Annotated in this window: 199 protein-coding genes, 3 pseudogenes and 1 riboswitch (2 of these 203 only partly in view); of the genes and pseudogenes, 122 read left to right on the forward strand and 80 right to left on the reverse strand. The window is 73.3% G+C overall.

From position 1 onward, the window contains the following. A protein-coding gene (locus tag GA0070608_RS22740) for an ABC transporter ATP-binding protein (RefSeq protein ID WP_091630536.1) crosses the window boundary here: on the forward strand, positions 1-825 show its 3' portion. The gene continues 135 nt to the left of window position 1, outside the view; the window shows 825 of its 960 coding nt (coding positions 136-960); the start codon falls outside the window, past its left edge; its stop codon occupies positions 823-825. Beyond that, the gene (locus GA0070608_RS22745) at positions 822-2,453 is read left to right on the forward strand and encodes an ABC transporter permease (protein WP_091630537.1); all 1,632 of its coding nucleotides are present in this window, start codon (positions 822-824) and stop codon (positions 2,451-2,453) included. The genes GA0070608_RS22740 and GA0070608_RS22745 overlap by 4 nt, the downstream gene beginning before the upstream one ends. A 103-nt stretch (positions 2,454-2,556) precedes the next feature. Here GA0070608_RS22745 and GA0070608_RS22750 read toward each other — a convergent pair whose 3' ends face one another. Continuing rightward, the gene (locus GA0070608_RS22750) at positions 2,557-3,018 is read right to left on the reverse strand and encodes a hypothetical protein (protein ID WP_091635864.1); all 462 of its coding nucleotides are present in this window, start codon (positions 3,016-3,018) and stop codon (positions 2,557-2,559) included. Positions 3,019-3,527: 509 nt separating this feature from the next. On the opposite strand from GA0070608_RS22750, the gene GA0070608_RS22755 reads away from it, so the two are divergent. The 5 genes from GA0070608_RS22755 (at position 3,528) to GA0070608_RS22775 (ending at position 5,785) form a co-directional block, all read left to right on the forward strand. Next, complete coding sequence (locus GA0070608_RS22755) at positions 3,528-4,085, forward strand: restriction endonuclease (protein WP_218107565.1); 558 nt, start codon at positions 3,528-3,530, stop codon at positions 4,083-4,085. Positions 4,086-4,129: 44 nt separating this feature from the next. Next, positions 4,130-4,714, forward strand: coding sequence for a hypothetical protein (locus GA0070608_RS22760; RefSeq protein WP_091635867.1), 585 nt, complete (start codon positions 4,130-4,132; stop codon positions 4,712-4,714). A 241-nt stretch (positions 4,715-4,955) separates the two neighbouring features. Next, the gene (locus GA0070608_RS22765) at positions 4,956-5,207 is read left to right on the forward strand and encodes a hypothetical protein (protein ID WP_091630539.1); all 252 of its coding nucleotides are present in this window, start codon (positions 4,956-4,958) and stop codon (positions 5,205-5,207) included. A 3-nt stretch (positions 5,208-5,210) separates the two neighbouring features. Beyond that, a complete protein-coding gene (locus GA0070608_RS22770) occupies positions 5,211-5,408 on the forward strand; it encodes a hypothetical protein (RefSeq protein WP_091630540.1) in 198 nt (65 codons plus the stop codon). A gap of 188 nt (positions 5,409-5,596) precedes the next feature. Next, entirely contained in the window at positions 5,597-5,785 is a 189-nt protein-coding gene (locus tag GA0070608_RS22775; RefSeq protein ID WP_091630541.1) for a hypothetical protein, read from the forward strand. A 109-nt stretch (positions 5,786-5,894) separates the two neighbouring features. Here the strand turns inward: GA0070608_RS22775 and GA0070608_RS33595 are convergent, their stop codons facing one another. Beyond that, entirely contained in the window at positions 5,895-6,236 is a 342-nt protein-coding gene (locus GA0070608_RS33595) for a hypothetical protein (protein ID WP_245715892.1), read from the reverse strand. Continuing rightward, positions 6,233-6,526 (reverse strand): DivIVA domain-containing protein, encoded by a 294-nt coding sequence (locus GA0070608_RS33600; RefSeq protein WP_245715893.1) that lies wholly within the window; start codon positions 6,524-6,526, stop codon positions 6,233-6,235. Before GA0070608_RS33600 ends, GA0070608_RS33595 begins: the two co-directional genes overlap by 4 nt. Positions 6,527-6,839: 313 nt before the next feature. On the opposite strand from GA0070608_RS33600, the gene GA0070608_RS22790 reads away from it, so the two are divergent. The 3 genes from GA0070608_RS22790 to GA0070608_RS22800 all read left to right on the forward strand — a co-directional run bounded on the left by GA0070608_RS22790 (position 6,840) and on the right by GA0070608_RS22800 (position 9,480). After that, positions 6,840-7,079 (forward strand): winged helix-turn-helix domain-containing protein, encoded by a 240-nt coding sequence (locus tag GA0070608_RS22790; protein ID WP_091630542.1) that lies wholly within the window; start codon positions 6,840-6,842, stop codon positions 7,077-7,079. A gap of 328 nt (positions 7,080-7,407) precedes the next feature. After that, entirely contained in the window at positions 7,408-8,397 is a 990-nt protein-coding gene (locus GA0070608_RS22795; protein ID WP_091635875.1) for a DUF559 domain-containing protein, read from the forward strand. A gap of 150 nt (positions 8,398-8,547) precedes the next feature. Continuing rightward, entirely contained in the window at positions 8,548-9,480 is a 933-nt protein-coding gene (locus GA0070608_RS22800) for an HNH endonuclease (RefSeq protein ID WP_091630543.1), read from the forward strand. Between the two features lie 45 nt (positions 9,481-9,525). Here GA0070608_RS22800 and GA0070608_RS22805 read toward each other — a convergent pair whose 3' ends face one another. Continuing rightward, a complete protein-coding gene (locus GA0070608_RS22805) occupies positions 9,526-10,278 on the reverse strand; it encodes an HD domain-containing protein (RefSeq protein WP_091630544.1) in 753 nt (250 codons plus the stop codon). Between the two features lie 127 nt (positions 10,279-10,405). Further along, positions 10,406-14,626, reverse strand: coding sequence for a SpoIIE family protein phosphatase (locus GA0070608_RS22810; protein ID WP_176733806.1), 4,221 nt, complete (start codon positions 14,624-14,626; stop codon positions 10,406-10,408). A 271-nt stretch (positions 14,627-14,897) separates the two neighbouring features. Here GA0070608_RS22810 and GA0070608_RS22815 point away from each other — a divergent pair, with 271 nt between their 5' ends. Together GA0070608_RS22815 and GA0070608_RS22820 are read left to right on the forward strand one after the other, a co-directional pair. Beyond that, the gene (locus GA0070608_RS22815; protein WP_091630546.1) at positions 14,898-15,377 is read left to right on the forward strand and encodes an RrF2 family transcriptional regulator; all 480 of its coding nucleotides are present in this window, start codon (positions 14,898-14,900) and stop codon (positions 15,375-15,377) included. Between the two features lie 31 nt (positions 15,378-15,408). After that, complete coding sequence (locus GA0070608_RS22820) at positions 15,409-15,885, forward strand: cupin domain-containing protein (RefSeq protein WP_091630547.1); 477 nt, start codon at positions 15,409-15,411, stop codon at positions 15,883-15,885. 61 nt (positions 15,886-15,946) lie between these two features. Here the strand turns inward: GA0070608_RS22820 and GA0070608_RS22825 are convergent, their stop codons facing one another. Then, complete coding sequence (locus tag GA0070608_RS22825) at positions 15,947-16,876, reverse strand: AraC family transcriptional regulator (protein WP_091635878.1); 930 nt, start codon at positions 16,874-16,876, stop codon at positions 15,947-15,949. Between the two features lie 171 nt (positions 16,877-17,047). After that, positions 17,048-17,746 (reverse strand): alpha/beta hydrolase, encoded by a 699-nt coding sequence (locus GA0070608_RS22830; RefSeq protein WP_091630548.1) that lies wholly within the window; start codon positions 17,744-17,746, stop codon positions 17,048-17,050. A 250-nt stretch (positions 17,747-17,996) separates the two neighbouring features. Here GA0070608_RS22830 and GA0070608_RS22835 point away from each other — a divergent pair, with 250 nt between their 5' ends. The 3 genes from GA0070608_RS22835 (at position 17,997) to GA0070608_RS22845 (ending at position 20,515) form a co-directional block, all read left to right on the forward strand. Next, positions 17,997-19,217 (forward strand): MFS transporter, encoded by a 1,221-nt coding sequence (locus tag GA0070608_RS22835; protein ID WP_091635883.1) that lies wholly within the window; start codon positions 17,997-17,999, stop codon positions 19,215-19,217. 253 nt (positions 19,218-19,470) lie between these two features. Further along, positions 19,471-20,010: a hypothetical protein gene (locus tag GA0070608_RS22840; RefSeq protein WP_091630549.1), complete on the forward strand. Its 540-nt coding sequence runs from the start codon at positions 19,471-19,473 to the stop codon at positions 20,008-20,010. A gap of 169 nt (positions 20,011-20,179) precedes the next feature. Continuing rightward, positions 20,180-20,515, forward strand: a complete 336-nt coding sequence (locus GA0070608_RS22845) for a hypothetical protein (protein WP_091630550.1) — start codon at positions 20,180-20,182, stop codon at positions 20,513-20,515. A gap of 49 nt (positions 20,516-20,564) precedes the next feature. On the opposite strand, the gene GA0070608_RS22850 is transcribed toward GA0070608_RS22845, so the two are convergent. Both GA0070608_RS22850 and GA0070608_RS22855 read right to left on the reverse strand, forming a co-directional pair. Further along, positions 20,565-21,275: an MBL fold metallo-hydrolase gene (locus GA0070608_RS22850; RefSeq protein WP_091630551.1), complete on the reverse strand. Its 711-nt coding sequence runs from the start codon at positions 21,273-21,275 to the stop codon at positions 20,565-20,567. A 74-nt stretch (positions 21,276-21,349) separates the two neighbouring features. Next, positions 21,350-22,789 (reverse strand): serine hydrolase domain-containing protein, encoded by a 1,440-nt coding sequence (locus tag GA0070608_RS22855; RefSeq protein WP_091630552.1) that lies wholly within the window; start codon positions 22,787-22,789, stop codon positions 21,350-21,352. Between the two features lie 109 nt (positions 22,790-22,898). Between GA0070608_RS22855 and GA0070608_RS22860 the strand changes: the two genes are divergently transcribed. Together GA0070608_RS22860 and GA0070608_RS22865 are read left to right on the forward strand one after the other, a co-directional pair. Next, positions 22,899-24,044, forward strand: coding sequence for a sensor histidine kinase (locus tag GA0070608_RS22860; protein WP_091630553.1), 1,146 nt, complete (start codon positions 22,899-22,901; stop codon positions 24,042-24,044). Continuing rightward, complete coding sequence (locus tag GA0070608_RS22865; RefSeq protein ID WP_091630554.1) at positions 24,037-24,690, forward strand: response regulator; 654 nt, start codon at positions 24,037-24,039, stop codon at positions 24,688-24,690. The genes GA0070608_RS22860 and GA0070608_RS22865 overlap by 8 nt, the downstream gene beginning before the upstream one ends. A gap of 46 nt (positions 24,691-24,736) precedes the next feature. Here GA0070608_RS22865 and crcB read toward each other — a convergent pair whose 3' ends face one another. From crcB to GA0070608_RS22880, 3 genes are read right to left on the reverse strand one after another with little or no spacing between them, the layout of a single operon-like run. Next, entirely contained in the window at positions 24,737-25,099 is a 363-nt protein-coding gene (gene crcB, locus GA0070608_RS22870) for a fluoride efflux transporter CrcB (protein ID WP_091630555.1), read from the reverse strand. Beyond that, complete coding sequence (locus GA0070608_RS22875; protein WP_091630556.1) at positions 25,096-25,596, reverse strand: fluoride efflux transporter FluC; 501 nt, start codon at positions 25,594-25,596, stop codon at positions 25,096-25,098. The genes crcB and GA0070608_RS22875 overlap by 4 nt, the downstream gene beginning before the upstream one ends. A 4-nt stretch (positions 25,597-25,600) precedes the next feature. Further along, positions 25,601-26,359, reverse strand: coding sequence for a class I SAM-dependent methyltransferase (locus GA0070608_RS22880; protein WP_091630557.1), 759 nt, complete (start codon positions 26,357-26,359; stop codon positions 25,601-25,603). A gap of 88 nt (positions 26,360-26,447) precedes the next feature. Here GA0070608_RS22880 and GA0070608_RS32765 point away from each other — a divergent pair, with 88 nt between their 5' ends. From GA0070608_RS32765 to GA0070608_RS22890, 3 genes are all read left to right on the forward strand, one after another. Continuing rightward, positions 26,448-26,603: a hypothetical protein gene (locus GA0070608_RS32765; RefSeq protein ID WP_176733807.1), complete on the forward strand. Its 156-nt coding sequence runs from the start codon at positions 26,448-26,450 to the stop codon at positions 26,601-26,603. Positions 26,604-26,631: 28 nt separating this feature from the next. After that, a complete protein-coding gene (paaI, locus tag GA0070608_RS22885) occupies positions 26,632-27,012 on the forward strand; it encodes a hydroxyphenylacetyl-CoA thioesterase PaaI (protein WP_091635890.1) in 381 nt (126 codons plus the stop codon). A gap of 94 nt (positions 27,013-27,106) precedes the next feature. After that, the gene (locus tag GA0070608_RS22890) at positions 27,107-27,673 is read left to right on the forward strand and encodes a dienelactone hydrolase family protein (RefSeq protein ID WP_091630558.1); all 567 of its coding nucleotides are present in this window, start codon (positions 27,107-27,109) and stop codon (positions 27,671-27,673) included. Between the two features lie 23 nt (positions 27,674-27,696). On the opposite strand, the gene GA0070608_RS22895 is transcribed toward GA0070608_RS22890, so the two are convergent. Together GA0070608_RS22895 and GA0070608_RS22900 are read right to left on the reverse strand one after the other, a co-directional pair. Beyond that, on the reverse strand, positions 27,697-28,590 hold the full coding sequence (locus tag GA0070608_RS22895; RefSeq protein ID WP_091630559.1) for an aldo/keto reductase: 894 nt from the start codon (positions 28,588-28,590) through the stop codon (positions 27,697-27,699). Positions 28,591-28,716: 126 nt separating this feature from the next. Continuing rightward, a complete protein-coding gene (locus GA0070608_RS22900) occupies positions 28,717-31,161 on the reverse strand; it encodes an adenylate/guanylate cyclase domain-containing protein (protein ID WP_091630560.1) in 2,445 nt (814 codons plus the stop codon). A 186-nt stretch (positions 31,162-31,347) separates the two neighbouring features. On the opposite strand from GA0070608_RS22900, the gene GA0070608_RS22905 reads away from it, so the two are divergent. The 5 genes from GA0070608_RS22905 to GA0070608_RS22925 all read left to right on the forward strand — a co-directional run bounded on the left by GA0070608_RS22905 (position 31,348) and on the right by GA0070608_RS22925 (position 39,893). After that, the gene (locus tag GA0070608_RS22905; RefSeq protein ID WP_091630561.1) at positions 31,348-34,242 is read left to right on the forward strand and encodes a helix-turn-helix transcriptional regulator; all 2,895 of its coding nucleotides are present in this window, start codon (positions 31,348-31,350) and stop codon (positions 34,240-34,242) included. 112 nt (positions 34,243-34,354) lie between these two features. Beyond that, positions 34,355-35,125, forward strand: coding sequence for a DUF5995 family protein (locus tag GA0070608_RS22910; protein ID WP_091630562.1), 771 nt, complete (start codon positions 34,355-34,357; stop codon positions 35,123-35,125). A 342-nt stretch (positions 35,126-35,467) separates the two neighbouring features. Then, the gene (locus GA0070608_RS22915) at positions 35,468-35,869 is read left to right on the forward strand and encodes a hypothetical protein (protein ID WP_091630563.1); all 402 of its coding nucleotides are present in this window, start codon (positions 35,468-35,470) and stop codon (positions 35,867-35,869) included. Between the two features lie 119 nt (positions 35,870-35,988). Next, positions 35,989-38,082, forward strand: coding sequence for an amino acid transporter (locus tag GA0070608_RS22920; RefSeq protein WP_218107566.1), 2,094 nt, complete (start codon positions 35,989-35,991; stop codon positions 38,080-38,082). A 206-nt stretch (positions 38,083-38,288) separates the two neighbouring features. Continuing rightward, on the forward strand, positions 38,289-39,893 hold the full coding sequence (locus tag GA0070608_RS22925; protein WP_091630564.1) for a right-handed parallel beta-helix repeat-containing protein: 1,605 nt from the start codon (positions 38,289-38,291) through the stop codon (positions 39,891-39,893). A gap of 380 nt (positions 39,894-40,273) precedes the next feature. Here GA0070608_RS22925 and GA0070608_RS22930 read toward each other — a convergent pair whose 3' ends face one another. Then, a complete protein-coding gene (locus tag GA0070608_RS22930; RefSeq protein WP_091630565.1) occupies positions 40,274-40,480 on the reverse strand; it encodes a hypothetical protein in 207 nt (68 codons plus the stop codon). Positions 40,481-40,787: 307 nt separating this feature from the next. Here GA0070608_RS22930 and GA0070608_RS22935 point away from each other — a divergent pair, with 307 nt between their 5' ends. After that, positions 40,788-41,615, forward strand: coding sequence for a hypothetical protein (locus GA0070608_RS22935; protein WP_141719533.1), 828 nt, complete (start codon positions 40,788-40,790; stop codon positions 41,613-41,615). A 142-nt stretch (positions 41,616-41,757) separates the two neighbouring features. Here the strand turns inward: GA0070608_RS22935 and GA0070608_RS34365 are convergent, their stop codons facing one another. The 4 genes from GA0070608_RS34365 to GA0070608_RS22955 form a co-directional block, all read right to left on the reverse strand. Beyond that, the gene (locus GA0070608_RS34365) at positions 41,758-42,894 is read right to left on the reverse strand and encodes a helix-hairpin-helix domain-containing protein (protein ID WP_091630567.1); all 1,137 of its coding nucleotides are present in this window, start codon (positions 42,892-42,894) and stop codon (positions 41,758-41,760) included. Between the two features lie 232 nt (positions 42,895-43,126). Continuing rightward, complete coding sequence (locus GA0070608_RS22945; RefSeq protein ID WP_091635898.1) at positions 43,127-44,476, reverse strand: FAD-dependent oxidoreductase; 1,350 nt, start codon at positions 44,474-44,476, stop codon at positions 43,127-43,129. A 14-nt stretch (positions 44,477-44,490) separates the two neighbouring features. Next, complete coding sequence (locus GA0070608_RS22950; protein WP_091630568.1) at positions 44,491-44,838, reverse strand: TcmI family type II polyketide cyclase; 348 nt, start codon at positions 44,836-44,838, stop codon at positions 44,491-44,493. 81 nt (positions 44,839-44,919) lie between these two features. Then, the gene (locus GA0070608_RS22955; RefSeq protein ID WP_091630569.1) at positions 44,920-45,771 is read right to left on the reverse strand and encodes an AfsR/SARP family transcriptional regulator; all 852 of its coding nucleotides are present in this window, start codon (positions 45,769-45,771) and stop codon (positions 44,920-44,922) included. A gap of 418 nt (positions 45,772-46,189) precedes the next feature. Between GA0070608_RS22955 and GA0070608_RS22960 the strand changes: the two genes are divergently transcribed. From GA0070608_RS22960 to GA0070608_RS23005, 10 genes are all read left to right on the forward strand, one after another. Next, positions 46,190-46,528, forward strand: a complete 339-nt coding sequence (locus GA0070608_RS22960) for a TcmI family type II polyketide cyclase (RefSeq protein ID WP_091630570.1) — start codon at positions 46,190-46,192, stop codon at positions 46,526-46,528. Beyond that, positions 46,525-48,240, forward strand: a complete 1,716-nt coding sequence (locus tag GA0070608_RS22965) for an acetyl-CoA carboxylase carboxyltransferase subunit alpha (protein ID WP_091630571.1) — start codon at positions 46,525-46,527, stop codon at positions 48,238-48,240. The genes GA0070608_RS22960 and GA0070608_RS22965 overlap by 4 nt, the downstream gene beginning before the upstream one ends. An 86-nt stretch (positions 48,241-48,326) precedes the next feature. Next, positions 48,327-48,860: an acetyl-CoA carboxylase biotin carboxyl carrier protein gene (locus GA0070608_RS22970; RefSeq protein ID WP_091635902.1), complete on the forward strand. Its 534-nt coding sequence runs from the start codon at positions 48,327-48,329 to the stop codon at positions 48,858-48,860. 13 nt (positions 48,861-48,873) lie between these two features. Beyond that, positions 48,874-50,253, forward strand: coding sequence for an acetyl-CoA carboxylase biotin carboxylase subunit (locus GA0070608_RS22975; protein WP_091630572.1), 1,380 nt, complete (start codon positions 48,874-48,876; stop codon positions 50,251-50,253). Further along, positions 50,250-51,002, forward strand: coding sequence for an SRPBCC family protein (locus GA0070608_RS22980; RefSeq protein WP_091630573.1), 753 nt, complete (start codon positions 50,250-50,252; stop codon positions 51,000-51,002). The genes GA0070608_RS22975 and GA0070608_RS22980 overlap by 4 nt, the downstream gene beginning before the upstream one ends. Beyond that, positions 50,995-51,399 carry a cupin domain-containing protein gene (locus GA0070608_RS22985; RefSeq protein WP_091630574.1) on the forward strand — a complete coding sequence of 135 codons (405 nt, stop codon included), beginning with the start codon at positions 50,995-50,997 and terminating at the stop codon, positions 51,397-51,399. Before GA0070608_RS22980 ends, GA0070608_RS22985 begins: the two co-directional genes overlap by 8 nt. Next, a complete protein-coding gene (locus GA0070608_RS22990; protein ID WP_091630575.1) occupies positions 51,396-52,670 on the forward strand; it encodes a beta-ketoacyl-[acyl-carrier-protein] synthase family protein in 1,275 nt (424 codons plus the stop codon). The genes GA0070608_RS22985 and GA0070608_RS22990 overlap by 4 nt, the downstream gene beginning before the upstream one ends. Next, a complete protein-coding gene (locus GA0070608_RS22995) occupies positions 52,667-53,914 on the forward strand; it encodes a beta-ketoacyl synthase N-terminal-like domain-containing protein (protein WP_091630576.1) in 1,248 nt (415 codons plus the stop codon). Before GA0070608_RS22990 ends, GA0070608_RS22995 begins: the two co-directional genes overlap by 4 nt. A gap of 76 nt (positions 53,915-53,990) precedes the next feature. After that, positions 53,991-54,350, forward strand: a complete 360-nt coding sequence (locus tag GA0070608_RS23000) for an antibiotic biosynthesis monooxygenase family protein (RefSeq protein ID WP_091630577.1) — start codon at positions 53,991-53,993, stop codon at positions 54,348-54,350. An 833-nt stretch (positions 54,351-55,183) separates the two neighbouring features. Next, positions 55,184-56,530: a class I adenylate-forming enzyme family protein gene (locus GA0070608_RS23005; RefSeq protein WP_091630578.1), complete on the forward strand. Its 1,347-nt coding sequence runs from the start codon at positions 55,184-55,186 to the stop codon at positions 56,528-56,530. On the opposite strand, the gene GA0070608_RS23010 is transcribed toward GA0070608_RS23005, so the two are convergent. Beyond that, positions 56,461-57,228: a 4'-phosphopantetheinyl transferase family protein gene (locus tag GA0070608_RS23010; RefSeq protein ID WP_091630579.1), complete on the reverse strand. Its 768-nt coding sequence runs from the start codon at positions 57,226-57,228 to the stop codon at positions 56,461-56,463. The two genes, GA0070608_RS23005 and GA0070608_RS23010, sit on opposite strands and share 70 nt — an antisense overlap. Positions 57,229-57,243: 15 nt before the next feature. On the opposite strand from GA0070608_RS23010, the gene GA0070608_RS23015 reads away from it, so the two are divergent. The 14 genes from GA0070608_RS23015 to GA0070608_RS23080 all read left to right on the forward strand — a co-directional run bounded on the left by GA0070608_RS23015 (position 57,244) and on the right by GA0070608_RS23080 (position 70,465). Further along, entirely contained in the window at positions 57,244-57,510 is a 267-nt protein-coding gene (locus GA0070608_RS23015) for an acyl carrier protein (protein ID WP_091630580.1), read from the forward strand. Continuing rightward, positions 57,510-57,755, forward strand: a complete 246-nt coding sequence (locus tag GA0070608_RS23020; RefSeq protein ID WP_091630581.1) for a hypothetical protein — start codon at positions 57,510-57,512, stop codon at positions 57,753-57,755. Before GA0070608_RS23015 ends, GA0070608_RS23020 begins: the two co-directional genes overlap by 1 nt. Further along, on the forward strand, positions 57,748-58,830 hold the full coding sequence (locus tag GA0070608_RS23025) for a beta-ketoacyl-[acyl-carrier-protein] synthase family protein (protein ID WP_091630582.1): 1,083 nt from the start codon (positions 57,748-57,750) through the stop codon (positions 58,828-58,830). Before GA0070608_RS23020 ends, GA0070608_RS23025 begins: the two co-directional genes overlap by 8 nt. Continuing rightward, positions 58,827-59,408, forward strand: a complete 582-nt coding sequence (locus GA0070608_RS23030) for a beta-ketoacyl synthase chain length factor (RefSeq protein WP_245715894.1) — start codon at positions 58,827-58,829, stop codon at positions 59,406-59,408. Before GA0070608_RS23025 ends, GA0070608_RS23030 begins: the two co-directional genes overlap by 4 nt. Continuing rightward, a complete protein-coding gene (locus GA0070608_RS23035; RefSeq protein WP_091630583.1) occupies positions 59,405-61,021 on the forward strand; it encodes a class I adenylate-forming enzyme family protein in 1,617 nt (538 codons plus the stop codon). The genes GA0070608_RS23030 and GA0070608_RS23035 overlap by 4 nt, the downstream gene beginning before the upstream one ends. Next, entirely contained in the window at positions 61,018-62,256 is a 1,239-nt protein-coding gene (locus GA0070608_RS23040) for a beta-ketoacyl-[acyl-carrier-protein] synthase family protein (RefSeq protein ID WP_091630584.1), read from the forward strand. Before GA0070608_RS23035 ends, GA0070608_RS23040 begins: the two co-directional genes overlap by 4 nt. Positions 62,257-62,325: 69 nt before the next feature. Continuing rightward, positions 62,326-63,432 carry a 4-hydroxyphenylpyruvate dioxygenase gene (gene hppD / locus GA0070608_RS23045; protein WP_091630585.1) on the forward strand — a complete coding sequence of 369 codons (1,107 nt, stop codon included), beginning with the start codon at positions 62,326-62,328 and terminating at the stop codon, positions 63,430-63,432. Beyond that, on the forward strand, positions 63,429-64,358 hold the full coding sequence (locus tag GA0070608_RS23050; RefSeq protein ID WP_091630586.1) for a phytanoyl-CoA dioxygenase family protein: 930 nt from the start codon (positions 63,429-63,431) through the stop codon (positions 64,356-64,358). The genes hppD and GA0070608_RS23050 overlap by 4 nt, the downstream gene beginning before the upstream one ends. Before the next feature lies 1 nt (position 64,359). Next, on the forward strand, positions 64,360-65,157 hold the full coding sequence (locus GA0070608_RS23055) for a DUF3050 domain-containing protein (RefSeq protein ID WP_091630587.1): 798 nt from the start codon (positions 64,360-64,362) through the stop codon (positions 65,155-65,157). After that, positions 65,154-66,125 carry a thiamine pyrophosphate-dependent dehydrogenase E1 component subunit alpha gene (locus GA0070608_RS23060; RefSeq protein WP_091630588.1) on the forward strand — a complete coding sequence of 324 codons (972 nt, stop codon included), beginning with the start codon at positions 65,154-65,156 and terminating at the stop codon, positions 66,123-66,125. Before GA0070608_RS23055 ends, GA0070608_RS23060 begins: the two co-directional genes overlap by 4 nt. Then, entirely contained in the window at positions 66,126-67,097 is a 972-nt protein-coding gene (locus GA0070608_RS23065) for an alpha-ketoacid dehydrogenase subunit beta (RefSeq protein WP_091630589.1), read from the forward strand. Next, the gene (locus tag GA0070608_RS23070; RefSeq protein ID WP_091630590.1) at positions 67,097-68,455 is read left to right on the forward strand and encodes a hypothetical protein; all 1,359 of its coding nucleotides are present in this window, start codon (positions 67,097-67,099) and stop codon (positions 68,453-68,455) included. The genes GA0070608_RS23065 and GA0070608_RS23070 overlap by 1 nt, the downstream gene beginning before the upstream one ends. Before the next feature lie 133 nt (positions 68,456-68,588). Beyond that, positions 68,589-69,656: a phosphotransferase gene (locus tag GA0070608_RS23075; protein ID WP_091630591.1), complete on the forward strand. Its 1,068-nt coding sequence runs from the start codon at positions 68,589-68,591 to the stop codon at positions 69,654-69,656. A 398-nt stretch (positions 69,657-70,054) separates the two neighbouring features. Beyond that, positions 70,055-70,465 (forward strand): hypothetical protein, encoded by a 411-nt coding sequence (locus GA0070608_RS23080; protein WP_091630592.1) that lies wholly within the window; start codon positions 70,055-70,057, stop codon positions 70,463-70,465. 852 nt (positions 70,466-71,317) lie between these two features. Here the strand turns inward: GA0070608_RS23080 and GA0070608_RS23085 are convergent. From GA0070608_RS23085 to GA0070608_RS23095, 3 genes are all read right to left on the reverse strand, one after another. Next, positions 71,318-73,942 (reverse strand): ATP-binding protein, encoded by a 2,625-nt coding sequence (locus GA0070608_RS23085; protein WP_218107567.1) that lies wholly within the window; start codon positions 73,940-73,942, stop codon positions 71,318-71,320. A 169-nt stretch (positions 73,943-74,111) separates the two neighbouring features. After that, positions 74,112-74,759, reverse strand: a complete 648-nt coding sequence (locus GA0070608_RS23090) for a response regulator transcription factor (protein ID WP_091630594.1) — start codon at positions 74,757-74,759, stop codon at positions 74,112-74,114. Next, the gene (locus tag GA0070608_RS23095; RefSeq protein ID WP_141719534.1) at positions 74,723-76,648 is read right to left on the reverse strand and encodes a sensor histidine kinase; all 1,926 of its coding nucleotides are present in this window, start codon (positions 76,646-76,648) and stop codon (positions 74,723-74,725) included. Before GA0070608_RS23095 ends, GA0070608_RS23090 begins: the two co-directional genes overlap by 37 nt. A 131-nt stretch (positions 76,649-76,779) precedes the next feature. On the opposite strand from GA0070608_RS23095, the pseudogene GA0070608_RS23100 reads away from it, so the two are divergent. From GA0070608_RS23100 to GA0070608_RS23110, 3 genes and pseudogenes are all read left to right on the forward strand, one after another. Then, a pseudogene (locus GA0070608_RS23100) lies at positions 76,780-77,439 on the forward strand (ABC transporter ATP-binding protein); the annotation flags it as partial. A gap of 71 nt (positions 77,440-77,510) precedes the next feature. Continuing rightward, positions 77,511-78,254: an ABC transporter permease gene (locus tag GA0070608_RS23105; protein WP_091630597.1), complete on the forward strand. Its 744-nt coding sequence runs from the start codon at positions 77,511-77,513 to the stop codon at positions 78,252-78,254. 858 nt (positions 78,255-79,112) lie between these two features. Beyond that, positions 79,113-79,412 (forward strand): hypothetical protein, encoded by a 300-nt coding sequence (locus GA0070608_RS23110; protein ID WP_091630598.1) that lies wholly within the window; start codon positions 79,113-79,115, stop codon positions 79,410-79,412. Between the two features lie 39 nt (positions 79,413-79,451). Here the strand turns inward: GA0070608_RS23110 and GA0070608_RS23115 are convergent, their stop codons facing one another. The 3 genes from GA0070608_RS23115 to GA0070608_RS23125 all read right to left on the reverse strand — a co-directional run bounded on the left by GA0070608_RS23115 (position 79,452) and on the right by GA0070608_RS23125 (position 81,678). Further along, positions 79,452-80,135: an SGNH/GDSL hydrolase family protein gene (locus tag GA0070608_RS23115; protein WP_091630599.1), complete on the reverse strand. Its 684-nt coding sequence runs from the start codon at positions 80,133-80,135 to the stop codon at positions 79,452-79,454. Between the two features lie 108 nt (positions 80,136-80,243). Next, the gene (locus GA0070608_RS23120; protein WP_091630600.1) at positions 80,244-80,849 is read right to left on the reverse strand and encodes a YdeI/OmpD-associated family protein; all 606 of its coding nucleotides are present in this window, start codon (positions 80,847-80,849) and stop codon (positions 80,244-80,246) included. Positions 80,850-80,952: 103 nt separating this feature from the next. Next, positions 80,953-81,678, reverse strand: coding sequence for a TetR/AcrR family transcriptional regulator (locus GA0070608_RS23125; RefSeq protein WP_091630601.1), 726 nt, complete (start codon positions 81,676-81,678; stop codon positions 80,953-80,955). 23 nt (positions 81,679-81,701) lie between these two features. On the opposite strand from GA0070608_RS23125, the gene GA0070608_RS23130 reads away from it, so the two are divergent. Beyond that, complete coding sequence (locus GA0070608_RS23130) at positions 81,702-82,832, forward strand: FAD-dependent oxidoreductase (protein ID WP_245715895.1); 1,131 nt, start codon at positions 81,702-81,704, stop codon at positions 82,830-82,832. 343 nt (positions 82,833-83,175) lie between these two features. Then, positions 83,176-84,162 carry a serine hydrolase domain-containing protein gene (locus tag GA0070608_RS23135; RefSeq protein WP_091635911.1) on the forward strand — a complete coding sequence of 329 codons (987 nt, stop codon included), beginning with the start codon at positions 83,176-83,178 and terminating at the stop codon, positions 84,160-84,162. A 127-nt stretch (positions 84,163-84,289) separates the two neighbouring features. On the opposite strand, the gene GA0070608_RS23140 is transcribed toward GA0070608_RS23135, so the two are convergent. Then, on the reverse strand, positions 84,290-85,264 hold the full coding sequence (locus tag GA0070608_RS23140) for a helix-turn-helix transcriptional regulator (RefSeq protein WP_091630602.1): 975 nt from the start codon (positions 85,262-85,264) through the stop codon (positions 84,290-84,292). Positions 85,265-85,325: 61 nt separating this feature from the next. On the opposite strand from GA0070608_RS23140, the gene GA0070608_RS23145 reads away from it, so the two are divergent. Beyond that, positions 85,326-87,560, forward strand: a complete 2,235-nt coding sequence (locus tag GA0070608_RS23145; RefSeq protein WP_091630603.1) for an ATP-binding cassette domain-containing protein — start codon at positions 85,326-85,328, stop codon at positions 87,558-87,560. A 154-nt stretch (positions 87,561-87,714) separates the two neighbouring features. Beyond that, positions 87,715-88,893 (forward strand): MFS transporter, encoded by a 1,179-nt coding sequence (locus GA0070608_RS23150; protein WP_218107568.1) that lies wholly within the window; start codon positions 87,715-87,717, stop codon positions 88,891-88,893. A 43-nt stretch (positions 88,894-88,936) separates the two neighbouring features. Here GA0070608_RS23150 and GA0070608_RS23155 read toward each other — a convergent pair whose 3' ends face one another. From GA0070608_RS23155 to GA0070608_RS23165, 3 genes are read right to left on the reverse strand one after another with little or no spacing between them, the layout of a single operon-like run. After that, positions 88,937-89,332, reverse strand: a complete 396-nt coding sequence (locus tag GA0070608_RS23155) for an MmcQ/YjbR family DNA-binding protein (protein ID WP_091630605.1) — start codon at positions 89,330-89,332, stop codon at positions 88,937-88,939. Positions 89,333-89,342: 10 nt separating this feature from the next. Continuing rightward, complete coding sequence (locus tag GA0070608_RS23160; RefSeq protein WP_091630606.1) at positions 89,343-90,578, reverse strand: MFS transporter; 1,236 nt, start codon at positions 90,576-90,578, stop codon at positions 89,343-89,345. Next, complete coding sequence (locus tag GA0070608_RS23165) at positions 90,575-92,188, reverse strand: class I adenylate-forming enzyme family protein (protein WP_091630607.1); 1,614 nt, start codon at positions 92,186-92,188, stop codon at positions 90,575-90,577. Before GA0070608_RS23165 ends, GA0070608_RS23160 begins: the two co-directional genes overlap by 4 nt. Positions 92,189-92,496: 308 nt before the next feature. Here GA0070608_RS23165 and GA0070608_RS23170 point away from each other — a divergent pair, with 308 nt between their 5' ends. The 5 genes and pseudogenes from GA0070608_RS23170 (at position 92,497) to GA0070608_RS23190 (ending at position 97,697) form a co-directional block, all read left to right on the forward strand. Then, positions 92,497-93,771, forward strand: a complete 1,275-nt coding sequence (locus tag GA0070608_RS23170; protein WP_176733995.1) for an SGNH/GDSL hydrolase family protein — start codon at positions 92,497-92,499, stop codon at positions 93,769-93,771. Positions 93,772-93,859: 88 nt separating this feature from the next. After that, positions 93,860-94,792, forward strand: a pseudogene (locus tag GA0070608_RS23175) (alpha/beta hydrolase); the annotation flags it as partial. Between the two features lie 79 nt (positions 94,793-94,871). Then, the gene (locus tag GA0070608_RS23180) at positions 94,872-95,996 is read left to right on the forward strand and encodes an alpha-hydroxy acid oxidase (protein WP_091630610.1); all 1,125 of its coding nucleotides are present in this window, start codon (positions 94,872-94,874) and stop codon (positions 95,994-95,996) included. 3 nt (positions 95,997-95,999) lie between these two features. Beyond that, positions 96,000-97,370, forward strand: a complete 1,371-nt coding sequence (locus GA0070608_RS23185; RefSeq protein ID WP_091630611.1) for an aminotransferase-like domain-containing protein — start codon at positions 96,000-96,002, stop codon at positions 97,368-97,370. A 66-nt stretch (positions 97,371-97,436) separates the two neighbouring features. Beyond that, positions 97,437-97,697: a hypothetical protein gene (locus tag GA0070608_RS23190; RefSeq protein ID WP_091630612.1), complete on the forward strand. Its 261-nt coding sequence runs from the start codon at positions 97,437-97,439 to the stop codon at positions 97,695-97,697. A gap of 120 nt (positions 97,698-97,817) precedes the next feature. Here GA0070608_RS23190 and GA0070608_RS23195 read toward each other — a convergent pair whose 3' ends face one another. Beyond that, positions 97,818-99,257 carry a glycine hydroxymethyltransferase gene (locus tag GA0070608_RS23195; protein WP_091630613.1) on the reverse strand — a complete coding sequence of 480 codons (1,440 nt, stop codon included), beginning with the start codon at positions 99,255-99,257 and terminating at the stop codon, positions 97,818-97,820. A gap of 17 nt (positions 99,258-99,274) precedes the next feature. Further along, positions 99,275-99,364: riboswitch (ZMP/ZTP riboswitch) on the reverse strand. A gap of 100 nt (positions 99,365-99,464) precedes the next feature. Here GA0070608_RS23195 and GA0070608_RS23200 point away from each other — a divergent pair. Beyond that, complete coding sequence (locus GA0070608_RS23200) at positions 99,465-100,316, forward strand: metallophosphoesterase family protein (protein WP_091630614.1); 852 nt, start codon at positions 99,465-99,467, stop codon at positions 100,314-100,316. A gap of 42 nt (positions 100,317-100,358) precedes the next feature. Here the strand turns inward: GA0070608_RS23200 and GA0070608_RS23205 are convergent, their stop codons facing one another. From GA0070608_RS23205 to GA0070608_RS23225, 5 genes are all read right to left on the reverse strand, one after another. Continuing rightward, on the reverse strand, positions 100,359-100,859 hold the full coding sequence (locus GA0070608_RS23205; protein ID WP_091630615.1) for a hemerythrin domain-containing protein: 501 nt from the start codon (positions 100,857-100,859) through the stop codon (positions 100,359-100,361). A gap of 116 nt (positions 100,860-100,975) precedes the next feature. Then, positions 100,976-102,463, reverse strand: coding sequence for a S8 family peptidase (locus GA0070608_RS23210; RefSeq protein WP_091630616.1), 1,488 nt, complete (start codon positions 102,461-102,463; stop codon positions 100,976-100,978). A 148-nt stretch (positions 102,464-102,611) separates the two neighbouring features. Continuing rightward, the gene (locus tag GA0070608_RS23215; protein WP_091630617.1) at positions 102,612-103,481 is read right to left on the reverse strand and encodes an NAD(P)H-hydrate dehydratase; all 870 of its coding nucleotides are present in this window, start codon (positions 103,479-103,481) and stop codon (positions 102,612-102,614) included. Next, positions 103,465-104,196: a histidine phosphatase family protein gene (locus GA0070608_RS23220; protein ID WP_091630618.1), complete on the reverse strand. Its 732-nt coding sequence runs from the start codon at positions 104,194-104,196 to the stop codon at positions 103,465-103,467. Before GA0070608_RS23220 ends, GA0070608_RS23215 begins: the two co-directional genes overlap by 17 nt. Positions 104,197-104,291: 95 nt before the next feature. Further along, positions 104,292-105,008: an alpha/beta hydrolase gene (locus GA0070608_RS23225; RefSeq protein ID WP_091630619.1), complete on the reverse strand. Its 717-nt coding sequence runs from the start codon at positions 105,006-105,008 to the stop codon at positions 104,292-104,294. Between the two features lie 579 nt (positions 105,009-105,587). On the opposite strand from GA0070608_RS23225, the gene GA0070608_RS23230 reads away from it, so the two are divergent. Beyond that, on the forward strand, positions 105,588-106,559 hold the full coding sequence (locus GA0070608_RS23230) for a DNA polymerase domain-containing protein (RefSeq protein WP_091635914.1): 972 nt from the start codon (positions 105,588-105,590) through the stop codon (positions 106,557-106,559). A gap of 39 nt (positions 106,560-106,598) precedes the next feature. Here GA0070608_RS23230 and GA0070608_RS23235 read toward each other — a convergent pair whose 3' ends face one another. Beyond that, on the reverse strand, positions 106,599-107,105 hold the full coding sequence (locus tag GA0070608_RS23235; RefSeq protein ID WP_091630620.1) for an Lrp/AsnC family transcriptional regulator: 507 nt from the start codon (positions 107,103-107,105) through the stop codon (positions 106,599-106,601). A 104-nt stretch (positions 107,106-107,209) separates the two neighbouring features. Between GA0070608_RS23235 and pdhA the strand changes: the two genes are divergently transcribed. The 5 genes from pdhA to GA0070608_RS23260 all read left to right on the forward strand — a co-directional run bounded on the left by pdhA (position 107,210) and on the right by GA0070608_RS23260 (position 114,266). Continuing rightward, the gene (gene pdhA, locus GA0070608_RS23240) at positions 107,210-108,373 is read left to right on the forward strand and encodes a pyruvate dehydrogenase (acetyl-transferring) E1 component subunit alpha (RefSeq protein ID WP_091630621.1); all 1,164 of its coding nucleotides are present in this window, start codon (positions 107,210-107,212) and stop codon (positions 108,371-108,373) included. Further along, on the forward strand, positions 108,373-109,389 hold the full coding sequence (locus GA0070608_RS23245) for an alpha-ketoacid dehydrogenase subunit beta (RefSeq protein WP_091630622.1): 1,017 nt from the start codon (positions 108,373-108,375) through the stop codon (positions 109,387-109,389). The genes pdhA and GA0070608_RS23245 overlap by 1 nt, the downstream gene beginning before the upstream one ends. Further along, the gene (locus tag GA0070608_RS23250; RefSeq protein WP_091630623.1) at positions 109,386-110,801 is read left to right on the forward strand and encodes a dihydrolipoamide acetyltransferase family protein; all 1,416 of its coding nucleotides are present in this window, start codon (positions 109,386-109,388) and stop codon (positions 110,799-110,801) included. Before GA0070608_RS23245 ends, GA0070608_RS23250 begins: the two co-directional genes overlap by 4 nt. Positions 110,802-110,968: 167 nt before the next feature. Next, entirely contained in the window at positions 110,969-112,648 is a 1,680-nt protein-coding gene (locus tag GA0070608_RS23255; RefSeq protein ID WP_245715896.1) for a right-handed parallel beta-helix repeat-containing protein, read from the forward strand. A gap of 352 nt (positions 112,649-113,000) precedes the next feature. Next, a complete protein-coding gene (locus tag GA0070608_RS23260) occupies positions 113,001-114,266 on the forward strand; it encodes a L,D-transpeptidase (protein WP_091630625.1) in 1,266 nt (421 codons plus the stop codon). Between the two features lie 119 nt (positions 114,267-114,385). Here GA0070608_RS23260 and GA0070608_RS23265 read toward each other — a convergent pair whose 3' ends face one another. Beyond that, entirely contained in the window at positions 114,386-115,405 is a 1,020-nt protein-coding gene (locus tag GA0070608_RS23265; RefSeq protein ID WP_091630626.1) for an SMP-30/gluconolactonase/LRE family protein, read from the reverse strand. Positions 115,406-115,557: 152 nt separating this feature from the next. Here GA0070608_RS23265 and GA0070608_RS23270 point away from each other — a divergent pair, with 152 nt between their 5' ends. After that, positions 115,558-115,908, forward strand: coding sequence for an STAS domain-containing protein (locus GA0070608_RS23270; protein ID WP_091630627.1), 351 nt, complete (start codon positions 115,558-115,560; stop codon positions 115,906-115,908). Between the two features lie 121 nt (positions 115,909-116,029). On the opposite strand, the gene GA0070608_RS23275 is transcribed toward GA0070608_RS23270, so the two are convergent. Then, positions 116,030-116,422: an FKBP-type peptidyl-prolyl cis-trans isomerase gene (locus GA0070608_RS23275; RefSeq protein ID WP_091630628.1), complete on the reverse strand. Its 393-nt coding sequence runs from the start codon at positions 116,420-116,422 to the stop codon at positions 116,030-116,032. A gap of 204 nt (positions 116,423-116,626) precedes the next feature. Then, positions 116,627-117,202: a DoxX family membrane protein gene (locus GA0070608_RS23280; RefSeq protein ID WP_176733808.1), complete on the reverse strand. Its 576-nt coding sequence runs from the start codon at positions 117,200-117,202 to the stop codon at positions 116,627-116,629. A gap of 214 nt (positions 117,203-117,416) precedes the next feature. Between GA0070608_RS23280 and GA0070608_RS23285 the strand changes: the two genes are divergently transcribed. Beyond that, a complete protein-coding gene (locus GA0070608_RS23285; protein ID WP_091630630.1) occupies positions 117,417-118,115 on the forward strand; it encodes a CBS domain-containing protein in 699 nt (232 codons plus the stop codon). A gap of 126 nt (positions 118,116-118,241) precedes the next feature. After that, entirely contained in the window at positions 118,242-119,195 is a 954-nt protein-coding gene (locus tag GA0070608_RS23290) for a TerC family protein (protein WP_091630631.1), read from the forward strand. A 46-nt stretch (positions 119,196-119,241) separates the two neighbouring features. On the opposite strand, the gene GA0070608_RS23295 is transcribed toward GA0070608_RS23290, so the two are convergent. Together GA0070608_RS23295 and GA0070608_RS23300 are read right to left on the reverse strand one after the other, a co-directional pair. After that, a complete protein-coding gene (locus GA0070608_RS23295) occupies positions 119,242-119,970 on the reverse strand; it encodes a helical backbone metal receptor (protein WP_091635919.1) in 729 nt (242 codons plus the stop codon). Positions 119,971-120,102: 132 nt separating this feature from the next. After that, positions 120,103-120,669 (reverse strand): GNAT family N-acetyltransferase, encoded by a 567-nt coding sequence (locus tag GA0070608_RS23300; RefSeq protein ID WP_091630632.1) that lies wholly within the window; start codon positions 120,667-120,669, stop codon positions 120,103-120,105. 157 nt (positions 120,670-120,826) lie between these two features. Here GA0070608_RS23300 and GA0070608_RS23305 point away from each other — a divergent pair, with 157 nt between their 5' ends. Continuing rightward, a complete protein-coding gene (locus GA0070608_RS23305) occupies positions 120,827-121,711 on the forward strand; it encodes a PDDEXK family nuclease (protein ID WP_091630633.1) in 885 nt (294 codons plus the stop codon). Positions 121,712-122,416: 705 nt separating this feature from the next. Here the strand turns inward: GA0070608_RS23305 and GA0070608_RS23310 are convergent. After that, positions 122,417-122,764, reverse strand: coding sequence for a histone-like nucleoid-structuring protein Lsr2 (locus tag GA0070608_RS23310; RefSeq protein WP_091630634.1), 348 nt, complete (start codon positions 122,762-122,764; stop codon positions 122,417-122,419). Positions 122,765-122,846: 82 nt separating this feature from the next. Then, entirely contained in the window at positions 122,847-122,993 is a 147-nt protein-coding gene (locus GA0070608_RS32770) for a hypothetical protein (RefSeq protein ID WP_176733809.1), read from the reverse strand. 274 nt (positions 122,994-123,267) lie between these two features. On the opposite strand from GA0070608_RS32770, the gene lon reads away from it, so the two are divergent. Further along, positions 123,268-125,598, forward strand: coding sequence for an endopeptidase La (gene lon, locus GA0070608_RS23315; RefSeq protein WP_091630635.1), 2,331 nt, complete (start codon positions 123,268-123,270; stop codon positions 125,596-125,598). A 123-nt stretch (positions 125,599-125,721) separates the two neighbouring features. Here the strand turns inward: lon and GA0070608_RS23320 are convergent, their stop codons facing one another. Both GA0070608_RS23320 and GA0070608_RS23325 read right to left on the reverse strand, forming a co-directional pair. Next, positions 125,722-126,390, reverse strand: coding sequence for a hypothetical protein (locus GA0070608_RS23320; protein WP_091630636.1), 669 nt, complete (start codon positions 126,388-126,390; stop codon positions 125,722-125,724). Positions 126,391-126,626: 236 nt separating this feature from the next. Next, a complete protein-coding gene (locus tag GA0070608_RS23325; RefSeq protein ID WP_091630637.1) occupies positions 126,627-128,393 on the reverse strand; it encodes a DEAD/DEAH box helicase in 1,767 nt (588 codons plus the stop codon). A 270-nt stretch (positions 128,394-128,663) separates the two neighbouring features. Here GA0070608_RS23325 and GA0070608_RS23330 point away from each other — a divergent pair, with 270 nt between their 5' ends. The 5 genes from GA0070608_RS23330 to GA0070608_RS23350 all read left to right on the forward strand — a co-directional run bounded on the left by GA0070608_RS23330 (position 128,664) and on the right by GA0070608_RS23350 (position 133,885). Next, entirely contained in the window at positions 128,664-129,407 is a 744-nt protein-coding gene (locus tag GA0070608_RS23330; RefSeq protein ID WP_091630638.1) for an ArsR/SmtB family transcription factor, read from the forward strand. A gap of 123 nt (positions 129,408-129,530) precedes the next feature. Beyond that, positions 129,531-130,322, forward strand: coding sequence for a cytochrome P450 family protein (locus tag GA0070608_RS23335; RefSeq protein ID WP_245715897.1), 792 nt, complete (start codon positions 129,531-129,533; stop codon positions 130,320-130,322). A 48-nt stretch (positions 130,323-130,370) separates the two neighbouring features. Further along, entirely contained in the window at positions 130,371-131,165 is a 795-nt protein-coding gene (locus tag GA0070608_RS23340) for an isocitrate lyase/PEP mutase family protein (RefSeq protein WP_091630639.1), read from the forward strand. A 141-nt stretch (positions 131,166-131,306) separates the two neighbouring features. Next, positions 131,307-132,269, forward strand: coding sequence for a DUF5715 family protein (locus tag GA0070608_RS23345; protein ID WP_091630640.1), 963 nt, complete (start codon positions 131,307-131,309; stop codon positions 132,267-132,269). Between the two features lie 5 nt (positions 132,270-132,274). Continuing rightward, on the forward strand, positions 132,275-133,885 hold the full coding sequence (locus GA0070608_RS23350; protein ID WP_091630641.1) for an asparagine synthetase B family protein: 1,611 nt from the start codon (positions 132,275-132,277) through the stop codon (positions 133,883-133,885). Between the two features lie 80 nt (positions 133,886-133,965). Here GA0070608_RS23350 and GA0070608_RS23355 read toward each other — a convergent pair whose 3' ends face one another. After that, positions 133,966-134,964, reverse strand: coding sequence for a carcinine hydrolase/isopenicillin-N N-acyltransferase family protein (locus tag GA0070608_RS23355; protein ID WP_091635925.1), 999 nt, complete (start codon positions 134,962-134,964; stop codon positions 133,966-133,968). Positions 134,965-135,070: 106 nt separating this feature from the next. On the opposite strand from GA0070608_RS23355, the gene GA0070608_RS23360 reads away from it, so the two are divergent. Next, a complete protein-coding gene (locus tag GA0070608_RS23360) occupies positions 135,071-135,292 on the forward strand; it encodes a DUF2188 domain-containing protein (protein ID WP_091630642.1) in 222 nt (73 codons plus the stop codon). 74 nt (positions 135,293-135,366) lie between these two features. Here the strand turns inward: GA0070608_RS23360 and GA0070608_RS23365 are convergent, their stop codons facing one another. Then, positions 135,367-136,818, reverse strand: a complete 1,452-nt coding sequence (locus GA0070608_RS23365; protein WP_091630643.1) for an LVIVD repeat-containing protein — start codon at positions 136,816-136,818, stop codon at positions 135,367-135,369. Positions 136,819-136,958: 140 nt separating this feature from the next. Between GA0070608_RS23365 and GA0070608_RS23370 the strand changes: the two genes are divergently transcribed. The 5 genes from GA0070608_RS23370 (at position 136,959) to GA0070608_RS23390 (ending at position 143,048) form a co-directional block, all read left to right on the forward strand. After that, a complete protein-coding gene (locus tag GA0070608_RS23370) occupies positions 136,959-137,651 on the forward strand; it encodes a DUF305 domain-containing protein (RefSeq protein ID WP_091630644.1) in 693 nt (230 codons plus the stop codon). A gap of 66 nt (positions 137,652-137,717) precedes the next feature. Then, on the forward strand, positions 137,718-138,962 hold the full coding sequence (locus GA0070608_RS23375) for a sensor histidine kinase (protein WP_091630645.1): 1,245 nt from the start codon (positions 137,718-137,720) through the stop codon (positions 138,960-138,962). Next, on the forward strand, positions 138,959-139,624 hold the full coding sequence (locus GA0070608_RS23380) for a response regulator (protein ID WP_091630646.1): 666 nt from the start codon (positions 138,959-138,961) through the stop codon (positions 139,622-139,624). The genes GA0070608_RS23375 and GA0070608_RS23380 overlap by 4 nt, the downstream gene beginning before the upstream one ends. 149 nt (positions 139,625-139,773) lie before the next feature. After that, positions 139,774-140,568 carry an ABC transporter ATP-binding protein gene (locus GA0070608_RS23385; RefSeq protein WP_091630647.1) on the forward strand — a complete coding sequence of 265 codons (795 nt, stop codon included), beginning with the start codon at positions 139,774-139,776 and terminating at the stop codon, positions 140,566-140,568. Continuing rightward, positions 140,565-143,048, forward strand: a complete 2,484-nt coding sequence (locus GA0070608_RS23390) for an ABC transporter permease (RefSeq protein WP_091630648.1) — start codon at positions 140,565-140,567, stop codon at positions 143,046-143,048. Before GA0070608_RS23385 ends, GA0070608_RS23390 begins: the two co-directional genes overlap by 4 nt. A gap of 59 nt (positions 143,049-143,107) precedes the next feature. Here GA0070608_RS23390 and GA0070608_RS23395 read toward each other — a convergent pair whose 3' ends face one another. After that, positions 143,108-144,370: a nucleotide sugar dehydrogenase gene (locus GA0070608_RS23395; protein WP_091630649.1), complete on the reverse strand. Its 1,263-nt coding sequence runs from the start codon at positions 144,368-144,370 to the stop codon at positions 143,108-143,110. A 175-nt stretch (positions 144,371-144,545) separates the two neighbouring features. After that, positions 144,546-145,904 carry a serine/threonine-protein kinase gene (locus GA0070608_RS23400; protein WP_091630650.1) on the reverse strand — a complete coding sequence of 453 codons (1,359 nt, stop codon included), beginning with the start codon at positions 145,902-145,904 and terminating at the stop codon, positions 144,546-144,548. Positions 145,905-146,451: 547 nt separating this feature from the next. Here GA0070608_RS23400 and GA0070608_RS23405 point away from each other — a divergent pair. The 9 genes from GA0070608_RS23405 to GA0070608_RS23445 all read left to right on the forward strand — a co-directional run bounded on the left by GA0070608_RS23405 (position 146,452) and on the right by GA0070608_RS23445 (position 154,086). Next, positions 146,452-147,081 carry an RNA polymerase sigma factor gene (locus tag GA0070608_RS23405; protein WP_091630651.1) on the forward strand — a complete coding sequence of 210 codons (630 nt, stop codon included), beginning with the start codon at positions 146,452-146,454 and terminating at the stop codon, positions 147,079-147,081. Between the two features lie 16 nt (positions 147,082-147,097). After that, complete coding sequence (locus GA0070608_RS23410; protein ID WP_091630652.1) at positions 147,098-147,841, forward strand: hypothetical protein; 744 nt, start codon at positions 147,098-147,100, stop codon at positions 147,839-147,841. Between the two features lie 323 nt (positions 147,842-148,164). Beyond that, complete coding sequence (gene egtA, locus GA0070608_RS23415; protein WP_091630653.1) at positions 148,165-149,397, forward strand: ergothioneine biosynthesis glutamate--cysteine ligase EgtA; 1,233 nt, start codon at positions 148,165-148,167, stop codon at positions 149,395-149,397. Beyond that, positions 149,394-150,731: an ergothioneine biosynthesis protein EgtB gene (gene egtB / locus GA0070608_RS23420; protein ID WP_176733810.1), complete on the forward strand. Its 1,338-nt coding sequence runs from the start codon at positions 149,394-149,396 to the stop codon at positions 150,729-150,731. The genes egtA and egtB overlap by 4 nt, the downstream gene beginning before the upstream one ends. A 79-nt stretch (positions 150,732-150,810) precedes the next feature. Then, positions 150,811-151,557 (forward strand): ergothioneine biosynthesis protein EgtC, encoded by a 747-nt coding sequence (egtC, locus tag GA0070608_RS23425; protein WP_091630654.1) that lies wholly within the window; start codon positions 150,811-150,813, stop codon positions 151,555-151,557. Between the two features lie 49 nt (positions 151,558-151,606). After that, complete coding sequence (egtD, locus tag GA0070608_RS23430) at positions 151,607-152,572, forward strand: L-histidine N(alpha)-methyltransferase (protein ID WP_091630655.1); 966 nt, start codon at positions 151,607-151,609, stop codon at positions 152,570-152,572. 238 nt (positions 152,573-152,810) lie between these two features. After that, complete coding sequence (locus tag GA0070608_RS23435) at positions 152,811-153,398, forward strand: TMEM165/GDT1 family protein (protein ID WP_091630656.1); 588 nt, start codon at positions 152,811-152,813, stop codon at positions 153,396-153,398. A 38-nt stretch (positions 153,399-153,436) separates the two neighbouring features. Then, entirely contained in the window at positions 153,437-153,799 is a 363-nt protein-coding gene (locus GA0070608_RS23440; RefSeq protein WP_091630657.1) for a DUF1622 domain-containing protein, read from the forward strand. After that, positions 153,796-154,086 (forward strand): hypothetical protein, encoded by a 291-nt coding sequence (locus tag GA0070608_RS23445; RefSeq protein ID WP_176733811.1) that lies wholly within the window; start codon positions 153,796-153,798, stop codon positions 154,084-154,086. The genes GA0070608_RS23440 and GA0070608_RS23445 overlap by 4 nt, the downstream gene beginning before the upstream one ends. Before the next feature lie 101 nt (positions 154,087-154,187). Here GA0070608_RS23445 and nhaA read toward each other — a convergent pair whose 3' ends face one another. Then, the gene (gene nhaA / locus GA0070608_RS23450; protein ID WP_091630658.1) at positions 154,188-155,510 is read right to left on the reverse strand and encodes a Na+/H+ antiporter NhaA; all 1,323 of its coding nucleotides are present in this window, start codon (positions 155,508-155,510) and stop codon (positions 154,188-154,190) included. 333 nt (positions 155,511-155,843) lie between these two features. Between nhaA and GA0070608_RS23455 the strand changes: the two genes are divergently transcribed. After that, complete coding sequence (locus GA0070608_RS23455) at positions 155,844-157,304, forward strand: tyrosine-protein kinase domain-containing protein (protein WP_091630659.1); 1,461 nt, start codon at positions 155,844-155,846, stop codon at positions 157,302-157,304. Positions 157,305-157,532: 228 nt separating this feature from the next. Here GA0070608_RS23455 and GA0070608_RS33615 read toward each other — a convergent pair. Beyond that, positions 157,533-157,913, reverse strand: a pseudogene (locus GA0070608_RS33615) (arsenate reductase/protein-tyrosine-phosphatase family protein); the annotation flags it as partial. Between the two features lie 87 nt (positions 157,914-158,000). Here GA0070608_RS33615 and GA0070608_RS23465 point away from each other — a divergent pair. The 6 genes from GA0070608_RS23465 to GA0070608_RS23490 all read left to right on the forward strand — a co-directional run bounded on the left by GA0070608_RS23465 (position 158,001) and on the right by GA0070608_RS23490 (position 165,236). Then, the gene (locus tag GA0070608_RS23465) at positions 158,001-159,212 is read left to right on the forward strand and encodes a glycosyltransferase family 4 protein (protein ID WP_091630660.1); all 1,212 of its coding nucleotides are present in this window, start codon (positions 158,001-158,003) and stop codon (positions 159,210-159,212) included. A gap of 119 nt (positions 159,213-159,331) precedes the next feature. Beyond that, a complete protein-coding gene (locus GA0070608_RS23470) occupies positions 159,332-161,110 on the forward strand; it encodes a DUF4012 domain-containing protein (RefSeq protein ID WP_091630661.1) in 1,779 nt (592 codons plus the stop codon). A gap of 13 nt (positions 161,111-161,123) precedes the next feature. After that, positions 161,124-161,762 carry a hypothetical protein gene (locus GA0070608_RS23475; RefSeq protein ID WP_091630662.1) on the forward strand — a complete coding sequence of 213 codons (639 nt, stop codon included), beginning with the start codon at positions 161,124-161,126 and terminating at the stop codon, positions 161,760-161,762. Between the two features lie 256 nt (positions 161,763-162,018). After that, on the forward strand, positions 162,019-163,176 hold the full coding sequence (locus GA0070608_RS23480) for a serine/threonine-protein kinase (RefSeq protein ID WP_176733812.1): 1,158 nt from the start codon (positions 162,019-162,021) through the stop codon (positions 163,174-163,176). Continuing rightward, a complete protein-coding gene (locus GA0070608_RS23485; RefSeq protein ID WP_091630664.1) occupies positions 163,127-163,360 on the forward strand; it encodes a hypothetical protein in 234 nt (77 codons plus the stop codon). Before GA0070608_RS23480 ends, GA0070608_RS23485 begins: the two co-directional genes overlap by 50 nt. An 85-nt stretch (positions 163,361-163,445) precedes the next feature. Next, positions 163,446-165,236 carry a vWA domain-containing protein gene (locus GA0070608_RS23490; protein ID WP_091635933.1) on the forward strand — a complete coding sequence of 597 codons (1,791 nt, stop codon included), beginning with the start codon at positions 163,446-163,448 and terminating at the stop codon, positions 165,234-165,236. A gap of 73 nt (positions 165,237-165,309) precedes the next feature. On the opposite strand, the gene gdhA is transcribed toward GA0070608_RS23490, so the two are convergent. Both gdhA and GA0070608_RS23500 read right to left on the reverse strand, forming a co-directional pair. Next, positions 165,310-166,647, reverse strand: coding sequence for an NADP-specific glutamate dehydrogenase (gene gdhA / locus GA0070608_RS23495; protein WP_091630665.1), 1,338 nt, complete (start codon positions 166,645-166,647; stop codon positions 165,310-165,312). A 135-nt stretch (positions 166,648-166,782) separates the two neighbouring features. Next, entirely contained in the window at positions 166,783-167,802 is a 1,020-nt protein-coding gene (locus tag GA0070608_RS23500; protein WP_218107569.1) for an NAD(P)/FAD-dependent oxidoreductase, read from the reverse strand. Positions 167,803-167,882: 80 nt separating this feature from the next. Between GA0070608_RS23500 and GA0070608_RS23505 the strand changes: the two genes are divergently transcribed. Together GA0070608_RS23505 and GA0070608_RS23510 are read left to right on the forward strand one after the other, a co-directional pair. Beyond that, a complete protein-coding gene (locus GA0070608_RS23505; protein ID WP_091630666.1) occupies positions 167,883-168,518 on the forward strand; it encodes a helix-turn-helix domain-containing protein in 636 nt (211 codons plus the stop codon). 58 nt (positions 168,519-168,576) lie between these two features. Beyond that, entirely contained in the window at positions 168,577-168,981 is a 405-nt protein-coding gene (locus GA0070608_RS23510; RefSeq protein WP_091630667.1) for a protein-tyrosine phosphatase family protein, read from the forward strand. Positions 168,982-169,182: 201 nt separating this feature from the next. On the opposite strand, the gene GA0070608_RS23515 is transcribed toward GA0070608_RS23510, so the two are convergent. After that, on the reverse strand, positions 169,183-171,456 hold the full coding sequence (locus GA0070608_RS23515; protein ID WP_091630668.1) for an ATP-binding cassette domain-containing protein: 2,274 nt from the start codon (positions 171,454-171,456) through the stop codon (positions 169,183-169,185). 176 nt (positions 171,457-171,632) lie between these two features. On the opposite strand from GA0070608_RS23515, the gene GA0070608_RS23520 reads away from it, so the two are divergent. Beyond that, on the forward strand, positions 171,633-172,361 hold the full coding sequence (locus GA0070608_RS23520; protein WP_091630669.1) for a MerR family transcriptional regulator: 729 nt from the start codon (positions 171,633-171,635) through the stop codon (positions 172,359-172,361). Position 172,362: 1 nt separating this feature from the next. On the opposite strand, the gene GA0070608_RS23525 is transcribed toward GA0070608_RS23520, so the two are convergent. The 4 genes from GA0070608_RS23525 to GA0070608_RS23540 form a co-directional block, all read right to left on the reverse strand. Further along, entirely contained in the window at positions 172,363-173,091 is a 729-nt protein-coding gene (locus GA0070608_RS23525) for a class I SAM-dependent methyltransferase (RefSeq protein WP_091635939.1), read from the reverse strand. A 123-nt stretch (positions 173,092-173,214) separates the two neighbouring features. Continuing rightward, positions 173,215-173,811 carry a flavodoxin family protein gene (locus GA0070608_RS23530; RefSeq protein WP_091630670.1) on the reverse strand — a complete coding sequence of 199 codons (597 nt, stop codon included), beginning with the start codon at positions 173,809-173,811 and terminating at the stop codon, positions 173,215-173,217. 124 nt (positions 173,812-173,935) lie between these two features. Then, complete coding sequence (locus GA0070608_RS23535; RefSeq protein ID WP_245715898.1) at positions 173,936-174,736, reverse strand: YwiC-like family protein; 801 nt, start codon at positions 174,734-174,736, stop codon at positions 173,936-173,938. Next, on the reverse strand, positions 174,733-175,065 hold the full coding sequence (locus GA0070608_RS23540) for a cupin domain-containing protein (protein WP_091630671.1): 333 nt from the start codon (positions 175,063-175,065) through the stop codon (positions 174,733-174,735). The genes GA0070608_RS23535 and GA0070608_RS23540 overlap by 4 nt, the downstream gene beginning before the upstream one ends. Positions 175,066-175,356: 291 nt before the next feature. On the opposite strand from GA0070608_RS23540, the gene GA0070608_RS23545 reads away from it, so the two are divergent. Both GA0070608_RS23545 and GA0070608_RS23550 read left to right on the forward strand, forming a co-directional pair. After that, positions 175,357-176,733, forward strand: a complete 1,377-nt coding sequence (locus tag GA0070608_RS23545; RefSeq protein ID WP_326563893.1) for a D-alanyl-D-alanine carboxypeptidase family protein — start codon at positions 175,357-175,359, stop codon at positions 176,731-176,733. Between the two features lie 167 nt (positions 176,734-176,900). Next, on the forward strand, positions 176,901-177,722 hold the full coding sequence (locus GA0070608_RS23550) for a peptidylprolyl isomerase (protein WP_411970730.1): 822 nt from the start codon (positions 176,901-176,903) through the stop codon (positions 177,720-177,722). Between the two features lie 290 nt (positions 177,723-178,012). Here the strand turns inward: GA0070608_RS23550 and GA0070608_RS23555 are convergent, their stop codons facing one another. Then, on the reverse strand, positions 178,013-179,035 hold the full coding sequence (locus tag GA0070608_RS23555; protein WP_091635958.1) for a LacI family DNA-binding transcriptional regulator: 1,023 nt from the start codon (positions 179,033-179,035) through the stop codon (positions 178,013-178,015). Positions 179,036-179,275: 240 nt separating this feature from the next. Here GA0070608_RS23555 and GA0070608_RS23560 point away from each other — a divergent pair, with 240 nt between their 5' ends. The 6 genes from GA0070608_RS23560 (at position 179,276) to GA0070608_RS23585 (ending at position 186,372) form a co-directional block, all read left to right on the forward strand. Further along, positions 179,276-180,574: an ABC transporter substrate-binding protein gene (locus GA0070608_RS23560; RefSeq protein ID WP_091630672.1), complete on the forward strand. Its 1,299-nt coding sequence runs from the start codon at positions 179,276-179,278 to the stop codon at positions 180,572-180,574. A gap of 7 nt (positions 180,575-180,581) precedes the next feature. Beyond that, positions 180,582-181,520 (forward strand): carbohydrate ABC transporter permease, encoded by a 939-nt coding sequence (locus GA0070608_RS23565; protein WP_091630673.1) that lies wholly within the window; start codon positions 180,582-180,584, stop codon positions 181,518-181,520. Further along, positions 181,517-182,338, forward strand: a complete 822-nt coding sequence (locus tag GA0070608_RS23570; RefSeq protein ID WP_245715899.1) for a carbohydrate ABC transporter permease — start codon at positions 181,517-181,519, stop codon at positions 182,336-182,338. The genes GA0070608_RS23565 and GA0070608_RS23570 overlap by 4 nt, the downstream gene beginning before the upstream one ends. After that, positions 182,335-184,713 (forward strand): beta-xylosidase/alpha-l-arabinosidase, encoded by a 2,379-nt coding sequence (locus GA0070608_RS23575; protein WP_245715900.1) that lies wholly within the window; start codon positions 182,335-182,337, stop codon positions 184,711-184,713. Before GA0070608_RS23570 ends, GA0070608_RS23575 begins: the two co-directional genes overlap by 4 nt. 159 nt (positions 184,714-184,872) lie before the next feature. Then, a complete protein-coding gene (locus tag GA0070608_RS23580; protein ID WP_245716139.1) occupies positions 184,873-185,739 on the forward strand; it encodes a M15 family metallopeptidase in 867 nt (288 codons plus the stop codon). A 126-nt stretch (positions 185,740-185,865) separates the two neighbouring features. Then, positions 185,866-186,372 (forward strand): DinB family protein, encoded by a 507-nt coding sequence (locus GA0070608_RS23585; RefSeq protein ID WP_245715901.1) that lies wholly within the window; start codon positions 185,866-185,868, stop codon positions 186,370-186,372. A gap of 49 nt (positions 186,373-186,421) precedes the next feature. Here the strand turns inward: GA0070608_RS23585 and GA0070608_RS23590 are convergent, their stop codons facing one another. From GA0070608_RS23590 to GA0070608_RS23600, 3 genes are read right to left on the reverse strand one after another with little or no spacing between them, the layout of a single operon-like run. Continuing rightward, entirely contained in the window at positions 186,422-187,204 is a 783-nt protein-coding gene (locus GA0070608_RS23590) for an alpha/beta hydrolase (protein ID WP_091630674.1), read from the reverse strand. A gap of 22 nt (positions 187,205-187,226) precedes the next feature. Then, positions 187,227-187,598: a DUF4180 domain-containing protein gene (locus tag GA0070608_RS23595; protein ID WP_091630675.1), complete on the reverse strand. Its 372-nt coding sequence runs from the start codon at positions 187,596-187,598 to the stop codon at positions 187,227-187,229. After that, complete coding sequence (locus GA0070608_RS23600) at positions 187,591-188,046, reverse strand: helix-turn-helix domain-containing protein (RefSeq protein WP_245715902.1); 456 nt, start codon at positions 188,044-188,046, stop codon at positions 187,591-187,593. The genes GA0070608_RS23595 and GA0070608_RS23600 overlap by 8 nt, the downstream gene beginning before the upstream one ends. Before the next feature lie 443 nt (positions 188,047-188,489). Between GA0070608_RS23600 and GA0070608_RS23605 the strand changes: the two genes are divergently transcribed. The 3 genes from GA0070608_RS23605 to abc-f all read left to right on the forward strand — a co-directional run bounded on the left by GA0070608_RS23605 (position 188,490) and on the right by abc-f (position 192,728). After that, a complete protein-coding gene (locus GA0070608_RS23605) occupies positions 188,490-189,689 on the forward strand; it encodes an RtcB family protein (RefSeq protein ID WP_091630677.1) in 1,200 nt (399 codons plus the stop codon). A gap of 70 nt (positions 189,690-189,759) precedes the next feature. Then, positions 189,760-190,842, forward strand: coding sequence for an SRPBCC family protein (locus GA0070608_RS23610; protein ID WP_091630678.1), 1,083 nt, complete (start codon positions 189,760-189,762; stop codon positions 190,840-190,842). A gap of 236 nt (positions 190,843-191,078) precedes the next feature. Beyond that, positions 191,079-192,728 (forward strand): ribosomal protection-like ABC-F family protein, encoded by a 1,650-nt coding sequence (gene abc-f / locus GA0070608_RS23615; RefSeq protein ID WP_091630679.1) that lies wholly within the window; start codon positions 191,079-191,081, stop codon positions 192,726-192,728. 9 nt (positions 192,729-192,737) lie between these two features. On the opposite strand, the gene GA0070608_RS23620 is transcribed toward abc-f, so the two are convergent. From GA0070608_RS23620 to GA0070608_RS23635, 4 genes are all read right to left on the reverse strand, one after another. Next, positions 192,738-193,637, reverse strand: a complete 900-nt coding sequence (locus GA0070608_RS23620) for a Gmad2 immunoglobulin-like domain-containing protein (RefSeq protein ID WP_091630680.1) — start codon at positions 193,635-193,637, stop codon at positions 192,738-192,740. Continuing rightward, positions 193,634-195,037, reverse strand: a complete 1,404-nt coding sequence (locus GA0070608_RS23625) for a sensor histidine kinase (RefSeq protein ID WP_091630681.1) — start codon at positions 195,035-195,037, stop codon at positions 193,634-193,636. The genes GA0070608_RS23620 and GA0070608_RS23625 overlap by 4 nt, the downstream gene beginning before the upstream one ends. 13 nt (positions 195,038-195,050) lie before the next feature. Continuing rightward, a complete protein-coding gene (locus tag GA0070608_RS23630) occupies positions 195,051-195,731 on the reverse strand; it encodes a response regulator transcription factor (protein ID WP_091635977.1) in 681 nt (226 codons plus the stop codon). Positions 195,732-195,825: 94 nt separating this feature from the next. Continuing rightward, positions 195,826-196,404 (reverse strand): AMIN-like domain-containing (lipo)protein, encoded by a 579-nt coding sequence (locus GA0070608_RS23635; protein ID WP_176733813.1) that lies wholly within the window; start codon positions 196,402-196,404, stop codon positions 195,826-195,828. A gap of 372 nt (positions 196,405-196,776) precedes the next feature. On the opposite strand from GA0070608_RS23635, the gene GA0070608_RS23640 reads away from it, so the two are divergent. Continuing rightward, positions 196,777-197,901 carry a snapalysin family zinc-dependent metalloprotease gene (locus tag GA0070608_RS23640; protein WP_411970846.1) on the forward strand — a complete coding sequence of 375 codons (1,125 nt, stop codon included), beginning with the start codon at positions 196,777-196,779 and terminating at the stop codon, positions 197,899-197,901. A gap of 80 nt (positions 197,902-197,981) precedes the next feature. On the opposite strand, the gene GA0070608_RS23645 is transcribed toward GA0070608_RS23640, so the two are convergent. Next, positions 197,982-198,632 (reverse strand): C39 family peptidase, encoded by a 651-nt coding sequence (locus GA0070608_RS23645; RefSeq protein WP_091630683.1) that lies wholly within the window; start codon positions 198,630-198,632, stop codon positions 197,982-197,984. A 391-nt stretch (positions 198,633-199,023) separates the two neighbouring features. Further along, positions 199,024-201,888, reverse strand: coding sequence for an ATP-binding protein (locus tag GA0070608_RS23650; protein ID WP_091630684.1), 2,865 nt, complete (start codon positions 201,886-201,888; stop codon positions 199,024-199,026). 237 nt (positions 201,889-202,125) lie between these two features. On the opposite strand from GA0070608_RS23650, the gene htpG reads away from it, so the two are divergent. The 3 genes from htpG (at position 202,126) to GA0070608_RS23665 (ending at position 206,063) form a co-directional block, all read left to right on the forward strand. After that, positions 202,126-204,069: a molecular chaperone HtpG gene (gene htpG / locus GA0070608_RS23655; RefSeq protein ID WP_091630685.1), complete on the forward strand. Its 1,944-nt coding sequence runs from the start codon at positions 202,126-202,128 to the stop codon at positions 204,067-204,069. A 107-nt stretch (positions 204,070-204,176) separates the two neighbouring features. Further along, a complete protein-coding gene (locus GA0070608_RS23660) occupies positions 204,177-205,106 on the forward strand; it encodes a diacylglycerol/lipid kinase family protein (protein ID WP_091630686.1) in 930 nt (309 codons plus the stop codon). 129 nt (positions 205,107-205,235) lie between these two features. Then, on the forward strand, positions 205,236-206,063 hold the full coding sequence (locus tag GA0070608_RS23665; RefSeq protein ID WP_218107671.1) for a DUF72 domain-containing protein: 828 nt from the start codon (positions 205,236-205,238) through the stop codon (positions 206,061-206,063). Between the two features lie 45 nt (positions 206,064-206,108). Here the strand turns inward: GA0070608_RS23665 and GA0070608_RS23670 are convergent, their stop codons facing one another. The 8 genes from GA0070608_RS23670 to GA0070608_RS23705 all read right to left on the reverse strand — a co-directional run bounded on the left by GA0070608_RS23670 (position 206,109) and on the right by GA0070608_RS23705 (position 222,181). Then, positions 206,109-206,606 (reverse strand): hypothetical protein, encoded by a 498-nt coding sequence (locus GA0070608_RS23670; protein ID WP_141719537.1) that lies wholly within the window; start codon positions 206,604-206,606, stop codon positions 206,109-206,111. Between the two features lie 66 nt (positions 206,607-206,672). Further along, complete coding sequence (locus tag GA0070608_RS23675; protein WP_091630689.1) at positions 206,673-208,805, reverse strand: non-ribosomal peptide synthetase; 2,133 nt, start codon at positions 208,803-208,805, stop codon at positions 206,673-206,675. After that, the gene (locus GA0070608_RS23680) at positions 208,802-211,678 is read right to left on the reverse strand and encodes a type I polyketide synthase (RefSeq protein ID WP_091630690.1); all 2,877 of its coding nucleotides are present in this window, start codon (positions 211,676-211,678) and stop codon (positions 208,802-208,804) included. Before GA0070608_RS23680 ends, GA0070608_RS23675 begins: the two co-directional genes overlap by 4 nt. Beyond that, positions 211,675-215,178 carry a non-ribosomal peptide synthetase gene (locus GA0070608_RS23685; RefSeq protein ID WP_091630691.1) on the reverse strand — a complete coding sequence of 1,168 codons (3,504 nt, stop codon included), beginning with the start codon at positions 215,176-215,178 and terminating at the stop codon, positions 211,675-211,677. The genes GA0070608_RS23680 and GA0070608_RS23685 overlap by 4 nt, the downstream gene beginning before the upstream one ends. Beyond that, positions 215,178-215,474 (reverse strand): phosphopantetheine-binding protein, encoded by a 297-nt coding sequence (locus tag GA0070608_RS23690; protein WP_091630692.1) that lies wholly within the window; start codon positions 215,472-215,474, stop codon positions 215,178-215,180. Before GA0070608_RS23690 ends, GA0070608_RS23685 begins: the two co-directional genes overlap by 1 nt. Further along, positions 215,474-217,741: a beta-ketoacyl synthase N-terminal-like domain-containing protein gene (locus GA0070608_RS23695; RefSeq protein WP_091630693.1), complete on the reverse strand. Its 2,268-nt coding sequence runs from the start codon at positions 217,739-217,741 to the stop codon at positions 215,474-215,476. The genes GA0070608_RS23690 and GA0070608_RS23695 overlap by 1 nt, the downstream gene beginning before the upstream one ends. After that, positions 217,734-220,958 (reverse strand): non-ribosomal peptide synthetase, encoded by a 3,225-nt coding sequence (locus tag GA0070608_RS23700; RefSeq protein WP_091630694.1) that lies wholly within the window; start codon positions 220,956-220,958, stop codon positions 217,734-217,736. The genes GA0070608_RS23695 and GA0070608_RS23700 overlap by 8 nt, the downstream gene beginning before the upstream one ends. A gap of 266 nt (positions 220,959-221,224) precedes the next feature. After that, positions 221,225-222,181: an alpha/beta hydrolase family protein gene (locus GA0070608_RS23705; RefSeq protein ID WP_091630695.1), complete on the reverse strand. Its 957-nt coding sequence runs from the start codon at positions 222,179-222,181 to the stop codon at positions 221,225-221,227. 150 nt (positions 222,182-222,331) lie between these two features. On the opposite strand from GA0070608_RS23705, the gene GA0070608_RS23710 reads away from it, so the two are divergent. Then, positions 222,332-222,919, forward strand: coding sequence for a TetR/AcrR family transcriptional regulator (locus GA0070608_RS23710; RefSeq protein WP_091630696.1), 588 nt, complete (start codon positions 222,332-222,334; stop codon positions 222,917-222,919). A 95-nt stretch (positions 222,920-223,014) separates the two neighbouring features. Here the strand turns inward: GA0070608_RS23710 and GA0070608_RS23715 are convergent, their stop codons facing one another. From GA0070608_RS23715 to GA0070608_RS23720, 3 genes are read right to left on the reverse strand one after another with little or no spacing between them, the layout of a single operon-like run. Next, the gene (locus tag GA0070608_RS23715; RefSeq protein WP_176733815.1) at positions 223,015-223,686 is read right to left on the reverse strand and encodes an aminoglycoside phosphotransferase family protein; all 672 of its coding nucleotides are present in this window, start codon (positions 223,684-223,686) and stop codon (positions 223,015-223,017) included. Further along, positions 223,656-223,853 (reverse strand): hypothetical protein, encoded by a 198-nt coding sequence (locus tag GA0070608_RS32775; RefSeq protein WP_176733816.1) that lies wholly within the window; start codon positions 223,851-223,853, stop codon positions 223,656-223,658. Before GA0070608_RS32775 ends, GA0070608_RS23715 begins: the two co-directional genes overlap by 31 nt. A 5-nt stretch (positions 223,854-223,858) precedes the next feature. Then, positions 223,859-224,623, reverse strand: coding sequence for a LuxR C-terminal-related transcriptional regulator (locus tag GA0070608_RS23720; protein ID WP_218107570.1), 765 nt, complete (start codon positions 224,621-224,623; stop codon positions 223,859-223,861). Between the two features lie 569 nt (positions 224,624-225,192). Here GA0070608_RS23720 and GA0070608_RS23725 point away from each other — a divergent pair. Together GA0070608_RS23725 and GA0070608_RS23730 are read left to right on the forward strand one after the other, a co-directional pair. Then, complete coding sequence (locus GA0070608_RS23725; RefSeq protein WP_176733817.1) at positions 225,193-226,401, forward strand: MFS transporter; 1,209 nt, start codon at positions 225,193-225,195, stop codon at positions 226,399-226,401. Positions 226,402-226,579: 178 nt separating this feature from the next. After that, on the forward strand, positions 226,580-227,290 hold the 5' portion of the coding sequence (locus GA0070608_RS23730) for a M23 family metallopeptidase (protein WP_091630699.1). 465 nt of this gene lie beyond the right edge of the window; 711 of the gene's 1,176 nt are visible here — the first part of the coding sequence; its start codon is at positions 226,580-226,582; its stop codon lies beyond the right edge, outside the window.

The raw sequence follows: 227,290 nt of genomic DNA on the forward strand, positions 1-227,290 counted from the left end.
ATCCGCGTCCTGCTCGGCCTGCTGCGCCGCGACGCGGGCGACGTGCGGGTGTTCGACGCCGACCCCTGGCGGGACGCGGTGGCGCTGCACCGCCGCCTGGCGTACGTGCCCGGCGACGTGAACCTGTGGCCCAACCTCTCCGGCGGCGAGGCCATCGACCTGTTCGGCCAGCTGCGCGGCGGCCTCGACCGGCGCCGCCGCGACGAGCTGCTGGAACGCTTCGACCTCGACCCGACGCGCAAGTGCCGCACCTACTCCAAGGGCAACCGGCAGAAGGTCGCCATCGTCGCCGCCTTCGCCTCGGCCGTCGAGCTCTACGTGCTCGACGAGCCGACCTCCGGGCTCGATCCGCTGATGGAGGCCGTGTTCCAGGACGAGGTCCGCCAACTCAAGCGCGACGGCGCCACCGTGCTGCTCTCCAGCCACGTGCTGGCCGAGGTCGAGGCGCTCTGCGACCGGGTCAGCATCATCCGCGAGGGCCGCACCGTCGAGTCCGGCACCCTCGCCGAGCTGCGCCACCTCACGCGTACGGCCGTGACGGTCGAGACCGCGCGGCCGGCGACGGGCCTGGCGGAGCTGCCCGGCGTCCACGAGGTACGCGAGGTCGACGGACGCATCCACCTGGAGGTGGAGCCCGCCCACCTCGACGAGTTGCTCGGGCACCTCGTCGGATTCGGCGTCCGCGCGCTGACCAGTGCCCCACCCACCCTGGAGGAACTCTTCCTGCGCCACTACGGCGACGAGCGCGCCGCCGTCACGCCTCCGGTGGCGGACCCGGCCGACGACCACCGTCCGGGCGCCGACCGGCCGGCGGGTGCCCGATGAGCGCGTTCACCGGCACCGGGCTGCTCGCCCGGCTCGTGCTGCGCCGCGACCGGATCCGGCTGGCGATCTGGGTGCTCGGCACCCCGCTGCTCGGCTACGCCCTCGCCGGCAGCGTCAAGGAGTTCTACCCCGACGAGGCGTCCCGGGTCGGGTACGCCAGCACGTCGGCGTCCAGCCTGGTCGCCCGCGCGTTCAACGGGCCGATAGCCGGCACCGACCTCGGCGCCGTGGTGGTCGCCGAGACGTACGTGACGCTGGCCCTGCTCGCCGCGCTGCTGAGCACCTTCGCGGTGGTCCGGCACACCCGGCAGAACGAGGAGACCGGCCGCGCGGAACTGCTCGGCGCCTCCGTCGTCGGCCGGTACGCGCTGCTCACCGCCGCCCTGCTGGTGGTCGTCGGCGCGAACGTGGCGGCCACCGCCCTGCTCGCCGCCGCCTTCGCCGGGGCCGGCCTGCCACTCGCCGGGTCCGTCGCGGCGGCCGCCGCCGTCGGCGGCGTCGGGGTGGCGTTCACCGGCATCGCCGCCGTCACCGCCCAACTGTCGGTCACCTCCCGGGGCGCCAACGCGCTCGCCGCCGCCGCCGTCGGGATCGCCTTCCTGCTCCGCGCGGCGGGCGACGTGCTGGGCGAGCAGACCGGCGGCGGGCTTGGGCTGCGCGTGGTCAGCGCCTGGCCGTCCTGGCTCTCCCCGCTCGGCTGGGGCAACCAGGTCCGCGCCTTCGGCGGCGAACGCTGGTGGGTGCTGGCGCTGCCCGCCGCACTGCTGGTCGCCGGGGTGGCCTCGGCCTACGCCCTCGCCGAGCGGCGCGACATCGGCGCCGGAATGGTCGCACCCCGACGTGGGCCGGCCACGGCTGCACCCGGGCTGCTCAGTCCCGCCGGACTGGCCTGGCGGTTGCAGCGCGGTGCGTTGCTCGGCTGGGCGGTCGGGGTGGCGGTGCTCGGGTTCTCGATGGGCATCGCCGGTGACGAGTTCAACGCCATGATCGAGGAGAACCCGGCCGCCGCCGAGGCGATCAGCGCGATGGGCGGCGGCGCGAAACTCATCGACGCGTACCTGGCGAGCATGCTGGCGCTGTTCGCGCTGACCATCGGGGCGTACGTCGTGCAGGCGCTGCTGCGCACGCGCAACGACGAGGCCGACGGGCTGCTGGAGGCGGTCCTGTCCACGGCGGTCAGCCGCACCCGGTGGCTGGCCACCCAGGTGCTCGCCGCGACACTCGGCGCGCTCGCCCTGGTGCTGCTGGGCGGGCTCACCACCGGCCTCGGCTACGGCCTGGTCGCCGGCGATCCCCTCGGGAAGGCCGTCGAGCTGGGCGGGGCGGCGCTGGTGCGGCTGCCGGCCCTGCTCGTGGTGGCCGGGGTGGTGACGGCGCTGTTCGGGCTGCTGCCGCGCTGGTCGGTGGCGCTGTCGTGGGCGGCGCTGATCGTGTTCCTGCTGCTCGGGCAGCTCGGCGCGGTGCTCGACCTGCCGCAGGCGGCGCTGAACCTGTCGCCGTACACGCACGTGCCGTCGGTGCCGGCGGTCGACCCGTCGGTGCTGCCGCTGCTCGTACTGACCGCGGTGGCGGCGGCGCTGCTCGCGGCCGGCCTGGCCGCCTTCCGCCGCCGCGACGTCCCGTGCTGAGTTGTCAGGAAGGGCACCTTGTACACGCATTCTGTAGTACAAGGTGCCCTTCCTGACATATGAGGAGCGCGCGATGAGCTGGTGCGGCTGCGATGGCGCACCCTCACGGTGCGGCGAGGGGCTCTCGCGATCCGGTGTCGAGGAGCCCGGTCACCCGTGAGATCGCGTCGCGGATCATCGCGCCGTACCCGTCATCCGGCAACTCGGCGACGAGGGGCGCCGCGACCGTCACGTGATGCCGGGCGCGCTCGACGTCGCCGGCACGGCGGTACCCGTCGGCGAGGTTGAGGTGCAGCGACGGCAGGAAGGCACGCACCCGCAACGAGACGTCGTGCCGCTGGACGCGTTGGTCGTCGAGGTCGGCGACGGCGGCCAGCGCCCGGCGATCCCACATCAACTCGTCCGCGACCGATTCCTGCAGGTCGGCCAGGTGGTGCGCGACGGTGCAGCGGTGCACGGCGTCCCCGGCGTAGCCGATCCGGCCCCAGAGTTCGGTGAGGGCGTCGCGGGCGTTGGCCCGGTCGCCGGCCTGGCCCAACTCCAAAGCACGGCCGATGTTCGCCATGACCTCGTCGGCGTCGTTCGTGTCCACGGTGTTCCTCACAGTCGTGGCCGGGTGGCCGGCCGTCGGGTCTTCGTGGCACATGCTGGCGACTCGACCAACTTGAGGGTCAAGCCCTGCACGTCGAGAGGCGACCCGACAGGGTGCGGTGGGATGGACGCGCTGTGGCGGACGAGATGCTGTGCAGAGCGGACGTGCGCGAAGGCGGTGCCGACACGCCGGATCCCTTGCGGAGGCGGGCCTGCTGGAACGGCAGCATCTCCAGAAGTGACGGGTAGCTGACAGTATCGGCATCCGTGCGCCGTGTGTGTCGCACCGGGGCGGGAAGCTGGGGACCCGACCTCCGGAGGTGCCCCATGCCGTACGTGAAGTCCCACGTCCGCCGCAACGGAGCCCGGGTCCGGGGGCACTACCGCAGGCGGCGGCGTGCCGGCAGTGGAAGACCCGCGCGGCGTGGCCGTTCCGGGGCCGGCTCGGGGAACAGTTGGGGGCTCGTCCTCGGGGGACTGGCCGTGGTCGTCGTGGTAGTCCTGATCGTCGACTTCGTGCAGCGGCACCCGTACTGGTCGGCCACTCTGGTCCTCGTCGCCGTCGCGAGTGCCGTCGCCCTGTTGTCGGCCAGGGCGAAGCGGCGGGCGCGCCAGCGGACCGAGCAGGCCGAGCGCGACCGGGCCGTCGCGGTGACCGACGCGATGACCGGGGCCGAGTTCGAGCAGTGGTTCGCCAGGCTGCTGGAGGCGTCAGAATTCCGGCACGTTCATGTCAGAGGGGGTTCCGGGGACCGGGGGGCGGACGTCACGGCGATCGCTCCGGACGGCCGGCGCGTCGTCGTACAGTGCAAGCGGCAGAGCTTGACGAACCGGGTCGGCAGCGCCGCCATCCAGCGTTTCGCCGGCACCTGCCGGGAGGTGCACGGGGGTGAGCTGTGCATGATCGTCACGAACGGCTTCTTCACCGCCGGCGACGGCGTACGTCTCGCCCAACAGCTCGGCATCGTCCTGGTCGACCGGGGGCTGCTGGAGACGTGGGCCTGGACGGGGACGCCACCGTCGAGCCTGCTCGGCAGGTGACCCGGTGGGCGCTCCGGTTGCCGCCGGCTGGCAGGCTCGCAGCCATGGAAAGTGTCGTCGCGCAGTTGCCCGCGCTCATCGGTGTGTTGATCGGCGCCATCGGCACGATCGTCGCCACCTCGGTCGCCGATCGCACTCGCTGGAAGCGGAACCAGTCCGTTCGCTGGGACGACCGGCGGCTCGACGCGTACGTCGAGTTCGGGCGGGTGGTGAAGGAAATCCACGCCATCGCTGTACGGATGCTCGCCAGTGAGCGGCCCCAGTCGCGTGGACACCGCATGGACCGGGAGGAAGGGCTCGCCCGGTTGGCCGAGGCGGACGTCCGGCGCACCCTGGCCTGGGAGAGCGTCCTGCTGCTCGGGGACGCCTCGACGGTGTCGGCGGCGCGTGACTGGCGGGACGCCGTGTGGGGGATCGAGCGGGTCGCTCGGGGGCTCACCCAGGCAGACGACCACGCCGACCTGCTGCACCGGGCCAACGAGGCGCGAGACCTCTTCTACCGTGCGGCCCGTGGTGGCCTCGGTGTTCGTGGCGGTTCGGTCGCCCAGGCCACGATGCTCGAAGCCCGGCGGGATGAGATCCGGGCTGACAGAGCGCCACGGCAGACAGCGGAGCCGTCGGCGCTGTAGGTCTTGACGTTCACGGTTCGACCGGCGAGCGGGTCGAACCGGAAGGCGTCGTCGTAGCCGCCCTGGGGCGCCGTGCCGACCTGGACGTGTGGCTGGCCGGCAGAGCCGACACGGAAACGATGATCTGGGCCGTCCGGGCGGCCTTCTCGCACGACTGCCAGGAAGCGGAGTCGCCAACCTGACAGACCCGTCCTCGCGCAGCCACGATGATCAACCGGCCACCGAAACGAGAGGACCTCTGATGCCCGCCAGCATTGACCGGATCCGCAAACACATGAAGGTGCAGCCCACAAAGCGAGACAAGGGGTTGACGCTTACCGTAACGGTCACCGCCTACGACAACGGCATGGTCGAGGTCGACGGGGTACCTATCAACGCCGCACCCGACTACGACCAAGGGCACGGATGGCTGGTTGCCGCGGAGACGGTGACGGCGACGATGGTCGAGTTCCGGAAGGACACAGTGAAGCGGCAGAAGCAGAAGGGCGCCTGACTGATGCCCACCCCGAAGCTTCCCGCCGACGTCCTTGCCCAGTTGCGGCAACTACACGCCGACTACGAGAGTGAATTCGCCGACGGCGGATACACCGACAGGGTGCAGAAAGCACGCAGCGACCACGCCATCGACTTCATCCTGTTCCTCGAAGGCCGGTTCTCCCCGGCCACCGAGAAGGGCAAACAGCGTCGCAGTTGACTGCCAGCCCAGCTACGCGATGCCGACCGGCTCGCCGTGCGCCTGAACCACCGAACACGGTCACGGCTGACCAGGGCACGCCTGGCACATCCACTCCTCAGGAACCTGCCGCCACGTCGGACGGTGAAACGCTGGCGGCAGCGCACGACGCGAAGGTCACCGAAGCGGAATACCGGAGAGTTCGGGAGGTGTTTGCGGACTCCCGGCAGGCTGACATTCGAACGCACGGCACCGCGCTCGTAGATCTCGCCTGGAAGGTCAGCCAGATGTCCATAGAGGAAGAGTTTTCTGCTGCCGAAGACTACTCGGCGATGTTGGATGCGCACTCGTCGAGGTTGAAGGCGGCCTGCGCCGACCAGGGTGTGATGGTCAACTGAGCAAGGACCGGTCCAGGCAGCACGAAGAGCCGGCCACCCGCGAGCTCGTGGGCGGCCGGCCGGCAGGGTTCCGTCCGCCGGCACCTTGCCGCCCGTCGCGCCGATCGCGTCACCGAGCATCAGCCCGAGCACGCAGCCCAGGGCGGTTGCGAGCTGCTCGGCCGTCACCTTGGTCACCCTGGGAAGCACAGGAACGGGTGGCAGGCAGGCGTTGCGGGGTCGGCGGGCTGGCGACGGGACGGAGGCCGGCAAGCTGGACGTAGATCTCGCGCTTGGCGGTCGCGTTGCCGCGACGGTCGAGGACGTAGCCGGTCAACCACACCCAGCCGGCGTACGTCGGTTGGTCGCAGACCGAGACGACGCAGAAGGTCAGGGCGCGATCCCCGGCGAACTGCGCCGAGGCCTGGCCGTCCACGACGAGCAGGTCGCCGGGGGAGGGGTGTGCGGTCACCAGTGACCGGAGTTGCGGTCGTACTCCTGTGGCGGCCGGCACTCCCGCGCGTGCATGGTCTGCCAGTCGCGCAGCGCCCGCTTGATCCGGTCGTTCTCCTGGCTGAGCTGCCGTACCGTCTCGTTGAGCATGGCCAGCTCGTCGGCCACCCGGGCCTGGAACTCGCGTACCTCCACGAGGTCGACGCCGCGCCGGCGCGCGGCGAACTCGCGGGTCCGCACCTCGTGCGGCGTCAACCGGCCCGGGTGACCGGCCGGGTAGGGCTGGCCACCCCGATACACCTGAGCCACGATGATCCTCTCTGCGGGCAGGCGGGAGCGCGCAGGCTCCTCGCGGTGGGTCTGGAAGGGCGGGTCGTCCGCGTGGGGGCCGCGGACGACCCGCCCGCTCCACCGCCGCAGCCCCAATCGGCGGTACGACAGCAGAGCAGCCCGGTGGGTCGGGACGGGCACGGACACCCGCCCCGACCAGGGGGATGAGCCGAACTCGTTGCCACGCGAGGACCGGCTCTGAATCAACATAGCTAGACATGTCAGATGAGTCAACGCTGCTTGTTAGGCGCGTCGCGGTGTGATCGAATCGGATTGCCACGCGAGGAGTGCCATGCGAGAAGTGCCGGACTACTGGCGCATCGCCGACGATGTGATCGCCGACGTCAGGTCCAAGAAGTCGAAGCCGGGGGACAAGCTGCCCTCGATCGCCGAGATGCGCGAGAGCTACGGCGTCAGTCACGGGACCGTGCAGATGGCCTATGCCCGGCTGGAGGCATTGCGCGTCATCCGTCGCCACCAGGGCAAGGGCGTCTTCGTCAACGATCCCAAGCTCTGGATGCGGGAGCCCTGATCGAGGCACCGCTGTTTCGCCGTTCGTCATGCTGCGGACTGGGGACTGGGGACTGGGGACTGGGGACTGCGGTGGCGGGCGGCGGACTGGGGACTGGGGACTGCGATGGCGGGCGGCGGACTATGGATTGCGGGTTGTGGGTGGCGCCATGATCGTGTGACGGGAAGCCGGTTAAAGTGGTGGGCGCCTTCCGGGTTGTCGACAAACGATCATCGGCGCTTTAGCACAAGGTCGGACTCGTGTGGGGGTTGTCCACAGCAGGGACGCTGTCCACAGCGCTCGCGGGGGCGCATGGCGGGCGGTGGCCGTGTCCGGCACGGTCGGCGGCGTGAACTCTGTGCTGCGGGGCCTGGTCGACCGTAACGGCGGGCTCGTCACCCGACAGGCAGCCTCGCAGGTACTCCCGCGCTGGGTGCTGGAGGATGCGTCGCGCTCCGGGCGCCTGCTCCGGCTGCTGCCCAGGGTCTACGTGGACGCCGCCCTGGTCGACGGCGTGGAGGGCGCGCCACCGCTGGCCCGGGTCGCCCCGATCCTGGCCCGCCGGGCGGCCGTGGCCTACACAGGCGGGCGTGGCGCGTTGAGCCATCTCACCGCCCTGGACGTGTGGAAGCTGCGCCGCCAACTGCCCGGCGAACCGGTACACCTGAACGTGCCGATCGGTGCGGGGCTGCGTAGTGGGCCGCACCTGGTCGTACACCATCGTCGGTCCTTCGCCCCGGAGCCACCTTGCGCGCTGGTACGCGACGGCGAGCCGGTCACCCGGTTGGACCGGACGCTCGTCGACGCCTGGCCGCTGCTGCCTCCGGTGGACCGGCCGGCGACCCTCATCAGAGCGGTCAACGACCGCCTGACCACCCCACAGCGGATCGTCGCCGCGTTGGCGACCGCGCCGAAGTTGGCGGATCGTGCCGCACTACGTGGGCTGCTGGACCGGCTCGCCGTGGGCTGCCGAAGTCCGTTGGAGATCTGGGGGCACGACCACGTCTTCGTCGGGTCAGGAATGCCGGCGTTCCAACGGCAGGTGCGGGTGCGGCTGGGCGGACGGGTCGTCTACCTCGACCTGTTCGCCGAGGCCGAGCTCGTCGACATCGAGCTGGACGGCGCGGCGACCCACACCGACCCGCGGGAACACGAGATCGACCTGCGCCGCGACGCGCTGCTGGCGGCCCGGGACGTTCTCGTCGTCCGCTTCACCCACCGCCGGCTTCTCCACGAACCCGACGAGGTACGTCGCGAGACGCTCGCCATCCTCGCGACCCGCCGCAGACAGAACTTCGTCTCCGACCTCGGAACGGCTCTGTTGACCACGATCGTTTGATGGGAAGCCGGGGAAATTCATCCCCACGCTCCGGTTGGCCATCAACTGATCATGATAATGAGGTGGCAGGATCCATGATCGTGTCACTTGTGGAGGCGTCGGCCGTTCGGCGGGTGGCGCGGAGATCAACGTGAAGGCAGGCTTGTCGGCGTGAAGGCCTTCGTGGGGGTCACGGATGAGAAGTGGTATCGCTTTCTGGCAGCCCGTCCCGAGTTGAACGAGGTCAACTTCTGGCGGCCCTCGGGCGGCGGGTTTCGAGCGCTCACGGCCGGCGAACCCTTCTTCTTCAAAGCGCACCATCCTCTCAACCGCGTCATCGGTGGCGGCTTTTTCAGCGGCTTCACCCAGCTGCGAATCTCCGAGGCGTGGGAGTTGTTCGCGGCGGCCAACGGCGCGGCGAGCATCGACGAGATGCGCCGCAGCGTCGGTCGTTACCGCAGGCAGCCGATCGCGCCCGACGAGGATCCCGTAATCGGCTGCATCTTCGTGCGCGACGTCATCTTCTTCCCCGACGAGTCCACTGTCGGTCCACCGCCGGAGTTCAAGTCGAACGTGGTGCAGGGCAAGACGTACGACCTTGCGGACGCGGCCTGGGGCGACTACTTCCAACTTCTGATCCACCGCTTGATCGGCACGACGGTCGAGCTGGACCTGAGCGGGCCCTGGCATCGTCCCGGCCCGGTGTACGGAGATCCACGCCTGGTGCCTCAGCGACTGGGCCAGCAGTCGTTCAAGGCCATGGTGCTCGGGTCGTACGCCCGGCGCTGTGCCATCACCGGAAGCCGGGTTCAGCCGGTGTTGCAGGCCGCACACATCCGACCACTGCCCAAGGGCGGCGAGCATCGGTTGGACAACGGGCTGCTCCTGAAGTCGGATGTGCACATCCTCTTCGACAAGGGCTACCTGGGCGTGGATCCCAAGTATCGACTCGTGGTCAGCCCTCGGCTTCGCAGCGAGTTCGGCAACGGCGACCAGTTCTATGCCAAGGCGGGTGAGCAGATAGCTGTTCCGGATCGTCGGGCCGACCGACCGAACGCGGAATTCCTCGAATGGCACCTCGACACCGTCTACAAGGCGGCCTGACTCCACAACCGAGGTTGAGCGTCAACCGATCGCGGGGAGACGCGGTCAGTTCGGGTGGGGTGGTTCGTCGAGGATGGCGCTGAAGCGTTCCTCGGCCAGGTCGAGCTGCCCGAGGATGTGCTCCTTGACCGGCGCCGACAGTGGAGTGTCCGGCCGGGTGACGAGGTCCCGGTAGACCGGCACGAGCGGCCGGTACTTGCGGGCGGACGAGGTCACCTTCGGCCCGACGGTGTGGATGACGCCCACCCCGTTGTCCGTGAAGTCGGAGATCTTGATGACCCGTGCCCACGGCTCCCGGTCCAGGCTGGCCGCCACGTGCTCCCGGTACTGGACGTGCTTGTCCCGCCCCGGGTCGTACGCCGGATTGGTGACCGCGCCGACCAGGCGCGCGACCCGCGGGCCGAAGCGTTCCGTGAGCACCGCCAGGGCGGCGGCCGTGGCGTCCTCGCCGGTGTGCGCCCCGGCCAACTCGCCGACACGCGAGGCGGCCAGCTCGTCGGGGTGGTCCTCGACCGCGTCGTGCAGCAGCCCGGCGACGATCACGTCGACGTCGCGGACCTGGTAGTGGTGCATCATCCGGATCGCCACCCGCAGCAGGTGGTTCAGGTAGGGCTCGCGTACCCGCCGGTCGTCGCGGTGCAGCTCGGCGGCCAGGTCGAGGGCCTCGATGAGCCGCTCCCGGGCGGCCTCGTCGAACGCGCGCAGCTCCAACCGGAACCGGGCCAACAGGCCGGGCTCGCCGTGGATCTCGGTGATCGCGTGCATCGGCATGGTGGCCAGGTAGGCGGGAAACTCCATCCGCCACTTATAGCCGATCTTCGCCGTGCCCGGGGCCCCTGCCGTCGGTCACCCGACGCCGGGAATGGCCGCCCGCTCAGCCCACCCGACGCCGCAGGGCCGCCCCGATCGACGGCGCGGCCTCGCCTCAGGCGCCGGAGACGCGCTTGGCCAGGCGTACGGTGGTGCCGTCGGCGTTGCCGTCGACGGTGGCCTCGTCCATCAACCGGGCCATGATCAGCCGGCCTCGGCCGCGTTCGCTGTCGTCCGGGGTCGCCTCCCGCCAGCCGCCGGTGTCGCTCACCACGACCTCCAGCCGGTCGGCGCGCAACCGTCCCCGGACGGTGACCGAGGCGTCCGGGGCCAACCGGTAGCCGTGCTCGATCGCGTTGGCACACGCCTCGCCGGTTGCGATCAGCACCGCGTCGACGTCGGCCTCGCCGATGCCGAGGCCGGCCAGCCACTGCCGCAGGGCCTCCCGGGTCGGCGCGAGCTGCCCCGGGTCGGCGGTCAGCGCCGCCGCGAAGACAGCCGGCTCGCGGTGCCGGTAGACCAGCACCGCCACGTCGTCGTTGCGGGTGTCGGGCAGCAGGTCCCGGACCACCCGGTCGGCCAGCGCGCCCTCGGGCAGCTCGCGGCCCTGGGTGAGCGCGGCGACCGCCCGGGAGATGCCGGCGTCGATGAGTTCCCGACGCCGCTCGATCAGCCCGTCGGTGTAGAGCAGCAGCGTCGAACCGGGCCGCAGTCGGGCCCCGGCCTCCGGCCGCCCGGGCACCGCGACGCTGGCCAGCGGCACCGAGCCGGCCCGGGTCAGCAGATCGGCGGAGCCGTCCGGGTGCACCAGGATGCCTGGCGGGTGGCCCGCCGACGAGTAGCGCAGCATGCCCAGTGAACGGTCGATGATCGCGCAGAAGACGGTGGTGCAGGCGCCGCCGGGCACCATGCGGGCGAAGTCGTCCAGTGCGGAGAGCACCTCGGCGGGACTCTTGGCCTGGAGGAGCAGGGCGCGGGAGGCGCTGCGCAGCTGGCCCATCACGGTGGCGGCGGGCAGGCCGCGCCCCACCACGTCGCCCACCACCACGCCGACCAGGTCGCCGGGAAGCTGGACCACGTCGTACCAGTCGCCGCCCACCTCCAACGGTGCCACCGCCGGCTGGTAGCGGGTCGCGAACCCGGCCGGCAGGTCGACCGGGCCGAGCATCGCCCGCTGCATGGCCAGGGCCACCGTCCGCTGGGTCTCGAAGGCCCGTGCGCGGACCAGCGCCTGGGCCAGCGCGACGCAGAGCTGCCGCACCAGCGGCTGGTCCACCGTCGGCACCGACCGGGGCGGATCCAGCTCCAGCCACACCCCGCCCGGCGGCCCGCCCGGCTCGATGCGCGCCCCGACCGCGGTCACCCGGCCCGCGTCGTCGAGGACCAGCCGGGGCTCGCCCTCCGCAGCCAGCCCGTCGAGCGCCCGCTGCACCCGCCCCGTCAGCGTCAGGCCCTGGGTCACCACCAGCGGTGTGCCGGCGGCGTCGGCGCAGACCGCCAGGCCGCGGGTGCCGTCCAGCAGGGTGCACAGCTCGGACAAGCCGGCGTCGAGCACCTCGGCCACGTCGCTGGCGCGGCCCAGCCGACCGGAGAGTGCCGCCAGGGCGGACTGCCGGGCGGAGGCCCGGACCTCGTCGGTCACGTCGCGCAGCGTCGCAACGTAGAGGCGGCGGCCGGTACGCGGCTCCCGCAGCGAGTTGTAGACCGCCTCGGCCCAGACCCGGTGCCCGTCGGCGTGCCGCAGCGGCAGGGTGACCCGACCCCGGTCGGAGTTCCGCGCGGCGCGCAGCACGTCGATCAGCAGGCGCCGGTCGGCCGGCGCCGCGTCGGCCTCCGGCCACCACGGGTGCGGTGGCGCGACGGGCGCCGCCAGCCGGGCGGTGCCGACCAGCCGGCAGAACGCCTCGTTCGCCTCGACCAGCGCGCCGTCGGCGTCGACCACGGCGAACGCGTCCTGCAACGACTCGACCAGTGCCGCCCGCCAGGTCGCCTCCTCGTTGCGCAACCGGGCCAGCTCCAGGTGCGCGCCCACCCGGGCCAGCAGCTCCTCGGAGGAGAACGGCTTGGCCAGGTAGTCGTCGGCCCCGGTCCGCAGCCCCTCCACCGCCGCCTCCTCGCCGGCACGGGCGGAGAGCACGATGATCGGCAGTCCGGCCGTACGCCGGTCGGCGCGCAGTGCCCGGACCAGCCCGAAGCCGTCGAGGCGGGGCATCATCACGTCGGTCAGCACCAGATCCGGCACCCGCTCGGCGATCCGGTCGAGCGCCTCCCGGCCGTCGACCGCGGTGACCACCCGGTGGTGGGGGGCGAGCAGGCTCGCCAGGAACCCGCGCAGGTCGGCGTTGTCGTCCACCACCAGCACCGTCGCGGCGTCCCGGGGTTCGTCGTCGGTCCGGTCCGGGTGGGCGGGCACGGCCCCGGGGAGCCAGCGCAGGGCCTCGGCGACGTACGCCTCGTGGACCGGCTCGTGGGTCCGCTCCCGGGGCGCCGTGGCTCCGGTGGCGGCCCGGCCGTACGGCAGCCGGACGGTGAACGTCGACCCCTCGCCCTCGACCGAGCGCATCCCGACCGAGCCGCCGTGCAGCCGGACCATCTCCTGCACCAGTGCCAGGCCGATGCCGGTGCCCTCGTGTGACCGGCCGCCGGCGCCGCGTACCCGGTGGAAGCGGCGGAACATCAGCGGCTGCTGGTCGGCGGGAATGCCGACGCCGGTGTCGTCGACGCTCAGCGTGACGTGCTCGCCGTCGCCGCGCAGCCGCAGGCGTACCGTGCCGGTCAGGGTGTACTTCAGCGCGTTGGAGAGCAGGTTGACCACGACCTTCTCCCACATGTCGCGGTCCACGTACGCGGTGTGCGGCAGCGCCCGCACGTCCACCTGGTAGGTCAGCCCGGCCTGGCGCATGGCGTACGCGAACGACTCGGCGACCCCGGCGGTGAGCGCCGGGAGGTCGGTCTCCACCCGTTCCGGGTCCAGCCGGCCGCCCTCGATGCGGGCGAAGTCGAGCATGTCGTTGACCAGCTTGCGTAGCCGGCCCGTGTTGCGGTGCACCAGCTCCAGGCGTTCGCGCTGGCCGGGCGGCAGCGGCTCGCGCCGGTCGGCGAGGCTTTCCCGCACCGGCCCGGCGATCAGCGTCAGCGGGGTGCGCAGCTCGTGGCTGACGTCGGTGAAGAACTCCGTCTTCGCCGCGTCCAACTCGGCCAGCGCCGCGGCCCGCCGCCGCTGTGCCTCGTACGCCAGCACGTCGCCCAGCGCCGTCGAGACCCGGCTGGCCACCAGGTCGAGGAAGCCGTGGTACGCCTCGTCCAGTTTCCGGAAGGGACTGATGCCGGCGACCAGCACGCCGACCGGGCGGTCCTGCCCGGTGGCCAGCAGGGGCAGCACCAGCACCTCGTCCACCGGCGCCCCGACGACCGCCCCCGCCTCGGCGCGGGGGTCGCCGGGCACGGCCACGTCCCGGACCCGCGCGGGCTGGCCGGTGCGCGCGACCTCGCCGATCCGCGCCAGCCATCCGGAGCCCACGGCGGCGGGATCGTCGGCCACGCCGACCGAGGCGGCCAGGATCAGGGCGTCCGCGTCGGGCGGCGACGGGTTGCCGCCCGGCAGGGGCTCAGTCGGGCCGTCGCCGTCGTCCTGCACGAGCTCGGTCGGGCGGCCGTCGCCTCCCGGCATTGACTCCCCGGGACGTAGGTAGATCATCGCGGCGGGCAGGTCGGCCGGGCTGCCGTTGAGTACCTGGGCCGCCGCCCGGACGGCGTCGCGGGTGGTGTCCGCCGCCGCGATGGAGACCGAGCCCAGCTCGCGCAGCGTCTCCAGCCGCCGGTCACCCAGCACCCGGGCGGTGACGTCGGTGGTGGCCACGAAGATGCCGGGGATTCGCCCATGTCCGGCGAGCACCGGGCTGTAGGAGAAGGTCCAGTAGGTCTCCTCCAGGTAGCCGTGCCGATCGAGCAGGAGCAGTTGGTTCTCCGCGTAGGTGGCGCCGTGTCCGGCGAGCACCTGGTCGGTGAGCGGGCCCAGTTCGGCCCAGACCTCCGCCCAGCACCGCGCGCCCGGCTGGCCGATCGCGGCCGGGTACTTGTCGCCGAGCACCGGGGTGTACGCGTGGTTGAAGATCTGCACCAGTTCCGTGCCCCACCACAGCAGCATCGGGATCCTCGACGGAAGCACGGTGCGCACCGCCGCGCACAGCTCCGGCGGCCAGGTCTGCACCGGGCCGAGCGCAGTGGCCGCCCAGTCGGTGGCCCGGTGTGCGGCACTGGTCGGGTCGTCGCCGGCGAAGAGGTCGTCGACGGTCGCCCGGTCGCCCGGCGGCCCGACACGCTGCTCCGATTCCATTTCCCGGCCCCCTGTCCCCGCGCTGATCCCCGGGTCGAAAGCAGCCGCGCCGTGCCCCCTCACCGTCCCGCCGGGATCTTTTTCCCAACCACGCATGGCTTGAACCGTCCATCGACGTGACCCGACCCGCAGGCCCGGACGGCGTTCGTGTCCGGGTGTCCCGCCGTGCCGGACCGGTCGACGCTCCCCGCGCCCATGGCGGCGGGTCGTTGGGTGGCGGGGCTGCGCTTGCCGAAACCTATCCTGGATAGATAATATCCAGGATATGCGGATGACCGAGGGCGTCGAGTGGGCCCTGCACAGTTGCCTCAACCTGACCTGGTCGGAGCCGGGTCAGGCGGTGTCGGCAGCCCGCCTGGCCGCCTTCTACCAGTTGCCCACGGCGTACCTGAACAAGCAGTTGCAGGCGTTGGTGCGGGCCGGGATCCTGTCGTCCACCTCCGGCCCGCGTGGCGGGTTCCGGCTGGCACGCGCCGCTGAGGCGATCACCGTGCTCGACGTGGTCGTCGCGATCGAGGGCCCAGAGGAGGCGTTCCGCTGCGAGCAGATCCTCCGCCAGGGACCCGGCGGCCGCGGCGACGTCGACTACCGGCAGGTCTGCCTCGTCTCGCAGACGATGCGCCGGGCCGACCTGGCCTGGCGGCGCGAGTTGGCCGGGCAGACGCTGGCCGACCTGCGCGCCACCGTGCAACAGCGCTACCCGGACACGCCCGGCAACACCCGCGACCGTTTCACCGCACCGCTCACCTGAGCGCACACCCCGTCCTGAGAGGAACAGTCCCATGACCACCGCACCCCTGCACGTCCGCGCCGCCGACGCCACCGTGCTCGCCGACGGACCGACCAGCCTGATCACCCTGCTGGCCGACGCCGACGCCACCGGCGACGCGCTCACCGCCAACCGGGCCACGCTGCACCGAGGCTCCCCCGGCGCGCCACCGCACCTGCACACCCGCGCGTCCGAGTCGTTCTTCGTGCTCGATGGCGTCCTGGACGTGCTGGTCGGCGACGAGATCCGCACCCTGCGCCAGGGCGACTTCCTGGTCGTGCCGGCGCACACCCCGCACGCGTTCGCGCCGGCCCGCGACGAGGCCGCCGACGTGCTGGTGGTGTTCACCCCGGGCATCGACCGGTTCGACTACTACCGACTGCTGGAGCGGGTCCACCTGGGCGAGGCGGATCCGGCCGAGATCGCCGCGAGCGGCGAGCGGTTCGACAACCACTACGTCGACAGCCCGCTCTGGCGCGCCCGGCCCTGACGCCGGCAGCCCGGGAACGGGCCGGCCGCGGGCGTGGTGTTGCGCCTCACGCCCGCAGCCGTCACCGGGCCAGGCGATGCTCGCGGGGGCTGACGCCGTGGACCCGGCGGAAGGCGCTGCTCAGCGCGAACGGGCTGCCGTAGCCGACCTTGCGGGCGACCGCGCCGAGCGTGGCGTCGGGCTCGCGGAGCAGGTCGGCGGCGAGCGCCAGCCGCCACCCGGTGAGGAACGTCATCGGCGGCTCGCCGACCAGTTCGGTGAAGCGGCGGGCCAGAGCCGCCCGGGAGACGCCGACCTCGGCGGCGAGGGCGGCGACCGTCCAGGGCCGGGCCGGCTCGTTCTGGAGCAGCCGCAGCGCCGGGCCGACCACCGGGTCGGCGGCGGCGACGTACCAGGCGGGCGCGGCGCCGGGGCGGGCGAAGAACGTCCGCAGCGCGGCGATCAGCACCAGGTCGAGCAGCCGGTCGAGGACGGCCTCCTGGCCGGGCTCGTCCCGGGTGACCTCGTCGGCGAGCAGCGGCACCAGCGGGCTGCGCCACTCCTCGCCGTCGACCACCAGCAGCGGCGGCAGGGCGGTGAGCAGCCGCCGGCTCAGCTCGCCGGGCAACTGGTAGGTGCCGGTCAGCAGCACCGTCGTGGCGCCCGCGCCCGTGCCCCAGGTGCGTACGCCCAGTGCCATCGTCTCGGCCAGGGGCTCGCCCCACAGCGTCGTGCACCGCTGCCCGGGATGGATGACCACCTGCGGCGGAGTGACCGGGTCATCGGCCACGAGGTAGCCGTCCGGCCCGCGCAGCACCGCCACGTCGCCGGGCCCGAGCCGCACCTGAGTGCCGTCGTCGGGTGCCACCCAGGCCGTCCCGCGTACCAGGGCCACCACGGTCAGCGGGGCGCGGTCCTCGATGCGCAGCGCGAACGGCGGGTCCAGCATCGACCGGAGCAGGAAGGCCCCCCGCGCTCGCGCCCCATCCAACAACCCGACCAACGGATCCACGCCCGGATCGTAGCCACCCGCCACCGTCGATCATGCAGTCGTGGTGGCTGACGAAGTTGCGAACGACCCACACCAGACACCACGAACTGCATGATCGACCCAGCCTGGGGTGGGGTCACTGTCAGCGGGTGAGGCAGACCGGCCGGGTGACCCGCTGCCACCTCGTCACTGTCAGGCGGTCAGCCAGGTGGCGGCGTTGGTGCGGATGTCCGGAGGAAGCTCGTGGGGGCCCTGGAACTCGTCGTAGGTGACGTCGTAGCCCAGCGAGCGCAGCCGGGGGACCAGGCGGCGGCTGCACACGTCGACCGGCAGGACCGGGTCGTCGGCGCCGTGCGAGACGTAGACCCGGGGCCGGCCGTGGGTGACCAGCGGCGCGGCGAAGCCGGGGGAGAAGGCCACCACCGCGTCGACCAGGTCGCCGTTGGTCAGGCCCAGGGAGAGGGCGTACGAGGCGCCGTCGGAGAACCCGCCGAACGCCACCTCCGCCACGGGGTAGCCGGCGAAGGTCGTGGCCAGCAGAGCGTCGATGCGGCGGACGTCCACCCCGAAGCCCTCGACGATCAGGTCCCAACTGCTCGACGCCGCCTGCGGGGCGACCAGCAGCAGCCGGTGCGTGTCGGCGACCGGCAGCAGCAGGTCCAGCCCCTGCCGGGCCGAGCCGCCGGCCCCGTGCAGGAGCAGCACCAGCCGGTACGGCGGACCGTCGACGGGCGCCGGGGCGTACACCATCGCCAGCGGTGCGCCCTGCGGGTCGGTCAGCGACGCCCGGCCGGCGGCGGCCAGGGCGGTCGGCGGCGTCGGGCGCGCCGTGAGCCGGCCGTGCCGGGGGTTCTCCTGCGGCTGCCGGTGCGGCGGCGCGGGTTCGGCCACGGGATCACCGCTCCTCGTCCTCGGTGGGCGTGCGCCGGCGGTTACCCGCCCGCCCGGCGGTCAATCCCACCGGCACGGCCCCCACCGGCACGGCCCTCACCTACGCGGTTCCTGCCCGAGGCCGGCTCACCCGGCGGACCAACTGGGACGGGAACATCGTCACCGAGGGTAAGGGGCCGGGCCGGGTTGTGCTGAAAGCGCTCTCAGGTGTGCGATCGTGCGGCAGACCCTGGCCGAGAGGACCGCCACCGTGAGCCGCACCGTCGCCCCGCCCGCCGCGTCGACCCCGGCCGTACCCCGGGCGGTGCTGGCCGCCCGCAACGGCGTGGCCGTGGTGTTCGCGCTCAACGGCCTGGCCGTGGCCACCTGGTTCGCCCGGGTGCCGGCCGTCCGCGAGGAACTCGGGCTCAGCCCGGGCCGGCTCGGGCTGCTCCTGCTCGCCATGTCCGTCGGCGCGCTGCTCGCGATGCCCACCGCCGGACTGGTGGCCCAGCGGTTCGGTTCGGCCCGCACGGTCGCTCTCTCCACCCTGTTCGTCGCGATCGGGCTGGCCGTCGCCGGGACCGCCACCATCGCCGGTTCCACCGTCGGGGTCGTGGTGGGCCTGTGCGCCCTCGGCTACGGCTCCGGCACCTGCGACGTCGCGATGAACGTCGAGGGTGCGGCGGTCGAGCGGCGGCTGGGGCGTACCGTCATGCCCCGCTTCCACGCCGCGTGGAGCCTCGGTTCCGTGGCTGGCGCCGGGCTCGGTGCCGGGGCCGCCCGCCTCGGCGTGCCGATCGCCGCGCACCTCGCCGCGCTGGCGGCGGTGGTGCTGCTCGGCACGCTGCTGGCCGTCCGGTCGTTCCTGTCGGCTGCCGAGAGCGGTGCCGCCTCCGCGTCGGCCGCCCCGGCCGAGCGCCGGCGCGACCTGCTCGCCGCCTGGCGGGAACCGCGCACTCTGCTCATCGGGCTGCTGGTGCTGGTGTCGGCGTTCGCCGAGGGCAGCGCCAACGACTGGTTGGCCGTCGCCTTCATCGACGGCCACGACCTCAGCGAGGCGGCCGGGGCGGGCGTCTTCGGGCTCTTCGTCGTCGGTATGACCCTCGGCCGGACCGTGGGCACCGTCGCGTTGGACCGGTGGGGCCGGGTGCCTGTCCTGTCCGGTGCGATCCTGCTCGCCACGGCTGGCGCGGGCGTGGCGGTGCTCGCCGGGCCCGGGCCGGTGGCGATCGCCGGCGTCGCGCTCTGGGGGATCGGTGCGTCGCTCGGCTTTCCGGTCGGGATGAGCGCGGCGGCCGACGACGAGCAGCGGGCGCCGGCCCGGGTCAGCGTGGTCGCCGTGATCGGGTACACGGCGTTTCTCGCCGGCCCGCCGCTGCTCGGCCTGCTCGGCGACCGGGTCGGCACCCTTCAGGCCCTGCTCGTCGTGCCGGTGCTGCTGCTGCCCACCCTCGCGTTGGTGCCGGCCACCCGCGCGCCGGCCCGCTGACGCCACCCGGTCGCAGGGGCACTCACCTCCGGCCCGCTGTCGCCGCCTGGTAATCGCGCCGAACCCCGCGCCGAACCCCGCCGTGATCTGGCAGTCGCATCGGCCCGGAACCTTTCGTGGTTCTGGGCTGATCTGCGTGTCTGCCGGGGCCGGGCTGTTCGCTCGCCGCGTGCTGGCATCGGCGACGAGCTGCGCGCCGCGGGCCGCCGCCCAGGACGGTGATGGTAGCTTCGCGCGGCGAAGGGGAGGGCTGGTGGACATTCTTTACGAGGCACGGCGGCGCTCACTTGCCGGGTTCCTTGAGGTTTACGACGCTGCCCAGGTGAAAGCCGAGGGGAAGGCCGGCCGGATTCTGCTGGAGGCGATTGCCAATCTGGATCCAGCAGCCCGTGTGGGCATCGCGACGGTGCTTCTCGACGATGGCGCCCATGCTCGGGAGGTTTTCTCCGACGGGGCGAACCCGTTGCACGTGATGTTCGGCCAAGTCAGGCTCGCACCGGAGATAGAGGCCCCGTTGCTTCGGAGGCTGATCGACGCGGGGGCTGACGTCAACGCGGTCGCGAAGAAGTTCGGCACGCCGCTGGACCTGCTGATCGGCCGGTTCCAGTACGACGACGATTTGCTGGCGCCGTACTACGACGTCCTGTTCTCCTACGACGACCTCGACCTGCTGAAGCTCGGCGCGTTCAAGAAGTCCGCGTACGACCTGGTGGTTAGCCACCAGCGGCGACCGATGCTCCAGGCGCGCATGGAGCAGCACCTGCGAAACCACTCTTCTCGGGGACAGGGTTAGCGTCCCTGGCGGCCCACCTCGGAATCGCTACACAACGACACGGCTGGATATCACACGGCACCGACAACATCCCGCGCTGGCGCACGCAGGGCACTCACACCCGGCTCGCAGCCGCATCCCAGGAAACGGTGCTGCACTGGGAGGACGCCGAGGGAGAGGAGAGCGAGGGATGGGCTGGTTCAGTCGACGGTCGCGCGGCACCGACGCGGCACCCACGAAGCTCGACCGCGAGGCGACCCGGGAGGACCTGGCCGCGCTGGAGGCGTTCGTCACCAGCCGCCAGGGTGTGGAGTTCTACCTGGAGCCGGAGACCACGGCGACCGACACGACGGTGGTCGCGATCGCCCACGACGGCGAGTGGATCCGCCGCCGTACCGGCTCGCCGCGCGCCGCCGGGTCGATCGCCCGCAAGCATGCGGTGCCGCTGTACGAGGCCGCCCGCACCGGCTACCCCGAGCGGATGCGGGTCTGGAACCGGGCCCACCCGGAGCGCCACGCCCGCTGACCCGGCTCGCCAACGAGCCGCCCCGCGCCCGGTCACGCCCCGCGCCCGGTCACGCCTCGGCGGCCACCGCGGCGCGGGCCTCGGCCAGGGCCAGGGGCGGACCGTGGCTGGCGACGTACCAGTGGATGTCGTCGGTCAGCAGGCGGCGCACCAGGTCCAGGTCAGGCCCGTCCTCCGGCGTGCGCAGGTGCGCCGGCGGTGGGTAGTAGCAGTCGCCGAGCAGCAGCACGCCCGAGTCCGGCACCGCCACCACCGTCGAGTCCGGCGCGTGGGCGCCGCCGACGTGCGTCGCGGTCACGCCCACCGGCAGTTCCAGCCCGTCGGTGAACGTCCGGGTCGGCGGCAGCACCGCGAAGCCGTCCCACGAGTCGACCGCCAACGCCCGGGCCCGGAAGCTCGGGCCGAGCCGCGGATCGGCCCGGACCTGCTCGCGCAGGTACCGGTGGCTCCACGGCCGGGCGGCCTCCTCGCGCAGCAGCCGCTCGCCGGCGACGTGGCCGACGATCTCCACGTCGGGCCAGGCGCAGGCGCCCCAGACGTGGTCCCAGTGGTGGTGCGTGTAGACCAGCCACCGCGGCGGTGGCAGGCCGGCGGCGCGCAGGGCAGCCTGGATCTCCCGGGCGTGTGCGGGGCTCTGCCCGGCGTCGACCAGCACGCTGCCCCGCTCGTCGGCGACCAGCGCGACGCCGGCCTGCACGCTGGCCGGATCCGGGTCGCCGGGGCAGACCCAGACTCGCCCGGCGAGGTGTTGGAACGCCATGTCGATGATGACGCACTCCTATCCGTCGACGGTGGACGTCCGCTCGCCGCCGATCGTAGACCGGGGCGCCGCCGTCAGCCGCGCCCGAGCCGGACGAGCCGCGCCACCAGCACGGTGGCACATCCCAGCGTCGCGGTGACGAGCAGCACCATGAACGTCGGATAGATATACGCCACCTGGATCCAGGCGACGTCGCGACCCCGGTAGAGCCAACCGACCACCCGGTGGATCGAGGTGAGCAGCAGCGGCGGCGCGAGCAGCGGTAGCAGCCGCAGCAGCGTCCAGGCGCGTACCGCCCGGCCGGCCGCCCAGTGCCGCGACCGGAGCACGCCCCGGCCGGCGAGTCCGGCGGTGGCGACGGCGAGCAGCAGCAGCACGGCGTCGACGACCACGAGCGACATGCCCGCCGGGGGCGGCGGTGTTCCCTCGATCAGCGCGACGAGCCGCTCGGCGAGGGCCGAGGCGTGGCCGTGGGACAGGCCGGTGTTCGCCATGACCGCGACACCGTAGCCGGACGCGGGCAGCATCGCCTGGTACGCCGTCGAGGTGAACAGGTCACCGCTGTGCGTGATCATCGGCGCCCCCGACGCGGTCTTCTCGACGAACCAGCCGAGGGCGTACGAGCCGGAGACCGCTGACGGGCGGTGCAGCATGGCGAGGCCCGCGGGGGAGACGACCGCCGTGCCGTCCGGGCCGCGACCCTGGTTGCCCTGCGCGATCAGCCACGCCGCCATGTCGTGCGCGGAGCTGAGCACCCCGCCCGAGCCGTTGCCGAAGGCCGGCGGTTCGGGCAGCGCGACGGCCAGGCCGAGGATCATCAGGTGGCCGCGTGCGCTCGGTGGCATCTCCGCGGCCACGTTGAGGGTGTGACTGTCCGTCATGCCGAGCGGGGCGAAGACCCGCGTCCGCAGATACTCGTCGAACGGCAGTCCGCTGACCACCTCGACGAGTCGCGCGGCCACCTGGAAGTTCGGGTTGTGGTACTCCCACCGAGTGCCGGGGCTGGCGGCGAGCCGCGCCGTACGCATCCCCGCCACGGCCTCCCGCAGCGAACTCGGCTGCCGCCTGCTGAACGAGGGAAACGTCGTGTCGGACATCCCGGAGGTCTGGTCCAGCAACTGCCGTACGGTGATCGCCGTCGCCCGGGGATCGGCCATCGTGAACTCGGGCAGGTGCCGGTGGACCGGGCCGTCGAGCTGCACCCGGCCGGCCTCCACCAGCTGCATCACGGCGAGGGCGGTGAACGACTTGCTCACCGACGCCACGGCCATCGGGGTGTGCGCGGTGACCGGATCGCCGGCCGGGACGTGGCCGTACCCGGCGGCGTGCCGTACCTCCGTCCCCCGGGTGATCGCCACTGCGACGCCGGGCAGGCCGGTGGCCTCGCGGTACTCCCGGACGACGGCGTCGACGGCGGTGGCGTCGATCCCGGCCGGAGGGTCGGCCGACGGCGCCGGGGTCGGCCCGGCGGCCAGCGCCACCGCACCGGCCAGGACGAGAAGTCGCGTGATCATGACCGCAGTCTCGGCCGGTCGGCCATCCCGGCACATCGGACCGTGGTCCGGAGCCGGGATCGGACCGTGGTCCGACGCCGGCCGTCGCCGGAGTGGATACGGTGTCGCCATGCTCACCTGGGGACGGCTCGGGCCGCGGCGGCTGGCGGGCGTCGACGCGCTGGTGGGAGTCGCCCTCGTGCTTCTCACGACGGTCCGGACGCCCGCGGTGCTCGCCGCCGGCCTGGCCGTGCTGTTCGGGCTCCCGCTCGCCGTCCGGCGGCGCTGGCCGGCGCCGGTGCTCGCCGTGGTGCTGCTGGTCGGGTCCGTGTCGGTCGCCCTCGGCGTCGCCGGTGACGCCGTGCTGTTCGCGATCGCGTACGCGCTCTATCCGGTCGCCCTGTCCACTCCCACCCGGCGGGCCGTGCCGGCGCTCGCCGGGGCCCTCGCGGCCGTCGCGGCGGGGGCGGTGGCCGGCGCGACGGTTCCCGGGCTGCCGGTCATCCCCACCCCGGCGGGGCAGGAGTCGTTCACCGCCACCCCCGTGCCGGTCCTGCTCTACACCGCGACCGTCCTCGCCGCCTCGTGGACGCTGGCCCGCGCGGTACGCGCCCGGCGACGGCACGCCGCCCAGGTCGCCGAGCTGCGCGCCGGCCGCGCGGTGGCCGAGGAGCGGCTGCGCATCGCCCGGGACATCCACGACGTGGTGGGGCACAGCCTCAGCCTGATCGCGTTGAAGGCGGCGGTCGCCAACCACCTCGCGGAGAGCCATCCCGAACAGGGCGCTGCCGCGCTGGTGGCGATCGAGCGGGTCAGCCGCACGGCCCTCGACGACGTCCGGGTGGTGCTCGGCGCTCTGCGCGATCCGGCCGACACCGCGCCGAGCTTCGCCGAGCTCGACCGGCTGGTCGAGGACGTCCGGGCCGCCGGGGTCACCGTGGACGTCGACCGGGCGGCCGACCTGTCGCGGGTGCCGGCGGCCGTACAGGCCTCGGCGTACCGCATCGCGCAGGAGGCGCTCACCAACGTGCTGCGCCACGCCGGCCCGGCCCGCTGCCGGCTCACCGTCGCGACCGGGCCCGGGGTGCTGGCGGTCGCCGTCGTCGACGACGCACGGGCGCGACGTGCGGTGGGGCCGGCGGGCCACGGCCTGCGGGGGATGCGGGAACGGGCGGCGATGCACGGCGGCACCCTGGAGGCCGGCTTCGAGCCGGGCGGCGGCTTCGCCGTCCGCGCCCGGCTGCCGTTCACCCCGGCGGTGCCGGGCGATGGGTGAGCCGGTACGCGTCCTGCTGGCCGACGACGAGGCGCTGCTGCGCGGCACGCTCCGTCTGCTGGTCGACGCCACCCCAGGCATGACCGTGGTGGCCGAGGCGGGCACCGGTCGTGAGGCCGTCGCGCTCGCGCGGACGCACTCGCCCGACGTGGTCCTGATGGACATCCGGATGCCCGGAACGGACGGCATCACCGCCACCGGTGAGGTCACCGCGCTGCCCGACGCGCCCCGGGTGCTGGTGCTCACCACGTTCGACCTCGACGATCACGTGTACCGGGCGTTGCGCGCCGGGGCGAGTGGCTTTCTGCTCAAGGACACCCCGCCGGTACGGCTGCTCGACGCGATCAGGGTGGTCGCCGCGGGCGAGGCGCTGCTGGCGCCGAGCGTCACCCGCCGCCTCATCGCCGAGTTCGCCCGCATGCCGGCGGCGCGGCGGGTGTCGGGCCGGCTCGACGGGGTGACCCCGAGGGAGCGGGACGTGTTGACGTTGATCACCCGTGGGTTCTCCAACGCCGAGATCGAGCAGCACCTGCACCTCAGCCGGGGCACCGTCAAGACGCACATCGGCCGGTTGATGACGAAGCTGGCCGCCCGGGACCGGGCGCAACTGGTGATCGCGGGCTACGAATCGGGGCTCGCCGAGTGACCCCGGGGCGAACGTGAGGAGGACCGACGACGCCCTCGGCGGGCGGTCAGCCGGTCAGCGCCCGGGCCAGGGCGAGGCCGACGCCGGCGGCGGCGAGGCCGGCGGCCACGCTGGCCAGCACGTTGGCCAGGGCGAGGAACCGCCGGCCCCGCCGGGCCAGCCGCAGCGTCTCGTAGCCGAAGGTCGAGTACGTCGTCAGCGCTCCGCAGAGGCCGGTGCCGAGCAGCGCGCCGGCGGCCGGACCGACCGGGAGCCCGACCAGGAGGCCGAGCAGTAGCGACCCGACCACGTTGACCGTCAACGTGCCCCACGGGAAGGCCGACCCGAGCCGCGCCTGCACCGCCCGGTCGGTGAGATAGCGCAGCGGCGCGCCGACGGCCGCGCCGACCGCGATCAGCAGCACGGTCACGGCTCGCCCCCGCCCGCGCTGTCCGCCGGGCCGGCCGTCCGGTCGAGCAGCCGGCCGGCGAGCGCGTCGCCGAGCCAGACCGCAGCCAGCGCACCCAGCAGGGTCGCGGCCAGGTAGCCCATAGCCACGGCCGGAGCGCCGGCGGCGAGCGCCCGGTGGACGTCCACCGCGTACGTCGAGAAGGTGGTGTAGCCGCCGAGCACTCCCGCCCCGAGGAACGGGCGCAGCAGGGGAGGGTGGCCACCGGCCCGGTCGAGCGCCGCCATCAGGACGCCGATCAGGAGGCATCCCGTCAGGTTGACGCCGAAGGTGGCCCAGGGAAAGCCGGTGGGGCCGTGCGGGAGGGCGTGTTGAAGGCCGGCGCGGACCAGGGCGCCGAGCGCGCCGCCGGCGGCGACGGCGCCGAGCACCGCCCCGGGGCGGGCGGCCAGCTCGCCCCGGTCGGCGGGGACGCGCAGGTCGACGTCGGGGTCGACGCGTGGGTCCGGTCCGGGCATCGGGTCAGCGCAGGCCGGCGACGGCGGCGTCGGTGCCGCCCCGCCACACCGTGCCCACCTCGGCGAAGCCGGCGGCGTCCAGCGCGGAGAGGTGCCAGGACACCGGCGGGTTCCACTCCGGGCTGTGCCCGGTCGGATAGATGGCGTGCCGCTGCGCGACGAGCGGTCGCAGCGCCGGGTCGGCCTCCGCCTGCTGCCACCACTGCGTCCAGGACAGCGCGGCGCCGGCGGCATACCGGGCTGCCCGCCGGTCTCGGGCCCGGTCGAGCAGGCGCTTGGTGAGTTGCGGCAGCGCGTCGTCGGGCATGTGGTCAGCGTTGACCAGGATCCCGCCCGGCCGCAGCAGATCGCGCAGCTCGGCGTAGAGCCGTTCGAGCCGCTCCGCCGGCAGCCAGTGCAGGGCGGTGGCGGTGAGGACGGCGTCGTAGTCGCGGTGGGGGAGCGCGGCGTGCCAGTCGGGCCGGCCCAGGTCGGCGGTGACGATGGTGACCCGCTCGCCGAGCGAGGCGCGGGCGAGGGCGAGCAGCGCCGGGTCGAGGTCCACGAGGGTCACCTCGGCATGCGGGAAGCGGCGCAGCGTCCGCTCGGAGATGGTGCCGGTGCCGCCGGCCAGGTCGAGCAGCCGCAGCCGGTCGCCGTCGCGTACCGCGTCGACCGCGTCGAGCATCGCGGTGAACCGGTGCTCCCGGTCCGGCAGGTATGCCTCCTGTTGACGGTCCCAGCTCTCCTGCCAGGCCGCGACATCCGTGATGTAAGGACTCATGCGAAGCAGGCTAGTTACGGAAGTGTGGTGCGTCCAGGCCTTGTTGCCATGAATTTGCAACAGCATCCAAGCGGCAGGAGACGTCGGCGTGGCGGGTCCGCCGGCCGGCACGGCCGCCGCTGGTGCCGTCTCCGCAGGCCGGCGTACGGTACCAAGATCGGCGGTCGAGGGGACCGCCCCGGACAGCGTGGAGCGGTCGATGGGCAGGACGCGGCGGATCGTCGACCAGCGGCGGGGCGGCTGAGGTGGCCGGGCGGAATGCCGCGTACGACATGTTCGCCGCCGACGTCGCCTCCCGAGGGCTCGGCATCGAGCTGGTGGACGCCGCCGACGGCGCGGCGGTGGCCCGGCTGCGGATCACCGACACGATGGTCAACGGCCATGCCATCGCCCACGGCGGGTTCGTGTTCCTGCTCGCCGACACCGCCTTCGCGCTGGCCTGCAACAGCCACGGCCCGGCCACCGTCGCCGCCGGTGGCGAGATCACCTTCGTCCGTCCCGCCCGCGAGGGCGACCTGCTGACGGCGCACGCCACCGAGCGCACCCGGTACGGCCGCAGCGGCATCTACGACGTCACCGTCACCCGGGACGGCGGCGAGGTGGTCGCCGAGTTCCGGGGCCGCAGCCGCACCCTGCCCCCGGCCGCCGGCTGAGCCCGCGCGGGCCGGCCCGGCGGCGTCCCCACGGCAGACACCGCCGCCGGCTCCCCGGCCCGGTCGTGTCGCACCCGTCGGACAGTATGTCCCGATGGGACACGTCGTGCTGTTTCATTCCGCCTACGGGCTGCGGCCCGCCGTGGTGACGGCCGCCGACCGACTGCGCGCCGCCGGCCACCACGTCGTCACCCCCGACCTCTACGGCGCGCCGGCCGTCGACACGATCGAGGCCGCCTTCGCCCTGCTCGACCAGGTCGGCGAGGTGGCCGTGCTGGGCCGGGCCCGGGCGGCGTTGCGTGAGACGCCGCCCGACGTGGTGCTGGCCGGGTTCTCCATGGGTGCCGGGGTGGCCGGCGCGTTGTTGGCCGAGCGACCCGACGCCGCCGCGCTGCTGCTGTTGCACGGTGCCGGCGGCGCGCCGGAGGCGGTCCGTCCGGGCCTGCCGGTGCAGCTGCACATGGCCGACCCGGACGAATACCCCCCGGAGCCCGAGCTCGGCCGGTGGCGGCGGGCGATGACCGGGGCGGGCGCGGAGCTGAGCGTGCACCGCTACCCCGGGGTCGGTCACCTCTACACCGATCCGGACCTGCCCGACCACGACCCGGCGGCGACCAGACAGACGTGGGACCGGGCGATCGCCTTCCTCGACGGCCGCTGACGCGACACCGGGTCACGGGCCTTTCAGCCCAGCCGGGCCAGGTCCTCTGGGGTGAGTCGGATCGCCCCGGCCGCCACGTTCTGCGCGAGGTGCTCCGGGTTGCCGGTGCCGGGGATGGCCAGCACGTGCGGCCCCTGGTGCAGCGTCCAGGCCAGCCGGATCTGATGCGCGGTCGCGCCGTGCGCGTGCGCCACCGCCCGTACGGCGTCGTCGTGTTCGCCGCCCGCGCCCGACTCCCGGCCGGGGCCCGCGATCGCGAAGAACGGCACGAAGGCGATCCCGCGCTCGCCGCAGACCCGCAGCAGTTCGTCGGCCCACCGGTTCACGTCGAGGGCGTACGCGTTCTGCACGCACACCACCGGCGCGATGTCCCGCGCCTCGTCCAGGTGGTCCACCCGCACGTTGGACAGGCCGAGATGCCGGATCAGCCCGGCGTCGCGCAGCTCGGCCAGGGCGGCGAACCGCTCCGCCACCGAGTCCTTCCCGGGCCGCCGGACGATCCGCAGGTTAACCACGTCCAGGTGGTCCCGGCCCAGCCGGCGCAGGTTCTCCTCCACCTCCCGGCGCAGTTCCGCCTGGGTCAGTTCCCGGTGCTGGGTCGCCTCGTCGAAGGACGGTCCGACCTTGGTGGTGATGACCAGGTCGTCCGGGTACGGCGCGAGGGCCTCGCGGATCAGTTCGGTGGCGTACCGGGGCGAGCCGGTGCCGACGCCGAGTGGTCCGCCCGGCGAGACGTAGAAGGCGGCGGTGTCGATGTGGTTGACGCCGAGGTCGACGGCCCGGCGCAGGACGCGAATGGCGCGCGCCCGGTCCGGGTCGGCGGTGAGCCGCATGGAGCCGAACCCCATCCGGTGCACGGTGCGGTCGCCGAGAAGCCAGTTGCCGGCGGCGGAGGCGGTGATCTCTTCGACAGGCATCGGGCGAACCTAGCCAGTGGCGCCGACCCGCGCACTCGGCCTGCCGCCCGATACCGCGCGGGCCCGGTGACCGCTAGTTTGGATCGTGGGGGACATCCGGCGGCACGCCCCACGTCTCCCGCCCGCTCACGCCGCGGCCGGCACGCCGCGCGGCAGGTCCCACCTCGGTCTTCGCCCGCGCCTCTCCCGCCTCGCCGACCCGCCCCGCCCGACGGTGGACAGGACGGCGCCGTGATCGGCGGCCCTCGCCGGGCCGGCCGTTCGCCCGGGACCGGTGGCGCGCTGGGAACCGGCCGGCGGGACGCGGTCGCGGACCGCCGCCCAGTCGCGCAACTCCACCACCCGGCCGGCCCCGACGCGTTCCGTGGGGGCGGCCGGCGGCCCGGATCCCGCCGAGTCAGCCGGAGCCGACCGGGCGACACCGAACGTGTCGGGGGCACGGAGGACGGACAGCAGACTGTCCGGCCGGGCGACACCGACCGCCCCGAACGTGTCGGGGGCGCGGAGGACGGACATCGGACCGTCCGGGCGGGCGGCGACCACCGGACCGGACACGGCACGCGCCGCCGGGACAGGCGCGAGGCGGGGCGTGGTGGCGAGCCGCCGGAGCGGTGCCGGGTACGTCCCGAGGGTGCCTCGGGCCGCCCGGCGGTCGGCGGCGGCGCGCACCGGCGTGGGCGGCAGGACCACCGTCCGGACCTGCGGCGGAGTGGCGGCGGGCAGCGGCCGGGGGTGCGGGGCAGGGCTGACCACGGGGGCCGGCGGCAGGTCCGCCTCCGTCGGCAGCCCGGCCCGGCGGGCGAATGCGGCCCGCGCCGCCCTCGGCAGCCGGGCGTACGCGACCTCGCGGACCACCGAGTCGGCGACGCCGTACCGGCCGTCGGCGCGGAGGACCAGAAAGCCCGCCGCGGCCAGGGCACGCAGCACCGGGGCGGCCCGCCCGGACGCCCAGTCGAGCAGGCGTTCCACCGTCGCGGCACTGACCCCGGCGTCGATCGTCGCGGCCACCATCAGCACGGCCCGCCGCGCCCCGTCGAGCCGGTCCAGCCGGGCGTCGACCTCGCGGCGCACCTCCTCCGGCACCGACTGCGCCGCATCGGGCGACGCCGCGACGGACTGCGCCGCACCGGGCGACGCCGCGACGGACTGGGACACCCCGAGCGACGCCACGTAGGCGACCGCCCGCCCGGGGTTGCCGCCGACCAGCGGCAGCAGCCGGGCGACCGCCGCGACCGCCGCGGCCGGCCGGTCGGCCAGGCCGAGCAGGTGGCGCAGCAGCCGGCCGGTCTCCACCGGGCGCAGCGGCGGCACCGTCAACCGGTGCCACCGACCCCGTGGGCCGGGCAGCACGTCCGCCCACTCGGGACGGTGCACCGCCACCACCACCAGCGGCAGCGACCGCGCGGTGGCCGCCGCGAAGAGCCGGTGCAGGAAGCGGTGCAGCGCCGCCGTGGCCCGGTCGAGGTCGTCCACCGCCACCATCACCGGCTGCCGGGCGGCGAGCCCCAGAAGCGCCTGCCGTGCCACCTCGGCGCCCCGCGCCGCGTCGGCGGAACCGTCGGGGGTGGCCAGCAGCGCCTCCAGCGCGTACACCGCCTCGGTCAGGGCGGTGGGCGGCACCAGGTCCGTGAGGGCGGCGGTGAGTCGTCGCCGTACCGTCGCGGGCGGCTCACCGGCGCGCAGGCCGGCGAGCCCGCGCACCAGGTCCGCGACGGGGGCCAGGGGCTGCGGGTACGGCGGGCAGTGCGCGACGCACCAGCGCACCGGCGTCCCGTCCACGGTCCGCACCACCCGGGTCAGCTCGTGCAGCAGCCGGCTGCGTCCGCTGCCGGCGGGACCGACCAGCGACAGCCAGCGTGGGCTGCGGTCCCGGGCGGCCCGGACGACCAGGTCCCGGGCGGTGGCCAGTTCCCGTCGCCGCCCGACCAGCGGCCCCTCATGTCGGGTCGGGGCCGGTCGGGTGGTGCCGGTGGCGTGCCACACGTCGACCGGCAGCGTCTTGCCGGCCAGGGCCACCGGCGGCACGTGGCGCTGGTCGACCAACCCCGTCGTGGCGCGGTGGGTGGCCGCGCAGAGCGCCACCCCGCCCGGTGGGGCGTACTCCTGCAAACGCGCGGCGGTGGTGATCACCGCGCCGCTGGCCACGCCGTGCCCGCCGTCGCGCGCGGCGGCGAGGTCCACCAGCGCCTCGCCGGTGGCGACCCCGACCCGGACCCGCAGGCGTGGCGCCCCGGGCAGCGGTCGTCGGTCGAGGGCCCCCTGGATCTCCAGCGCCGCCCGCACCGCCCGGTACGCGTCGAACCCGTCGGACCGGCGTGCCCCGAACAGCGCCATCACCGCGTCGCCGACGTACTTCTCGACCACCCCGTGCCATCGGCTCAGCACCCCGGCGACGGTGCCGAAGTACGCCCGTTGCAGGGCCCGCACGTCCTCGGGGTCGAGCCGGTCGACGAGCGCGGTCGACCCGACGATGTCGACGAACAGCACGGTGACCAGGCGTCTCTCCTCCGGCACCGGCCAGCCTGCCGACGTGAACCGTTGCGGACCAGCGACGATGGTGGGCATGGGCATCGCACCCGCCTTTCCCCGCAGTGGCTGACGACGCCTCGGACACTGTCACCGATGAGCCGACGGGGGATCTGCCGAACGACGTATGTCGGCCGCCCGCAACCTTCGGTCGTAATGTCGACGCGATGAGTACCGCAGGCGCGAAAGACCCGTAGAACAGTGCGGGGACCTGTGACTAGGCTGCGTGCCATGGCCCGCGAAGTGGACACCGCACCACTCGTCGGCCGGGCTGACCTGGTGGCGACGGTACGATCCGTACTCCTCGACGACGTCACGCAGGGGCAGACCGCCGCCGTCTTCCTCACCGGTGAGAGCGGTGTCGGCAAGACCCGGCTGCTGCGCGAGGTGGGTGTCCGGCTGCGCGACGGCGGAGCCCTGGTGCTCACCGGCTCCTGTCTGGACATCGGCGACGCGTCGCCGCTGCACCCGCTGCTCCAGGCGTTGCGCCGCCTCGACGCCGAGCTGACCGGTGCCCACGACCGGACCTCCTCGGCGGTCCGTGGCCTGCTGCGGATGTTCGCCGAGGAGACCGCCGGCCCGGACCGCGCCGGGGCACTGCTGGAACGGGTCTCCCGTGGGCTGCACCTGATCGCCGAGGGACGGCCGCTGGTCCTCGTCCTGGACGACCTCCAGTGGGTCGACCGCAGCACCCGGCAACTGCTGCTCTACCTGCTGGCCGGGCTGGGCGACCTCCAGCTGTCCGTGCTCGCGGCGGTGCGGGCCGAGTCGTTGCAGGGCGCGCACCCGTTGCGCCGGGTGCTCACCGAGCTGCGCCGGCTGCGTACGGTGCGGGTGCTCGACCTGGCCCCGCTGGACCGGGCCGGCACCGATCAGCTCGCCGCCGCCGTGGTCGGCGCGCCGGTGGCCCCGGAGGCCGCGGAGCTGGTGTGGCAGCGCAGCGGCGGCAACCCGTTCGTGGTGGAGGAGTTGGCCCGCGACCTGCGCGACGGCCGGGACGGGCTCTCCGACACGCTGCGTGAGATCTTCCTGGACCGGGTGGACGCGCTGCCCCGGCACGCGCACGACGTGGTGCACGCGGTGGCGGCCGGCGTCGAACCGGTGGAGCACTGGTTGCTGGCCCGGGTGGTGCGGCTGCCCGAGGAGGAGCTGATCGAGGCGGTCCGGGCGGCCGTCGCCCACCGGCTGCTGGTGAGCGCGGACGACGGCTACCGGCTGCGGCACCGGCTGGTCGCCGAGGTGCTGGGGCACGAGTTGCTGCCGGCCGAGCGTGCCGCCCTGCACCGCCGCTACGCCGAAGCGCTCACCGAGGCCCTGGCGGAGCTGCACCAGGCGCGTCTGGCGCACCATTGGCGGCTGGCCGGCGAGCCGGCGCTGGCCCTGCCGGCGACGATGGCCGCGGCTCGGGAGGCCGAGCGGCTGCACGGCTACGCCGAGGCGCACCGGCACTGGTCGGTCGCGCTGCAACTGGCCGCCTCGCCGGGCGTCGCACCGCCGGACGTGGACCGGGTCACCCTGCTGGGGCACGCCGCCGAGGCGGCCCACCACTGCGGCGAGCACGCCCGGGCGCTGGCGCTGCTGGAGGAGTTGGCCGCCGCCGACGCGGACCCGTCGGCCTGCGCGCTGCACATCCGCCGGGCCCGCTACCTGGCCGCTGCCGGCCGGTCGGCACCGGCGGAGGCGGAGTACCAGCTGGCCTTGCAGGCCGCCGACTGCACTGCCCGCGAGCGGGCCACCGCCGCCGCGCACCTGGCCGAACTGCTGCTGCACCTCGGCCGGTACGCCGACGCCGGCCAGCGGGCCCGGGAGGCGTTGGAGCTCTCCGCCGAGGTGGCGGGCTCCACGTCGGAGGTCGTGCTGGCCAGTGCCGCGCTCGGTTTCTCCGAGGCGTACCTGGAGGATCCGGACACCGGGCTGGCGGTGATGCGGCGTGCGCTGGAGACCGCCGAGCGCTCCGGTCGCCCGGAGGACGTGGCCTGCGCGTACCTGCACCTGGCGGAGCTGCTGACCGGCCCGCTGAACGTCCTGGAGGAGGGTGTCGTCGTGGCCCGCCGGGGGGCCGAGCGGGTGGCCGAGCTGGGCCTGGGGCGCACCTACGAGACCCGGCTGCTGGCCATCGCCACCAACGGGCTGTTCCGGGTCGGCCAGTGGGCCGAGGCCGAGAAGGTCGTCGCGGCGGCGCTACGGCACCGCCCCTCCGGCGCGGACGCGGTGGAGCTGCTGCTGGCCCGCTGCCGGCTGTCGGTGGGCTACGGCGACATCGAGGCCGCCGACCGCGACCTGGACGCGGTGGCCACCGTGCTCGCCGGTGGCGGGGCACGGCACGTGATCCCGCTGCTCACCCTGCGGGCGGGACTGGCCATGTGGCAGGGCCGGCACGACCTGGCCCGGCAGGCGGTGCAGCGCGGCCTGACCGAGAGCCGCTCCGACGACGTGGGCATCCTCGCCGCGCTGGTGTGGCACGGCCTGCGGGCCGAGGCCGAGGCACACGCCGGCCGTGCCGTGCCCGTCGACCCGACGGCGGTGCGGCGGCTGCGGGAGGTGGCCGACCGGGTCGCCCGCAAGAGCGAGCACGCCGCCCGTCCGGTACGCGACGTGGTGGACGGCTTCCTGGCGCTGTGCGCCGCCGAGGTGAGCCGCCTCGAGAGCAGCGATCCGGAGCTGTGGGCCCGCTCGGTGGTGCAGTGGGACCGCCGTCACCACCCCTACCCGGCAGCGTACTCCCGGCTGCGCCAGGCGGAGGCGCTGCTGGCCCGGCGCAGCCGCAGCGCCACGGCGGCCAAGCTGCTGCGGCAGGCGTACGAGGTGGCGCAGGCTCTCGGCGCGGTGCCGCTGACCTCGGAGATCCGTACCCTCGCCGGTCGGGCGCGGGTGTCGCTGGAGGATCGCCCGGCCACCGGTGGTCCGGTCGCCGGGGCGGACGGCGACGACCTGGCGGCGCTGACGGCCCGGGAGCGGGAGGTGCTCGCCGCGGTCGCCGAGGGGCTGACCAACCGGGAGATCGGCCAGCGGCTGTTCATCAGCGAACGCACCATCGGCGTGCACGTTTCGCACATCTTCGACAAGCTCCAGGTCCGTACCCGGGTGCAGGCCAGCGCGATCCTCCTACGCAACCGGCCCAACTGACCGTACGGCAGGGATACGTCGTTCTACTGATCCGGCCGGCCGCCGCCGGCTGGAATTGTGTGCTGCGTCGCCGACGGCACGGGGGGTGCCGAGGGAACACTGTGGAGGAGAGATGACGGAACCGGTGTGGGGACCCGTGCATCGGGACATCGTCGACCTGCTCGCCGACCATCCCGCCGACGTGCCGGCGGTGGTCGACCACCTCACGAAGCTCCAGGACCTGCTGGTCCGGCTGCCTCCGCTGGAGGCGAGCTGCCCGCTGGCCGACTTCAACAGGCTGTACCTGACGATCACCGAGAGCGTGCTGAACGGCCTCTACGACGACCGGTTCAACGATCCGGTGTTCCTGTCCCGGCTGGACGTGGAGTTCGCCGCCCGCTACTTCGACGCGATGCGGCTGTGGACCGACTCCAGCCCGGGCATGCCGAAGGCGTGGGCCTGCCTCTTCGAGCGGATGCGTGGCCCGGACGCCCGTCCGCTGCCGTCGGCGGCGGCCGGAGTGAACGCGCACATCAACTTCGACCTGCCGTTCGCGCTGGTGACCACGTTCGACAGCCTGGAGTCGGAGCCGGTGGACGGCACCGACCAGCACCGCGACTACCTGGAGATCAACAACATCTTCGCGGACAAGATCCCCGGCCTGCGGCGCGGCTACCTGGAGCGGTGGCAGCTGCTCATCGACATGGTCAACGGCGACATCGACGACTGGTACCAGGGGGAGCTGGTCGAGTACACCCGCGACGTCGCCTGGCGTAACGCGCAGAAGATCTGGCGGTGCCGGCACGACCCGGCCGCCCACGAGTGCGAGCGCGCGCGGCTGGACGACACCGCCGCGGCGCTCGGCCGGTTGCTGCTCTCGCCCCTCGGGGCGTTCCTGCAGTAGCCGGGACGGGGGGTCCCCGCGCTCCGCCCGAACCGGCACGAGGCGGAGCGCGGGGACACGTCCCCCGTCGGACCAGGGTTCGTCCGCCGGGGGGCGTCGGGCCCGTGGTGGGGGGCGTTCCGGCCGGCCGGGGGTACGCCGGGTCGGGGCGCAGGGTTCGCGGGTCGGCCGGCCCGGGGGGTGTCGGCCGGCCCGCACGGGGTACGCCCGCGCCATGAGTCACCCGGCCCGTCGGCCCGCCGCCCGTCCCCGTTCCCGTTCCCGTTCCCGTTCCCGGCCCGTCGCACCACCCCGTCCCGCCCGACCGGGCGACGTCCGTCGCGTCGGCCGGGGCGGCGCGGGATGACCGGAGAGGTTCGCCGGTTCGCGTTCCGCTTCGACCCGGCCTTCCGGCCGGCGCTCGCGCTGCTCGGCGTCCGGCCGGCAACCGCCTGGGTCGACGTCGCCCCGGACGAACTGGTGGTCCGGTTCGGCCCGTGGCGGCTGCGCACCGCCCGGCGCAACATCGTCGGCGTCGCGCCTACCGGGCCGTACCGCTGGTGGCGGGGGATCGGCACGCGCCTCTCGCTCGCCGACGCCGGCGTCACCTTCGCCAGCAGCACCGTCGCCGGGCTCTGCCTGCGCTTCGCCCAGCCGGTGCCCGCCCTGCTGCCCGGCGGGTTGCTCCGGCACCCCGGCGTGACGGTCACCGTGGCCGACCCCGACGCCCTGGCCAGGGTGCTTGCCGCGTCCGAGGGCGACTGAGCCGTCCCGGCTTCACCGTTCCGGCGGGTGGCCGGCCGGCGACCGCCTACGGTCGGGTCAGGACCGCCGAGCGTAGCTTGGCGACCGCCGTGGCGGCCTGCACCAGGTGGGGACGGGACATGCGTGACGAGCACGGGCCGAGGTCGCGGCGCACGCGTGGTCGCCGGCCGTCGCCCGCCGGCCCGCCACCGGACCTGCGCGCCGCCCGGGACCCGACCCGTTCCGGCGACAGCGCCGGCCACCCGGTCGTCATACCGGAGGCGCAGGCCAGCCCTACCCGGCCCGCCGCGCCGCTGAGCCCGCTGCGCCGGTGGTTGTTCGCGCACCGGGTGCAGCCGGTCGGCCCCGAGGCGGCGGAGGGACAGGCCCGCTCGCACCCGTGGTGGCAGGTCATGTGCCTGACCGGGGTGGACTACTTCTCCACCCTGTCGTACCTGCCCGGCATCGCGGCGGTGGCCGCCGGGGCGCTCTCCCCGCTGGCCACGCTGCTCATCGTCGCGCTGACGCTGTTCGGCATGCTGCCCATGTACCGCAGGGTGGCCCGGGAGAGCCCGCACGGGCAGGGCTCGGTGGCGATGCTGGAACGGCTGCTGCCGTTCTGGCGCGGCAAGGTATTCGTGCTGGTGCTGCTCGGTTTCGTGGCCACCTCCTGGATCATCACGATCACTCTCTCCTCGGCCGACGCCACCGTGCACCTGCTGGAGAACCCGTACGTGCCCGAGCACCTCGGCGGCACGGGCGTCGCCGTCGGGGTCACCGTCGTGCTGCTGCTCGTCCTCGGCGGGGTCTTCCTGCTCGGCTTCCGGGAAGCGGTAGCGGTGGCCGTCCCGCTGGTCGCGGTCTTCCTGGCCCTGAACACGGTGATCGTGGTGGACGGGCTGGCCGGGATCGCGACGGACCCGGGGACGCTGGCGGACTGGACTGCCGCGCTGACCGCCGGTGGCGGCCCTGGCGAGGTGGCGGTGACCGCCGTGCTGGCGTTCCCGCTGCTGGTGCTGGGGCTTTCCGGCTTCGAGACCGGGGTGAGCATGATGCCGCTGGTGGCCGGCGCCGGGGCGGACCGGGCGGCGCGGCTGGCGGCGCGGATCCGCAACACCCGCCGACTGCTCACCACCGCCGCGCTGGTCATGTCGGTGTACCTGATCTCGACCACCCTGGTCACCACGGTGCTCGTTCCCGCCCGGGAGTTCGAGCCGGGCGGGGCCGCGAACGGCCGGGCCCTGGCGTACCTCGCCCACCAGCGGCTCGGCGAGGCATTCGGCACCGTCTACGACGTCAGCAGCGCGCTGATCCTCTGGTTCGCCGGCGCCTCGGCGATGGCCGGCCTGATCAACATCGTGCCCCGCTACCTGCCCACCTACGGGATGGCGCCGGAGTGGGCCCGGGCCGTGCGGCCGGTCGTGATCGTCTACACCGTGGTCAGCGTCGCGATCACCCTGGTGTTCCGGGCCGACGTCAACGACCAGGCCGGGGCGTACGCCACCGGCATCCTCGCCATGATGGTCTCCGCCGCCGTGGCGGTCACCATCGCCGCGGCCCGCCGCCGGGAGCGCGTCGCGGCCGGCGGCTTCGCCGTGCTCACCCTGGTCCTGCTGTACGCCCTCGCCGAGAACGTCGTCGCGAAGCCGGACGGCATCGCCATCTCCGTGCTGTTCATCCTCGGCATCGTCGTCGTCTCGCTGGTCTCGCGGGTGACCCGGACCACCGAGCTGCGTACGGAGCGGATCGAGTTCGACGACCGGGCCCGGCGGTTCATCGGCGACTCGCTGGCGCACGACGGGCGGCTGCACCTCATCGCCCACAAGCGGGCCGGCGGCGCGGTCAAGGAGTACACCCTCAAGGAACGGGCGCAGCGGAGCATGAACCCCGTGCCGGGCGAGGGCGACATCCTCTTCCTGGAGATCGACGTGGTCGATCCGTCCGAGTTCAGCCAGGTGCTGCGGGTGCACGGCGTCCAGGTGGGCGGCTTCCGGGTGCTGCGGGCCAGCAGCCCGGCGGTCCCCAACGCCATCGCGGCGATCCTGCTGGCGCTGCGTGACGCCACCGGCGTGCGCCCGCACGCGCACTTCGAGTGGTCGGAGGGTAATCCGCTCGCGCACCTGCTGCGCTATCTCATCCTCGGCCGTGGCGACACCCCGCCCGTCGTACGGGAGATCATCCGCAAGTCCGAGCCGGACCCCGCCCGCCGGCCCGGCATCCACGTCGGCGGCTGACCCGGCATCAGTTGTAGGGAAGGGTCCCTTCCTTGCACCGCTGCGCTGGTTGGTGCCTGCCGAGGTGAACAGTACGCTTATTCATGTTCGCCGGACTTGCCCGTTTATCGCCCGTATCGTGAGCCTCCGGTGGCTGTCGCGACGTCAGCCGCCCCGCGTCCGGTTCGACCCGGACGTGCCACGCACGCGAGAGGCAGGGAAGCCTGATGACGACGTATCAAGGGGGCCGGCGGGCAGCACCACCCAGGCGGCGGTCCCGGTGGTTCTTAGCCGGCGGCCTCGTGGCCGGCAGCCTGGTGGCGGGAGTGGCCGGGGTGACCGGTGCCGCAGCCGCGGCGGGTGACCGGGACCGACCTGCCGCCTCGGAACTGCCGTCGGTGGTGCTGCGCGGCGACGACTCCGGTGAGTGGGACCGCGACGACCGTCGCGAGCTGAATCGCGGTGACCTCGGCGCGCAGGGCTGGCAGGAGCCGGGCGAGGGGCGCCGCGACGGACCGGCCGGGGAACGCCCCGGCGGGCGGGATGAGCAGGAGCGCTCCGGGCCGGCGGAGCAGGGGTCCCGGATCGGGCACCGCCCGGAGGTGGCGGTGCCGTGCGACTCCGCGAAGCTGATCTCGGCGCTGGTCCGGGCCAACGCCGAGGGCGGCGCCGACCTGAGGCTGGCGTCGAGGTGCACGTACGAGCTCACCCACGCCTTCCAGCAGCCCGACGACTACGACGGCGGGATCCGTGACGCCCGGGAAACCGCCGACAGCGCGGAGAACCCCGGCGATGCCGAGGCGCCACCGCGCAACCCGCAGCACGACCGGGCGGGGCTACCCGTCATCTACCACCCGATCACCATCCGGGGCGAGGGGGCCACCATCGTCCGGGACACGCACGCCGAGGCGTTCCGGTTCTTCACCGTGCGCGACGGCGGGGAACTGACGCTGTCCGACGTCGTGCTCCGCAACGGTCTGTCCGCCGCCGAGGGCGGCAGCATCCACGTAGTGCACGGCGCGTCCGCCGTGGTCGAGCGCACCACCGTCATCGGCAGCACCTCCCTCTCCGCGGAGGGGGGCGGCGGAGGGATCTTCAACGACGGCCACCTGGTGGTCACCGGGAGCACGTTCGTCGACAACCACGCCGCCGGCACCGCGGGCAAGGGCGGGGGCCTGCTCAACGGTGGCGTGCTGAGCCTGCGTACCTCGGAGTTCCGGGGCAACAGCGCCGTCGCGTACGGCGGCGGCTTCGGCAACTACCGGGGTGCGGCCGAGGTGCACTCGAGCACCTTCGCGCGCAACAACGCGACCCAGGGCGGCGGTATCGCCAGCTTCTCGGCCCGTACCCGGGTCGCCGACTCGAAGGTGGTGGACAACACCGCCCAGACCGGCGGCGGCATCGCCAACTCGGACGCGCTGATCTTCCTGCGCGGCCTGGAGGTGCGCGACAACACCGCCACGGGCAACGGCGGCGGCATCTCCACCGTCCAGGGGCTGGTCCCGGTCGACGACAGCGTCGTGGCTGGCAACACGGCCCGGGGCTCCGGCGGCGGGATCTTCGCCGAGAAGTCGAACCTGCTGGTGCGCTGGAGCGAGGTCGACCGCAACCACGCCGTCGGCGCGAAGTCCAAGGGCGGCGGTGTCTTCGCGAAGCTGGGCCAGGTCTCCCTCTTCTCCAGCCGGGTGACCGGCAACGGCGCCACGGTGAAGCCCGGTGGCCTGTTCGCGGACAAGGCCCGGGTCAAGGTCGACGACGAGACCGACACCATCGAGAACGAGCCCACCAACTGCGAGGGCGCCACGGCGCCGGTTCCGAACTGCTTCCGCTGACCCTCGGTGGGCCGTTCCGGACGGCACGGCCCACCGCGGCAGCCGGCCCCGCCAGCCGATCACCGTGATCGTGCCGGCGGGGCCGGCTGCGCACTGCCGCGTCGAGACCGAGAGCCCCAGCCTCCTAGGATGCCGTAAGCGGTGTGCGGCCCACCACGAGAGACCAGGCCTTGCCGGTGGGCCCGACCAGGGGTCGACGAAGGAAGAGCGCCGCCCGACCAAGGGCCCGCGCGAACAGGGCGGCCCGACCGGGGCGCCGAGGGAACAGGGCGCGACCGTCGGTCATGGCAGACCCGGACGGGTCGGGTGGAGGAGACGGCACAGCGGTGCCGGACATGGTCCGGCCCGCGCCCAGGGGCGCGGGCCGGACGGGGCTGGTCCTACTTGGAGGGCTGGGGCAGCTCGCAGTCGACCTTCGGGTTGGCCCCGATGTAGTTCAGCGGCCCGGCCACGATGGTCACCAGGATCGTGCCGGCCTCGGCACAGTTCGTGTCGTCGCCGCTGTAGTAGCCGCGCTGCCCGGCGGCGACCGCGCCGATGATCAGCCAGATGACGACCAGGACTCCGAATATCGACGTGCCGCGCATCGCTGCCTCCGCAAGGGTGTGGTGTATTGAGGTGCTGGGCGTTGTACCCACTCGCGGCGAACGGCTAACGGCGCCGCCGATCGACGCCCGCCGCCCGGCACGCCCGGCGCACCCCGCCCCGGCCGCCCGGAGCACCCCCGCCCTGGCCACCCGGCACGCCGTGCCCGTCTCGGCCGCCGGGACGGCCGAGCACGGGACCCGTCCGGACCGGTGCGGGCGCGTCCGGCTATCGGATCGGCGACCGACCGCGGCGCGCGGCGGCCGGATGGGCGTAGAACTGCGTCACGACACGGCGCAGGAGGACACGATGGACGCCCGGACACGACACCTGTACGTCGACCGTCCCGACGACGTCGCCACCGCCGCCCGCGCGCTGGCCGGCGGTGCGGTCGTAGCGGTGGCCTTCGGGAACTTCTACGCCCTCGTGACCCGCCCGGAGACCGCCGCCGTACGTCGGCTCAACCTGGCCAAGGGGCGGCCCGCCGACCAGATCGGCAGCATCACCGCGGCCCCCGGACGGATCCCGGCTATGTTCGACTGGTCGCGGGTGCCGTCACGGCTGCCCGGGAGGCGGGTACGGCAGCTCATGGACGCGCTCCACGGCGCCGGCCCGTTCGGCTTTCGCGGCCCCGCCGCCGCCCGGCTGCCCGCCCACCTAACCCAACACGACCGGGGCGTACGCACCACGCAGGTGATCGCGCCGGGGCTGGCCTGCCCGTCGAACGCGTTCCTCACCCGGGCGGCCGCCGAGGCCGGGGTGGACCACCTCCACATCACCTCGGCGAACCGCTCCCGGCACCTGACAGGCGCCGAGGAGGAACCGGCGCACTGGACGGCCGAGGGCATCGCCGCGGATTTCGCCCACCTCGACGAGCTGGTGGTGCTCGCCCACCGGGACGAGGCGGCGGCGCGGGCCGCGTACCCCGGGCACCTGCCGACCTCGGTGACGCTGTTGTCATTCCACGCCCCGGGTGGCGAGCTGGAAGAGCCGCCGGTGCTGACTGTGGACCGGCACGGCTCGCTGCACCTCGACGAGGTGCGTCGGGCCGCCGCGCCGCTCGGGCTCCAGGTGCGGCTCGGCCCTGCCGCCGGGCGGCGTCTACAGCCCCGGACGTATGCGGCAGCGCTGGTCTGACGCGGCCCTGAAAGCCGACATCGCGGCGCCCGTGGGTGGGGCACCGCGATGTCGACGTTCGGTGGGTCGGCCGGGTGGGGGCACCGGAACCGGTGCCCCCACCCGACGCGAACCAGGGGTACGGCAGTCGGGGCGACGCCGCTCAGGCGTCCGTGCGGCCCACCGGGGTGGGCAGGGCAACGGATGCCTCCTGCGGAGCTCCGGCGAGCACCTTCGCCTGCTGCGGCCAGGTCGTCAGGCTCGGCGCGGCCCGCAGCCCGGCCGCCCGGATCGTCTCCCGCAGGGCGGCCTCGTCCAGCTCCGCCAGCTGCCGGTACGTCCGGATGCCGGCCGCCTGCAGCGCCGCGGCCATCTTCGGGCCCACGCCCTGGATCCGGCGGAAGTCGTCGTCGGCGGCTTCGGATCCGGTCGTGGCCGGGGCCACCTCGCCGCGCGGCACCGGCACGACCACCGGCTCGACCGGCGTGTTGGCCGGCGTCGGCTCCGGTTCGACGGGTGCGTCGGCGGCCGTGACCGGCTCGGCCGGGGTGGCGGCCGTGGCTGGGGTGGCGGGAACCGGCTCCGGCTCGACCGGAGCGTCGGCCGGCTCAGGGTCGACGGAGGAGGCGGCCACGGGAACGGGCGCGACCTCCGGCTCGGCCGGGGTGGCGGAAACGGGCTCGGTTTCCGGTTCGGTCAGGGTCTCGCTCGCGGGCGTCGTCGAGGCGAGGACCGCCGGCACGGGCTCGGCCACGGCGGTGGGAACGGGCTCCGGCTCGGTGGCCGGGGTGGGATCCTGCGCCGGTCGACGGTCGACAGGGCCGGTCACCTCGGCCGCCGCCGGCAGCACGACCTCGTGGTCCGGCCGGGCGTCAGTGGCGGTGGCGAGCGGTGCGGGCTCGGTGTCGGGCGCCGGCACCGGGTCACCGGTCAGCGCCATGTCCGCCGGGTCGACGTCGGTGCGGGACGCGTCGGCCGTGACGACCGTGGCCGGGGCAGCGCCGAGGGGCGCCGGGTCGGCGTCGGTCGAGGCGTCTGCTCCGGGAGCGTCGGGGGCACGGTCGGTGACCGCGTCCGGCGTCGGATCCACGGTCACCTCGGGCCGCGGCTTGTCCAGGGTCGCGGCGGAAGGCGGGTCGACCACCACGGCGGTCATGCCGGCGACCGGATCACCGTCCACGGTGGGCGATGCCTGCGCGGCGGTCGCCGCGTCCTGCCGGCCGCGCCAGAACCAGCCGCCCGCCAGACCCACCACCAGGGTCACGATCAGTATCAGCCAGTGCCCGAAAGACCACGCCACGGCAAACCTCCCTATCGTTCATGTCCGGAAACCCGCGAGAAAAACTCGCCGCAGCTTCGCACACGTCGGGTGAGGCTGACCGGCAGGACCGGGTGCGAGCAGTGCCGGCGGGACGGGGTTGCACCGGCGGTGTCCGGCGGGCGACGGAGGGTCGCCGTCCGCAGGCCCGCGCGGCGGGTCGGGCACGCGAAACCCCGGCGCCGCCGGGGGCGCCGGGGTCCCGGTCGGACGGTCAGTCCTCCTCGCCCCGGTAGCTGTAGAAGTCGTCGACGAACCGGCGCGCGAGCCTGGGTACCCGGCTGGTGACGCCGAAGTAGCCGCGCGCGCCGAGCAGCGCGAGCCGGCCGACGACCGGCTTGTACATCCGGTCGTCCCCGTTGGTGCCGCTGCGGTTGAGCGAGTCGGCGACCCGGGCGAACCCGTACGGCACCATCGCGGCCTCGTAGTCGGCGACCGCCTGGAGCAGCGTCTTGTCGCCGGTCGCGGCCAGCCGGAGTTGCCGGGAGAGCAGCGCGGCGTCGCGCAGGGCGGTGTTGGCGCCCACTCCGCGTCCCGGCGTCATCGTGTGGATGGCGTCGCCGAGCAGGGTGACGGTGCTGCTCTTCCACGGCGGCACCGGCTCGCTGGTGGTCACCCTGATCGGCAGGGCGCTGCCCGGGTCGCTGCGGGCGAGCAGTTCACGCAGGTTCGGGTGCCAGTTGCGGGTGAGCTGTAGGGCGAGCAGGACGAGATCCTCGCCGCGCCGCTGCATGACGTCGGCGGGGAAACGGCGGGCGGTGCTCCAGACGACCAGGTTGATGTTGTCGCGGGTGTTGTCGTGGCGCAGCCCGGGCCAGCCGCGCAGCAGTTCGGCGTCGGGGGGGTCGACGCCGGGTTTGAGCACGCCGTCGCGGTCCCACTTGAACTCCATGACGTGCAGCACGCCCATCATCCCGCCGGTGCCGAAGATCAGCGAGATGCCCTGCTCGATCCGTTCCGGCAGGAGTCCCCGGGTATGCGGGGTCAGGGGGATCCGGGTGGCGATGTTGATGGTGCCGGCGTCGCGGGTGACGGCGTGTGGCAGGTACTGGCGGCGTACCGCCGATCCGGTGCCGTCCGCGGCGACGAGCAGGTCGCCGGTGGCGGTGCTGCCGTCGGCGAAGTGCGCGGTCACGGTGCCGTCGTCGCGTTGGTCGTACCGGGTGAAGGTCTTGTCGAAGTGGACCACGTCCTCCATGCCGGTGAGCAGGACCTGGCGCAGGGTCATCCGGGCCACCGACCGTTCGGTGTTCACCGGGTCGGTGTCCGGCCGGAGCGTGAACGACGCCGTGCGGCGCATCCCCTGCGTGATGACGTTGAAGTAGCGGGGGGAGCGGGCGCAGCTGGCGAGGTAGACGTCGAACAGGGCGGGCGGCAGGCACTCGCGCAGCGCGCGGCTTCCGGTCGGCCCGATGCCGACCCGGTAGCCGAGCAGTCCCTCGCCGCGGGTGCGGTACCGCTCGTAGACGGCGACGCTGATTCCGGCCCGGCGCAGGCCGTGTGCCAGGCACAGCCCGCCGGTGCCGGCGCCGATGATCAGGACGTGGGGTGCTCTGGGCGACATGCCGGCCGTCCCGCTCAGCCGGCCGCGTGCGAGGACGCCGCGTCGGCGGCGTCCCACCGGTAGAAGCAGCCCGCGATCGCGTCGCGCGGCGATCGCCAGGTCGGCAGGTACGGCGTGGTGTGCGCGGAGAGCCGTTCGTTGACCTGGCGGTAGAGCGGGTGGTTGCGGGCGTCGGCCAGCGCGCCCGGATCCACGTCGGCGGTCTCCATCAGGTGTACGCACAGGTCGTGCAGGCAGTACAGGGACCGGTGCCGGACCCCGGTGAGGGCGGGTAGTTCGGTCGCGTCGGACTCGGCGAAGATCTGCGCCACCCGACCCTCCGCGCCCGGGATGATTCTGCTGACGATCAGTAGACGGCTCATGGGACCCCTCTCGCCGGTGGCGCTCCGCGACCATGTCGGAGACCGCAGACTGTTGTGCGGCCCACGGTGCCCGGGCGGGTGTCACCTGTCCGTCACACGCGCAGCCGCGCCGGTGACGCCGTCGCGGCGGGCGCGGGGGGCGACCTGGTTGGACGGAGCCCGGCGCGGCCCTGCCGGGGCGTCGCGGGTGGCTTCCCGGATCGGCGCGAGGGTGTCGTCGAGCAGCGCGGTCATCGCCGCCGAGGGTTCCAGCCGCAGTTCCCGCAACAGCAGGTCGCGGTAGACGTAGAAGGCGTGCACGGCCTCGAAGGCGTTGCCCTCGGCGAGGTGGATGCGGACCACCAGCCGGTGTGGCGTCTCACGCAGCGGCTCGGCGGCCATCGCTTCCAGGGCGGCTTCCAGGGCGGCGCCGTGGCGGCCCGCCGACAGGTACTGGCCGGCCAGTTCCTCCAGCATGTGCAGGCGCAGTTGGCGTAGCCGTTCCCGGTCGGCCAGCACCCAGTCGTCGTACCAGCCGGGGAGCAGGTCGTGCCGGCCGGCGGCGAGCACCGCGGCGGCGCACGGGTCCTCGCCGTCGCGCACCCTCGCCGCCGTGCCGACGAGCGCGTCGACGTCGACCCGGACGACCGGGCCGAGGGAGACCGTGTCGCCGGAGGTGGTGATCGGGCAGCACGGGTCCTGGCGCAGCCGCCACAGCGCGGTCCGCAGGGACGACAGCGCGCGGTCCTCCGACGTGTCCGGCCAGAGCAGGCCGGCCAGATGGCTGCGGGTGGCGCCGGGACGCAGCCCGATCAGCGCGATGACCCGTTGCAGGCCGCGCGGCACCACGACCGGCACGTCGCCGTGCAGCAGCCGGAACCCGCCGAGCAGGTGCAGCGAGATCTCGGCGCCGGGACGACGTCCGGTGGTCGGCGTCGACGGATCAGCGGCCACGGCGGCACCCCCTGCGGAACGCTCGTCCCGACTCGTCTGCTGTCCCCGGCGCGGCTGCCCATGACCCCACTGTCGGATCGCTCCGCCGCGGCACGGCGTCGCACACGCCGCGGCCGCCGGGCTGACCGTCACGAAGGTTATCAATCGCGGTCACTCTCGGTCAATATTCTGGGCAGGATCGCGCTTGCCTGTCAGCATCCACGAAAACCGTTCCGAACTGCGGTTAGTCCACTCCGGTTGATCGGTGTCGTACAGCGGATGCACAGCCTGCGTCAACCCAGCGTCACGAGCTGGGGTCGCCGCTCGGCGGTCGCCGGTGACGCCCCCGTGACGCCCGTGGCCGCATCGTGTCGCCAGTCGTCCGGCTCGGGCGGCGCCGTCGTCACCGACGCCGGATGCCGTGGGGGGAGGCCCATCCATGGACCGTTCACTGATCGTCGCGAAGGTGGTGCCGAGCGCCGAGGCGCGCGTCGCCGAGATCTTCGCCGAGTCCGACGCGACCGAACTGCCGCGCCTGGTCGGGGTGCGGCACCGGTCGCTCTACCGGTTGGGTGATCTATACGTGCACCTGCTGGAGACGGAGGCGCCGGGCGGGGGAGCGGTCGAGGCGGCCCGGGGGCACCCCGAGTTCGCCCGGGTCAGTGCCCGGCTGCGGCCGTACGTGTCGCCGTACCTGCCGACGTGGCGGGAGCCGCGCGACGCGATGGCCCAGTGCTTCTACCGCTTCGACGCCACGCCCGCCGGGAGGCCGTCGTGACCGCCACCGCACCCCGCGAGGGGCAGCTCTGGTCCCGGTGCGGCGGCTGCGCCACCCTGCTGTACCGCAAGCGGCTGCGGCGCAACCTCGACGTCTGCCCCGAGTGCGGCGCACATGCCCGGGTCGCCGCGCCCGAGCGGCTGCTCCAGCTCGTCGACCCGGGGTCGTTCACCGCGCTGCCGGACCGGCCGGCCGAGGTCGACCCGATCGGCTTCGTCGACCTGCTGCCGTACCCGCACCGGCTCACCGCGGCGCGGGCCGGCACCGGGCTGGCCGAGGCGGTCGTCTGCGGCACCGCGACCGTCGGTCGGCATCCGTGCGTGCTCGCCGTGATGGACTTCCGGTTCCTCGGCGGCAGCCTGGGCTGCGTGGTCGGGGAGCTGATCACCCGGGCTGCCGAGCGGGCCCTGACCGACGGGGTCCCGCTGGTCCTGGTCACCGCCTCCGGCGGGGCGCGGATGCAGGAGGGCGCCCTGTCGCTGATGCAGATGGCCACGGTCAGCCAGGCGATCGCCGCGCTGCGGGAGGACGGCCTGCTCACCGTCAGCGTGCTCACCGACCCGACGTACGGGGGCGTGGCCGCCTCGTTCGCCACCAACACAGACGTGGTGCTCGCCGAGAACGGCGCGCGGATGGGCTTCGCCGGTCCCCGGGTGATCCGGCAGGTCACCGGCCGGGACCTGCCCGAGGGCTTCCAGACCGCCGACTTCCTGCTCCGGCACGGCCAGGTCGACATGGTGGTGCCCCGGCACGCACTGCGGGGCCGGCTGGTGGCGCTGCTCGCCGCCGCTCGGGCCGTTCGGCGGTCCGCGTCCCGTCCCGCCGTACCTCGGCAGGAGCCGTCGCCGCTGGTGGCGCGGCCGGCCGGCGGCGCCATCGCCGAGACGGCGCCGGGCGGCGACGCCTGGGAGACGGTCCGGCTGGCTCGGCACCCCGGACGCCCGACCACGCTGGACTACCTGGAGACGGCGTTCGACGGCTTCGTCGAGCTGCACGGCGACCGGCTCGGCGCGGACTGCCCGGCCGTGGTGGGCGGGCTGGCCCGCCTCGACGGCCGGCCCGTCATGGTGATCGGGCACCAGAAGGGACACACCACCGCCGAGCTGGTCGGGCGCAACTTCGGGATGGCGAGCCCGGCCGGGCACCGCAAGGCGCTGCGGTTGATGCGCCTCGCCGCCCGACTCGGCCTGCCGGTGGTCACCCTGGTCGACACCCCCGGGGCGGACCCCGGCGTGAGCGCAGAGGAGCAGGGCCAGGCGGCGGCCATCGCGGAGAACATCCTCGCCCTGACCGTGCTGCCCACCCCCGTCGTCGCCGTGATCACCGGCGAGGGCGGCAGCGGCGGCGCGCTGGCCCTCGCGGTGGCCGACCGGGTGCTCATGCTCCAGCACGCCGTCTACTCGGTGATCAGCCCGGAGGGCTGCGCCGCCATTCTCTGGCCGGACCGGGGGGCCGCCCCGCAGGCGGCCCGCGCGTTGCGACTGACGGCCCCCGACCTGTGCCGGCTCGGGATCGTCGACGACGTCGTGCCCGAGCCTGCACCGGCCGCACACCACGATCCAGGGGCTGCGGCGCAGGCGCTGCGCGAGGCGGTGCTGGCGCACCTGCTGCCGCTGCTCGACGTGCCGCCCGCCACGCTGGTCCGCCGCCGGCGGCAACGTTTCCGGCGCTTCGGCGCCGCCCGCTTCGGCGCCCGGGCGGGGGCCCGGTGAGCGCCGGCGGTATCCCGGTCGACGCCCCGCCGTCGGCGACCGACCCGGAGGCGACAACCGCTCGGTCGGTGCCCGGCACGCGGCCGATGCCGCCCGCGCGCCCGACGCCCGACTCGTACCCGACCCTCGACGTGAAGCCGGGGCACGGCGTTGAGCCGGCGACCGGCCCGGAGCCGGGCCGCGATGCGGACACCGTGCTGGCCGGGCTGCGGCGGCACGCCCGGCACCTGGTCGCCGAGCTCGCCGGCCCGCTGCGGCGGGTGCGGCTGCGCAGCGGCGACACGGTGCTGGAGGTGGAGTGGCACGGTGCCGCCCCCGCCGAGGTCGAACCTGTCGCGGCACGCCCCGCGCGCCCGCCGGCCGTCGCGGAGCCGCCCGGCCGGTACGCCGTGCGCTCGCCCATCGTCGGCACGTTCTACCGGGCGCCGGAGCCGGGCGCCGCGCCCTTCGTGGCCGTCGGTGAGCTGGTCCGGCCCGGGCAGGTCATCGGCATCGTCGAGGCGATGAAGCTGATGAACGAGGTGACCGCCGATCGGGGCGGCCGGGTCGCCGAAGTCCTCGCCGCCGACGGCCAGCCGGTCGAGTACGACCAGCCGCTGGTCGCGCTGGACATGGCGTGAGGGGCGGGCCGCGATGTTCGAGAAGGTACTGATCGCCAACCGGGGGGAGATCGCCCTGCGGGTGCTGCGCGCCTGCCGCGAGCTGGGGGTGCGTACGGCGGTGGTCTACTCCACCGCGGACGCCGGCTCCGCCGCTGTGCGCCTCGCCGACCAGGCCGTGCGGATCGGACCGCCGGCCAGCCGGCGCAGCTACCTCAACGCCGCCGCGATCGTGGAGGCCGCCCGGCAGGTGGGCGCGCAGGCGGTGCACCCCGGCTACGGGTTCCTCTCCGAGGACGCCGACTTCGCCGAGATCTGCGCCGACAACGGCCTGACCTTCATCGGCCCGCCGCCGGAGGTGATGTCCGTGCTGGCCGACAAGTCCTCCGCGCGGGCGCTGATGCGCCGGGCCGGGCTGCCGCTGCCGCCGGGCAGCGTAGCGCCGGTGCCCACCGCCGCCGCCGCGGCGGAGGTGGCCGCCGAGGTGGGCTACCCGGTGATCGTCAAGGCCGCGGCCGGCGGCGGGGGCCGGGGCATGACGGTGGTCGCCACCCCGGCCGAGCTGCCCCGGGCGTACGCGCGGACCCGGGCCGCCGCCCAGGCCGCCTTCGGCGACGACCGGGTGTACGTGGAGCGTTTCCTCACCGGTGCCCGGCACGTCGAGGTGCAACTGCTGTGCGACGGCCACGGCAACGGCGTGCACCTGGGCACCCGGGACTGCTCGGTGCAGCGTCGGCACCAGAAGCTCGTCGAGGAGGCGCCGGCCCCGGCCCTGTCGGCGGCGACCCTGGAGGCCATCGCGGAGTGCGCGCTGCGCGGCGCCCTGCATGCCGGCTTCACCGGTGCCGGCACCGTGGAGTTCCTCGTCGACCCCGACGAGCGGTTCCACTTCCTGGAGATCAACTGCCGGATCCAGGTCGAGCATCCCGTCACCGAGATGATCACCGGGATCGACCTGGTGCACGAGCAGTTGCACATCGCCGCCGGAGTGCCGCTGCGCTGGCGGCAGGAGGACATCCGGCCGCACGGAGTCGCCATCGAGTGCCGGGTCAACGTGGAGGACCCGGACCGCGGCTTCGCGCCGACACCCGGCCGGCTGGACCGCTTCGTCCCGCCCGGCGGCCCGTTCACCCGGGTCGACACGCACGGCCACGCCGGCTACCTGTTCGGCCCGCACTACGACTCCCTGCTGGCCAAGGTGGCGGTCTGGGCGCCGGACCGGGAGCTCGCGCTCAACCGGCTGGAACGCGCCCTCGACGAGTTCGACATCGCCGGCCCCGGGGTCCGCACCACCATCCCGTTCGTCCGGCGGGTGCTCGACGACGCCGGGTTCCGCAAGGGCCGCTACTCCACCGGCCTGGTCGACCAGTTGCTCGCCGGCCCGCCCGAGCACACCACTAGGAGACTCCGATGACCGTCACCCATGGCCGTCCGCCAACCGCCGAGATCACCGACATCCTGGTAACCAACTGCGGGCTGGACGCCGACGCGGCCGCCCGCGCCCCGGCCGCCTCCCTGGAGGAGCTCGGCATGGACTCGCTGGCGCTGCTCGAACTCTCCGCCGTGGTCGCCGACCGGTGGCAGGTGCAGATCCCCGAGCAGGCCGGGCAGCTCAGCATCGCGGGCGTGGCCGAGCTGGTCGCCCGCCGCGCCGAGACGCCCGGGCACACCGAGAACAGCGTCCTCATCACCGCGCCTCTGCCGCTGGTCTGGGACGTCACCAACGACGTCGCCAACTGGCCGGAGCTGTTCACCGAGTACGCCCGCGCGGAGATCCTGCACCGCGACGGCGACACGGTACGGTTCCGGCTCACCATGCACCCCGACGAGAACGGGGTGGCGTGGAGCTGGGTCAGCGAACGCACCGCCGACCCGGGCACCCGGCAGGTCCGCGCCCAGCGGGTGGAGACCGGGCCGTTCGAGTACATGCGCATCCACTGGCGCTACACACAGGAGCCCGGCGGCACCCGGATGACCTGGGTGCAGGACTTCGCCATGAAACCGACCGCCCTGGTGGACAACGCCGGCATGACCGACCGGATCAACGCCAACAGCGCGGTGCAGCTCGCCGTGATCAAGGAGAAGATCGAGCGGCTGGCCGGTGCCGACGGTGGCCGGATCCCGGCCGGCACCGACGGGTCGACGGGGGCCGGCGATGAGTGAGGGCAGCCTGCGGCTGGTCGCGGCCGTCGACGTCGCGCCGGACGGTCGTCGCGGCGGGGAACTGCGGGTGCTGCTCGGCCCGAAGACCGTCGGCAGCACGTCGGGCTTCATGGGAGTGGCGACGCTGCGCCCGGGGGAGCGGATCGCCGAGCACTACCACCCGTACAGCGAGGAGTTTCTCTACCTGGCCCGGGGCACGATCACCGTGGACCTGGACGACGAGCCGGTGCCGCTGGAAACCGGACAGGCGCTGTTCGTACCGCGCAACGTGCGGCACCGGCTGCGCAACACCGGCGACGAGCCGGCTGAGGTGGTCTTCCACCTGGGGCCGCTGGCACCCCGGCCCGAACTCGGCCACGTCGACACCGAACTGGTCGAACAGCGGGGCGGAGCATGACCGGGCGCCGCACGGTGGTGACCGGCGTCGGGGTGGTCGCACCCGGCGGCGCCAGCCGGGACCGGTTCTGGAAGACCATCACCGAGGGGCGGACGGCGACGCGGCGGATCACCTTCTTCGACCCGGCGCCGTTCCGGTCCCAGATCGCCGCCGAGTGCGACTTCGACCCGGTCGCCGCCGGCCTGACCGGGGCCGAGCTGCGGCGCGCCGACCGGTACGTGCAGTTCGCCCTCGCCTGCGCCGCCGAGGCGGTCGCCGACGCCGGCCTGGAGCTCACCGACGCCGAGCGGGACCGCACCGGGGTGGTGCTAGGCACCGCCGTCGGCGGCACCACGGCCCTGGAACAGGAGTACGTCACCGTCAGCGACACCGGCCGCCGCTGGCTGGTCGACGCCGGGCGCGGCGGCCCGTACCTCTACCAGGCGCTCGTGCCAAGCAGCCTCGCCGCCGACGTGGCGTGCCGGCACGGGCTGCACGGCCCCGCGCAGGTGGTCTCCACCGGCTGCACCTCCGGCATCGACGCGATCGGGTACGCCCACCATCTCATCGCCGACGGCGAGGCCGACATCGTGCTGGCCGGGGCGGCCGACTCGCCGATCTCCCCGGTCACTGTCGCCTCCTTCGACGCGATCAAGGCGACCAGCCCGGACAACGACGACCCGGCGCACGCCTCCCGCCCGTTCGACAACGACCGGCACGGCTTCGTCCTCGCCGAGGGGGCGGCGGTGCTGGTGCTGGAGGAGGCCGATCATGCCCGGCGTCGTGGCGCCCACGTCTACTGCGAGGTGGCCGGCTATGCCAGCCGCAGCAACGGCTACCACATGACCGGGTTGCGGCCCGACGGGCTGGAGATGGGGCTGGCCATCTCGGCCGCGCTGAAACAGGGCCGGATCGCCCCAGCGCAGGTCTCCTACATCAGTGCCCACGGCTCCGGCACCCGGCAGAACGACCGGCACGAGACCGCCGCGTTCAAGCGGGCGCTCGGCCAGGCCGCGTACGGGGTGCCGATCAGCTCGATCAAGTCGATGGTCGGGCACTCGCTCGGCGCGATCGGCTCGATCGAGATGGCCGCCTGCGCGCTGGCGGTGGAGTTCGGCGTGGTGCCGCCGACGGCCAACTGGTCCACCCGGGACCCGGAGTGCGACCTGGACTACGTTCCGAACGAGGCGCGTGAGCTGCCCGTCGACGTGGCGCTCTCGGTGGGCAGCGGGTTCGGCGGTTTCCAGTCGGCCATGGTGTTCCGCCGGCTGGCCGGGCGGGTGCGGGCGTGACCGCGCGGGCCGTGGTGACCGGCATCGGTGTCGTGGCGCCCAGCGGGATCGGCGTGGACGCGCACTGGCGTACTGTGCTCGCCGGCACCCGCCGCACCGGGCCGATCACCCTCTTCGACCCCGCCGGCTATCCCACCCGGTACGGCGGGGAGGTGCCCGACTTCGACGCCACCGCGTACGCCGACAACCGGCGGCTGGTGCAGACCGACCGGTGGACGCACCTCGGCTTCGCCGCCACCCGGTTGGCGCTGGCCGATGCCGGCCTGCCCGAACGGGCCCCCGACCCGTACGGCTACGCGGTGGCCCTGGCCAGTTCCTCCGGCGGGAACCTGTTCGGGCAGCGGGAGTTGCAACGGCTCTGGGGCGGGCCGTCCCGTACCGTCGGGGCGTACCAGTCGATCGCCTGGTTCTATGCGGCCAGCGTCGGCCAGCTCTCCATCCACCACCAGTTCAAGGGACCGTGTGGGGTGCTGGTCGCCGAGACCGCCGGCGGGCTGGACAGCCTGGCACACGCCGCGCGGGCGGTGCGCCGGGGCACGCCGGTGGTGATCGCCGGGGCGACCGAGTGCCCGCTGAGCCCGTACGCCCTGGCCTGCCAGCTCCGTTCCGGCCTGCTCAGCGATGTGGCCGACCCGGAGCGGGCCTACCGGCCGTTCGACGCCGCCGCCAGCGGCTACCTTCCCGCCGAGGGTGGCGCGGTGTTCGTGGTGGAGGAGTTGGGCCACGCGCTGTCGCGGGGCGCCCGCGTGTACGGCGAGGTGACCGGTTGGGGCGCCACCCACGACGCCGTCCACACCGGACCCGACACCGCCGGCGACCCCGTCCAGTACGCCCGCGCGATGCGGCTGGCCCTGGACCGGGCTGGCGTCGGGCCGGAGACGGTCGACGTGGTGCTGCCCGACGCGCTCGGCGTGCCCCGGTACGACCGCAGCGAGGCCACCGCGCTGCGCGCCGTCTTCGGCGACCGGCCGCCCCCGGTGAGCACTCAGAAGCCGCTGACCGGACGCGCGTACCAGGGCGGATCGGCGCTGGACGTTGCCACCGCACTGCTCGCCTTCGGGCATGACACGCTGCCCGCCTCCGCCGGGCCGGACGAGGTGGCCGAGGGATGCGAGTTGGACTTCCTGCGGGAGCACCGGCGACCGCGCAGCCGGCTGGCGCTGGTCTGCGCCCGCGGCTTCGACGGATTCAACAGCGCGCTGGTCCTACGTGGGGCCGCGCCGCCGAGGGGAGTGGCGTCATGAGCGAGTGCAGCGAGCGAATCGTCGGTGCAGTGTGTGTGGAGGCTGGTGGCGGGTCGGAGCGTAGCGAGGAGCCGTCATGAGCGAGCGGCGGGCCCGGGTGGTGTTCCTGGTGCGGGTGCCGGACGAGCGCACGGAGGCGTTTCTGGCCGCGTACGAGGCGGTCCGGCACCTGGTGGCCGGGGGCGTCCCGGGGCACCTCGTCGACCAGGTCTGCCGTTCGTCGGCCGACCCGGAACAGTGGCTGATCACCAGTGAGTGGGCGAGCCTGGCCGACTTCGAGGCGTGGGAACGCAGCCCGGAGCACCGGGACCTGGTGCGGCCGATGCGGGAGTGCTTCACCGACGCCCGGTCGCTGCGCTTCCTCATCCACGCGCAGACCTCCGCCGCGGCCCGGCCTGACCCCCGCGCCGAATCACCCCGGCTGTCCCGCTCGTAGCTAATCCCACCGCCCGCCTGCCCCGGCCACCATCGAAGGGCCGGCGCCGGAATGGGCTGTTCGCCAGCCGCAGCAGGGCACGAGTGGAACACCATGGGTGTCACCGTCCGCCGTTGACAACCATGGTGTTCCACTCGTCCCCGCGCGCGCCGTAGTGCGGGGTGTGCCGCCCCGGCACGCGCTGGTTCTGATACGGTCCGCCGCTGGGTGCCGCCTGGTGCCGCCTGGTGGGATTTTCCGGCGGGGAGTTCGACCCGTAGCGGGAGGCGGGCGCGGGCGCGCAGGCGCGGTCGACCGGCGGACGCGAGATTCGTGGACCCGCCCGGGTAGCTACACCGTTCCGACCCTGCCCGCGCGGCCTAACCGTCCGACCCTGTCCGCGTGGCCTTACCGTTCGGACGGTTAGCCCGCGCGGCCTAACCGTCCGACCCCGCCCGCGCGGCCTAACCGTCCGACCCCGCCCGCGCGGCCTACCGTCCGACCCCGCCCGCGCGGCCTACCGTCCGACCCTGCCCGCGCGGCCATAGCGTCCCGACTCGAACGCGCCATCGGCCGTCCGGCGGACGTCTCGCGCCGTACGCACGATGGGTCATCCGGCGGTTACCCTCAGCCGACGTACGTGCCTGATCCTGCCCGCCGAACCGGCTGTAGGCAATCCGGCCGGCCGCCCTTTCTGATCTAGCCATTCGCATCTAGCTATGGATCCGAACGGCGTCGTAAGGTTCCCCGCAGCACCCCGACAGGCACACCTTATGGGCGTTTACGCCCTTTATGAGGCTGGGCGGTGAACGGTAGTGACGACGGGAAATCCTGCGGCAAGAGACCCGGCCTGGGTGGACGAAATTCTGCTCTCCGGCCGTTCGACCGATATTTGTTTCCGACTTCCCGAACCGGTCGACCGGGGCACCCTGCGCCGGCTGGTGGTCGACGCGCAGGCCCGCCTCGGCGCCGCCGGACTGCGCCCCGAGGGCGCCGCCGCACTGCGGATGCCGCCCTCGCTGGCGTATGTGGTGAACCTGCTGGCCACCTGGCGCACCGGGGCGCAGGCGATCCTGCTCGACCACCGGCTCACCGACCACGAGGTCGACCGGGCGCTCGCGCGGCTCACTCCGCAGGTTGTCGTGGCCCCGGTCCGTAGCGGTGGCGGCGGCCTGCGGATCTTCGTCGACGTCACCGAGGGCGTCACCGGGTACGCGGACCGCCCGGCGGTCAGCGGGCACGCGGTGATCCAACTCAGCTCCGGCTCCACCGGACCGTCCAAGGTGATCGGACGCACCGCCGACGACCTGGTCGCCGAGGTACACCGTTACACCCACCTCGACGGGGTGGCGCTGCCCGGCGAACGGATCATCCTGTTGCCCTCGACGGTGCACGTGCTCGGCCTGGTCGGCGGCCTGCTCCACGGCCTGCACACCGGGGTCGAGCTGGTGCCGCCGGAGCGGCTGGCCGGCGACGCCGTGCTGGCCGCCATCGCCGCCGGCGACTCACCGGCCACCGTGCTCGGCGTGCCGTTCCACATCGGACTGCTCGCCTCCACCCGCCCGACCGGGCCGCTGCCGCAGTTCAAGCGGATGACCACCGGCGGCGAGCTGGTGCCGGCCGCCGTCGCCCGGGCCTTCACCGACCGGTACGGCGTGCCGTTGGGCAACATGTACGGGATGACCGAGGTCGGCGTCATCGGCACCGACCTGCACGGCCGCCACCGCCCGTCGATCGCCCCGGCGCCCGGCATCGGCGTCCGCGAGGTCGACGGCGAGTTGTGGGTGAGCTGCCCCGCGTCGCCGTACGTCGGGCTGAGCGACCCCGGCCGCTGGGCCGACGGCTGGCTGCACACCCGCGACGCCGGCACCGTCGAGCCGGACACCGGCCTGGTCACCGTACGCGGGCGGCTCGACTCGCAGGTCTCCGTCGGTGGCCTGAAGGTCGACCTGACCGAGGTGGAGTCGACCGTGGCCGAGCTGCCCGGCGTCGCCGCCGCCGTGGTCGTGTTCGACGGCGGCATCACCGCCTACGTGCAGCCGGCCGGGCCGCTGTCGGAGGAAATGCTGGACAAGTTGCTCGCCGAGCGGCTGGCCGGCTACAAGCGTCCCCGCACCCTGCACCTGGTGAATCAGTTGCCCCGCACCACCACCGGCAAGCTGGTCCGCTCGGTCGACGCGTTGCGGACGGCGGCGACGTGACCGCTGCGCCGCGCCGCCCCGTCCACGTTCCCGGCAACGTCCACCTGGACCGTGACGACCTCGACCGTGGGCCCGTCGGCGGCGACCACCGCGACGGCCAGGACGAGACCCCCGCCCACCGGCGGATGCCCGACGCACAGGTTCGCGACGCCGGGCACCGGTCGCAGCCACCCGCCGCCGTCGGCGAACCCCGGCCGCCGGAGCGCACCGGGCCCGTCGGGCACGGGCATCCGTCGGCGCAGACCACCATCGCGCAATCCCACTCCGAGCGCCTTGCCCACGGCCTCCTTCGCCGTCCACAACCGCAGGAAGTCCGCCGCCTGCCCGTCGGCGGGGCGCCCGGCCAACCAGGCCGCCTCGGTCGGCGCGTACCACCGGCGGGCCAGCTCCCGCGCGGGCAGCGGGCGGCACCGCTCCACGTCGACCCCGACCGGCCCACCCGGACGGGCGGCGACCACCACCACCGGGCCGGACCGGCTGACGCTGACCGGAAGCTCCACCCGAGCGCCCGCGCCACACACCGCGACCAGCGGACGCCCGTCGCGGCCGTGCCGCACCACGATTTCGTCCTCCGCGCGACCGAGCAGCGTGGCACCCGCCCGCCGCAGTAGCAGCCCGGCCGGGGCCGGCCGACCGCCGACGCCCCGCCCGATCCACACGTACGCGGTGTCCCGACCGGGCACCGGTGACTGGCTCACGGAAAGAGGTTAACCATGCGACCCGAGATCCGCGCCTTCGTCGTCGAGCAGCTCGACGACATGAACTACGACGTCGAGGGCATCGACGAGGACACCACGCTCGGCCCGTCCGGGGTGGACCTGGAGTCGTTGGCCCTGGCCGACCTCGCCGTACGGGTGGAGGACCGCTACGGCGTGAAGTTCGCCGACGACGAGTCCGAGAAGCTGGCCCTGATGACGGTCGGCGAGTTCACCACGATGGTCGCCGACCGGGTCGCCGGGGCGACGAGCGACAACTCCTGATGGCCGGTCAGCCCGACCTCGAACGGGCCGACCTGGTGAGCATGCTCGCCGAACTCGCCGGGAAGCCGGCCGCCGAGGTCGGCGACCGGATCGGCTCCATGGAACTGGCCTGGCTGGTGCACCTCGTCGAGCAGCGCCACGACCGGCGGCTCGACCTCACCGACGACCAGCTCGCCGGCATCCGTACCGTCGACGACGCCCTGGCGGTCTTCCGGACCGCGCTGACCGCTGCCTCCGATGGCTGAGCGACCCGCCGTCCAGCTCACCGGCTTCCACGCGACCAGCGCACTCGGCCGAGGCGCCGACGCCCAGCTCGCCGGTGTGCTCGCCGGTGCCCCGGCGTTCCGGCCGGTGGACCGCTTCGACACGACGCCCCGCCGGGTCGACGCCGCCGCCACCCTGCCCGACGCCGGCGACCTGGCCGACGAACTGGCCGAGGCGGTCGACGCGGCGTGCCGGGACGCCGGGCTCGACGCCGGCCGCCGGGCGGGCACCGCCCTGCTGCTGGCGGTGCACGGCGGTGCGGGCGTGCCGGCGCTCACCACCGGGCTGGCCGCCCGGACGGGGCTCACCGGCCCGGCCCGGGCGTACACCACCGCCTGCGTCTCGGCGAGCAGCGCGGTCGCCGACGCGGCGGCCCTGATCCGTCGCGGCGACGTCACACGCGTGGTGGTGGCAGCCGGATACCTGGTCGAGCCGGACCAGTACGCGCTCTTCGACGCCGGTCGCGCCCTCGCCACCGACGGCGCGGTGCGCCCCTTCAGCGCCGGCCGCACCGGGCTGCTGCTCGGCGACGGCATCGCCGCGGTGGTGCTGGAGTCGCCGGCCGCCGCCCGGGGGGCGGTCGCCGACCTGCTCGGTTGGGGCCGGGCCGGGGACGCGTTCCACCCCTGCCAACCCGAGCCGGGCGGGCGCGGCCTGGCCCGCGCGGTCACCGCCGCGCTGCGCCGGGCCGGGCTCACGGCAGAGGCGATCGGGTACGTCAACGCCAACGCCACCGGCACCGGCCACAGCGACGCCGCCGAGGCGGCGGCGCTGCGCACCGCGCTCGGCGCGGCGACGGCCCGGATCCCGGTCAGCTCCACCAAGGCGCTGCACGGGCACGCCCTGGAAGCCTCCGGCCTGCTGGAGCTGGTGGTGACCGTGCTCGCCCTGCGGCACGGGAAACTGCCCGTCAACGCCGGCTGGCTCGGCCCCGACCCGGCCTGCCCGCTGGACGTCGTCCGCGACGCGCCCCGGCCCGCCGCCACCGGGTACGCGCTGAGCCTCAACGCCGCCTTCGGCGGCGCCAACACCGCGCTGCTGGTCGGTGCGGCATGAGCGCGGGCGGCGGACCCACCGACACACGCCCCGAGGGCTCGGCGACGCACGGCCGCCTCACCGTGCTGGCCGAGGCGGCCTGGCCCGAGCCGGGCGACGGCGCGCCGCCGCGGGTGCCCGGGTACCTGCACTCCAGCTTCCCGCCCCTGGTCGCGGCGGTCGCCGAGCGATGCCTGACCCGGGCGTACGGCCGGCGGCCGGCCCCCTACGGCGAACGGATCGCGGTCGTGCTGGTCAGCGCGGCCGGGGACCGGGCCAGCGCGGCGCACGTGCGCGCCACGGTTGCCGGCGGCGGCCGGCCCGGGCCGCTGTTCTTCTTCCAGTCGGTGCCCAACAGCGTGGCCGGGCACGTGGCCGCCCGCTGGGGGCTGGGCGGGCCGGTGCTCTGCCTGGCGCCGACCGGCGACCCGCGCGCCGAGGGGACCGCCGAGGCCGAGCTGCTGCTGCACGACGGCGACGCCGACCGCGCGTTGCTGGTCCTGATCGAACAGGCACCCGACGACGGCGGTGCGCGGGGCCCGGGCGGCGTGCCTGGCACCCGGGCCGTCGCGGTGCTGCTGGGAGGAGACGCACCATGAGGAACAGGAGACTGCGCGGGGTGCTGGCCGCTGACAAACGGATCGGCGCCGGCAACGTGCTCGCCCGGGTGCTGGCCCACGGCGTCGACCCGGACGGGCCGGGCCTCACCTTCGACACCGCCGTGGACGGCCACCCGGCCGAGCGTCCGCTGACCCTGGCCCGGCTCGACGAGCGGGTGGCCGCCCGCGTCGCCTGGCTGCACGAGCGGGGGATCAAGCCCCGTGACCCGGTCGCCGTCTGGGCCACCGCCGCCGCCGACATGGTGCTCAGCTTCCTCGCGCTGACCCGGCTCGGCGCGATCCCGGCGCTGATGAACGGCAGGCTGCGTCCCGAGATCGCCGCCGAGTACGTCCGCCGGCTACGCGGCGTCGGGGTGCTCGCCGACGACGCGCACGCCGCCCTGCTGGCCGGGCACGACCTCGGCGTGCCGGTGCTCGGCACGCCCGCCGAGGCCGGCACCGGCGACCCGGCCGCCGCGCCGGAGCACTACCGGCACCACGCCGACGACCCGGTCGTCATCACCCACACCTCCGGCACCACCGGGGTGCCCAAGGCGGTACTGCACTCGCACGCGAGCCTGTTCGCCGCCACCCGGCACCTGCTCACCATGCCGCAGGCGCAGGGCACCCGCCGGATCCTCAACGCGCTGCCCGCCCCGCACACCGCCACCGTGCTCATGGTCAACCAGGCCCTCGGCAACCGGGCCGAGATGTTGCTGCTGTCCGACCAGGGTGGGGAGCGGGTGCTGGAGGCGATCCAGCGCTGGCGCCCCGACGGGGTGTTCGGGTTCTCGGTGACCTGGGCGGAGCTGGCCCGTTTCGACCTGGCCGCGTACGACCTGGACTCGGTGTCGCTGTGGTTCAACACCGGCGACTGCTCGCACGAGCCGCACGTCCGCCGGCTGGTCGCGGTCGGCTCCCGCGACGTGGTGACCCGCGAGGGGGTCACCCGGGTGCCCGGTTCCGTCTTCATCGACGGGCTCGGCTCCAGCGAGATGGGGCACTCGATGTTCCACATCACCCACCGCGTCGACACCGACCGGTACGGCCGCTGCGTCGGCCGGCCCTACCAGTTCGCGAAGGTCGCCGTCCTCGACGCCGGGGGCGACCCGGTGCCGACCGGCCAGGTGGGCTGGCTCGGCATCGACTCGCCGTCGCTGTTCCGCGGCTACTGGAACGACTCGGTCACCACGTACCGGTCCCGCCAGCGTGGCTGGTACCTCACCGGCGACCTGGTGTACGCCGACGAGGAGGGCCGCTACCACCATCTGGACCGGGCCGTCGACGCGGTCGACGCGGGCGACGGGCGGTGGTTCTACACCGCGCTGTCCGAGGAGCGGGTCCTCGCCGCCTGCCCGGACGTCACCGACTGCACCGTGGTGATCACCTCCGGGGCCGACCGGGTGGTCACCGACGTGCTGCTGGAACTCGCCGCCGGCGCCGATCCCGCCGAGGACCGCACCGATCAGGTCCGGGCCGCGCTCGGTCCGGACGTCGGCGCGACCCTGCGCCGGGTCGTGCCGGTCCGCCCCGCCGACCTCCCGGTCACCGTCACCGGCAAGGTGCGCAAGGTGGTGCTGCGGGAGCGGTACCTCACCGAGTCGCCGTCATGACCGCCGTCATCACCGGGATGGGCCTGTTCACCCCCGTCGGGCGGGGCGTCGACGCCACCTTCGACGCGCTCTGCTCCGGCCGGTCCGGGCTGACCCGGCCGCCGGCCGGGCACCCCGCCGCCGAATCGCTGGAGGTTGCCGGCCTGCTCCCGGAGATCGATCCGCGTACCGTCGCCTCGGGGCCGGAGACCCGGGTGCTGGACCGGATCGTGGTGCTCGCCCTGCTCGCCGCCGCCGACGCGCTCGCCGACGCCGGCATCGAGGTCGGCCGGGACGTGGACCCGGGGCGCGTCGGGGTGATCGTCGGCGGGGTCGGCGGGATGTCCACCCTGGAGTCGCAGGTGCTGGCCCGCGCCGAGCGCGGCCGGGCGGCGGTCAGCCCGTACCTGCTCACCGGCATCCTGCCGAACATGCCGTCGGCCCGGATCGCCATCCGGTACGGCATCCGCGGCTACACCTCGTCGGTCGGCACCGCCTGCGCCTCCGGCGCCCAGTCGGTCGCCGACGCGGTCCGGCTGATCCGCGCCGGGGAAGCCGACGTGGTGCTCTGCGGGGCCAGCGAGGCGCCGCTGTTCCCCACCTTCGCCGATACTTTCGGCAACGCCCGGGCGCTGGCCCGGGGCTGGGCTGATCCGACGGCGGCGAGCCGGCCGTTCGATGCCCGCCGCAACGGGTTCGTCCTCGCCGAGGGCGCGGCCCTGCTGGTGCTGGAACGCGCCGAACACGCCGCCGCCCGGGGCGCCACCGGCTACGCCGAGGTCGCCGGGTACGGGGCGACCACCGACGCGTACCACCCGACCGCCCCGCGCCCCGACGGTGCCGGCGCGGCGGAGTGCATGCGGCGGGCGCTGGCCAGCGGCGGCGTTCCCGCCGCGCGGATCGGCTACGTCAACGCGCACGGCACCGGCACGAAACTCGGCGACATCGCCGAGACCACCGCGTTGGTCGAGGTGTTCGGTGACGGCGGCGTGCCGGTCAGTTCCACCAAGGCGCTCACCGGCCATCTGCTCGGCGCGTCCGGGGCGCTGGAGGCGGCGGCCACCGCGCTGGCGCTCGGCCGGGGCCTGCTGCCACCGACGCACAACCTCGACGACCCGGACCCGGCCTGCCCGGCGGACCACATCCGCTGCGAGCCGCGCAGGACGGACACCGGATACGCGCTGACCAACTCCTTCGGCTTCGGCGGCCAGAACGTGAGCCTGCTGCTCGCGCGGGCCGCCCGGCCGAGGGGCTGACGACGTTCCACCCCGGGCGGACCGCGCCCGGACGGCAACCACGGGGGAACCGTGGAAAGGGCTGAGGACATGGACATCCGTGGGATCGACCACATCGAACTCTTCGTCGGGGACGCCCGGCAGGCGGCCTTCTACTTCGACCGGGCGGTCGGCTTCCAGCTGCGCGGCCAGGGCGGCCCCGAGACCGGGCTGGCCGACCAGCGGTCGCTGCTGCTGTGCCAGGCGGACATCCGGATGCTGCTCACCACCGGGCTCACCGCCGAACACCCGGCGTCGCGGTACGTGCGGCGGCACGGCGACGGCGTCGCCGTGGTCGCGCTGGAGGTCGACGACGCCGCCGGCGCGTACGCCGAGCTGGTGCGCCGGGGGGCGGCGGGGGTGACACCGCCGACCACCTTCACCGGCGCGGACGCCGAGGTGGTGACCGCCGAGGTGGGTGGCTTCGGCGACGTGCTGCACCGCCTGGTGTCCCGGCGTGGCGACCCGGGCGAGTTCCTGCCCGGGGCGGTCGAGATGACGCCCCCGGACGGCGGCGGCGGCAAGCTGCTCGCCGAGATCGACCACCTGGCGGTCTGCGTGCCACCCGGGCAGCTCGACGAGACCGTCGGGCGCTACCGGGACGTGTTCGGGTTCGCGGAGATCTTCGCCGAACACGTCGAGGTCGCCGGGCAGGCGATGAAGTCCACGGTGGTGCAGAGCCCCTCGGGGCGGGTCACCCTGGTGCTGCTGGAGCCGGACCGCTCCCGCCGGGCGGGGCAGCTCGACGCGTTCCTGGACCAGCATGTCGGTGCCGGGGTGCAACACCTGGGGCTGCGCACCGACGACATCGTCACCGCCGTCGCCGCCCTCGCCGACCGGGGGGTGCGCTTCGCCGGCACCCCCGGCAGCTACTACGACGCCCTGGAGGCGCGGGTCGGCCCGGTGGACGCGTCGCTGGAGCGGCTGCGTGACCTCGGCGTGCTCGTCGACCGCGACCACGGCGGTCAGCTGTTGCAGATCTTCACCGAATCCATGCACGTGCGCCGCACGCTCTTCCTGGAGCTGATCGAGCGGCGTGGGGCGCGGACCTTCGGCAGCGGCAACATCAGGGCGCTCTACGAGGCCAAGGAACGGGAACTGGCCGCGGCTGGGGCGAACCCCGTCGTGGCCGCGACACCGCAGGAGGTGCGGGCGTGACCGCGACCGAGTTCGAGCTGACACTGACCGTCGAGGAGGAGGCGCTGCTCCCCTCCGAGCAGGACGTGGCGTTCTACGCCGCGCACGGCTGGTACCTGTCGAAGAAGCTGCTCACCGACGACGAGGTGGACGCCCTCACGGCGGCCGCCGACCGCTACTACGACGGCGAGCGGGACCGCCGGCTGCCGGTACGCCCGCCGAGGCTCGCCTACTGGGACCCGTCGAAGGGCCCGGTGCAGCGGCACAACGACTACGTCCACCACGAGCACGACGGGCTCGGGGCGATCCTGCGCAAGCCGCTGATCGGCGCGGTCGCCGCCCGCCTCGCCCGGGCCACCGAGATCCGGATCTTCCAGTCCACGCTGATCTACAAGCCGCCGGTCTCCGGCGAGCCGTCGAACATCGTGCCCTGGCACTTCGACAAGCACTACTGGGCGTCCTCGTCGTCGGAGAACATGCTCACCGCGTTCATCCCGATGCACGACTGCGGCGAGGAGATGGGCACCATCACGATGGTCGACGGCTCACACCGCTGGACGGAGGTCGGCGCCGACGACACCGTGGTGCGCCACTTCGCCGAGCGCGACCGCGACCAGTTGGAGGAGATGCTCGCCGAGAACGCGGCCCACAACGGCGTGCGAATCCGCAAGGTGCCGATGGTGATCCCCAAGGGACACCTGAGCTTCCACCACTGCCGCACCTACCACGGCAGTGGCGCCAACGTCAGCGGTCGCCCGCGCCGGGCGATCTCGCTGCACCTGCAGGACGGCGACAACGCCTGGCGGGAGCATCCGCTCTCCGACGGCACCCTTGCCGCGTACAACCACGACGTGCTGGTCCGCCGCACCCACGACGGGCGGCCGGACTACGCGGATCCCGAGTACTGCCCGGTCATCTGGCGCCACCGCGCCGCACAGGGAGGCTGACATGTCACGGTACGACTGGGGGAAGACCCACCCGGGGATCGAACGGCTGGAGAAGGCGGTGAGCGAACGCCGCGACGCGGTGGTCCGGCACCCGCTCTACGCCGCGCTCGACACCCACGAGGCGCTGGTCACCTTCATGGAGCACCACGTCTTCGCCGTCTGGGACTTCATGTCCCTGCTGACGTCGTTGCAGCGGCAGCTCACCTGCGTCACCGTGCCGTGGATCCCGACCGGGCCCACCGGCAGCCGCCGCCTGATCAACGACATCGTGATGGTGGAGGAGAGCGACGAGTTGGGCGACGGCTACATCAGCCACTTCGAGCTGTACGTGCGGGGCATGCGGGAGGCCGGCGCCGACACCACGGCCGTGGACAAGCTGGTCGATCTGCTGCGGGCCGGCCGGCCGGTGGCCGAGTCGCTGGTCGCCGCCGGTGTGCCGGGGCCGTCCGCGGCGTTCGCCGGCACCACCTGGCGGATCATCGAGACCACCCCGGTGCACTGCCAGGCCGCCGCCTTCGCCTTCGGCCGGGAAGACCTGATCCCCGACATGTTCACCCAGGTCGTCGCCGTCAACGAGCGCAGCCGGCGGCTGGACACGTTCGTCGACTACCTGGAGCGGCACATCGAGGTCGACGGCGAGCAGCACACCCCGATGGCGATGCAGATGCTCGCCGACCTGTGCGGCGACGACGACGCCAGGTGGCAGGAGTGCGCGGACACCGTCAACACCGCGCTCGCCGCCCGCGCCCGGCTGTGGGACGACATCCTCGCCGCGATCAAGGAGGGGCACGACCGGTGACCGACGCCGACCCGGTCCGGCTCTACCGGACGGTACGGCTGATCCGCCGCTTCGAGGAGCGGGCGATCGAGCTGGTCCGCTCCGGGCACATCGTCGGCGGCATCCACCCGTACCTCGGACAGGAGGGGATCGCCGCCGGGGTATGTGCCGCCCTGCGCGCCGCCGACGTGATCGCCGGCACCCACCGGGGGCACGGGCACGTGCTCGCCAAGGGCGCCGACCCGGCCCGGATGCTCGCCGAGCTGTGCGGCCGGGTCACCGGCCTCAACGCCGGCCGGGGCGGCTCGATGCACGCCGCCGACTTCGGCGTCGGCGTGCTCGGCGCCAACGCCATCGTCGGCGCGTCCGGGGCGATCGTCACCGGCGCGGTGTGGGCACGCCGCCGCCGGGGCGAGGACACCGTCGGGGTGAGCTTCTTCGGCGACGGCGCGGTCAACGAGGGGATGCTGCTGGAGGCGTTCAACCTGGCCGCGCTGTGGCGGGTGCCGGTGCTGTTCGTCTGTGAGAACAACGGCTACGCCACCACCATGCCCGTCGCGGGCGCGGTCGCCGGCAGCATCCCCGGCCGGGCCGCCGCCTTCGGCATCCCGGCCGCCGTCTTGGACGGCCAGGACCCCGAGGCGGTACGCGACGCCACGGTGGCCGCCGTCGACCGGATGCGCGCCGGCGGTGGCCCCGAGCTGATCGAGGCCCGGACCTACCGGTTCGACGCCCACCACACCTTCGAACACGCGGTACGTCTCGACTACCGCCCGCCCGACGAGGTGGCCCGGGGCCGATCCCGCGACCCGGTGGACATCCAGGGCGGCCGGCTCTCCGCCGCCGTTCGGACCGAGGTGGACGCCGAGGTGGAGTCCACGCTGGCGGCGGCCGTCGAGTTCGCGCTCGCCGGCGCAGAACCGGACCCGGCCGACGCCCTGGCCCATTTGTACGCCAGTGGGCTGACCGCCCGTACCGGAGGTGGCTGAATGCCCAGGCTGTCCTACCGCAGGGCGCTCACCCGGGCGCTCGCCGACGAGTTGGCCCGCGACGAGTCGGTGTTCCTGCTCGGCGAGGACATCCGGGTGGCCGCCTCGAACGTCACCGCCGGGCTGTTCAGGCGGTTCGGCCCGGAACGGGTGCTCGACACCCCGCTGTCGGAGCAGGCGTTCACCAGCTTCGCCACCGGCGCGGCCCTGGCCGGGATGCGGCCGGTGGTCGAGTTCCAGATCCCGTCGCTGCTGTTCCTGGTCTTCGAGCAGATCGTCAACCACGCGCACAAGTTCCCGCTGATGACCGGCGGGCAGTGTTCGGCACCCGTCACGTACCTGGTGCCGGGCTCCGGTTCCCGGACGGGCTGGGCGGGGCAGCACTCCGACCACCCGTACAGCCTCTTCGCCCACGTCGGGGTGACCACGGTCGTGCCGGCCACCCCGGCCGACGCGTACGGGCTGCTGGTGTCGGCGGTGCGGTGCGACGACCCGGTGGTGGTCTTCGCCCCGGCCGGGGCGCTGGACGTCCGCGACGACGTGGACCTCGCCGTGCTGGCCCCGGTGCCGCTCGGCCGGGGCCGGGTGCACCGCTTCGGCGACGACGTGACCGTGGTCGCGGTCGGGCACCTGGTGCACGACGCCCTCGCGGTCGCCGAGGAGTTGGCCGACCAGGTGTCGGTGGAGGTGTTCGACCCGCGCACGCTCTACCCGTTCGACTGGGACGGCCTTGCCGAGTCGGTGGCGCGCACCGGGCGGCTGGTGGTGGTGGACGACTCCAACCGCTCCTGCGGCATCGCCGGGGAGATCATCGCGACCATGGTCGAGCGGGTGCGGCTGGTCGCGCCGCCCCGCCGGGTCACCCGCCCCGACGGCGCGGTGCTGCCGTTCGCCCCGGCGCTGGACCGGGCCGTGCAGCCGAGCCGCGATCAACTCCTGGCCGCCATCGGACACGTGATGAAGGACGGATGATGAACGACGCCGACTACCGCTGGCCCTCCGCCGCCAAGGCGTGGCTGGACCTGCCCGCGCCGATCCGCGCCGAGATGGTTGCCGCCGGGGCCGAGTCCTGGCGGGAGGTGTTCGACGGCCGGGCCACGTACAACAAGCAGTGGCGGCTGGCCCGGCCGCCGGTGATGGACGAGACCTCGCTCGGCGTGCTCAACGCCGTCTCCGACCGCCTCGCCCAGCTCATCTTCGAGGCGTGCCGGCGGCGGGCCGGCACGGCGGGGGAGCTGCGCCGGCTGCTGAACGTGCCCGACGGCGAGACCCGGCTGCTCGACGACGACGAGCCGCTGACCGAGGCGCTGCTGGACGCGTTCCGGCCGGACGTGCTGCTCTCCGACGGGGTGCCCCGCTTCGTGGAATACAACATCGACAGCAGCCTCGGCGGCGCGTTCGACGCGGACACCACCGTGCGCCGCTTCGTCGACGTCTACCGGCGGCGCGGCCTCACCGACCGGGCCCGGCTGGCGGCGGCCCCCTCGGCGGTGGACCGGCGGTTCGCCGCGATCCGCGCCGGCCTCGGCCTGCCCGACGGTGCCCGGGTCGCCATGCTGATCGACTTCGACGCCGAGTACCCGGGACTCGACGACCCACAGCGGTTCATCCGGCTGCTGTCGCCGGTGGTCGAGCGGGCCGCTGTGAGCGGCATGGATCTGGTCATCGCGCCCGTCTCCCAGGTCACCCTCGACGACCGCAGCCGGCTGGTCGCCGACGGTGCCCCGGTCGACGGGGTGTTCCGGCTCTTCGTGCCCAACCGGGTCACCCCGAGCGCCGGGGTGGACGCCCTGGCGGCGGGGCTGGCGGCAGGCACGGTGCCGATGTGGGTGTCGGTGGCGGCCTGGCTGGTCGCCAACAAGCGCGCCTTCGCCTGGCTGTGGGAGGACGCCGAGACGCTGCCGGCCGAGGACCGGGACCTGGTGCACCGGTACGTGCCGCGTACCTGGTCGCTGACGGCGGGACTGCTCGACCGGGCGGTACGCGACCGGGCCGCCCTGGTGGCGAAGCCGGCCGACGGTTCCGCCGGGGTGGACGTGCTGATCGGCCGGGAGACCGACGCCGACGCGTGGCGCGACGGGCTGACCCGCGCCGTCGGGCGGGGCGGCTTCATCCTCCAGGAGTACGTGAAGGCCGACGACGTCCCGCTGGACTTCGTGCATATCGAGACCGGTGAGACGGTGAGCGCCGAGGTCCCGTACAGCATCGCCCCGTACCTGTTCGGCCGCCGGCCGGCGGGCGCCTGCATCCGCACCGGCTTCCCCGGCTGCGACGCAGTCCTCAACCTGGCCCGCGGCGTCCTCCTCTCCGGCCTCCTGGTGACCGACTGACCACCCCGCCCCGCTCACTCGCCGCCCCACTCACCCCTCCGCACTCTCTCCGCCCGCCCCCTCTTCGCGTCGATCATGCACTTGTGGCCTCACTAAAGCGGTCGTAAGTGGACAAAATGTGGGCAGGAAGTGCATGATCGACGCCGGTCAGGCCGGTCAGGCCGGTCACGTCGGCGGTGCGGGCCACGCCGAGGACGGGCGTGGCGGGGTGGTCGGGCAGGATCGGCGGGTGGACGGGGCGCGGGTGGGGTTGGCGGTCGACGGGTTGCGGTCGGTGGCGTGGGCGGCGTTCGGGCGGGGGCTGCTCTCGGTCGAGCGGCTGACCGGCGGCACGAAGAAGGGTGTCTACCGGTTGACCCTGGACGACGGGTCCAGCGGCATCGCCTACGTGTGGCATCCGGCGGAGGACTACTGGCCGGCGGGGGCGGCACCGGAACCCGACGACCCGTTCGGGCATGCCACCGGGGCAGGGCTGTTCGTGGCGGCGCACCGGGAGTTCACCGCCGCCGGGGTGCGGGTGCCCCGGCTGTTGCTACACCCCACCGCGACCCTGCTGCCGGGCGAGGTGGCGGTGGTGGAGGACGTCCGGGGCGGCACCCTGCAAGATCTGCGCTCGCGCGACCCGCGACGGGCCGAAGCGGTGCTGGCCCGGCTCGGCGACGCTGTCCGGAGCATGCACGTCCGGCGTCGAGACGGGTCCGGCCGCCCGGGGCTCGACGGCCCGAAGGTGGGCCGATCGGTGCAGCGGATCATCTTCGACCGGGCGCTGCGGGACCTGGCCGAGGCCGCCACCCGGGTCGAGCGGATCGCCGCCGCGCGGGACCGTCTCGCCGCCGCCCTGGCCGAGCGGTACGCCGCCGTGGCGCCCCGTTCCCGCTACGGCCTGATCCACGGTGAACTCGGCCCGGATCACGTGCTCGTCGACGAGCGCGAACACCCGGTACTCGTGGACATCGAGGGCGCCATGTTTCTCGACGTCGAGTGGGAGCACGCGTTCCTCGAGTTGCGCTTCGGCGACGCCTACCCTGCGCTGGCCGTGGCCGATCTTGACGAGGCCCGGCTGCGCCTCTACCGGCTGGCGCTGCACCTGTCGCTGGTGGCGGGCCCGCTACGCCTGCTCGACGGCAACTTCCCCGACCGGGCCTTCATGCTCGGCATCGTCGAGCACAACACCACCCGTGCATTGGACCAGCTCGTCTGAGCCGTCCCGGCCGAGCCGACCGTGAGGCTCGTTCGAATGAGGAGAACCGACAACCTGTTCGAACCTGTCCGACATCGACTTTCGCACGAACTCGTACAGGCATATGCCGGGCGCTGCCTCTGTCGGCGTTAGTCGTGGTTTTCAGCCCGAAACCAACGGCAACGCTGGTCAACCGGTCGCGGCACGAGCGACACCGCCGCCCTGCGGTACGGCTCTGACCAGCGCTGCCGTTGATCTTTCGCTGGAAACTACGGCGAGGTCCGGTAGCCGTCAAGGCGGGCGTGTGCGGAACTGTTCCGCCCAGCTCAGACCCTTCCCTGCATCACCAGTTGCCAGTCAGGCTTGCCGCAGATCGATGTAAGAACCCTCTCAATCCGTCTCGTCCCAAGGAGGAGCACGTGCAGAAACTGAAGCGGAGGGCGCTCGCAGTGGGCGCTGCCATCGCGTTCGGCGTCGCATCGGGTGCGGCACCGGCCAGCGCCTCAACGAACCAGGCACCGAACTTCACACCGTCGAACGCCCCCATCGGCGCCCTGGCTGTCTGCGGTTGGACCCCTACGAGCAACGGCCTCGGGGGCGCCACCGTGACGAAGTCCATCCCCCTCAGGAACGGTCCGGGCCAAACCTGCGGCACCAGGGGCGACTACCTCAATGTGGGCCAGCGACTTGGCGGCTGGTGCCGGTTCCAGAATTCGGCGAACAACTGGTGGTACTACGTCAGCACCGGAGGCGCGGCGCCGTACGGCTGGATTTACGGGGCGAACATCGAGGAGGAGGAGACGATCAAAACGCCCTGCACCGGCGGCTGACGTGGGTCGGTGCTCCGGCTGACGTGAGTCGAACGATTCGATGAGTTAGCGCGGATCCGTTGGGGTCTGCCCAGTTCTACCGGGCAGACCCCAACCGGGCGCCCTGAACACGTGCAGAAACTTTGAACACGCTTGGCGGCCTATCTCACCGCCCAGTCGACCGGCACGCCGCATCCGGGGGGTGAGCGGTCTCGGGCCATGCGCCTCGGCAATCGCCGCCAAGAACCTTAACTTGGAGGAGACAACAAAGTGATTAAGAAAGCCGCATCGGGCATCGTCGCTATGGCGGCCACAGCCGCCGTGGTCAGTACACCTGGCATCGCCCAAGCACAAGCCATGGGCCAGGCAGCCGCAGCAACCTCTTGCTATGCAGTCGCGGACGAACCTTGGTACAGGAGCCCGAGTGTCTACGCAACCGGCCACATCTACTGCAGCCCGTGGGCCGATGCCGAGATCAAAGTGACGATCACCGCAAACGGCGCCTCCAAGGGTTCGACTTCGACCGCCTACGCGGCCCCACACATCAGTGACACCGCAGTTGCCCAGAATTGGAGCGGCAACCAAGAGTGGTGCACCGTGGTGTCCGGCACCTATTACTCCGGGGGAACTCCTACCCCGTCTACGACAGGGCGTGCGAGTCCGCTGGCTTCTAGTACCACGCCGTTCAGTTAGGCGTGGGCGAGGCTGGTCAAGGGATGTGTTGATCAGGAAGTGAGAAGCGGAGTTCCGGTATCAAGGTTTGTCACTCCAGGACAACCCCAACCAGGAACTCCGCTTGGCTTATCAGATTGCCATGACCCGTACGGTCACGGTAGCCGCAGGGCGAACGGTCCATCCGTACCACGCGTGCCTTCACATTCCAGCGGCCCGGACGGCCGACGCCTCGGCGCGGATCCGGGACGAGGCGACCGGGTCACCCGCCAGGCGGTGCGCCTCGGCAAGGGTGTCGAGGCCGACGGCCAGCCAACTCCTCGCACCCACCCGCCGCCACAGGTCCACGGCGGCCTCCGCTCGTCGGCGGGCCTGTACCGGGCGGCCGGCGGCAAGCTGCGCCTCTGCCAGCGCGTACACCGTCGCCGCCTCACCCCACAGGTTGCCGAACTCGCGGTAGGTCCACAGACTCCTGGCCAGCAGCCGACGTCCCTCGGCGTGCTCGCCCTGGCGGACCAGGACGTCGCCCAGCCAGCAGTTGGCGTGGGTCGCGGAGAGCCGGTCGCCGAGGTCCTCGCTGATCGAGGCGGCCTGTCGGAAACAATCGGCGGCGATCGGGTAGGTGCCGAGGGCGCGGTGGCTCTGCCCCAGGCACCGCAACGCTTGGGCCTCACCGGGCCGGTAGCCAGCGGCCCGGCTCATTCCCAGACATTCCTCGAACCGTTGCCGGGCGGCGGCGACCCGCCCTTGTTCCAGGTCGATGACCCCGATGCCGTTGGTGGCGTAGACGAGGCAGTTGACATTGCCGACGGACCGAGCCAGATCGACGGCCTCTTCGAAGTGACGCACCGCCGGGTCGTACTGACCGAGCAGCCGGTGCACATACGCCAGGCCGGCGGTGGCGCTGGCCTGAAAGGCGAGATCCTGACCGTGGGCGAGCAGGAGGGCCTGTTCGAAGTGTTCCAGCGCCTCCGGGTACCGGTCCAGGATGGTGGTGAGCTCGCCGAGGCAGCGGTGGAGCTTGGCGGCGCTACGAAGGTCTGCTGCGTGCAGCGCGGCCTTGAGCGCCTGACCCTGGAGCCGTTCCCACTCGTCGAAGTGGCTGCGGACCTGGAAGAACGTGGTCAGCCCGGCAGCCAGCCCAGTGGCTGGCCCGGCGGCTGGCCCCGTTCCGGCGTCGTCGAGTGCCTGGTCGACCAGGGCGATGAGGAAGCGGCGCTCGTCGTCGAACCAGGCCACCGGATCGGCGACAAACTGGTCGGTGTCTGTCGCCGGGAGCCGCCAGGACACCATCTGGGCCTGTGGGCCGCCCTGGAAGTCTGCCCCCAGGGCATCTGCGGTCAGGTCGGTCAGGTGCAGGCTCGCGCCGAGCAGTCGGGTGAGCGCCTCCGTCCGGCTCCGCCGTGGCACCTCCCGCTCCAGCAGTTCCCGGCCGAGCAGTCGCACGAGGTCGTGCAGGCGGTAGCGGAATCCACTGGCACCGACCGCTCCGATTTCGACAAGGTGCACCTCCACCAGGTCGTCGAGGATGGCTTCCGCGTCGGAGAGGGTGGTGTCGAGCAGCGCGGCCAGCGTCCACGCGGCGAAGTCCGGCCCGGGCGACAGGCTGAGCATCAGCAGGGCCTGCTGCGCTGTCGGGGTCATTCCCCGGTAGGTGAGTTCGAGGCTGGCCCGTACGGCGACGTCACCGACGGCCAGTTCGTCGAGCCTGCGCTGCTCGTCGGCGAGCGCCTGGGCGACCTTGGTCAGCGGCCAGTGCGGTCGGGCGGCCAGCCGTGCCCCGGCCACCCACACCGCGAGGGGCAGACCGCTGCAGGTCTCCACGATGGACCGGGCCGCGGCGGGCTCCGCGGCGGCCCGCTCGCGACCCAACATCTCACCAAGCAGCGCAAGCCCTGCGGCCTGGTCGAGGGTGCCCAGGGACAGGCGGCGGCTGCCCAGGTCCGCCAGTGTGGTGCGGCTGGTGACGATGGCGGCGCACCGCCCGCCGTTCGGTAGCAGGTCGGTGACCTGCCGGGTGGTCGCCGCGTTGTCCAGGACTATGAGCATCTGCCGCTGCGCCAGGAGGGTGCGGTAGAGGTGGATCCGGCTCATCAGCTCCGAGGGCACCGTGCCCCCGCGTACGCCGAGTGCGCGCAGAAAGGCACCGAGGACCGTGATCGGCTCCAGCGGCTCGTCACCGAACCCTCCCAGGTCGATGTAGAGCTGACCGTCCGGGAACTGCGCGGCGAGAAGGTGCCCGAGGCGTACCGCGAAGGCGGTCTTGCCAACGCCGGCCGGCCCGCTGATCAGCATTGTCACCGGCCCGGACGAGGTCAGGTCCAGCAGCCGAAGCGTCTCGGACAGCTCGCCGTCCCGACCGACGAACAGCGGCAGGTCCGGTGGTAGTAGACAGGGGGCCACCTGCCGCGCGGCCGGCCCGTCCGGACGGGGGCCGGCGTGCGTGCCCGGCTCGGGCCCGGCGGGTGCCGCCGGGGACGCGGTCCCCGGCTCGGCGGACGGGCCGGGAGCCTGTTCCGGCATGCCCACAGCTGACACGAAGTGGTCGGACAGGGTCAACGCGCGGCGGGCTTCCACCCACTCCCGTACGGCCGCCGGATCGCCGCCGCAGGCCCGTACCAGGGCTGCGACCACCTCCTCCGACGGCAGCGAGACCCGATTGAGCGAGGTCGCGACGGTGCTCGCCGGCAACTGGTCCCCGACCCTCCGCGCCCGCCGCTCAAGCGCCCGGTACGAGAGTCGGGACCAGGCCTTCACGCCGCGCAGCCGAGCGACGAACTCAGCTGCTGTCCTTGCCGCGCCGGGTCGGGGTAGTGGCGTCGTCACGGAACGCATTCTATCGACGCCTATCATGCAGGGCTATCCGCATGGTTGGGCCAGCTCGCCTGAGCCGTGCCGTCAGTGTTGGTGGTGGCGGGGCGTGCGGTGGCGAGGGCCGCGCCGGCGTCGGTAGCGCGTGGTGACGACTCCACGTCGCAGGGAAGAGAGCAGGAAGTCAGGCGTTGTTGAGGTATGCGAGGACGGCGAGGACGCGGCGGTTGTCGTCGGAGGACGGGGGGAGACGCAGCTTGTCGAAGATGCTCGCGGTGTGTTTGCCCACGGCACTCTCGCTGAGGAACAGCCGCTGCGAGATGGCGGCGTTGGAACGCCCCTGAGCCATGAGTTCGAGGACGTCCCGCTCGCGCGGCGTGAGGCGGGCCAGGGGAGAGGCGGTGCCGCCGGCCGTCAGCAGCTTGGCGATCACCTCGGGGTCCATCGCGGTGCCGCCCGACGCGACCCGGCGCACGGCGTCGATGAACTGGTCGGCGTTCAGGACACGGTCCTTGAGCAGGTAGCCGATCGCGCCGGCCCCGTCGGCCAGCAACTCCCGGGCGTAGAGCTGCTCGACGTGCTGGGACAGCACCAGCACCGGCAGGCCGGGGATGTCACGCCGGGCGGCCAGCGCCGCCTGGAGGCCCTCGTCGGTGAAGGTCGGTGGTAGCCGCACGTCGACGATGGCCACGTCGGGCCGGTGCCGGGCCAGGGCGGCACGCAGTGCCGGCCCGTCGCCGACGGCCTCGGCGAGGGTGAAGCCGTGGCTTTCGAGGAGCAGGACCAGTCCATCCCTCAGGATGTGGAGGTCCTCGGCAAGGACGACGCGCACGGGATCTCCATGGTGACGACGGTGGGTCCGCCGGGCGGACTGTGCAGGGTCAGGGTCCCGTCGAATGTAGCGAGCCGCCGTTGGATGCCGCGCAGCCCGGTCCCCTTGGCCGGGTCGGCCCCGCCGGGACCGTCGTCGCTGACGACCATCCGGAGCACCCCGTCGCGGTACGACAGCGAGACCGAGATGTGAGCCGCGCAGCGGGCCGCGTTGGTGAGGGCCTCGCAGGTGACGAAGTAGGCGGCCGACTCGACCGGCGCGCCGAGCCGGCCGGGCAGGTCGACGTCCACGTCCACCGGCAGCGGTGTGTCGAGCGCGATCGCCCGGATCGCGTCGCCGAGTCCACGCTCGGCCAGCACCGGCGGATGGATGCCGCGTACCAGGTCGCGCAGCTCGGCCAGCGCGGCGGAAGACGTCTCCTGCGCCTGCTCCAGCACCCGCCGCGCCCGCACCGGGTCGGTCTCCATGAGCCGTGCGACGGCGGCCAGGCCGAGCCCGACGGCGACGAGCCGGGCCTGGGCGCCGTCGTGCAGGTCGCGCTCGATGCGGCGCAGTTCGGCCGCCTGCACGTCGACGGCGTCGGCCCGGGTGGTGGCGAGGTGCGCGACCCGCGAGGCGAGCACGGTGGCCGCCGTAGGGGCGAGCAGGAGCCGGTCCCACGCCAGCCGCAGCCGCATCAACGGGCCGGCCAGGCCCAGACCGAGCAGCGCCATGACCAGCCCGACGGGCATGCTCGCCCAGTCCGGAAACCACGGCGCGACGAGGCCGACGTGCTCGATGCCGAACCATAAATAGAACGGGGTGGCCCAGTAACCGGTGAACAGGCCGATCGGCACCGCCCAGCCCGCCCACGTCAGGGGCTGGCAGAACAGGCCGTAGAACCCGAAGCCGACCAGGACCGCCGGGGCTAACGATAGCGGGGCCAGGACGACCGAGCCCAGTGACCACAGCTGGTCCCGCCAGGTGGCCGGGTCGCCGAACAGCCACCCAGGCCGCTGCGCTTGGACAGCCGCCGGGAGGTCGGTGTACAGGACCCGCCCGATTCGGTAGTTGCCGTCCTCGCCGGGGCTGGGCGACGGCGGGTATGGCCGGTACGGTCCGGGAAGGTCGCGGCCTGTCCACCGGCCGACTTGGCGCCGGTAGAGCTCCACCAGTGACCGCGTGACCGGCAGGGTGTACGGCAGCAGCCCGCCCCACGACAGGGCTGCGGTGAGCAGGTTGAGTAGCAGGCCGCCGAAGGCGGCGAGCGACAGCCCGGCCAGGCCGGCCCCCCGCCAGGTCGCGGCCGACGTCCAGGTGACCCATCGGCTGACCGCCGTCTGCGGCGGCTTCCCGGTCCCCAGCAGCACGCCGGCCCACAGCCCGTACGCCCGTAGCGCCCACGGCGCGAGCAGGAACGCGGCCACGACCGCCCCGACGCCCGCCGGCACCGACCAAGCGAAAGCCCAGGGGGGCGAGGCGAGCAGCAGCACACCGGCGGCGATCAGTGCGGGGGGCACCAGGATCGGGACCGCGCCGGTGACCGGGGTGAGGATCAGCCACAGCCATTCCCGGGCGAGCGTCGGGTCTTTCGAGTGGTGCTCCAGCTTGAGCAGGAACGCCGGCACTCGGGGCGACTTGTACAACGTGCCGTCGTGGGCGTACCAGCCGTCCTCGCGCCGGTGCGGTGTGGGTGGCGGCGACCGGACGGGGGCGGGGAGGTCGGCCCCAGCCCAGGCGCGGGCGAGCCGGCGAGCCAACGCGGTCAGCCGGAACTGGCCGGCGGTGGCGAGCGGATAGGCGATCACCATGGTGGCGCCGAGGACGAGGAAGTGCCCGTAGGCGAACCCGGCCACGCTCAGCACGACCAGGGCGACGCAGCGTGGTACGGCGAGTGCGAAGCGGGTCACGGGCCGAGTCTTCGCTTCACCGACCGCCGCCGCACTGGGGCAGGCTACCGACCAGGGGTGGGGCTGGGTACACCCCCACCGGGCGGCTGGATCCATTCTCCGCGCCCGGTGAGATTCCTAGCGTTGTCGGCATGTCAGTCATCGAGGTGCGGAACCTCCGCAAACAGTACGGCGACCAGGTGGCCGTCGCCGATGTGTCGTTGAGCGTGGACGAGGGCGAGATCTTCGGGCTTGTCGGCCCGAACGGCGCCGGCAAGACCACCACCGTGGAGTGTGTCGAGGGGCTTCGGACCCCGGACTCGGGGACGGTGCGGGTGCTGGGGTTGGACCCGCGCCGGGACCGCGCGGCGGTGCGGCAGAAGCTGGGTATCCAACTCCAGGAGAGCCAGCTGCCGGACCAGATCAAGGTGTGGGAGGCCCTCGACCTGTACAGCTCGTTCTATCCGCACCCGGCCGACTGGCGGGAGCTGATGGACGAGCTGGGCCTGACCCCCAAGCGCAAATCGGTCTTCGCGAAGCTCTCCGGCGGCCAGAAGCAGCGGCTGTCGATCGCGCTCGCACTGGTCGGCAACCCGAAGGTGGCGATCCTGGACGAGCTGACCACGGGGCTGGACCCGCAGGCGCGGCGCGACACCTGGGAACTGGTCCGCCACGTCCGGGACCGTGGCGTCACGGTCGTGCTGGTGACCCACTTCATGGACGAGGCGGAGCGCCTCTGTGACCGGTTGGCGGTCGTCGCGGCCGGCCGGGTGGTCGCCGTCGACACTCCTCGCAACCTGATCGCCGGTGCCCGGGTGCCCGGCGTCGAACGGCCCACCCTCGAGGACGCGATCCTCTCCCTCACCTCTGCCAGGAGCAACCGATGACCGCCCTTTCCAAGATCATCCGTGTCGAGGCGAAGTTGTTTCTCCGGGATCCGGTCGGCACGTTCTTCGCCATCGCGTTCCCGGCCCTGCTGATCCTGGTGCTCGGCCTGGCCATGCCGGGGGTCCGGGACCCGTCGGACGATCTGGACGGCCGACGTCCCTTGGAGGTCTACCTGCCGATCACCATGACGCTGGCCATCGCGACGGTGACGATGGTGACGCTGGTGGGCGTGCTGGCCAGCTACCGCGAGCGGGGCGTCCTGCGCCGGCTGTCGACCACCCCGGTCTCGCCGACGGCGTTGCTCGTCGCGCAGGTGGCCGTGAACGTCGCCGCACTGCTGGTCGCGTGCGGCCTGGCCTGGCTGGTGGCGGCGACCGTCTTCGCCGTCCCGCCGCCCGGCAACGCGGTCGGTTTCGTGCTGGCGTTCACGCTCGGGTCGAGCACGATGTGTGCTCTCGCACTGCTCGTGGCGGCGGTAACGGCGAGCGCCCGGGCCTCGTCGGGGATCGGCATGCTGATCTACTTCCCGATGATGTTCTTCGCCGGGGTGTGGACGCCGGGGCCGCAGATGCCTGATGTGGTGCGGAAGATCGCCGACTTCACCCCGTTGGGGGCCGCGTCCCAGGCCGTGCAGGACGCCTGGGTGGGGTCGTGGCCCACGCTGATGCACCTGGCCGTGATGGTGGCGTTCACCGTGGTGCTGGGCGGGGCCGCGGCCCGCTACTTCCGCTGGGAGTGATCCGCGGTCGGGTGCCGTGACGGGGGACGGGCCCGGTCGGTGCGGTCGGCGGGTCAGGCCGACCAGGCTGGCCAGGTGCGCCACGTCGGCCGGTGCGGGGCCGCCGCGCGTCAATTCGGCGATCACCGTACGACCGACGGGTCGGCACCGGACCTCAGCCGGCGCGGTCCGGTCCGCGTCGACCAGCGCGCGGCCTGCCCGCAGCAGGTCACCGACCTGGAGGTGCGCCCGCGCGGCGTTTCTCGAGCCGATGCCGAGGAGCGGGCGTGTTGCGGCCCCGACCCGCTCCGCACTTCGGACGCTACACCCGTACCCGGCTCGCAGTCGGTAGCGCGACGTGGAGAACCGGTAGTGCCGTCCGGGGTGCAGGTCGTCAGCCATGATGGACCTCTGACTTGATCTTACCGAGCATCCTTCTTGATTGTTGCCAATCAATGCGCTTGCCAGCGAGAACACGTCACCTACCTCGCTGAAGGCGGCGGCAAACTGGGAAGGCGCGGACCGTCCCCGGATCGGCTCTACCGCTACATTGGAGGCATCAGCAGTCAACGACCAGGGCGCAGCCCGTCCGGAAGTAGCTCCGCGTTGCGCAAACCGGACTGGGCCGCGGTGGGCGCGATCGCCGGTGTGGCGGCCACTGTTCTCACTCTGCTCGCGTACGTGCTGCCACGGGAGCCCTCCGTGCCGCCGCCGGCCCCGGGAGCCGGATCGGGACCATCGGCGGGGCGTAACTCGTCCAGGCCAGACCAGAGCACGCCAGACCAGAGCACAACGGGCCCGACGACCGCGCCGGACGCGACGACACCCCGCCCCACCGCGAGGACGCCGAGGACGCCCGCCCCGGGTCGGCTGCCGTCGATGGCGCCGCTGCTGCCAGCCGGCTGCGAGGAAGCGCTCGCGGTCGTCGACCGGTTCTACCGGACCTCGGGTTCGACCAGGCAGAGCCGGCTGGCCGCCGCCACGACGGCGTACCAGGGCATGATGGGCGCGAGTCTGAACGCCGACGGCGGCGTCTACCAGGCCACGGTGGCACTGTCGCAGGACTTCTCGGAGCTGCGCTTCATCCTGTCGGGCATGGTCTCGGGCGACCACGACGCGGTGCAGGCCAGAACGGACCGTGACGCCCAGACCCTCCGGGACGTCTGTGACGCCGGCTGACTGCGGGTGGATCCTCCGCCGGCCATTGCACGATCACCTTCAAAGATGAGGCACCAGGTGGGTGCCGAGGCGGCGGACGGTCTCGGCTGCGGCGATGGCGTCGCTGCGGGCGCTGCCGTGCCGGCCGTCGCTGCTGTACATCGACGGATCGGCGGTGAGCGGGTGGTCGGTGAGCCGTACGTGCAGGGTGCCGAGCCGCTCCGCGAGGGCCCCGGTGTGCGCGGAGAGCCGTCGCATCCGCTCGCCCAGGCCGGCGCGGTGCCGCTCCGGCACGGCGGGGCTGAGCGACACGTCGAACATGCCGACGGTGATCACGTCCGCCCCGGCGGCCTGGAGCGCCTCGATCATGGCGGTCAGTTCGGCGTCGACCGCGTCCGCGTCGTACCCCCGTGCGAAGGCGTCGTTGCCGCCGCAGACCACCAGCGCCAGGTCGGGGCGGAACGCCAGGGCCGGGGCGAGCTGGGCGGCGCGCACCTCGTGCGCCCGCAGCCCCCGCAGGCCCAGATTGAGGTACGCCAGATCCGGCCGGACGGCGCGGAGTTCGGCGGCGATCCGGTCGGCCCACTGTACGTCGGGATAGCCGTCGGCGGGCTCGCATAGCCCTTCCGCCACGCTGTCGCCCAACACCGCGAACCGTCGCCACGGGTGCTCGCGCAGCAGCCCCGCGCTCTCCCCGTCGCGCAGGCACCACGGATCCACTGCTTCGCTCAACGTCGATGCCATCCTGGCAGGCTAGCCGACGCCCCGGGACCGGACTGAGAATGCTGCCCCGCTCTGACCACCGCATGCGCTCCGCAGCCAGATGAGTACACATGATCATGAAGATGCCGATCACGGCGAGTGCGGAGGCTCGGCCTTCTGCGGGTAGATCGTCTCGTGGCGGGCCAGCATGGCAACGAACTCGCCGATCTTCCGCTCGCGGGTCTGCGCCCGTTTGACGGCATTGACGCGGTGGATGAGAGCGAACCGGTTGGTTTTGGTGAGTACGTCGAACATTGCCTGGGCGGCGGGGTCGGCAGCGATAGCGGCGAGGAGGTCGGCCGGCACCTCGGCTTCCGACGGCGGGGCGTAGGCGGCCGCCCACCGCCCGTCCGCCTTCGCGGCTTCCACCGCGACGCGGCCTGGGGCCAGCATTCGCCCCTGCACCTCCAGTCGGGCCACGTGGGCGACGTTGCGTTGTGACCAGGAACTGCGGGGCCTGCGAGGGGTGAACCGGATCCAGGAGGTTTCGTGATCCCGTTTACGGGCCTGCCCGTCGATCCAGCCGAAACACAGGGCCTCGTCAACCGCCTGCTGCCAGGTCAGCGTCGTGACTGTGCCGCCCTTCCTGGTCAGGGCGAGCCAGACGCCGGGCGACGTGGCGTGGTTGGCCGACAACCACGCGCGCAGCGCGTCGGCGTCCGCGACGATCAACTCATTCAGTTCAGCGCTCGCCATGACCGCAGGCTATCGCTGTGCCGTGGCCGCCGCCTCTGCCTGTGGGACGGTCCGGCTCGTCGGGCTGTCGGTGTTCAGCGGGTACTGGCCTGCGAGTAGTAGGTCACGTGTGGGGATGGCTGGTGATGCCGTCCAGGATGGTGATCAGGTTGTGGTGGAAGGTCTCCTCGGCGTTGAGGTGGGCGCCGTCGATGACGAGCCGGGCGACGGTGGGGTAGCGGCCTGTTTCGAGCATGCGTGTCAGGTAGGGTCCGAGGGCGGCCTGCCAGGCGGACACGTCGGTGCCGGTGGAACGGGCGGTGCGTCGCTCGGTGATCTCCCTGCGGAGTGCTCCGACGACGAACGCGTTGAGGGCGCCCACCGCCCGCTGGAGATCGTCGATGCCGCGCAGGCCAGGGGCCTGGCTGAGCGCCGCCGCGGTCGATTCGCCCACGGCGAGCGCGTGAGGTCCTATGTGTGGCCTTGCGCCGAGCAGGTCGGCGAACCACTCATGATCAAGAGCGGCATCGCGGGTCCGCTGAACGATGGCCAGTACCGTGGCGCGCCACTCGGAGTGCTGGCCGGCCTCCGCGATCTGGGCGTACACGGCGTCGACCATCAGATCGAGCAGTTCGGATCTGTTGGTCACGTAGTCATAGAGCCGCATCGGGCCGACGCCGAGCTCTTTGGCGATCTTGCGTACCGATAGCCCGTCGAGTCCGTGTGCGTCGGCGAGCCGGATCGCCGTGTCGGCGATCTTCGCGCGGTTCAGCGGCACCGGCGCCGCCCGCGGCTGGGGCTCGGGCCGTTCCCAGACGGGCAGCGGTGCGCTACCGTACGGCGTATCCATAAGTACAGCGTACGGTAAGGGAGATGACGATGCGAATCGCGATCGCCGGCGGTGGCCTCGGCGGCCTGACGCTGGCCCGAATCCTGCACCGGCACGGCATCGGCGCGGTGGTGTACGAACGCGAGGCAAGCCGATCCGCGCGATCACAGGGCGGATCGCTCGACCTGCACCCGGAGTCCGGGCAACAGGCCCTGGCCGATGCGGGCCTCATCGGCCGGTTCCGGTCCGAGGCGCGGCCGGAGGGCGAGGAACATCGCATTCTCGACCCGGCCGGGCGTACCCTCGTACACCACAAGCCGCAACCCGGCTCATTCTCCGGACGCCCCGAGATCGACCGCAGCGCACTGCGTGATCTTCTGCTCGATTCGCTCCCCGGCGACGCGGTGGCCTGGCAGCACCGGCTCGTCGCGGCGATGCCACGACCCGACGGAGGCTTCGGGCTGACGTTCGATGGCGGCCACAGCGCCGACTGTGACGTCCTCATCGGTGCGGACGGCGGACGCTCGGTCGTCCGGTCGCTGCTGACCGACGCGACACTCTCCTCCGTGGCCACCTTGGTAGAGCTGAGCATCAGCGACGCCGACCGGCGCCACCCGGATCTCGCCGAACTGGTCGGCCCCGGAAACCTCTGGTGCATTGGCGTGAACCAGATCCTGGCAGCACAACGCCTCGGTGACGGCGGCATCCGAGTCGGGATCTCCCTACGCGCGGACGATCGCCACATGGACACCTACCGCAGCAAGCGCGCTCTGCTGGACATGTTCGATGGCTGGAACCCCAGGCTCACCGCACTCATCGAAGCCGGCGACAGCCTGCCGACCCCACGCAGGATCGAGGCGATGCCCACCGGTACACGATGGGCCCACCAGCCGGGCATCACCCTCATCGGTGACGCCGCGCACCTCATGCCGCCGGTCGGCGAGGGCGCCAACCAGGCCATGCTCGACGCCGCCGAACTCGCCGCCGAACTCGCCACCAACCCCGCCGACCCCGACTCGGCGATCCAGGCGTACGAGGAGGCGATGTTCACCAGGACCCACCCGATCGCTGAAATGTCCGCACGAGTCCAAGCAATGATGCTGTCCCCCACGGCAGCCGACGACATCATCCGCTTCTTCACGCCACAGCCCACCGAGCCGGCACCCACAGCCTGACAACACGCGACGCAGCCGGCCTCGCCCTGGTAGGCGCTCCTGCCCTGGAAGATCGGATGTCCGCTCATCGGCACGAGCGGTCACCTGACGGTGTCGGTCTCGCAGGTGCGGCCCCCTGTCGCCCGCGCGGCGGCAGATGCGGACGCGCGGCGGCATCTCGCGCTGTACGTGGCGGGTTGTGCTGCTCGTGCTCGGCACCACCCCGCGCACCGTCGACCTGGCTGCGGCGGACATCTGCGGCGGGCCGGGCTTGGCCCTCCCAACCGGGTCGCTTGAGAAGCGGAAACTCCGGTATAACGAGCATGCTGTTCCGCTGGCCGGCATCGCCCCCCTCGGAGTGCCCATGACGACGCAGTTGCGTGACCGTCTCGACGAAATACTTCGAGCTGGCCAGGTCGGCGGTCTGCACACCGTCGCGGCGGTTCGCGGTGGTCACACCGTGCTGGAGTACTACGGGGCCGGTGAGGACTTCGCCTGGGGCGACTCGCTGGGCGTCGTCGAGTTCGGGCCCGGGGTCCTACACGACATCCGGTCCGCCACCAAGAGCGTGACCGTCCTGTTGTACGGCATCGCGCTCGGCGAAGGGCTGGTCCCGCCGCCGGCGGAGCCGCTCCTGCGGCGGTTCCCGCAGTACCCCGACCTGGCGGCCGATCCCTGGCGTGCCCGGCTCACCGTCGAGCACGCACTGACAATGTCGTTGGGCGTGGAATGGTGCGAAGATCTCCCGTACAACAGCCCGGCCAACGCCGAGATCGCGATGGAGTTGGCGCCGGACCGGTACCGGTACATCCTGGAGCGGCCGATCCTCGAGCCGCCCGGCACCCGATGGACCTACTGCGGCGGTGCCACGGCTCTGCTCGGCCGACTGATCGCCGACGGCACCGGGCAGTCGCTGCCGCAGTACGCGCAGGCCGTGCTGTTCGCGCCGCTGGGCATCGGCAGCTTCGAGTGGATGACCGGCGCGGACGCAGTGGCCTCCGCCGCGTCCGGGCTGCGACTCGCGCCCCGCGACCTGGCCCGGCTCGGCGAACTGGTGCTGGCCGAGGGAACCTTGGACGGTCAGCGGATCGTCCCCGCCGACTGGATACACACGATGCTCCAGCCACGCCTGCAGACCAACTGGGGCGCGCAGTACGGCTACCAGTGGTACATCGAATCCATCGACGGCCATCGGCTGGTGGCCGGCATGGGCAACGGCGGCCAACGCCTGTTCGTCCTGCCCGACCTGGACCTCACCGTGGCCATCACCGCCGGCAACTACGACGACCCCGACCAGTGGCGGACCCCGCTCACGGTGCTGGAACGGGTCATCCTTCCCGCGATGGCTTGACGGCACCGCGCCCGCCGGTCAGCCCATCGGCAGGGCACACACCTGGAGGTGCCTCCGCCACCTGCACGACGCTGTGCAAGTTCAGCTGTACCCGGCTGTGACGTTGACCCGTACGCCGACAGCGCCGCTACCGAGGATGGGCGGGGTCTGCGGTGGCGGCGAGCAGGCGGCTGGCGAAGGTGTGACACGCCTGCGTGAACTCGGGTGGCGCGTTGATCCTGAAGTCCGCGTCCAGGAAGGCGAGGTTGAGCATCAACCACTGCCAGGAGTCGAGCGCGAGGGTGACCCGGGTCCGCTGGTCGCCGAGGGCGTCGATCTCGGCGTCGTGGTACCTGAGGGCGTCGAGCACGCGCGGTGCCGGCGCGTCGACCACGAGGGTGACCCACTGCCTGGTCCTGTGGAGACCGCGACGCAGATACTCCAGCGCCGACTCGGCCGGCAGCGGGCGTGGCGCGTAGTGGACGCCGGTGCGCAGTGGGTCGGCGAGGCGGTCGAGGCGGAACACCCGCCAGTCCGCCCGATCGGTGTCCCACGCCAGGAGGTACCACCGCAGCAGGTGGTGGATCTGCCGGTAGGGCTCGACCCGCCGCCGAGTCCGCTCGCCGTGGGCGTCGGTGTAGGTGAACGTCACGACCTCGTGCCGGGCGACGGCGTCGGCGATGAGGCTGAGTTGTCCGGCGGTCACGGGCGGGGCTTCGTGCGGGCTCGTCTCGAGGCTGGCCCGGATGGCCGCGACCCGGGGCCGCAGCCTGGCGGGGAGGAACTGGTCCAGCTTGCCGTAGGTGCGGGTGGCTGCCTCGTCGATCCCCCCGGACGTAGCGGGTCCGGTGGCGGCGAGGGAGGCCAGCCCGAGCAGGGTGGCGACCGCTTCGTCGTCGTCGAGCACGAGCGGGGGCATGGTCCGACCGGCGGCGAGCCGGTAGTAGCCGCCCGGTCCCGGCTGGGTGTCGACCGGGTATCCGTAGCCGCGGAGCCGATCGACGTCCCGGCGCAGCGTTCGCGGGCTGATCCCGAGCCGCCGGGCCAGTTCGTCGCCGCTGAAGGACCGGCCGGTCTGCAGCGTCGACAGCAGGGAGAGCATCCGTTCGGTCACGTCCGCCATGCGATCATTCTGCCGCGAGATGCGGTCATGATCTGACCGCATCTGGCCATAGCGTCGGGGCATGGAACACCGCAGCATCACCATTCGGGGCGCCCGCACCAACAACCTGGCCGGGCTGGACGTGGACGTCCCGCGCAACCGGCTGGTCGTCTTCGTCGGCGTGTCCGGGTCGGGCAAGTCGTCGCTGGTGTTCGACACGATCGCCGCCGAGGCGGGTCATCAGCTCAACGAGACCTTTCCGCCCTTCGCCCGTAACCGGCTGCCGAAGTGGACCCGCCCCGAGGTCGAGCACATCGGCGGCCTGTCGCCGGTGATCGTGATCGACCAGCGCCGGATCGGCGGCAACGCCCGCTCGACGGTCGGCACCGTCACCGACGCCTGGACCTACCTGCGGCTGCTGTTCTCCCGCCTGAGCACACCGCACGTGGGCGAGTCGAACCGCTTCTCCTTCAACGATCCGGCCGGCATGTGCCCGACCTGCTCCGGGCTCGGTGAGGTGGTGGTCAGCGCGGTCGACCGCTTCCTCGACCTGGACCGGTCCCTGGAGCAGGGGGCGATCCGGCTTCCGGGATTCGGCGACGGCGGCTACTGGTACTCCCAGTACGCCGACATCGGCACCTTCGACCGCGACACCCCGCTGCGGGACTGGAGCCGGCAGGAACGCGAGGCGCTGCTCCATGGCGGCGCGGCGGCGGCGACGCTGGGACACAAACCCCCGAAGGCGTACGAGGGGGTCGTCGAGCGGTTCGAGCGGATCTACCTGCACACCTCCGACAACCTGTCGGAGCGCAAGCAGGAGACCATCCGCCAGTTCACCCGCTCGAACGTCTGCCCCGAGTGCCACGGTGACCGGCTCAACGAGGCCTCGCGGTCGGCCACCGTGCGGGGCCGCACGATCGGCGAGATGTCCCGGATGGAGGTCACCGAGCTGGCCGACCTCGTCGATACCATCACCGCCGCCCACGTCGCGCCCGTCGTCGCGGCGCTGACTGCCCGCCTGGCGGCGATGACCACGATCGGACTTGGCTACCTCGCCCTGTCCCGGGCGACCACCACCCTGTCCGGCGGGGAGTCGCAGCGGATCAAGATGGTCAAGCATCTCGGTTCCAGCCTGATCGAGATGACCTACATCGTCGACGAGCCCACCGTCGGGCTGCACCCGAGCGACGTCGAGTCCGTGACCCGGTTGCTGGAGCAGCTACGCGACCGGGGGAGCAGCATCCTCGTCGTCGAGCACGATCCCGCCGTCATGGCGCACGCCGACCAGATCGTCGAGGTCGGCCCCGGTGCCGGCGCCGACGGGGGCCGACTCGTGTTCCAGGGCACGTTCGCCGAGCTCCGACACGCCGACACTCCCACCGGCCGGGCCCTCTCCCGGTATCGCCCGGTGAAGCGGGATCCGCGCCGGGGGACCGGAAGCCTCACCGTCGCCGACGCCACCCGCAACAATTTGCGGCACGTGTCCGTGGATGTGCCCACCGGGGTGCTGACCGTCCTCACCGGGGTCGCCGGCTCCGGCAAGTCGAGTCTCGCCGCCGAGCTGGTGGCCCGGCACACCGCGAACGTCATCGACCAGAGCCCGGTCAGCACCAACCGGCGCTCCACCCCGATCACGTACACCGGCATCGCGCCCGCGATCCGCAAGCTGTTCGCGACGCGCCACCAGGTGCCGGCCGGCCTGTTCAGCGCCAACTCCGCGGGCGCCTGCCCCGACTGCAACGGGCTCGGTGTCATCTACACCGACCTGGCCTTCATGGATGGGCACGAGGTCGTCTGCGAGACGTGTCAGGGCCGACGCTTCACTCCGGACGTCCTCAGGTACACGGTCAACGGACTGTCGATCGCCGACGTCGACGGCCTCACCGTGGACCAGGCCGTCGACCAGCTGCCTGACCGGCAGATCAACCGTGCGATCGGACACCTTGCCGACGTCGGTCTCGGCTATCTCCGGCTGGGCCAGTCCCTGAGCACGCTCTCCGGCGGGGAGTGCCAGCGGGTCAAGATCGCGAAGGAGCTCCGCGAGACGGACCGGCCCACCACCTACCTGCTCGACGAGCCCACCACCGGCCTGCACCTGAGCGACGTCGACACACTGCTGCGCGTCCTCGACAACCTCGTCGACCGGGGCCACACGGTCGTCGTCATCGAGCACAACCTGGACGTCGTCCGCCGGGCCGACTGGCTCATCGACCTCGGCCCCGGACCCGGTCGGCACGGCGGGACCGTCCTCTACGAAGGGCACGTCGCCGACTACGCAGACCAGGCCACCCCCACGTGCCAGGCGCTCGTGCGGTAGGGAACCACCGGTCAAAGGGGTGACGGCAGGGACCCCCTCGCCCCTGGCGATCCGCCTCGGAAGCGCCGGCGGTTGCGGCCGAATACCGCCAGCAATCGCCCGTCGATCACTGTTGGCTCGACGCATGCCGACTCCGACTCCATCTTCGACCACCATGCCGCATGATGCCCTCAGCAGGTCACCGCTCCTCGGCTGGCTGGCTGTGGTCTCGGTGGCGATGGGCATCTTCGCCATCGTCACCGCCGAGATCCTGCCGATCGGCCTGTTGACCTCGATCGGGTCCACGTTTGGCATCTCCGACGGCACGGCCGGTCTCACGATGACCATGCCGGGTGTGCTGGCGGCCGTGTCGGCACCGGTGGTCACCGTCGCCGTCGGCCGGCTCGACCGGCGGATGCTGCTGTGTGGTCTGATGCTGCTGCTGGCCGTGGCGAACGTGCTCGCCGCCACCGCGACGTCCTACCCCGTCGTGGTGACGTCCCGAGCACTTGTCGGCGTCGTGATCGGTGGCTTCTGGTCGATCGGCGCGGGCCTTGCGGCACGGCTGGTGCGGCCCGAGCGGGTCGGTGTGGCAACCGCGGTGATCTTTTCGGCCGTACCGCTGGGATCGGTCTTCGGTGTTCCGGCCGGGACCTTCATCGCCCAGTTCGGTGGCTGGCGTACCGCATTCGTCATGCTCGGCGCACTCACCGTGATCGTGCTGGTGGCGTTGGTCGCGGTACTGCCGCCGCTGCCCGCTGCCCAACCGGTCCGGCTCGCGGCGTTGGTGGATCTGGTGCGTGGTCGCACCGGCCGCACCGCACTGGTTCTGACGGTGCTCGTCGTGACCGCGCACTTCGGCACCTACACCTACGTGACCCCGTTCCTGCAGCAGGTCACCGGCGTTGGTTCGGTCACCCCGTTCCTGCTGGTCTTCGGCATCGCCGGCGTCGTGGGCAACTTCGTCGCCGGCACGACCGTGCGGCACCGGTTGCGGGTCACCCTGATCGCCAGCGCCGCCGCGCTCGCCTCCGCCACCGTGCTGCTTCTCGTGTTCGGCACGGAACCGAGCGGGGCGACAATGCTGCTCGTCCTGTGGGGCCTGGCCTACGGGGCCGTGCCCGTCTGCTCGCAGTCCTGGTTCACGGCCGCCGCCGCGGGCGTGACGGAGGCCGCGTCCGTGCTGTTCACCTCGTCGTTCCAGGCCACCATCGCGCTCGGCGCGGTGCTCGGCGGCGTCGTGGTCGACGCGTCGTCGCCGTCGATGCTCATGGTCCTCGGCTCGGGCGTCGCTCTGCTCGCCGTGCTCGGCGCGACGAGGTCGATGAGCCCGCAGGAGAGCGTCTCACCGTGAGCGGTTGAGGACGCGCCGCCGCGCGCCCGCCGGCACGCCCCGCCTATGGTCGCCGCTGCGCCCGGTAGGCCGCCGCGAGCAGCTTCGGCGCCCGGTCCAGCCACGCCTCGACGAGCAGCTCGGCCAACTCGTCGGGGTCGATCCGGTCCAGCCGGACCAGGACCATCGGGTAGCCGTCGAAGTGCGGGGTGGTGAAGTAGACGGCGGGGGCGTCGGCCAACAGCGCCTCCTTCGCGCCCAGGTCCGGCACCCGCACGCCGAGGACCGGGCCGTCCGGCGCGGCGTCGCCGAGAGCGTCCAGGTCGGCGCGACGCAGCGGTCGCTCCCAGACGAACGCCCGGTTGCGGACCTTCCACGACGGTGCTCCCTGGTAGGACGGGTGTTCGCCCGTCTCCGGCAGACCCAGCGCGATCCGGCGTACGTCCTCCCAGGTGGCCATGCCCCGGACCCTACGCCCGACCTACGACACGCGGTTTCCGCTCGGCCGGCGCCGGGGCGGGCCGGGGGCGCAGGGCGGGCAGCAACGGCAGCAGGGTGACGACGAGGCAGAATGCCGTCATGGCCAGCAGGGCGGTGCCGAGGCCGAGCGCCGTCACCGACCAGCCGCCCAGCAGCGCGCCCAGCGGCAGGCCCGCGAACGCCAGCGACCCGGCCAGCCCGATCACCCGGGTCTGCAGTTCGGCCGGCACCCGCTCGTAGATCGCGACCCCCAGCAGCGGGTTCACCGCAGCGATGCCGATGCCGGACGCGAACGTCACCGCCAGCACCACCGCCAGTTCCTCGCTCAGCGCCAGGACCAACAGCCGCGGGGCGCCACCGACCGCCGCGCCGACCACGAAGGTGAGGTACCGGGGCAGCCGGGGGCCGAAGGCAGTGAACAGCAGATTGCCCAGCAGCGCGCCGGCCGAGAACGCCCCGAGCAGCAGGCCCAGCCCGGCGGGGCTGCGCAGCACGTCGGCCACCCAGAGCGGGATGTAGACCGCGACGCTCGCGTTGACCGCCATGTTCAGCGCCGAGATCACCAGCAGCATGGTCAGCAGCATCCGGTCGCGGCCCAGGTGACGGAACCCGCCCGCGAGCGCCCGCAGGTATCCCTCCGGCTGTGCCGGCGTGGCCGGGGGTGCCGGCGGGCGGACCAGCAGCCCGACCAGCAGGGCGCAGACGGCGAAGCTGGCGGCGTCGATGAGGAGTGCCTGCGTCACCCCGAACCACCAGATGAGCAGCCCGCCCAGCCCCGCGCCGAGCAGGGTGACCAGTCGGCCCAGCCCGTCGTACACGGAGGTGAGCCGGATCAGCCGCACCCCGGCGGCCTCGGCGGCCGGGCGGAACATCACGTTCTTGACCCGGTCGCCGACGCCCCGCAGCGCGCCGACCACGGCGACCAGGGCGACCAGCGCCGGAAAGCCGAGCCACGGGGTGAGGGCCACCGCCACCATCAGAGCGGCGCTGCCGGCGTCGGCCAGGATCGAGGTGCGGCGCAGCCCGATCCGGTCCGCCCAGGGCGTGCCCAGGGCGCTGGAGAGCAGGTAGGGCAGCGTCTCGGCGGCGGCCACCACGCCCATCTTCGCCGGGCTGCCGGTGGTCTCCAGCACCAGCCAGGGGATGGCCACCACCGAGATCCGGCTGCCCAGGTTGGAGATCAGGTCGGCGGCGACCAGGACGGTCAGTTCCCGCCGGGGAGTCACGCCAGGCTGCCGATCGACGCCTCCGGGTGCTCGACCGCGCTCGGATGGTCCGCGGCATACCGGGCCCGCAGCGCGCGTTTGTCCACCTTGGCGGAGCGGTTGAGCGGCAGCCGGTCGACGAACTCCACCCCGCCCGGCGCCCAGGTGTCGCTCAGCTCGGCGGTCACCAGGTCGATCAGCTCTCCGGCGGTCACCGTCGCGCCGGGCACCGGCACCACGAAGGCGTACGGCAGTTCGCCGGCCGCCTCGTCCGGCACGCCGATCACCGCTGCCGCCCGGACCTGCGGGTGCCCGGCCAGGACGTCCTCGATCGGGCGGGAGTGGATCGGCCAGCTGCGCCGCCGGGTGAGGATCCGGTCCTGCAACCGGTCGACGAGGTAGAGGTAGCCGTCGGCGTCGAGGTGCCCGACGTCGCGGGTCCGGACCCAGCCGTCGACCAGCGTCTCGGCGGTCAGTTCGGGCTGGCCGTGGTAGCCGGCGAAGCGCAGGTCGGTGTGCACCCACACCTCGCCGTTCTCGCCGGGCGGCAGCACCGTGCCGTCCTCGGCGCGGATCTCGATGCGCACGTCGCCGTAGGGTCGGCCGCAGGAGCGTAGCCGCTGCGGGTGCTCCGGGTCGTCGGTCAGCCCCGGCAGGGCGGTGACCACGACCGCCTCGCTGAGGCCGTACACGAGGCGCAGCACCGGGCCGAAGCGGGTGATCGCCTGGCGCAGCCGGGCGGGCGCGACGGGCCCGGCGCCCACGTTGAACATGAACATGGTGGAGAAGTCCGCGCCGTCCAGGGCAGGGTGGTCGAGCAGTTCGTAGAGCATCGGCGGGGTGACGAACGTCGAGTTGATCCGCTCCCGCCCGACGGTGTCGATGAACCGCGCCGGGTCCCAGCCGTCGTGCGGGAACAGCACCCCGCCGGTGAAGAGGTTGAACAGCGTGGTGATCTGACCGCTGGCCAGCCACATCGGCGAGTGCGACAGGTGCCGCAGCGGCGGATGCCCGGCGGCCCGGAAGCCGGCGGCCAGGGCGAGGATCTGCGCGTAGAAGCTCTCCCGGTGGTGCACCAGCTTCGGCGTGCCGGTGGTGCCGCTGGTCTGTAGGAATGACTCCGGCACCGGCACCTCGGCCGGCGGCTCGAACCCGTCGGCGCGGCCGTCCGCCGTGGCACGCTTTGTCTCGGCGACGAGGTCCGCTCCCACACCGCCCGGGCCGAGGCAGAACACGGGCACGCCGGGCAGCCCGGCGGCCAGCTCCGGGCCCAGGCTGGCCGGGTCCCGTGCGTCGTAGACGAACGCGTCGGGGCGGGCCAGCCGGACGAACTCGTCCACCTCCCGGCGCGAGGTGACCGGGGCGATCCACATCGTCCGGCAGCCCAGCAGGTGCAGGGCGAGCTGCACCAGCGGCCCCTCCACCGGGTTGCCGAGCGCGAGCAGCACCGCGTGCCCCGGCCGTACGCCGTGCCCGGACAGGACCGCGGCGAGCCCGCGCACCCGCGCGGCGACGTCGGTGTAGCTGAGCCGGCATCCGCCTTCGACCAGCGCCTCCCGGTCGCCGAAGCCGGCGAACAGCTCCAGCGCGCGGTGCACGTAGCCGGACCGTGGCTCCGGTCGGTCGGTCATCCGACAGCCCTCCATCGGCGCAGAAGTGGCCGTCCGCAGGCAGCCCGGGGGACGGCTCGGCGGGCGGACACCCCGACGACCGCACCGCCGCCGTCTGTGAGCGTAGGCACCACCGACTGTCACCGGACAGAGCCTGAACGGCGCTCGGGCCGGACCGGAGGACATTTGATCACGTCGATCAGGTTGATTGACGGTCGCGAAACGGGACGGCTAGGTTTCTGGACCATCGTCCAGGCGCTGCCGTCAGCGGACGGCCCTGGGCTGCCAACGATGGAGGTTCAATGTCGACCCCGAAGAGATGGCATGTCATCGCATCCGCAGCCACCCTGCTCATCGCCGGCACCCCGGCGATGGTGGCCAGCGCCGGCCCGTCGGACGCCGAGTCGGCCCGCCAGCGCGCGGTCTGGGCGGGCAGTTGGGCCGCCGCGGTCACCAGGGGCAACGCGACCGGCCTGACCAACAACGGCCTCAACAACCAGAGCGTACGGATGGTCGTGCACACCACCGTGGGCGGACCGCAGTTCCGGGTACGCCTGAGCAACTCCTACGGCGAGCAGGCCGTCCGGGTCGGCCGCGCCACCGTCGCGAAGCCGAACACCGCGACCCCCGCCGACCTGTCCGACATCGACGTCTCGACCCTGCGGGAGCTGACCTTCGGCGGCGCCACGTCGGCCACCATGAACCGGGGCGCCGAACTGGTCAGCGACCCCGTCGCGCTGCCCGTCGGCGACCAGCAGGACCTGGTGCTGACGGTGCACTTCCCGACCCCCACCGGGCCGGTGACCTTCCACGGCCAGTCCCGGCAGACCAACTTCATCGGCGCCACCGACCTGACCTCCGCCGCCGGCGGCGCCGGGTTCACGATCCGGCCGGACTGCTGCTGGTTCTTCCTGTCCGGCATCGACGTGCAGCGCCGGCACAGCCCAGGCTCGGTGGTGGTCTTCGGTGACTCCATCGCCGACGGCAACGGCAGCACCGTCAACACCAACCGGCGCTGGCCCGACCTGCTCGCCGACCGGCTCATCGACGCCCGCCCGGACGTACGCACCCCGGGCGTGCTCAACCTCAGTCTCGCCGGCAACCGGCTCAACCACGAGGGCACCGAGCCCGGCGCGGGCGGCTTCCCCGGCTACCACGAGCTGGGCCCCAACGCCCTGGCCCGGCTCGACGAGGACGTCTTCGCGCAGACCGACGCCCGGACCGTGATCACCCACCTCGGCATCAACGACATCTGGATGTCGGGCGACTCCGCCGAGCAGATCATCGCCTCGCTGCGGCAGGTCAACCAGCAGGTGAAGGCGCGCGGGCTGCGCAGCCTGGTGTCGACGCTCGCCCCGTACGAGGGGCACGGCAACCCGGGCGTGTGGACGCCCGAGAAGGAGGCCACCCGCCAGGCGGTGAACGCGTGGCTACGTGGCAGCGACGAGTTCGACGGGCTGCTCGACTTCGACCGGGTGCTGCGCGATCCGGCGCGGCCGAGTCGGCTGCTGCCCGCGTACGACTCGGGGGACCACATCCACCCGAACGACGCGGGTAACCAGGCGCTGGCGAACGCCGTACCGTTGCGACTGCTCGGCCTGTGACACCGGTGCGGGCGGCGGGCGATCCCCGCCGCCCGCGCCTCCTGCGTGGCGTCGACAAGCTGGAGGTCCACACCCGAGGAGGGTCCGCGTGAGCGTTCATCCCCAGGTGGCGGCGTACCGGGCCGCCCGTGAGGCGGCCGGCACCCCGCCGCTGTACACCCAGACCCTGGCCGAGGCCCGCGCCGCCGACCTCGCCGCGATCCGCGCCGGCGGCGGCGCGGTCGAGCCGGTGCACGAGGTACGCGACACGCGCGTGCCCGGCCCGGCGGGCGACCTGCCGGTGCGGATCCACCGGCCGGCGGGGCAGGGACCGCTGCCCACCCTGGTCTACTTCTTCGGCGGTGGCTGGACGCTGGGCAGCATCGACACCGCCGACGGCATCTGCCGGCGGCTGGCCAACGCGGTGCCCTGCCAGGTGGTCACCGTCGGCTACCGGCTGGCCCCGGAGCACCCCTTCCCGGCGGCCGTGCACGACTGCCACGCGGCCACCCGGTGGATCGTCGACAACCCGGAGGAGTTCGGCGTCGACCCGGAGCGGGTGGCTGTCGGCGGGGACAGCGCAGGCGGCAACCTCGCCGCCGCCGTCACCCTGCTGGCCCGGGAGCGCGGCGGGCCCCGGCTCGCCGCCCAACTGCTGGTGTACCCGAACACCGACCAGAGCGCCGAACCCGACGGCGACGGTGCGGACCCGCTGCTGTTCAACCGCCGCTCGGTCGCCTGGTACCGGGGCCACTACCTCGCCGGCCCCGCCGACGCGTGGCACCCGCTGGCGTCGCCGCTGCGCGCCGAGGACCTGACCGGCCTGCCCCCGGCGCTGGTGATCACCGCCGAGCACGACCCGCTGTGCGCCGAGGGGGAGCGGTACGCGCGGCGGCTGCGCGACGCCGGGGTGCCCACCACCCGCACCCGGTACGCCGGCATGATCCACGGCTTCTTCGCCATGCCCGGCGCGTTCGATGACGGCCGCCGTGCCCAGGACCAGGCCGCCGCGTTCCTGCGCGAGCGGTTCGGGGCGACGGCGACCGGAGCTACGGCCACCGGGGCTACTGGCAGCGAGGCGACCGCCACCGGGGCGGCGTCGGTGGGAAGGGAGACTGGTGATGGTTGAGGGCGTGCTGCCGACGTCGGAGCTGCCGGTGGCACAGCCGTCGCCGGCCAGCCTGGCCGACTTCGCCGAGCCGGCCCGGGCGGTACTCCCACCCGACGTGTGGGACTACATCGACGGTGGCAGCGGTGCCGAGACGACGCTCGCCGCCAACCGCCGCGCGCTGGACCGGGTGGCCGTGCTGCCCCGGGTGCTGCGCGGCGTGCCCACCCCCCGCACCGAGGCGCGGCTGCTCGGCACGTCGTACGCCATGCCGGTGGCCGTGGCGCCGATGGCGTACCAGCGGCTGGTGCACCCCGACGGGGAGTTGGCGCTGGCCGCCGCCGCGGGCGCGGCCGGCGTGCCGTACCTGGCCAGCACCCTGAGCAGCGTGCCGATCGAGCAGATCGCCGAGACGGGCGCGACGGTCTGGTTCCAGCTCTACTGGCTGCGCGACCGGGGCCTGGTCGCCGACCTGCTGGACCGGGCGCACGCGGCGGGCTGCACGGCGCTGACGGTCACCGTGGACGTGCCGATCCTCGGCCCCCGGCTGCGCGACGTGCGCAACGCGTTCGCCATCCCGCCGCACGTGGTGGCGGCCAACCTGCCGGCCGGTCGGGACGACCTCGCGCACACCGCCACCCCGGGCGTGTCCGCCATCGCCGCGCACACCGGCGAGGTCTTCGCGCCCGCGCTGACCTGGGCCGACCTGGAGTGGCTGCGTGGCCGTACCGCCCTGCCGCTGGTGGTGAAGGGCGTTCTCGACCCGCGTGACGCGGAGTTGGCGGTGGCCGCCGGCGCGGACGCCGTGGTGGTCTCCAACCACGGTGGCCGGCAACTCGACGGCGCACCGGCCACCGCCACCATGTTGCCGGAGGTGGTGACGGCGGTGGCCGACCGGTGCGAGGTGCTGCTGGACAGCGGCGTGCGCGACGGCGTCGACGTGCTGCGCGCGCTCGCCCTCGGCGCGCGGGGGGTGCTGGTCGGCCGGCCCATGCTGTGGGCGCTCGCCGCCGGCGGCCGGGCCGGCGCGCAGGCGGCGCTGGCGCTGCTGGCCGGCGAGTTCCGCGACGCCCTGGCGCTGGCCGGCTGCGCCGACCCGGAGGCCGCCCGGGAGTTGCGCGTGCTGACGGAGGGCTGAGCGGTGTCCGACCCGGACCCGCGCGTGCTGACGGAGGGCTTTGCGGTGGCCGACCCGGTGGACCTGCGCGTCGCCGACCTGCACCCGGCGGTCGACGACCCGGCGCTGAACTCGATGAACTTCCTCAACGAGGTGGCCCAGCACTACCCCGACGCGGTGTCGCTGGCGGCCGGCCGGCCGTACGAGGAGTTCTTCGACGTCGCGGCGCTGCCCCGGCACCTGGAGACGTTCCGCCGGCACCTGGCCGACGACCTCGGCCAGAGCCCCGCGCAGGTGCACCGGACCCTGTTCCAGTACGGCCGCACCAAGGGCATCGTGCATCATCTCGTCGCCCGCAACCTTGCCGTCGACGAGGGCATCACGGTCGACCCGGAGGCGATCGTGGTGACGGTCGGCTGCCAGGAGGCGATGTTCCTGGTGCTGCGGGCGCTGCGGGCCGACCCGCGCGACCTGTTGCTCGCCGTGGCCCCGACGTACGTCGGGCTGACCGGCGCCGCCCGGCTGCTGGACCTGCCGGTGCGGCCGGTGGCGGGTGGCCCGACCGGGATCGACCTGGCCGACCTGCGCGAGCAGGTGCGTCGGGCCCGGGCGGCAGGGCTGCGTCCACGTGCCTGCTACGTGATGCCGGACTTCGCGAACCCGTCCGGGACCAGCATCGGCCTGGCCGACCGGCAGCGGCTGCTCGACCTGGCCGTTGAGGAGGACCTGCTGCTGCTGGAGGACAACCCGTACGGCCTCTTTCCCGCCGGAGACGCCGGCCGGCCGCCCACGCTCAAGGCGCTGGACACCGCGCGGCGGGTGGTCTACCTGGGCTCGTTCGCCAAGACGGTGCTGCCCGGTGCCCGCGTGGGCTACCTGGTCGCCGACCAGCGGGTCGCCTTGGCGGAAGGTACGGTGGGCCTGCTCGCCGACCAGCTTGCCAAGATCAAGAGCATGGTCACGGTGAACACCTCGGCGATCGCCCAGGCCGTGGTCGGCGGCGCGCTGCTGGAGCACGGGTGCAGCCTCGTGGCGGCCACCGTCCGGGAGCGGGCCGCGTACGGCCGCAACCTGCGCCACCTGGTCGACGGCCTGGCCCGGCGGTTCCCGGCGGACACCTCGCCGGTGCGGTGGAACGTCCCGGCCGGCGGGTTCTTCGTCGTGGTCACCGTGCCGTTCGCCGTCGACGACGCGCTGCTGCACCGCTCCGCCCGCGAGTACGGCCTGCTCTGGACGCCGATGGCGCACTTCTACGACGACGGCGCCCCGGTCGACGCGCTGCGGCTGTCGGTCAGTGCCGTCACCCCGGAACAGATCGACCTCGGGCTGGACCGGCTGGCCGCCCTGGTCGCCGACGAGACGGCCCGACGGGCGGCGACCGCCGACGTGGGATGACACACCGCGTTCACCACACGGCAATGCGCGACTGCCGTGTTCCATCGTCCTCCGTGGACACTCATAATGGACGCCATGGTCGCCTGGGAATACGCGTTGCTGGTCCGCCGCTATCAGGGGCAGGGTCGCAACTTCCATGTCAGCTTCACCTGGTACGGCCCGGACGGGTCGCGCCGGGACATCACCGCGTACGGCGACACGGCGATCGCGCACCTCAACCGGGCCGGCCGGGAGGGCTGGGAACTGGTCTCCGCCGCCGAGGACGTGAACAACGTCCAGGGCAGCACCGAGGTGCACCGCTACCACCTGAAGCGGCCCGTCGCCTGAGACCCCGGCCGGGACGACCCCGCCGGGCGTGACGCCGACGCCCCCGCTCCGGCGGGCGGGGCGGGGGCGTCGGCGGCCGGGGCGGGTCCAGCCCGGCCGGGGGCTTCACGGTGCGTGGGCTCAGCCCAGGTCGATGCCCGGGTAGAGCGGGAAGCCGGTCAGCAGGTCGCTGGCCTGCTTGCCGACCCGGTCCGCGACAGCCGGATCGAGGACGTACTTTGCCTTGGACGGCGTGCCGTCCGGGTTCGCGCCCGGCCTGGTCTGGCTGAGCACGGTGTGGATCAGCTCGGCCGTCTCGTCCATCTGCGCGACGCCCAGCCCCCGGCTGGTCAGCGCCGGGGTGCCGACCCGGATGCCGGAGGTGTACCAGGCGCCGTTCGGGTCCTGCGGAACCGAGTTGCGGTTGGTGACGATGCCCGAGTCGAGCAGTGCCTGCTCGGCCTGCCGGCCGGTCAGCCCGTAGCCGGAGACGTCGATCAGCACCAGGTGGTTGTCGGTGCCGCCGGTGACCAGCTTGCCGCCCCGGCGCAGCAGCCCCTCGGCGAGGGCCTGCGCGTTGTCGACGATCCGCTGGGCGTAGTCGGCGAAGTCGGGGCGCCGGGCCTCGGCGAGGGCGACGGCCTTCGCCGCCATCACGTGCGGCAGCGGGCCGCCGAGCACCATCGGGCAGCCCCGGTCGACCTGGTCGGCCAGCTCGGGCTGGCAGAGCACCATGCCGCCGCGCGGGCCGCGCAGCGACTTGTGCGTGGTGGTGGTGACGATGTGCGCGTGCGGCACCGGGTCGAAGTCGCCGGTGAAGACCCGGCCGGCGACCAGGCCGGCGAAGTGCGCCATGTCGACCATGAAGGTGGCGCCGACGGAGTCGGCGATCTCCCGCATGATCCGGAAGTTGACCTTCCGCGGGTACGCCGAGTAGCCGGCGACCAGGATCAGCGGCTTGAACTCGCGGGCCGCCTCGGCGACCCGGTCGTAGTCGACGAGGCCGGTGACCGGGTCGGTGCCGTAGCTGCGCTGGTCGAACATCTTGCCGGAGATGTTCGGCCGGAACCCGTGGGTGAGGTGGCCGCCCGCGTCCAGCGACATGCCGAGCATCCGCTGGTTGCCCAGCTCCCGCCGCAGGGCGAACCAGTCCGCCTCGGTGAGGTCGTTGACCTGGCGCACCTGGGCCTTCTTCAGCGCGGGCGACTCCACCCGGTCGGCCAGGATCGCCCAGAACGCGACCAGGTTGGCGTCGATGCCGGAGTGCGGCTGCACGTACGCGTGAGCGGCGCCGAACAGCTCCCGGGCGTGCTCTGCGGCGAGCGCCTCGACGGTGTCGACGTTCTGGCAGCCCGCGTAGAAGCGCCGGCCGACGGTGCCCTCGGCGTACTTGTCGCTGAACCAGTTGCCCATGGTGAGCAGGGTGGCGGGGGAGGCGTAGTTCTCGCTGGCGATGAGCTTGAGCGACTCGCGCTGGTCGGCGAGCTCGGCGCCGATGGCGTCGGCCACCCGCGGCTCGACGGCGCGGATCACCTCGAGGGCGCTGCGGAATGCGGTGGATTCGGCGTTCAGCGACGACATGCGACCTCCAGTGACGTGCGGAAGGCCCAGGCGCTCGGCATGCGTCCTCATGACGGGACCGCTTCCCGATGGTTCTCCATCCCTACGCGCCAGTCACGGCCCGTGCCGATCCTACCGGGTCGCCCCCGGCGGTCCCCGGCCACCTCGCCGGGCGGCGGGACCGGTGCGGCCTCGCGGGCCGGCACGCCACTGCCTAGGATCAGCGGCATGGCGGGGGAGCACGGCGAGGGCGGCAGCCTGCTCGCCATCAGTGACCTGCACGTCGGTCACCGCGACAACCGGGAGGTGGTGCAGGGGCTGCGCCCCGGGTCGCCGCAGGACTGGCTGCTGGTCGCCGGGGACGTGGGCGACACCGTGGCCGACGTCGAGTGGACCCTCGGTCTGCTCAGCCGCCGTTTCGCGCGGGTGATCTGGGCGCCGGGCAACCACGAGTTGTGGACCCCGCCGGCAGACCCGGTGAAGCTGCGCGGGGCCGCGCGCTACGCGTATCTGGTCGACGCCTGCCGGCGGCTGGGCGTGCTGACCCCGGAGGACCCGTACCCGGTGTGGCGGGGGGCGGGTGGCCCGGTGCTGGTGGCGCCGCTGTTCCTGCTCTACGACTACAGCTGGCGCCCGGACGGGTTCGACACCCCCGAGGCGGCGCTGGCCGAGGCGTACCGGGTGGGGGTCGTGTGCACCGACGAGTTCCTGCTGCACCCCGACCCGTACCCGAGCCGGTCGGCGTGGTCCGCCGCCCGGGTCGCCGAGACCGCGCGGCGGCTCGCCGAGCGGGAACCGGGAATGCCGACGGTGCTGGTCAACCACTGGCCGCTGCTGCGCGAGCCGACCCGGGTGCTGCACTACCCGATCTTCGCCCAGTGGTGCGGCACCGAGTCCACCGCCGACTGGCACCTGCGCTTCGACGCCGCCGCGGTGGTCTACGGCCACCTGCACATCCCCCGCACCACCTGGCACGACGGGGTGCGGTTCGAGGAGGTCTCGGTGGGCTACCCCCGGGAGTGGCAGCCCCGGGCCAAGCCCCCGGCGCTGCGGCGGATCCTGCCCGCGCCCCGGGCATGACGACGGGCCCCGGCGCACCGGGACCCGTACGTCGCCGTCCGCTCAGGCCGTCACGGCGTCCAGCGACTTCTTGATCGCCTTCGGGTCGGTCGGCTTGCGCGGCGCGTCCGCGCGCAGCGCGATCATCCGCTCGCCGATCTCCTGGAGCTGCTTACGGCCGAGTGCCTCGCGCACCTTGGGAAACCACTCCTGCTCCTCCTCCTCGACGTGGTGCAGGACGTTCTCGATCAGCACCGTGGTCTTGGCGTTGAAGCGCTCGTCGGCAGCCTTCATGGCGAACAGTTCGGCGCAGAGCACGTCGGCGACGTGATGCTCCTCGTACGACTCGAGGATGTCGTCCTCGAGGTCGGGCAGGAGCTTGCGGACCTCGGGGTACATCACCTCGTTCTCCAGGTAGGTGTGCACCGTGAGGGCTTCCAGGATCTCGTCCACCAGCTTCTGCCGGCGGGCCGCCGGACCCTCCTCGGCATCCTGGAACGCCTTGAACAGGCGGCGCATCTCCTTGTGGTCCTCTTTCAACAGGACGATGGCATCGGTGGACACCGTTGACCTCCTCGGCTCGTCTGACGCCTCCTCCCGTACCCCCGGTGTGAGCAGCGAAAACGGGTGGGGCCCGGCGGATCACCGCCGGGCCCCACCACGGGTCGTGCCGTTTGCTGTTACCGCACCACGTTGTACGCGTTGACCATGCCGGCGCCGTAGAAGCCGTTGCGCTTGCCGCCGGAGCAGGTCGCGTCGTATGCGTTCGGGCCGGCCGCGATCAGCGGCACCGGGTTGTAGACGCCGCCGGGGCAGGGAAGCGCCTCGGCGGTGTTGCCCAGGAAGGCCGACAGCTGACCGGACGTCATGCCCGGGTGCGCCGAGACGGCCAGGGCGGCCACGCCGGCGACGTGCGGCGAGGACATCGAGGTGCCCTGCTTGTAGCCCCAGCCGTTGGTCTTCGTGGTGGTGTTGTAGGTGGTGGACAGGATGCCGTCGGTGAGGGTCGAGCTGACACCCCGGGTACGGAAGCGGGTGTCGCCACCCGGCGCCGTAACGTCGACCACGCCCTGGCCGTACGAGGAGTAGTAGCTCTTCTCCCCGGTCGGGCCGACCGCCGACACCGTCACCACGCCCGGCGCCTCGCCAGGCAGGACGAGGCACGAGTTGGTGAGGTTCTCGCGCTCCTCGGGCGTCCCGTTGTTGGGGCTGCCCGTGTCGGTGTTCTTGTGGGCGAGGTCCCAGTTCGAGTTACCCGCGGACGCCACCTGCAGCACGCCCTTGCTCTGCGAGTAACGCAGCGCCCGCTGGATCGCCTTCCACACCGGACGCTGACGTGCGTCGTTGCGGCAGTTGAGCTCCCACGGGTCGATGTAGTAGCTGTTGTTGGTCACCCGCATGCCCTGCTCGGCGGCCCACATGAACCCGCAGACCGCGGCCTCCGGGAAGATGTAGCCGTCGTCGTTGACCACCTTCACGGCGGCCACCTTGACGCCCGGAGCGACACCGGTCACCCCGACGCCGTTGACGGCGGCGGCGATGGTGCCGGCCACGTGGGTGCCGTGGTCGGAGGTGGTCGGGTTCCACGCGGACTCGGTGGTGTCGGAGACCCCGCCGATGCAGGACGTGCTCTTGTTCTTGGCGATCTGGCTGGCCAGATCGGGGTGGCTGGAGGAGATGCCGCTGTCCAGCACGCCCACCACCACGTCGGCACGGCCGGCGTTGACGGCGTGGGCCTGCGGGACGTCGATCATCGGCATGTCCCACTGCTGACTGAAGAGGGGCTCCTTGGTCGGGTCGGCGGTCGTGTTGGCCGCCTCGGCCGCGGAGACCTCCAGGGTCTCGCCCTCGTCGAGGGCGGTGCCCAGGCCGGCGGTGGACGCCACCGAGTCGACTCCCGCGCCCGCCACGTCCGTGACGAAGTCGGGGTTGGTCGACCGGACGACGAGCACGCCGATCTGGTGGTAGCTGGCCACCACGGTGCCCTGGGCGGCGGCCACGCGGGCAGCCGCCTTGTCGGTCTTGCCGCCCTGCGGGGCGAGCACCAGGAACGTGGTGTCCGGGCCGGCGGCCGACGCCGCCGGGGCCACCCCGCCGGCGACGGCGAGGCCGACGCCGAGCGTCACGGCGGACGCGGCAGCCAGTGTCTTGCGACGGAGGTTCTTCACACAGACTCCCAGGGGCTGTTTCCAGCCGGGGTACGCCCCCTGGCAGGGAGCGACCGGCGGGAGGCGCGCGGGATGCACGCCTCCGCAGGCACCAGCGTCGCCGAGGCGCGTCGCGTTACACGCGTCTCGCGGGCCGGACCGGGAGGCGTCAGACGGTCGCCAGCGTGTGGGGGATCTCGTCGAGCAGCTCCCGGGCGAGGAACCCGATCCGACCGAACCGGGGGACCAGCCGCTGACCGCTCACCGCGTGGGCGAACGCCGCCCAACACGCGGCCTGCGCCGGCTCCGCACCCCGCGACAGCAGCCCGGCCAGCAGCCCGGCGCGCACGTCCCCGCTGCCGGAGGTGCCCAGGCCCGCGTCGCCGCTCTCCTCCCGCCAGCTTTGGCCGTCGGGGGTGGCGATGTGGCCGTAGAGCGAGACCACCGCGTCGTACCGGCCGGCCAGCTCGACCGCCTCGGCGTCCAGGTCGTCGCCCGGGTCCCGGCCGAGCAGGTGCCGGGCCTCGGTGAGGTTGGGAGTGAGCACCACCGGCCGCCCGGACCCGACCAGCAGGTCCGGGGCGTGGCTGAGGGCCCCCAGGGCGTACGCGTCCAGCACCAGCGCCGTCTCCGGGCCGGCCGCGTCGAGCACCAGGCGCAGCAGGCGGCCGGTCTCGTCGATGTCCTTCAGACCGGGGCCCACGGCCACCACGTCCGCCTCCGCCACCAGGTCACCCAGCAGCTCGCCGGGCTGCCCGGCGATCGCGCCGTCGGCGGTCTCGGGCAGCCCCACCACCAGCGCCTCGGGCACCTGGATGCTCAACGCGGCGGCGGTGGACTCGGCGGCGGCGAGCTGGAGCACGCCGGCCCCGGCCCGCAGCGCGGCAACGCCGGCGAGCAGCACCGCGCCGGGGGTGAACCGCGAGCCGCCGACCACCAGGACCGTGCCCCGGGCCTCCTTGCCGCCGGTCGGCACGGGCAGCGCCCAGTCCCGCAGCAGCCCGGGGGTGATCACCCGGGTGTCAGACCGGTTCGGCATGGACCTCGTCCTCCCTGGTCGGTCGGGCGCCCTGCTCCCGCAGGTGACCGATGTCGTTGAACACGTCCGGAGTCAGCCGGCCGGCGGTACCGGCGGACCAGCCGGTGATCGAGCAGTTGGCGATGACGTGCTCGCGGGTCAGCGCCATCAGCTCTGCCTCGGCGAGCCCCTCCACCAGGTAGCGGGTCAGGAAGACCAGGGCGTCGTGGCCGAACAGCAGCACGCGCCGGCCCTCGTGGTCGCGGCGCAGGTCGCCGAGAAGGGCACGCAGTCGCAGCGCCACGTCGGTCCAGGACTCCCCGCCCGGCGGCCGGTAGTAGAACTTGCCGAGCCGGTCCCGGCGGGCCGCCTCCTGCGGATGCCGGCGGCGCACCCCCTGCCCAGTCATTCCGTCCAGGATGCCCAGCTCCCGGTCGCGCAGCCGCTCGTCGCGGGTCAACGGGATCCCGGTGCCGGCGAGGGCCAGCTCGGCGGTCCGCACCGCCCGCAGGTACGGCGACACCACCGCCACGTCCGGCCGGCGGGCCTCCGGCAGCCCGGCCAGCCACCGCCCGGTGGCCCTGGCCTGCTCCTCCCCGGTCGGGCTCAACGGCACGTCGGCGTCCCGCAGGGGCAGGTCGATCAGCTCGACGCCGGACGCCTCGGCCGCCGTGGCCGCCACGTTCGCCGTGCTCTCGCCGTGCCGGACGATCCAGAGCGTCGCCAGTTCCGCCATGCGGCAATCCCTACCCGCAAGCCCGCCCCGGGTAACCGCGCGCCCCCGCCGCCGGGGGTCGCTCAGCCCTTCGCTGCGGGGGCCGGGTGGCCCGCTCAGCCCCGCTGCGCGGGCCGGGTGACCTCGCAGACCTCCCGCCGGATCTCCTCCAGCCGGTCGGCCAGCTCGCGCGGCCGGCTCAGGGCCACCGGGTGTCCGCCGTCCATCTCGTCCGCCGTGAGGCCCAACCGGTCGGACACCAGCTTCCGCAGGAAGTCGATCGGGAAGAAGCGGTCACCCCGGCAGAGCAGCGCCCGGGTCGGTACGTCCGGCCAGGCGGCGAGCGGCCACGGCTTCTCGAACGGCGTCCCCGACTGGTCCCGGGCGTTCGCCGTGGCCTCCTCGATCAACTGCGCCGGCAGCTCGTGGAAGAAGACGACGTTCGGGTCCCCGTCCTGCTCCGGCGTCCAGCCCTCGCGTTCCGCCTGGATCTGCCTGGCCGCTGCGTAGCCGGTGCCGCCCCACCACTCGCCCGGCGACTCACCGGGGGAGGGCACCATCGGGGTCAGCAACACGAGCAGATCCGCATGGACCCGGTCACACACCAGCGGGCCGGTGAACGCGCCGAACGACTGGGCCACCACGACCAGGTCGGTGCGGCCCTCGATGGCGCGGACGGCGGCGTCGGTGTATTCCGCCAGCCCCGCCGAGCCGTCGTCGCACGGCAGGTCGACCGCCACCACGTCGTGCCCCCGGTCGCGTAGCTGCTCCGTCAGCAGGTGCCAGTACCAGGGCCCGCTGCCCGCGGGGGGAATCAACACGTACGTCGCCATCGCTGGTGATCCTCCAGGTCGCTCTGAGTGGCCGATGGCCGGACGGTCGGTCGCGGCACCCAGGTGGGGTGGCGTCGACGGTCGCGGCGCCCAGGTGGGGTGGCGTCGACGGTCGTGCCGGTCGTGGTGCGGGTGCTCCCGCCGGCGTCCACGACCGCCTCTCCGCCCTGGTCACCTGATAGCCACGCACGGTAGCCCACAGGTGTGACGACCGGTGGCGTCGTCACCCCCGCGCGTCCGCCGCACGTCAGCTCGCCCATCGCCCGCGCGGCCCCCACCCGACGCCCCACCCCACGCCCCACCCCACCCTCACCCTCACCCCACCCGAGCCACTCCACGCGATCTTGCACTTTGTGCCCGGTCAAAGCCGGCATTTCGCTCGAACGAGGGGCCGAAAGTGCAAGATCGCGGCCTGGGGGGAGAGGCCGCGGCCTGGGGCGGGGTCGTGGCCCGGGGGCAAGATCGTGGCTTGGGGGAGGGTGGGGCTGGAGTGCGGTTGGTCCGGGGTGGTTGGTCAGGGCCGGCGTGCCGGGGCGGGACGGGGCGTGTGGCGGGGGCGGGCGGGGTTACGGTGTGGGCGTGGCGACGCCGGCCGAGGAGATCCAGGTGGGGGAGCGGCTGGTGCGCGTCTCCAGCCCCGACAAGCCGTACTTCCCGGAGCTCGGGCTGACCAAGCTGGACGTGGTGCGCTACTTCCTCGCCGTCGGCGACGGCGTCCTGCGCGCCCTACGGGACCGGCCGACCATGCTGGAACGGTGGCCGCGTGGCGTCTTCGACGGCGCGAAGATCGGCACCCGGCAGGACAACCGGGGCGACGCCTTCTACCAGAAGCGGCTGCCGGCGGGGGCGCCCGAGTGGGTACGCACCGCCCACATCACCTTCCCGAGCGGGCGTACGGCCGACGAGGTCGCGCCGAGCGAGCTGGCGGTGGTGATCTGGGCGGCCAACCTGGGCACCCTGCGGTTCCACCCGTGGCCGGTCTCCGCTGCCGACGTCGAGCGGCCCGACCAGTTGCGCATCGACCTGGACCCGATGCCCGGGGTGGGCTTCGACCAGGTGGTGCCGGTGGCCCAGGAGGTGCGCGCGTTCCTAGCCGAGCTGGGTCTGACCGGCTATCCGAAGACCACCGGTGGGCGGGGCCTGCACGTCTATCTGTCCATCGAGGCACGGTGGAGCTTCGGCGACTGCCGGCGGGCGGTGCTGGCGCTGGGTCGGGAGATGCAGCGTCGGCTACCGGACCTGGTCACCACCACCTGGTGGCGGGAACAGCGGGACCGGCCGGTCTTCGTCGACTACAACCAGATGTCCCGGGACCACACGATGGCCTCGGCGTACTCGATCCGGCCCACGCCGCAGGCGCTGGTCTCCGCGCCGCTCGACTGGTCCGAGTTGGACGACGCCCGGCCGGAGGACTTCGCCGTGCCCACGATGCCCGCCCGGTTCGCCGAGCGCGGCGACCCGCACGCGGGCCTCGACGATCGGCGCTTCTCCCTGGAACCGCTGCTGGAGTTGGCCGACCGGGAAGGGCTGGAGGCCCCACCGGAGCGCTGAGCCGGTCGGGGCCCTCCGGGAAGGCTGGGGCCCGCCGGTTCACTCCCACGGGCTGCGTTCGCCGTCGAACTCCTCGAAGACCAGCCAGGTGCGGGTGGAGAGCACGCCGGCGATGCCCTGCACCCGGCCCAGCACCACGTCCCGCAGGGTGGCGTTGTCCGGCGCCCGGACCAGGGCGAGGACGTCGTGGTCGCCGCCGAGCAGGGCGGCGTGCTCGATGTAGCGGACCCGGGCCAGCTCCGCCGACACCTCGCGCCAGGTGTTCTGTTCGATCTTCAACGCGATGTACGCCGAGGTGCCCAGCCCCGCCGCCTCGGGTGCCACCTGGGCCCGGAAGCCGGTGATCACCCGGTCGCGCAGCAGTCGCTCCACCCGCGCGTACGCGTTGGTGCGGGAGATGTGGATCCGTTCGGCGAGGGTGCGCACCGACGTGCGGCCGTCGCGGACCAGTTCGTCGAGGATCCGCCGGTCGACGTCGTCCAGCGGTCGCGCCGAACGTCCCGTTCCGGTAGTCGGCTCCGCTGGGCCCCCGGACTCCTGGCTCACTTCCCTGCCCGTCCCATGCCATCCGTCCCGCGTTTATCCTGGATCTTGAGTCAATCATCCGACAGCAGGAGCATAGGCCCACCACACGTCCAGGAGGTCCCGCCGTGACGACCACACCCGCGGTCCGCAGGGCATCCCCGCGCAGCCGCCGGAAGGCCACCCCGCCCGACCCGGCCAAGCCGCTGCTCCCGGCCACCGAGCCCGTCCGCCTGCTCGATCCGACCGGCACGCCGCTGCCCGCCCCCGCCGACTACCCCGAGCCGCCCGTCGAGGCGCTCGTCGAGATGTACCGGCGGATGGTCGTCGGACGCCGCTTCGACGTCCAGGCCACCGCCCTGACCAAGCAGGGCCGGCTGGCGGTCTACCCGTCCTCGCGTGGCCAGGAGGCCTGCCAGGTCGGCGCCGTCCTCGCCCTGCGCGAGGACGACTGGGTCTTCCCGACCTACCGGGAGTCGATGGCACTGGTCTCGCGGGGCATCGACCCGGTCGAGGTGCTGACCCTGCTGCGCGGCGACTGGCACTGCGGGTACGACCCCGCCGCCCGGCGCACCGCCCCGCAGTGCACCCCGCTGGCGACCCAGTGCGTGCACGCCGCCGGGCTGGCCTACGGCGAGGCGTACCAGGGGCGGGACACCGTCGCGCTGGCGTTCATCGGCGACGGGGCGACCAGCGAGGGCGACTTCCACGAGGGCGTCAACTTCGCCGCCGTGTTCAAGGCCCCGGTCGTCTACTTCGTGCAGAACAACAAGTACGCGATCAGTGTCCCGCTGTCCCGGCAGACCGCCGCCCCGTCGCTGGCGTACAAGGGCGTCGGCTACGGCGTGCCCAGCGAGCAGGTCGACGGCAACGACCCGGTGGCCGTGCTCGCGGTGCTCACCCGCGCGGTGCAGCACGCCCGCTCCGGCAAGGGTCCGTTCCTCATCGAGGCGCACACCTACCGGATGGAGCCGCACACCAACGCCGACGACGCCACCCGTTACCGCGACGGCGCCGAGGTCGAGGCCTGGCGGGACCGGGACCCGGTGGCCCGGCTGGAGACGTACCTGCGGGCACGGGGCGCGCTCGACGACGCGGGCGTCGCCGCGGTCGCCGAGGAGGCCGAGGCGTACGCCGCCGACCTGCGTACCCGGATGAACGCGCAGCCGACGGTCGACCCGATGAGCCTCTTCGAGCACGTCTACGCCGAGCCCACCCCGCAGCTGGTCGAGCAGCGCGAGCTGGTCCGTGCCGAGCTGGCCGCCGCCCAGGACGAGGAGGGTGAGCGCTGATGGCCACCCTGACCATGGCGAAGGCGCTCAACGCCGCGCTCGCCGACGCGATGCTCGACGACGACCGGGTGGTCGTCTTCGGCGAGGACGTCGGGGCGCTCGGCGGTGTCTTCCGGGTCACCGACGGCCTCCAGGCCCGGTTCGGTGACAAGCGGTGCTTCGACACGCCGCTGGCCGAGGCCGGTATCGTCGGCTTCGCCGTCGGCATGGCCATGTCCGGGCTGCGCCCGGTGGTGGAGATGCAGTTCGACGCGTTCGCGTACCCGGCGTTCGAGCAGATCGCCTCGCACGTGGCGAAACTGCGCAACCGCACCCGGGGCGCGCTCAGCGTGCCGATCGTGATCCGGGTGCCCTACGCCGGTGGCATCGGCGGGGTCGAGCACCACTGCGACTCCAGCGAGGCGTACTACGCGCACACCCCCGGTCTGAAGGTGGTCACCCCGGCGACTGTGCAGGACGCGTACGCGCTGCTACGCCAGGCGATCGACGACCCCGACCCGGTCGTGTTCATGGAGCCGAAGAAGCTCTACTTCTCCAGCGCCGAGGCGGAGCTTTCCGCGACCACCGCGCCGATCGGCCGGGCGGTCGTGCGCCGACCCGGCCGCGACGCCACCCTCGTCGCGTACGGGCCGGCGGTGCCGGTCGCGCTGGAGGCCGCCGAGGCCGCCCGCGAGGAGGGCTGGGACCTGGAGGTGGTGGACGTGCGCAGCATCGTGCCGTTCGACGACGAGACCGTCACCGCCTCGGTCCGCCGCACCGGCCGGTGCGTGGTGATCCAGGAGGCGCAGGGCTTCGCCGGGGTCGGTGCCGAGATCGCCGCCCGCGTGCAGGAGCGCTGCTTCCACGCCCTGCACGCCCCGGTGCTGCGGGTGTCCGGCCTGGACATCCCCTATCCGCCGCCCATGCTGGAGCACACCCACCTGCCGTCGGTGGACCGGGTCCTCGACACGGTGGCCCGGCTCCAGTGGGACGACCAGCCGGACGGGCGCTGGCTGAGCCGGGGGAGCGCGGCGTGACCACGGTGGACGGTGCGCAGGTCTTCCTCCTGCCCGACCTGGGCGAAGGGCTGAGCGAGGCCGAGATCGTCGAGTGGCGGGTCGCCGTGGGTGACGTGGTCACGGTGGACCAGAGCGTCGTCGAGGTGGAGACCGCCAAGGCTGTCGTCGACGTGCCCTGCCCGTACGCCGGGCGGGTCGTGGCGCTGCACGGCGCGGCGGGCGAGGTCCGCCCGGTCGGCCAGCCCCTGATCACCATCGCGCCGCTGGCCGGCGACGAACCCGCCGGGCACGCCACCTACCGTGAGGAGGAACGCGCCGGCTCCGGCAACGTCCTCATCGGGTACGGCACCGGCCACGGCGGCCAGGGCCGGCGGCGCCGCCGGCCCCGTCTCGTGGCCGCACCCGAGCCCGCCCCGCCCACGCCCGCGGCGATGCCTCCGGCCACGCCCTCGGGCACGCGTGCGGCGACGCCCCCGGCGGCGCCCGGCCCGGCGGCGGCGACTCCGGCCGGCGTGGCCGACCGGCCGCACGGCGCGGCGGCGCCCCTGGTCATCTCGCCGATCGTCCGCCGGCTGGCCCGCGAGCACGGCCTCGACCTGGCCACCCTGCGTGGCACCGGTCCCGGTGGGGTGGTGCGTCGGGCGGACGTGGAGGCCGCCGCGACTCAGGTGGCGACGCCGGCCGCCCGGCTCGCCGCGGTGCCGGACGAGCCCGTGACGGCGGCGGCCCCCGGCGCGCAGGACCTGGTCATCCCGCTGACCGGCATCCGCAAGGTGATCGCCGACAAGCTCTCCCGCAGCCGGCGGGAGATCCCCGAGGTGACCATCTGGGTGGACGTGGACGCCACCGGGCTGTTGGAGACGCGCGCGGCGATCAACGCGGCGACCCCGGACGCGCCGGTGAGCATCCTGGCCCTGCTGGCCCGGATCTGCCTGTCCGGGCTACGCCGGTACCCGCAGCTCAACGCCCGGGTCGACACCGAGGGCCAGCGGATCGTGCAGCCCGCCGGGGTGCACCTGGGCATCGCCGCCCAGACCGACCGGGGGCTGGTCGTGCCGGTGCTGCGGGACGCGCAGCGACTCACCACCGCCGAGCTGGCCGCCGAACTGGCCGTGACGACCACGGCTGCCCGGGCCGGCACGCTGCCCCCGGCCCGGCTGACCGGCGGCACGTTCACGCTCAACAACTACGGCGTCTTCGGCGTCGACGGCTCCACCCCGATCATCAACCACCCGGAGGCGGCCCTGCTCGGGGTGGGGCGGATCGTGGACAAGCCCTGGGTGCTGGACGGGCAGCTCGCGGTGCGGAAGGTGACGCAGCTCAGCCTGACCTTCGACCACCGGGTCTGCGACGGCGGGGTGGCCGGCGGCTTCCTGCGGCACGTCGCCGACTGCGTCGAGCGGCCAGCGCTGCTGATCGCCAACGTCTGACCCCGGCCGCGACGGCCCCGGCCCGCCGCCCGGCGGCGCCGGGGCCGTTCCCCCTCCGCCGACAGCAGCGTCGCAAGATCATGACGTGCCGTCCCCGTCGCCGGCCGCGTTTCCCCGGGATCGGGCCGGGAATGCGGGCCGGGCAGTCTCGCCGAGGGGAGGACGAGTTGGCGTACCCGGACGTGCCCTCCGCCGGCGGTGTGCGCCGCCACGCGGTGGCCGGTGCCCCGCTGCTCTGCGACGCCCGGGAGCACGGCCTGACCGGTGACGGGACAGCCAACGACCAGCCGGCGCTCGCCGCACTGGTGGACCGGCTCGGCGACGCGTACGCCGCCGACGGCCGGGCCCGGGTCATCTACTGCCCGCCCGGGGTCTACTCGATGCGGGACTCGGGCACCGTGTGGCGTACCGGGGTGTCGCTCGTCGGCGCCGGCCCGGGGGCGACCCGCTTCGTGCTCAGCAACGCCGGCAACCGGGCCGACCCGGCGCCGCTCGCCTTCTACACCACGCTCCAGCACGGTGCCGACCGCGACCGGCACCTGGCCGACTGCACCTTCGCCGACTTCGAGATCGACGGCTCGGGGGTGGCGTCGGCGGACTACAACCCGCTGGCCAAGGGGCTCGGCCTGCAGTACGTCGTCCGGGGCGTCTTCCGCAACCTGTACATCCACCACACCGCCGCCACCGGCCTGGGCTGCGACTTCCTCCAGGACTGCCTGATCGACGGGGTGCTGGTGGTCGGGTGCGGGCGGCTGGACAACGGCACCGAGATGGGTGGCGCGGGCATCGGTGTCGGCATCGGCGGCTGGGGCAGCGTCGAGCGGTTCAACATCGTCAACTGCAGCGCGGTGGCCAACGCCACCAACGGCATCTTCCTGGAGTTGCAGGAGGCGAGTCACCTGCGCCCGCGAGGTGTGCGGATCATCGGCTGCCATGCCCAGGGCAACCGCTTCGGCATCTCCGACTGGGGTGCGAACGGCCTGATCGTCTCCGCCTGCACCATGACCGGAAACCTGGAGGCGGGCTTCCACGTCTCGGCGAAGGGCACCACGCACACCGCCGGGCGGGGCGGCATCCTGACCGACTGCGTGATCGACGGCAACCTGCGCGACGGGGTCAGCATCGGCAACACCCCGGGCCCGTACACGATCCGTGGCAACCGGATCAGCGGCAACGGCCGGTACGGCTACCACCAGCGCAACCTCGGCGGGGCCGAGGAGCAGGTGGCCGAGGAGATCGTCATCGAGAGCAACGACTTCTACGGCAACAGCGCCGACGCCATCCGCATCGACCGGCCGCTGCGCGACGCGATCCTGGTCGGCAACCGGATCCGGAACAACGGGCGGCAGTGTGCGCCGGCGATGAGCGGACACGGCGACTCGGTGCGCTACAGCGAGCGGAAGGTGGTGGACCGGCGGGCGACCTGGCCCAACGACGGCCACCGGGGCAAGGTGGTACGGGTCGGCGACCGGATCGCCGTGGTGGCGGCGAACGACGACACGGAGCTCACCCTCGCGCCCGTACGGCCCGACGCCTCCAGCGGGTGGAGCGGGGCCACGCCTGCGCCGGGCACCGCGTACGAGCTGCCGGCCGGTCCGCCGGTGCGAGCCGGAATCGCGATCAACGCGGCCGTCGACTCGGCCACCGTCCGGGGCAACCGGATCTGGGACAACCGGGACCCGAGCACCCAGAACCACGGGCTGTGGATCACCGAGCAGGGCAGCTGCGTGGACTGCCGGGTCGAGGACAACGACCTGGCCGGCAACGCCGACGCGGCAATCCGGATGGACACCCCACCGGTCGGCGGCCGGTGGGAACGCAACCACGGCGACGACGACTGGACGTGAGCGGGACCGGCGGCACGCCGCGTCGGACCGGACGTCCCGCCGCCCACCATCTCGGCCTGGACGTCGTCGTGGTCGGCCCGGGTCAGGTGCTCTCCGGCAGCGCGGCCGGCGGCAGCGGCGGCGAATCGGCGCGGGGTGGGGCAACGGGGACGCGGCGGGATTCCGGGTGCTGGGCGGTGGCGGCCCGGACGATTCCGGACGGACCCGGAAACCGGGTCGACCAGCCCCATTTCGTGCAGTGCGGTAAATGCTTCCCATAATCGCTTTGCCGATTCCGCCGAAATTGCGCTCCCGTCCAGCGCGATATGGAGAGAATGTGGCTGAGGGACACCAATTAACGGGGGGACGCATCATGGAGTTGAGGCGGCGACTGACGGTGCTGGCCGTGACGATCGCGGCCACGCCGTTGGCTCTCGGCGGGTGCACCGCCGACCGCAAACCGGGTGCCGGGCCGGCCGACGGGCAGGCGGCGGCCCCGGACCTGACCGTGACGCCTACCGACCGGGCCCGCGAGGTGCCGATCACCGCCGAGGTGGGGACGACAGTCAGGAACGGGAAGATCACCGCCGTCCGGATCACTGACGACAAGGGGGCACAGGTCAAGGCGGAGCCCCGGGAGGACGGCTCGGGCTGGGTGCCGACGGCGCCGCTGAAGCCGCGGCGCAGCTATACCGCGGAGGTGACCGCCACGGGCGACTCGGGGACGACGACCACCCGGAAGACCACTTTCACCACGATGCCGAAATCGACGAAGCCGGAAATCACCAGCACGTTGTATTTCGCCGGCAAACGGACGTACGGCACCGCGATGCCGGTGACCGTCGCCTTCGACCCGCCCATTCCGAAAGAGGTCAGGGATGACGTGCAGCGCAGATTGTTCGTGAAGACGAATCCGCCCCAGCCGGGCGCCTGGTCGTGGGTGTCCGACGGTAGTCAGGTCTATTACCGGGCCCCCGACTTCTGGCGCCCGGGGACCACGATCAGTGTGCGGGCCGGGCTGGAGGGGCTGCCGATCGGCAAGGACCGGATCGGCGACTCAGACCGTACCGCCACCTCGAAGATCGGGCGGCAGGTGGCGCTGGAGATCGACAACGCGACCAAACAGATGTCGGTGCTGCGCGACGGAAAGGTCGTCCGCAAGATCCCGGTCAGCCTCGGCAAGCCGAGCACGCCGACCTCCAGCGGCAAGATGGTGATCATGGAGCAGCACCAGCAGACGACGTTCGACACCCGGGGGTCGGCCGACCCTTACGTGGTCGACGTCGAGGACGCCCAGCGGCTGACCTGGGGCGGCGAGTTCATCCACGGCGCACCGTGGTCGGAGGGCGACCAGGGCAACATCAACGTCTCGCACGGGTGCACCAACATCTCCGCCGCCGCTGCGGACTGGCTGATGGGGGCCACCCAGGTCGGGGACCTGGTCACCGTCAAGGGCACCGAGGTGCCGCTGAACGAGGGCAACGGCTGGACGGCCTGGAACGTCAGCTGGGACGAGTTCGTCAAGGGCAGCGCGCTTCCCGTGCCGGCCGGGCTGCGGCCGTCCCCGTCGGCCGCGCCGCACCCGGGCGCGGTGGCCGGGGGCTCGCCGGCACCGGCGCCGTCCGTCAGCGGCGGCTGACCTCGGCGGTACGCACACCCGGGACCGGCCCGCCGCCACGCGGGCCGGTCCCCGGCGCGTCGGCCGTCGTACGGCTCAGCCCAACGGGCCGGTCCCTGGCGCGTCGGTGGTCGTACGGCTCAGCCCAGCGGCACCCGCGCCACCCCGGGACCCGTGAGGCTGCCCAGCCACAGGTGCTCGCCGTGCTGGCGGACACCGGTGATCATGTTGTAGCCGCCACGTGGACCGTGCAGGGTCCGCAGCACCCGTCCCTCGCCGTCGACGAGGGCGACCAGGCCGTAGCGCAGCGGTTTCGGCTGCACCGCGGCCGGCAGCACCGCGACCAGCTGCCGCAGCCGTGGGTGGGGCAGCAGCCGCTCGACCACCGGCACCCGAGGGCTGGGAAACGCGATCCAGTACGTCCCGTCGCCGACCGGGGTCAGGTTGTCCGGGTACGCCGGCAGGTCGGCCAGCACGGTGACCGCCCCGTCGGGCAGCGTGACCCGCACCAGCCGGTGGGTGGCGGTCTCGGCCAGCATCAGCGCCGACTCGTCGGGGGTGAGCGCGATCCCGTTGGGGAAGTAGAGGCCGGCGCAGACGACATCGGTGCGCCCGCTGCGTGGGTCGTACGCCAGCACCCGCCCGTTGGGCCGGTGCTCCAGCAGGTCCCGCTTCCAGTGTGAGAGCGGGAACCGGTCGGAGGAATCGGTGAAGTAGACCGTGCCGTCGTGGGCGACGGTGGCGTTGTCGGCCAGGTGTGCCCTCGCCCCGAGCCCGCCCAGCTCGCGTACCGCCCCGTCGCCGGTCACCCGCAGCAACCCCCGGTACGCGTCGCAGACCACGAGGCTGCCGTCCAGCGGGTCGATCTCCACGCCCAGCGGCCGGCCCCCGGTGTCGGCGAACGGCCGGGGCCGGGTGCCGGGAGGCGCGTCCACCGGCCACCACCAGAGCCGGCCGTCCTCCGTCCCGCTGATCGCCCGGCCGGACGGGTCGACGACCACGTCCTCCGGGCCGGACACACCGTCGGGCAGGGGCAGCAACTGGACGGCGTCGAGCCGCCGGTCGGCGGGTGCCCACGGCCCGTCGAGCGGCGGGGGCACGGTGGCGGGCTCGCGGACGGGACGGATCAGCCGGGGCGCGCGGGGACGGGGAGCGACCATCGGCCCATTCTCGCCCGCCGATCGCCCCCGTAGGTCCCTGCCGGGTCATCCCTGAGGAGGATCCGGGAGGCCCCGGGTATGACCCTGGACGTACCCGGAAACGGTCCCTCAGCAGGGCGGAAATGTCGGTGGTGGGGGATAGGTTCGTCAGTATGGAACAGCGCGACGACCGGCTCCACATGGAGATCACCGTGGCCGACCACGCGGTGGAAATGCGGGCGACCGGCGAGGTCGACATCGCCACCGTCGGCGCCTTCCGCTCCGCGCTCTGGGCCGCTCCGGCCCGGCCCGCGCTCCGGCTCGATCTCTCCGGCGTCAGCCTGCTCTCCGCCGCCGGGGTGCGGGCGCTGGTCGCCGCGCACCTGCGCGTCCGCGCCCGGGGCGGGGAGCTGGTGCTGCTCCGCCCCGACCCGGTGGTCGAGCGGGTGCTGCGGGCCACCGGCCTGCACCGGGTCATCCCGATCGTGGATCCGTGTTCCGACCGGGAGCTGGTGCCCTGCTGACCTCCGGCGCCGGAGAGCAGGGGCGCCGTGGCGGACGGGCCGGTGCCGACGGCGCTGTCCGCCATCCGCACCGGCCCGTCCGCGCCGTGGCTCACCGTCCGCGGATCGACTTACCGTCCGCTCAGCGGATGCCGAGCAGGTCGACGACGAAGACCAGGGTCTCGCCCGGCTTGATGACACCGGCGGCGCCCCGGTTGCCGTAGCCCAGGTGCGGCGGGATGGTCAGCCGGCGCCGACCGCCGACCCGCATGCCCACGACCCCCTGGTCCCAGCCGGAGATGACCTGCCCACCGCCGAGCCCGAACGCGAACGTCTCGCCGCGGTTCCACGAAGAGTCGAACTCGCGGCCATTGGAATGCGCGACCCCCACGTAGTGGACGCTGACCAGCTGACCCGGCTGGGCCTCCGGCCCCTCGCCGACGGTGATGTCCTCGATGACGAGATCGGCGGGCGGCGCGCCCTCGATCGGACCCACCTCGGGCTTGCCCGAGGTGGCGCCTGCTGCCTGGTTCATTCGGGAGTCTCCTGCCATTTCGGTCCTGATGTCCGTCACCCGAGATCCTGCCCGATGACCTCCGACCACCGTGTGGCGGTCCCGTCGGGTGCCCGGCGGGCGGGAGACGCACCCGAGGCTGGTGACGCGACGGAGCGGGCACGTGGAAGCGGGCGCCACCGGTGGTGACGCCCGCTTCGGGGGGAGGGAGGTGTTGCGCTCAGGTCACCGCAGCCAGGGGAACCGCCGCACGATGGGGAGCTTCGCCCACGTCGCGCCCAGGCCGAGGGTGGCACCGGCGTTGACCAGTGCGAGACCGACCAGCAGCGCCGCGTTGAGCAGGTGCTCGTCCATGAAGGGGTTGTTCTCGGGAGGCAGGACGACCGTCCACATCATCACGTAGAGCACCGCTCCGGCGACGGCGGCGACCCGCATCCCGATGCCGAGCAGCAGCGCGACGCCGATCGCGGCGAGGCCGCCCATGAAGAGCACGTCAGCCCAGACTGCCCCGGCGATGCCTTGGTAGAAGTCCGCGAACGGACCTGCCGCGCCGAAGGTCAGGAAGCCCTTGGTGGGGCTGCCGCCGTTGATCCAGGCGTTCTTCGCCTCGGTGGCGAAGCCCAGGCCGAAGACCTTGTCCAGGAACGCCCAGAGGAAGGTCCATCCGAGGGCGATCCGGATGCCGGCGAAGACGTACCGGGCGGCCCGCTCCCGGGCGGTCTCGGCGAGGTGCCGGGTCTCCGCCATCGGAGCGTCGGTCCTGGTGATGGTTCGCTCGGTGGTGGCGACCATTGTCTCCACGTCCCTTCGTGTGCCTCGCACCGCGCTTTCCCGGTGACATCTCCATTGGACGCCCACCGACGTACGTCCGGCAGGGCCGACCGGACCCCATCGGACCGGGACCTTCGACCCCTCCCGTACCGGTCCGTCCGGCCGTGCCGGCACGGTCCGGCGGCCCTGACCGGACGCGCCACCTCGGCCGTAGCGTCCCGGGTGGAAACGACAGGAGGTCGTGATGAGGACTTGGCAGGTGGGCGACGTGATGACCCGCGAGGTCGCGACGGTGGGGGAGGAGACCCCCTACCGGGAGATCGTCGACGCGTTGGTCCGGCGGGGCATCAGCGGCGTGCCCGTGGTGGACGGGTTCCGCCGGGTCCTCGGCGTGGTGTCCGAGTCGGATCTGCTGCACAAGGTCGAGCGGGCCGGTCGTCCGGACGAGCGGCGGGTCTTCGAGGGGCGCCGGCGCCGCACCGCCCGGGAGAAGGCCGACGCGCTGCTGGCGCGTGACCTGATGACCGCCCCGCCGGTGACGACCTGGCCGGAGGCGACGATCTCCGCCGCCGCCCGGCAGATGGACCGGGAGGCGGTGAAGCGGCTGCCGGTGCTCGACGACCTGGGCCGGCTCGTCGGCATCGTCACGCGCGGCGACCTGCTGCGGGTGCACCTGCGCACCGACGCGGAGATCCGCGAGGACGTGGTGCAGGAGGTGCTGCGCCGGGTGCTTGCGGTGCGGGACGGGCTGGTCACCGTCCGGGTGCGCGACGGCGAGGTGACGCTCGACGGCCGGTTGGACCGGCGCAGCGCGGTCGAACTGGCGGGCCGGCTGGCCGGACAGGTCAGCGGCGTGGTCCAGGTGACGAGCACCATCGCCTACGACGCCGACGACACCACGCTCGCCGAGCCGGACGCGGCCCGGGTCACTCCGGTGGCCTGAGGGCCGTGCCGGGGCGGGTCGCCGGCGGCACCGACTTGCCCGGACCGCCGTCGGCCCGTCGGCGGCTCGCCTAGGCTCGGGATCGGATGGGAGCGGAGCCGCCGTCGGGGATGCGGAGGACGCCGGGTGGACGAGGCGACGTTCGCGGCGCCCCTCTGGGCCTGGGCGGCGGTGGGCGCGGTCATCGCCGTCATGCTCGCCGTGGACATGCTCTCCCACCGCGACAACCACGTGATCGAGCTGCGCGAGGCGCTGCTGTGGAGCGGTGTCTGGATCACCGCGGGGCTCACCTTCGGCCTGGTGATCTGGCTGTGGCGGGGCGGCGAGCCGGCGGTGGCGTACTTCTCCGGCTACCTGCTGGAGAAGGCGCTCTCCGTCGACAACGTCTTCGTCTTCGCGCTGCTGTTCGGGTACTTCAGGGTGCCCGCCGAGTACCAGCACAAGGTGCTCTTCTGGGGGGTCGTCGGCGCGCTCGCGTTCCGGCTGGCTTTCATCTTCGCCGGCGCGGAGCTGCTGGGGCGGCTGGCCTGGGCCGGTGTCGTGCTCGGCGCCTTCCTGATCTGGACGGGATGGCGACTCGCGGTACGCGGCGAACCGGACGTCGACCCGGACCGCAACGTCGCCGTCCGGGTTTTCCGGCGGCTGGTGCCCACGGAGCGCCGCTATCACGGCGGCCGGTTCACCGTCCGGGTCGACGGTCGCCGCAGGGCCACCCTGCTGCTGGTGGCGCTGGTCGCGATCGAGGCCACCGACGTGGTCTTCGCGATCGACTCGGTGGCGGCGATCCTGGCCATCACCACCGACACGTTCCTCGTCTGGACGGCGACCGCGTTCGCCGTGCTCGGCCTGCGCAGCCTTTACTTCTGCCTGGCCGGGCTGCTGCGCCACTTCGGTTACCTGCGGTACGGGCTGGCCGTGCTGCTGGCCTTCGCCGGGGCGAAGCTGATCCTCGCCGAGACGCCGGTCGGGAAATTGCCGGTCTGGTCGACCCTCGCGGTGGTGGTGTTGACGCTGTCCGTCGCGATCGGGTGGAGCGTGTTCGCCGCCCGCCGGGAGCGGCGCCGGCGCGCGGGCGACTGACCGCCCGCCCCGGCGCGTCCATCCGGCCGAGGCCGGGCAACGGCGGTCAGCCCGGCCGGACGACCGGGGCGGCGAGCTGGGCGCGGAGTACGGCGGGCGCCTCGGCGAGCGACGGGCCGTACCAGGTGAGGTGCCTGCCGGAGAGCAGCGCGCAGGGGGTGCCGGGGAACGCCTCCGGCCCGTCGTCGGCGGTGAACCGGTACGGCTCGTCGGGCAGCACCACCAGTTCCGGCGCCCGGGCGCGCAGCTCGTCGAGGGTCGGCCGGGGATAGCGCTCGACATCGTCGGCGTACACGTTGGTGACGCCGAGCCTGCGCAGCACGTCACCGGCGAAGGTGTCGGCGCCCAGCACCACCCACGGCCGGCGCCAGACCGGCACCACCGCCGGGCGGGCCGGCCCTAGCGTGGGCAGCCCGGCCCACTCCCGGCGGGCCACGGCGAGCCACTCCGGTTCGGCCGGGGCGCCCAGGTCGCGGAGCAGGTCCGCCAGCTCCGTCAGCGCCTCGTCGACGGTACGCGGGTAGGTCACCCGCACCGGCACGCCGGCGGCGGCCAACGCGTCGGCGTCCTCGCGACGGTTCTCCTCGACGTTGAGCAGGACCAGGTCGGGGCGTAGCGCGAGCACCCGGTCCAGGTCGGGGTACTTGCTCCCGCCGACCCGTGCCACGTCCAGCCCGGACGGGTGGGTGCACCAGTCGGTGGCGCCGACCAGCAGACCCGGCAGGGTCAGGGCCACGGCCTCGGTCAGCGACGGCACCAGCGACACGATCCGCACCCCGCGCACCTCCCGGTCCCGTCCGCCGACCATCGGCGCGGGCACCCCGATCATGCCCGACCGGTCGGGCGGACCCGTCCGGCGGCACGATTGGCTACGCGCCCGCCGCCGTCGCGCCCGCCAGGGGACGCGTCAGTCGGTGTCGTGGCCCAGCCACTGCTGCCGGGTCAGCGCGTACTCCACCTCGCCGTGCTCCGCGCCGGCGATCATCTCCGGCCAGTCCCCGACGTACGTCCGCACGAATCGCAGCCCGGACTTCTCCATCACCCGGCGGGATGCGGCGTTGACGGTCATCGTGTTCGCGGTGACCCGCTGCACGCCGAGGTCGGTGAAGCCCTTTTCGATCAGCGCCCGGCAGCCCTCGGTGGCGAGGCCGGCACCCCAGGCGGCCCGGCGCAGCCGGTAGCCCAGCTCCACCTCGCGGACGTCGCCGTCGTGGGTCGGACGGAACTCGAACCAGCCCAGGAAGTCGCCCGAGTCCCGGCCCAGCGCCGCCCACCACCCCAGCCCAGGCGGCTGCCGGTAGTGGGCGAGGATCCGGGGCAGGACGTGCTCCCGGATCGCCTCGGGTGGGGTGGGGTGCCCGCCGGTGAGATATCGCATCACCTCGGGGTCGTCGTCCAGCTCGACGAGCAGTTGCGCGTCGTCGGGGGTGAACTCGCGCAGCGCCAGCCGCCCGGTGTCCAGGAAGACCCTCACCGGTCCATCCCACCGGCACAGACGGGGGGTCTCAACCGAATTCCGGCCGTACGGCCCCGAGAGGCACCACCGCCGCGCCGGTCGTGATCGACGGCCTAGACTCGCTCCGGCCGACGCGTCGGCCAAAGTTCGGTGGCGGGACGGACGGATCAGGCGGATGACGAGCACCGGTGGTGGGGACGGATCCTGGCTGCGCGCGGTCGCCGGAGACGGTGGGCGCGGCCCGCTGTTCGCCCGGGGCGGCCAGCTCGTGCACGGCCCCCGCCGGCTCGGCGAACTGGTGCACGGGCGGCCGCCGGGCGTCACCGGCAACCAGTGGAGCACGGCCATCCGGGAGGGCTACGACCTGGTCGTCTGCGCCGCCGACACGGCCCGGCCGGTCTTCGCCGTCGAGATCGGTCCAGTCGCGCCCGCCGGCTCCGCCGAGCAGCGGGTCGAGCGGTTGAAGAACGCGGTCGCGGAGGCGGTCGGCCTGCCGGTGCTGCGGATCGGTTCGCCGACGCTGCGGGCCGACGAGCACGGGCGACAGATCGTGGCGTACCTGCTCGACGCGCGCGGGTACGCGGCTCTCGGTGCGGGGGAGCCCGACGACGCAGACGCGCTTCCGGTCGGGTTCCGCGACATCCTCGGCCGGCTGCCCGACGGGCGGACCGGTCACGTCAACGACCTTGGTGCCCTGGCCCGGTCTGCCGCCGTGCAGGCGTACGTGTCGCGGCGGCTGGTCGACCCGATCGTCCGAGGGCTGCACGTGCGCTGGTCGGGCGGGGCGGCCGAGGGGTGGAGCTGGGTGCGGGTGCGCCAAGGGGCCTGCCTCGTGGAGCGGGTCACGGTGCACGAGCAGCGGGTATCCGCCGGGGTGGACCCAGGCCGGCTGGCCGAGGATCTGGCGGCGGTGGCCATCGGCGAGCGGATGCGCGCGCCGGACACGGCCGAGCCGGTGCTGACGCCCCACGACGAGTTGCTCGCCGAGATCCGGCGGCTGGAGTCGCGGCGCGGCGAGATGACGGGTGGCTTCGCTTTCGCGTACCTCTGCGCGGACTGATCCGCCGCGCCCCCGGCCACCCGCGGTCGGGCCCTCGCCAGGTCCACCACCGTCCGGTGCGGCTGCCGGGCCCGAGCAGCAGGGTCAGGGCCGCGATCGCCACTGGGTGCCCGCTCAGGCCGAGCGCCACCGCCGCCATCGCGGCGGCCACGTTCCCGGCCAGCATGTCCGGCCGCCGCCCTCCACCGGTCCGCGACGATTCCGCCGAGCACGCCCCCGGCCGCGCCGCCGGCCCCGTGCAACCCGCTCACGATTCCGGCGTACGCGGGGCTGAGGCCGTGTACCGACACGAGGTAGATGGCGACGAAACTGCCCAGCCGGTTGATCAGCGTGGCCGTCCAGAGGTACCAGAAGGTGCGGGGTAACCCGCCGGCCGTCTGGCTCCACCATCACGTCATCCGCCACCCCCGAGATCCGTGTAGGTAATGCTCGACAAAGCTGTCGGTTATTACACTCGGGTGGTACGACGATCGGCGGTCGCACCCGTGTGATCGTGGCGATGATCACGGTTGTGGGGTCGGTGGCGTTCGATGTCGGCCAGCCCGGCTACCCGCCGACGGCCGAGGCGGCTAATGGATCCGGCTGGGAATGGGCCCGTGCCAGGATGCGGGTCGTGCGAATGGATGGCCGTGGGAAAAGACCGGCGGGGCCGCGCTGATTCCTCAGCGTGACCCCGCGCGAGCCCGAGCGTGAGACCGGTGTCGGTCAGCGGTTCTTGTACGCCTCCACGACCTCGACCGGGATGCGACCGCGCTCGGAAATCTTGTAGCCGTTCTTGGTGGCCCATTCCCGGATGGCCCGGTTCTGCTCCCGGTCCATTCCCGAGCCGCCCGGCGCGCCCGCCCGGCGGGGTGCCCGCCCGGTGTCGACGGATCCGCGACCGATCCGCCGGCCAGCGTTGATGTACGGGTCGAGGGCCTTGCGCAGCACACCCGCGTTCTCGTCGGAGACGTCGATGGTGTAGGCCACGCCGTCCAGACTGAACTCGACGGTCCGGTCTGCCTTTCCACCGTCGAGGTCGTCGGTCAGGACCGTGATTACTTTTCTCGCCATCGTTAATTACTCCCTGTGTGGGGCGGGGTGTGGTCAAAGTTTGACCTATCCGATGGTGAATCCGCAACAATACGCGTCGTCCTCATTTCGGCGGGTCGCGGTTATCGAGGGAAAGCAGCTCGGCGCAAAGCCCGGAGGTCGGGTCGCCGATCAGGCCGGCGTGGTCGGCGAGTGCCGTCCGTTCGGGCCGGGTGAAGGCCGATGACTCGCGTGGCGGTGCTGCGCTCATCCGCTTCACGTGCGTTTCTGCTCGTGCGCTTGTTCGGTGATCCCGGTGGTGCTGCGGCCTGCCGTGATCGGCCGGCGCATGCCCGCACCTCGTTGTCGAGGCCCGCCTCGGCGCCGACGCGCAGCGCTTCCGGGTAAGAAGCCTGGCGAGCGGGTTGTCCCGCCCGAGGGGCGGCACGACGGGCCGCGACGTGGCCTGGGTCACAGTCCGGAACAAGGGGAACGCTTTGTTACTTGAGTTGGACACGCTCAACTCAACCGATAGCAGGTGTTCGATGGCAACTCTTCCGGTACTTCCCCTGACCGACGCCGTGCTCCTGCCCGGCATGGTGATCCCGGTGACCCTCGACCCGACCACCCAGGCCGCCGTCGACGCGGCCCGCGCCACCGGTGACCACAAGCTGCTCGCCGTGCCCCGCCTCGACGGCGAGTACGGCCCCGTCGGCGCGGTCGCCACCATCGAGAAGGTCGGTCGGCTGCCCAGCGGCGAACCGGCCGCCGTCATCCGCGGCCTGTCCCGCGCCCGGATCGGCTCCGGTGTGCCCGGGCCCGGTGCCGCCCTCTGGGTCGAGGCGACCGAACTCGACGAACCCGCTCCTGCCGGCCGCGCCCGCGAACTGGCCCGCGAGTACCGCGCCCTGATGACGTCCGTGCTCCAGCAGCGCGGCGCCTGGCAGGTCATCGACGCGATCGAGCGGATGACCGATCTCTCCGAGCTGGCCGACTCGGCCGGCTACGTGTCCTGGCTCAGCCTCGACCAGAAGACCGAGCTGCTCGCCGCCGGAGACGTCACCACCCGGCTGGAGCTGCTCGTCGGTTGGGTCAGGGACCACCTGGCCGAGCAGGAGATCGCCGAACAGATCGGCACCGACGTCCGCGAGGGGTTGGAGAAGTCCCAGCGGGAGTTCCTGCTCCGCCAGCAGCTTTCCGCCATCCGCAAGGAACTCGGCGAGGAGGAGCCGGACGGCTCCGCCGACTACCGGGTCCGCGTCCAGAGCGCCGAACTGCCGGACAAGGTCCGTGAGGCGGCGATGCGCGAGGTCGGCAAGCTGGAACGGGCCAGTGACGCCTCCCCGGAGGCGGGCTGGATCCGGACCTGGCTCGACACGGTGCTGGAGATGCCGTGGAGCACCCGTACCGAGGACAACACCGATCTGGCCGCGGCCCGTGCCGTGCTCGACGCCGACCACGCCGGCCTGGCCGATGTGAAGGACCGGATCCTGGAACACCTCGCCGTACGCAACCGGCGGGCCGAGCGCAACCTCGGCGTCGTCGGCGGCCGGGGCTCCGGCGCGGTGCTCGCCCTCGCCGGCCCGCCCGGCGTCGGCAAGACCAGCCTCGGCGAGTCGATCGCCCACGCGCTCGGCCGCAACTTCGTCCGGGTCTCCCTCGGCGGCGTACGCGACGAGGCCGAGATCCGCGGCCACCGGCGCACCTACGTCGGCGCGCTGCCCGGTCGGATCGTGCGCGCCCTGCGCGAGGCCGGCTCGATGAACCCGGTCGTGCTCCTCGACGAGGTCGACAAGCTCGCCGCCGGCTACTCCGGCGACCCGGCCGCCGCCCTGCTGGAGGTGCTCGACCCGGCGCAGAACCACACCTTCCGCGACCACTACCTCGAGGTCGACCTCGACCTGTCCGACGTGCTCTTCCTGGCCACCGCCAACGTGGTGGAGGCCATCCCCGGCCCGCTGCTGGACCGGATGGAACTGGTCACCCTCGACGGATACACCGAGGAGGAGAAGGTCGCCATCGCCCGGGACCACCTGCTGCCCAGGCAGCGGGAGCGCGCCGGGCTGACCGCCGAGGAGGTCGGCGTCGCCGACGACGCCCTCGCCCGGATCGCGGGTGAACACACCCGGGAGGCCGGCGTACGGCAGCTCGAACGGTCCCTTGCGAAGATCCTCCGCAAGGTCGCGGTGGCCCTGGCCACCGACCCGGCGCCGGTCCGCGTCGACACCGGCAACCTCGCCAGCTACCTCGGGCGGCCGAAGTTCACCCCGGAGTCGGCGGAGCGCACGGCCGTGCCCGGCGTGGCCACCGGCCTGGCGGTCACCGGTGCCGGCGGCGACGTGCTCTTCATCGAGGCCACCAGCATGGCCGGCGAGCCGGGACTGACCCTGACCGGCCAGCTCGGCGACGTGATGAAGGAGTCCGCGCACATCGCGCTGTCCTACCTGCGCTCCAACGGGCGCCGGCTCGGACTGGACCCGAACGCCCTCGCCGGCCGGCGGATCCACCTGCACGTGCCGGCGGGCGCGGTGCCCAAGGACGGCCCCAGCGCGGGCATCACCATGGTCACCGCCCTCGCGTCGCTGGCCAGTGGCCGGCCGGTACGACCCGAGTTCGGGATGACCGGCGAGGTGACCCTCTCCGGCCGGGTGCTGCCCATCGGCGGGGTGAAGCAGAAACTGCTTGCCGCCCACCGGGCCGGCCTGACCGAGGTGATCATCCCGGCCCGCAACGAGCCGGATCTGGACGACCTGCCCGCCGAGGTCCGGGAGGCGCTGACCGTGCACACGCTGGCCGACGTCGCCGACGTGCTCGCCCTGGCGTTGCGCCCGGCCGACGCCGACACCCTCACCGGGCCGAACCTCACCGCCGCCTGAGGCGTACGGAGGGGCTCCTGCCGACGCCTGGTGCGCGGCAGGGGCCACTTCCGGGCAGGTCAGCGCAGCGCGTGTCCCAAATGCGCTGACCAAAAAGGTTCACCGTGTTGGTGACAGCGCGGACTAGGAATGCGGCTTGTCGACGTACCCGATCTCCTCCAGCTTGTCGCCAATGAGCCGGTAGGTGGCCGTCCGCTCGATCACCAACTCGACCATTGAGGCGTCGTCGGGTCGGGTCAGGTAGACCACCTGCGCCTGGCCGGCACTGATGGTGATCTTCTCGATCGGGGTGCGGTCGCCGAGATCGACCGTGCCGACATAGGCCGGGGCGCCCTTGACGTTGCGCCAGAGCACGATGCCCCAGAACTTGCCCGTCCCACCGCCGTCGAGCATGATCGCGCGCAGCGCGTCGGCGGCGCCGTCGCCGGTCAGGTCACCGGTCGCGCACGGCGGTTGCAGGGCGACCACCACGCCGTCCTCACCGGCCCAGCGCCCCTCGGTCAGCGGGATCGGGTCGGGGTAGTTGTTGTACCGCACCTTGGTACTGCCCAGCTCCGACTCGGCCACCTGGTCGCAGGTCAGCGCGGGGACCTTCGCGGGCGGCGCGGCGGGCGGCGAGACGTTGTCGTTCGCGCTGCTGCCGTCGCCGAACGGCGGGTCGGCCACCGGTGAGTCCGACGGCACGGTCGTACCGCCGGGGCCCGGCGTGGCACCGCCGTTGATCTCGACCTTGCACCCGCCCGCCACGAGGACCAGGGCGAGCGCGGCCAGCGGCAGCAGCGTCCTGCGCATGGTTGTTCCTTTCGATGAAGTGGGCCGCAGCGTAGTGCGCCCCCGCCAGTGTCGGACCGCCACCGCGTTTAGTCGCGCGGGCCGTCGTCGAGGCCCCACAACGCGGCGACCTGGTCGGGGGTGAGTGCTCTGGCGGTGGAGCAGGGCCATCTGGCCGCTCACGGCGACACACCCAGCCGGCGTCGACAGGGGCACCTTCCCGCACGAAAACGTGAGGAAGGTGCCCCTGCGTCGGCCTAGCGGCGGTCGCGGCGGTCGGCGCCGTCGAAGCGGCGCTCGCTGCGCCCGTCGCCGTCACGGTCCCGGCGTACGGTCGCCTTGCGTCCCTTGATGGTGCTGCCGCGCAGCCCGGCGATCACGTCGTCGGCGACGGTCTGGGGCACCTCTACCAGCGAGAACCGGTCGGCGATCTCGATGGAGCCGATGTCCCGGCCGTTGATCCCGGTCTCGCCGGTGATCGCGCCCACCAGGTCCTGCGGGCGCACCCCGGCGCGCCGGCCCAACCCGATGAAGACCTGGGTGGTGCCGCCGGTGCGCGGCCGGGCACCGCCGCGGCGCTCGCCCCGGCCGCCGGCCTCCGGCCGGCCCTCACGCGGGTTCCGGACGGGGACCTGCGGAATCTCCTCCTCGTCGTCCGAGCCCGGCGACGTCGCCTCGTGCGCCAGCTTCACCGCCGCGAGGGCCACCTCCACCAGGTCGAACTCGTCGGTCAGCGACTCCACGATCGCCCGGTACGGGTCGAGGTCGTCCTCCAACAGGCTCTCCCGCAGGGCGGCCTGGGTCAGCTCCAACCTCCGGGTGCGCATGTCCGCCACCGTCGGGATCTTGTCTATGGTGATCCGCTGGCCGGTGACCCGCTCGATGGTCTTGAGCATCCGGTGTTCGCGCGGCTCGGCGAGGGTGATCGCCACACCCTCCCGGCCGGCCCGGCCGACCCGGCCGATCCGGTGCACGTACGACTCGGGCGCCGACGGGACGTCGTAGTTGACCACGTGGGTGAGCTGCTCGACGTCCAGGCCTCGGGCGGCGACGTCGGTCGCCACCAGCAGGTCCGCCGTGCCCGTGCGCAGCCGGCCCATCACCCGGTCGCGCTGCTCCTGGCTCATCCCGCCGTGCAGCGCCTCGGCCCGGTAGCCCCGGCCGTTCATGGTCTCGGTGAGCCGGTCGACCTCCTCCCGGCTGCGGCAGAAGACGATCGCCGCGGTGGGGGACTCGACGTCCAGCACCCGGCCCAGTGCCGCCGGCTTGTGCGCCCGGGAGACGATGTACGCGCTCTGCCGCACCCGGGGCGCCTCACCGGCGACCTGCTGCTCCCGGGCGATGAGGATGCGTACCGGGTCGGTCAGGTGCTTGCGGGCCAGCCCGTCGATGCGCGCCGGCATCGTCGCCGAGAAGAGCACCGTCTGCCGCTGTGCCGGCGCGTGTTCCAGGATCGCCTCGATGTCCTCGGCGAAGCCCATGTCGAGCATCTCGTCGGCCTCGTCGAGTACCACCGTGGCCAGGGAGCCCAGGTCGAGCGTGCCCCGGGCGATGTGGTCCAGCGCACGGCCCGGGGTGGCGACCACGACGTCGATCCCGGAGTCCAGGGCGCGCAGTTGCCGGCCGATCGGCTGCCCGCCGTAGATCGGCAGCACCCGGGCACCCAGGTCCTTGCCGTAGCGGTGGAACGCCTCGGAGACCTGCACCGCGAGTTCGCGGGTGGGCACCAGCACGAGCGCCACCGGGGCACCGCCGGACCGGTCGTCCGGCATCCGCTGCAACAGTGGCAGGGCGAAGGCGGCCGTCTTGCCCGTACCCGTCGCGGCCTGGCCCAGCAGGTCCCGACCGGCCAGCAGGAGCGGGATCGCCTCCCGTTGGATCGGAGTGGGCTCCTCGTAGCCGAGGGCGGACAGCGCGCCCAGCAACTCGGCGCGCAGCCCGAGATCCGTGAAGGCGCTCGTGTCGTCGAGGGTGTCGGGGCCGGGCTCGGTGGGCGGGTCGTGCCGTACGGGTGCGGAACTCATGCCGCCAAGCTTTTCATCACCGCCGCGACGCCGTTTCGCCGACCGGCACAACAGCCCCCCGACCGGGGCCGGCGGGCGCCCGGCGCCGTGCTCCGGCGGTCCGTCCTGGCGGCGTGCGTACGGTGCTCGCCCGGTCCGAGGGGGGTGGATCGCCGTGCTCGACGGCCACGCGGCGCACGGGAACACGGGGGCCTCGCCGGCGTCGAAGCGGCGGACCAGATCGTCGCCCCTTCGGTGGGTGCCGCAGCGTGTGCGTGCCAGCATGGGCCGGTGACCACCGTTGCGGACGGCCCGGCGCTGGCCCGGCTCGCCGCCCTGCTCGCCGACGACACCCGGGCCCGCTTCTGCCTGGCACTGCTGGACGGGCGGGCCTGGACGGCGGGAGAGTTGGCCCGGCTCGCCGGGGTGGCGCCGTCCACCACCAGCGACCATCTCACCCGGCTGGTCAGCGGCGGGTTGCTGGTCGAGCAGCGGCAGGGGCGGCACCGCTATGTCCGGCTCGCCGACCCCTCGGTGGCTCAGTTGATCGAGGATCTGGCCGGCCACGCCCCGGCGCCACCCACGCCCGCCGGCTCGTTGCGCGCCGCCCGTGCCGGGGCCGCGCTGGCGTACGCCCGCACCTGCTACGACCATCTGGCCGGCCGTCTCGGGGTGCGGCTGCGTGACGCGCTGCTCGCCCGCCGGCTGCTCGACGACAGCGACGGGCTGGCACTGACGTCGAACGGGCTCGACTGGCTCGCCGGGCTCGGGGTTCCGGTCGCGCCGCTGCGGGCTGCCCGCCGGCCACTGGTCCGCGACTGCCTGGACTGGACCGAGCGCCGCTCGCACCTGGCCGGGGCGCTGGGCGCGGCGCTGTGCGACCGCTTCTTCGAGGTGGGCTGGCTCAGCAGGGGCAGCGGCCGGGCGGTCCGGTTGACCCCGGCCGGCGGTCCCGCGCTGGCCGCCGCGCTCGGCCTGGCCCCGGCGGACCTCGCGCCGGATGCCGCCGCCGACACCGGGGGCGGCCGGGCCTGACCGGCGAACCGGCCCGTGCACGGCAGCGGCCGCGCCTGACCGAGCCGGCCCGCGCCCTGACCGAGTCGGCTCGCGACCGACGGTTCGGCGGGCACCGAACGAAGCCGGCCGTACGGTCGCGGCGTGACCGTGGACCAGCTCGTCATCGCGCCCGTACCCGGTACGCCGCCGTGTGGCCCGCCCGTCTTCGACCCCGACACCGGCTGGACGGTGACCCGACATGCCGACGTGTGGGCCGTGCTCACCGATCCGGCCTGCCAGGTGCCCGTCTCCGGAGGTGGCCCACCGGGCGCCCTGGCCTGGCTGCGCGGTGCTGTCAGCCGGTTCAGCGCCCCGGAGCGGCACCCCACGCGCAGGGCGGTCGGCGTCGCGATCCTGACCGCTCTCGACCCTGACGAGCTGCGTGTCGCCGCCGCCCGGCTGACCGGGGAGGCGCTCGACCGCGCCGGTGACCGCCTTGACGTGATGGCTGTGCTCGCGCGGCGGGTACCGCTGCGGGTGCTGACGGAGCGGCTGGGGCTCGCCGATCCGGACGCGGCCGGGCCGGCTGTGGCCGCCGCCTACCACCCCGGCGCGGACGCCGCGCGCGTCGCCGCAGCCGACGGTGCGGTGGCGGCTCTGCTGGCGATGACGCCGCCGGGTCCGCCCGAGGCGGTGGCGAACCGGACCGGCCTGCTGGTCCAGGCGTGCGACGCCACCGCCGGGCTGATCGGCGCCGCCGCCCGGCACGGGCTGGCGGTGCCGCCGACGATGCCGACCGGCGAGTTGCTCGCCGAGGTGCTCCGGCTCGACCCGCCGGTGCGCGGCACCCGGCGGGTGACGGTCGCGCCGGTCCGGCTCGCCGGCGGTGTTCTTCCGCCAGGTAGCGCCGAGGTGGTGGACGTGCCGCGCCACCGTCGGCCCGGCGACCCATGAACCGCACGCGTTGCTGCGTGTCCCGACGAGTGTCGAGGTGGAATCCCGATGAACGAGCGCTGCGCCGCCTTCCGCGCCCTGCATCACGCCGACCGGCCGTTGCTGCTACCCAACGCCTGGGACCATGCCAGCGCTGCCGCGTTCGTGGCGCGGGGCCATCCGGCGGTCGGCACCACCAGCCTGGGGGTGGCCGCGTCCACCGGCCTGCCGGACGGGCTGGCCGCGACCCGGGCGGAGAACCTGCGCCTGGCCCGGGTGCTGCGCCGGCTCCCGGTGCTGGTGACCGTCGATGTGGAGGCGGGGTGTGCCGACGATCCGGCGGCCGTCGCCGAGCTGGCGGTGGAGTTGGCCGCGCTCGGGGTGGTCGGCATCAACCTTGAGGACGGCCGCGCGGACGGCACCCTCGACCCGCCGGAGTTGACGGCGGCGAAGGTGGCCGCCGTCAAGGTCGTGGCGCCGGAGCTGTTCGTCAACGCCCGTACCGACACGTGGTGGCTCGGCGTACCCGATCCGCTGCCGGAGGCCCTGCGCCGGGCTCGCGGCTACGAGGATGCCGGAGCTGACGGGATCTTCGTGCCGGGAGCGCCGGACGTCGACACGGTCGCGGCCCTCGTCGCGGGGATCGATGCGCCGCTCAACGTGCTGTACCGGCCGGGTGGGCCCACCCTCGACGAGCTGCGGGCGCTCGGCGTGGCCCGGGTCAGCACCGGCTCACTGCTGTTCCGGGCGGCGCTCGGCGGCGCCCTGGACACCCTGGACGCCGTCCGGTCCGGGGTCACGCCGCCCACCCGACCGCCCTCGTACGACGAGGTGCAGCGGTGGAGCGACACCTCCCGACCGTGACCGTTTGTGTTCGGCGGTGACCGTCAGCCGCCCGTTAGGAGGAGAATAGGAGGATTGTTCGGACTTATCCCGTCGCGCCTGATTACGGTGTGCCCAGGGCGATGCACACAGTGATGTCGTGACGGGAGAGAGGACCCGACCATGCGAGTGCCCAGCCGAAGCCCGGGCCAGCGGCCCGGCTCCTCCGTCACGCCCGCCGCCCGGGTGCGTCGGCGCACGCCCGGCGTACCTCCCAGGCCCGTCGCCGCGCCCGACCTGGACGCCTACCGGGCCGCCGTGGCCGACCTGCTGGTCGAGGTCGGCGCCCTGGCCGGGGCGTCCTGCACCGCAGCCCGGCAGGTGCTGATCGACGAGCGGCTGCGTGAGCCGGCGATCGCCGCCGTACTGGACGCCACCCCGCAGGGGTTGATCGGCGCCCGCGAGACGCTGCTGCTGGAGATGGCCCGCTATCAGCCCAACGAACGCAGCTCCGCCGCCGACCTCACCGCGCTGGTCCGGATCTACCTGCTCTCCCGCGTCGACGTGATGTGGTGGCGCGACGCCCCCACCTTCCTCACCGACGCCCAGGTCGACGCCAGCCCCGATCTGGTGGACCTGGAGTGGCTGCGCCGCCGGGACCTGCTGCGCTTCCGCTACGTCGAGCAACCGAAGACGCTGCTGGGACGCGGGGCGCGGGCGGCCCGGCGCCGGCTGCGGCCCGACGCCACGCCACGTACCGCCGGGTTGCGCTTCCGGCGGGCCCGCCGCGAGGTGGTGGCGCTGCTCAACGACATCGCCCGGCAGTTCGCCGCCAGCACTCCGGCCGCCACGCCGCCGCTGTGGGTGACCAGCCTGGTCCGCAGCGCCGAGCACCAGCACCGGCTGCGCCGCCTCGGGTACGCCGCCATGGTGCCCAGCGGCCACTGCCTCGGCTGGGCGGTCGACGTCGAGATGGAGTGGTTCGACCGGTTCGGCGTCCGGGACACCCTGGCCGAGCTGCTGCTGGCCCGGCAGCGGGCCGGTGAGATCAACGTGGTCGACGAGGGGCAGGCGTGGCACCTGTGCCTCGCGCCGACGGCGCGGCGGCGGCTGCGCCGGGCGTACGAAGCCGAGATGGGGGTCTGAGCCCGGTGTGCGGCATCGCGTTGAGCCTCGGCCCCGAAGCCGATCCGACCACCTTCCGGCGGATGCTCGCCACCCTCGCCCCGCGCGGCGAGGTCACCGAGACCCGCTACGAGAACGGCCTGCTCGCCGGCACCCGCCGGCTGCGGATCGTGGACCGGGAACGCGCCGTGCAGCCGTGGGCCTCCGCCGACGAGCGGTGGCTGCTCTGCTACAACGGCGAGGTCTTCAACCAGCACGAGCTGCGTGCGGAACTGGTCCGGCTGGGCCACCGCTTCCGCGGCACCAGCGACACCGAGGTGGTGCTCGCCGCGTTCCTGCGATGGGGCGAGGGCATGGTGACCCGGCTGCGCGGCGAGTACGCCTTCGCCGTCGTGGAACGGGCCACCGGCCGGGCCTACCTGGTCCGGGACCCGCTCGGTGTCAAGCCGTTGTACTGGGCCCGGACGCCCGGCTGCCTGCACGTCGCCAGCGAGGTCAAGGCGCTGGTGGGGCATCGCGCCCCGATCGTCGAGGTGCCGCCCGGGCACCATGGTTGGGCCGAGCCCGACGGGCCGGTCCGGCTGCGCGCGTACGTCGACCTGCTCGCCCTAGGCGACGGGCTGCCGGTGGTGGACGACCCGGACGAGGCCGCCCTGCTCGTCCGGGCCGCCCTCACCGACAGCATCCGGATGCGGGTGGACACCGATCTCACCGTGGGTGTGGTCCTCTCCGGTGGGCTGGACAGCTCGCTGGCCATGCTGCACGTGCGCGAGATGCACCCGGACTGCGTCGCGGTCACGGTCGGCGTGCCGGAGAGCCCCGACGTGGCGTACGCGCGGCGGCTCGCGAAGGACCTCGGGGTGCCGCACGAGGTGGTCGAGTTGCGTCCCCGCGACATCCGGCTGGCCGACATCCGGGAGAGCATCCGGATGTCCGAGCTGACCGAGTACGGCGACATCATCAACGCCGTGGTCACCGTGCCGCTGTTCCGTCGGCTGCGCGAGCTGGGCGTGAAGGTGGTGCTCACCGGGGACGGCTCGGACGAGCTGTTCGGTGGCTATCCGATGTACCACGAGGTCGGCCCCGAGGCGTCCCGCCGGCTCTTCCTGCACAAGATCCGCAACCTCTGCCGTACGGAGTTGCAGCGCGTCGACCGGGCCAGCATGGGGCACGGGGTGGAGGCCCGCGTGCCGTTTCTCGACCTGAGCCTGGTGGAGCTGGCGATGCGGCTGCCGATCGGGCTGAAGATGCGCGAGGGGCAGGAGAAGTGGATCGTCCGGCGGGCCTTCGCCGACCTGCTGCCCGACTACGTCCGACGCCGGCCGAAGAACCCGATGTCGTACTCCTCGGGGTTGCACGAGCGGGCCCGGCTCTACAAGCCGTTCTTCGCCCGGCTGCACCGCTCGTTCGGCTACCACCTGCTCGAACCGGTGCGCCGCGACTTCGACAGCGTGCTGACCCGGTGCGGCAACGACCTGGACCGGGCCATTGCCGACGGCCGGGCCCGGCCCGACTACACCGTGCTGGAACACGCCCGCGACCTGGTGGGCGCGGCGAAGTGGAACGCCGCCCCGATGGTGCGCCGGCTCGTCGGGCCGCGCCGCACCCGGGGCGACGAGGCGCCGCTGCCGGGGTGACCGGGCGCCCCGGCGGAACCCGCTCGGCGAGGCCGGCGGGACCGCGCGGCGGCCCTGTGAGCACACGCCGTCGGGGGCGGTCAACCCACCGGTAGTCGGTAGCGGTGCTCACCGCCGCCCGCTGCGGTGGTCAATCGCACCTCTCCGCCGCGCAGGTCGTACGTCACCGACCAACGGGTGTGCGCCTGCCGGACGCCGCGCAGGATCCGGAAGGCCGCCGAGGCGTCCGCCACGCCACCGCTGCCCTCGAGAGCCTCGGCGATGACCCGGTAGCGGTGGTCGGCCCGGCGGCGCTCCTCCGCGACGCCGATGACCGGCACGTTGGTGAGTGCCCGCCAGCCGCCCGAGCCGCGCTCGATCCGCATCCGGCCGTCGACGAACTCGACCACGGCCGAGGCTCCGGTGCCGTCGGCGATCAGGTAGTGCAGGGCCGGGCCGCCGTCGAAGTCCACGTTGTGCCGCTGGAAGACCGCCACCGCCTCGTCGACCGTCGCCGCCCGGTCGAGCACCAGCCGCAGGATGCGTACCGACCCGACGGTGGCCCGGCCCGGGGCGGGGTCGGCGCGGGCGCCGTCGTCGGCGGCCAGGCCGACCGCCAGGCCGCGCTCGTTCATGCCGTCGAAGGGCAGCAGCGGCGCGTCGAGCAGTCGCCGGTCGCCGGCCGGGTCGGCGCCCACCCCGAGGTACGACATGTCGACCACCGAGATGCTGGCGTACGCGTCCGGCGGATCGGTGCGCAGCACCAGCGCCGGATTGGCGTCCCAGTCGAAGTTGCGGGCGAACAACGGCCGGTCGGGGTCCCCGGCGGCGGCGAAGAGCGAGCACCCGAAGGGCGTCGCCGGAGCGGCGTCGGTGCCCACGGTCGGGTCGTACGCCCCGACGTAGGTCATCTCGTACAGCGGGAGATCGTCGACCTTGCGCAGGCTGGCCAGCGTCCGTTCGACCTGGCCGGCGTCCTGCCGGGAGGCGGTGGGCGTCCCCGTCACCACCGGTGCCGCCACGGGGCCGGGGCCCGCGGTGGAGCAGGCGCCAGCGGCCAGCACCAGGGCCAGGCCGGCGCGCAGGAAAGTTCTCCGCATGACCGTGGAACGCGGTGGCGGCGGCGGATGGTTGTCCACCGAGGAGGGTTTTCCGCCCCGGAGGCCCGGGTATCCCGGAGGCTGACCGAGAGGCGGGTGACCGATCATGAAGCGCAATCAGTACCACGTCGTGCCGAACGGTGGCGGCTGGAAGGTCGAGCAGGGCAACCAGGTCGTCGGCACGTTCGACACCAAGCAGCACGCCGTCGAGGAGGGCCGCAAGGTGGCGCACGGCAACGAGCCTAGCCAGCTCGTCGTGCACACCTCCGACGGCAGGATCGAGACGGAGTACACCTACCAGAACGACCCGTACCCGCCGGCCGGCTGACCGCCGCCGGGCCCGCAGTGGACACGAACGGGCCCGACCCCCGCAGGGGTCGGGCCCGTCGGCGCGGTGTGCGACTACCAGCTCAGGTAGCTGGGCTGGGTCTGCGCGTTCAGCTCGCGGTACCGGACGAGGTTCGCCGTCCAGGTGCGCCAGTCGGTCAGTTTCAGGACGTCGAGGCCCTTGACCATGTCGTTGGAGTAGATGTAGCCGTTGTAGTAGTACGCGGACCAGGTGCCACCGCCGACGAGCCGGTCGGCCGACAGCGGACCCCGCTCCCAGAACGCGATCTCCTTCGGGTTGGCCGAGTCGGTGAAGTCCCAGACGGAGATGCCGCCCTGGTACCACGCCTGGACCATGATGTCGCGTCCGAGCACCGGGATCAGCGAGCCGTTGTGCGCCACGCAGTTCTCGGTGTCGGCGTTCATCCGGGGGATCTTGTAGTAGCTGCGGAACTCCATCTTCCGGGCGTTACCACGACCGGTGATGTCGTAGATGGCGTCGGCGCCCCGGTCGGGGCCGATGGCCTCGTTGCAGGTGGCCGCGCCGCCGCCGCCCAGCTCGTCGGTGAAGACCACCTTGGTGCCGGCGTTGTTGAACGTGGCCGAGTGCCAGAACGCGAAGTTGACGGTGTCCCGGACCCGGTTGATCAGCCGGGGGGCCTCCCGGTTGGAGATGTCCATCAGGATGCCGTCACCCATGCACGCGCCCGCAGCGAGGTTCTTCTCCGGGTAGGCGGTGATGTCGTGGCAGCCGGTGGTCGCCGAACCGCCGGGACGGCCCTCGTAGCCGCCGTCGGGGAAGAGGTTCGGAGTGGACACCACCGCCGCGTCGGTCGGCGACCTCAGCGGCACCTTGACGATGGAGATGGAGTCGTGCGGGGGCTGGCAGTCGGGGAACTCCGCCCGCGGGCTGTACGAGGAGACGTACAGGTAGACGGTCTTGCGGTCCTTGCCCGGCACGAGGGTGTGGGTGTGCGAGCCGCAGGCCGTCTCCACGGCCTTGACGTAGCGCGGGCTGGCCTTGTCGCTGATGTCGAAGACCTTGATGCCCTCCCAGGACGCCTTCTCCGTCGCCGGCGCGCTGGTGCTGTTGCAGGAGTCGTCGCTGCGGGAGGAGTCGGTGGAGAGGAACAGCAGGTCGCCGTGGACGGAGATGTCGTTCTGCGACCCGGGGCAGTACACCTGCGACACCACGGTCGGCGCGCTCGGCCGGGAGATGTCGTAGATGACGAAGCCGTTGTAGTTGCCGGCGAAGGCGTAGCGGCCCTGGAACGAGATGTCGCTGTTCGTGGCGTCCAGCGGAGCCTGCTTCGGCAGGTTGGCGATCTGCCGGAGGTTGGGGCTGCTGACGATCTCGTCTACGCCGGGGATGGTGTTGGTGGCGCTCACCGTGCCGGACGGGGCGGAGCGCGCCGCCACCCCGGCGCTTCCCGGTGGAGCGGTGGCGACGCTGGCGAGGAGAAGGCCGGCTGCGGCCAGGCTCACGGTGGTGAGCCGCCGGGCCCGCGGGGTGCGGAAGATGGTCATCGGCGACGCCCTTCGCAAGGGGGATGGCGATTGCGCACACCCTACAGTCCGAAGAGTTCCATCAATGTGATGCGCATCACATTTAAGGTTCTGGGTCGATGGATACGATCGCCAGGACCTCTACGAGTGGGGAGTCGCCCATGACCAACCGGCGCGTGCGGATCCTGGCCGTCGTCACATCCGCGTTCGTGCTGGCGGTGGTGGTCGTCGTCCTGTCGCTCACCGGCGGCAGCCCGACCGCTGCCCCGACGGGATCGGCCGCCGCCACCGCACCGACATCCGCACCGGCCGGCCCGCCCCGACCCGCCGTGATCGTTCCCGGTCGGCCGGGCGAGACCGCCGCGGTCCGGCCCGCCGAGGAGATGCGCGACGTCACCAAGGCCCGGCACAACTCGATGGACGTCTCGTTCGTCCGGATGATGATTCCGCACCACACCCAGGCGCTGGAGATTGCGGAGCTGGCCCCCGACCGGGCCGGCAACCCGGCCCTGCGTGCCCTCGCCGAGCGGATCCGGGCCAGCCAGGGGCCGGAGATCGGCCTGATGCGGGGCTGGTTGCAGGCCCGGGGCCTCTCCACCGAGGTGGCGGGGCACGACCACGCCGGCATGCGGGGGATGCAGACCCCGGAGGCGATCCGGCAGCTCGCGGCGGCGCGGGGCGCCGAGTTCGACCGGCTCTTCGTGCGGATGATGACGGAGCACCACCAGGGCGCGGTCCAGATGGCCACCGACCTGCTCAAGGTCGGCGCCGACCTCACCCTGTCGGAGTTCGCCAACTCCGTCGCCACCGAGCAGACCGTCGAGATCGACCGGATGCGCGACCTGCTGGCCTGATGCCGTCCCGGGCCGGCCACGTCGCGTCTGGGCCGGCCGGCCCCTGACCTGCGCCACGTACGCTGGGTGACCGTGAACCGCACGATCCTCGGCCGTCCCCTGCGAGGCGTCGCCTTCGACGCCTCCGTCGCCGCCGCGGTGGTCCTCCTCGGCCTCGCCGGCCTGGCGAACCAGCCCGGCGGCGGGAAGGCCACCCTGGTCGGCGTCGCGATGGCGGTGGCGTTGCTGTTCCGTCGGGCCCACCCGTCGGTGGTCGCCGCCGTGGTGGCGGCGCTCGCGTTGGTGCAGGTGGCCGCCGGGTGGGGGCCGCTGCTCTTCGACGTGGCGGTGCTGATCGCCCTCTACAGCGTGGTCAAGTACGCCGACCGGCTCCGCGACGGCATCCTCGCCGGCATCGTCGCCGCCGTCGGAGTGGTGCTCGCCGGCCTCCAGACCCAGGGGGTCATCGCCTGGTGGGCGGCGGCGATTTACTACGGGCTGGTCACCGGGGCGGTCTGGCTGGTCGGGCTGAACGTGCGGACCCGCCGGTTCTACGTGCTCAGCCTGGAGGAGCGGGCCGCCACCCTGGAGCGGGAACGCGAGGCGGAGGCGCGCGCCGCGGTCGCCGGGGAGCGCACCCGCATCGCCCGGGAGTTGCACGACGTGGTGGCGCACAGCATGGCCGTGATGATCGTGCAGGCCGACGGGGCACGGTTCACGCTCGACCGGGACCCGGAGACTGCCCGACAGGCGGTCAAGGTGGTCGCCGACACCGGCCGGCAGGCGCTGGAGGAGATGCGCCGGCTTGTCGGCGTACTCCGGGAGCCCAGCGCGCCGGACGCGGGCGCCGGTCCCGGGGCGGTGGGCGAGCCCGGCGGCGCCGGGGTGGCCACCGATCCGGAGCACCGCCGGCTGGCGCTGGCCGAACTGCCCGCCCTGCTCGACCGGTTCCGCGTCGCCGGCCTCCAGGTGCGGCACACCGTCACCGGGGAGCCGGCGCAACTGCCGCCCGGGCTGGAACTGACCGTCTACCGGGTGGTGCAGGAAGGCCTCACCAACGCGCTCAAGCACGCCGGGGTCGGCGCCGGCGTCGAGGTCACCCTCGCCCACGACGACGACGCCGTCGTGGTCCGGGTGGTCGACGACGGGCGCGGCCGGCCGCCGGTCAGCCCCGCACCCTCCGGCGGGCACGGCCTGGTGGGCATGCGCGAGCGGGTCGGCGTGTACGACGGCAGCCTCGCCGCCGGCCCGCGACTCGCCGGGGGCTGGCAGGTCGAGGCGCGACTACCGCTACCGTCGACCTCCCCGACGACGGAGGTGACGGCGGCATGACGGTCCGCGTGGTGATCGTGGACGACCAGGCGCTGGTCCGCGCCGGTTTCCGGATGGTGCTGGGCTCCCAGCCGGACCTGGAGGTCGTCGGCGAGGCGATCGACGGGGCCGACGCCCTGCGGCTGCTGACCCGCGTCGAGGCCGACGTCGTGGTGATGGACGTCCGGATGCCGACCATGGACGGCGTCGAGGCGACCCGCCGGATCTGCCGGGACCGCCCCGCCGGGTCGCCCCGGGTGCTGGTGCTCACCACCTTCGACACCGAGGAGGACGCCTTCGCCGCGCTCCAGGCCGGCGCGAGCGGATTCCTGCTCAAGAACGCCCCGCCGGAGGAACTGCTGGCGGCCATCCGGGTGGTCGCCCGGGGCGACTCGGTGGTCGCCCCGTCCATCACCCGGCGGTTGCTCGACCGGTTCGCCGGCCGGCTCGGCCCGGGGCCCGCCGAGGACCCCCGCGTGGGCCAGCTCACCGACCGCGAGCGGGAGATCCTCCTGCTGGTCGCGCAGGGGCTCTCCAACGCGGAGATCGCCGCCCGGGTGCACGTCGCGGAGGCCACCGTGAAGACACACGTCGGGCGGATCCTCGCCAAGCTCCAACTCCGCGACCGGGTGCAGGCCGTGGTGCTGGCGTACGAGACCGGGCTGGTCACCCCCGGCGGCTGAGCCGATCTACGACTCAGGTCGTACGGGACCACCCCGTCAGGGGCTCCCGAGGTCGCAGTGGAGTCGCCGCGCGCGGGTGGACGCGGCCGGCCGGGCGGCGTCCATAGCGTCGGAGACGTCCCAGCCACGATCTCCACGGGGAGTTCCACGTGTCCGTCGTACCTTCCGCGCCCGCCACCGCCGGCGTCGCGGTCACCGCCCGGGGCCTGTCCAGGCGGTACGGCTCCGGCCAGGCCGTCGTCGTCGCCCTCGACAACGTCGACGTCGACTTCGCCGCCGGCCAATTCACCGCCATCATGGGTCCGTCCGGCTCCGGCAAGTCCACCCTCATGCACTGCCTCGCCGGCCTGGACCGACCCACCTCCGGCAGCGTGCGCATCGGCGACGCCGACCTCGCCAGCCTCGACGCCAAGCGGCTCACCCTGCTGCGCCGCGACCGGGTCGGCTTCGTGTTCCAGAAGTTCAACCTGCTGCCGGCGCTGACCGCCGAGGAGAACATCGTGCTGCCCCTGGCGATCGCCGGCCGGCGGCCGGAGCGGGCCTGGCTGCGCCAGGTCGTCGCCGCGGTGGGGCTCGCCGACCGGCTGCGCCACCGCCCCGCCGAGCTCTCCGGCGGCCAGCAGCAGCGGGTGGCGGTCGCCCGCGCGCTGATCACCAAGCCGTGGGTGATCTTCGCCGACGAGCCGACCGGCAACCTGGACTCGCGCTCCGGTGCCGAGGTGCTGCGCCTGCTCCGCGAGGCCGTCGACACCCTCGGCCAGACGGTGATCATGGTGACCCACGACCCGTCGGCCGCCGGGCACGCCGACCGGGTGGTCTTCCTCGCCGACGGCCGGCCGGTGCGGGACCTCACCGCGCCGACCGCCGAGCGGGTGCTCGACGCGCTCGCCGGCCTCGACCCGGCGCGCGTACCGGCCGCCGGCCGCGAGGCGGTGACCCGATGATCCGGACGACCCTGCGCCAGCTCCGCGCCGAGGCGCTGCGCCTGCTGCTCTCGTCGCTGGCCATCGTGCTCGGTGTCGCGTTCATCGCCGGCACGCTGATCTTCGTCGACGGGATGCGGGCCGGCGCGTACGACCGGGCCGGGGCGTTCGACCGGCAGACCGACCTCGCCGTCTACTCCGCGACCGACGACCCGCTGCCGACGGCGCTGGTCGAGAAGGTGCGCGCCCTCGACGGGGTCGCCGCCGCCGAGGGGGAACTGCTCGGCTCCGGCGGGATCGTCGGCGTCGACGGCCGCCCCGTGCTCGGCTACGCCGTCCTCGCCGCGATCCCCGTCGACGAGGCGCTGCGCTCGTACGACGTGGTGTCCGGCCGGCTGCCCGACCGCCCCGGCGAGGTGGTGCTGGACGCCGTCACCGCCGACAAGGAGGGCTTCGCCCTCGGCGCCGGAGTACGCGTCGGCGGCGGCGGGGGAGCGGCCCGCCCGTACACGCTGGTCGGCACGGTCGACGTGGCCGGCACCGCCCGGGACGTCGGCGGCCCGTTCATCGGTCTGGTCGGCGCGGACGCCCTCGCCGTGACCGGCCAGCGGGGCTTCGACCGGATCATGGTGGCCGCCCGGCCGGGCGGGTCCGACGAGGCACTGGCCGACCGGGTTGCCGAGGCAGCCGGTGCCGGCGCGAGCGTCAGGTCCCGGCAGCGCATCCTCGACGATGCCGTGACCGACGCGGTGCGCGACCTCCAGCAGTTCAACATGGTGTTGCTGACCTTCGCCGGGGTCGCCGTCGTGGTCGCCGGCTTCGTCATCGCCAACACGTTCGCCATCGTGCTGGCCCAGCGGACCCGGCGGATCGCACTGCTGCGGCTGGTCGGCGCGACCCGGGGCCAGTTGTTCCGCGCCGCCCTGCTGGAAGCCGCGCTGGTCGGGCTGGTCGCCTCCGTGGCCGGCGTGCTGATCGGGGTGGCCCTGGCCGGCGGCATGAACCAGCTGATGACGCGACTCGACGCGCCGGTCTCCGGCGGGCTCACCGTCACCGTGCCGACGGTGCTGGTCAGCCTGCTGCTGGGCACGGCGATCACGATGGGTGCCGCGCTGCTGCCCGCGTGGCGGGGCACCCGGGTCGCCCCGGTCGCCGCGCTCACCGACGCGGCGGTCCAGCCCGCCCGGGGGGCCGGCCGGCTCCGGCTGGCTGTCGGCGCGCTGGTCTTCGCCGCCGGGATCGCCGCGCTGGTCGGCGCCGCGTTCGCCGTCCAGGTGGTGCTGGTGGCCGCCGGTGGCGTGCTCACCTTCCTCGGGATCGTGCTCTTCGGCCCGGTGCTCGTGCCGGCGTTGGTCCGGGTGCTGGGCTGGCCGGCCCGCAGGCTGTTCGGTGCCACCGCCGGCCTGGCCGTGGCGAACGCCGTGCGCAACCCGCGCCGGATCGCGGCGACCGCCACGGCACTGGTGATCGGGATCGGTCTGGTGTCGGCCTTCGTGGTCGGCGCGCGCAGCACCAAGGACGGCATCGAGCGCAGCGTGGACGCCGAGATCGGGGTCGACTGGCTGGTCACCGGGGTCGGCGGAGAGCTGCCGGCGCCGCTCGTGGCCGAGTTGCGCGCCCGGCCCGAGTTGGCGGTGGTGCACGAGCAGCGCGGCGCCGTCGCCGCCGACGTGCAGATCCGGTCCGCGCACCCCGCACTGGTCAGCCGGACGCTGACGGGGATCGTGGCGGGAGACGTCGGCCGGCTCGGACCCGGGTCGGTGCTGGTGCACCGGGAACTGGCCCAGGCCCGGGGCTGGACGACCGATTCCACCGTCACCGTGCGCGGCCGGTCGTTCCGGGTGGCCGCGGTCGTCACCGCGGACGGGCCGGCGCTGGCCGGCAGTCCCGTCCCCGACGGTCACGTGATCGAGGTGGTGGACGCCGACTTCGCCGCGATCTTCCCTGACGAGCGGGGCCACCTGGCCGAGATCGACCCCGCCGGCGGGGTCTCGGCCGGCCAGGCCCGGGCGGCCATCGAGGCGGTGCTCGCCCGGTATCCGACCGCCAACCTGATGGACCAGGGCGCGTACAAGAAGATGCTCACCGGCACGGTCGACATGCTGCTCGCCTTCGTCACCGCGCTGCTCGGCCTGGCCGTGGTGATCGCGCTGGTCGGGGTCGCGAACACCCTGAGCCTGTCGGTGGTGGAGCGGACCCGGGAGAACGCCGTGCTGCGCGCGGTCGGGCTGACCCGGGGCCGGATGCGCGCCATGCTGGCCGTCGAGGCGGTGTTGATGGCGCTGGTCGGCGCGGTGCTCGGGATCGGCCTCGGTACCGGCGTCAGCGCCGCCGCGATGGCCCTGCTGGGCCGGATCAGTGGCGACTTCACCGTGGTGCTGCCGGCGGGGCAGCTCGGACTGATCCTCGGGGTCGCGGTCGTGGCCGCCCTGGTCGCCTCGGTGCTGCCGGCCCGTCGGGCACTGTCCCGGCCGGTGGTCGAGGGGCTCGGCGACCAGTGACATCCGCCGGCCGGTCCCGTCGCCCGCCCGGGTGGCGGGACCGGCCAGCGGTGCCGGGTCTACAGGCGCTCCACCACTTCGCCGGCGCACCGGTTGCGGGTGTCGAAGACGTACCGGGCGTGCCGGGCCACCAGGTCGTAGTCGAAGTCGTCGTGATCGGTGACCACCACCACCGCGTCCGCCGCGCTGATCTCCCGCTCGGTCAGCTCCACCACCAGCACACCGCCCGGGATCTGGTGCGGCTCCGCGTACGGCTCCACCGCCCGGACGTCCGCGCCGAGGGCCTGTAGGCGCCGGGCGACGTCGACGGCGGGGGAGTCACGCATGTCGCCGGTGTTCTTCTTGTACGCCAGCCCGAGCAGCAGCAGCCGCGCCCCGCTGACCGTGTGGCCGGTCCGGTTCAGCCCGTTCATGATGCGCTGGGCCACGTGCTCGGGCATCTCGTGGTTGACGTCGTTGGCCAGCTCGATGAACCGGAACTGCCGCCCGAGGCGCCGCTTGACCTGCCAGGACAGATAGCACGGGTCGATCGGCAGGCAGTGCCCGCCGACCCCCGGGCCGGGCCGGAACGGCATGAAACCGAACGGCTTGGTCTCCGCTGCCTCGATCGCCTGCCAGACGTCGATGTCGAGGTGGTGGGAGAGCATCGTCAGCTCGTTGATCAGAGCGATGTTCACCTGGCGGAACGTGTTCTCGATCAGCTTGGTCAGCTCCGCCACCCGGGTGGAGTCCACCGGCACGGTCCGTTCCACGAGCCGGCGGTAGAACCCGTCCACCCGGGCCAGTGCGACCGCGTCCATCCCGGAGACCACCTTCGGGGTGTTCTCCAGACGCCAGGTCCGGTTGCCCGGGTCGATCCGCTCGGGGCTGTAGCCCAGGTGGAAGTCGCCCGGGCTGTGCAGGCCACTGGCCGACTCCAACAGCGGGCGCAGCAGCTCCTCCGTCGTGCCTGGATAGGTGGTGGACTCCAGGATCACCGTGCAGCCCGGCCGCACGTACGGGCCGATGTTGACGCCGGCCTGCTCCACGAAGCTGAGGTCGGGCGTACCGTCGCGCAGCGGCGTCGGCACCGTGATCACGCAGATGTCGAAGCCCTCCGCGTCGGCGTACGCCGTGCTCGGCCGGTAACGGCCGCTACCCAGCGCCCGGCCCAGCCGGTCGGCGGGGATGTCCTCGACGAACGAATCGCCCGACGCGAGCCGCTTGACCCGGTCGGAGTCGACGTCCAGGCCGACCACGTCCAGGCCGGCCTCGACGGCCCGCATCGCCAGCGGCAGGCCGACGTACCCCTGGCCGATCACGACCAACTTCTCAACGCTCAACCGGACTCCCGAGGCAGACGGCGGAAAGAACCTGCCAGGGAGCCTAGAGCGATCTCTGTGCCCGTAAGTCCGGTTTGGGATTATCGGTGCCGATGGGACAGGCACAGCGTCAACGGAAGATCGCGCGGGGCCGCTTCCAGTTCCACCGTCCGGACCGGGGAATCGGTGCCGACGGTCAGACCACCGGCGGATTGGCCGGGTCCACCGGCGCGGTCTGTGTCTCGGTCGGCACCACCGGCGGCGTGGTCTGTGTCGGGGCGGCGGTGGTGGGCGTCGGGCCCGGTGCGTCGTCGGTGGCGGTCGGCTTCGGTGACTCCGGAGCTGCCGACCCGCTCGGCTGGGGCGAGACCGGAGGCGCGGTGACCGTCGGCGAGGGGCTGGAGGTGGAGCCGGTGGGCCGGTACGGCCGGCCGGGGCCGGGGGCTTTCTCCTGCCCCTCCGGCGTCTCGATGTCACCGCTCGGCTCCGCGGCCGGAGTGGTCGCCTGCGGAACCTTGACCGCCGGGGCGTCGGCCTCGCCGTTGGTCGCGCCGAGCGCCGCGCCGAGCCCCGCCAGCGCCACCAGCACCGCCGCGGCCGCGCCGACCAGGGTGCCACGTCGCTTGCGGCGGGCAGCCGTCGCGACGGCCGGCATGTCGGTGCGGGTGTCAGGGTCGACGCCACCCTCCGCCGCGGCGACGGGCACCATGGCGGTCGCCGCGGACGGGTCGGACACGGCGGCGCGGGCGGCCTCAGCCATCGCCGCCCCGCTGCTGAACCGGTCGGCCGGATCCTTGGCCAGGGCGCGCGAGACCAGCGCGCGGACCGCCTCCGGAACGTCGTGCGGCAGCTCCGGCGGCTCGTCGTCGAGGTGCCGCACAGCGACCTGGAGCGGGTTGTCGCCGGTGAACGGCGGGCTGCCGCTGAGGCAGCAGTAGGTCACGGCGCCGAGGGCGTAGATGTCGGTCGCCCCGGACACCGGCCGGCCGGCGGCCTGCTCCGGAGCCATGTAGAGCGCGGTGCCGGGCACCGCGTTCGTGCTGGTGATGCTGGTGATGTCGGTCGACCGGGCGACGCCGAAGTCGACCAGCACGACGCTGCCGTCCTCCTGCACCAGCAGGTTGCTCGGCTTGACGTCGCGGTGCACGATCCCGCCCAGGTGCGCGGCGTGCAGTGCCTGCGCGACCTGCGCCACGATCGCCATCGTCTCGGCCACGTCGAGGCGACCGGCGGCCTCGATCCGCCTGGACAGCGGCTGGCCGGTCACGAACTCCATGACCAGGTAGTCGGCCCGGCCGCCGTCGGGCAGGTCGTCCTCGCCGCAGTCGAAGACCTGGACGATGCCGGGATGACGCAGGGCGGCCATGATCCGGGCCTCGGCGCGGAAGCGGGCGATGAAGTCGGGGTCGGAGACCAGCGCCGGCAACAGGACCTTGACCGCGACCTGACGGCCGAGGACGAGGTCCTTGCCCCGCCAGACGTCGCCCATGCCGCCCGTGGCGACACGCTCGTCCAGGCGGTAGCGACCGCTGAGTACGACCTCCGATGACAACACAGCACCACCGTACCCAGACCGGCGAGGATCGGCGCGCCGCGCGCCGTCGGCCCGACCTGTGCCGACCGCCCGATCAGGGCGGAATGGACGGGGACCGCCCCGGATGTGCGGTGAGCGCCCACGGACCATGTGTGACAGCGCTTACCGGTCGACGCCGTGCGCTGGGCGAATGCGCCGCCGTTCGCGGCCGTTGAGGCGTGCAGCGTCCCAGACCCCCACGACGTTACGGCGAAGGGCCGCCCGAACGGCTAGATAATTCTCACTCTTTCGCCCATCAGGGCGGACTTGCCCGACCGGCTCCGCACTCCTACCGTTAGCCCGACTCGGGCCCGCCCACGGCGTCGCCGCGGCATGTGCACCACGGGCCGTGCCGCGACGGCAGGAGTCCAGACGTACCGTCCGGGCGACGCGGCCCCGGTCGTGATCAGGCCAGCGGGGGGCTGAGGGGTGCGGGATCAGGTCCGGTCGCCGGACCGTGCTTGCCTCGTGTGCGCCCACGTCGGTGTGCGCCGCCCGAGCGTGTCCACACCACCGAAGCGGCGGCCCCATGGCGGGTGAGCTGAACGAGGCGGTCGTGGCGGCACAGGCCGGCGACGAGGATGCCTTCCGCTTCCTCTACCGCAGCCTCCAGCCGGGCCTGCTCCGATACCTGACCGCACTGGTCGGCGCGGACGCCGAGGACGTCGCCTCGGAGACCTGGCTGCAGATCTCCCGCGACCTGCCCACCTTCACCGGTGGAGAGTTCCGGGCGTGGACCGTCACCATCGCCCGCAACCGGGCCATGGACCACCTGCGTCGGCAACGCCGCCGCCCCTCGCTGCCCGTGCCGGTGCAGGCGCTCGCCGAACTGGCCGGTGACGCCGACACCGCCGAGCGGGCTGGGGAGATGATCAGCACCGAGGCGGCGCTGGCGCTGATCGCCACCCTGCCGCCCCGCGAGGCCGAGGCGGTCCTGCTCCGCGCGGTCGTCGGGCTGGACGCCGAGACCGCCGGGCGGGTGCTCGGCCGTCGGTCCGGTGCCGTACGCACCGCCGCCCACCGGGGGCTGCGCCGGCTCGCCGCCCTGATGGAACGCTACGACCCGGCCCGGCCGCCGGCCGTCCCCGAGGCCGCCCCGTCGCCCCGACCGCGCTCCGGTCGACGGCAGGCGCCGCACGCGGAGCCGGCGGACGGTTGACGTGAGGGGAATCAGCATGTTCTTCCGCCGGACCGGGTGGTCCGCCGACCGTGCCGCGTCCGACCGGCTTCTCGACCCGGCCCGAGCGGACGCGCAGGACACGCCGTACCGCGGGGAGCCTGAGCCGCTCGCCCGGCTGCTCTCGGCCGCCGCGGCCCCCGCCCGTCCTGGCGAACTGGCCGGGGAGGAGGAAGCCCTGGCCGCCTTCCGGGCGGCCCGCGCAGCGGGGCCCGCCGTCGAGCCCGCCCCGTCGCCGCGCCGCCGCCGGTTCACCGGCGCCGTGGCCTGGGGTGCGGGGATCGCGGTCACCGCGACGGCGGGCGCCGCCTTCGCGGCCGTCACCCTGGACCGTGCCGAGGACCCGGCCCCGCCGCCCCGCCCGGCCACCCCGGCACCGGCCACCACGGACCCGGACCGGGGCGGGTCGACCGGCGCCACCGGTGGCGGCCACCCCACCGGGACCCCGTCCCACCCTTCCGCCGCGACCTCGGGCGCACCCGCCCCCGGCACCGCGCCGGGGACGCCGGAGCAGCGCACCACACAACTGCGCGGTCTCTGCCGGGCGTACCTGGCCAAGAAGCCGGCGCAGCGGCAGAAGGCCTTGGACACCCCCGCGTTTGCCCATTTGGTGACCGCGGCGGGTGGCCGGGAACAGGTCGACGGCTTCTGCGGAAAGCTGGTGCCCGAGGCAGCGGCGAAGGAGTCGCCGAACAAGCCGCCGAAGAAGGGGGCGACGTCGCCGCCGGCCCCGGCTGACTGATCGCCCTGGTGTACGGACCGGGCCGGCTGGCCTGCTGTACGCGACCCGGGCCCGCTGGCCCCCGGTGCGGTCGACCCGGGCCGGCTGGCCCCGGTGCGGTAGGGCGTCGCCGGCTGATCTCTTCACGGTCGGCCCTGGCCGGCTAGTTTTTCCGGCCCGTTTCGGGTGGGCGGGGCCGCCTGTTTCCGCTGTCCGTTCCGGTCGGCAGCGCGAGATTCGTCTGCTAGACAGGAGTGGCTGGGGCCGCCGGCACCCCCGCCGATGACGGTGGGTGGCGTTACGGTGGCACAGACCGGAAGTCGGCCGGGAAGGGAGCCCGTCCTGTGGTGACGTCGCCGGAGCTCGACCGGAGCACCGTCCTGAAGGAGTCCGCCGCCGCCGAGGGGCACCTCGCGCGCATCTGTTTCAAGACCGGCCCACCGACCCGCACCGGCGTCGAACTCGAATGGACCGTGCACGACGCCGCCGACCCCGCCCGCCTGGTCGACGGCGAGCGGCTCCGGGCGGCCCTGGGGCGACACAGCCCCCACAGCCTCGACCGCGCGAGCCCCGCCGAACCGCTCCCGCACGGTGGCACCGTGACCGTGGAGCCCGGCGGGCAGCTGGAGATATCCACCGCGCCACGCTCCTCGCTCGCCACCCTCATCTACGCCACCGACGGCGACATCGCCGAACTGAGCGGCCTGCTCGACGCCGCCGGGCTGGTCCTCGGACGCAGCGGCATCGACCCGCACCGGCCGCCCCGCCCGGTGGTCGAAGGCCCTCGCTACCGCGCCATGCGCCACGTCTTCGACCGACGCGGCCCGGCCGGTCGGACGATGATGTACAGCACCGCCGGTCTCCAGGTCTGCCTGGACGCCGGGGAGCCGGAGCACCTTCCGGCCCGCTGGGCGGCGGTGCACGCGCTCGGGCCGCCCCTGCTGGCCGCGTTCGCCACGGCCGACCAGCACGCCGGGCGCAGCACCGGCTGGGCGTCCGCCCGGATGGCCGCCTGGTACGACATCGACCCGGCCCGCACCCGTCCCGTCTGGACGCCGGAGACCGACGTCGACCCGGTCACCGCCTGGACCGGGTACGTCCTCGCCGCGCCGCTGCTCTGCGTACGTGACGAAGGCCCCGACTGGACGCCGCCGCCGGGGATCACGTTCGCCGACTGGGTCGACGGGGCGTTGCCCCGCCCACCCACCACCGACGACCTCGACTACCACGTGAGCACCCTCTTTCCGCCGGTGCGGCCCCGGGGCTACCTGGAGCTGCGTTACCTCGACACGCAGCCCGGTCGGGGCTGGGTGGTCCCGCTGGCGGTGCTGGCCGCCCTGTTCGCCGATCCCGGGACGGTCCGTGCGGCCCGCGCCGTCGCCGGGCCGGTGGCGCACCGCTGGCATGCCGCTGCCCGGCACGGCCTGTGTGATCCGGCGCTGGCCGTCGCGGCGGCGGACCTGTTCGACCTGGCCCTCGCGGGACTGCCCGGGCTCGACCTGCCAGCGGCCCTGCACGAAGACATCGACCGAGGTCTACGGCGGCGACGGGACGCCGCGGGGAGGAGACACCGGTGACCGGAGCGACCACACAGCGGGTGGGTACGGAGCAGTTGCGCAGCCGGATCGCGGCGGAGTTGGCCCGCGCCCGCGCCCGCACCGCCCTGCTGACCGAGGCGGTCGACGAGGCCGACCTGATGCGACAGCACTCGCCGTTGATGTCCCCGCTGGTCTGGGACCTCGCCCACGTTGGCAACCAGGAGGAGCTCTGGTTGGTCCGGGACGTGGGCGGGCGCGAACCCGTCCGGCGGGACATCGACGACCTGTACGACGCGTTCAAGCAGCCCCGCCGGGACCGCCCGACGCTGCCGTTGCTGCCCCCGCAGGAGGCCCGCACCTATCTGCTCACCGTCCGGGACAAGGTGCTGGACCTGCTGGACCGGGTCGCGTTCACCGATCGACCGCTGGTCGCCGACGGCTTCGCCTTCGGCATGATCGTGCAGCACGAGCAGCAGCACGACGAGACGATGCTCGCCACCCACCAGCTCCGCGCCGGCCCGGCGGTGCTGCACGCCCCGCCGCCGCCGGAGCCGAGGGCCCGGGTCGACGCCGAGGTGCTGGTGCCGGCCGGTGAGTTCACCATGGGCACCGACACCGACCTGTGGGCGCTGGACAACGAGCGTCCCGCCCACCGGGTCCACCTGCCGGCGTACGTCATCGACGCCACGCCGGTGACCAACGGGCGCTACCGCGAGTTCGTCGCCGACGGCGGATACGACGACCCGCGCTGGTGGAGCCCGGCCGGCTGGCGGCACCGGCGGGAGGCGGGGCTGTCCGCGCCGCTGCACTGGCGACGCGACGGCGACGGCTGGGCCTGTCGGCGGTTCGGGCGGTGGGCGCCGGTACGCGACGACGAGCCGGTGGTGCACGTCTGCTTCCACGAGGCGCAGGCGTACGCCGCCTGGGCCGGCAGGCGGCTGCCGACCGAGGCGGAGTGGGAGAAGGCGGCCCGTTGGGACCCGGCCACCGGCCGTTCCCGTCGCTACCCCTGGGGCGACGACGACCCCACCGCCGAGCACGCCAACCTGGGCCAGCGGCACCTGTGGCCGGCCCCGGTGGGCGCCTACCCGGCCGGCGCCTCGCCGCTGGGCGTGCACCAGCTCATCGGCGACGTGTGGGAGTGGACCTCCAGCACGTTCCGGGGGCACCCCGGCTTCACCGCGTTCCCCTACCGCGAATACTCGGAGGTCTTCTTCGGCGACGAGCACCGGGTGCTGCGCGGCGGGTCGTTCGGCACCGACCGGGCCGCCTGCCGGGGCACCTTCCGCAACTGGGACTTCCCGATCCGGCGGCAGATCTTCAGCGGCTTCCGGTGCGCGCGCGACGCCCGGCCGGAGGAGTCGCAGCCGTGAGGACGGGCCCGCCCGGCGTCGGCCTGGCCGCCGACCGCAGCCCACCGGGCAGACCCATCGGGCCGGGCGGTGCCGGCTGATGTGCCGTCACCTGGCATACCTGGGGCCGCCGGTCACCCTGCGGGAGTTGCTGTTCGACCCGCCGTACTCCCTCGTGCGGCAGTCCTGGGCGCCGCGCGACATGCGCGGCGGCGGGACGATCAACGCCGACGGCTTCGGGGTCGGCTGGTATCCGGGCGACGGCGAACCGGTGCGCTACCGGCGGTCCCAGCCGATCTGGAGCGACCCGACCATCGCCCAGCTCGCCGGGGTCACCTCGGCCGGCGCGGTGTTGGCCGCCGTCCGCTCCGCCACGGTGGGGATGGCGGTGCTCGACGGGGCCGCCGCCCCGTTCGCCGAGGGGCGGTGGCTGTTCAGCCACAACGGGGTGGTCCGGGGCTGGCCCGACTCGATGGTCCCGCTCGCCGCCACCCTGCCCGTACGCGACCTGCTCACCCTCGACGCGACCACCGATTCGGCGCTGCTGTGGGCGTTGGTGCGGCACCGGTTGCGGGCCGGGGTGAAGCCGGCGCGGGCGATTGCCGAGACCGTGACGGCGGCGCTCGGGGCCGCCCCCGGTTCCCGGCTCAACCTGCTGCTCACCGACGGGTGCACCGTGGTGGCCAGCGTGGCCGGGCACGCGCTGTCGGTCCGCGCGACGCCGGCCTCGGTGTTGCTGGCGTCCGAGCCGCACGACGACGACCCCGGCTGGCAGCCGGTGCCGGACGGGCAGCTGGTGGAGGCCACCGCGACGGGGGTACGTGTCCGCGCCCTCGCCGAGGCATGACCGCCGGCAGACAGCGACGTTCGTTCCACCCGACGACGAAGGGGAAGACATGAGCGCGGAGCCGCTGGAGATCCACCTGGAGGAGCAGGACCTGGGCCGTGGCCTGCGGGAGGACGTCCGCGCCGGTTTGACGGCCGAGCCGAAGTGGCTGCCCCCCAAGTGGTTCTACGACGCCCGGGGCAGCGAGCTGTTCGAGGAGATCACCCGGCTGCCGGAGTACTACCCGACCCGGGCCGAACGCGCGGTGCTGGCCGAGCGGGCGGCCTCGATCGCCGAGCTGACCGGGGCGAAGACGCTGATCGAGCTCGGTTCGGGTTCGTCGGAGAAGACCCGGCTGCTGCTGGACGCGTTCACCCGCCGGGGTGGGCTCGGCACGTTCGTGCCGCTGGACGTGTCGGTCAGCGCGCTGCGGCAGTCCACCGCCGAGATCGCCGCCGACTATCCCGGGCTGCGGGTGCGTGGCATCGTGGGCGACTTCACCCGCCACCTGGACCGCCTGCCGACCGGCGGGCGCCGGCTGGTGCTCTTCCTCGGCGGCACCATCGGCAACCTCCTGCCGGCCGAGCGGGCGCGGTTCCTCGCCGCGATGCGGGCCGCGCTGGAGCCGGGGGACTGGCTGCTGCTCGGCACCGATCTGGTCAAGGACCCGGCGGTGGTCGTGCCGGCGTACGACGACGCGGCCGGGGTCACCGCCGAGTTCAACCGCAACGTGCTGCGGGTGGTCAACCGGGAGTTGGGCGCCGACTTCGACCCGCAGGGGTTCGCCCACGTCGCGCTCTGGGATCCGGAGCGGGAGTGGATCGAGATGCGGTTGCGGGCGCGGCGGGCGATGCGGGTCCGGGTGCTCGACCTGGCGGTCACCTTCGCCGAGGGCGAGGAGTTGCGCACGGAGGTGTCGGCGAAGTTCCGGCCCGAGGGGATCGCCACCGAACTCGGCGCGGCCCGCTTCGCCGCCGCCGACTTCTGGACCGACCCGGCCGGACTGTTCGGCGTCACCCTGGCCCGCGCCGAGTGACCGGCGGCCCTCGCCCCGGGTGAGCATCGCCACCCGCCTGGCCCGACCCGGTCGGTGATCGGTTAGGCTGGGCGGCGCGAAGGGGAGTAGCCCCCAATGTCGTGGTCGACACACTGGTGCGTTCCGCATCCGGCCACGCGGCCTCGTAATCCGAGGCGGGCGAGACCTTCGACCCAGGCTGTTGCAGCCGGGTCGAGGGCGCCCCATACCTCCTCCCGGCCTGATCCGGAAGGTTGTCATGGAAGGCTTCCTCGTCGCGCTGGTGGTCAGTTTCGGCGTCATCTTCGTCGCCGAGCTGGGGGACAAGTCCCAGCTGATGGCCCTGACCTTCGCCACCCGCTTCAAGACCGTACCGGTGCTGATCGGGATCACCGTCGCCACCGCCGTGGTGCACCTGGCCTCGGTGGCGATCGGCTACGGGCTCGGTGCCTCACTACCGACGGAATGGATATCGCTCGTCGGGGGCGTGGCGTTCCTCGGCTTCGGGGCGTGGACGCTACGCGGCGACACCCTCACCGAGGCGGAGAAGCGCAAGGCCGAGAAGACCAGCAAGTCCGCCATCGTCGCGGTGTCGGTCGCGTTCTTCCTGGCCGAGCTGGGCGACAAGACCATGCTCGCCACCATCACCCTCGCCACCCAGTACGGCTGGTTCGGCACCTGGCTCGGCTCGACGATCGGCATGGTGGCGGCGGACGCGCTCGCCATCCTGGTCGGGCGGATGCTCGGCAAGCGGCTGCCGGAAAAGACGATCAAGTACGGCGCCGCGGTGCTCTTCGCGATCTGCGGGCTCTGGCTGATCCTGGAGGCCGTCACGCAGCTCACCTGACGCCGACTACCCACCCGCTGGCCGGGTAACGCCAGCGGGTGGGTGTCGAGGAGGTCCTGCGCCACGGCTACCAGGTCCTGGTCACCGCGGTGGAGATCGCCGGCGCGGTGGTCATCTTTGTCGGAGCGGCGTGGGCGGCGCTGCGGTTCGTGGTCGAAGGGCTGCGGCACCGCAGCGCCGCCGTGTTCACCCCGATCCGGCTCTCCCTGGGCCGGTTCCTCACCCTCGGGTTGGAGTTCCAGCTGGCGGCGGACATCCTGCGTACGGCGGTCTCGCCGACCTTCGCCCAGATCGGCCAGCTGGCGGCCATCGCCACCATCCGGACCGCGTTGAACTTCTTCCTGGGTCGGGAGATCCGCCAGGAGCAGCGGCAGGTCCAGGCGGCGGAGCGCGGCGGGTGATCCGTGCCCTGGTCACCGCCACCACCGCCTTCGCCGCCCTGGCCGGGCTGGCGGTGCTGCTCGGCACGGGCTCCTGGCGGTGGGCGATGCGGGTGCTGCTGGATCTGCTCACCGCCGCGGGCCTGCTGCGGCTGGCCGGCGACCAGGGCTGGACGGACCTGGCCGCGGCGGCGGCGATCGTCCTGCTGCGCCGGCTGCTCTGGGCCGCGCTCACCGCCGGCGGGCCGCCCGGGCCAGGCCAGAACCCGCCGTCGCGGCCCCGGACGCGCCCGTCCGGGCCCGGATGATCCGACGGCTGTCCGCCCGGTCAGGCCTCTCCGCGCTGGCCGGACGGACCGTCCGCCCGGTCAGCCCGCTGTGCGCTGACCGGCCCGAACCGTCCGCCCGGTCAGCTCTCCCCGCGCTGGTAGACGTCCGGCACGCCGTCGCGGTCGGCGTCCACCCGTTCCGCCTCGGCGATCCGCCGGTAGGCGGCGTTGCGCCGGACCAGCACGACCGTGGCGAGCAGCGCGGAGATCACCGAGCCGGCCAGCACGGCCGCCTTGACGTTGTCGTCGGCGGCGCTGCCGGGGCCGAACGCGAGTTCGCCGATGAGCAGGGAGACGGTGAACCCGATTCCGGCGAGCAGCGCCACCCCGAGCAGGTCGGACCAGGTGATGTCCTCGTCGAGCCGGGCCCGGGTGAACCGGGCGAGCAGGAGGGTCGAGCCGAAGATCCCGACGGCCTTGCCGAGCACCAGGCCCGCGACGACGCCGATCACGATCGGGTCGGTGACGATCGCGCCCAGGTCTGCGCCGCGCAGCGAGACGCCGGCCGCGAAGAACGCGAATACGGGCACGGCGAACCCGGCGGAGATCGGCCGCCAGCGGTGCTCGAGGTGTTCGGCGAGCCCGTGCCCGGCACTGCCCCTGCCCCGGAGGACGGGCACGGTGAAGCCCAGCAGGACGCCCGCCACGGTGGCGTGCACCCCGGAGGCGTGCATGAGGGCCCACGCGGTCGCCGCCAGCGGGATCAGGGCCCACCACCAGGTTTTGCGCCGCTGTGCGAGCAGGCCGAAGACGGCGATCGGGGCGAGGGAGGCGAGCAACGGCAGGGGGCTGAAGTCGTCGGTGTAGAAGATCGCGATGATGGTGATGGCGAGCAGGTCGTCGACCACCGCGAGGGTGAGCAGGAAGGCCCGCAGGCCCTGCGGCAGGTGGGAGCCGATGACGGCCAGCACAGCCAGGGCGAAGGCGATGTCCGTCGCGGTGGGGATGGCCCACCCCCGTAGCCCGTCGCCGCCGGCGGTGAGGTTGACCGCGACGTAGATCAGGGCGGGCGCCGCCATGCCGCCGATCGCCGCGACCACCGGTAGCGCTGCCCGGCGCGGGTCGCGCAGCTCGCCGGCGACGAACTCGCGCTTGAGCTCCAGCCCGACGACGAAGAAGAAGATCGCCAGCAGGCCGTCGCCGGCCCAGGCGGCCAGGTCCAGGTCCAGGTGCAGGCCCGCCCCGCCCGGCCAGGGCACCCACGCCCCGAGGGCGGTGTAGGCGGACTCCCAGGGCGAGTTGGCCCAGATCAGCGCGATCACCGCGCCGAGCAGCAGGAGACCGCCGCCGACGGTCTCGGTGCGCAGCACGTCGGCCAGGAACCGGGCCTCCGGCCAGGACGTACGCGAGAAGAACCGCCGGGGCGAGCGGGAGTGGTCGGTGTGCGGGGTGCGGGGCGTCATGCGCGGGGTCACCTCGGGTCTCGGGCAGCACAGGTCGACGCCGACCAGGCTTCCCGGCACACCGTCCCCGACCCTATCCAGCAGCGCCGTGACCGGCGAGCCGGGACGGGTGATTGCCGGCGATGTCACCTCCGGTCGGGCTCACCCCGCCACCCCGGACGGCGTACGCCCGTTTGTCCGGTGGTGGGTCGGGCGCAGATGTCAAGGGGTGAAAGTACGTAACTCGGGACATAGGGCGTATGAGTCGCTTTAATGGTTTCACGAGATTAAGTCGACCTTGGGGGTTTTCGTGAAGTTCTTTGGCGTTACCGGCCTGGTACGGAGGCGCGCCTGATGGACCTGTACCGCCAACTCCGCCTCGTGCGCCGGCACTGGTGGATCGTGCTCCTCACGGTCATGGTCGCGCTCGGCGTCACCGCCCTCGTCACCGTCCGGGCACAGCCCCGGTACGTCGCGTCGGTGACTTTCTTCGTCACCACGCCCAGCCAGGGCGTCACGGACGCCTATCAGGGCGGCCTCTTCCTCCAACAGCGCGTCAAGTCCTATGCCGAGCTGCTGACCAGCGACCGCCTCGCGCAGAGCGTGGTCGCCGAGAACCCGGTCGGCCTCACCGCCGAGGAGATCCAGCGTCGGGTCAGCACCTCCACCGAGACCGGCACCGTGCTGCTACGCGCGTCGGTGACCGACACGGACCAGAACCGCGCCCTGAAGGTCACCGAACTGCTCTCCACGAAATTCGTCGAGCTGGTGCAGAAGGTGGAGACGACCCAGGACGGCAAGGCCGGCCCGATCAGGATCGAGGTGGTCAGCGGGCCCCGGGTCACCCCGACGCCCGTGTCGCCGCAGCCGGTGCGCAACTTCGCCGTCGGGACGCTGCTCGGTCTGCTCGCCGGCGTGGGGCTGGCGATCCTGCGCGGCGTCGCCGACGTCCGCCTGCGCGACGCCGCAGGCCTCCGGCGCACCACCGGCAGTCCGCTGCTCGGCGAGATCCCCTTCGAGAGCACGGCGAAGTCGGAGCCGTTGATCATCGGCGAGGCGGCGAACTCCGCCCGCGCCGAGGCGGTCCGCAAGCTGCGCACCAACCTGCGCTTCGTGGACGTGCACGAGCCCGCCCGGGTGATCGCGGTGACCAGCGCCCTGCAGGGCGAGGGCAAGACCACGCTCTCCTGCAACCTGGCGATCGCCCTGGCCGAGGCCGGCTGGCGGGTGCTGCTGGTCGACGCCGACCTGCGCCGGCCGAAGGTCGCCGACTATCTGGGCCTCGACGCCGGCATCGGGCTCACCGACGTACTGGTCGGCGACGTACAGGTCGGCGACGTGGTGCAGCGCTGGGGCGACAAGTCCCTGCTGGTGCTCCCGAGCGGCTCGGCGCCGCCCAACCCCAGCGAGCTGCTCGGCTCCAAGGCGATGGCGGACCTGCTGCTCGCCCTGCGGGAGTCGGCGGACATCGTCATCATCGACACCGCCCCGCTGCTGGCCGTGACCGACGGCGTGGTGGTGGCCGTGCAGGCCGACGGTGCGCTCCTGGTCTCCCAGCAGGGCCGCACCTCGCGCAGCCAGGTGGCCCAGGCCGCCCGCGCCCTGAACTCGGTCTCCGTCCGACTGCTCGGCTGCGTGCTGAACATGGCCAAGGTGGCCAAGGCGGAGGCGTACCAGTACGAGGCCTACCGGGTGGTCGCCGCGACCGCGACTCCGGACGTGCCGGCCGACCGGGCCCCGGCCGCCCGGCACGCGGAGCGGATCGATGACGTCGTCAGCGACCGTACGCAGGAACTCACCCGGCTGTCCCGATGAGCGCCGCGAGGGGTCGCATCGAACGTTCGATCTCCTCCGCGCAGCGTCGGAAGTCGGCGGACGTCCCGCCGATCGGGTCCCGCAGATCGTCCGCGTCCCCGGTGGCGGGTTGCAGCCGCCCCGGGCGCGGGCGGCGGCCTCGACCGCGGCCCGCAGGGGCCCGTCGGCGGGATCCGTCGTCGGGCCGGCGGCTGCGGCCAACCGGCCGAACTGGCGCAGGGTGAACATCCGGTGCAGCGCGGCCGGCGCGAGCGCGGTGCACACCGAGCGTTGGCGCCGCGTCGCCGTCAGCACCAGCGTCGCCCCGACCAGGTGTTCCGGACGCAACCTGCGGCAGCGGAAGTCGGCGGGGTCCCCGCCGGCCCCCGCGGCCAACTCCGCCGCGTACGGGTGCATCGGCAGGCCGTCGACGGCGTCCGTGCCCGCGCTGGCGACCGTCACCGCACGCCCGGCCAGCAGACGGCGGGCGATGTACTCGGCCATCGGTGAGCGGCACAGGTTGGCGTGGCAGACGAACAACACCCGGTCGACCATGCGGACCCCTCTCGTCGGTGCCGTCGCGGACGGTGGCGCCGCGCCGGCCGCCGGCCGTCGGTGCCGGCCGGGCATGGAGGGGATGTCGGCATCGTACGCGGGCCGAACGCGTCCACGACACGGTGCCGCGCCGATCCGTCCCGTCGGGACGGAGGCGGGTCGGTGAGGATCGGGATCCTGTCGTACCACTTCCCGCCCGAGCCGGCGTTCATCCCGGGCAGCCTCGCCGAGGAACTCGTCGGCCGGGGGCACGAGGTGAAGGTGCTGACCGGCTTCCCCGACTATCCCGGCGGCCATGTCTATCCGGGCTGGCGGCAGCGCTGGCGGTACGAGACCCGCAGCGAGCGGCTGACCGTCCGGCGGGTGCCGCGCTACTCCGCAGGCGAGGGGTCGGTCCGCAGCCGGATGGCCGGGCACCTGTCGTTCGCCGGCAGCGCGACGCTGACCGGGCGGTCGTTCCTGGCCGACGTCGACGCCCTCTACGTCCACCTGCCGCCGGCGAACGCGTTCGCCGCGGCGGGCCTGCTCCGCGTGCTGGGCCGGGTGCCGACCGTCGTGCACGTGCAGGACGTCTGGGCGGAGGACGAGCCGGTCGGGGCCGAGAACGGGCGGTGGGCCGGACGGGTCACCGCCGCGATGGCACGTGCCTACCGGGTCGCCGACGGGATCGCGGTCGCCGCGCCGTCGCTACGTGAGCGGGTCGTCGCCGCTGGCGCCGACCCGGCCCGGGTGCGGGTGGTGCTCAACTGGACCGACGAGCGGATCTTCCATCCCGCCCGGCCCAGCCGCGCGGCCCACCGGCTGGTCCGGCGCGACGAGCGCTGCGTGGTGATGTACGCCGGCACCATCGGCGCCCGGCAGGGCCTGGAAACGGCGGTACGGGCAGCGGCGGCGCTGGACCACACGGTGGACCTCGTACTGGTGGGCTCGGGTGCGGACGAGCGGCGGGTGCGGGGGCTCGCCGCCGAACTGCGCACCGAGAACGTGCGCTTCGTCGAGCGGCGGTCCCCACTGGACATGCCGGACCTGTACGCCGCCGCCGACTACCAGCTCGTCATGCTGCGGGATCTGCCCGAGCTGCGCAGCACCCTGCCGGCGAAGCTCCAGGCGGCGTTCTCCTGCGCCGTACCCGTGGTGGCCTCCGCCGGCGGCGACACCGCCGAGATGGTGGAGCGGGCGCGGGCGGGGCTCTCCTGCCCGCCGGAGGACTGGGCGAGCCTGGCCGACCGGTTCTGGCTGGCCGCCACCATTCCGCCGGCCGCCCGGGCCGACATGGGCCGGCGCGGCCGGGAGGCGTACCTGCGGGAGATGTCGATGTCGGCGGGCGTGGACCGGATCGAACGGCTGCTGCACGAGGCGGCCGGCGTCCGGTGAGCCGCGAGTGAGCCTCGCATTCGGGGCAACTGCGTCATCTCCAGGGGAAAACGATCGTTAGCAGTGCGGAACGGCAACGGAATGAGGTCCGCCGTCCGTTTCCAGGAAGGACGTGTGGTGTGACGGAGAGCGCGAGACGGCGTCGACGGCGTGGTCGTTCCCGCCGGCGACGGCAGCTGCGCCGGGCCCTGCTCGCCACCCTCGTGGTGGGTTCGCTGCTGCTGCTGACCGGCGGCTGGGTGGGCTTCCGGGGCTGGCAGGCCCGCGCCCACCTGCTCAACGCCGCCGGCCTGGCCCGGGAGCTCAGCGCCCAGGTGGTCGGCGGCGACACCGCCAGGGCGCAGCGCACCCTGGCCGCGCTCCAGGAGCAGGCCGGCAGCGCCCGGGCGGCGACCGGCGATCCCGGCTGGTGGGTCGGCCGGCACACCCCGTACGCGGGGGACAACCTGGCAGCCGTCCGGCAGATCTCGGTGGCGATCGACGACCTGGCCCGGCGGGCCTTCCCGCCGCTGCTACGCGCCGACCTGACCAGCCTGGTGCCCACGGGCGGGCGGCTGGACGTGGCCCGGCTGCGGACGCTGTCGTCCGAGCTGACGACGGTCAACGCCACGGTGCAGGGCACCCGGGACAGCCTCGCGACGGTACCCACCGACGGTCTGGCCGGGCAGGTCCGGCAGGCGCTCGCCGACCTGCGGGGCGAGATCGGCCGGCTGGCCGGCCTGACCGCCGCCGCGGACCAGGCCAGCCGGCTGCTTCCGTCGCTGCTGGGCGCCGACGGCCCCCGGACCTACCTGGTGGTCTCCCAGAACCCCGCCGAGCTGCGCGCCACCGGCGGCATGATCGGCGCGTACGCCGCCATCCACGCGGCCGACGGTCGGGTCCGGATGGGACGGCAGGGGACCAGCAGCGCGCTGGGCCGGTTCCAGCCGCCGCTGAAGGTGCCCGCGCAGGTGCGCGCCCTCTGGGCCGACCTGCCCGGGATCTATCCGGCGGACGTCAACCTCACTCCGCACTTCCCGACCGCCGCCGCTCTCTACCGGGAGATGTTCCGGCGGCGTACGGGAACCACCGTGGACGGTGTGCTCGCCGTCGACCCGGTGGTGCTGTCGTACCTGCTGAAGGCCACCGGTCCGGTGATGGTGCCCGGCGGCGTGCCGCTGGCCGCCGAGAAGGTCGTGCAGACGGTGCTCAGCGACAGCTACCAGCGGATGGACAACGCGAAGCAGGACGCCTTCTTCGCCGCCTCCGCCGCCGCCGTGTTCGACGCACTGGTCACGAAGAATGTAGACCCGAAGGCCCTGTTGTCCGCATTTGACCGTGCTGTCACTGAACGCCGGATATTGTTCTGGAGTGCCCGAACCGAGGAACAACGGACGATCGGCGAGAGCCGGATGGCCGGGGTGCTTCCGGAAAAGGACAGCGTGCCGACGGTCGGGGTGTTCCTCAACGACGGCAGCGGCGCGAAGCTCGGCTACTACCTCCGGCCCTCGGCGACCCTGGCGGTCGGCGACTGCCGGCCTGACGGGCGCCGGGAGCTCCGGCTCCGGGTCATCCTGCGCTCGACGGCGCCGAAGTCGGGTCTCAGCGAGTCGGTCCTCGGCCTCGGTCTGGCCGGCGACCCGTACACCGTCCGCACGTTGGTGTCGGTGCACAGCCCGGCCGGCGGGGCGGTGCTCACCGCCCGCCTGGACGGCGCCGAGACGGCGGTGGGCAGCGGCACCGAGCGGCGCCGTCAGGTGACCACCGCGAACGCCGAGGTCGGCCCGGGGGCCTCCCGCACCTTGGAGGTCACCGTGCTGACGGCGACCACCGGGGTCGGCACCGCCGAATTGTGGCTGACCCCCACCGCCACCCCATGGACCACCCAAGTTGTTTCCGCACCAAGCTGTGACCAGTAGGAGGGAACCAATCATGCGGCTATCCCGCATCATCATGGCGCTCACGGTCGGCCTGGCCGTGCTGGCCGCGCCGACCGCAGCGGGGGCGGCGCAACCGCAGCCGACGCCCGGGACCGGTACGCCCCAACCACCGCCCTACGCGCCGGGGCCCGCGACCCTCGCGGTGAGCCCGCCGACCGTCGTGGTCGGCCAGACCGCCACCCTGATCGGCAGCGACTGGACGCCGGGCGGGACGGTTACCATCACCGTCAGCACGTCGCCGCTCGCCGCCGCCGTACCGGGCGCCGACCAGGCACGCCGCAGCAACGGCGAGACGGTCGCGATGGCGCCGGTCTCGTTCCAGCGGGCCCCGCAGCCGAACCCGACGCGCTGGGAGGTCGTGGCCGACGGCGACGGCGAGCACCGCTCGACCTACACGCCGCGTGAGCCCGGCACGTACACCTTCCGGGCCGTCGGCGAGACGCCGGACCAGGTGGCGACCGCGACGCTGACCGTGCTCAAGAAGCACCAGGCGCCGCTGCCCGTCACGGGTGACAGCATGAGCACCCCGTTGAAGTTCGGCGGCGGCCTCGTCGGTGCCGGTGCGGTGCTCCTGCTGCTGTCGCTGGTCTGGCGCAAGCGCCACCGCTTCGGGGTCGGAGCCGCGCGCTGACGGTGAACCCCCTCCGGGCAGGGCCCGGAAACCGCGAAACAGTTGGCGCCCGTCGGACGTGTCCGACGGGCGCCAACTCGTCCCGGTTGCCCGCCGCACCCGGCCGTGCTCGTCGGGGGTGGAGCGACGTGGGCCGGCAGACCGACTGCCTGACCGGGAGCCGGCCGAGCACCTCTCGGCCGGCCGGCGGTGACATGGCACCATGACGGTGTCCTCCGCCGCCGGGGGGCCGGGACACGACATCGATGGAGTCGGGATGACAGGACTGGCCGGCGCGCCGGTGCCGGGGCTGGCGCCGCTGTGGACGCACGACCCGGTGGCCGCCGGTCCCTACCGGCTGGTCGGCCGGCTGGGCGCGGGCGGCCAGGGCGTGGTCTATCTCGGCGAGGACGACCAGGGCCACCAGGTGGCGGTCAAGATGATCAACATGGACCTGAGCGACGCCCGGGCCCGGTCGCAGTTCATGAAGGAGATCGCAGCGGCGCGCCGCGTCGTTCCGTTCTGTACGGCGCAGGTGCTCTTCGCCGATGTGGACGGCGAGCGGCCCTATGTGGTCAGCGAGTTCATCGAGGGCCCCACCCTCTACCGGCACGTCCGCGAGCACGGCCCGGTCGCCGGCAACGCGCTGCACCGGCTGGCCGTCGGCACCGCCACCGCACTCGCCGCGATCCACCGTTCGGACGTCGTGCACTGCGATCTGAAACCGGACAACGTGGTGCTCGGCCGGGACGGCCCCCGGGTGATCGACTTTGGCATCGCCCGTGCCATCGGCGTCACCGAGACGGTGACCAGCCGGGTGATGGGGACCACCGCCTACATGGCCCCGGAGCGGTTCCGCAACGATTCGGTCGGGCCACCCTGCGACGTCTTCGCCTGGGCCGCCACGATCGCGTTCGCCGCCGGTGGCCGGCCACCGTTCGGCAGTGACTCACTCTTCGCGGTGATGCACCGGGTGTTGAACGACCCGCCCGACCTGCCCCCGCTTCCCCCCGGCCTGGACGAGCTGATCCGGCAGTGTTTGGCCAAGGATCCGGCGGACCGGCCGGAGGCCGAGCACGCGCTGATGCGGCTGCTCGGGCAGGACGTCGGGGCGACCGGTCCGCTCCGCCGGGAGACCGTGCTCCAGTTGGGTAACGAGACCGCCGGCGCGCCGACGCCGAACCAGCCGTTGCCGTTGCCCCGTCCCGCTCCGCCGAAAGCCCGCAGACAGCGCCGAAAGCCCGCAGACAGCGCCGAAAGCCCCGCAGACAGCGCCGGAAGCCCCGCCGGCAGCACCGACAGCCCTGACAGCGCCGGAAGCCCCGGCGGCCCTGGCGACACCGTCGCTGTACGGGCCTGTGACACCCGCGCCCGATACTGCCGTCGTGCCGTCCGCCCCGGCGGGCGAGGGCTGGGGGCGGCGGCTCGGCCGTGAGTCGGTCGACGCCGGAGGCATCTCGATCGCGATCTTCCTCGGCTCGGTCGGCGCCGCTGCCGGCTACGTCGCGTCGAGCGCGGCGGACGTGGCCGCGGCGACCGGGGCGATCACGTTCATCGTGGTCTACCTGGTCCGACTGCTGCTCGCGTCGGCATTCGGCGACCGGTCCGACCACCCCTGACCCGGGAGCGCCGGGCCCGGCGCCGCCGGTGGCACCGCACAGATAGGTTGACTGCCATCAGTTGACCGCCGAGGAGGACGTCCACATGGCTCCAGTCCCGTCGAGCACGCGACAGTGGTTGCCGTACACCGCCGCCGTCACCGCGGGGCTGCTGGTCATCGCCGGCACGTTCGTGTTCGTCCGGCAGCGGGACGCGGGCGCCGACCGGCCCCGCGCCGACTGTGCCACCAGGCTGGACGTCAACTCCTCGACCGAGAAGGCGGCGCTGCTGGTCGAGCTGGCCGAGCGGTACAACAGCGGCGACCGGTCGCTCGACGGCGGCGGCTGTGCCCAGGTGCACGTCAGCGCCCTGAACTCGGGCCAGGCCGCCGAGACGCTGGCCGCCGGCTGGAGCGGCACCGGCCTGCCGGAGCCGCAGGTCTGGCTGCCGACGTCGAGCCTGTGGACCGGTCAGCTCCAGTTGCTCGACCAGGCCGCCGGGCGGCCGCCGCAGACCCCGGGCCAGTACCCGTCGATCGCCAACAGCCCGTTGGTCATCGCGATGCCGCAGCCCAAGGGCGAGCTGGTACGCCAGAAGGGGCCGCTGGGCTGGGGGCAGATCCTCGGCCTCTCCGGGCGGACGGGCTGGACGGCGTTCGGCAAGCCGGAGTGGGGCCGCTTCACCTTCGGCAAGGACAACCCGAACCTCTCCACCTCCGGTCTGGCGGCGACCATCGCCACCTACTACGCCGCGGCGAACCGCTCCAGCGACCTGACCCGCTCCGACCTGGCGGACCCGAAGGTGACCCAGTTCGTCCGGCGGATCGAGGCCAACGTGTCGCACTACAGCGACGACTCGGTGGAGCTGCTGCGTGACCTCGCCGAGGCCGACCTGGCCGGCGGTGGCGCCAGCACGGGCGACATGAGCGCCATCGTCATGCAGGAGGAACTGGTCCACCTCTACAACGAGGGCGGACTGAGCCCGCGTCAGGAGGGCCAGGATCGGGGCTCCCGGCCCAAGGTCCCGCTGGTCGCCGTCCACCCGAAGGAGGGCACCTTCAACCTGGACCACCCGTTCGTGGTGCTTCCCTCCGCCGACGAGCGGCAGCGTGCGGCGGCGGACGACTTCCTGAAGTTCCTGACCGAGGACGCCCAGCAGGCGAGCTTCGCCCGTCTCGGCTTCCGGGACCACAAACGCGGGGCCTCGGCGGAGCTGCTCGCCAGCGTCGGCACCGAGCCCACCGGCGGGCTCGACTACTTCGCGCCGCCGAATCCGGCAGTGGTCAAGGCGATGCTGGGCGGCTGGAGCACGCTGCGCAAGAAGGCCAACATCCTGATCGCGCTGGACACCTCCGGGTCGATGGAGGCCCCGATCGGCGACAGCACCCGCTTCCAGGTCGCCGCCGCGGCGGCGACCAAGGGGCTCAAGCTGCTCAACTCCGAGGACCGGGTCGGCCTCTGGTCGTTCTCCTCCGAGACGAAGAAGCGGCTCAAGAGCCCGTATCAGGAGGAGGTCCGGCTCGGCGACTTCGACCAGAATCGGATCAACAGCCGGATCGCCGGTCTGCACGTCGCGGGGGAAACCGCGCTCTACGCGACGATCCGGGCCGCCCACCGGCAGCTGCTCGACCGGTACGACCCGGACCGGATCAATGCCGTCGTCGTGCTGACCGACGGCAAGAACGAGTACCCCCGGGACAACGACCTGGCCCGGCTGCTCGCCGACGTCACCCTGGATCCGGACCGTCCGGTCAAGGTCTTCTGCATCGCCTTCGACGGTGAGTCGGACTTCGCCACGCTGGACCGGATCGCCAAGGCATCGTCGGGCAAGGCGTTCGACGCCAGGAATCCTGCCATGATCGACGAGGCCTTCGTGAAGCTGGTCAGCAGCTTCTGAGCCGCCGGCCGGGTGGCGCCACGCGCCGCCCGCCCGGCCGGCGGGCGGGCCGCTGACGCGGCGGCCCGCCCGGTCAGATCAGGCCGTGCGCCAGCATCGCCTCCGCCACCCGGCGGAACCCGTCGATGTTCGCCCCGGCAACGTAGTCGCCGGGCAGCCCGTATTCCTCGGCGGTGGCCCAGCAGCGGTCATGGACGTCCCGCATGATCCCGCGCAGCCGCTGCTCCGAGTCGGCGAACGTCCACGAGCTCCGGCTGGCGTTCTGCTGCATCTCCAGCGCGCTCACCGCCACCCCGCCGGCGTTGGCCGCCTTGCCCGGCGCGAAGCGCACCCCGGCCCGGCCGAGGATGCGTACCGCCTCCGGCGTGGTGGGCATGTTCGCGCCCTCCACCACCGCGACGCAGCCGCCGGCCACGAGGGCCGCGGCCTCCGCGCCGCCGATCTCGTTCTGCGTCGCGCACGGCAGCGCCAGCTCGCAGGGCACCTCCCAGACGGTACGGCCGGAGACCGCCACCGCGTGCGGCACGTGCCGGGCGTAGTCGTCGAGCCGGGCCCGGCGCTGCTCCTTCAGCTCCCGCAGCAGCTCCAGGTCGATGCCCTTCTCGTCCAGCAGGTAGCCGGACGAGTCGGAGCAGGCGACCACCCGCCCGCCGAGCTGGTGCACCTTCTCGATCGCGTAGATCGCCACGTTGCCGGAGCCGGAGACCACCACCCGCTTGCCGTCCAGGCTGTCCCGGGTCTGGCGGAGCATCTCGTCGGCGAAGAAGACCGCCCCGTAGCCGGTCGCCTCCCGGCGCACCTGCGCGCCCCCGTACGCCAGGCCCTTGCCGGTGATCACCCCCGACTCGTACCGGTTGGTGATCCGCTTGTACTGGCCGAACAGGTAGCCGATCTCCCGGGCGCCGACGCCGATGTCCCCGGCCGGCACGTCGGTCTCCGCGCCGATGTGCCGGTACAGCTCGGTCATGAAGCTCTGGCAGAACCGCATCACCTCCCGGTCCGAACGCCCCTTCGGGTCGAAGTCCGCGCCGCCCTTGCCACCGCCGATCGGCAGCCCGGTCAACGCGTTCTTGAAGATCTGCTCGAAGCCGAGGAACTTCACGATCCCGAGGTAGACCGACGGGTGGAAGCGCAGCCCGCCCTTGAACGGGCCGAGCGCGCTGTTGAACTCCACCCGGAAGCCCCGGTTGACCTGGATCCGGCCACGGTCGTCCTCCCACGGCACCCGGAAGATGACCTGCCGCTCCGGCTCGCAGATCCGCTCGATGATCCGTGCCTCGGTGTACTCGGGGTGCCGGGCAAGCGCCGGGCCGATGCTCTCCAGCACCTCGCGTACCGCCTGGTGGAACTCCGGCTCCCCCGGATTGCGGGCGACCACGCTGGTGAACACCGTCTCCACGGTCTCCGGCATGCCGACACGTCCCTTCGATTGTGCTGGTGGCTCCCTGTTGCTACCACCCGCGACGGGTCATCCGCCAACCGTCCCGGGATACGGACCGTGACCTTCCTTCGCGGGGTGGTGGTCCGCCGGTGGCCCAGCGCGAGGTTACAGGCCGTGACGGTGGTCGCCTGCCACCAGTTCGCAGATCTCCGCCTCCGACCTCGCGGAGAACGGGTCGCGGTGGACGGCGACCGCCTGTCGCGTGTCCTCGGCGACCAGATCGGCGTTGACCTGGGCCGCCACGAACGCGCCGGCCGCCGCGGCGGCACCGACCTGGGCGGCCGGATCGGTGACGTTGCCGGCGACCCACACCCCGGGCACGTCGGTGCGGCCCGTCGCGTCGGACGGGACGTGCTCGCCAACCCCCGCCGGATGTTCCACCGGTCGTAGCCCGAGCGCCGCGAGGAAACCGGCGCGCGCCACCATCCGTGACGAGACGGCCAGCACCTCGCGGCTGACCACCGTGCCGTCGCCCAGCCGTACGCCGGCGAGGCGGTCCCCGACGATCTCCAGGGACGCCACCTCGCCGTCCACCACGCGGATGCCCCGGGCCGCGAGCTGCTCCGCCTGCTCCTCGGTGCGGGGTGGCCCGGTGTGGGAGAAGTACGTGATGTCGGCGCTCCACTGCCGGAACAGCAACGCCTGGTGTACCGACATCGGCCCGCTCGCCAGCACGCCGATGGCCCGGTCGCGGACCTCCCAGCCGTGGCAGTACGGGCAGTGCAGGACGTCCCTGCCCCACCGGGCCCGCAGTCCCGCGACGTCCGGCAGTTCGTCCACCAGCCCGGTGGCCACCAGCAGCCGCCGCGCGAGCACCGTCCGGCTGTCGCCCAGCGTCACCGCGAACCCGCCGTCGGCGCGAGCCACGGCGCGGACCTCGCCGGTCACCACCCGGCCGCCGTAGCCACGGACCTCCGCCCGGCCGCGGTCCAGCAGCTCGGCCGGCCGGATCCCCTCACGGGCCAGCAGTCCGTGTACGCCTCCGGCCGGAGCGTTGCGCGGGGCGCCCGCGTCGATCACCACCACCTTCCGCCGGGCCCGGGCCAGTGTCAGCGCACCGCTCAATCCCGCGGCGCCACCTCCGATCACCACCACGTCGTAGCTGCCGTCCAACTGATCGGTCACCATGACCACCTCCTGCGACCACGATGCGCGGGTGGCGGCCATGGTGGCAAACATTGTTGCCGTAGTGGCAAACTGGCGGCATGGACAACGACCTCGACCAGGCGCTCGGGGCGGTCGGACCCCGGCTGCGCGCGCTGCGCCGACAGCGGGAAACCACCCTGGCCGACCTGTCGGCGGCGACCGGCATCTCGGTGAGCACGCTTTCCCGGTTGGAGGCGGGTGTCCGCCGGCCGACCCTCGAACTGCTGCTTCCGCTGGCCAGGGCACACGGCGTCACGCTCGACGAACTCGTCGACGCCCCATCCACCGGCGACCCGCGCATCCACCTACGGCCGGTCACCCGCCACGGGATGACCATGCTGCCCCTGACCCGCCGGCCCGGCGGCATCCAGGCGTACAAGCTGGTGATCCCGGGTGACGCTCGCCGGGCAGAGCCCGATCCGCAGACCCACGAGGGCTACGAGTGGCTCTACGTCCTCAACGGGCGACTGCGGGTGGTCCTCGGCGACCAGGACCTCGTGCTCACGCCGGGGGAGGCGGCGGAGTTCGACACCCGCGTGCCGCACTGGTTCGGGTCGGCCGACGCCGAGCCGGTCGAGTTCCTCAGCCTCTTCGGCAGGCAGGGCGAACGCGCCCACCTGCGCGCCCGCCCCAAACTCCCACACCTCGGTGATCATGAGGTTGGCGGCACCAGCGGAGATCGACATCGCCGCTAACCTCATGATCAACGCATAGGGGGCCGGGGTGGGGCGGGTGGGGTGGAAGGATGGGGGGATGTGGGGTGAGGTGGCGGGTGTTGTCGTGTTGCCGAGTGGGGCGAGGGTGCGGGGACGGCGGATCGCGGACGAGGCTTCGCCCGCCGACTTCGCCCTCCTGCTGGCGCCCGGGCCGGTGCCCGCCTGGCCGCACCGGCGGATCCGGTGGCCCGACTTCTGGATACCGGTCGACCGGGTGGACGCGATCGAGGCGCTGACCGAGGCGTTACGCCGCGCCCACGACGGCGAGCGGGTGGAGGTGGCCTGCCGGGGCGGCACCGGGCGTACGGGAACGGCGCTGGCGGCGCTGGCGATCCTCGACGGGTTGCCGGCCGAGCGGGCGGTGGACTGGGTACGCGCCAACTACCGGCCACGGGCGGTGGAGACGCCCTGGCAGCGTCGCTGGCTGCGTCGCCTCACCTGACGTCGCCCACCGCCGCCACCGGCCGCCCGCGTCCGTCCGCCGCCCGCCACCGGCCGTCCGCGCGGCCGCACCCCGGCAGGGGGTGCGCCCGCGCGGGCTCGGTGACTCGGTGACCCGGACGACCGGCCGCTGTGTTCCCTTGACCTGGACGACCGGCCGCTGTGCTTCCTTGAGCCGGACGGGACCGTCCGGCGGGCGACTTCAGCGGTCCACGTACTCGCACAGGTGGCGGGCCGTCAGCGTGTCGCCGCGGGCGATCAGGTCGGCCGGCGTGCCGGTGAAGACGATCCGGCCGCCGTCGTGCCCCGCCCCCGGACCGAGGTCGATCAGCCAGTCGGCGTGCGCCATGACCGCCTGGTGGTGCTCGATCACGACGACGGTGTTGCCGGCGTCGACGAGACGGTCCAGCAGGGCGAGCAACTGGTCCACGTCGGCCAGGTGCAGGCCGGTGGTCGGCTCGTCCAGCACGTAGGTGCTGCCGCTGTCGGCCATCCGGATGGCCAGCTTGAGGCGTTGCCGTTCGCCGCCGGAGAGCGTGTTGAGCGGCTGGCCCAGGGTGAGGTAGCTGAGCCCGACGTCGACCAGCCGGTCGAGGATCGCCCGGGCGGGGCCGCCGGGGAAGAAGTCCCGGGCCTCCGAGGCGGACATCGCGAGCACCTCGCTGATGTTCCTGCCCCGCAGCCGGTAGGTGAGCACCTCGTCGGTGAAGCGCCGCCCCTCGCACTGCTCGCAGACCGAGGCGACACCGGCCATCATCGCCAGGTCGGTGTAGACCAGGCCGATGCCCTTGCAGGTCTGGCAGGCGCCCTCGGAGTTGGCGCTGAACAGCGCCGCCTTGACCCCGTTGGCCTTGGCGAAGGCGGTGCGGATCGGGTCCAGCAGACCGGTGTAGGTGGCCGGGTTGCTGCGCCGGGAGCCCCGGATCGGGGACTGGTCGACGACCACCACGCCGTCGCGGCGGTGCAGCGAGCCGTGGATCAGTGAACTCTTGCCGGAGCCGGCCACCCCGGTCACCACGGTCAGCACCCCGAGCGGGATGTCGACGCTGACGTCCCGCAGGTTGTGCAGGTCGGCGTTGCGGATCGACAGTTGGCCGGACGGCCGGCGGACGTGCTCGCGCAGGCGTACCCGGTGGTCGAGGTGCCGGCCGGTGAGGGTGTCGCAGCGGCGCAGGCCGGCGACATCACCGGTGAAGCAGATCCGGCCGCCGGCCGTGCCGGCCCCGGGCCCGAGGTCGACCACGTGGTCGGCGATCGCGATCGTCTCGGGCTTGTGCTCGACGACCAGCACCGTGTTGCCCTTGTCGCGCAGGCGCAGCAGCAGGTCGTTCATCCGGGCGATGTCGTGCGGGTGCAGGCCCACGGTCGGTTCGTCGAAGACGTACGTGACGTCGGAGAGGCTGGAGCCGAGGTGCCGGACCATCTTCACCCGCTGCGCCTCGCCGCCGGAGAGGGTGGCGGACTCGCGGTCCAGGCTGAGGTAGCCCAGGCCGATCTCGACCAGCGAGTCGAGCAGGTCGCACAGGTTGCCGACCAGCGGGGCGACCGACGGTTCGCCGATCGCGCGGACGAACCCGGCCAGGTCGCTGATCTGCATCGCCGAGCATTCCGCGATGTTGCGCCCGTCGATCCGAGCGGACAGCGCCGCCGCGTTGAGCCGGGCGCCGCCGCAGTCGGCGCAGGTGGTGAAGGTGACCGCCCGGTCGACGAACGCACGGATGTGCGCCTGCATCGACTCGCGGTCCTTGGCCAGGTAGAGCCGGCGTACCTTGACCACCAGGCCCTCGTACGTCCAGTTGTTGCTGCCCACCTTGATCTTGGTGGACGGCTTGTGGAGGAAGTCCTCCCACTGTTGCGGCGTGTAGTCCTGGAGCTTGGTGTCAGGGTCGAACAACCCGGAGTTGACGATGGTCTGCCAGTACCACGAGTCGACAGCGAAGTTGGGCACCCTGATCGCGCCGTCGTTGAGCGAACGCTCCACGTCGACCAGTTCGTCGACGTCGAGGTCGGAAACCCGCCCGAGGCCCTCGCAGGTCGGGCACATGCCTTCGGCCAGGTTGAAGCTGAACGCGCCGGCCCCACCCGCGTGCGGGGTGCCGAGCCGGCTGAAGATGATCCGGAGCATCGCGTACGCGTCGGTGGCGGTGCCTACGGTGGAGCGCGAGTTCGCGCCCATCCGCTCCTGGTCGACGACGATGGCCGCGCTCAGGTTGCGCAGCGAGTCGACGTCGGGGCGGCTCAGGTTCGGCATGAACGACTGGAGGAAGGCGCTGTAGGTCTCGTTGATCATTCGCTGCGACTCGGCGGCGATGGTCCCGAAGACCAGGGAGGACTTCCCGGAGCCGGAGACCCCGGTGAAGACGGTCAGCCGGCGCTTGGGGATGTCGACCGAGACGGAGGCGAGGTTGTTCTCCCGGGCTCCGCGTACCTCGATCATGTCGTGACTGTCGGCGGCGGAGCGTGCTGGCTGCTGCATGCGAACCCTTCGCGAGATTGTGGGCGGCGTCCCGCCCGATTGCATCTACGGAGGCCAGGCCGCGTTCAATCGTCTCATTGAAGTGCCCGTGGAGGGTTTCATGTCGTTGACCGGCTGCCACTGCCCGAAGCAGGGGGGAAAGTCTCAAACCACGTGGAGAGGGATAGGGTGGCCCGGTGGGGGAGACGGGACGGTGGCGGGGGGCGGAGGTCGCGGCGACGGCCGGCATCTCCGTCCAGCAGGTCCGCAACTACGTCGACCTCGGTGTGCTGCCACCGGTCGAGCGCACCCCCGCCGGCTACCGCGTCTTCACCGCCGACCACGTGCGGGCGCTGGCTGTTGTCCGGCGGATGGCCGAGGGACACGGCTGGGCGCGTACCCGGGAGGTCATGGTCGCGGTGCACCAGGGCGACCTGGCGGCGGCGCTGGCGGCGCTCGACGCCGGCCACGCCGAGCTGGACCGCGAACGGGCCGACATCCGGCGGGTGCTCGGTGCGTTCGAGACCGTGGTGACCAGTCCGGCTGCCGTCCTGCCGGCGCCCCGGCGCGGGGTCCGCATCGGTGAGGTCGCCGACCTGGTCGGCGTGCACACCCCGCAGCTACGGCTGTGGGAGCAGCGCGGCCTGCTCCGGCCGGTCCGCGAGCGCGGCACCGGCTACCGGGTGTACGACGCGGCCGAGCTGCGTGCCGCGCAGGTCGTCGCGCTGCTGCGCCGGGGAGCGTACCCGTTCGACATCATCGCGGCCGTGCTCGACGAGATGCGCACCACCGGCAGCGCCCAGCGGGTCCACGCGGAGCTGGCCAAGCGGGAGCAGGAGCTGCACCGGCGCAGCCTGCGGCGGCTGCGCGCCTCGGCGGCGCTGCACGACTACCTGCGGCACCGCGACCCGACCCTGCCGGGTTGACTCAGCGCAGCACCAGCAGGTCGAGGTGGTCCACGACGGGGCCGGTCGCCGCGCCGGCCGCGGCCCGGAGCCGGGCCAGGCCGTCGGCGTACTCCTCGTCGGTGATCAACTGGAGCGGGGTGTGGGCCCGGCGGTCGAGGCGCTCGGCGAACTCGGCCAGCGACGCCGCCGTGGTCTGCGCGACCGGCTCGACGGTGCTGACGGTGAACCCGGCCGTGGCGAACACCGCGCGCACCCGGGCCAGGTCCGGGTAGGTCTCCAGGACCCGCACCGCCTCCGGGAACCAACGGAACAGGGCGATCCGCTGGTGCCGCCCGGGGAACGGCGAGCGGATCAGCACCGGCGCGCCCGGCCGGAGCACCCGGCGCAGCTCGCGCGCCGCCGCGTCGAGGTCACCGAGGTGGTGGACCATCGTGGACAGCCACGCGGCGTCCGCCATGGAGTCGCGCAGCGGCAGCGCGACGGCGTCGCCGCCGAGCAGTGGTCGGTGGGTGGCACGGGAACGCATCGCTTCTGCGGGCTCCACCCCCACCACCCGGGCGCCGAACCAGTCGGTGAAGGCGGCAGCCCAGGCGCCGGTGCCGGCTCCGACGTCGAGCAGGGTGGTGCCGGTACGCGGCCGCAGGTGCTGCTGCACCGCGTGCCGCCAGCGGTCCAGGCCGCTGCGCGGCAGCTCCCGGGTCGCGGCGAAGGCCGCCGAGTCGGTGTCGTCATAGGAGATCAGAGCCACGGCCATCACCTCGCCACCGTCGCCGGGGGGTCCGGGCGATCGTTCCCCGGTTTTAGCCGGTGGGGATGCCGGACGCAACGGCTTGTGAGCCAACCGACGCGGCGTGTTCGGCATGACCCGAGGTCAGCAGGATGCCGGCTCGGCGACCCGCCCGTCCCGGGCGGCGGGCTCCGGCTGCGCCGGGGCGAAGAAGGCATCGGCGGCGCGTAACGCGACCGTGTCGTGGAGCACCTCGCCGGGCCGGTTGGCGTGGCCGAGCAACACGCCACCCCACCGCATGTCGAGGTAGTCGGCGCTCAACCGCAGCGTGGCCACCAGCGGATCCGCCTGAGCCTCGTCCTCGTTGCTGAGGACGCTGATCGCCCACATCCGGCGGCCACGCATGCGTTGCCGGAAGTCGACGCCGGGCGTCCGCAGCCAGCCGGACCAGTGGTCGAGGTAGAGCTTGGTGGCGGCGCTGACGCTGTACCAGTAGAGCGGGGAGGCGATCACCAGGTCGGTCGCGGCGAGCGTCTCCGCCAGCAGCAGCCCCTCGTTGCCGGTCGGCTGCGGGTGGCGCTGCTCGTCGTGCCGGATGTCCCGGAAGGGCGTCAGGGGGTGGTCGGCCAGGTGGAGCCAGCGCTGCTCAACACCGGCCGGCAACGAGGCCGCCGCGCGCCGGGCCAGGAGCTCGGTGTTGCCGCCGGAGCGTGAGCTGCCGAGGAGGAAGAGGAAGCGCATGACGACACCGTCCAGGTCCGACTGATCGAGGGGTATCCACGAAGGTATCCGAGTGGATGCCGCTGCCGGCGTCGCGCCAGCCCACCCCGGCGGCAGTGGGTCGGCGGCCAGGTCGACCGACGGGTCAGAGCACCACCGCTGCGAGCACCAGCAGGGCGCACGCCGTCTCGACCAGCCCCACCCGCTTCGGCGTGACCCGGCGCCCGGCGAGCAGGGCCGCCCGGGCCAGCAGCACCGTGAAGAGCACGGCGACCGGCACCGACGCCCAGAGCACGGCGGCGACCGCGGCGACGGCGTGGTAGGTCCACGACACCCACCGGTACCGGACGCTGTCCCGCTCCCGGATCATCGTCTTGACGTGGAGAATGGTGCCGACCAGGTAGCCCAGCACCACGACCGTCACCCCGGCCACGCTGGTCCACGGCACCTCGGCGACCGTGGCTACGACGAGACCGAGCAGCCCGCACTGCGCCACGAAGGCGAGGTCGTTGACGAACGACCGGTCCCGGCGCCAGCGCGCGTAGCCGACGTTCACGGCGGCGAGGGCCGCGTAGAGCGGGGCGTAGGCGAGCGTCGCGGGTCGGGCCACCAGCACCGGGGTGGCGAGCGCGACCGTGGCGAGGCCGTACCCGACGAGCTGCGGTCGTACCCGGCGGAGCCGGCCGGTCTTGACCGCCTGCAACCCGAAGTACGACAGCGGGTACCCGGCGAGCGCGGCCCCGAGCAGGAGCAGGTGCAGCGGGTGCGCGCCGGTGACGGTCAGCGCCGCCAGGACGGGCAGCAGCAGCATCGCCCACGCGCCGTGCTGTGGCGGCACCCAGCCCGACGACCGGGGTCGGCCGGGCGGGTGACCGGGGCCGCCCGCCGTGGGCCGCCCGGCCGGTCCGGCGTACGGGCGGCGACGGTTGGCCGGGACGGTGGTCACGGCCGAGGTGTCACGGTGAGCAGGATGGCGGCGTCCGTGACGGCGTGCAGCGCGTGCCGCAGCGGCGGGATGACCACCAGGTCGCCGGCGTCGCCCTCCCAGGACTCGTCTCCGGCCACCAGACGCACCTGCCCCACGAGCACCTGTAGCGTCGCCTCGCCCGGGCTGTCGTGCTCGTCGAGGGACCGCCCACCCCGGAGGGCGAGCAGGGTCTGCCGCAGCCGACGGTCCCGGCCCGCGTGCAGGGAACGGGCGCTGCGTCCGCTGTCGGCCTTCCGCGCGGCGGCGAGCTGCTCGTCGGCGAGGCGGGTCAGCGAGAGGGCTTCCATGGTCGTCCCTTCGGGTCGGTCTTCTGCGGCGCGAGAGACGGGTCGTCGGCACGGCGTCACTTGTCGCGCAAACCGGAAGATCGTCTACCGCTTTCAGTTCCCAGCTTCCGTCCCCGGTATGCCGGGCGGCAGGGCCGATGGTCCCGGAATCGGGGTGGCGCACGCCGCCGCACGCCGCCGCGCGGGGTCCGGCAGGTCCCCGCGCTGCCGCAGGCGGTCCGGGTGGCCCCCGTATCCCGGGCATGGGGAACCCGGCCCCTACCCCGAACCCCGCCGACTAGGGTGCGGGGCATGAAGGTTCGGCTGCTGGCGGCCGTGGCGACCGCCGTCCTCCTCGGCGCCGGCGCGCCCGTCCCCGCGGCGGCCGGTCCGACCGGTCCCGCCGTCTCCGTCGCGTCCAGGCCGGCCGTCTCCGTCGCGCCCGGGCCGGCCGTCTCCGGGGCACCCGGGCCGGCCGTCTCCGTCGCGCCGGGACCGGCCGTCTCCGGGACACCCGGGCCGGCGGGTGTGACGCCCGCGTCCGGCGTCGTCCCGCCCGCGCCCTGCCCGAAGGCGCCCGCGCCCCGGATGTCCCGGCCGCCCCGCCCGTCGCCGCCGCCGGCCGAGCCGCAGGAGCGGGCCGTCGGCGGCCCGGCGCTGGACACCGCCGGTTTGGTCGTCCCGGCGGGGGCCGCGCGCCCGCCGGCCGTCACCGCGATCTCGTGGCTGGTCGCCGACCTGGACACCGGTCAGGTGCTGGGCGGCTGCGGCCCGCACGAGTACGGCACCCCGGCAAGCGTGCAGAAGCTGCTGCTGGCGGCCACCATGCTGCCCCGACTCGACCCGCAACAGGTCGTTACCGTCACCGACGGGGACATGGACATCGAACCGGGCTCCTCGGCCGTCGGGCTGGTCGCCGGCGGTCGCTACCGGATCGAGACCGTCTGGCTCGGGCTGCTGCTCCAGTCGGGCAACGAGGCGGCCAACGTACTGGCCCGCCTCGGCGGCGGGCCGGACGGAATGGCCGGCGGCGTGCGGGCGATGAACGAGGAGGCGCACCGTCTCGGCGCCCTGCAGACCCACGCGGTCACCCCGTCCGGCCTCGACGGAAAGGGCCAGTTCACCAGCGCGTACGACCTGGCGCTGATCGCCCGGGCCTGCTTCGCCGACCCGACGTTCCGCCGGTACGCGTTGACCGAGGCACACCGTATCCCCGCCCAGCCGGCGCAGCGGACCAAGGGTTTCGAGATCCAGAACGAGAACCAGCTCATCTACCGCTACCCGGGTGCGCTCGGCGGCAAGACCGGCTTCACCGACCTGGCCCGACACACCTACGTCGGGGCGGCGCAGCGGAACGGACGGCGGCTGGTGGTCACGCTGCTCGGCGCCGAGCCGCAGCCCGCGCGGGGCTGGGAGCAGGGCGCCGCCCTGCTCGACTGGGGCTTCTCGCTGCCCCGTGGGGCTGCCGTCGGCCGGCTGGTCGAGCCGGGGGAGTTGACCGCGTCGGCAGCCGCCACGCCGTCCGTGCTCGCCGCCACCGGCGAACCGCGTCCGGCCGCGGCCAGCGGCCCGCTCGAGGACGGGCTGGTCGCGCGGTGGCCGGTGGCCGCGGTCGTGGCGGCGGTGATCGGGTTGCTGGGGGCGGCGCTGCTCTGGCGGCGCCGGGCGGGACGGCGTCGGCCCTCCTGACCGGGCGTGCGGGAGCGACCGGCCCGTGGCCCGCAGGCACGACGCTGAAGCTGAACGGGTGAGGAAGGACCTTTCTTACCCGCCGGCGGCGGGAGCGGATCGACAATCGGTGATGGGGTCCATAGACTCCGGTCTTTCTGGTGTCACGACTCCCGGGAGGATCCCCCGTGTCGAGCGAACCCCCACCGCACCCCGTCCCGCCGTCGATCGCGGCCCGCCGTCGACCGGCCCGTACGCTGAGCCGCCTCGCCGGAGTGGCCCTGGTGGCGGGCGCGCTGATCACCGGCGGTGGCGCCGCCGCGGTCGCCGCGCCTGGCGGGTCCCCGGCCGACGCCGCTGCCGATCCCCGGGTCACGCCGGGCCCGTGTGCCTACACGGAGACGCCCGAGGACCCGGCAGCCCGGCCGGTCCCGCTGCCGCCCGACCCGAGACGCACCCCGGACCGGGGCACCGTGCGAATCACGTTGCGGACCAACCAGGGGCCGATCGGGTTGTCCCTCGACCGGGAGGCGGCTCCCTGCACCGTGCAGAGTTTCCTGCACCTGGTGCGCCACCGCTTCTACGACCGGACCTCCTGCCACCGGCTCACCGCGTACCCGACGCTGCGGGTGCTCCAGTGCGGTGACCCGTCCGGCACCGGCTCCGGTGGCCCCGGCTACCGCTACGCCGACGAACTGCCCACCGACCTGCCGCCGGCGCCGACCGACCCGACCGGGGTGCGCCGGCTCTACGCCCGGGGCACCCTGGCCATGGCCAACGCGGGCCCCGACACCAACGGCAGCCAGTTCTTCCTGGTCCAGTCGGACTCGGCGCTGCGCCCCAACTACACGGTCTTCGGCTCGATCGACGCCGCCGGCCTGGCCACCCTCGACCGGATCGCCGCTGGCGGCATCGCCCCCACCGTCGAGGATCCCGCGCCGGTCGACGGCGCGCCGGCCCTGCCGGTGGACATCAGGCGCGCGGAACGGCACCGCCACCATCACCGCTGAGCCAGCGGCGGCCTCCCTCCCTCCCCCTCCCGCCGCGATCTTGCACTTTGTGTCCGCGATCTGCGGTATATGACGCTTTTGTGGGGGCGGAAACTGCAAGATCGGCGGGGGCGGGGGCGGGGGCGGGGCGGGGCATCGTCCGTCCGTCCGCCGGGCGTTGGCCCGGTCGTTCCGCCGTCCGTCGGGTCGGCCCGGTTGCCCGGGCGGCCCAACGGACGGCGGGGGCCCACATCATGCCCGGCCGGAACTTTCGGAACGCTACCGGGAGCGTCGACGCCGGGCTGCGGCCGTCACGGCCGGCGCGGCGGGGCCGTGCTGTCCCGGGTGACCAGGTGGGTGGCGAGTTCCACCCGGGGGGAGTCGATTCCTTCGCCCTGCGCCAGCCGCAGCACGGTCCGGGCGGCCAGCCGACCCATCTCCACCAGTGGCTGCCGGACGGTGGTCAGCGGCGGTGAGGCCCAGCGGGCCTCGGGCAGGTCGTCGAAGCCCACGACGCTGACGTCGTCGGGGATCCGCAGCCCCCGGCGGCGGACGGCCTCGTAGACGCCGAAGGCCATCTGGTCGCTGGCCGCGAAGATGGCCGTCGGCGGCTCGTCGAGGTCGAGCAGCGCCGTGCCGGCGGCGAAGCCCGAGGCGTGGTAGAAGTCGCCGGGGTGCACCAGTTGGTCCTCCACCGGCGCCCCGGCGGCCTCCAGCGCGGCCCGGTGGCCGTCCAGGCGGGCCCGGCTGCACAGCAGGTGCGTCGGCCCGGCGACGAAGCCGATCCGCCGGTGCCCGAGCGACAGCAGGTGCTCGGTCGCGGCGAGGCCGCCGGCCCAGTTGGTGGCCCCGATGGTCGGCACGTCGGTGGCCGGCACGCCGGCCGGGTCGACGACCACCACGGGCACGTTGAGGCGGCGCAACTGCGCGTGCAACGGCGGGCTCAGGTGCGAGGTCACGAAGATGACGCCGTCGGTGGCCCGGGCCCGCAGGTTCTGCAACCACTGCCGGGCGGCGGTCGACTGGCGGTGTATCGCGGAGACCACCGTGCCGACGCCAGCGCCGTGCCCGACGTCCTCGACCCCTCGGATGATCTCGACCGCCCAGGGGCTGTCCAGGTCGTTGAAGACCAGGTCGACCAGGCCGGCGCGGCTCACCGTGCGGCTGCCGCGTTTCTGGTAGCCGTGCTGGCGCAGCAGTTCCTCCACCCGCTCGCGGGTGTCGGGGGCCACGTCCGAGCGCCCGTTGAGCACCCGCGACACGGTCGGCACCGAGACCCCGGCCTCCCGTGCGATGGCGGTGATGGTGATCCTGCGCCCGTCGTCGCCGTCCACCCGCGTCTCCTTCACCCGGTCGGAAGCCCGACCGTACCCGTCACCCACCGAAAAACGTCCGGAACGGCGGGGCCGCTCCACCGGCCCATCTTGCCCCACGATCGGGGGTTGACGACACGGCAGGTCGGTTCTAGCGTTCGGACAAGTTACGGAAGTATTCCGGAAACTTGTCGGACACCTTTCGGTCGTCGCGCCGGCGGCGACGCCCCCCACCACGCACCCCACCACGAGAGGTTGATCATGACTGTACGCACGCGGCTCGCCCGGGTGGTCGCGCTCGGCGCCGCCCTCGCGCTGGCGCTGCCACTGACCGCCTGCGGCGACGGCGACTCGGCCGCCGGCGGAGACGAGATCCGCATCCTGGTGTACGGCGACGCCACCAACAAGGTCGAGAAACAGCTCGTCGACACGTTCAACAAGACCTCGAAGGTCAAGGCGGTGCTGGACACCATCCCCGGTGCCGACTACCAGACCAAGCTCCAGACCATCATCAACACCAGGCAGGCGCCGGACGTCTTCTTCAACTGGGGCGGCGGCAGCATCACCCCGTTCGTCAAGGCAGACCTGCTGCTGCCGTTGGACGACATGATCGCCAAGGACCCGGGGTTGAAGGACAACTTCCTGCCCTCGGTCTTCAACACCGCCACGGTCGACGGCAAGGCGTACGGGGTGCCGATGCGCGGCACCCAGCCGGTGCTGCTGTTCCACAACAAGAAGGTCCTCGCCGACGCCGGGATCGCCGTGCCGAAGACGTGGGACGACCTGCTTGCTGCGGTGGGTGCCCTCAAGGCCAAGGGGATCACGCCGATCGCGCTCGGCGGCGGCGACCAGTGGCCGACCCAGATGTGGTACCAGTACCTCTACGACCGGGTAGCCGGCCCCGAGTTGTTCGCCAAGGCGCTCGCCGGCGACAAGAGCGCCTGGGAGAGCCCGGAGAGCCGTCGCGCCCTGGAACTGCTGCGGCAGTTGACCGACGCGGGCGCCTTCGGCACCAACTTCGACTCGGTGAAGTTCACCGACGGCGGCTCGCCCGCGCTGCTGGCGGCCGGCAGGGCCGGCTTCGAGCTGATGGGCTCCTGGAACTACTCGACCCACCACGACGCCAACCCGGTGTTCGCGGCCAAGGACCTCGGCTGGAGCGCCTTCCCGAGCGTCCCGGGCGGCAAGGGCGACCCGGGCAACGTGGTCGGCAACACCAACAACTTCTATTCCGTGCTGAAGAAGACCCGGCACCCGGAGGCGGTGGCGGAGTTCCTCAAGCTCCAGTACTCCGACGAGTTCGTCCAGGCCCAGCTGTCCATCGGCAACCTGCCGACCACCACCAACACCGAGAAGTTCCTCGACGGCGCCACCAACCCGGACTACCTGAAGTACCAGTTCACCCTGGTCAAGCAGGCCCCGAACTTCCAGCTCTCCTGGGACCAGGCGTATCCGCCGGCCGCGACCACGACCATCCACCAGGCGGTGCAGCAGCACTGCAACGGCCGGCTGGACGCCGCCGGCTTCATCAAGGCCATGCAGTCCCTGCAGGCGGGCTGACCGCATCATGTCCACCACCCTCGCCGCCCCCACCGTGCCGGAGCAGCGACGGGCCCGACGAAGCCCGGGCGGCCCCGTCCTCAGCCGCCCGGGCTTCGCCTGGGCACTGCCCGCCACCCTGTTCTTCGGGTTCTTCGCGCTCGTCCCGCTGGTCCTCGTGGCCGTGCTCAGCTTCACCAGCTGGGCGGGCCTCGGCTCGCCGGAGTTCGTCGGCCTGGACAACTGGCAGCGACTGGCCCGCGACCCCGTCATGATCAACAGCCTGTGGCTGAGTATCCTGCTCACCGCCCTCGGCGTGCTGGTGCAGACGCCGCTGAGCCTGCTGATCGGCGTGTGGGCGGCCGGGCAGCAGCGCAACCGCGCGGTGCTGTCCGCCATCTTCTTCCTCCCGCTGCTGCTGTCGGCGACGGCGGTGTCGGTGTTGTGGCGGGCGCTGCTCGACCCGAACTTCGGCGTGCCCGGCCAGGCTCCGTGGCTGTTCGGCGACGGGAACCTCTTCGGCAGCCGGGCCGGCGCGATCGCCGTGCTGGTCTTCGTCAGCAGTTGGCAGTTCATCCCGTTCCACGCGCTGATCTACCAGGGTGCGGCCCGCGCCGTGCCGGCGGTCCTCTACCAGGCCGCCGAGGTCGACGGCGCAGGCCGGTGGGGGCAGTTCCGCCACGTCACCCTGCCGCAGCTGCGCAACGCCATGATCACCTCGGTGGTGCTGATGGTCGTCGGCGGGCTGACCACGTTCGACACCGTGCTGATCCTGACCCAGGGCGGCCCGGGCACCGACACCACCATCACCGCCTACCACATGTACGAGCAGGCGTTCCGCAGCTTCGACTTCGGCGCCGGCGCGGCCATCGCCCTGCTCCTCGTCGTCGTCGCCACCGTCATCTCGCTGATCGTGGTCCGGGTCTCCGGCTACGACCGGATGCGCTCCACGATGGAGGGACTGTGAGGCGGCGTCGCCCGAACTGGCTGGCCGGGATCGGCGCCGTGGCCTGGTTGCTCCTGGTCGGCCTGCCGATCTACGTGATGCTGGCGATCAGCGTGCAGACCCGCGAGGGTTACGGCCGCAACGGCCCGATCGCCCTGCCCGGCACCTTCACCCTGGACAACTACACCGGCGCCTTCGACGAGGGCTTCGGCCGGTACCTGCTCAACACCCTGGTGGTGACCACGAGCGTGGTGGCCATCGTGCTGCTGCTCGTGCCGCCACTGGCGTACGCCATCGTGCGCAGCCGCAGCCGGCTCACCTCGCAGGTGTTCCGGCTGTTCCTGCTGGGCCTGGCGATCCCGGCGCAGGCGGTCATCGTGCCGATCTTCTACCTGATCAGCAAGGCCGGGCTCTACGACAACCTGGTCGGCGTCATCCTGCCCACCGCCGCCTTCTCCCTGCCGGTGTGCGCGCTGATCCTCAGCGGCGTCATGCGGGACATCACCTCCGACCTGTACGAGGCGATGGCCATCGACGGCGCCACCCCGGCACGGGTGTTCCTCCGGTTGGTGCTGCCGCTGTCGCGCGGCGGGATCGCCACCATCGCGGTCTTCTCCGCCCTACAGGCGTGGAACGGGTTCCTGTTCCCGCTGATCCTGACCCAGTCCGACTCCACCAAGGTGATCACCCTCGGCCTCTACAACTTCCAGACGCAGTACGGGATCGACATTCCCGGCCTGCTCGCCGCGGTCGTGCTGTCGATGGTGCCCGTCCTGCTCGTCTATCTGTTCGCCCGGCGGGCCCTGGTGCAGGGGCTGATGGGCGTCGGAGGAAAGTGACCGACAACGTGACCCTCGACATCGCCTCCGGCACCGCGATCTGGACCGATCCGACCCTCGACCTCGCGATCCGGGTGGACGCCCTGGTCGCCGCGATGACCCTGCCGGAGAAGGTGGCGCAGCTCTACGGCGTCTGGGTCGGCGCCGCCGCCGACGGGGGTGAGGTCGCGCCGTACCAGCACGAGATGGAGGAGCCGGTCGACCTGGCGGCGCTGCTGGACACCGGTCTCGGCCAGCTGACCCGACCGTTCGGCACCGCCCCGGTCGACCCCGCGCTCGGTGCGCTCTCCCTGCTGCGGACCCAGCAACGGATCGCCGCCGCGAACCGGTTCGGCATCCCGGCGATGGCGCACGAGGAGTGCCTGGCCGGCTTCGCAGCCTGGGGTGCCACCGCGTACCCGGTGCCGCTGTCCTGGGGTGCCACCTTCGACCCGGAGCTGATCGGGCGGATGGCCGCCGCCATCGGCGCCGACCTGCGTCGCGTCGGGGTGCACCAGGGCCTGGCGCCGGTGCTCGACGTGGTGCGCGACGCGCGTTGGGGGCGGGTGGAGGAGACGATCGGCGAGGATCCGTACCTGGTGGGCACCATCGCCACCGCGTATGTCCGGGGTCTGGAGTCCGCCGGCGTGGTGGCCACCCTGAAGCACTTCGCCGGCTACTCGGCCTCCCGGGGCGGCCGGAACCTGGCGCCGGTGTCGATCGGCCCCCGCGAGCGCGCGGACGTGCTGCTGCCGCCGTTCGAGATGGCGGTGCGCGAGGGCGGCGCGCGGTCGGTGATGCACGCCTACACCGACACCGACGGCGTGCCCTCGGCGGCCGACGAGCAGTTGCTGACCGGCCTGCTCCGCGACGCCTGGGGCTTCCCGGGCACGGTGGTGGCCGACTACTTCGGCATCGCCTTCCTACGCACCCTGCACGGGGTGGCCGGCAGTTGGGCGGAGGCGGCCGGGGCCGCCCTCGTCGCCGGGGTGGACGTCGAGCTGCCGACGGTGAAGACGTTCGGCGAGCCGCTGAGGGAGGCGCTCGCGGCCGGCGCGGTGCCGGAGGCGCTGATCGACCGGGCGGTGCGTCGGGTGCTGACCCAGAAGGGGCAGCTCGGCCTCCTCGACGCCGACTGGAACCCGGTGCCGGCGGCGCTGGCCGGTGTCGACCTGGCCGACCCGGACGCGCTGCGCGGCACCGTCGACCTCGATCCGCCGGCCAACCGGGCACTGGCCCGCGAGGTCGCCGAGCGCTCCGTGGTGCTGCTGGCCAACGACGGCACCCTGCCGCTGCGCCCGCCGGCCCGGATCGCGCTTCTCGGCCCGCAGGCGCAGAGCCCCACGGCGGTGCTGGGCTGCTACTCGTTCCCCGCCCACGTCGGCTCCCGACACCCCGACGTGCCCGTCGGCATCGAGTTGCCCACCCTGGCGGCGGCGCTGCGCGCCGAGTTCCCCGACAGCGACGTGGTCACCGTCGCCGGCGTCTCCGTCGACGGCGACGACACCGGCGGGGTTTCCGCGGCGGTCGAGGCGGCGCGGAGCGCGGACGTGGTCATCGCCGCGCTCGGTGACCGGGCGGGACTGTTCGGGCGGGGCACCAGCGGCGAGGGCTGCGACGCCGAGTCGCTGGCCCTGCCGGGGGCGCAGCAGCACCTGCTCGACGCGCTGCTGGAGACCGGCACGCCCGTGGTGGTGACGCTGCTCGCCGGGCGACCGTACGCACTGGGCCGGGCGGTGACCGAGGCGGCGGCGATCGTGCAGGCGTTCTTCCCCGGCGAGGAGGGCACCCCGGCTGTCGCCGGTGTGCTCAGCGGTCGGGTCGCGCCGCAGGGGCGGCTGCCGGTCAGCGTGCCCGGCGGGCCGGGCGCCCAGCCCACCACCTACCTGTCGGCCCGGCTGGGCCAGGCCAGCGACGTCTCCAACATCGACCCGACGCCGGCGTACGGCTTCGGGCACGGCCTGGGCTACACCACGTTCGACTGGTCGCACCTGGTGCTCGACGCGCCGGTCGCGGCGACCGACGGGGAACTGCGGCTGCATTTCACGCTGCGCAACACCGGCTCCCGATGGGGCAGCGAGGTGGTGCAGGTCTACGCCCACGACCCGGTGGCCTCGGTGGTCCAGCCGGTGCAGCGGCTGATCGGCTACCTCCGGGTGCCGCTGCCGGCGGGCGCGGCCTGCCGGGTCGACCTGGCCGTACCGGCCGACCTGTTCTCGTTCACCGGGCGCGACGGGCGACGCGTCGTCGAGCCGGGCGAACTGGAACTGCGGCTCGCGGCGTCCAGCACCGACCACCGGCTCGTGGCGGCGGTCGCGCTGCGCGGCCCCGCCCGGCACGTCGACCACACCCGGCGGCTGCACCCCCGGTTCGCCGTCACGCCGCTGGCCGGGTGAGCGGTGGCGTTCGCCGACACTGTCGCCGGACCGGGCGTCCGACGGCCCGTAGCCTGATAGACAGGGTGCGTGGCCAGGCCGGTCCGGATCCGCCGTCGAGCCCCGGGCACCGCGACCGCCCGGGGGCGGGCCGGCGCCCGGGCGGTCGCGACGGCTGTCGTGATCGTGGCGCTCGCGGCCGGCTGCACCCGACCCGCGCCGTCGCCACCGGCCGCGCCGCCGCCGTCCGTCCCGCCCTCGTCGGCACCAGCGTCCGCCTCGGCGCCGACGCCAGCGTCCTCGGCACCGCCGCCGGGGTCCGCCTCGGCGGCGACGCCGCGCCCGCCGGGCTTCGTCGTCCTCGCCGACGTCGACCCGCGTATCCGGACCGACATCCGGTACGCCACCGTGCACAACTTCGTCGGCCGGCCGGTCGCCGGCTACCCCGAACCGCTCTGCCTGCTCACCCGCCCGGCCGCCGAGGCGCTGCGCCGGGTGCAGGACGCCGCGCTGGCCCGGGGCCGCAGCCTGAAGGTGTACGACTGCTACCGCCCCCGGCGGGCCGCCGACGACTTCGTCAGCTGGGCAAAGCAGCCGGGCGAGCAGCAGATGAAGGCCGAGTTCTATCCCCGGGTGGCGAAGTCGGAACTGTTCGACGAGGGGTACATCGGTGCCCCCACCGCGCACAGCCGGGGCAGCACCGTCGACCTGACCCTGGTCGACGTGCCGACCCCCACCCAGTCCCCGTACGTTCCGGGCCAGCCCCTGGTCTCCTGCACCGCGCCCCGGGGGCAGCGGTTCGCCGACAACAGTGTCGACATGGGCACCGGCTTCGACTGCTTCGACCCGCTCGCGCACACCGACTCGCCGCAGGTCACCGGGGTGGCCCGGGACAACCGGCGGCTGCTGCGGCAGCTGATGACCGACGGCGGCTTCGTCAACTACGACCGCGAGTGGTGGCACTACCGCTACCGCGACGAGCCATGGCCGGACACGTACTTCGACCTGCCGGTGGCCCGCTCCTCGGCCGAGCGGGCGGGCGGTTGAGCGCCGCGCGCGGCGGGAGGCGGCGCGTCACGGGCTGGCGACGTCCGGCATGATCACCTCACGGCGGGGTTCCGAACCGGGCGACCGTCGGACGGCGACCGTGCCGTCGGTGAGGGGGAGTGTGCCGTGGCCGCCGAACGGATCGGACCGCCCGTCACCGGGGACGAGCGCGAGATGCTGCGCGCCTTCCTCGACTACCACCGGGCGACCCTCGCGATGAAGTGCGACGGGCTGAGCGACGAGGACCTGCGCCGTCAGTCGATGCCCCCGTCCACGTTGTCGCTGCTCGGCCTGGTCCGGCACCTGGCGGAGGTGGAGCGGGCCTGGTTCCGCCGCACCATCGACGGCGAGGACGTCCCGCTGGTCTGGTCGGACTCCGGCGATTTCCAGGTGGCGTACGACGCGAGCGGCGCCACCCGCGCCGAGGCGTTCGACGCCTGGCAGCGGGAGGTCGCGTACTCCCGCCGCGTCGAGCGGGAGGCCGCGTCGCTCGACGTGACCGGCCACCACGCCCGGTCCGGCGAGGACGTGTCCCTGCGGCTGGTGATGTTGCACCTGATCCACGAGTACGCCCGCCACAACGGCCACGCCGACCTCCTCCGCGAGGGCATCGACGGCACCGTCGGCGCCTGAACCCACGCTCGACGGTCGACGCCGGGGCGCGACGCTCAGCCGGAGACGCTCAGCCGGCGGGGCGCAGCGGCAGCCAGGCCAGCACGTCCTGGATCTTCGCGTCCCAGTACGCCCAGTCGTGCGCGCCGGGGGAGAAGTCCACGGTGAGCGGGACGCCCCGCTCGCGGGCCGCCGTGACGAAGGTCAGGTTGTCCTCGTACAGGAAGTCCTCGGTGCCGCAGGCGACGTAGAGCGCGGGCCGTTCGGTGCCCGGCGTCCGGTCGAGCAGGGCGATGGTGTCGTCGTCGGTGCCGGTCACCGCGCGCTCGCCGAAGACGGTGTGCCAGACGGCGGGGTCGAGGGGCGCGGTCGGGTGATGGCGGCGGGTCGCCACGTCCAGCGCGCCGGACAGGCTCGCCGCCGCCGCGAACCGGCCCGGTTCGCGCAGCGCCCACTTCACCGCCCCGTAGCCGCCCATCGAGAGCCCGGCGACGAAGGTGTCCTCCCGGCGGGCCGAGAGCCGGAAGAACTCGTGGCACAGCTGCGGCAGTTCGCTGCTGAGGAAGGTCCAGTACCGGTTGCCGTGCTCCTCGTCGGTGTAGAAGCTGCGCCCGACCTGGGGCATCACCACGGCGAGACCGAGCGGCGCGACGTAGCGTTCGATCGAGGTGCGGCGCAGCCAGACGGTGTCGTCGTCGGACAGGCCGTGCAGCAGGTAGAGCACGGGCGGGTCGCCCTCCGGGGCGCTGCCGGTCAGGCCGATCTGCGAGGAGGTCCGCTGCGGCAGGATCACCGTCATCGAGGTGCTCATGCCGAGCGCTTCGGAGTAGAAGTCAGCGCGCATCAGGGCCACGGCCGTCGACCGTAGCGCATCCTCACGTCCGGTAGGCGACCAGCCGGGCGTCGAGGGCGTCGAGGTCGTCGACGAACCACACGTGACCGGACCGGTTCGACTCGTCGACGAGGGCGCGCAGGGCCGAACTGGCCGCGAGATGCCGGGAGATGTCGCCGACGACGACCAGGCGTATCCGGTAGTTGACGAACTTCTGCATGATCTCGCCGGCGAAGCGGGTGCCGAGGGAGAAGAAGGACGGGTCGAGCCGGCTCGTCGGCACCGCCACCACCTCGGCGCCGGCGAAGGCCGCGCCGATCAGGTCCAGCGCGTCCTGCTCGGTGGCCACCGGCGGGCCGGCCGGATCGCACATGAGCACCGGCACCCCGGCCCGCTCCTGGATGACGTCAGGCACCGTCGGCCTCCCCGTCGAGCAGGCCGGTGTCGCCGTCGAGCACGGCGTCCAGCAGGTGCAGCATCTCGGCGGTGGCCGAGGCGCCGCCCAGGATCACGATCTTCATGCGGTGTCGCTCCTCGTCGTGGACGGTCTGGATGCGCAGCGGGTGCGCGGGGTGGTGGGAGGCGTTCGCCGCGGCCAGGACGAGCGTGCCCAGCCGGTCGGCCGCGGCCCGGTCGACGCCGTCGATCTGCACGATGCTCGACACCTCCACGGCCGCGCCGCCGGCGGGGCGGGCGGGTGCCGGCCGACCGGTCAGCGCGTCGAGGTCGGCGCGGGCGATCCGGTACTGCTTGCCGATCCGCACCGCCCTGAGCCGGCCGGCGCGGATGTAGCCGCGCACGGTGCGTACGTGCAGGCCCAGCCGCTCGGCCACTTGCTCTACCGAGTACATTTCCTCACTCATCGTCCCCTAATGTAGTCATGAAAGGGAGCGATAGGGAAGTTGGTTTTACCGCGACCCATCGTTTCGTCAATATCCATTGCGACCACCGTCCGTCCCGCCTACCGTCATCGGCGCAAGGTCAACCGAACGACCCCAGGGGAGTACGCCGTGCCGCAGCGCAACCGCACCGACGCCACATGGCCGACGCCGTGTGGTGGTGCCTTGCTGCCCACGGGCAAACCAGCCTGCGGTCAGCGCCGTCCCGAGCAGGGCCGGCAGCCGGGGTGGCGGCGCGTCTAGCGCCAGCGCGTACGCGCAGCCGCCCACCCCACCGGGGTCCGGGCGGCTTTTTCGTCCCACCCGGACCGGCGCAACCCCATCCCGGCGATGCCCGTCACGACGCCGGCATCCCTTCCGGCCCCGCCACGACTGTCGCGACCGGCCGACGAAACGAGGAGACGACGATGAGTTTCACCCCGCTCGCGGGCACCCGCGCGCCGGTCCGGGTCTGGACCGATCCCTACGGCCTCGAGCCGCAGGCCGCCCAGCAACTGCGCAACATCGGCGCGCTCCCGTGGGTGCAGGGCGTCGCGGTCATGCCGGACGTGCACTTCGGCAAGGGGGCCACGGTCGGCTCGGTCATCGCGATGCGGCAGGCCGTCTCACCGGCAGCGGTCGGCGTCGACATCGGCTGCGGCATGTCGGCGGTCCGCACCTCGCTGACCGCCGCCGACCTGCCGGACGACCTCGCCGGGCTCCGGTCGGCGATCGAGGCCACCATCCCGGTCGGCTTCGCGCAGCGGCAGAAGCCGGTCGACCCGCGCCGGATCCGGGGGGTGGAGCAGGGCGGCTGGGACGACTTCTGGCGCCGGTTCGCCGACCTCGACCGGCGGGTGGCGCAGCTGGAGACCCGGGCCCAGCGGCAGCTGGGCACGCTCGGCGGCGGCAACCACTTCATCGAGGTCTGCCTGGAGCAGGGCGGCGCCGACGAGGGACGGGTGTGGCTGATGCTGCACTCCGGCTCGCGCAACATCGGCAAGGAGCTGGCGGAGCGGCACATCGCCGTCGCCCGGAGGCTGCCGCACAACACCGACCTGCCCGACCGCGACCTGGCGGTGTTCCTCACCGGCACGCCGGAGATGGACGCCTACCGCCGGGACCTGTGGTGGGCGCAGGAGTACGCGCGGCGCAACCGGGCGGTCATGCTCGCCCTGCTCTGCGGGGTGGTGCGGGAGCAGTTCCCGCAGGTGAGCTACGACGAGCCGATCTCCTGCCACCACAACTACGTGGCGGAGGAGAGCTATGACGGCGTGGACGTGCTGGTCACCCGCAAGGGGGCGATCCGGGCCGGTCGGGGGGACCTGGGCATCATCCCGGGGTCGATGGGCACCGGCTCGTACATCGTGCGGGGCAAGGGGAACCCGGACGCGTACTGCTCGGCGTCGCACGGGGCGGGGCGGCGGATGTCGCGGGCGCAGGCCAAGCGGACGTACAACACCGCCGACCTGGCCGCACAGACCGCCGGTGTGGAGTGCCGCAAGGACGCCGGGGTGGTCGACGAGATCCCCGGCGCGTACAAGGACATCACCCAGGTGATGGCGCAGCAGGAGGACCTGGTCGAGGTGGTGGCGCACCTCAAGCAGGTGGTCTGCGTGAAGGGATGACCGTCGGCCCGCCCGGACGGCGGATCCCCCGTCCGGGCCGGCCCGCGATCGATACCCGTAGAGTCGCGCCGTGATCGAGATCGACGTGCAGGTCGACCTGTTCCACCCGGCGGACCGGGTGTGGCACGCATTGACGGATCGCGGTCTGCTCGCCCGGTGGTTCACCGAGGTCGAGCCGATGGCCGGGGCACGCCACCGGCTGCTGCTGTTCACGGCCGGCCTGCCCGGGTTCGACGCCGCCGTCGACGCGGAGGTGACCGACCGTCGGGAGCCGGAGCTGATCGCGTTGCGGTGCCTCGAGGGTGGCCGGCGCAGCCGGCTGGCCTGTGCCGTCGTCCCCACCGCCGAGGGCTGCCGGCTGTCGGTCCGCGAGGTGCTGGAGCACGGCAGTTGGTCCGACGAGCAGCGCGAGCGCCGCGAGGAGTCCTACCGGCAGGCGCTGACCGGGCGGCTGCCCGCCATCCTCGACTGGCTGGCCTTCCGGCAGGTCGACCTGCGTCGGGGCGAGGCGGGGATGACCGCCGAGATGCCGGTGACCGAGGGGTTCGGCGACGAGCCGGTGCCGGCCGGCCGGCACCGCTGGCCGCTGCTGGTCGCGGGGCTGGCCGCTGTCGTGCTGGTGGCCGGGGCGGTGGTGTGGGCGGTGCTGCCGGCCGAGCCGGAGCCCGCCGCCGGCCCGGGCCCGACGCCGTCGCCGACCGCCACGACCACCGCGAGCCGTACGCCGAAGCCGACCGCCTCCGCCGCTCCCACCCGAAGCACCACGTCGCCCACGCCCCGCCCGAGCCGAACGCCCTCGGCGACGCCGTCGCGTACGCCCACCTCGGCCGCACCGTCGGCTTCGGCCGTGGCCGCGCGCTACGAGACCGTGTCGACGCGGCTCATCGGCTACACAGGTGAGGTGGTCCTCGACAATGCCGGCGGCGCGGCGGCGAAGGGCTGGACGGTGGTCGTGACGCTGGCCGAGGGCGGCACGATCACCGACGTCAGCGGGGCCGACTGGCGGCAGGAAGGGCAGGTCGTCACCTTCACCGGGCCGCCCGTGCCGGCCGGCCGCTCGCGGACGTTCACGTTCGCCGTCCGTGACCTCGACCCGATCACCAGGGCGCCCGAGGGCTGCTCGCTGGGTGACGACCCGTGCGCGGGGCTCTGACGCCGCCGGAGGCGTCGCGCGCACCCGGCGTGCCGGGATCGCGCTGTTAGGATGGGCGACGAGTGATCGGGACAGGGAGACCAGACATGGCGGGTGACGACGACATCTCCGGGTGACACCGGGAGGTGCCCGGCCACGGCAGGCGTTTCGACGCGCCGTGGTGACGGTCCGTCGTTTCCTGAATCCCGTCCCTCCGGGCGCCCCGGCGGCGCCCACCTCACCTCAAGGGCTTCCGCATGTCTGATGCGTTCATCGTCTGCTCGCGCCTCTCCTTCTCCTGGCCGGACGACACCCCGGTCTTCGACGGCCTGTCGTTCACCGTGGGCGCCGGTCGTACCGGCCTCGTCGCGCCGAACGGCGCCGGCAAGACCACGCTGCTCAAGCTGATCGCCGGCGAGCACCAACCCACCGGCGGGTCCGTGACCGTCGACGGGGTGCTCGGCTATCTGCCGCAGAGCCTTCCGCTGGCCGGCGACCTGACGGTGGCCGAGGTCATGGGGGTCGCGCCGGTGATCGAGGCGCTGCACGCCATCGAGTCCGGGGACGCCGACGAGGAGCACTTCACCACGATCGGTAACGACTGGGACGTCGAGGAGCGCACCCGCGCCCAACTGGACCGGCTCGGCCTCGACGACGTGGCCCTCACCCGGCCCCTGCACACGCTCAGCGGCGGTCAGGTCGTCTCCCTCGGCCTGGCGGCACAACTGCTGAGGCGGCCCGACGTCCTGCTGCTCGACGAGCCGACCAACAACCTGGACCTCGACGCCCGCCGCAAGCTGCACGCCGTACTGGAGGACTGGACCGGCTGCCTGCTGTTGGTCAGCCACGACCGGGCGCTGCTGGACCGGATGGACCGAATCCTCGAACTCGACCGGAGCGAGGTCCGCTCCTACGGCGGGAACTACACCGCCTACGAGGAAGCGGTAAGCGCCGAGCGGGAGGTCGCCGAGAAGAACATCCGCCACGCCGAGCAGGAGGTCAAGCGGGAGAAGCGGGAGATGCAGCAGGCCCGCGAGCGGGCCGAGCGCCGGGCCGGCAACGCCGCCCGCAACCTCAAGAGCGCCGGCCTGCCGAAGATCTTCGCCGGCACCATGAAGCGGGGCGCCCAGGAGTCGGCGGGCCGGGCGAACGAGACGCACGCCGCGCGGGTCAGCGACGCCAAGGCCCGGCTCGACGAGGCGGGCCGCGCTCTGCGCGAGGAGCAGCGGATCACGCTGGAGTTGCCCGGTACCAACCTCCCGGCCGGACGCACGGTCTTCCACGGCGAGGGGATGCAGGTCCGCTACACCGACCGTGCCCTGTTCGCCGGTGACGGCGTGGACCTCACGATCCGGGGGCCGGAGCGGATCGCGCTCACCGGGCCGAACGGCGCCGGCAAGTCCACCCTGCTGCGGATGGTCAACGGCGACGTGCCACCGGAGGGCGGCCGGACCAGGCGGGCCGACGGCCGGATCGCGTACCTGTCGCAGCGGCTGGACCTGCTGGATCTCGACCGCACGGTGGCGGAGAACCTGGCCGCGTTCGCGCCCGCGATGCCGGAGGCGCAGCGGATGACCCTCCTCGCCCGCTTCCTGTTCCGGGGCGCCCGCGCCCACCTGCCGGTCGGGGCGCTGTCCGGCGGCGAGCGGCTGCGCGCCACCCTGGCCTGCGTGCTGTTCGCCGAACCGGCGCCACAGTTGCTCCTGCTCGACGAGCCGACCAACAACCTGGACCTGGTCAGCGTCGGTCAGTTGGAGAGCGCGCTCGACGCGTACGAGGGCGCGTTCGTGGTGATCAGCCACGACGAACGGTTCCTTGCGGCGATCGGGGTGGACCGTTGGCTGCGGCTCGCCGACGGGCGGCTGCGGGAGACCGGCGCCCCCGCCGGCGTCACGTCGGAGTCGTGACCGGGGACGTCAGCCGGGTGGGGTGAGGGTGACGGGCACCGTGACCACGTGGGTCCGCGTCCCGTCGTCGGCCGATACCTCGTACACCTCGATCGTGCCGGCCTGCTCCCGCGGCACCCGGTAGGTCACGGCGATCCGGTAGTCGCCCCGGCAGCCCGTCCCGCAGGTGGCCGTGGTGAAGGCGGTCGCCACCGCCTGGCCGGCGGCGTCGAGCACCCGGACCGTGACGGTCGCCTCGAACACGTCGGCGCTGCCGGCGACGGTGACCGGGCTGCCGACCCGCTCGCCGATGGCCGGGCCGGTGACCAGGATCGGCGGTAGCAGGTCCGGGTAGTCGCCCCGGCCGAGCGGGGGACCGGCGGCGAAGCGCACCTGCCGAACGGTGGGGAACTGGGTGAGCGTGTAGACCACCTGCGCCTCGCGCAGCCGCCGTGTCGTCGGGTCGCCGCCGGCCGGGGCGGGCGCGACCGTCGCCACGCCGGCGGCGATGCCGGTGACCTCGCCGCCAGCGGGCAGCAGGGTGCTCAGCCCGGTGGCGGCCTCCACCGGCGTCGGCCCGGCGGCCAGCTCGGCCAGCGCCAGGCGGGACGTCGCCACGGTGGCCGGCCGGGTGCGCCGGGTCGGCGCGATCCGCCCGTCCCGGACGTACCACAGCTCAACGGTGACCGTCTCCGGGCGGGCCGGCCCGGCGGTGGTCGACGTGGGCGGGGCCGACGGACCGGGCCCGGCCGGCGGTGGTGGCGGCGTGGTGGGCGGCGCCGTGATGGGCGGCGGCGCCGATGCGACGGGGGTGGTGGCCGGCGGCGGCGCGGTGGGCGCGGGGCCGAGTGAGCCGGACCGGGGCGTGGCGCATCCGGTGGGCAGGAGTGCGGCGGCGAGCAGGGCGGCGACCACGGTAGGCCGGCTCATCCCGCACCGTCCGGGGCCGGCTGTCGTGGCTCGGCCGGCAGGTCCAGGCGGAAACGGGTGAGCACCCCGGGTTCGCTGTGCACGCCCAGCCGCCCGCCGAGCAGGTGGGCGTTGTCCCGGGCGATGGCCAGGCCCAGCCCGCTGCCCCGGCCGGAGCGGGCCGGGTCCACCTTGTGGAAGCGGTCGAACAGGCGCGGCAGGTGCGCGGCCGGGATGCCCGGGCCCCGGTCGGTGACCTCGAAGACGACCAGCGGCCCGTCGCCGACCACGCTGGCCCGGATCTCGCCGGCGCCGTGCTCGACCGCGTTGGCGATCAGGTTCGCCAGCACCCGCTCCAACCGGCGCGGGTCGGTGCGCAACGGGACGGGCACGCCGGCGACCAGCACCCGGTCCGACCAACCGCGCGCCGCGACGATCGCCCGCAGCAGGGCGACCGGGTCCACGTCGGCGACGGAGAGCCGTTCCTGCCCGGCGTCCAGCCGGGAGATCTCCATCAGGTCCTCGACCAGCCGGCGCAGCCGGACCACGTCGGCGACCAGCAGCTCCGCCGCGCGTCGCGCGTCGCCCGGCAACTGGTCGAGGTGCTCGCGCAGCAGCGACGCCGCGGCCACCAGGGCGGTCGCGGGGGTACGCAGCTCGTGCGCGACGTCGGCGGTGAACCGCCGCTCCCGGGCCTGGGCGGCGGACAACGCCTCGATCTTGGACTCCAGCGCCTCGGCCATCTCGTTGAACGACGCGGCCCAGACGCTGAACTCGTCGCGTCCCTGCACCGGCAGGCGGGTGTCGAGCAGGCCCTCCGTGAGCGCCCGCGCGGCCCGGCTGGCCCGGCTGACCGGCTCCAGCGTGCGCCGGGCGAGCGTGTGCCCCACCCCGGCGGCGAGCAGCACCACCAGCACCCAGCCGGCCAGCAGCGACGTGCGCAGCTGGTCCAGGCCGGCGGCGAGGTCGTCCTCGACGGTGACGACGTACAGCTCGGCCGTCGAGCCGGGGACACGCCCGCCGACCACGAGCAGCCGGGGCCGGGCCTGCGGCAACGACCGCTCGTACCCGAGCTGTCCGGCCGCGACGGTGGCCCGAAGCCGTGCGCCCAGCGGTGGCGCGTACGTCCGGTGGGAGGGCAGCGCCTCCCCGTCGACGAGCACCACGTGCCGGCCGCTGCCCTCGAAGCTGGTCAGCAGTTCGCCGCGACGCTGGTCGGTCAGTGGCAGGAACTGTCCGGCCAGGACGAGCCGGTAGCGGGCGTCGGCCGCTGCCTGGTGCAGCGAGGCGTCGTAACGGGCCTGCCGCAGCAGCAGCCAGGACCCGCCGGCCAGCAACCCGGCGGAGACGCCGGCGACGAGCACGAACGCGATGGTCAACCGGCGCCGCAGGCGACCCGGCGGTACGGCGCGGCCGGCCATCGCGTACGCCCCCTCAGCCCGGCGAAAGCTTGTAGCCGGCCCCGCGCACGGTCCGTACGAGCCGGGGGTGGGCGGGGTCGTCCTCGACCTTGGCGCGCAGCCGCTGCACCGCCACGTCGACCAGCCGGGAGTCGCCGAGGAAGCCGTGCTGCCACACCCGGTCCAGCAGCAGCTCCCGGGTGAAGACCTGGCCGGGGCGGCGGGCGAGTTCCAGCAGCAGGCGGAACTCGGTGGCGGTCAGCGCGATCTCCCGCCCGCCCTTGCGGGCCACGAAGCTGCCCGGGTCGATCTCCAGCCCACCGACCTCGATGACGGTGGTGCCGACGGGGGCACTCGCGCGGCGCAGCACCGACCGGACCCGGGCCACCAGCTCCGGCAGGTCGAACGGCTTGCGCAGGTAGTCGTCGGCGCCGCACTCCAGGCCGACGACCACGTCGACGGTGTCGGTGCGGGCGGTCAGCATCAGGATCGGCACGCCGCTGGTCCGGCGGATCTCCCGGCAGACCTCGAAGCCGTCCAGGCCGGGGAGCATGACGTCGAGCACGATCAGGTCGGGCGGCCGGGCACGCCAGGCGGCGAGCGCCTCCCGCCCGTCCCGTGCGGTGTCGACCCGGAAACCGGCGCGGCGCAGCCCGAGGGCGGTGACCTCCCGGATGGAGGCATCGTCCTCGACGACCAGCACGCGGCCCTCCACCACCTGAGGGTAGCCCCGCGACCACCCGCGCCGACCTGGCGAAACGGACGGTGTCGGGGGTCCGGCCGGCGCCGGAACCCCGACACCGTGGTGGTCACTGCTGCCACCGGTGCGCCACGTCGAGCACGATCCGGCTGTGTGTGCCGGGGCCGGCCAGCACGGTCACCCGGAACGGCAGGCGGGCTCGCACGCCGACCGCGAAGGTCGTGTAGCCCTCGAAGCTGCCGCCGAACACCACGTCCCGCAGGGTCGGGTGGCGCAGCAGGTTCGCGACGTGCTCGCCGACCCGGTACGGCACGGTGCCGACGTGCCCGTCGTCGTACGCCGGGGCTTGCAGGGAGACCCGCAGCAGCTCGTCGCCGGCGGTGTACGGCGACAGCGGCAGGCCCTCGCCCTCGGTCCAGGTCTCGCCGTAACCGACCGTGTGGCCGCTGACCGGCCCGGCGAACTCGAACACCACCCGGTCGAAGCAGTCGTGCCGCCCGACGCGCACGTCGACCAGCGGCGCGTCGCTCAACGTGCCGGCCGCCTTCGGCGCGCTGCCCCAGGTGATCCCGCAGTACGGCGCCCCGGTCGCCGCCGCCGTGGTGGTCGCCGCCGCGCCGGGGGCGGCACCGGCCATGAGCCCGGCGAGCACCACGACCAGGGCCGTCAGTCCACTTCTGATCTTCATCGTCTTCTCCCGTGATCTCGTTCCTCCGTGGTGACCGGCCTCGTCGCCGGGTCGTCGGATCCACGGTGGAACCGCCGCACGGCAGCAGCTTCGCCGTGCGGTAACGCCCACGTAACGCTGCCGGCCAGCCCGGCGGCGGTCCCGTGCCCGCTGCCTTTGCCGGGGTCGGAAGGCCGGTGGGAGGGCGCTCGGGGCGGGCCGGTATGACGGTTCCGTTATGCCGCATATCGGCGGCCCTCGCTCTAGCATCTACGTACATCGATGACCGGCGGTGGCATGCCGCCGGCCAACTCAGGGAGTGCGTGTATGTTCCGACGACAACTGCTGCGCGCGGCGACCGCCGCGCTGGCGGCGGTGCTGGCCGCGACCGGGATGCAGGTCGCCACCGACACGAGCGCGTCCGCCGCCGCCCGCACCGTCTACTACGACGCGAGCCGGGCCGGTGAGTTCCGCACCAACTTCGACCAGGCCGCAACCATCTGGAACAGCCGGGTCAGCAACGTCCAGCTGGTCGCCCGCACGCCGGGCAACGTCACCATCTACGTCGACAGCGGCTGGCCGCGCGCGCAGGTCAGCGGGCTCGGCTCCGGCCGGGTCTGGATGGGCTGGACCGCCGTCAACCAGGGGTACGACCGCACCCGCATCGCCACCCACGAGCTCGGCCACATCCTCGGCCTGCCCGACCGGCGTACCGGGCTCTGCACCGACCTGATGTCCGGCAGCAGCGCGCCGGTCTCCTGCCGCAACGCGAACCCGAGCGCCGCCGAGGCCGCCAGGGTGAACCAGCTCTTCGCCGGTGGTCTGGCCGCGTCGGAGGTGCCCACCGGCACCTTCTCGTGGAACGACACGGACGACATCTCGCCGCAGGTGGTCAACGGCCGGCCGGCCAGCGAGAACTACCCGTGGATGGTGTACGTCTCCGGCTGCACCGGCACCCTGATCAAGGCCAACTGGGCGGTCACCGCCAAGCACTGCGGCACGCCCTCCTCGGTGCGGGTCGGCAGCGTCAACCGCAGCAGCGGCGGCACCGTCGTCTCGGTGATCCGGGCGGTGAACCACCCGAGCGTCGACGTGAAGCTGCTGCAACTGTCCAGCTCGGTCAGCTACGCCCCGGCGCCGATCCCGACCACCTCCGGCGCGGTCGGCACCGCCACCCGCATCATCGGCTGGGGCCAGACCTGTGCCCCCCGGGGCTGTGGCGGCGCCCCGATCGTCGCGAACGAGCTGGACACCTCGATCGTGGCGGACAGCCGGTGCCTCGGCATCAACGGCCCGTACGAGATCTGCACCAACAACACCAACGGCAACGCGGGCGCCTGCTACGGCGACTCGGGCGGCCCGCAGGTGCGCCGGATCAACGGGGCGTGGGCCCTGATCGGCGCCACCAGCCGGGCCGGCAACAACAACTCCACCTGCGCCACCGGCCCGTCCATCTACGTGGACCTGCCGTCCATCCGGTCCTGGATCAACACCCAGGTCGGCGGCCTGCCGGTCTGACCCACCCTGGTAACGGCACATGACGACAAGGGCCGACCCCCTGTGGGTCGGCCCTTGTCGTAGGTGCTGCGTGTGGTGGGTCAGGAGGTGTAGCCGCGGGTGGCGATCCAGTCGGCGAGGTTGTCGACGCTCATCCGGTAGGAGGCCTGGTTCGGGTCGGCCGAGTCGGAGATCGTCACGGTGTTGCCGTTGTCGCGGTAGCCGACGACGCTGACGTAGTGGCCGCCTTCGAAGGAGTGGGTGGTGCCGTCGGTGTCGGTGGCGGTGCCGGCGATGTTGGCGACCACGGCGTGGCCCTCGTCGACGGCCTTGACGATGTCGGTGCGCAGGGTGTCGGTCTGCTTGTCGTCGGCCTTGGGCTCGCGGATCTCCACGGACCGGTAGGCGTCCTTGCCGCTTTCCTTGTTCAGGACGGGGGTGATGTCGTTGATGGAGTCGGTGCCGGCCTCGGTGGTGCCCATCCGCTTGGCCATGGCGTCGACGTCGATGTTCTTGCCCTGCACGCTCAGCGCGTTGCGGGCGGCGGCGGGGCCGCAGTAGAAGAAGTTCGGCTGGGCCTCGTAGCGGACATCCAGCTCACGCTCGCCGTTCTTGCGGTCCTGGCTGACCGACACCGGCTTGCCCTCGGTGGGGGCGGCGTGGGCGGCGGTGATCGGGCCGGCGATGGCGCCGCCGGTGAAGGCGAGCCCGGCGACGGTCAGGGCGGTCTTGCGGAAGATGTCGGTACGCATGATGACAGCACCTTTCGATCGGGGGTACCCGGACGCACACCAGAGGGGGGCGGGTGCACCACGGGGGTGAGGAAAGGTTCTACGTCAGGCAGGTCCCCGGCGAGGGCCGGAGCGCGTTCCCGGGGATACAACCACCCGGGCAGGCCACACATTCCATCGGCCATGAGCGCCGGGCGGTACTTCGTGGTCCGGGGGATGTAACCACGCCGGCCCGGCTCGCATTCCGCCGACCACCCGGCCGACGAAGGACCGGGTCACGCGGCCACGATGGTTACAACGACCCGGCACCCCGAACCATGCCCACCCGGCCCGTGGCGCCCGCCACCACACCAGTCACGAATCGGACATCGACCCCCGAACCGCCAACAAGGCCCACGCCGGCCGACACGCCTCAGGGGGTGGGCGGCAGGCGGCGTTCGATGGTGACGGTGGTGCCTTCGGCGGTGGAGACCATCCGTACGTCGCCGTATGCGTTCATCAGCGTGGCGCCCCGCCCCCGGTCCATGGCCGGGCGACGGTCCCGCCAGGTGCCGAAGTCGCGCACCGAGATCCGTACCGTGGCGTCGGCCACCCGCAGCCGTACCCGCACCTCGGGGCGGGTCGGGCGTTGGGCGTGCTCGACGGCGTTGTTGACCGCCTCGGAGGCGGCCAGCAGGAGATCCGCCACGGTGTCCGGATCGACGTCCAGGCCTTCCAGCGAGGCCCGCACGTCCCGACGCATCGCGGCAGCCGACGTGGGCTGTGACGGGTACGTCCAGCCGGTGTCCAGCGCGGTCAGGTGATCGGGAGCCGGCCACCGACCCCCGTTGTGCGCCCGGCCCTCGCTCCCGCCGACCGACGGACCGCTGTCCGGCACGGAGGCCGGACCGCCACCCAGGGGCGGTGAGTCGTCCGAAGCGTCTCCCGTGCCCGAGGCACCGTCGCCGGCCCCGGCCGCCGAGCCGGCAGCGGGCTCGAAGGAGCCGCCCGGACCAGGCATCGCGTCGGCTCGGCGGTGCCCACGGGTGCGAACGCCGTGCAGGATCGCCCGGATCCGGGCGATCAGCTCGGCTGCGGTGAAGGGCTTGACGACGTAGTCGTCGGCGCCCAGGTCGAGCCCCTCCACGCTGGCGTCCCCGCCGGCACGCGCGGAGAGCACCACCACCGGCAGCGCCCGGGTGTCGGCCTGCCCGCGCAGCCGACGGACCAGTTCGAAGCCGTCGACGTCGGGCATCATCACGTCGGTGAGCACCAGGTCGGGCTGTTCCCGGCGGATCGCCGCCAGGGCCTGCCGGCCGTCACCGACCGTCTCCACCCGCCAGCCCTGCCCGCCCAGCAACCGGGCCAGGTACGCGCGCATGTCGGCGTTGTCATCGGCGACCAGGATCCGCACGCCCCGCAGCGCGTCCACCGGACCGTACGCCGGCACCGGCGGCCCGGCCGGCGCGGACGCCCCCGCCTGTGCCGGGTCGGTCAGCCAGCCGGTCGTCTCCTGGACGGCGGCCCGGGCCGCGTCACCGACCCCGCCCACGTCGGCAACCGGCCCGGCGGTCCACCCGGTGGTGGACCAGGGCATTGCCACGGTGAACGTCGTCCCCGCCCCGACCTGGCTCTCCACCCGCACGTCGCCGCCTTCGAGGCGGGCCAGCTCGCGGACCAGGGCGAGCCCGATGCCGGTGCCCTCGTGGCTACGCGACCGGGCGCCCTGCACCCGGTGGAAGCGTTCGAAGAGCCGGGTCAGATCCGTCTCGGCGATGCCGATGCCCGTGTCGGCGACGGTCAGCCGCACCTCCTCGTCGTCGGCGGTCAGCGCGACCCGGATCCGGCCGACGAAGGTGTACTTCAGTGCGTTCGACAGCAGGTTGGTGACGATACGTTCCCAGTTGACCGGGTCCACGGAGACCGCGCGGGGCAGCGGCGGGCAGTCGACCTCCAGGCGAAGCCCGGCGCGTTCGACGGCCGCCCGGAAGACGCTGGCCAACTCCGTGGTGAGACCGGCCAGGTCGACCTCGCGAGCCTCGCTGCGCGCCTGTCCGGCCTCCAGGCTGGAGAAGGTGAGCAGGCTGTTGACCAGGGTGAGCAGCCGGGTGGCGTTGCGCCAGGCGGTGTCGACCCGCTCCCGCTGGGTCGCCGGCAGCGGATGCTCGTTGTCGTTGAGGGCGTCGGTCAGCGGGCCGAGCATCAGCGTCAGCGGCGTCCGGAACTCGTGGCTGACGTTGGTGAAGAAACCGGTCTTGACCCGGTCCAGTTCGGCGAGCGCCTCGGCCCGCCGGCGCTCCTGCTCGTACGCCCGCGCGTTGCGCACGGCGACGGCCACCTGCTGGGCCAGCAGCGCGTAGAACGACCGGTACGCCTCGTCCAGCCGTCGGCTCGGGCTGACCCCGACCAGCACCATCCCGAGCTGCTGGTCGGCCTCGACGGAGGGCAGCGGCAGGGCGAGGGCGGTGCGGACCGGGTCGCCCCACGGGCCGGCGGGCAGGGCGAGCCGCTGGTCGAAGCCGGCCAACTCGATCGTCGTGCCGGTGGCGGTGGCCGCCAGCCCCCACTCCAGCTCAGGCCCCCACCCGTGGTTCTGGCCGGTCGGCAGCGTGGCGGGCAGGGCTGCGGCCACGGGCTCGCCGCCGACACAGGCGGCCCGGCGCAGCAGCGCGCCCTCGCGTAGGTAGATCGCGGCGAACGGGACGTCCAGCGGGTACCCGCCGACGGCCTCGGTGAGCCGGGCGCAGGTGCTCTCGACGTCGACGGTCCGCCCGTCGCCGCCGATGGACAGGTCGCGCAGCAGGCGCAGCCGGCGCTCGCCGACGACCTGGTCGGTGACCTCGCTGCACACGGTGAGCACCCCCACCGTGCGTCCCTCGTCGTCGCGGGCGGGGGCGTGCGAGACGCTGAAGTACGCCTCCTCGCGGTAGCCGGCCCGGTCGAGCAGCAGCCGCAGGGCCGGCACCCAGCTGGCGACCCCGGTCGCCATCGCCTCGTCGATCAGAGGGGCCAGCACGTCCCAGCCCTCGGCCAGGGTGACCCGCACGTCGCCGCCGAGGGCACCGGGGTGCTTGGCGCCGATCAGGGCCGAGTACGCGTCGTTGTAGAGCTGGGTGAACCGGTCACCCCACAACAGCAGCATCGGGTAGCGGGAGGAGAGCACCATCCGGACGGCGGCGCGCAGGCTCTGCGGCCAGCCGTCGACCGGGCCGAGCGGGGTGGCGGACCAGTCCAGGCCCGCCATGAGCCGCCCGGTCTCACCACCGTCGGCGAACAGGTCCCCCGTGGGTCGCGTCACCCTCGGTCGCACCTCATCGCAGCCCTCACTTCCGGGCCCCGACGACCCCTGCTGGCATTTCCCGCACATCCTGGCACCCGGCTTCAGCTGCACGTCCGCCGGCACCCCAGCGCGTCTCCGTACCCAGCCGTCCGGGTGTCCACACCTTGACGTGGCAGATCGCCGACCGGTGTCGGTCGACCGCAGTCCCGTCGTCCCGCCGTCGGTGGCGGCTCGTATCCTTTCCGCGAACCTTCGATGGGCTTTCGAGGATTGAAAGGACGCGGTGTGAGCAATCGGGCCGAGACGTTGGAGTTCCAGGCCGAGGCGCGTCAGCTGCTCCAGCTGATGGTCCACTCGATCTATTCGAACAAGGACGTCTTCCTGCGGGAGTTGATCTCGAACGCCTCGGACGCGCTGGACAAGCTGCGGCTGGCGTCGATGGTCGACAAGGAGCTGGAGGTCGACACCTCCGACCTGCACGTCGAGATCGAGGTCGACCGGGCGGCACGCACGCTGACCGTCCGGGACAACGGCGTCGGCATGTCCCGCGACGAGGTGGTCCAGGTGATCGGCACGATCGCCAAGTCGGGAACCGCCGAGCTGCTGCGCAAGCTGCGCGAGTCCTCCGACTCCGGGGCGCGGCAGGAGCTGATCGGCCAGTTCGGGGTGGGCTTCTACGCGGCGTTCATGGTCGCCGACCGGGTGGAGCTGGTGACCCGCCGGGCGGGGGAGAGCGGCGGCACCCGCTGGGAGTCGGCCGGCGAGGGCACCTACTCCGTCGAGTCGGTCGACGAGGCGCCGCAGGGCACTTCGGTGACGCTGCACCTCAAGCCGGCCGACGACGAGGACAACCTGCACGACTACACCGCCGAGTGGACGATCCGGGAGATCGTCAAGCGTTACTCGGACTTCATCGCCTGGCCGATCCGGATGACCGTCGAGCGCCCCGGCGAGGGCGACGAGACCAGCACCGAGACCCAGACGCTCAACTCGATGAAGGCGCTCTGGGCCCGGCCCCGCGACGAGGTCGACGAGGCCGAGTACAACGAGTTCTACAAGCACGTCAGCCGCGACTGGGCCGACCCGCTGGACATCGTGCACATGAGGGGCGAGGGCACCTTCGAGTACGAGGCGTTGCTGTTCATTCCCTCGCACGCGCCGCTGGACCTGTTCTCCCCGCAGGGCCGCCGCGGCGTGCAGCTCTACGTCAAGCGCGTCTTCATCATGGACGACTGCGAAGCGCTCATGCCGAACTACCTGCGCTTCGTCAAGGGTGTCGTGGACGCGCACGACCTGTCGCTGAACATCTCCCGGGAGATCCTCCAGCAGGACCGCCAGATCCAGGTCGTCCGCCGCCGGCTGGTCAAGAAGATCCTGGCCACGGTCAAGGACATGAAGGCCAACCACGCCGAGCGCTACCGGACCTTCTGGACCGAGTTCGGGGCCGTGGTCAAGGAGGGGCTGATCGACGACACGGAGAACCAGGGCACCCTCCTGGAGATCCTGTCGGTCGCCTCCACCAACGACCCGGCCGAGCCCACCGACCTCGCCGGCTACGTCGGGCGGATGAAGGACGGGCAGGCCGACATCTACTACGCCACCGGCGACTCCCGCGCGATGATCGAGAACTCGCCGCACATGGAGGCGTTCCACGCCAAGGGCTACGAGGTACTGCTGCTCACCGACCAGGTCGACGAGGTGTGGATCGAGCGCGTCGGCCAGTACGACGGCAGGACCCTGCGCTCCATCGCCAAGGGCGACGTCGACCTGGACACCGAGGAGGAGAAGAAGGAGGCCGAGGCCGAGCGCGAGCAGCAGCGCAAGGAATTCGCCGACCTGCTCACCTGGATGGGCGTCACCCTCGCCGACTCCGTCAAGGAGGTCCGCCTCTCGTCCCGGCTGACCACCTCGCCCGCCTGTGTAGTCGGCGACGCCCACGACATCACCCCGACGCTGGAGAAGATGTACCGGGCGATGGGGCACGAGGTGCCGGCGGTCAAGCGGATCCTGGAGCTCAACCCCGGGCATCCGCTGGTCACCGGTCTGCGCAAGGCGCACGAGCAGGGCGGTGCCGAGGAGTCGCTGAAGGAGACCGCCGAACTGCTCCACGGCCTGGCGCTGCTCGCCGAGGGCGGAGAGCTGGCCGACCCGTCCCGGTTCACCCGCCTCCTCGCCGACCGTCTGGCTCGCAGCCTGTAGCGCCAACCGCACCGACCGGTCGGCGGGGCGCCATGGTGCGCCCCGCCGACCGGATCTCCCCACTGCGGCGGAATGGAAACCGCGCGGGCTGGGTATCACCGGCGGCCATGAGCGCGAGCACCGTGGTGGGCGACGAACCGGCGACTGCCGTCCGGATGGGCACGGTCGCGGTCGTCGCCCACCGGAAGAAGACCCTCGGCGGCGGCCTCGACGAGCTGCGCGCCGAGCTGGCCGGCGCGGTCGAGCAGCTGATCTGGTACGAGGTGCCGAAGAGCCGCAAGGCGCCGAAGAAGGTCCGCAAGGCGCTGAGGAAGGGCGCCGAGCTGATCTTCGTGTGGGGTGGCGACGGCATGGTGCAGCGCTGCGCCGACGCCCTCGCCGGCTCCGGCACTCCCATGGCCATCGTGCCCGCCGGCACCGCCAACCTCTTCGCCGCCAACCTCGGCATCCCCGAGGACCTGCGCGAGGCTGTCCGGATCGGCCTGCACGGCCCGCGACGCACCCTCGACCTGGGCAGGATCAACGGCGAGCACTTCGCCGTGATGGCCGGCGCCGGCTTCGACGGCGACCTGATCCGGGAGGCCGACCGCGACCTCAAGGGCAGGTTCGGCCGCCTGGCCTACATGTGGACGGGGCTGCGGCACGTACGCGGCGAACTGGTCCACACCCGGATCACCGTCGACGGCGCGGACTGGTTCGACGGCGACGCGAGCTGCGTGCTCTTCGGTAACGTCGGCACCATCACCGGCGGGATCCCCGCCTTCGACGACGCCCGCCCCGACGACGGCTGCCTGGAGATCGGCGTGTCCACCGCCGACGGCGCGGTGGACTGGGCGCGCACCCTGGGTCGGATGGCCGCCGGCCGCTCGGAGGAGTCACCTTTCCTGCGGATCACCCGGGGCCGCAAGATCAAGGTCCGGCTGGCCGCGCCGCGCACGTACGAACTTGACGGCGGCGCCCGTGGGGAGATCACCAGGCTCAAGGTGCGGGTGGTGTCCGGCGCGCTGACCGTCTGCTGCCCCGAAGCCATCTCCTGAGACCGGTCCGCACCGTCCACCGCGTCGGCGGCACCCGCACGCTGGGATACCGTACCCGCGGCGCGGGCCGCACCGCGCCGGGCCGTCGAGCGGTGGGAGGATCGGATGCGCCTGCACGTGGGATGCGCGATGTGGACGCACAAGTCCTGGCAGGGGCGCTTCCTGGAGCACCCGCTGCCGGCCCACGAGCGGCTGCGCGCGTACGCCGGCTGGTGCACCGCGGTGGAGGGGAACACCACCTTCTACGCGACCCCCACCCCGGAGACCGTGGCGTCGTGGGCGCGGCAGACCGACCCCTACTTCCGGTTCGTGCCCAAGCTGCCGAAGGTCGTCACGCACGAACGCCGGCTCACCGGCGCCGACGAGGAACTCAGCGCCTTCCTGGACGCCGTCGAGCCCCTCGGCCCACGGGCCCACGCTCTCTGGATCCAGTTGCCGGGCTCGTTCGGCCCCACCGACGTACCCGCGCTGGCCCGCTTCCTGCGCGGGCTGCCCACCGCCCACCGGTACGCCGCGGAGGTCCGCCACCCCGCGTTCTTCGACGACCCGCGGGCGGCGCGGACGTTGGAGGAGGCGCTCGCCACGGTCGGCGCGGAGTGGATCCCGTTCGACACGACCGCGTTCTTCCGTACCCCGCCGACCAGCGACGCGGAACGGGAGGCGTGGACCAGGAAGCCGCGTACCCCACTGCGTACCCGCGCGCTGACCGACCGGCCGATCGTCCGGTATCTCGGCCGGGACGACCCCGCACGCACGGTCGAGGGCTGGCAGCCGTGGCTCGACGTGGTGACCGGCTGGCTGCGCGAGGGCCGTTCGCCGACCGTGTTCGTGCACACCCCGGACAACGCCGACGCGCCCGACCTCGCCCGCCGGTTCCACGACGAGGTCCGGGTGCGCCTGCCCGAGGTCGAGCCGCTGCCCGAGCCGATGCCGGTCGGGCCGTCGACGCTGTTCTGAACGGATCGGCCCGGGCAGGTTCGGTGCTCCGAGGAGAAGGCCGGCCTACAGGTGGTCCAGGCGGATGAAGACGCGGTCGTGGACCTCCCAGCTGGCGTGCTGGTCCGGGTGGAGTTCGTCGTGGGTCTGCCCCCTCATGATGCCCTGGCCGAACGTGGTGGAGTGCCCGTCGTGCAGGTGCGGGTCGCTGGTGTAGATGCCTCGGGTGCCGTTGTTCCAGGCGATGGTCATCGAGAGTTGCTCGCCCACGACAGTGCCCGTGACGTTGTCGCATCGGACGTTTCCCGAGTGGCTCGCCGTTCCCCAGACGGTCTGCCCGTCCTGATGCAGCCTGACGTGGGCGATGTAGCCGTTGCTCTGCACGATCTTGAGGTCGCCCTCGACGTTGATCGCGCTGGGGCGGGGCGCGTCGGCCGGCTTGATGTCGCCGTCGCCGCCGCCGTCGCGCCGCACCACCAGGTCGGGCTGGCTGAGCATGTCGCGCTGCGCCACCAGGTCCCCGATGCGCACCGGCCGCTCGGCGCGCGAGAAACGGTCCGTCATGGTCACCAGTCCCCTCGGGGGCGACAGCCGCATCGGGTGTCCCGGCGCCAGGTAACCGCCGCCCAGCTACGACGGACGGTATTGAACGGGCGGTGCCGGGCCCAGCGTTCTGTCGGAACCCCGGCTCCGGCCGGGCGCGGCGCTCGGGACGGTGTCGACGGGCGCCACCCGGCGGCGGATCCGGGCCGGCGGGGCGGGCAGTGCGCGCCGGTCGACCTTGCCGTTCGCGGTCGCGGGCAACTCCGGCAGGACCACGTACCGCAGCGGCACCATGTGCTCGGGCAACTGTCGTGCCATGAGGGCGCGCAGCGCGGGTTCGGCCACGGCCGCCGGGTCGGCGTCGCGTTCGGGCACCACGTACGCCACCAGGGTCGCCGCGGCGCCCAGGTCGTCGCGCAGCAGCACGACGCTGTTGGCGACGGGTGGGTGCCGGTTGAGCACCGACTCGATCTCACCGAGCTCCACCCGCTGCCCGCGGATCTTCACCTGCGTGTCGATGCGCCCGCCGTAGTGCAGGTGCCCGTCCGGCGACCACCAGGCCAGGTCGCCGGTGCGGTACACCCGCTGCCGCCATCCGGCGACGTCCACCTCGACGAACCGCTCCGCGGTCAGGTCGGGTCGTCCGGCGTACCCCCGGGCCAGGCAGTCCCCGCCGACGACCAGCTCCCCGGGCCGGCCCAGCGGGGCCAGTTCGCCGCGCTCGTCGAGGACGTACGCGGCGACGTTCGTGATCGGCCGGCCGATGGGTACGGTGTCGTCCGGTTCGGGCCGGCGGCACGGCCAGGCGGTGACGTCGATGGCGGCCTCGGTGGGCCCGTACAGGTTGTGCACCTCGACCTGCGGCAGGGCGGCGGTGAGCTTGTTGACCAGCTTCGGCGGCAGCGCCTCCCCGCTGCAGATCACCCGGCGCAGGCCGGTGCAGCGGCCCAGGCCGGCCTCCTCGACGAAGAGGGCGAGCATGGACGGCACGAAGTGCACCGTCGTCACCGACTCGCGGGCGATGACGTCGACCATCTCCTGCGGGTCGCGGTGCGCCTGCGCCTCGGCCGTGACCAGTGTCGCGCCGGTCATGAACGCCCACAGCAGCTCCCACACCGACACGTCGAAGGTGTACGGCGTCTTCAGCAGCACCACGTCGCCGGGACCGACGCGGTACGCGTCGCGCATCCACACCAGCCGGTTGGCCAACGACAGGTGCGTCATCTGCACGCCCTTGGGTGCCCCGGTGGAGCCGGAGGTGAAGATGACGTACGACAGCCCCCGCACCACCTCCTCGGGTGCCCGGTAGTCGCGCCAGTCGACCGGTGCGGCGGGCAGGTCACCGCCCGCCAGTGGCCGTACGGGCACGGACGGCGTGCCGCCGCAGCCCAACGCGGCCCGCCCCGCCTCGTCGGCGAGTACGAGCACAGCGTCGGCCGCGCCGAGCATGAGGTCCAGCCGCAGGCGCGGGTGGGACGGATCCAGCGGCAGGTACGCCCCGCCGGCCAGCAGGACGCCGAGCACCGCGACCACCATCTCGGGGCTCCGCTCGGCGCACAGCCCGACCACCGACCCGGGGCCCACGCCCTCGGCGCGCAGCCGCCCGGCCAACGCCGCCGCCTCGTCCAGGAGTTGGCGGTAGCTGCGGTCCCGTCCGCCGCCGCGCAGCGCCACGGCGTCGGGGGTGCGCTCCGCCTGGCGGCAGATCGTCTCGTGCACGGGCGTGCGCGGCGCGGGGGTCGGCGCGGGGTTGAAGCCGAGCAGTGTCCCGCGTTCGACCGGGCCGACCAGCGCGGCCTCCCGCACCGGCCGGTCCGGATGGGCGGTGAGCCAGGCGCACAGGGTGTCCAGGCGCTCCCGCAGGTACTCGGGATCGCCGTGGTAGCGGGCGAACCGGACCGGCACCCCGTCCAGGACCGCTGACGCCCCGTCGCCCGTCGTGGGCGCCGCCAGCACGACGTCCACGGATTCGCCCGACGCGGGCCTGTCCGGAGTGGGCCGGTCAGACCCTGGCCCGTCAGGCGCGAGGAGCACTACGGTGGGGTCCGGGTGCAGGCCGCGGGTCTGCTCGCGTACCTCGGTCATGGTGCTGTCCGGGGACACCCGCACCGGGAGGTCGCCGCGCGGGCCGCGCACGACGACGCAGGTCGCGGCCGACAGGCGGTGGCAGAGTACGGCGGCCACCGCCGCCACCAGGTCCAGACCGTCGTGGCCGGTCATGCCGTCACCAGCCCGGCCAGCGTGCGCGGCGTGGGATCGGCCGACAGCGTGTCCACCGGGATGCGCACCCCGAACCTGCGCTGCACCTGGGTGATCATGCGGATGAACAGCAGCGACTCACCGCCGAGGGTGAAGAAGTTCGCGTCCGGTCCGATCTCGGCAGAGCCGAGCATCCTGCCCCACAGCTCCATGATCTCCTTCACCACCTCGTTCTCGCCGTCGCCGGCGGGGGGCGGCGTCGGCTCCTGGGGGTCCGGGGCCGGGCGCGGCGGCGCGGCGTCGAGCCAGTGCCGGGTACGGGCGAACGGGTACGTGGGCAGCGCGACCCGCCGCGCCCCGCTCCCACCACGCACCGAGGCCCAGTCCACGGATGCTCCGGCGGTCCACAGCCCGCCGAGTCCGGCGAGCACGTCGCCGGCGTCCGCCCGCTGGGCCGGCCGGGGTTGCAGGGTGAATGCGGGCACCCGTCGCCCGCTCTGCCGGGCCAAGCCGGTCAGCGTGGTGCCCGGCCCGACCTCGACCAGGACCGGGTCGGGCAGGTCCAGCGCGGTCAGCAGCGCGTCGTGGTAGCGCACGGGGCTGCGCAACTGCGCGGCCCAGTAGCCCTCGGTGCGCGGCAGCCCCTTGCCGAGCAGCGTGCCGTCGACGCTGCTGACCACCGGGACCGTCCGGGGCCGCTGCGCGACGCGGTCGGCCTCGGCGGCGAGCAGCCGCGCCGCGTCGGCCATCATCCGCGAGTGGAAGGCGCGCCGCGCGGGCAACGCCCGGCACTGCACCCCGGCCGCGTCGAGGCGCTCCCGGAACACGGCTAGCTGCGCCACCGGCCCGGCCAACACCGTCAACTCGGGGGCGTTGCGCGCGGCCACGTCGAGGTCGTCCAGGCCCGCCAGCTGCTCCGTCAGGGCGGCCGGCGACGCGAGCACGGCCAGCATCCCGCCCTCGGGCGCGTCCTGCATCAGCCTGCCGCGGGTCGCGACCAGGCGCAGCATGTCGTCGGCGGCCATCTCACCGGCCAGCGCGGCGGCTGCGAACTCGCCGATCGAGTGGCCGACCATCGCGGCCGGGCGTACGCCCCACGACACCAGCAGCCTGCCGAGCGCGAGCTCGTGCAGCGCCAGTGCCGGCTGGGTGACGTCGGTGCGGTGCACGACCCCGTGCGGGTCGTCGTCGACCAGCGCGTCGCGCAGGTCCAGCCCCAGGACCGGGGCCAGCAGCCCCGCCCCGTGGTCGAGGTCCGCCCGGAAGGACGGGTAGCGGTCGTAGAGGCCCCGCGACATGGCGGGGAACTCCGCACCCTGCCCCGGGAACAGGAACACGACGCTCGGCCGGCGGGCGGCCTCGCGGACCGGCGCCCGGCGCAGCCGGACCAGCGCCGCGGGAACGTCGTGCGCGGCGACCGCGAGCCGGTGTGGGAAGTGCCTGCGGTACGTCTGCGACGTCAGCGCGACGTCGGCGACGGCCAGGTCGGGGCGCTGCCGCAGGTGCTCGCCCAGCTGTGCGGCAGCCTCGCGGACCGCCTCCGGGGCACGCCCGGACAGCACGATCAGCTCGGTGTGACCTTCGGCCGCGCCGGGATCGGGCTCAACCGGCCCGTCGGCCTCCTGGAGCACCACGTGGGCGTTGGTGCCGCCCAGACCGAAGGAGCTGACCGCCGCCCGGCGCGGCCCGTCGGCGTCCCACTGGCGGGCCACACTGTCCACGGTGAACGGGGTCGAGCCGTCGAGCAGCTCGGGCCGGGCCTGCTTGAGGCCGGCCAGTGGCGGGATCTGCCGGAAGTGCAGCGCCAGCGCGGCCTTGATCAGCCCGGTGACCCCGGCCGCCGCGTCGAGGTGGCCGACGTTGGCCTTGACCGAGCCGATCGAGCACGGCTGCTCGCCCCGACGGAACACCTCGGTCAGCGCCGACAGTTCGATCGCGTCGCCGACCTCGGTGGCGGTGCCGTGCGCCTCCAGGTAGCCGACGGTGGCGGGGTCGACGCCGGCGGAGGCGTACGCGCGGGTCAGCACGTCGACCTGCCCGGCGATGCCGGGCGCGGTGTAGCCGACCTTCATGCCGCCGTCGTTGTTCACCGCCGATCCCCTGATCAGGGCGTACACGGGGTCCCCGTCGCGGCGGGCGTCCTCGGCGCGCTTCAGCGCCACCATCGCGACACCGTTGCCGGGGACGGTTCCGGCGGCCGAGGCGTCGAAGGGCCGACACGCCCCGTCGGGCGACATGATGCCCTTCGTCTCGTAGAGGTAGCCGGCCTGTTGCGGCACGGCCACGCAGGCGCCGCCGGCGAGCGCGACGTCGGAGTCGCCGGTACGCAGGCTCTGGCAGGCCAGGTGCACCGCCACCAGCGAGGTCGAGCAGGCGGTCTGCACGGTGATCGCGGGACCGCCCAGGTCCAGCCGGTACGCGACCTTCGCGGCCAGGTGGTCCTTCTCGTTGCCCAGCACGACCGACAGCAGCCCCTGGGTCTCGACCAGGCCGGGCTGCGCGTACACGTGGTTGAGCGCGTAGTAGTTGAACCCGGCGCCGGCGAACACGCCGACCCGGCCGAAGGGCTGCCCGGTGGCCAGCCCGGCGGACTCCAGGGTGGCCCACGCCGTCTGCATCAGCAGCCGGTGCTGCGGGTCCATGGTCTCGGCCTCCCGCGGCGTGATGCCGAAGAAGGCGGCGTCGAACAGGTCCGGGTCGGCCAGCACACCGCGCGCCGGCACGTACGCGGGGTCGTCGAGCCGGTCCGCGGGCACGCCCGCGGCCAGCAGTTCGCCGCGGGTCAGCTCGCTGATCGTGATCTTCCCGGCGACCACGTTGGACCAGTACTCCCAGACGTCGGCGGCGCCCGGGAACCGGCCCGCCATGCCTACGATCGCGATGTCGCCGTTCATGAGGATGCGCCTGCTCCTTCGGTCTGGGTGTGCAGATGCCTGGCCAGCGTCTGGACGGTGGGGAAGCGGTAGAGGTCGGTCAGCGGGATGGTCCGGCCGGCCAGCCGCTCCTGGAGCAGCCGGCGCACGATCGCCAGCCGCAGCGACTCCCCGCCCACGTCGAAGAACGCCTCGTCGACGTCGAAGTCGTCGGTGCCGAGCGCCTCCACCCAGGCCCCCGTCACCAGCTCCTCGAACTCGACCAGCGACGCCGAGCGCTGGGCGGGGATCCGCGCCGACCGTCCCACCACCGCGTCGGCCGGCGTCGCGTCGGCCACCGCGGCGTCGGCGACCACCGCGTCGGCCGGCGGTACCCCGACCGACGTCGCGTCGGCCGGCTGCGGCACGCCGGCCAGCGCGCCCAGGGCCCGCAGGTCGACCTTGCCGTTGCGGTCGAGCGGGAACTCGGCCACCGTCACCCACTGCTGCGGCCGGGCGTAGGGGGCCAGCTCTGCCTCCACCGCCCGGCGTACGCCGGCCACGTCCAGGCCGCCGGGTCCGGGCTTGAGCGCGGCACACAGGCGTACGCCCGTCACCGGGTCGCCGGTGGTGAACACCACCGCGTCGCGCACCCCCGGCTGCGCCCGCAGCCTGCGCTCGACGTCGACCAGCTCGACCCGGTGCCCGGCGATCTTCACCTGACGGTCGTTGCGGCCCAGGAAACGCAGCTGCCCGTCCGCGCCCCAGCGCACCAGGTCCCCGGTGCGGTACAGGCGCACGCCGGGGTCGTCGTGCCGGACGAACGACGCGTCGGTGCGTACGGGGTCGTTGAGGTAGCCGTCGGCGAGCCCGGTGCCCGCCGTGCACAGCTCGCCGACCGCACCCGGCGGGACGGGACGCCCCGACGGATCGACGACGTACAGGTCGGTGCCGTGCACCGGCGTGCCGATCGGCAGCGGGTCCGGCGTCGCGTCGGCGTGGTCGACCGGGTACGTCGTGGTGAACGTGGTGTTCTCGGTGGGGCCGTAGGCGTTGGTGACGCGCAGCCCCGGGCAGGCCCGCAGCACCCGGCGCACGTGCGCCGGGGAGACCACGCCGCCGCCGGTGAACAGCTGCCGCAGCCCGGCGAACGCGTCCGGGCGGTGGTCGGCGACCAGGTGGAACACGCCCGAGGTGAGCCAGGCGTGGGTGATCCCGGCGGTGCGCAGGAACTCGGCCAGGCCGCTCGGTGTCGGTTCCCCGGGCGGGAACACCACCACCGTGTCGCCGTTGGCCAGCGGCACCAGCAGCTCCAACGTGGACGCGTCGAACGCCAGCGGGGACAGCCGTGTGATCCGCATGCCCGCCGGGTCGGCGAACAGGTCGGGATCGTCGGCCAGCCGCAGCACCGCCCGGTGCGGCACCACCACGCCCTTGGGCACCCCGGTGGAGCCCGACGTGAACGAGACGTACGCGGTCCGCGCCGGGTCGGTCGGGGCCGCCCCGACCGGGCGGTCGCCGCCGGTCTGCCCGGCCGGCGCCGGAACGCCCGGGCAGGCCAGGGCGCAGTCGGCGGCGCCCGACCACTCCGGGCCGGGCGCGTCCGCGCCGAGTCGGGCCCGTGGCGCGACGGCGGCGGCGAGGTGTGCCCGCCACTCGCCGGTGGCGTGCTGGTCGACCGCGACGTAGTACGCGCCCAGCCGCAGCACGCCCAGCACCGCCACCGCCTCGGCGGCCGAGCGTGGCAGCTCCAGGATCACCGCGTCGCCGGCGCGCACGCCGCACGCGTGCAGCAGCCCCGCCTGCGCGACCGCGTGCCCGTGCAGCTCACGGTAGGTCAGCGTGCGCCCGGTGTGCGTGTCGACCAGCGCGATCCGCTCGCCCGCGGACTCCGCGTGCGCCGCGAACCGGCTCCACACGTCGTCGGCCGTGTCGTGCGACCCGCCCGCGCCCAGCTCCCGCAGCCGGGCGTGCTGCCCCGCCGAGAGGGTCGTGACGTCGCGCAGGGCGGCGCCCGGAGCGGCGGCCAGCTCCCGCAGCGCGGCCCGGAACGACTCGGCCAGTTCCCCGGCGTCGGCGGCGGTGAGCGCCGAGGTCGCGTACTCCAGGGCGAAGCGCGGCCGGTCCGACCACGACTGTAGGTAGAGCAGCGCGTCGAACACCGCGCCGTGACAGTGGCCCTCGTGCACCCGCCAGCCGCGCCCGCCGACGACCAGCTCGTCGGGCACCAGCTCGTGGTGGGCGGCGAAGCCGAACTGTGCCAGCGGGTTGCGGCCGGGGTCGGTGGCGACACCGAGCCCCGAGACGACCCGCTCGAACGGCACGTCGGCGTCGGCGGCGGCTTCGGCCAGCGACGCGGCGACACCGCGTACGTAGTCCCGCGCGCTGACGTCGTCAGCGGTCGCGCAGCGCACCGGTACGACCCGGGTGCACAGACCCACGATGTCGGCCATGTCCGCCTCGAACCGGCCCGCCGCCGGCACTCCGAGCACCAGGTCGGTCAGGCCCGCCCGGCGGGACGCGGCCAACGCCCACGCCGCCATGGCCACCGACGTCACCGTCACCCGGCAGTGCCGGGCCAGCTCGGTCGCGGCCCGCGTCGTCGCCGCGTCGAGGTGGAAGTGCAGGCGCTCGCCCCGACCGTCGGCCTCGACGACCGGTGGGAGGTCGGTGGGCAGCGCCACCGTCGACGGCGCGCCGTCCAGCCGGGCCGCGATCCGGGTCAGCGCGTCGTCCAGCGCCCCGGACGCCTCCCGCGCGGCCAGCCGCGAGCCGACCCAGTCCGGTGACGGCGCCGCACCCGCCGGACCGGCACCGGCGTAGAACTCGGCGAACTCGCGCCACAGCACCCCGATGCTCCAGCCGTCGCTGATCGTGTGGTGCACCAGCATGGTCAGCAGGTCGCGGCGCCCGGCGCGGGTCAGCACGAAGACGACCGGCGGCTGTTCGAAGGGGCGCAGCAACCGCGCGGCCGAGCGGCCGTACAGGTCGTGCACGGCGCGTACCGGGTCGTCGTCGGGCAGCGTCTGGTGCAGCAGCCGCGGCTCGTACGGCGCGGGCAGCACGATTCGGGCCTGGCGCGGATCGCGGACGAAGCGGGTGCGCAGCGTCTCGTGCCGGGTCGCCAGCTCCCGCAGCGCCGACCGGGTCCGGGCCGCGTCGAGCGGCCCGTCCGCCTCCAGCGTGAACATCAGGTGGTACGGCGCGTCCCGGTCCAGCAGGTGCGCGGCCAGCATGGACCGCTGGCCGGGCAGCAGCTCCAGCTCGGTGGGCCGCCGCGCGGCCACCGGCGGCGCGGTGTCCACGTGCTCCACCGCGCCGGCCAGCGCATGCGCCAGTGGCAGCGCCGACAGCAGCCGGGCGCTGTCCACGTGCGCCCGCAGCTCACGCTGGCCCAGCGAGACCAGGGCGATGGCCTGTAGCGAGGTGCCGCCCAGCGCGACGAACGACTCGGTGCCCGCCGACTCCCGCAGCTGTCCGGGCGGGAGACCGAGCACCCGCGCGGCGAGCGGCGTCCAGTCGGTGAGGTCGGGGGCGGCCATCAGACGGTCTCCGCCACCGGCTCGGCCAGCGGCACCTGACCCGCGACGTCCCGGTCCAGCGGCACCTGACCCGCGACGTCGCGCAGGTCGGCGAAACGGGGGTTCTCCAGCACGTGGCCGAACATCACCGCGAGGTTGAGCTCCTGACGGATCAGGGTGCTCAGCCGCAGCGCGCTGAGCGAGTGGCCGCCGAGGTCGAAGAAGTCGTCGTCGTCATCGACCGTGTCGACGCCGAGCACCTCCATCCACAGCTGCTCGAACTCGCCCACCCAGGTCCGGTCGTCTACGTCGCGCATCAGTGGTGCCTTCCTGTTTCCAGTCGGGTCGCGGGGGCGTCCAGGTAGTGCCGGGTAGCCGCGAAGGGGTAGGTGGGGGCGGGCAGTCGGCGCCGGCCGGTGTCGTGCCCGGGGTCCCAGGCGCCGGCGACACCCAGCTGCCACAGCGCGCCGACGGTGGCCAGCAGCCGAGCGTGCCGGTCGGTGGGCAGCGCGGGCTGCTCCGGGCCCAGGTGTGCGGTGACGCTCGTGCCGACCTCGATCCAGAGCACCTGGTCGAGGTCGGGCGGCGTTGCCGGTCCGGCCGGTCCGGCCGCCTGCGCCCGCCAGTACGCGAGCGCAGCGTGGCCGGTCGGTGGCGCTCCGCCCGGCACGTGGACGGGCAGTTCGGCCGGACCGAGGTGGATGCCGGCACCGTCTGCGCCGCAGACCAGCTCCACCGCGTCCGCGACGGACATGATCCCGGCCACCACCGCGCAGGCCACCGCGCCGATGCCGGCGCCGGCCACGGCACGCGGGGCCACGCCCCGGCTGCGCAGCGACCTGGCCAGGCCGACGCAGGCCAGCAACCGGGTGCAGCACTCCCGTACGGTCTCGTCGAGGTCGCGACCGCGCAGCAGCGCCACACCCTCGTCGACGACCCGGCGGTACACCGGGTCGGCGTCGTAGTTGGGCCGGTTGCCGGTCAGCTCGCCGGCCCCGGTGAGGTGTAGCGCGACACCGCGCGCCCGCGCCTTCGCGTCGACCTGCCGGAGCGTCGGCGGCGAACCGTGCGCTCCGGTCAGGAACGCCGCCCGCCACGGCAGCTCCGCCCGGCCGGTCCGCAGCGTGTACGCGAGATCGGCCAGCTCGCCGGGCGCGGTGCCCGCCACGCAGCCGGCGACCCGGTCCAGGCTGGCCTGCGCCACGACGGCGGTCTTGGCGGAGACCAGGACCAGTTCGGTGACGTGGCGGCGCGGCCGGGGCCGGGCGGGCGGGGCCTCCTCCAGCACGACGTGCGCGTTGGTGCCGCCGATGCCGAAGGCGCTCACCCCGGCCCGGCGTACGCCGTCGATCGGCTGCCAGGGCCGGGCCGCTGTCGGCAGTTCGAACACCGAACCGTCCAGCCGGACCGCCGGGTTGGGCGTGGCGAGGTGGGCGATCGGCGGGATCACCCGGTGCTTCAGCGCCAGCACGGTCTTGATCAGGCCGATCACCCCGGCGGCGGTGTCCAGGTGCCCGACGACCGACTTGGTCGCGCCGAGCGCGCAGGGCGCCCGGTCGGGCCGGTCGCTGTCGAAGACCTGCCGCAGCGCCGCCACCTCGATCGGGTCGCCGAGCGCGGTGCCGGTGCCGTGGGTCTCGACCAGGCCGACGGTGTCCGGGTCGACGTCGGCCACGCTCAGCGCCGCCGAGATCACGTCGGCCTGGCCGGTGGGCCCGGGCGCGGTGAAGCCCGCCTTGCGGGCGCCGTCGTTGTTGACCGCCGAGCCGCGGATCACGGCGTGCACGGTGTCACCGTCGCGCAGCGCGTCGTCGAGTCGCTTGAGCACCACCACGCCGGCTCCGTCGCCGGGCACGGTGCCGTCGGCCGCGGCGTCGAAGGCCCGGCACCGGCCGTCGGCGGAGAAGATCCCGCCGGGCTCGTGCAGGTGCCCGCGCCGCGTCGGCGGGGCCACCGTGGCGCCCCCGGCCAGCGCCACGTCGGCGTCGTACGTCAGCAGCGCCTGCGTCGCCTGGTGCACCGCCACCAGCGATGTGGAGCAGGCGGTCTGCAGCGTCAGCGCCGGGCCCTGGAGGTTCAGCTTGTACGCGATCCGGGTGCCCGCGAAGTCCTTGTCGCTGCCGATGATCAGCCCCAGCCCGCCGGCCGCCTCGACCGCACGTTCGTCGGGCCACACGTTGTCGAGCAGGTAGACGTTCAGGCCGGTGCCGACGTACACCCCGATCCGGTTGCCGTCGGCGGCGACCGGCGGCTGCCCGGCGTGCTCCAGCGCGGCCCAGGCGCACTCCAGCAGGATCCGCTGCTGCGGGTCCATCAGTGCGCTGTCCGACGGCGAGTAGCTGAACAGCCGGTGGTCGAAGCAGTCCGCGTCGCGCAGCACCGCCCGGGCGGGTACGAACTCGGGCCGCTCCACCATGTCCTTGGGCACGCCCCAGCCGAGGAGTTGCTCGCGGGTGAAGAAGGTGACCGCGTCGATCCCGTGGATCACGTGGTGCCAGAACAGGTCCAGGTCACGTTCGGCGCCGGGGACCCGGACGGCCATCCCGACCACGGCCACCGCCGCGCTGTCGTCGGGCTCAGCCACGACGGCCTCCGGTGCTCCGGCGCCGGTCGGCGAGCAGGGCTCGACCCCGGTGGCGCTGCGCCACCCGCGCGTCGGCGACCACCGGGGCCGCCTGCCGCAGGTGCGCCGCGCAGCCGGCGACCGTGCCGGCGCGGAACAGGTCCGTCACGGAGACGTCCAGGCCCTCGTCGGAGAGCCGCTGCTGGAGCGCGATCAGCGCGAAGCTGTGCCCGCCCAGGTCGAAGAAGTTGTCGTGCAGCCCGACGTCGACCCGGTCGAGCACCTCGCTCCAGCAGGCCCGGACGCGTTCCTCCAGCCCGGTGCCGGCGGTGAGCCCGCGCTGCGCAGGCGCGGCGGCGGTGCGCGCGGCCCGGCTGTCGGCCAGCAGGCGGGCGGTGTCCAGCTTGCCGTGCGCGGTGAGCGGGATCGCCGCGACGGTCAGGATCCGCGACGGCACCATGTACGCCGGCAGCGTCGCCCGCACATGGCTGCGCAGCTCGCGTTCGGCGTCCGGGCCGAGCTCGCCGACGACGAAGGCGGCCAGCTCGTCGTTCTCCGCCGCGACGGCGCACGAGCGCACCGCGGGATGGGTCAGGAACGCGCCCTCGACCTCGGCCAGCTCGACGCGGTAGCCGCGCAACTGCACCTGGGTGTCGTTGCGGCCGAGGTACACCAGGTTCCCGTCGAGGCCCCACCTGACCACGTCACCGGTCCGGTACATCACGCCCCCGCCGTACGGGTCGGGCAGGAATCGCGCCTGAGTCAGTTCCGGGTTGTCCACGTAGCCGTGCGCGACGAGCACGCCGCCGCAGTACAGCTCGCCGGGCACGTTGCGGCCGGTCGGGCGCAGGTCGTCGTCGAGGACGTAGCAGCGCCCCGACGGCAGCGGCACCCCGATGGTGCCCTCCCTGATCCGAGGCAGGTCCGCGGTGGGGGCCTCGAAGATCGTGACGTGGATGGTGCCCTCGGTGATGCCGTACATGTTGACGAACACCGTGCGCAGGCCCGGCGCGTCGGCGACCAGCGACGCGACCCGGGACCAGCTCAACGCCTCGCCGCCGAGGACGACGTAGCGGATGGTGGAGACCTCGTCCGCGCCCAGCAGCCGCAGGTAGGGGGGTAGCAGCCGGTAGAGCGCGCCAGGCGTCTGGAACACCACCGTGATGCCCTCGCGGTGCACCAGCGCGGCCAGCCGCTGTCGGTCCATCAGGTCGGCCTGGTCGGCGACGACCAGCCGGCCGCCGGTGCTCAGCGCGCCCCACATCTCCCACACCGAGGCGTCGAACGAGAACGAGCTGGCGGCCAGCCACACGTCGTCGGCGGTGATGTCCAGGCCGGCCGGGGTCGGGTCGTTCAGCGCGTCCAGGCCGCCGTGCCCGACCATGACGCCCTTGGGCGTCCCGGTGGAGCCGGAGGTGTAGATGACGTACGCCTGGTCGTCCGGCCCGGGGAACGTCCGGGCGACCGCAGACACCCCGTCGAGGCTGTGCGCGTCGGCCAGCCGGATGTCGCGGCCCCGCGCCAGCGCACCGGCCACGTCGGCGGTGCCGGCCTCCACCAGCATGAACGGCATGCCGGCGTTGGCCGTGATCAGTTCCAGGCGCTGCTGCGGGTACTCGGGGTCCAGCGGCACGTAGACGCCGCCGAGCTTCCACACGCCCAGGATGGCCGCGACGATCGCGGGGGAGCGGCGCAGCAGCAGTCCGACCCGGTCGCCGCGTCGCACCCCCCGGTCGGCCAGGCCCGCCGCGATCCGCCCGGCCCACCGGTCCAGCTCGGCGTAGGTGACCTCGACGTCCCGGTGGCGTACGGCCACCGCGTCGGGGGTGCGCGTCACGTGCTCGGCGAACCGGCGCAGCACCGACGGGTGCTCGACCGGCTGCTCCGCGACCGGCGGGTTCACCCCCTCGGTCAGCAGCAGCCGCTCGGCTGCGTCCACCATGCACGGCTCGGCGTCCGGCCCGTCGACGACCGACCGAAGGAAGGTCAGGTAGTGCGTGAGCAGCGTCGCGACGGTCTCCCGGGCGAACAGCTCGGTGCTGTACTCGGCCCGCAGGAACGGCGTGGGTGTGGACACGTCGAGGGTCAGGCCCAGGTCGAACTTGGTGACGTCGATCTCGACGTCGACCTCGGTCAGCGTCACCCCGTCGAACTCGGGAAACGCGAACGGGAAGTTCTGCACCGTCAGGGAGGTCTGGAACAGGGGCGCGTGGCTGAGCTGCCGTTCCCCCACGGTGGCCCGCACGATCTGCTCGAACGGCACGTCCTGGTTGGCGAACGCGGCCATGCTGGCCCGGCGGGCCCGCTCGACCAGCTCGGCGAAGCCGGGTCGGCCGGACACGTCGAGCCGGATCGGCAGGGTGTTGACCAGGCAGCCGACGACGCGCTCCTCGGCCTCGTCCATCCGGTTGGCCACCGGCACCCCGATCACCACCTCGTCCTGGCGCGCGTAGCGCGACAGCACCGAGGCGTACGCGGCCAGCGTCACCGCGAACAGCGTCGTGCCCCGTGCCCTGGCCCACCCGGTGAGCCGCTCGACCAGTCGCGGCTCGACGGGGTGGCGCAGCACCGCACCGTCGGCGCTGAGCACGCTCGGCCGGGGAAAGTCGGTGGGCAGCGCGAGCTGCGGGACGTCCCGCAGCTCGGCGCGCCAGAAGTCCAGCCCGGAGCTGTCGCGCTCCCAGGAGTCGCGTTGCCGCCGTGCGTACGCCAGGTACGACTCCGCCGGTTCGGCGTACGCGGCGTCTGATCCGGACACTGCCGCGTGGTACTCGGCGGCGAGGTCCCGCAGCAGCAGGCCTACCGACCAGCCGTCGCAGGCGATGTGGTGCACCAGCACCGCGAGGGTGTGCTCGTCCGGGCCCCAGGAACGCAGGGCGGCGCGCAGCACCGGCCCGTCGCCGAGCTCGAACGGGCGTCGGGCCTGCTCGGCGACCTGGGTGTGCAGGAAGGCGTCCTGGGTGTCCCGGTCGGCCCACGGGCCCGTCCGGACGTCGATGTCAGCGTGCGGGGTGGGCGACACCCGCTGGGTGAGCACGCCGTCGACCAGCGTGAACGTGGTGCGCAGCGCGTCGTGCCGGGCGACCACGCGGATCAGCGCCGTGCGCAGCGCCTCGGGCCGCAACGCGCCGTGCAGGTGGACCGCGAAGGCCACCACGTACGCCGGGTTGCCGGGCTGGAGCTGGTTGAGGAAATAGAGTCTTTCCTGAGCGAAGGAAGCACGACCGGTACGAACCATGGATCGATCGTGCGCCGCGGAACGTCCCGCCCGGCAGAGCGTCCTTACCCGCCCCCGCAGGGAAAACCTCCCGGTCGGGTGCCGGACACCGCGATGCTCGTCCCCGGACGCGCCCCGGCCCCCCGGTCCCACGGGTCAGCCGTCGGACCCAGGGCCGAGCGGGGGGTGGTCTCCGCCGCTGAGACACCAGGCGTAACCGCGGCTTTGCCCGGACGTAGACGCTGCGCCCTTCCGGACCGTAGATACTTGACGGGCCCGGTGCTGGCCTATTTGGAGTCGATGTGTCCTGGCGGGTCGGGTTCGGCTGTCATCGCGTCAAGTGCGGTTTGCCAGGCGGAGTCGCCGGGGTGGAGCTGGCTGCGGAGGTACGCACTGGTGAGCTGGGCGATCGTGGCGACCCGGTTGGGGTTTTCGTCGGTGGTTTCGGCGACGTCGTATCCAGAGACCCCGCCGAGGCCGTGCTCTGCGCCGTACAGGGTAAGCAGGGATTTGGGCCCCGGGGCGAGGTGGTACGGGTCGGCGTGCCAATCCGGGCCCGCGACGGTGAGGAAGGCGGAGTTGTCCTTGTCGCCGACGACCACGAGGGCAGGCGCGGCCATCGCGGAGAAGTCCGTGGTCGTCAGGAACGGGTAGTTCTCGGCCGCGGTCGGGGTGACCGCGTCGCCGCCACGGCCGGTCGCGGCAAGCAGCAGCCCCGCCTTGATCCGCGGGTCGGTCAGGTTCATGAGCGTTCCGTCGTGGGGATCGGTGAGTCGCGTGCCCAGCAGCAGGCTGGCGGTGTGCCCGCCCATGGAGTGCCCGGCCACGGCGACCTTTTCCGGGGCTAGGCGTCCGGCCAGTTGCGGGACGGCGGCTTCGAGGACGTCGAGCTGGTCGAGGATGCGGCTCATGTCCTCGGCCCGCGTCCGCCAGTGCCGCGGGTCGTAACCGCCACCGGGGTTGACGGCGGGATTGTGGCTGAGCGTCCTGGAGTCCAGATGGGTGGGCTGGATGACGGCGAAGCCGTGCGCCGCCCAGTAGTTGGCCAGCGGCGCGTAGCCGTTGAGTGAGGACAGGTGGTGGGAAAAGCCCAGACCGTGTGAGAGCAGGATGATCGGCAAGCTGCTTCCGGTTACGGGAGCGGAGACCCGCACCTGCAGGTCCACGGCGCGGCCGGGAGCGGGTAGCACCACCGGGCTGATCGAGAAGACGGGAGTCGGTGCCGGTTGGCTCATGGCATGCATTCCCTTTCATGGATTCGCTGTCGGCCCTCGGCCGGCTGCGGGTGCGGCGGCGGGAACGCTAACGCTAGACTCGAAGCGGAACGTTGTTCCACAACAATACGGAACATCGTTCCGGTTAGTCAAACGCTGCCTGGAGGGCGACGCGGTCACATGAGTCAGCCTGCGCACATGCCAGCCCGAAGCAGGCGCGCCGATGCGGTGCGCAACGAGCAGGCGCTGCTCGACGCGGCCGCCGCCGTGTTCGTCACCTCTGGCGTGGACGCGCCGATCCGCGAGATCGCCGCCGGGGCAGGCGTCGGAATCGGGACGATCTACCGCCATTTCCCGACTCGGGCAGATCTCGTCGTCGCTGTCTACCGCCACCAGGTGGAAAGCTGCGCCGAAGCAGGCCCGGCTCTGCTGGAAGCAGCCGATTCACCGTTCGCGGCGCTGCGCCAATGGGTCGATCTCTTCGCCGACTTCCTGGTCACCAAGCACGGGCTGGCCAACGCCCTGCAATCGGACGGCGGCGGCTTCCAAGCTCTGCACAAACACTTCCTCGACCGGCTCGTTCCCGTCTGTGCACAGCTACTGCAGGCCGCCGCCGACGCCGACGAGATCAGGCCCGGCATCCACGCCTACGAACTCATGCGCGGGGTCGGCAATCTCTGCATCGGACACGACAGTGACCCACGCTATGACCCACGCCGCCTCATCGAGCTGCTCCTTCAAGGCTTGCAGGGACCACAACAACGCTGACACCGATCGCCCTTGACCGCCGCCGCTGGTGGCGCGGCCGGCCGCCGGCGCCTCTCGCATTTCCGGCGAGCCGTCGCCTCCCGCACCGCCCCGCGCTAGTATTCGCCGCGCCCGAAGGCGGCCAGCTCCGCGGAGTGTCCCGGGTTGCTGACGTACGTCGCTCCGATCGGGGCGGTCACCCGGCACCAGGTGTCGAGCCGTCGCACGTCGATGCGGGCCGCCTCGGCCAGCTCGTCGCGCCGGCGCAGCATCTCCGCGCGGTCCAGGCCCTCCAGCACGTAGTCGACCGCGTCGAAGCACGGGTCGCCGGCGCAGGCCATCGGGTCGATGGCCGCCAGGCCCTTCGCGCCACCGCTGAGCACGTTGCCCAGGTGCAGGTCGCCGTGCAGCAGCACGGTGTCGGTGGGCTCCGCGAACAGGTCGTCGCGTAGCCGCTTCGACTCGGCGAGGTCGGCGCCCCGCTGCGCCGCCGAGTTGAACAGCACGTCGACCCAGTCCTCCAGCCGCCGTGGCGCGGTGGCCGGATCCCCGGCGCCGTGCAGGTCGTTGAGGAATCCGGCGTACTCCCGCGGCGACGGCGGCTGCGGCATCTTCTCCACCAGCGTGCCCGGGTGGATCGACTCGAGCAGCACCGCGCCGCGGGCCGTCGCCAGCACCGCCGGCACCCGCCCGCTGGGCGTGAACTGGCGCAGCATGTCGACCTCCTCCCGCACGGCGTAGCTGTCGGGCGACAGTTTCAGCACCGCCTCGCCCTGCGGGGGCGGCACCGGAACACCACGGAGGAGTTGCCGGACTTGAGCTGGTCGCCGAGGTCGAGCCCCCACTGCGCGACGAGCTCGTCGAGCCGCTCGGTCAGCGTGCCGACCCAGCGCCGCGCCGCCTTGCCGAACCGCGGCTCCAGCCGGTTCGCGATCGCTTCCAGATCCAGGGCCATCCCGCTCACCTTTCCATCGGTTGCGCGCCGGCGTACGCGGCGGAGCTGCCCGCTTGCGGCAGGGGCGCGGCGCCCCGCCCGTTGACCGGCGGGACGCTGCCAGCGGGCGTCGGGTCGGGACCCGACCCGTACGGCCCGACGCGTTCCAGCCTGGCCTTGCGGGCGACCTCGATCGCCTCGTACCGGTCCGACACGTTGAGTTTGCTGAAGATCGTCGAGATGTGGTTGCTGACCGTCTTCGGCGAGAGGTTCAGCCGGGTGGCGATCGCTCCGTTGCGCATGCCGGACGCGATCAGCTCCAGCACCTGTCGCTCGCGCGTCGTGAGCTCCGGGAAGAGTTGCTGGTTGCGCGGCTCCCGGCCGAGCTGCCGGACGATCTGGTCGGCCACCCGGGGGCCGAGGATCATCTCGCCCGTCGCGATGCCCCGGATCGTCCGCACGATGCCGTCGCCCGGGCAGCTCTTGAGAACGTAGCCCCGGGCGCCCGCCCGCATGGCCGCGAAGACTGCCCCCTCGTCCTCGACCGCCGTGAAGACCAGTACCGCGGTCGAGGGCGACATGCGGGCGATCTCCTGCAGCGTCACTCCCACCTGGAACCCCGGCAGCTCGATGTCGAGCACGAGCACGTCGGGGCGCAGCGACGCCGTCGATCTCATCGCCTCCCGTGTGGTGCCCGCCTCGGCGACCACGGTGACCTCGGCCGAGGGGGACAGCAGGGCGTGCAGGCCCCTGCGCACCACCGGCTGGGCGTCGGCCAGCACAACGGTCACGGCGCGGCGTGTTGCGCCGTGCGTGACATCTCCCGGGTCCAGCCTCGTCGTATGAGCCGGTTCCGAGGTCGAGCCAACGCTCACCATCACCACACCCCACTGTTCTGACTGGCACGCGGCGCCCTGCTCTGTTGAGGGCGTCGCAAATCGCCGACCCCTGATCGGCGTGAATATTCTCTGACGGGCGGCAGGACAACGCAAGAACATGGTCGCACCCAAGCCATGTCAATCTTCTGACGTGTTCTTTGCGACCAATTAAATGAAAAGCGTCGAAGGCGATTGTCGGTTTGAATGGAGCACGCCCCGACAGAACGGGAATGCCGGGACGAGGTGCCCGCAGCCCCGCCCTGACGGCCCGCCACACGGCCCTGACCTGCGGCTAGCGTGTGGCGTGCCGGGCGTCCACGGGAGAGATTCCCTGGTGGGCCGGGAAGTCGTCCCGTGCCAGGTCGGCCGAACGCCCTGTCCTGCCCGGCGTTGGCGCCGAGAGTATTGACGGGACCCGCTCCATCACACCAGGATGTGCAAATATGGCGTCGTCCCGATTGATTGATTATTCTTCCCGTTTGGTGCCGACCGATCCGCTACGCAGGAAACTGATCGCGATCCGGCTGGCCGAATCGATCGGCAAGGGAGTCTTCCTCAGCGGCAGCGTCGTCTACTTCACGCTCCGCGTCGGACTCGACGCCAAGCAGGTCGGCCTGGGCCTTTCCGCGGCCGGCCTGTCCGCGTTCATCTCGTCGGTGCTGTTCGGCGTGATCGCCGACCGGGTGGGCGCGCGCCGGCTGCTCGTCATCCTGTTCGCCGCGCTGGCGGTGGGCTTCGGTCTCTACGCCCTGGTGGACAACGCGGCCCACTTCTTCGCCCTGGTGGTCGCCGTCGGCTTCCTCGAGTACGGCACCGGCCCGACCAACGGAGCTCTCATCGGCAACCTCGTGCCCGCCGAGGAACGGGTCAAGCTCAAGGCCATGATGCGGTCGGTGTTCAACATCGGCTTCAGCATCGGCATCGGGGTGGCCGCCGTCGCCGCGCTCAGCCAGCGGCTGCTCGTGCTGATCCCGCTCACCACCGCCGCGTTGATGGCCGGCGCGGCGCTGCTGGTCACCCGCCTGCCCGACGCGCCCTCACGTCCGGTCCCGGTGGGCTTCAAGCGCTTCGCCGCCGTACGCGACCCACGCTTCCTCTGCGTCATCGGCGTCTCGACGGTGCTCGCCTCCCACGTCACCGTCATCCTGGTCACGATGCCGCTGTGGGCGCTCAACCGCACCTCGCTGCCGCACTTCCTGGTCCCGCTGCTGCTCATCTTCAACACGGTGTTCGTCATCCTGTTCCAGGTGCGGGCCAGCCGTGGCGCGGACACCGTGGAGGGTGCCGGCAGGCTCGCCCGGCGCTCCGGCTACTGGCTGGCCGGCGGCTGCGCCGTCATCGCGCTGACCGCCCTGGAAGACAACGTCGTGCTGGTGTGCGTCGCGATCGTCGCCGGGGTGCTGATCCTGTCGGTCGCCGAGGTGATGCAGGCCGCCTCGGGGTGGGGCCTCGCGTTCGGCCTCGCCCCCGAGCACGCGCAGGGCGAGTACCTGGGCGCGTTCGACCTGCACGTGATCACCCAGAACATCATCGGACCGGCCGCGCTGTCGGGCCTGGTCATCGCCTTCGGCTTCTGGGGCTGGCTCGGCATCGCGGTCGCCGCGCTGGTCGCGTCGGCGCTGATCATTCCGGTCGCGCACCGCAGCCAGGCCACCCTCGTCCCCGAGCCGGCCCCCGCCACCAGCCGGTAGACGCCGCCACCGGCAGAGCGGCAACGCGCCTGCCCCGCGCCACCGCCGTCCCGTCGGCCGGGTTCGCGGTGCTGAAACATATTTTCGTTGCCGGCAGGTCAACATGTAGACAATATTCCTCGTTCTGTCTATCGTCAGCACCACTTAGCGATGTCCTTCGATTTGAAAGAGGTCGTCCATGGTGCGCATCAGACGATGGGGCGGCATCGCCGTGGCCCTGCTGGCGACGGAGATCCTGGTCGCGGGCACCGCCGCGCACGCCGCCGCGCCCACGCCGGACCCGGTCCGGGTGAACGTCGAGGACGCGGTGACCGCCAAGCTGGTCGGGCAGGCCCGGGCCACGGCGGAACACGCCGACGAGTCTGACACCCGGGTCACCGTCACCCGCAAGAACAGCCAGTGGGCCTTCGGCACCGCCGTGGCCGTCGCCTCGCACGAGAAGGACCAGCACCCGACCGGCGCGGTCTTCATCGCCCGGGCCGAGGCCGGCACGTGGCGGGTGAACTTCGACGGCGAAGCCGGGTTCAGCGAGCTGGCCGCCGAGTCGCCCCTGGTGAACAAGCAGGAGAAGGCGGTCTTCGCCCGCACCCCGAGCACCATGCAGGCGGGCGGCGACTACCGGACCGGGATGGCACTGCCGTTCGCGGTCGGTCAGACGTGGACGCTGACCGGCGGCCCGCACGGCTGGGGCAGCGGCGCGCCGTACAGCTCGATCGACCTGGCCGGCGGCGACCAGGTGGTCCGCGCGGCGCGGGCCGGTACGGCGTACACGATGTGCACGGGGTGGATCCGGGTGATCCACGACCGGGGCTACTCCACCGACTACTACCACCTGTGGAGCAGCATCTCGGTCAACGGCGCCGCCGTCGGCCAGGGCGCGTACCTGGGC

The organism is Micromonospora peucetia, assembly GCF_900091625.1.
Taxonomy (GTDB): Bacteria; Actinomycetota; Actinomycetes; order Mycobacteriales; family Micromonosporaceae; genus Micromonospora; species Micromonospora peucetia.

Coding starts and splice junctions, on each gene's coding strand:
- GA0070608_RS22745 (WP_091630537.1), top strand. CDS start 822: ATGAGCGCGTTCACCGGCACCGGGCTGCTCGCCCGGCTCGTGCTGCGC.
- GA0070608_RS22750 (WP_091635864.1), bottom strand. CDS start 3,018: ATGGCGAACATCGGCCGTGCTTTGGAGTTGGGCCAGGCCGGCGACCGG.
- GA0070608_RS22760 (WP_091635867.1), top strand. CDS start 4,130: ATGGAAAGTGTCGTCGCGCAGTTGCCCGCGCTCATCGGTGTGTTGATC.
- GA0070608_RS22765 (WP_091630539.1), top strand. CDS start 4,956: ATGCCCGCCAGCATTGACCGGATCCGCAAACACATGAAGGTGCAGCCC.
- GA0070608_RS22770 (WP_091630540.1), top strand. CDS start 5,211: ATGCCCACCCCGAAGCTTCCCGCCGACGTCCTTGCCCAGTTGCGGCAA.
- GA0070608_RS22790 (WP_091630542.1), top strand. CDS start 6,840: ATGCGAGAAGTGCCGGACTACTGGCGCATCGCCGACGATGTGATCGCC.
- GA0070608_RS22805 (WP_091630544.1), bottom strand. CDS start 10,278: ATGGAGTTTCCCGCCTACCTGGCCACCATGCCGATGCACGCGATCACC.
- GA0070608_RS22810 (WP_176733806.1), bottom strand. CDS start 14,626: ATGGAATCGGAGCAGCGTGTCGGGCCGCCGGGCGACCGGGCGACCGTC.
- GA0070608_RS22815 (WP_091630546.1), top strand. CDS start 14,898: ATGACCGAGGGCGTCGAGTGGGCCCTGCACAGTTGCCTCAACCTGACC.
- GA0070608_RS22820 (WP_091630547.1), top strand. CDS start 15,409: ATGACCACCGCACCCCTGCACGTCCGCGCCGCCGACGCCACCGTGCTC.
- GA0070608_RS22845 (WP_091630550.1), top strand. CDS start 20,180: ATGGGCTGGTTCAGTCGACGGTCGCGCGGCACCGACGCGGCACCCACG.
- GA0070608_RS22850 (WP_091630551.1), bottom strand. CDS start 21,275: ATGGCGTTCCAACACCTCGCCGGGCGAGTCTGGGTCTGCCCCGGCGAC.
- GA0070608_RS22855 (WP_091630552.1), bottom strand. CDS start 22,789: ATGATCACGCGACTTCTCGTCCTGGCCGGTGCGGTGGCGCTGGCCGCC.
- GA0070608_RS22860 (WP_091630553.1), top strand. CDS start 22,899: ATGCTCACCTGGGGACGGCTCGGGCCGCGGCGGCTGGCGGGCGTCGAC.
- GA0070608_RS22865 (WP_091630554.1), top strand. CDS start 24,037: ATGGGTGAGCCGGTACGCGTCCTGCTGGCCGACGACGAGGCGCTGCTG.
- GA0070608_RS22875 (WP_091630556.1), bottom strand. CDS start 25,596: ATGCCCGGACCGGACCCACGCGTCGACCCCGACGTCGACCTGCGCGTC.
- GA0070608_RS22880 (WP_091630557.1), bottom strand. CDS start 26,359: ATGAGTCCTTACATCACGGATGTCGCGGCCTGGCAGGAGAGCTGGGAC.
- paaI (WP_091635890.1), top strand. CDS start 26,632: ATGTTCGCCGCCGACGTCGCCTCCCGAGGGCTCGGCATCGAGCTGGTG.
- GA0070608_RS22890 (WP_091630558.1), top strand. CDS start 27,107: ATGGGACACGTCGTGCTGTTTCATTCCGCCTACGGGCTGCGGCCCGCC.
- GA0070608_RS22895 (WP_091630559.1), bottom strand. CDS start 28,590: ATGCCTGTCGAAGAGATCACCGCCTCCGCCGCCGGCAACTGGCTTCTC.
- GA0070608_RS22900 (WP_091630560.1), bottom strand. CDS start 31,161: ATGCCCATGCCCACCATCGTCGCTGGTCCGCAACGGTTCACGTCGGCA.
- GA0070608_RS22905 (WP_091630561.1), top strand. CDS start 31,348: ATGGCCCGCGAAGTGGACACCGCACCACTCGTCGGCCGGGCTGACCTG.
- GA0070608_RS22910 (WP_091630562.1), top strand. CDS start 34,355: ATGACGGAACCGGTGTGGGGACCCGTGCATCGGGACATCGTCGACCTG.
- GA0070608_RS22915 (WP_091630563.1), top strand. CDS start 35,468: ATGACCGGAGAGGTTCGCCGGTTCGCGTTCCGCTTCGACCCGGCCTTC.
- GA0070608_RS22920 (WP_218107566.1), top strand. CDS start 35,989: ATGCGTGACGAGCACGGGCCGAGGTCGCGGCGCACGCGTGGTCGCCGG.
- GA0070608_RS22925 (WP_091630564.1), top strand. CDS start 38,289: ATGACGACGTATCAAGGGGGCCGGCGGGCAGCACCACCCAGGCGGCGG.
- GA0070608_RS22930 (WP_091630565.1), bottom strand. CDS start 40,480: ATGCGCGGCACGTCGATATTCGGAGTCCTGGTCGTCATCTGGCTGATC.
- GA0070608_RS22935 (WP_141719533.1), top strand. CDS start 40,788: ATGGACGCCCGGACACGACACCTGTACGTCGACCGTCCCGACGACGTC.
- GA0070608_RS22945 (WP_091635898.1), bottom strand. CDS start 44,476: ATGTCGCCCAGAGCACCCCACGTCCTGATCATCGGCGCCGGCACCGGC.
- GA0070608_RS22950 (WP_091630568.1), bottom strand. CDS start 44,838: ATGAGCCGTCTACTGATCGTCAGCAGAATCATCCCGGGCGCGGAGGGT.
- GA0070608_RS22960 (WP_091630570.1), top strand. CDS start 46,190: ATGGACCGTTCACTGATCGTCGCGAAGGTGGTGCCGAGCGCCGAGGCG.
- GA0070608_RS22970 (WP_091635902.1), top strand. CDS start 48,327: ATGCCGCCCGCGCGCCCGACGCCCGACTCGTACCCGACCCTCGACGTG.
- GA0070608_RS22975 (WP_091630572.1), top strand. CDS start 48,874: ATGTTCGAGAAGGTACTGATCGCCAACCGGGGGGAGATCGCCCTGCGG.
- GA0070608_RS22980 (WP_091630573.1), top strand. CDS start 50,250: ATGACCGTCACCCATGGCCGTCCGCCAACCGCCGAGATCACCGACATC.
- GA0070608_RS22985 (WP_091630574.1), top strand. CDS start 50,995: ATGAGTGAGGGCAGCCTGCGGCTGGTCGCGGCCGTCGACGTCGCGCCG.
- GA0070608_RS22990 (WP_091630575.1), top strand. CDS start 51,396: ATGACCGGGCGCCGCACGGTGGTGACCGGCGTCGGGGTGGTCGCACCC.
- GA0070608_RS23000 (WP_091630577.1), top strand. CDS start 53,991: ATGAGCGAGCGGCGGGCCCGGGTGGTGTTCCTGGTGCGGGTGCCGGAC.
- GA0070608_RS23015 (WP_091630580.1), top strand. CDS start 57,244: ATGCGACCCGAGATCCGCGCCTTCGTCGTCGAGCAGCTCGACGACATG.
- GA0070608_RS23020 (WP_091630581.1), top strand. CDS start 57,510: ATGGCCGGTCAGCCCGACCTCGAACGGGCCGACCTGGTGAGCATGCTC.
- GA0070608_RS23025 (WP_091630582.1), top strand. CDS start 57,748: ATGGCTGAGCGACCCGCCGTCCAGCTCACCGGCTTCCACGCGACCAGC.
- GA0070608_RS23030 (WP_245715894.1), top strand. CDS start 58,827: ATGAGCGCGGGCGGCGGACCCACCGACACACGCCCCGAGGGCTCGGCG.
- GA0070608_RS23035 (WP_091630583.1), top strand. CDS start 59,405: ATGAGGAACAGGAGACTGCGCGGGGTGCTGGCCGCTGACAAACGGATC.
- GA0070608_RS23040 (WP_091630584.1), top strand. CDS start 61,018: ATGACCGCCGTCATCACCGGGATGGGCCTGTTCACCCCCGTCGGGCGG.
- hppD (WP_091630585.1), top strand. CDS start 62,326: ATGGACATCCGTGGGATCGACCACATCGAACTCTTCGTCGGGGACGCC.
- GA0070608_RS23055 (WP_091630587.1), top strand. CDS start 64,360: ATGTCACGGTACGACTGGGGGAAGACCCACCCGGGGATCGAACGGCTG.
- GA0070608_RS23065 (WP_091630589.1), top strand. CDS start 66,126: ATGCCCAGGCTGTCCTACCGCAGGGCGCTCACCCGGGCGCTCGCCGAC.
- GA0070608_RS23070 (WP_091630590.1), top strand. CDS start 67,097: ATGAACGACGCCGACTACCGCTGGCCCTCCGCCGCCAAGGCGTGGCTG.
- GA0070608_RS23075 (WP_091630591.1), top strand. CDS start 68,589: ATGATCGACGCCGGTCAGGCCGGTCAGGCCGGTCACGTCGGCGGTGCG.
- GA0070608_RS23105 (WP_091630597.1), top strand. CDS start 77,511: ATGACCGCCCTTTCCAAGATCATCCGTGTCGAGGCGAAGTTGTTTCTC.
- GA0070608_RS23110 (WP_091630598.1), top strand. CDS start 79,113: ATGGCGCCGCTGCTGCCAGCCGGCTGCGAGGAAGCGCTCGCGGTCGTC.
- GA0070608_RS23115 (WP_091630599.1), bottom strand. CDS start 80,135: ATGGCATCGACGTTGAGCGAAGCAGTGGATCCGTGGTGCCTGCGCGAC.
- GA0070608_RS23120 (WP_091630600.1), bottom strand. CDS start 80,849: ATGGCGAGCGCTGAACTGAATGAGTTGATCGTCGCGGACGCCGACGCG.
- GA0070608_RS23125 (WP_091630601.1), bottom strand. CDS start 81,678: ATGGATACGCCGTACGGTAGCGCACCGCTGCCCGTCTGGGAACGGCCC.
- GA0070608_RS23130 (WP_245715895.1), top strand. CDS start 81,702: ATGACGATGCGAATCGCGATCGCCGGCGGTGGCCTCGGCGGCCTGACG.
- GA0070608_RS23135 (WP_091635911.1), top strand. CDS start 83,176: ATGACGACGCAGTTGCGTGACCGTCTCGACGAAATACTTCGAGCTGGC.
- GA0070608_RS23140 (WP_091630602.1), bottom strand. CDS start 85,264: ATGGCGGACGTGACCGAACGGATGCTCTCCCTGCTGTCGACGCTGCAG.
- GA0070608_RS23145 (WP_091630603.1), top strand. CDS start 85,326: ATGGAACACCGCAGCATCACCATTCGGGGCGCCCGCACCAACAACCTG.
- GA0070608_RS23150 (WP_218107568.1), top strand. CDS start 87,715: ATGCCGCATGATGCCCTCAGCAGGTCACCGCTCCTCGGCTGGCTGGCT.
- GA0070608_RS23155 (WP_091630605.1), bottom strand. CDS start 89,332: ATGGCCACCTGGGAGGACGTACGCCGGATCGCGCTGGGTCTGCCGGAG.
- GA0070608_RS23165 (WP_091630607.1), bottom strand. CDS start 92,188: ATGACCGACCGACCGGAGCCACGGTCCGGCTACGTGCACCGCGCGCTG.
- GA0070608_RS23180 (WP_091630610.1), top strand. CDS start 94,872: ATGGTTGAGGGCGTGCTGCCGACGTCGGAGCTGCCGGTGGCACAGCCG.
- GA0070608_RS23190 (WP_091630612.1), top strand. CDS start 97,437: ATGGACGCCATGGTCGCCTGGGAATACGCGTTGCTGGTCCGCCGCTAT.
- GA0070608_RS23195 (WP_091630613.1), bottom strand. CDS start 99,257: ATGTCGTCGCTGAACGCCGAATCCACCGCATTCCGCAGCGCCCTCGAG.
- GA0070608_RS23200 (WP_091630614.1), top strand. CDS start 99,465: ATGGCGGGGGAGCACGGCGAGGGCGGCAGCCTGCTCGCCATCAGTGAC.
- GA0070608_RS23215 (WP_091630617.1), bottom strand. CDS start 103,481: ATGCCGAACCGGTCTGACACCCGGGTGATCACCCCCGGGCTGCTGCGG.
- GA0070608_RS23220 (WP_091630618.1), bottom strand. CDS start 104,196: ATGGCGGAACTGGCGACGCTCTGGATCGTCCGGCACGGCGAGAGCACG.
- GA0070608_RS23225 (WP_091630619.1), bottom strand. CDS start 105,008: ATGGCGACGTACGTGTTGATTCCCCCCGCGGGCAGCGGGCCCTGGTAC.
- GA0070608_RS23245 (WP_091630622.1), top strand. CDS start 108,373: ATGGCCACCCTGACCATGGCGAAGGCGCTCAACGCCGCGCTCGCCGAC.
- GA0070608_RS23260 (WP_091630625.1), top strand. CDS start 113,001: ATGGAGTTGAGGCGGCGACTGACGGTGCTGGCCGTGACGATCGCGGCC.
- GA0070608_RS23265 (WP_091630626.1), bottom strand. CDS start 115,405: ATGGTCGCTCCCCGTCCCCGCGCGCCCCGGCTGATCCGTCCCGTCCGC.
- GA0070608_RS23270 (WP_091630627.1), top strand. CDS start 115,558: ATGGAACAGCGCGACGACCGGCTCCACATGGAGATCACCGTGGCCGAC.
- GA0070608_RS23275 (WP_091630628.1), bottom strand. CDS start 116,422: ATGAACCAGGCAGCAGGCGCCACCTCGGGCAAGCCCGAGGTGGGTCCG.
- GA0070608_RS23285 (WP_091630630.1), top strand. CDS start 117,417: ATGAGGACTTGGCAGGTGGGCGACGTGATGACCCGCGAGGTCGCGACG.
- GA0070608_RS23305 (WP_091630633.1), top strand. CDS start 120,827: ATGACGAGCACCGGTGGTGGGGACGGATCCTGGCTGCGCGCGGTCGCC.
- GA0070608_RS23310 (WP_091630634.1), bottom strand. CDS start 122,764: ATGGCGAGAAAAGTAATCACGGTCCTGACCGACGACCTCGACGGTGGA.
- GA0070608_RS32770 (WP_176733809.1), bottom strand. CDS start 122,993: ATGAGCGCAGCACCGCCACGCGAGTCATCGGCCTTCACCCGGCCCGAA.
- lon (WP_091630635.1), top strand. CDS start 123,268: ATGGCAACTCTTCCGGTACTTCCCCTGACCGACGCCGTGCTCCTGCCC.
- GA0070608_RS23320 (WP_091630636.1), bottom strand. CDS start 126,390: ATGCGCAGGACGCTGCTGCCGCTGGCCGCGCTCGCCCTGGTCCTCGTG.
- GA0070608_RS23325 (WP_091630637.1), bottom strand. CDS start 128,393: ATGAGTTCCGCACCCGTACGGCACGACCCGCCCACCGAGCCCGGCCCC.
- GA0070608_RS23340 (WP_091630639.1), top strand. CDS start 130,371: ATGAACGAGCGCTGCGCCGCCTTCCGCGCCCTGCATCACGCCGACCGG.
- GA0070608_RS23345 (WP_091630640.1), top strand. CDS start 131,307: ATGCGAGTGCCCAGCCGAAGCCCGGGCCAGCGGCCCGGCTCCTCCGTC.
- GA0070608_RS23355 (WP_091635925.1), bottom strand. CDS start 134,964: ATGCGGAGAACTTTCCTGCGCGCCGGCCTGGCCCTGGTGCTGGCCGCT.
- GA0070608_RS23360 (WP_091630642.1), top strand. CDS start 135,071: ATGAAGCGCAATCAGTACCACGTCGTGCCGAACGGTGGCGGCTGGAAG.
- GA0070608_RS23365 (WP_091630643.1), bottom strand. CDS start 136,818: ATGACCATCTTCCGCACCCCGCGGGCCCGGCGGCTCACCACCGTGAGC.
- GA0070608_RS23370 (WP_091630644.1), top strand. CDS start 136,959: ATGACCAACCGGCGCGTGCGGATCCTGGCCGTCGTCACATCCGCGTTC.
- GA0070608_RS23380 (WP_091630646.1), top strand. CDS start 138,959: ATGACGGTCCGCGTGGTGATCGTGGACGACCAGGCGCTGGTCCGCGCC.
- GA0070608_RS23390 (WP_091630648.1), top strand. CDS start 140,565: ATGATCCGGACGACCCTGCGCCAGCTCCGCGCCGAGGCGCTGCGCCTG.
- GA0070608_RS23405 (WP_091630651.1), top strand. CDS start 146,452: ATGGCGGGTGAGCTGAACGAGGCGGTCGTGGCGGCACAGGCCGGCGAC.
- GA0070608_RS23410 (WP_091630652.1), top strand. CDS start 147,098: ATGTTCTTCCGCCGGACCGGGTGGTCCGCCGACCGTGCCGCGTCCGAC.
- egtC (WP_091630654.1), top strand. CDS start 150,811: ATGTGCCGTCACCTGGCATACCTGGGGCCGCCGGTCACCCTGCGGGAG.
- egtD (WP_091630655.1), top strand. CDS start 151,607: ATGAGCGCGGAGCCGCTGGAGATCCACCTGGAGGAGCAGGACCTGGGC.
- GA0070608_RS23435 (WP_091630656.1), top strand. CDS start 152,811: ATGGAAGGCTTCCTCGTCGCGCTGGTGGTCAGTTTCGGCGTCATCTTC.
- nhaA (WP_091630658.1), bottom strand. CDS start 155,510: ATGACGCCCCGCACCCCGCACACCGACCACTCCCGCTCGCCCCGGCGG.
- GA0070608_RS23455 (WP_091630659.1), top strand. CDS start 155,844: ATGGACCTGTACCGCCAACTCCGCCTCGTGCGCCGGCACTGGTGGATC.
- GA0070608_RS23475 (WP_091630662.1), top strand. CDS start 161,124: ATGCGGCTATCCCGCATCATCATGGCGCTCACGGTCGGCCTGGCCGTG.
- GA0070608_RS23480 (WP_176733812.1), top strand. CDS start 162,019: ATGACAGGACTGGCCGGCGCGCCGGTGCCGGGGCTGGCGCCGCTGTGG.
- GA0070608_RS23490 (WP_091635933.1), top strand. CDS start 163,446: ATGGCTCCAGTCCCGTCGAGCACGCGACAGTGGTTGCCGTACACCGCC.
- gdhA (WP_091630665.1), bottom strand. CDS start 166,647: ATGCCGGAGACCGTGGAGACGGTGTTCACCAGCGTGGTCGCCCGCAAT.
- GA0070608_RS23505 (WP_091630666.1), top strand. CDS start 167,883: ATGGACAACGACCTCGACCAGGCGCTCGGGGCGGTCGGACCCCGGCTG.
- GA0070608_RS23510 (WP_091630667.1), top strand. CDS start 168,577: ATGTGGGGTGAGGTGGCGGGTGTTGTCGTGTTGCCGAGTGGGGCGAGG.
- GA0070608_RS23515 (WP_091630668.1), bottom strand. CDS start 171,456: ATGCAGCAGCCAGCACGCTCCGCCGCCGACAGTCACGACATGATCGAG.
- GA0070608_RS23530 (WP_091630670.1), bottom strand. CDS start 173,811: ATGCGCTTCCTCTTCCTCCTCGGCAGCTCACGCTCCGGCGGCAACACC.
- GA0070608_RS23540 (WP_091630671.1), bottom strand. CDS start 175,065: ATGGAAGCCCTCTCGCTGACCCGCCTCGCCGACGAGCAGCTCGCCGCC.
- GA0070608_RS23545 (WP_326563893.1), top strand. CDS start 175,357: ATGAAGGTTCGGCTGCTGGCGGCCGTGGCGACCGCCGTCCTCCTCGGC.
- GA0070608_RS23560 (WP_091630672.1), top strand. CDS start 179,276: ATGACTGTACGCACGCGGCTCGCCCGGGTGGTCGCGCTCGGCGCCGCC.
- GA0070608_RS23565 (WP_091630673.1), top strand. CDS start 180,582: ATGTCCACCACCCTCGCCGCCCCCACCGTGCCGGAGCAGCGACGGGCC.
- GA0070608_RS23600 (WP_245715902.1), bottom strand. CDS start 188,046: ATGAGTGAGGAAATGTACTCGGTAGAGCAAGTGGCCGAGCGGCTGGGC.
- GA0070608_RS23605 (WP_091630677.1), top strand. CDS start 188,490: ATGAGTTTCACCCCGCTCGCGGGCACCCGCGCGCCGGTCCGGGTCTGG.
- abc-f (WP_091630679.1), top strand. CDS start 191,079: ATGTCTGATGCGTTCATCGTCTGCTCGCGCCTCTCCTTCTCCTGGCCG.
- GA0070608_RS23620 (WP_091630680.1), bottom strand. CDS start 193,637: ATGAGCCGGCCTACCGTGGTCGCCGCCCTGCTCGCCGCCGCACTCCTG.
- GA0070608_RS23625 (WP_091630681.1), bottom strand. CDS start 195,037: ATGGCCGGCCGCGCCGTACCGCCGGGTCGCCTGCGGCGCCGGTTGACC.
- GA0070608_RS23635 (WP_176733813.1), bottom strand. CDS start 196,404: ATGAAGATCAGAAGTGGACTGACGGCCCTGGTCGTGGTGCTCGCCGGG.
- GA0070608_RS23640 (WP_411970846.1), top strand. CDS start 196,777: ATGCAGGTCGCCACCGACACGAGCGCGTCCGCCGCCGCCCGCACCGTC.
- GA0070608_RS23645 (WP_091630683.1), bottom strand. CDS start 198,632: ATGCGTACCGACATCTTCCGCAAGACCGCCCTGACCGTCGCCGGGCTC.
- htpG (WP_091630685.1), top strand. CDS start 202,126: ATGGGCTTTCGAGGATTGAAAGGACGCGGTGTGAGCAATCGGGCCGAG.
- GA0070608_RS23660 (WP_091630686.1), top strand. CDS start 204,177: ATGAGCGCGAGCACCGTGGTGGGCGACGAACCGGCGACTGCCGTCCGG.
- GA0070608_RS23665 (WP_218107671.1), top strand. CDS start 205,236: ATGTGGACGCACAAGTCCTGGCAGGGGCGCTTCCTGGAGCACCCGCTG.
- GA0070608_RS23670 (WP_141719537.1), bottom strand. CDS start 206,606: ATGACGGACCGTTTCTCGCGCGCCGAGCGGCCGGTGCGCATCGGGGAC.
- GA0070608_RS23675 (WP_091630689.1), bottom strand. CDS start 208,805: ATGACCGGCCACGACGGTCTGGACCTGGTGGCGGCGGTGGCCGCCGTA.
- GA0070608_RS23680 (WP_091630690.1), bottom strand. CDS start 211,678: ATGAACGGCGACATCGCGATCGTAGGCATGGCGGGCCGGTTCCCGGGC.
- GA0070608_RS23685 (WP_091630691.1), bottom strand. CDS start 215,178: ATGGCCGCCCCCGACCTCACCGACTGGACGCCGCTCGCCGCGCGGGTG.
- GA0070608_RS23690 (WP_091630692.1), bottom strand. CDS start 215,474: ATGCGCGACGTAGACGACCGGACCTGGGTGGGCGAGTTCGAGCAGCTG.
- GA0070608_RS23700 (WP_091630694.1), bottom strand. CDS start 220,958: ATGGTTCGTACCGGTCGTGCTTCCTTCGCTCAGGAAAGACTCTATTTC.
- GA0070608_RS23705 (WP_091630695.1), bottom strand. CDS start 222,181: ATGCATGCCATGAGCCAACCGGCACCGACTCCCGTCTTCTCGATCAGC.
- GA0070608_RS23710 (WP_091630696.1), top strand. CDS start 222,332: ATGAGTCAGCCTGCGCACATGCCAGCCCGAAGCAGGCGCGCCGATGCG.
- GA0070608_RS32775 (WP_176733816.1), bottom strand. CDS start 223,853: ATGGCCCTGGATCTGGAAGCGATCGCGAACCGGCTGGAGCCGCGGTTC.